The organism is Flavobacterium sp. R1_16 (assembly GCF_057652095.1).
In genome coordinates, this window is sequence record NZ_JBYFCG010000005.1 from 57,672 (window position 1) to 279,552 (window position 221,881).

Below are 221,881 nucleotides of genomic sequence, written 5' to 3' on the forward strand. Positions count from 1 at the left end.
CTGTTCTCGTCACTATAACTGATTTTCCTATTGATGGTGCCTCTTCTTGAATACCTCCTGAATCTGTTACTATTAAAAAGCACTGTCGCATTAACCATACAAAAGCGGGGTAGGAAACTGGAGCTATTAGGTGAATATTGTCTCTATTAGACAATAAATCATATACCATTTTTTTTACATTGGGATTCAAATGAACTGGATATACAATCGCAACATCTTCTCTTTCAGAAATTTCTATAAGTGATTCACATAGATTTTTAAAACCTTCTCCAAAATTCTCTCTTCGATGACCTGTTACTAAAATTATTTTTTTATCGGTTGGAATAGTATTCTTCAACACCTCAATCTCTGGATGACTGTAATCTGATTGTTCTATTTTTTTAATTGTCAAGAATAAAGCATCAATTACTGTATTTCCAGTTTCAATTATATGTTGTTGTGCTATTCCTTCTCGCAATAAATTTTGAGTCGCATGCGACGTTGGAGTAAAATGAATATCCGCTAATTTCCCTGTTAACTGTCTATTAAGCTCTTCGGGAAAGGGTGATTTTTTGTTGTACGTTCTCAAACCTGCTTCAACATGCCCAATGGTAATTCCAAGATGAAATGCCGCTAAGGCCACCATTGATGAAGTTGTAGTGTCACCATGAACAAGAACTAGATTAGGTTTTTCTACTACTAAAATTTCATCCATTTTTGATAAAATAGTCGCGCTCAAACTATTTAATGTTTGATTTGGCTGCATTATATCTAAATCATAATCTGGAACTATATCAAAGAAATTCAAAACCTGGTCCAACATTTCTCGATGCTGAGCTGTGACACAAACTTTTACTTGAAAATTAGATTTCTTTAATTCATGGTATAGCGGAGCCATTTTTATGGCCTCTGGTCGTGTTCCAAAACAAAGAAGAATTTTCATAAGTTATTCTTAATTAATTTACGTCTTTTGTAAATTCTCAATCTGAGTGGTAGCGTGTTGTAGAAAAAAAGCCACGTCACTTTTTCTGAAATTGATAAATTTAAAATATCCAAAATACGACGAAACAAATTATACTCCTTAAAGCTGATTGAATTTGCTATGAAATAACGCTTTAGAGAATATGAAAGATTTTTTTTAGCTTTTAAATTTTGTACAACTAATAAAACAGCTTCCGCATATGATTCTCTTCTAATAGGATTGGAATTATAGAACTCCGCCGTATTCGAATTATTGTGCTTTCTTCCATAAAACAAACATTTATCGATAGATATTCCTTTGTAGCCGGAAGAAATAATTCTAGAATATAATTCCCATTCTTCTGCATACATCAAAGTTTCGATAAATCTATTATTTTCAAAACATTCTTTCTTCCACATTACTGCACAAGAATTAAAAGGCAACTCATTTTTTAATATTTTTTCTATGTCGTTATTATCGATTATAAAGGAAGAATAGAATTTTGAGTAATCAAAATCATAATCAAAAGTATCAAAAAAGACTCTTCTAATGTATCTACAAAAAAAGACTCCCTTTTGTGTTAATTCCTTTACGCACAATTCTAGATTCTGTGGATGCACGATATCGTCATCATCAAAAAAAATGATATAATCCCCTTTTGCCAAATCTAATCCATAATTTCGACAACCTGGCAATCCTTTTTTATATCTTTTGTCTCTTGTGAAAAATTTAAATCTAATATCACTTTCTAAAATACCTTTTATAACTTCGCTTGTATTATCAGTACCCCCATCATCGATAATTAGACATTCCCATTCTTTGAAAACTTGATTTTGAATTGATAAAAGCGTCTCTACAATATAATGTGCTCTATTGTAGGTTGCCATAATTATTGATACTTTTGGATTCACCTAAAACTTTTTTTTATAAATCGGAATGGTTTTAAAATTAACTTCCCAAGTTTAAAATCAATAGAATTGATTCTTTTGAGTTCGTTCTTTTTGTTTAAATCTACATTAGATAATAAATTTTCGATAGTTTGATCAAAATACTTTATGTATAAATCTTTGTGCTTGGTGAAAATATAAAACCTAATTTCTTTGTCAAATTTATTGATTGCTTCAACACGCATTGAAATTTTGTGTTGACGATAAAAAAATAGAGTCTCTTGAATAATATGTGCGCCCCAATTATTTTTACAAACTCTAATATAAAACTCCCAATCCTCATAGCCTTTTTTCATATTTTCGTCAAAACCATCAACTTCACTCCAACATTTCTTTCTAAAAAGAGAGTTACCAATAGCCGCATTTTCAAATAAAAAATTTTCTAAGTTCCCACCTGTAGGCTTAAATACATCATAAAATATTTCCCCTACAAATCTTCTTCCCCAACAACTTACTATTCCTATTTTTGAATCTTCATTAATAACTTTCAGTGCTTTACTCATAAAAGTTTTATCAAATTTATCATCAGAATCTAGGGTTAAGATAAATTCTGAATTTGATTTTTTTACTCCATAATTTCTTGCGCTACTAAGTCCACCATTTTCTTTATAAAAATATTTAAATCTAGAATCCTGATTACACCATTGAATTGCAATTTTTTCAGTTTCGTCTGTACTACCATCATTTACAATAATACATTCCCAATTTTCATATTCTTGTTCTAAGATTGAAAGTAATGCATCTTGGAGATATTTAGCCTGATTAAAGCAGGGTATTATTACTGATATTACACTCATTTTTTTCTTTTTCTAAAGAATCTGTTAAACTTCTGATGAACCCTCTTTTTAAAAATTTTTAACGAGAATTCAAACAATTCTTTGGCTGAAAAAATTTCATTTTGAAACAATTGATCTAAAATCATTTGTCCTTCAATTTCATTAAGATATTTTTTTAGATAGTAAATTCTGTGAATGTTTTTTTTGTAAGATGTATCTTCATCTTCCCAAGACCCTAAAAAATGATGTGCCGCAAAATTTGGAGCCAAATCTATACAAAAATGAGTAGATGGGTATATGGCTATATTAAACCCTAATTCTTGAAATTCATCTTTATCAGGATTAACTTTAAATTCATCTATTAGTATTTTCGAAACTATTATTGTATTGGTAATCTGTTCAAAATTATGCTTTTGATCGTAATATTCTAAAACTTTTTTAGGCCAACAATGTTCTTTTTCAGAGCCCCAGAGCGCTGTAAAGGGAAATCCAATTCGCTCAAAACCCGAAAAGGCACCATGAATTAAGAAAATATCTAAATTTTGCTTTATTTCAACATCAGTATCTAAATAAATTCCACCTTGATGGTATAATACATAGGCTCTTACATAATCCGAAACAAATGCCCATTTTTTATTTAGATATGCATCTTTTACATAGGGATTGATATCCAGATTAAAATTAGATTCATTCCATTCAATTATTTGATAATCTGGCAAATAATTATTCCAAGATTGAATACAATACTCAATTAATTCAGGTTTTGGTTTACTACCAAACCAACAATAATGAATTATCTTAGGTATCATATTGATTTTCTCTTTAAATAAAGAAATATACCACTTGTATATACTTTATTTCCGTTTTCATTTATCCATCTATGACTTGGATGTTGGTCATAATTAATATTTAACTTTAGACCCTCTAAGATTTGATTTACCTTAATATTTTCATTAAAATCGTCATATACTATTTGAATATTATGTGATAAATGAAACTTTTGAGTAAAATCACTAATTAAATTATCTTTATAAAAAGGATGTAATTCTACAATTATATCAGAATTTCTTTGCCAAACAAACTCATCGGGATCAAGCAATGTTTTTTCAAAACCTTCGCAATCCATCAATAAAAAATCTATTTTCCTATCAATTTTTTTAAATTCATCTGGAGTTGCCTCACCTAAAATTTTGTAGTTTGACAAACTATTCTCTTTGAACCAAGAAGCTATTCTTGGATGTAAATCTTGTACCGTTTCGTAAATTAATAGGCTTTCTGGATTAAATAAGTTACTCAACCCTGCTGAATAATATCCATTATTTCCACCAATAATTATTACATTTTTTATTTTCCTATTCAACAAATCTGAAAAAACAAAATGCAAACAGGATTCATAAAACCCCAAAATTTCAGTTATTGAAAGTGCATTTAATACTACGTCAGGAATTTTTAATCCTGAGAACGGTCCAAAATAAATTCTTTTCCCAAAATATTTTGCTACAATTTCTTTGGTATGCTTTTTTGATTTACGAATTCTCATTAATATAAATATTTGGAACTAAACTTACTTTTCCTGGCCAAAATCCACTATATCTATTACCTCTTCTATAACCATCGTCATAAACATTGAAAGTAATTATTCTTTCCATTTTTTTATAAATTATACCGCCAATACTATTAAAGTGAAAATTTACAGTATACAAACCTGTATTTAATATATATTTCGGTAATACAACTTTTAAACTATGATTCCCACATTTTAGGTTTGCTATTTTTTCATTAATATGATACGAATTGATTGCTGTTATCAGTTCATCATATTCATTATAAATGGCAATGCAAAAACCAAAATCTGGGTTCTCTTTTTTTACTTCCAAACTTAAAATCATGGTTAAATCTTCCCCATTTGAAATATTAATGCTTTGAAGTCCTTTAGAATTAAATAATTCAAAACTTCTCAAACCACATTCATCATTTTCATACTCAAAAAATGAAATTTCATCATTAGTCATGTATTTTGTAATTATTTCATCGATAGTATCATCTTTAATTATTTTTCCATGTTCTAGTAAAATTCCTCTACTGCACAAGCTTCTTACACTTGGCATATTATGACTAACAAATAACACTGTCCTACCTTCTCCTTTGCTAATGTCTCCCATTTTGCTTAGGCATTTTTTTTGAAATTCAGCATCTCCTACAGAGAGAACCTCATCAACAATCAAAATCTCGCTTTCAAGGTGTGCTGCGACAGCAAATGCTAAACGAACATACATCCCAGAGGAATAACGCTTTACAGGTGTATCTATATAGCGTTCTACTCCAGAAAAATTTATAATCTCGTCCAATTTTAAAGAAATCTCTTTTTTACTCATACCCAGAATCGCACCATTTAGATATATATTTTCTCTACCTGTCAATTCTGGATGAAAACCAGTCCCAACTTCTAACAATGAGGCTATCCTACCTTTAGTCTTAACACCTCCTGTTGAAGGAGCCGTAACTCTTGATAAAATTTTTAATAATGTAGATTTTCCAGCTCCATTTTTGCCTATTATACCCAGAACTTCTCCAGGCTTTACTTCAAAATTAATATCTTGTAATGCCCAAACGTAGTCGCTAATTCCTTTTTTGCTCCTATCATTAACCTCTCCAATCTTCAAATAAGGATCTTGTTTGCCTCTAATCCTATGCCACCATCGATTTAAATCATGACTCAATGTGCCAGTACCCACCTGACCCAAACGGTATTGTTTAGAAATATTTTCAACTTTTAATATGATATTTTTATTCATTTGCAACAACTAACTGAGCACTTAAACTAGTTATAACTTTAGACGGTGTCTATAAAGCTTTTTTCAGTTTTATTAAAAATTAGTAACCCGATAAAAAAAACAAAAACAGTTACCACAAATGTGTAAGCTAATCCCAAAAATGTTATATCTCCAACGTTTAATAACATAAATCTAGCAGATTCAATGACATAAGCCAAAGGATTGTACTTTACCAACCACGAATAACTTGGAATCTTAGTAACAATTAACTCTATTGGATACATTACTGCAGATATGTACATAAGCAACTGCACTCCAAAACTTACTAAATAACTAAAATCTCTATACTTGGTTACTAAAGAGGAGATTATCATGCCTAAACCTAAACCTAAAATCCCCATCATGAGTATAAGGATTGGAAAAAGAAAAATGTATTCATTAACACTTAAAGTGACTCCCTTAATGTAATAAAAAATGTAAAATGCAATGAAAATAAGAAATTGAATCAGAAATTTTAACAGATTAGATATCACTATTGATATTGGCATTATTACTCTTGGAAAATAAACTTTTCCAAATAGAGATGCGTTTTTTTTGAAAGTATCTGATGTATCATTAAGACAAGAAGTAAAATAGTTCCAAACGATTATTCCAGCTAAATTAAACAAAAAAGGAGGAATAGTTCCTGTAGTAATTCCTGCGACATTATTAAATAATAATGTGAAAATAATTGATGTAAATAATGGCTGAATGAGATACCAAAGTGGCCCTAAAATAGTTTGTTTATAAACAGTTACAATATCTCTTTTTACAAAAAGAAACATCAAATCTCTATACCGCCAAATCTCTTTAAAATTGAGTTCAAAAAAATTACTTTTTGGCTTTATTTCAAATAACCAGTCTTCATCGAAATCTTCTGTGTAACTCATTGATTTATATTGTAATCTTAAAATGACGTCTGAAATAAAAAATATTGAATACTATTAACGTTTACTTCGAACAACTCATCGTCCAAAGATACTAATTTTAGCTAATACCCAATAAAATTAATAGCTGATTGAAAAAGAATTAATATTATATTTTGTAAAATTTTGAAATTTACAATAAAAATAGAATTAGACTAAAGCTGTGTTATCAAATACTAACTTTTCTTTACTTTTGTCACATGCTACCATTTTTTAAACCAAAACCAATTCTCAAAGATATAATTCCCGATAATTTTATCGATATACATTCTCATCTTCTCCCAGGAATTGATGATGGAGCCCAAAACATTGATGATACTGTTTTTTTAATTTCTGAGATTGAAAAAATGGGTTTTAAACAATGTATTACAACTCCTCATGTAATGGAAAATGTTTGGGAAAATTCAAGAAAAAAAATCGAATTAAACTTAGATACTACCCAAACAGAATTAAAAAGTAAAAATATTAGTTTCCCAATTAAAGCAGCCGCAGAATATATGATGGATGCCAATTTTGTTACTCTTTTTCAAAATGAAGGTTTGTTAACTTTAAAAGAAAATTATGTGCTAGTTGAGATCTCATACATAAATCCTCCAATACAATTGTATGATATTATTTTTGATTTACAAGTAGCGGGTTATAAACCAATACTTGCACATCCAGAAAGATATTCCTTTTTTCATCATAATTTTAATGACTATCAAAAACTTAAATATTCTGGATGTCTATTTCAAATTAACTTGCTATCTATTATTGGATATTATGGAATTGAAGTTGCAAAAACAGCAGAGCAATTGTTAAAAAAGGGAATGATTGATTTTGTCGGTTCAGATATACATCATTCGAATCATATAAATGGTTTCTCTAAAAAAATTCTTCTTAAAGACTTATCGTCTATTAAGGAAGCCGTTGAAAATAATTCTTTTTTTGCAATTTAATTAATATAAATGAAAAATAAATAACATATCAATATCAAAACTTAATATTGTTTTTAACCCTTTAACTTTGTAATATTTTTCACTAAATTTGAATAATGATTATTCTTTTACTTAAAAATACATTTAATCGTCAAAATAAATGTCAAAATAATTAAATCTTAAAATGGAAAGCATAAAAAACAATCCCAAACAAGCAATCCTTATAACTGCTTACAAAAACTATAATCATCTTGAAGAAATAATTAATTTTTTTGATGATAATTTTGACATATACATTCACATAGATAAAAAAAGTAAAGTATCTAACTTTGAGTTTGAAAATTTAAAAAAATCGAATAATGTCATTCTTTTATCGCAAAAATATAAAGTAAATTGGGGGGGCTTTAACCATTTAAAAAGCATACTCTTTTTGATAAATGAAGCACTTAAAAATCCAAATATTTATTATTTTCATCTTATTAGTGGTCATGATTTTCCAATTAAAAAAAAATCTCATTTTATTGAATTTTTTAAAAACAATGACAAAGAATACATTGATTATTTCAACATGCCAAAAATAGGTTATGCTGATAACGGAAATATGGATAGAATAGAATACTATAATCTATTTGATTTGTTAAATTCAAAAAATCCTAAACAAAAAAAACTTATAAATATTTTTATTCAATTACAAAAAAAACTCAGAATAAAAAGATCCATTTCAAAAAAAATGCCAAAACTATATGGAGGTTCAACTTGGTGGAGCCTAACAAGAGAATGTTTAAAATATGTTAATGAATATACAAAAGAAAACAAATCAATATTAAATAGATTCAAATATACTTTGTGTTCAGAAGAAATATATTTTCAAACAATTATAATGAATTCAAATTTTAGCATTAAAGTTGCCAATGATAACTTGAGATATATTGATTGGAAAACTAGAAATGGAAATAATCCCGCAAATCTTGACCATACAGATTATGAAAAAATAGTTGAGACTAGTTCTTTCTTTGCTAGAAAGTTTGAATATCCATTTTCTTTTGAAATTGTACAATCTATAAAGCAATCAATTGCAGAGTAAGGAATAAAAATTATATTTTAGACATTAAAAAAATCTCTAAAAGATTTTTTCTGAATATCCTCTCCATAGCCATAACCATAACCATAACCATAACCATACTTATAGCGGTACCCGACATTGACTCCTACATTATTTAAAACAAATGCTAAGTTTTTTAATTTATCTTTTTGTTTTAATTCTAAAGAATATTGAATTAATTTTTTTTCAGTAAAATCAGCTCGAACTACAAATAAAGTAACATCCGCATATTTAGAAATTGTAAGTGCATCGGTAACTAAAAGTGTAGGAGCAGTATCGATTACTATGTAATCATATTCTTTTCTAGCTTCATTAAGTAATATCTCCATACGCCCATTCGAGAGAAGCTCTGCGGGATTTGGAGGTATTATTCCAGAAAAAATTAATTCTAAATTTGAAGTATCAAATTGATTCTTTACTGTTAAAGTCCTCCAATCTACTGAAGAATCGTATAAATAATTAGATAAACCAATATATTCTTTATCTAAACTAGTATAATTATGAAATTGCGGATTTCTCAAATCTGCTCCAATAACCAAAACTCTTTTTCCTAAAGTAGCAAAAGCCATGCCTAAATTAATGGATGTAAATGTCTTTCCTTCGCCTTTTATTGTTGAAGTTATAAATAAAACTGGAGCAACCTTATCAACTTGTAATGGTAGTAAATATCCTATATTTGTTCTCAAAATTCTGAAAGATTCTGCTAACACAGACCTATCATTATCTAACATAACTTTTAAATCATCTCCAATAAATGGAACTTCGGAAACGATTGGAATATCGCCAACAATTCTTGATAACTCTTGTTTGTTATGAATTTTATTATCTAACAAATTTTTAACAAATACAAATAAAAACGGCACTAATAACCCGACAACTAAAGACCCCATATAAATTAAATCTTTTTTAGGCGAAATTGCATTTATATTTGATGAGGCATAATCAACAACTTTTATTGATGGCCCAGTTACTGCTACATTAATTGCAGCCTCTTCTCTCTTTTGGAGTAATAGAATGTAAAGAGATTCTTTAATCCCTTGTTGACGTTCAATACTTCTGATAAATTTTTCATATAAGGGAATTTTATTGAATTTATCTGTATATTGTTTGTATAAATAATTATTCTTAACTAGCGAAGATTCCAACTCCTGTTGGTAATTCTTAATAGCTTTAAACATATCTTTTTTTAATATATCTAGCTGTTCGTTAATTATTTTTATTTTTGGATTGTTTTCTCCAGCACTAAACAGCAACTTTTCTCGTTCAAAAACAAGTAAATTATAGTTTGAAAATAACTGATTCATTAATCCATTTGAAATACCTATTTCAAGTGGGAAGGATTCAAATTTATTGTGGTTTTTGAGAGATTTCTCTATATATTTTGCTAACTCTATTTGATTTTCTATATCACTAATAACTGTTTTTGAAGTTTCAATATTTTTAGCTGCAGACTCTATATCTGTATCTACATTTGTCAATCCATTTTCACGTTTATACTTCTCTTTATCATTCTCTATAGAATCCAATTGTCTTCCTAAAAAATTAAATCTGTTATTTACAAAATCTATTGTTCTTTGTGACACTAATTGTCTATCCTTTATACCATCAAGATCAAACTGTTTGACAATCTCATTTAATGTCGCTTCAATTTTAGCCGTATTTGTGCCTGTTAATGAAAGGCCTAATATATCACTTTGATTGGCTACAGTTTTAATATTAATCCTATTACATAAACTTAAAGTTGTTTGACGTAATGGTAATAACTCAAAAGCAAACTTTTTTCCAATAAGACTATTTGGATTTAATCCCAATCTAGGTGAAATTTTGAATGGAATTCCTGAATTAACATGAACTGAATTAAATCCAATAACCCCAAACTTATTTTTTTCATTATCATCGACAATTTCATAACCTCCTTCAACAATTTCAATTTCGAATCTGAGAGATTTGGTTAATAATTGGTTTGAAGATTTTAACCACTTTATAGTAAATGGCTCATTTTTCCAAAGCTCTTTAGTTGTAAAATATCCTACTCTATAATAACATGTCGTCAAATCAAGGTTTTTAACCACTCTTTCCATTAACTGGTAAGACTTGATCATTTCAATTTCATTATCTAAACTTCGCTTACTACTTTTACTTCCAAAAATTGGAATCATGTTATCTGGTAATTTGAAAGCAGAAGTGGAATTATCTAATATTTTGATTTCAGAATATGACTCATAAATCGGTGTTGTATATCTAAGATATATCTTTGCGATTATGAAAAAAAGAAGTATAGAAATTACAAATAAATACCAATACCTTAAATATTTATTAATCTCTGCTAATATATCAAAATTACTAGAATTGGTTTGATTTTCAAATTCAAAATTATCCATGATTAAATTTTACCTAGTTAGTAATATATACAAAGCCAAAGCAGAACTAAATACCCCCAAAATAACTCCAATACTGGTTAACCATCCAGATTGCAAAACAGCTGGACCAGTTGGTTTTATATATATAACATCATTTTGTTTTAAATAATAATAAGGACTATTTATTAAATCTATTTTAGTTATATCTAATTTAACATACCTTCTTACACCATCTTCTTCTCTAATCAAAACAATATCATTTTTTATACCAGTAGGCGCAATGTTGCCAATTGCTTGCAGTATTGTCAATGTATTATTTCCACCAAAAGGTATTGTTGCTCCAATTGAGCTATTTCCTGCGGGACCTAAAACGGTAACTCTACTATTTATTATTCTGACACTAACTACAGGATTTTTAATTAACTCTTTATCGATAAGAAGTTTATTTATTATTGTCTCAACTTCAATCGTTGTTTTACCAGCAACTGAAATTGTTCCTAATCTTGGAAAAACTATATTCCCCTCATAAGAGACAAGATATCCATTAAGTTGAGCTGATTCTAAAGTAGTGATATAATTGTTAAATGGCTCTACAACTTCTGGAAGCAATTCCCCTACTCTAATGCTCAAGATATCATTTATCTGAATTTTATTTTGATAGTAGATTATTTTATCTTGAGAACCAATCTTAATATCGTTAAAATACTCTACTTCTTTTCTTGTGGCACAAGATTGCAAAATCAATATCATGCATAGAAACATAAATATTAACTTGCTAGACAAAAAAATGAATGCTCGTTTGTAATTTTTCATATTGTCTAAAAACATCGACTAATTTTATTTTATGAATAAATATTTTTCAATAATCGAGGCAAATATACTAATTTAAAACAGCTGATGATTATAAATTTACATCTAAATCAAAAGCAACGAATCTAGAATTCATACTTCTAAATTCAGGAACTAATTTTTTCATTTCAATTACTACCTCCTCATCTGAAAATAATTGAATCTTATCTAATAATGACTCAATATTATTATTAATCATATCATATTCATCATGCATTTCTTGTGCAATCATTATTTTCTCATTGTGTGTCGGCAAAGTTTTGGATGTATCATTCAATAACTCTTCAAAAAGTTTCTCTCCTGGCCTCAAACCTATAATTTTTATCTCTATTTCCCTGTCAGGAGTAAATCCAGCTAATCGTATCATTTTTTTAGCTAAATCTAAAATTCTAACTGGTTGCCCCATGTCAAAAATGTAAATTTCTCCTCCATTTCCCATAGTTCCTGCTTCTAACACTAGTTGACAAGCTTCCGGTATGGTCATAAAATAACGTATGATCTCAGGGTGAGTTATGGTTATTGGTCCGCCTTCTTGGATCTGTTTTGCAAATAATGGTACTATCGAACCATTTGAACCCAGAACATTACCAAAACGAGTTGTAATAAATTTAGTATTAACATTATCTAAATCCTTGTTTAGTTTATCCTGAAGTGTTTGCACGTATTTTTCAGCAATACGCTTACTCGCTCCCATCACACTACTAGGGTTAACCGCTTTATCTGTAGAAACCATAACAAAACGTTCTACATTATACTTAACTGATAAATCTGCTAAATTTTTTGTACCTAGAACATTAGTATAAACTGCTTGTGAAGGATTTTCTTCCATCATAGGCACATGTTTATATGCTGCCGCGTGATATACTATATCAGGTCTATATTTAACAAATACTTTTTCTAGTGCTTTTAAATTTCTCACATCTACAAGCACAGATCGAATTTTTACTTTATTACCTAAAGTATCTACCTCAAGGCTCAAACTATGTAAAGGCGTTTCTGCTTGATCTAAAATAATAATTTTATAAGGTTTGAAACTTAAAATTTGTCTCGTAATTTCACTTCCAATTGAACCAGCTGCTCCAGTAATTAATATTGTCTTTTCATTAATCTGAGATGAAATGGTTTTGGTATCTAAAACTATAGGCTTACGTTCAAGTAAATCCTCTATCTCAAAACTTTTAACTTTATTCGAAATTTGTTTTTCATCTTTCCAATCCGTTATTAAAGGAACAGAATATACTTTAAAATTATATTCCAAACACTCTTCTACAATAGCTATAGTTTCTTCTTTACTTAAACTTTTCTCGGCAATTATTAAAGCATCAGCTTTCATTGCTCTCAATATGACATGAATGTTTTTATTTTGGTTTAAAATAGGGAGATTTAAAATACTTTTTCCCGTTTTATTATTGTTGAATTTATCTATAAATCCAAGTAATTTAAAACGTCTAGGCTTCTCAGTTCTCAATGCATTTGCTACAGAAATAGCGTTTGCATCAGCCCCATAAATAATAGCATTAGTGAGCTTTTTTTTATCTTCGAAATTCATATATCGCTCAAAAAAATACTTAACTAAAATTCGAAATAAAAATAGAAGTATAAACGAAATGATATAACCAATTAACAAGCCTGTAGTTAAAAAAATCTTACTGTCAAAAATTAAAAACCAAGAATAATTGATAATCAATAAAACCACATACGAAGTGGTTGTAGATACTAATAATTTTACCCCATCTATAAAAGTTGAATGCCTAATTATTCCCGCATAAGTTCTGTACATTAAAAAAAGTAAAGCATTTATAATAACAATTACAGAGTAACTTTGTATAAAATTTCGATCATCATAAAATTTCACATTAAGACTAGTTATTATAAAGTGCGTTATTATTACAGAAAAACACACAATAGCTACGTCAATAACAAAAATAATCCATCTTGGTAAGTAACCAAAATTATGGAATCTTTTTTTAAAAAAGTTTTCTTTTGTTATTCCTAAAAAAGAATTATATTTAGTAATATTGTTCAAAGATTTAAATTTAGCTAAAATTAAACATTATAATTAATTAATTAAATCATCTATTAAAAAAAACATTAAAAACTCTAGAAATTCTCTCTCTATCATTTTCTATTAGATTAGACCCCGATGGCAAACATAATCCATCTTCAAATAATTGTTGTGCTATTTTACCCCCATAATAAGGATATTTTTGAAAAACTGGCTGCAAATGCATGGGTTTCCAGAGAGGTCGAGATTCAATATTTTCCTTTTCTAGAGCCAACCTTAAATCTTCTCTTTTTTTCCCATTTGTCTTAGAAGAATCAATAAGAATTGCGCTTAACCAATGATTTGAATAATAATCAGCACTGGGTTCATGAAAGACAATTACTCCATCAATATTTTCAAAATAATTCATATAAAAATCATGCATTTTTCTTCTTAATGCAATATGCTTATCTAAAACTTCCATTTGCCCTCTGCCAATACCTGCGCAAATATTACTCAACCTATAATTGTAACCTATTTCAGAATGCTGATAATGGGGAGCATCATCCCTTGATTGTGTTGCAAAAAAAACGGCCTTATCTTTTATTTCTTTAGTTGATGCCACTAAAGCTCCTCCTCCAGATGTTGTTATTATTTTGTTGCCATTAAACGATAAAATACCAATTTCTCCGAAAGTTCCGCATCTTTTTCCTTTGTAGGAACTTCCTAAACCTTCTGCACTGTCTTCTATAATTGGAATCTCATATTGATAAGCAAGAGCTTTAACCTCGTCAACCTTAAATGGCATACCATACAAATGAACTGCAATAATTGCTTTTGGTTTCGTTCCCTTTGTAATTCTGTCTTTGATAGCTTTCTCTAAAGCTGTCGGGCAAATATTCCACGTTTCTGGTTCACTATCTACAAATATTGGTGTAGCACCTTGATATAATATTGGATTTGCAGAAGCAGAAAATGTAAAGCTCTGACAAATTACCTCGTCTCCTGCTTTAATCCCTAATAAAATTAATGCAAGATGAATGGCTGAAGTTCCTGAACTTAATGCAGCAACATATTTATCTTCTTTTATGTATTGTTCTAAATCTTGTTCAAAACCTGTTACATTCGGACCCAATGGTGCAACCCAATTAGCATCAAATGCTTCTTGGACATACTTTTGTTCATTCCCTCCCATGTGGGGTGATGAAAGCCAAATTTTCTGATTAATCATTTTCGTGGAATTTTATTGGCTTAGCAGGAATACCTACCGCCGTACAGTTTTCTGGTAAACTTTTTGAAACAACAGCTCCAGCTCCTACAATCGTATTCTTACCAATCTGTAATCTGTTAATTATTTTTGCTCCCGTTCCAACGTAAACACATTCCTGAACTTCAACCTCTCCTGAAATATTTACTGAAGGCATGAATGAACAATATTCTTTAATTAAAGTATCATGTCCTACAGTGCACATTAAATTTATGGTTACAAAATCTTGAATTTGAATATTACAAGTAATTATAGTTCCAGCACAAATAATAGTTCCTTTTCCTATATATACCTCATCATTACTTATAATAGAAGAGGGGTGTATTAAAGTTGGAAACTGAAGATTCTTATTATTAAGTAAGTTGACAAGATTCATTTTAGTCTTAGGCTCACCAATACCAAAAGCTACAAATGTTTCTTCCTTTAAATTATTCAAATCATTAATAGTTCCCAAAATTGGAAAACCATTCACCATTATATCTTTATTAATATTGTCATCATAAAATCCTAAAAAATTATATTCAGAATTTACCTTATTAATATCGTCAATTATAATCTTTACTTCCCTTCCGAAGCCTCCAGCTCCAATAATAACAATGTTTTTCATTATCAAAAATTTAATTTATTATTTAATTTTGCCTCCTGTAAATGGTTCTATGGTTGCAGCATTAGCAGCATTAATACCTTCACTGATTAATACTTTTTGTATGGTTCTAAATATTATTTTAAAATCTAAGATAAAAGAAATATGATCTACATACCAAACATCTAATAGAAATTTTTCATCCCAAGAAATTGCATTACGACCATTAACTTGAGCCCACCCTGTAATTCCTGGCTTAACCTCATGACGCCTTTTTTGAAAATCATTGTACAAATGTAAATAGTCAGGGAGTAAAGGTCTTGGACCAATTATACTCATATCGCCTTTTATAACATTAAGTAATTGCGGAATTTCATCCAAAGACGTTTTTCGAACAAAGGAACCAACTTTAGTAAGCCTTTCAGCATCAGAAAGTAGATTGCCTTCTTTATCTTTCTTATCATTCATCGTTTTAAACTTGATAATTTTGAAAATTTTTCCATTTTTACCTGGACGAAGCTGAAAGAAAAAAGGTTTCCCATCATTAGCGATAAACAATAATCCAGAGACTATTAAAAAGATAGGTGATAACAATAGAAAACCAAAAAATGCAGAAAGAAAGTCGAATATTGGCTTTATTAAGGATTGATACATAAATCTATATATTGTTTTTAATCTTACTACTCTAACTTAAAGTCGGGGTCAAAAGTACGATATTCTGATAAAATAGCTTCCCAAACCACTTTTTGTTCGTAGCGAGAAACAATCATTTTTCTTGAATTTTCTTTCATTTTGGTTGTTAAAGAAGAATTTGCAACAACTGTTTTCATGGCTGATAGTATGGCAATCTCATCTTTTACTGGGATAATCAAACCGTTCTCTTTCTCAATTATTATTTCGTTACATCCATTAATATCAGAAACAATACTTGGCAAGCTCATGGCTCCTGCCTGCATGACAACATTTGGAAAACCTTCGCGATAACTGGGAAAAACAAGAACATTAGCTACGGCTAAATAAGGTCTAACGTCATTTTTGAAACCAGCAGCTATAATTGATGGATTGTCATTTATACTTTCGACTGTTTGAGAATTAAGTGGATCCAAATCGTTTTCATAATCTCCAATCAGAAGTAATTTTACTTTACTATTTTCTTTTTGTAAAAGCTCAAAGGCAACAACCATTTCGTTGATTCCTTTATCTTTAACTAACCTTCCGACAAAAATAAATACAAAATCATCTCTTTGGATTCCTAGTTCGTTCTTTAATTTTGAATTTTGCTCTTCTGAATACCGTTCTGGATTAAAAAAAGAAGTATCTATACCGTTAGAACTTCCGTTAGCCAAAACTTTTAATTTATTAGAATGACAAAAATTATGGTCTAAAATTATGTTTTTTAGCCCAAAAGAATTAGGATACACCATTGTAGCACAGCTATAAGTGAATTTTTCGACAATGTCTAATACTTTTCTCTTCGTACCAATAACTTCCATGAGAGGTAATCCAGCAACTGTATGTAATCGATGCGGAACTCCAGCTAATTTTGCCGCTAGCATCCCTACAATTCCAGCTTTTGGAGTATGTGAATGCACTATAAACGGTTTTGTTTTTTTTAAGAAAAAATAAAGTTTGATTACAGCAAAAGCATCTTTTAAAGGCGTTATTTTTCTTGTCATTTCTAACGGAAAAATATCTAGTCCTTGCTTCTTGCCTAATCTTTCTAAATTTTCTTTTTCTGAGGAAACGGCTATAACATCATAAAACGAACTCATAAACTGCAATTGACCTGAAAGCAATTTTTCCAGAGAAATAGGCACTGTCGTAATCCTGATAATTTTTTGTTTCATAAAATTTTAGCCTTATTACATGAAATTCCTTGTTTGATAATAAACAGTAAAGCAATTATCGTAAAAGGTTGAAACATCATTTTGGTTCTTATAAAAATTCCAAGATTAGCATAACGCTGCACATAAATTAAACCACAAATTAGTGTAAAACTAAGAACATATTTTACCCATTCGGAATAAATAACACTCTTGAATTGCAGTATAAAAAAAAGAGCAATGCAATGTATAAAAAGAATTAACCCATTTTCAAAACTTACCAAAATGCCAAGTAGAGAATCAATATCATAAAACAATGGTCTGAAATAGAACGAAAACAATTTGTAAAACCAATTGTATTCTAACATAGGAACATAAGAACCTGAATAGCGAAAGGATAAAATGGAATACTCATTAAAATAATTTATTCGTTCCCAATTCCAATATCGAATTTGAGTCATTTGAAAAACAATGTACACAAGGCTTAAAATCAATATTCCGCTGATTGCAGCTACAACAATTCGTCTTTTAATTGAAACATCTTTCCTAAAAATATAAACTATAATTATTGTTGAAAGCAATATCATGGCCACATGAGGTCGTATTGCAAGAATTAACAAACTCCCAATAATGAAACTAACCGATTTGAAATTTCCAGAAGATAGGGCACAAAAAACAGAAGCTATACCAAAAAAAATTAAAGGTTCTTTCCCTAAGCCAGATGTCCAGAAATGCATATTAGGCAAAAAATAAAAAATGGGAAGAATATTTACACCCATCAAGAGAAATTGTTTTCCAAATACTAAATCAATCCATTTGATATAAATAAGAATTCCTAAAAAACCAATCACTCCATACAATATGAAACCAAACCAAAAAGGAAACCCAAATTTTATAAAAGGATAATTCAAAAACAGTATGAAAGATGTTCCCACATCAGCAAAGGAAATCCAAGAATATGTATTAATATCAAAAGTCTTAGCCCAATAAAAAAGAGAATCCGATATTCCGCGGTTGATTCTCACCTTGTATGCCACATAAATAAAAAAACAATGATAGATAAAAAGAATAGCCATCCATTGTTTCTTTATAATTGAAAATAAACTAGTACTGTAAATTTTAATCAAAATAATTTATTTGATTCTCTGCTACGTATTAAAAGTTACTTTAAATCATCGTGTATTTCTCCCATCGTTTTGCTTTCCATCCCGAAAGTCTCTGCACAATAGCGGTAGACTTCCAATATTGATTTCAAAGCTTTGATTGCACCCTCGGGATCAATTCCAAAATTATGAGGATGCCACCATAAATGATAAATCTCACCTGCTTTTGCTGCTTGAATAATCTCATTCTTAATTCGATTTAACCTCAAAGAATTGATAATTCCTATTTTATGTTGTGGTCTTAAAAAGCGACTGGAAGGTTGGCATGAAGGCATAGCTAATTTTATACTTTTCTCAGGATATGATTTTACACCAATAGGAATGTAGGCATCTGCTGTTCGAAAAATTTTCATAGCGAATGTTTGTGGTGTCATAGTATCCCAATACCAAACACTTGGATTGAATCTAACCGTTACAATTTGCCTTTCAGCACAACATTCTAAATACGATTCATTGAATTGATTTCTGGGAAAAACTAATGACTTTAGTGAAATAGCAAACTTATTAGCTAATTTGATTGCCATATCTAAGTCATCCACAAATTGCACTTTATTTTGTCCCGTCTCTAAACAATAATAGTGTGAATAGGTATGAGTCCCTATTTCTTGCCCTGTGGCATTTTGAATTTCTCTAATCAGATTGGGAGCAAAAAAAAATCGATCTAACCCTAAATCTCTATGAGTATTACCATAGGCATAAGGGTCGAGTTTTAGATTTGAATAGGTTGGTCTATTTAATGGGCAATTCGATTGCCACTCTTCCCAATTTTCATTAAATAGCATTCCAACTGTAGCCCAAGTTGCTTTAACTTCATTCACATTAAAGCAATCTAAAATTTTTGGGATTACTTCAAGTGTATTGTCAAAGTAGTCCTTTTTATTAACTATGTCTGCATGATCAAATATTCCCCAAATAAGTTCAAAATCTAGAGAAATAACTAAGGTTCCTTTTTTCATATTTCTTTAAATTTAGTTAGACAGCAGCAGACATAGAATTGATTCTTTGTTTATCTTTCTGAATTTGTTGCCACTTTTCTTGAGCCAAGAAATAATAAATTACAAAGAATCCAAAATACATCACCATTGATTTTTGTCGCATTATAATTCCTAAATTAGACATAACAAATGTTAATGCAAATGAAGATAATAAGAAAACAATAGCTGACATCTTAACCATATATGGTGCTCTTATTATGAAACGCGTAAAACGTTTATTAAATATTTTTGCAAATAACAATAAATAAATTAAGTTTTCAGCTGAACTAAAAAGACCGACAATTCCCGGTGAGTCAATGAACAAAGGGCGAAACCAAAAAGTAAATAATTTTAAGGGTAATGGATAATTAGCCATAGAAACACCGGAATCGGCTGATGATTCAAGCCTTTCTGCACTTGTTTCAGTAAACTGTTGAAAATCATCTACAACATTTTCAGAATTTTCCAATTTTGCAACAGCTAAAATAGAACTGCTCGCTGCTGCTAAAAACCCTATTGAGGCTAGTAAGACTAGAACTTTTATTCCTGTGCTAATTTTTCCCCTTCCGGTTAAAATTCCTATCATAACCCCAACCAAAACAAAAAGCATAACATGTGGCCTCACCATATAAATAAAAAAGGCACCTAGTACCAGAACTACTATTCTTTTTTGTGGAAATTTAATTGCTTGAGTAAATAGCATCAACCCCATAAAAATCATTGAGCCTTTACCTAAAGATGCCGTCCAAAAATGCATGTTTGGTAAAAACAATAGAAGAGTAAGCAAATCAAATCGTCCAAAAACTTTTACATCAATAGGGATATTTTCTTTAAAATACAGGTAGGCAAATACAAAGCCAATATAACCCATCCATGCATAAATAAGCATTACTGAGGAAAATGAAAGCCCTAAATAAATTAATGGCAAAGCACAAAAGCTAATAAATCTGGTACCCGTAAAAAAAAGTTCGGACCATTCGCCTGAAATTACTTCGGCTACTTCATAATATCTTAACGAGTCAGACCTATTATAAATACCATATATAAAATAGATAATAAAAAAAGCAAGATGATACCAATACAACTTGTTCATTAAACTCTTATCAAAAAAAGAATACTTTTTTGACAATTGAACCAATAATATTCGATTTATTCCAAAAAGCAAGATAAAAACAATAAGAAAATCAAAATTTATCATCTAAAACAATTCTAAGTCCCCTAAACTATATTTCCAAGTATTAATATTAAGAGCTTTGTTTACAAAAAAAGCATCTTTTGTAAGTGACTTAAATGTCAATTTTGGCCCGAATTTACCATACAGCTTAAGCTTAAATAAATCTTTATCTGCCAATGTAGCGATCCAACATCTATTTTGAATAGCATAATCTATTATAGTATTTCGTATCTCCTTTTTATGTCCATTCTTGTTGGTACTAATAATTTCAACTATTCTTAACTCTTTAAAAAAACGATGTCCTTTTATATACATTGCAATATACCAATCATTAGTAGAAACTACGTGATATTTTTGCATGGGATTCTCTTCAAAACGCCATTTCAAATATGCTGTCGACTTCGGTGTAAAGATGACTTTTTTTTCCGACAAAACATGATTATAATGTTTACAAAGTTCATCTAATCTTGCAGCTTGAATCTGGTTAGTTTTTAACCCTTTTTTTCTAAAAATAGAAAGAAAAAAATATGGTATTGTTGGTATTATTGAAATTGGTAAAGCATCGACTATGACCCAACCCATTTTTAAATATCCTGGACGACTTTTATCGTTAGGTGTATTAAACACAAAAGTTTCTTGCTCTTTTTCAACATCTTCTAATGCTTGTAAAGTAAGCTTTTTAAAAATTCCTTTACCTTGAAAATCAGGATGAGTTGCTGTATCAACTGCTCTGTAGGCAACCCAAACTTGGTTCTCTAATTGCCAATTCCATTTCATAAGAGCCCTTACTCCTACAAAAGATTCATTTTCAGTTGCTATTAAAACATAGGAAAAACCAAACGGATTGTCCACATGCTTGAAATTCCAAACAATAGAAGACTTTTTAATTAAACTTTCTCCCAAACTCGATTTTAGTAATTCAACAATATTAGGAATATCATTTACAGAAGCTTGCTTTATTATCATATTTTATGAGTAAGATATAGAGTTTCGAGTTCTTGAACCATAACACCTATACTAAAAGAGGCTTCGACTCTACTTCTAGCCTTAGATTGTAAATGAGACATTTTAGCAGGATTTTCAGCTAATTCCAAGATTGAAATTGAGAGCTTTTCCCAATCATCAACATCAACCATAAGACCATCTATTTCGTGACGGAGTACTTCTTTGATTCCTCCCGCATTTGTTGAAACTATTGCACAGTTCATACTCATTGCTTCAAGTAAAGCTATCGGCAAACCTTCAAAAGAAGAGCACATCATAAAAATGTCCATCGCTTCATAATAAGGTTTAACATGAGATTGCAAACCCGCAAAAAATACTTTCGATTCTAAATTCAACTCTTTATGTTTGGCTTTAATTTCCTCCTCCAAAATTCCAGCACCAATAACTATTCCGTAAATATTTGGATTTTTATCTATGGTAGTTTGCATAATTTTCATCCATTTATCTAAACGTTTTTGAAAACGAAAAACAGCAGTTGTTCCAATGACTATTGCATCTTCCGGAATTCCAAATTGTTTTCTTATGGTCATTCGTTCCTCTCCATTCAATCGTACAAAACTTTTTGTATTTACTCCATTAAGAACTGTTTTACAGGTTATTTTGGGATTTATATTTTTTTGTATGGATTGAGTAACATCATTAGAAACTCCAATAGCAAGAGTTTGGTAATTAAATGTCCATTTATTAATGTACTTGGTTATAGAATGATACCTTTCTTGTAAATTATGTTCGGTATATATAACTGGAATTTTAGTTAATATATGTACTAATCTACTCAAGAAACCAGCCCAAGGTAAGTGAGCATGTATAATTTGTATTTGATTCTCTTTGCAATATTTTATGATATTCGAGAAACATAATATCAATTGGATATTGTTTCTAGCAGGAAAACAAGTCACTTTTCCTCCTGCTTTTTCTATAGTTTCAACTAATTGATTTTTCCAAGGTAAAAAATAAATATAATAAAATTCAAATTGACTTTGATTGTGTTGCTTTAGCGTTTCTGGTAGTAACATTTCTGCTCCCCCCCGACCTAGTGATTTGATAATGTGAAGTACTTTAATTTTTTCCATAATTATTACTATCCCTACTTTGGTTTTGTATTGAGGCTTTGTTTACAATTTTTCTGCTTATTTTATAATTAATTTTTAATTAATGTCTTTAGAAGATTCGTACTTTTAAGCGTATCAATAAGTCTGCTTGTAAACAATTCTGCTCCAGTTTTGTTGAGATGAAGGGCATTGTAGAAGTATTCTTTTTTATATGACATCGAATCATTAGAATAATCATAAAAAGGTATATTATACTTCTTGCTAAACTTTCTATATATAGATATTATTTGATATTTATTTTTAACAAATCTCTGTCCTTCAATATATTCAGGACTATATACAAATAAAATTTCTATGTTTTGGGATTTACACTCTCTAAGAAATCTATCAAATAATACTATTGTTTTGTTATCTAGTGGAATCTCTATATTTTTCATCTTTGATTTTACTTTATCAAAGTCAGAATTCCAAGACTCTTCTTGACCTTGATATCCTTTTACCCTTTTGACCTTATTGTGTTGAGGATTAATAAATAAATACCCTGCTTTAATAATTTCGAAATATTTACCATAATATCTGATTAATGGAATTTCATAGTCCCAAGAATTAAATCCATTGTAACCAATTGTGGCTTCCTTAATTTCCCTATTCCACAACATATAAGGTAAAAACTGTTCTGAATTATATAAATCTTTATTCTTTTTTAGAGTAAATAAATCAAGTGAATAAATAATTAATTTTGGGGTTTTATTCTTTTCTAAAAGAATAGTATGTCTTAAATTTTGTAACCAAAAGTTATGACCATCAATTCCTAAATTATATGCAGATATATGTAAACTATCTTCAATCATTGTCGGATTTATATGTCTCCATGCCCTAGAACTACCATAAATAAGAATATCAGAATTAATTTTTCCATCATATAAATCATTCCACGTAGAAAATTCTCCAAATGCATCTTTATTTGATTTTTTCAAATGATTTGATAAAAAAATATCTATAAAGTATGAAAATAAAAATATTGGAACTATAAAAAATAAAAAATATTTTATGAATCTTTTCATACTTAAAATTGAAAATAAATAAATTGTTGATCTGAACCCGCAAAAACGAACAATACAATAAGTATTATGTAATAGAAAGCCCATCTAAAAGCCTTTGTCCTACTATTAAATAATTTTGCAATCGCATATTGTTCTTCTCTTCCATTCCATTCTATTAAAAGAAATACTGTAAGTAAAATTAGTGTAGGAATACTTAACATCATCGATTTAAAAACTGGGATGCTAAATAATGAAGTAGTGAATATTCCTAGGATATAATGAAAAGCTTGATCTATTGTATTGGATCTAAAAAAAATCCAAGCAAAAACAGTTAATAAAAAAGTAATTATTATCGATGTAAACTCTTTAAATGTTGGGTAGTTTTTACCTTGTGCAACACTATTCAAATTATTTCTATGAGTATTAAAAATTATTGAAGGCATTATGTAAAGAGCATTGAGAAATCCCCAAACAATAAAAGTCCAATTTGCACCATGCCAAAAACCACTAACTAAAAAAATAATAAATGTATTTCTCACTTTTAGCCATGTTCCTCCTTTACTACCTCCTAAGGGAATATATAAATAATCTCTAAACCAAGTAGAGAGTGAAATATGCCAACGTCTCCAAAATTCAGCAATATCTCTAGAAAAATATGGAAATGCAAAATTTCTTAATAAATCTATTCCAAAAAGCCTTGCGGTTCCTAATGCTATATCCGAATATCCAGAAAAATCACCATAAATCTGAAAAGCAAAAAAAACAGCACCTAATAAAAGCGTACTACCCGAATAGTTTGTATAATTATCAAAAATAATATTTGCAAATTTGGCGCAATTATCGGCTATTACAACTTTTTTGAATAATCCCCATAAAATCTGTTTTAGTCCATCAACAGCTTTATCGTAGTCGAAATACCTTTGCTTTTGTATCTGTGGTAATAAATGTGTTGCTCTCTCAATTGGACCAGCAACTAATAGAGGAAAAAAGCTAACAAAAACAGAATAATCAACAAAATCTTTTTCAGCTTTTATCCTGTCCTTATAAATATCAATTACATACGAAAGTCCATGAAAAGTATAAAAAGAAATTCCAACAGGAAGAATTACTTTTAAAGTCCAAGGATTAATCTGAAATCCAAAATTTGAAATTGCATCTGCGAAAGAAGTAATAAAAAAATTGTAATATTTAAAGACTCCCAAAAAACCTAAATTAATGGAGATACTGAGCCAAAACCAAAATTTTTTACTTTTCTGATTTTGAGCATCCGACATTCTTAAACCTGTGTAATAATCTAAAACCGTTGAAAAAATAAGCAAAAATAAAAAACGCCAATCCCAACAAGCATAAAAAAAATAGCTAGAAACTAGGAGTAATATGTTTTGAAGCTTATAGCTTCTATTCATAACAAACCAGTATAGAATAAAAACTATTGGTAAAAAAATGGCGAAATTTAAAGAATTAAATAACATTTACTTTTTTATTTATTTTTGAATAGATCTTTTCAAATTGTTTAGCAATATACTCATTGCTAAAATTTTCCTCTACTAAATTATAAGCTTTATCAGAAATAGCAGTAGTTTTTAAATCTATCGCATTTTTCATTAATGATGCAAATCCTTCATCATCTCCTTTATCTGCTAAGAATCCTGTTTCATGAGGTTTTACAATTTCAGAAATACCACCTACGTTATTTGCAACTACTACTGTTTTGCAATACATTGCTTCCAAAAGAACTCCGGGTAACCCTTCAATAATACTAGGAAGTACTAGCAGATCTGCTTTAACAATATAATCTAAGGGATTAGCAACCCATCCATAAAAAAGAACGGTTGATTGTAAACCCTCCAATTCTACTAAACTTTCGATTTCTTCTCGTAAAGGACCGTCTCCCAGAAGATGGAGAACAGCATTGGGTTCTTTTTCCAAAAATAGTTTCCAAATAGTTAGTAATCCCTTATGATTTTTTTCAAAAGTAAAGCCTCCAATATGAATGATATTATAGGATGCCTCATTACTATTTTTCCAATCCACTTTATGAATAATTTGCTTTTCTACTCCTATGGGTATTACCGTAGTTTTATTTCTAGTAGCTGGAAATAATTGATTCAAATCGTTCTTAGAATGTTCCGAAACCGAAATAATTGCATCTGTTTTAGAATACAAAAATTCGTTAATCATCTTTGTACTTTGTGATTTAATATAACCGCTAACCGTACTCGCATTTCTGGCTATAACGGAAGATTCCCAACCAAATATTTGTTTAGACAAAACCGCAAATTTTAGTGTATCACCAGCATTACACTGAACTAAATCAGGTTTATATTCTTTTACTAACTGAGCTAATTTTCTCCAACCAACAAAATCATACCAGCGTTTTGATAAAGGTCTATTCAAATGAATAATCTCGCCTGAAAAAGGCAAATCGCAAACTCCTTCAAACAAACTAATTAGAACCACTTTATGTCCCAATTTCTGTAATTGTTCTGAAAGTTGGGCTGCAAAAATTTCAGCTCCTCTTTTCTGTGGTTTTTGTATTAGTTGAAAGACAATCATTTTTGAATCAATTTTTGATACAAATCATACATCTTTTGGTGTACTGATTCGATTTGAAAATTCTCCTTAAAAATCTCTTTACTTTTTTTGGAAAATTGACTTCGTAAATCTGTTTGACTGACTAATTTTTCTATTGCTTGAGCTAATTGAACTTGATTATTTATTTCAAATGTTAAAGCATTTTCATTCTCTCTAACCACTTCAAGCATCATAGATAAATGGGTACAAATAATAGGTAATCCCGAAGCCTCAGCTTCGATTAAAACACCCGGAAGCCCTTCAAATCTAGATGGAAAAACAAAAATATCTGACATATTTAAAAGTGCTGGAATATCTGTTCTGTGTCCTAAAAAAGAAATAAAAGAAGTTATTCCTTTATCTTGAACTTGTTTTTGTAAAGAGGAAGTTGCCTTTCCTTCTCTTCCCACAATTAACAAATGAATTTTATTTAAGACATCTTTAGGTAGAAGAGCAATAGCATCAAAAAGAACATCTTGGCCTTTTTGATATTCTTGACGCGCTACATTAATCAACACCAATTGATTCTCAGGAATACCAAAATCAGATTTTGATAATGAAGCAACTTCATAATTTTCACCTCTTCTTCCCCTGTGAACGACAGTCATTTTATTGGGAGAAATTCCAAGTGCTTCCTGATAATGTTCTGCCACAGAAAATCCATTTGGATGAAAATGATCGGTACCAAAATAACTAGTTATTCTGTCTAACCATCTATAAAATTCTAATTTATATTTTGTAACTCCAGGTTCATTCAAACGATTAGAACTATAAGTGTGATTAACCAAACTTTCTACATGAACGAACGAACTATCAAATACTCTTATGGATCGAACCAATAAATTAGAATTAAACAAAACGGAATGAACTATATGTGGTTTAAAATCGGTGATGATATTTTGCAGCGCTTTTCTTTTTGCTTTGAATCCTGCTTGAGGTAATGTCTGAATAAAATTAGTATCTAATCCAAAAGCCTCAGGTTTGTACTCAGGATGCATTTCTTTAGTTTTACAAATAAGGATTTCTTCTCCTTTGTCTTTCAAATAACTAAACAATTCTAAAGTAGAAAATTCAGCTCCACCTGTAAAAAAAGAATCTATAACTAGTAGTATTCGCATATTTATATTTTTCTTACCAATTGTTGGCTATCGATAAATTGCCAACCATCCGCTTGATTAAAAGTATGTGTTGCTAAATTTTCTTTTCTCCAATTAGGGAAAATGGTATCTACCAAACATTCTTCATAATTAAATTCATCTAAATGTAAAATCTCATATATCTGAATGGCATATCCGTATTTAGGTGCACCTAACTGAGCCGGTCGAAATGTTCTTCCTTCTTTTTGAAAAATTTTTCCTGCGGAACGACCACCTCTAACATCAATTTTTATTGGACTTACAGGGTGTTCCTTCCACGAACCTAAAGGCCCATCTTCTAATATGTAAAGTTGCAATAAATCATTTGGAGTTAATGTAGCTTTCGAACGTTCTGAAGCAAAGCAATACCATTTCCTATTGTATTCAAAAGGAGTAGCATCGTATAATTTTTTTCCTTCAAAAAGCGTTTTTTGTTTTTTCCATTTGTAAGGAAACGATTCCGATTTATATAGAATCACGTTTCCTGAGTCACCTGTCTCAGGAATCATATACCATGAATTTTCGTGCTGAAAAACAAAAGGATACGATAAATGAAATGACTCTTGTATCACTGTTTGTGGACTTCCAAACCGCTTTTCTTCTTTTAAATATTTGAAACACACTATTTTTCCTAAGCCTTTACCGATTATCTCTTCGGCAAACAACCATAATTCGTTTTCATAATACACTGGGAATGGATCTGCCCAACTTATGCCTTTGGGTGGAATTAGATTTTGGAATCGATAGAATGATTCTTCTGAATTGTTTGTTTTAGAATGACTGATAATCCATTGTTCTTCATAAAAAAGATTTTCGAAAGTTCGTTTTAAAATTCGAATTCCGAAATGAAACAGAACGCTAAATGATTTTTTATTATCAGGATTCTTAAAAAGTGGATTGCTGTAAAAATCAAATGGCTCTTTTTCAGTTTGTAATTTTCCTTGAGACAAACACCTTAGTTTTTCTTCAAAAAGGCGAACACCAGTCTTAAATAAATTAACCTGATTTCTATGAAAAGATAGTAAATCAGTCTTGGTAAAAGCTCTTCCTATAACTTTCCCACCGTCTAAATCTTCAGTAATTTGTTGTAATGTTACTCCAGAAATAGCCTCTTGTTGTACTACTTCCCAAAATCCTGGAGGACCTCCACGGTTAACTTTATTATCACCGTGATGTAAGGACCATATTCCGTACTTAGGCATTGATAAGATCGGTCCTCTCAAGATTCTAAAACCGAATCTTAGAATTAAATCGGGTTGTTTTTCTCTTAAAAATGCAATACAATCCTCATCCAACCAATCACTAAATTGTTTTTGAATGGGTGTCGTTGAATATAGTAACGAAGTATCTAAATCTAAAGGTATTGTTTGAAACGGATTGCTTTTTGCTTTAAATAATTTACTATCTAAATAACGCAATCCTCTGTATAACAACGAAGAATTAGAATTCTTTTTACCTTCATTTATAACAACTCCACTAACAATAAAATCTGGAGAATTAAAAACAAAACTAATAATATCTGCAACCCATTTTTTTACTAGTTGACCGTCAGTAAGAATAATAACTTTTATTGGTTGATTCATTAAAAAAGATGAGATTATGCTTTACTTATAATATTCTTTAAACCATTTAATAAACTGTGGTATTCCAAGTTCTAATGGTGTAGTTGCTTTGTAACCTAACTTCTCAATTTCACTTGTGTTAGAATATGTAGTAACTACATCACCTTTTTGAGGAGGCATAAAATCATATTGAAATGGGGTTCCTAATTCTCGTTCTAGAAGATGTATAAAGTCCATAAGAGCTACGGGGCTTCCTTTTCCTATATTCAAAATTTGATACTTCTTATCCTTCAATTCACTTTGAGAGACCAAAACAATTCCCTGAATAATATCATCAATATAGGTGAAATCTCGACTTTGTTCTCCATTGTTAAAAACCTTAATCGGCTTGTGTTCCATTCCCGCTTTAGCAAACAACACAGGAGCCATATCAGGTCTTCCCCATGGTCCGTAAACTGTAAAAAAACGCAAGCCCGTAATTTTCAATTGATACAAATCAGCATAGGCATGGGCCATAACTTCATTGCTTTTCTTGGTAGCAGCATAAAAACTCACAGGAAAATCTGTGCTTTGATTTTCAGAAAATGGAATAGAATCTGTATTGCCATAAACGGATGAGCTTGAAGCAAAAACAAGATGTTTTACGGGAAAATTTCGACAAGCTTCCAAAATATTATAAAAACCAATAATGTTGCTATCAATATAATCTCTTGGATTAGTAATGGAATAGCGCACTCCTGCTTGAGCTGCAAGGTGTACTACTATGTCAAATTGTTGAGTTGCAAATAGAGAATTTAAATTTCCTGCATCTTGTATGTCCAACAAAACAAACTGAATATTCTTATTTCCAGAAACTTTTTTGTTGTATTCTAAATCATCTCTGTTAATTCCTAATTGCTTTAATCGAGCATACTTCAAGTCGGTTTCATAATACGCATTGATATTATCTAAACCTATTACCTGATATCCTAAAGAAGCAAATTTTAATACAGCATGCATTCCTATAAATCCTGCTGCTCCTGTAATAAGTATTTTCATGAGTTTATTTTGTAATAATTTGGAAAATCATGAGACAAGATAATTTACATAACCTTCACTCCCTTTATAACTAATTATTTTTGCGGGATTACCGGCTACAACAGCATTATCTGGAATATCAAAATTAACAAAAGTTAAAGGAGCAATTAGAACATCATTCCCTATAGTGATCCCCCCAACAACAACTGCATTAGCTCCAATCCAAACTCTATTTCCAATTTTAGGACATCCCATATTTTTTCCTCGATTAACGTTGCCAATTGTGACTCCCTGATGAATATTACAATTTTCACCAATAGTTGATTTATTATTAATTACTATAGTCCCATAGTGCACCATGAACAAACCTTTTCCTATTTTACAAGTATAAAATATCTGTAAACCATATTTTACTTGCATCTGTTTATTCCATATTCTAAATAAGGCTCCTAATGGACTATATTTTGAAAAATATTGACATCCCCTGATGGTAAACATAAATCTTAATCCTGGAGAAAACAACAAACTCCTTAAACTGTTTTTAGAATTCTTTCGATATCTTGGAGCATCTTGCAAAAGAAAAGAAGAAATTTTGACCATTTATTAAAAATTATTTTGACAATAAACTTTATATGTTGATTTTTCTATAACCCATTTTTCCAGTTAAAAAGTGAAATAATGCAAGGAAAAATATTTTAAAACCAATTATGCCTATTGAAAAACCATACTTAAATCTGAGAAACTGCTTAAAAAAAGAGTATAAAAGAGCTATAATAAAAGCACTCTTCAAATTGTTTTTATAAAATATATAGAAAACGTTTCTCATTGAATAATACTCTCTATACAGAGCTTTATTTGATTTTTTTTGAAAAGTTTTTGAAGCTAAACCTAATCTATTAAAATTCAGTCGATGCTTCAAATAAAAATTTTTATCAACTAATAGTTTATATCCTGAGTTTTTAATTCTTATGTCAAAATCTAATTCTTCCAATCCATAAAACAATTTTTCATCCGGTAAAATATTAAATTTTATAATCATATCTCTATTTACAATTTTTGACATTCCTCCTGCAATAGTATCTACCTCCATAACGCCTTGATTTTTAAGAACTTCATCCAGAACTCGTTTAACAAATCCTGACTTACTGTTAAAAAACTGACCTACAACTCCTACGCATCCACACTTAGAGTCAGAAAGAGCTGTTTTTATTAAAACTTCAAAAGTATTTATAAAAACTGGAGGGTCATCATCATCTCCCCAATAAATCCATTCATAACCTTCTTCTGCTAACATTTTTAATCCTATTCTGGCAGCTCCAGCGGGTCCTGAATTATAACCTACTCTATAGTATCCAACTTTTGGATTATTTAAACTCTTAATTAATTCTTTAGTATTATACGTTGAGCTATTATCAATAATAAGAATTTTCTCTGGTGCTAATGTTTGAGAAAATATTGCCTGTATAGTATCAACCAAAATAGTTTCTCGTTCATAAGTCATAATAAATCCAGCAAATCTCATAGCTTTAATTTATTTGAAGCAGTTTAATTAATAAATTTTAAAAATTCCTGAACTTTTTGCTTTCATCTATTGGAAATACTATTTAGACTAGTATCTTTTAATACTTTACTCAATGTACTATCTGATAATTTTTTTTGCAAAATAAGGATAAAAACTAATAAGAAAACGAATTAAGGTTTTAAATTTCCATGGCTGAATACAATAAGCTTTCCAAAAAAACAAACGTGCTTGAGACCAATTTGACAGACGAGAATAAGCAACACCTATATTTTGAAAATATAATCTCAAAGCATGAGGATAAAGTTTAAAAAACCAATCATGTTTATTAATTATATAAAGATTTGCTTCAATTTTATTATGTGAATTTCTACTGCCTTCTTGTGATGCCTCATAGATGAAGCCATTTCGTTGGGTGAAACTTTTAGAAGGATTTTTTTTCATGCACCTGAAACTAAACTCCGTAAACTCTCCAAATTTTATTTTTTCATCAAATCCACCTAATTCCTTAAAAAAAGAATTCTTGACACAAAATGTTCCTGCTAAATACAATCCATCTTCAGAATATTTATTTTCAAGAAAAGGATATAACGCTCTAACTATTTTTTTTGTGTTTCTATTTAAATCGATTACATCCATATCACAGAAAACAATATCAGATTTTTTTGAAGATAGAATTTCATTAAAATTACTTAGCCAAAATGGTGTTACATAATCATCCGAATCTAAAAATGTTATGTATTCCCCTTTAGCTATTGCAGCTCCGTGATTTCTTGCAAAACAAACACCTTTATTTTCTTGATATATATATTGAATTCGTGAATCATTAAATGATAAAACCAACTCTTTAGAATTATCGACAGATCCATCATCAACAATTATTAGTTCCCAATCTAAAAAGGTTTGATTTAATATACTCTTAATTGCTCTTGAAAGTATACTGGCACGATTATAAGTCGGAGTTATTATTGATATCATTAATTATTATTAGATAAAAATTAGGTTTAATAAATTAATTTTTAATTCTAAATTTTATATACCTAAAATATAAATTCGCACTTAAATTATATATGAATTTTTCTAAAAAAACACCTCTTTTATCCTTTAGATAATATGTTTGCTTAGAAATGATTTGTTTAGCTTGATTTATTATTTTGTATACTTCAACTATATTGTTATTATCTTGAAATCTGTATAAATGGATAAATAAAAGACTTAAATAAAAACGTATACTAGTATCAATAAAAAAAATATCTAAATTAGATTTTTTTAATGATTTACATAACTTTACTATTTCCAAATAAGAAATTAGTCGTTGCGATGTAACTTTGCTTGATATAATTGAATTTTTACGAATTCTATAATTATAAAGGACTTTATCAATTTTTTTTATTCTTTGTACTTTAGAAAAACAAATTAAATTAAAATAATCGTCTTCATGAATAAGTTTTTCTTTAAAACAAAATTGATTCCTATTTATAAAATCAGAGCTATAAATGTAAAAACAAGCTGCGGGGACAAATCTCTCATTTTTTTTTAAATAGAGACTCCCCTTTGTTAGTGGGATGTTTTTTAAATCACTAGGCTCTTGAAATTTATTTTGCTCTTCAACGAATCGGGTTTCATAAAATCCAAGCATTTCAAGATTATTTTCTTTTAATTCTTGGGCAATAATAGAAAATGCATTTTCTACAATCCAATCATCACTATCAATAAACCAAATATAATGCCCATTGGCATTTTTTATTCCTGTATTTCTGGCATTACTAAGTCCTCCATTTTCTTGATGAATAACTTTTATCTTTTTGCTTTCAAAGGCAAATTTATCACATATTTTGCCTGAATTATCTGTAGAACCATCATCAATTAAAATCAACTCAAAGTCTAAATAATTTTGGCTTAATATACTATTTATGCACTTTTGGATATATTCCTCAACATTATATACAGGAACTATAATTGATAGATAGGGCTTTATCATTGAACTAGCTAAATTATTAATTTGTCAGTTTCTGTTTTAATCTACTTAATATTTTATTTATGGGTGTTGGTACTATTTTTTTTAAATACCTATTATTGGTATGGTTTATTAAATTTTTATTAGATAAGTAACAAAAGAATTCTTTATACATTCTAAAACTACGTAAATAAAAAAGGGAGTACTGAAGTAAATTGAAATTTCTGTAAGTCTGATAATTTGAAATTTTAGAGCAAGCAACAAAGCTAATATCAACCGTTAACGTTTCAAAGTAATCTTGTTTAATGATTTTAAGCTGATTATATTCTTTATTGAATAGTGCTATTCCAGTTGCAAACATTAAATATTCAATTGTTGCATTATAATAATCTATATTCTTCTTCAATTGTTCCAAATTTATCTGGGTAGAATCAGAGCTTAAATGGTGAAAATTAATTACCCTCAAGCCCTGCTCTAACATTCTTAAAGCATTTTTTCCCATACTACCAGGAACAAATCTGTAAGCTGCCAATGTCTTGTTTACAACAAAAGGTTTAAATCCTAATTTTGCACATCTAATCCAAAAATCCCAATCTTCGCAACTTGTTAACTTCTCATCAAAATAGCCCACTGTTGTAATTATATTTTTAGAAACTACAAAACCATTAACTGGCCCAATATTTGCCTGCAAAATTGATTTTAAAAAATCATCGTATTTAGGTATGTTAGTTCTTCTGAATAGTACATCATTTCTATTTTCTCTGAAACACAAGTAATCACTTTGGATAAACTCATGACCATCATTAATTATTTTTTCATATTCAACTAAACAATCATTTAGTATTAAATCATCTGCATCAAGAAAAATAAAATGACTTCCTACTGCAGCATCTATCCCCTTATTCCGGGCAGATGATAATCCTCCATTTATTTTCTCAACCAAACGAATACGAGAATCTTCTTTATTTAATTGTTTTACAACCTCATTAGTGTTATCCGGTGAACCATCGTTCACTATAATAGCTTCCCAATTTTGATACTGTTGCTCTTGTATAGAATCAATACAATCTTTTAAAAAATGAGCTTGATTATAACAAGGAATAATAATTGAAAATAATACCATTCTTTTAATTATTTAACATTGAAATATATTCTTCTACCATTTTATCAATTCCAAAATGTTTTTCGATTCTTTCGAAGTTCTGCAAGCCTATTCTTTCTCTTAAATTAACATCATTAATTAATTCCAAAATCATTCGCGCAAAAGTAATTTCATCATATGGATCAGCAAGAAAGGGATAATCATCGCCCAAAACTTCTTTTGAACCATTCATTTTAGTTGCTACAACTGGTAAATTAACTGCCATACACTCTAATATACCATTTGGCAATCCTTCCTTGACAGAACTAAAAACTCCAATATGACAAGTACTTAACAAAGTAGAAACATCATAGACCTCGCCAAGGCAAACAACAGTTTCATTTAAATTATTATCACTAATAAACTGTTTAACTTCCAAAGCCATATTACCATCTCTACCTGCCAATAACAATTCTATTTCCTCATTTGTATTGTCTCTGATTACTCTTTTCCATGCTTTTAAAAGTGTTAAATGATCTTTCAAATCATGTAAATTGGCAACCATTATAATTCTTATCTTCTCTGCCGGAGATTGAGAAGCTTTTTTTGGTGGTAAAATAACTCCATTGTGAATAATTTTTACAGAGTTATTAATATAATCTTTTAAAAATAATTCCCCTTCATAACTATTGGAAATAATTGCAGTACATGATTTCAATGCCTTTATCTCCCATGGCCTCCCCTGAAACATTAAACTAGCATCTCTTTGATTCCAATACAAAGCTTTAGCTCTAGTAAATCGCCAGCAACGTGCAAGAATAATATTCGGAAAGTATGTAAATGGAATAATTACGTCTGGATTAATTGACCTAACAATATTTATAAGCTTAAAATTATATTGCAAGTAAATCAGAAATGCCTTGAGACTATGGAAGGGAGGCAATACTAGTTTAGAATTAAAACCTGTTAAATACAATTTTGCTCCAGCAATTTTGAAATTTTCCCAATATGATTCTTTTTTTGAACCAAAAGAAAGAACATGAACTTGAAATCCCTTTTCAATCAATCCTTTCGCTAAATATAGCGCTTGTGTTTCTGCCCCACCTCTTTCAGTAGTATTTAAAACAATCAATATACATTTAGGATTCTCCATGCATTTTTAACTATAAAGCTATTCTGATTTTTTTATTTGTTTTAGTTTTACTATTGTTGTTGTAACCATTCTTGCAAAAAAAGTAAGAGCCACTTTTGTCCAGCATGATTTCCATTTGCCACATTCTCTAAAGCCTTACTGTCAAAATAGTCTGTAAATCCGTTTTGAGAGTCCAATATTCGTTCCTTAATCTCAAATTGTTTAGATCCTAATGAGCCAAACCAATCTGAAACTGGAACTGCAAATCCCATCTTTGATCTATAAATAAACTCCTTTGGGAATATGGGTTCTAGTGTTTTCTTTAGCAACAATTTCCCTTCCCAATTCCCATTTATTTTTTTTATATTATAAGTTTGGGGAATAGTAGCTGCGTATTCTACTACTTTTATATCTAAAAATGGTGTACGTGTTTCTAAACTATGCATCATACTAGCTACATCAACTTTTGTCAAAATATCTCCTGGTAAATAAGTATTAAAATCTATAGTTTGAGCTTTTTGAAAATGACCATATGATTTACTTTCTTCCATAATATCCTCAATAAACTTTCGGTTATTGGTACTGAATGAATTGGATATATCTTTATTCCAAAGTTGTTTTCTGAAACCATCATTAAAATAATGTATGTACCTAACCCAATCATTAGTTGATGCCGTTCGCATAGCATATTTTTGAGAATTCAAAAAATTCATAAAAGGATATAAGCCTTTTTTATAATTGGGCAAATGTTCAGGTATTGGACTAATGTGTTTATTCCAACTATTAGTATAACTTTTATAACCAGCAAACAATTCATCTGCTGCATCACCTGTAAGAGCCATAGTTATATGTTTACGAGCAAGACGACTAACATACCATGTAGGTATTGCAGAGCTGTCTCCGAAAGGCTCTCCGTAATGTTTTACTAATTGTGGTAAAATAGATAAAGCATCTGGTTCAACTATTTCCTCATGATGATCTGTTTGCCATTTTCTTGCAACCATTCTAGCATATTTCAGTTCACTGTATTCGTCTTCTTTGAATCCAATGCTAAAAGTTTTCACCGGTTGTGACATCTGTTGAGCCATATGGCCAACTATTGCACTACTGTCTATTCCTCCTGACAAAAAAGCTCCAAACGGTACATCGCTCACTAAATGAGCTTTTACGGAATCTTTAATAACATCTGACAAACCCTCAGACCATTCCGCTTCTGTTTTTATGTTACCCTCTCGAAATTCTAATTTCCAATATCTCTTTTTCTCTAGAATTGTGCCATCAGATTTTACACGCATATAATGAGCAGGTGGTAGCTTATGAGCTTGGCTATAAATTGTATTAGGCGCAGGTATATATTGAAACTGAAGATACTGGTCTAATGCAACCAGACTGATACTCCATTCTATTCCTTTAACTTTTTTTAGTGCTTGTAATTCGGAAGCAAAACAAAAAACTCCTGATGAAATCGCATAAACAAGCGGTTTGATACCAAAATGATCGCGGGCAAGAAAAAGCTCATTTTTATTATTATCAATAATTGCAAAGGCAAACATACCTCTCAATTTTGTTACGCATTCGGTTCCCCATTCTTCATAGGCATGCACAATTACTTCTGTATCAGAATTTGTCTTAAAAAGATGTCCTTTTTGTAATAATATTACTCGTAATTCTTGATAATTGTATATTTCTCCATTAAAAGAAATCCACACCGTTTGATTTTCATTACAAAGGGGCTGCTTACCGCCTTCTAAATCGATAATAGAGAGACGACGGTGCCCTATACCCATACTACCTTTAATATAGAAACCAGATCCGTCTGGTCCACGATGCTGTAATGCATCGGTCATTTTCTCTATTTCAACTTTTTCTACTGTAGTTGATTTACGTATTAATCCTACTATTCCACACATTGAAATTTATTTTAAATCGAAGGCTTTCTTCCAGTTTTCTAACAAAACTTGATTTCCCATTTTTCTGAGATAATCTTTTCTAATTATTTTGGAAGCACACTCTAACTTGTTTCTATTATTATAAAGATGAATCAATTTTAACTTTAAACTTTCCTTTGTTGGTTCTATAAAAAACCCATTAATTTCATCTTCTATAACAATATTTGGGAAACCAATTCTTGTTGATACTGAGGGTATCCCTGATAGGCATGCATCTGAAAATAATGATGGACCAGAATCCCCAACAGATGTTATTACAATCAAATCCACATCATTGTAGAAAGCGGGCAATGTTTCCATGGGGCCTTCAAATCTTGTTTTAAATATAAAATTGAATCCTTCATTTTGAAGTTCCTCAACAACAGGTACTATTATTTTATAAAAATTTTTGAATTCTCTATTAGGATTTCCTGTCCAACCTATAACCAAATTTTCTTTCGAATAATTTTTATCTATTGAATAGAACGCCTCTTCGTTAGTATAATTTAAAAAAAATTTATCAATGTTTAGTCCTTTAAAGTCCTCTAAAACCTTAGGTGAACCTGCTGCTAGAACATTTATATTTGCAAAATATTTGTCGCAAAAATCATCAATATTGATTTGGAAATCAATTTTTCCCTTTTTTAATATTGTCTTATAATCTAATTCTAGACATTGTGGGGGGAACGAATCTGTATATATCCCTTTTATAAGTTTAGGGGCGTCACTACGAAGGTTAGCATAAAAATCAAAATAAAAATCAAAGTACAATATTACATCGTATTTTTTCCAAGAAGGCAATACCTTTCTTTTGTATTTTTTTAGTTTGTATGTAAAATGTGATTGCCAAAAGGGTGTTACCTTGTAATTGAAAAAAAGTCTGTAGGATAAATCAAATATTTCATCCTTTTTAAAAATAGCCTTGAAATTTGAAATGGTTCTATGAATATCTTTTCTAATTTTAAGTAATACTGGCTCGTCTTCTATATGATAAACATGACAGCAACAATAATCATAATAAAAATCGGCAGTATTCTCAAGATCATTTGATACTAATTTCCGAATCATATCATAAGCCCAATCGGGTTGATCGCAATAAAAAAGTATTTTTTTTTTCAAAATTAATTAAGTAATTTCTAATTAAAATAGTTATAGCTACATCAAAATTATATGGGGATTTTAATTTTTTTAATAACACCCGGAACTCCAACGACAAGACAATTATCAGGAATATCTTTAGTTACTACAGTTCCTGCACCAACTATTACATTTCTTCCAATTTTTATTTTTGGCAAAACAGTAGCGTTAGATCCTATTTGAGAAAATGCCCCAACGCTACAATTTCCTAATATAGTTACACTTGGTGATATCTCTACAAAATCTCCTATAACACAGTCATGAGTAATTATTGAATTGTAATAAATTATACATCCCAAACCAATCTCAGTACTATTTGATAAAATAGCACCTTGTAATATATTAGTTCCATTACCAATTTTAACATCAAAAGTCCCAATATTTGACAGTTTACTTATTGTTGATGTATATATACCTCCTATTCCTGAAAATTTATCATACATTTTTTTTCTCAAAATTGGATTTCCAATTCCAATAGTAAATCTATTATCGACTGTTTTAAAATAAATAATCGCTTCATCAATACTCTTTATAACTTTGAAACGATTGAATAATTCATTAGGAGCATCGAAATTCACATCATCATAGAATACTAAATCTTGTAATCCATCTAACTGAATAACAATCTCTAGAACTTCTTTAGCAAATCCTTTAGCGCCAATAATTATCATAAAGTCTCTTTTATCAAAGTAATTATTTTCTCTATTTCTGCCATTTCTAATTTAAAATACAAAGGCAAACACAAAATTCTAGTTGAAACATCCTCAGAAATAGGGCAGGATTGGTAAGAAACCACTTTTGTATATGTATTTACAGAAGGATAAAAATACCTTCTTGGGAAAATATTATTTTCTTTAAGTACCGATTCTACTTTCAACAAGTGTGCTTCAGTATCAAAAATAATTGGAAAGTAAGAATAGTTCGTTTCTCCTTGAGAAATATCTTGAAAAGAAAGATTAGACAATTCCTTTAACTTTTCTTTGTAATAAAGATATTTTATTTTTCTATCCTGTAAAACCTCATCATAATATTTAAGATTTGCTAACCCTAATGCCGCGTGGACTTCTGTTAATTTGCCATTAAAACCATCTTCAATGATATCTGTTTTGTCATCACTGTGCCCAAAAAAACGTATTCTTTTTATTTTTTTATCTAATTCTACATCTTTTGTTATGCATCCGCCTCCCTCAGCTGTATTCAACAACTTAGTTGCATGAAGACTTGTCGCTGAAATATCTCCATATGATAGTAAACTTTGATCTTCAAAAGTTGAGCCTATTGCATGTGCAGCATCGTATATTACTTTTAAATTATATTTTTTTGCAATTCTTTCAATTTCAATCACATTACAAGCTGTCCCAAAAACGTGTACTGGCATAATTGCTACTGTTTTCTCTGTGATAAGAGCTTCGATTTTTGCAGGGTCAATATTGAGTGTATTCGGTTCAATATCGCAAAAAACAGGCGTACAACCTTCCCATTTTATGGCGCTAATTGTTGCTATCCATGTAAATGGGGTAGTAATAATTTCTCCTTCTAATTCTAATGCTTTGATGGCAATTTGCAATGCTATTGTTCCATTGTTAACTATTGTAAAATGAGGAACCTCTAATGTGTTTTGTAGTTCGGTTTCAAGTTGTTGTACTAACGGACCATTATGGGTTAGTATTCCTCTGTCCCAAACTCCTTTTAAAATATCTGTAAACTCATTTAACGGGGCTAAAGATGGCTGTGTAACAAAAATATTCTTATTCTTCATTTGATTTCTTTTTAAATTCTTCTATTAATCTGGATTGATGAATGTTTTGTTGGTATTCCTCAGCTTTTAATTGTTGATCTTGGGTACAATTATAAAAATATTCTAACATTCTTTGATAATGATTGTCTGGTTCTAAAGCTATTTTTTCTATTCCTTGTGCTGTTTCAATAATTATTTCAGGAGAATATCCTGGTGGGGCTGTAAAAATTCTATTGGTAGATAATTTACCTTTACTTCCCCATATTTCGAGATTGCATTGATAAAAATTATTAAAGCCAAAAGACATTTGAAGAAATCCATCTCCTTCTTTTTGTTTAATCATTCCTCCTCCCCATATATCAACTTCATTTCCCAGAGGAATTACAGAAACAGCAGACACAATTTGGACATCATGCCCTAATAGCAATTGTGCCAACTTTATAGGATAGGCACCCGCATCAAGTAAAGCTCCACCCCCTAATTCTTTTTGATATCTAATATTGTTTGAATCTGAAAAAGCAGGAAATCCAAATGAACTTCGAATACTTCGAATTTCACCGATGGTGCCTTTTTGTATTTCATTTAAAATAAAATGGAGCTGCTTATGAAAACGAAATTGAAAATTTTCTACTAGAGCTAAATTATTTGTTTTAGCCAATTCATTCAATTCTACAACCTCATCAAAGTTACAGGCCATTGATTTTTCTACTAATATATGTATACCATTCTCTAAGCCAAATTTTACCCATCTGTAATGCAAGGCATTAGGCAAAGGAATATACAATGCATCAATTGTATTTTTAGTAATAATTTGAGAATAGGAAGAAAATGCTTTGCCTTGAAACTTTAAATTGATTTCTTCTGCTTTTTCTATCGTTCTTGTGGCAATACCTACAAATTCATAGTAATCAGATAAACCCTGAATTGCAGGTATAATTGCTTTCTGAGCTATGCTTGCATAACCTAAAACTCCAATTCTAATTTTTTTCATGAAATAAATGAAATTGCTGCAATTAAGCTTCGTGCTTGAATATTTAAATAATTATTAAACTTAATAAATACTTGCATTTGATTTAATGTCATCCAAATGTAGTTTTCTGGAAGCTCAATTTTTATAGTATCATCAGCTAGAATTAGCATATTTCTATTTTGTTCTTTATAAAAACGACCTCCTTCTTCTGATTGCAAAGTATCAAAAATAATATTTTCTTTCTTGACTTCTAATACATATTTTAGAAATGGCATTTGTTCAATTCCTTGGGCATTTCTATAGTTCCCAGTAAGACATTGTACCGTTGGTGCTAACTCTAAAATATCAAAATTACCAGCCTCAAGTTTAGTTTGAACGATAAAATGCAGTACTCCATTAATTTCTTTACATACAAAAGCACAAATTCCTTCTTGAGCAGGTTCTATCATAGGTTGAGTCCAACTTACTACTTCCCTGTTCTCAATTTCAACATTTGCTGCAATTACTTTAAAATACTTATTATCTACATGATGGATGGTATCGTCTTCGACAACCCAGTTTTCAATATTTTTAATTGGTATTTTAACTACTTCCAATTCATAGTGCGATTTTCTTTTGGTAACAAACTGAATTAAATCATCAAAAGAATGTAACTCTCCTGAATTTTGTAAAGTTGATTTTAAAAACTGAAAACTTATTTCTGTTCTATTATTCTGCTCCTGCAATAAATGAAGTATTTCTATACTTTGTTTGTTGTAACTTCCATAGGGAATACCCGAAATAACTGTTCTAGTATCCATATTTACTAGGTTATCCTCTTGCATTAATACTTTTATCTGAGCCAAGCTTAGCCAAATAAAATTATCTAACACTGGGATATCTTCATCAATTTTTATGATAATATTCCTATTTCTCTTACGAAGAAATCGGGCACCTTGTTCTGACTGTAGCTGATCTAACAAAACTTGATTAGGAGTTGCATTAACAAAATAGTCTAAATAGGCTGGAGCTTTACCTTTATGAACTTTAGAATAATTGCTTTTTGTAGCTTGTAAAGTAGGAGATAATTGTACACAATTGACATTGCCTGGTTCTATTTTTGCTTGTAATAAGAAATATAAAACACCGTTGAATTCCTTAGTAATAAATCCTAAATACCCAATCTCGGGCTGATTTATTATAGGTTGTTGCCAATTGGAAACCAAACCCCAGTTGGTTTTGACATCAATGCCATCGATAGAAAAAAACTTTCCAGATTGATGTCTCAAATTAAGGATTTCGTTAGAAAAAGACCACTGCTCAAGTTCTTCAAAAGCAATTTTAGTAACATTTACTTTAATTTTTTCATTCTGTAAAGCTACCCAGTTTTTAATTTCATCAATACTGTGAAATGGGTTGTCGAGACTCAGTGCGCTTTTTATAAATAGGAATGATCTGTCTATTTTTTGCATAATTGATTTAATATGAATACATTATTATAATTAAAAATAATACGTACTATTTAAACGATTAAACTTCTATTATACCATTCAAATTGAGGTCTAATATAACCTGGTTCTCTACCCATATATTCTCCAAAATCTCTACCTCCATCAATAATAGTAAATGTAAAAACATCTTTTTCGATGAAAATTGCTTTGCTTTTATCTTCTACTATAAAAATTGCTAAACTGAAATTACCCGATTGAAAAAAATATTTTGGAAAAACACATTCTATTTTATTATGTCCTCTCTTCAGTTTTATATCTTCTGGATTATAAAAAGAAAACAAAACTTCTCCCATTTCATTATACAAATGATAGGTTATATGGTATCTTGACGGATCTGGAGTATCAAAATCTATGTCTGTAATAAGCTGAATTTGTTTGTTTTCAAATAATGGTTCGTCAATGGAATGCTCTTTTGATTTTATACTAATAGCATTAAGTTTAAAAACACCGTCTATAGAAATATCCTTGTAACCTTTAGTATTAGACTCCATAGCATTGTCACCTCCTAGGTAAACACTCACACTTGAAGAAGCATCTCCAATAAACTTTGTTCTACCATGCTCTAAAACGACACCCTTTGTACACAATGATTTTACGGCTGCCATATTATGACTAACAAACAAAACTGTTCGTCCTTCTTTACTGGTTACATCTCCCATTTTTCCCAGGCATTTTTTTTGAAACTCTGCATCACCAACAGCTAGAACCTCATCTATAATTAAAATTTCTGATTCCAAATGAGCTGCTACGGCAAATGCTAAACGCACATACATACCAGATGAATATCTTTTTACTGGGGTATCGATGTAACGTTCAACTCCAGAGAAATCAACAATTTCATCAAACTTTTGGGTTATCTCTTTTTTGCTCATACCCAATATAGCTCCATTTAGATATACATTTTCTTTGCCTGTCATTTCAGGATGAAATCCAGTGCCAACTTCTAATAAAGATGCTATCCTCCCTTTAGTGTATATATTACCTGTGGTTGGCTTTGTTACTTTGCTTAAAATTTTTAGCAACGTACTTTTTCCAGCACCGTTTCTACCTATTATACCAACTGCATCACCTTGATTTATTTCAAAATTAACATCTCTTAACGACCATACATAATCACTATCCCCTTTTTGAGAACGATCATTAGAATCTCCGATTTTTAAATAAGGGTCTTCTTTGCCTCTAATCTTACTCCACCACCTATTTAAATCATGTGACAAAGTTCCAGTACCCACACTTCCTAAACGGTATTGTTTGGATATATTTTCTGCTTTTATAACTATATTTGACATATATTTAAAAAATTAAACGGTATCAATAAAATTCTTTTCTACCTTGTTAAAAATTACTATACCTAAAAACAATATTATAATTGATACTAATGCACTGTAACCTAAGGTTGAAAATTCAAAACTGCCAGTTCCTAAAAAAGCATATCGAAAACATTCAAAAATAGCTGTTAAAGGATTTAATAGTAAAAGGAATTTATATTTATCAGGTATTGAAGATAATGGATAAACTACTGGAGTTGCATACATAAACAATTGTATTCCAAATGAAATTAAATACGTTAAATCCTTATATTTTGTTGTCATAGAAGAAATAATCATACCAAATCCTAAAGCTAAAATCCCCATTAAAAAAAGTAGAATAGGGGTTAACAAAACATATACATTAGGATTTACATTATCCTTCGTGAAAAAATAATACAATAAAACTGCAACAAAAATAGAAAATTGTACCCCGAATTTTATTAGCCCCGAAACTACTAATGAAAGAGGCATAATTAGTCTAGGAAAATAGACTTTCCCAAAAATACTTGCGTTATTGGTGAAAACGCTTGCTGTTTTAGTAAGTGTCTCGGAAAAATACGCCCAAATAGAAACTCCAGCTAAATAAAATACAACTTTAGGAGAATTATCTGTAGATAAATTTGCTAAATTCCCAAAAATAACAACAAACATTAATGTTGTAAGTAAGGGTTGAATAATAAACCACAAAGGCCCCAAAACAGTTTGTTTGTAAAATGTAACAAAATCTCTCTTAACAAACATAAATAAAAGATCTTTATACCTCCATACCTCTGAAAGATTTAATTTAAAAATTGAAGTGTCTGAGCTAATTACTTCAGTCCATTTTTGTTGATTGTTTCCCATCAAATTATTTATTTTATTTTCAAATATAACTTTCTATTTATTAAATTAAAATATTGCTGACTAAACCATTTGTTTTAAAAACCAAATTTTTAATCTATAAAACAATGTGTATCTTAGTCTTTTTACAAATTTAAAATCTACCTTGTTGCCATTTGCCCCATTTATGCCCTTATAATATGGATACATAGGCCATGGTTCATAAATTCCACCCTCAACCATTAATAAATGAACACTTCTTGACAAAACATTCTCAAAAAACATTTTAGAGGGTTCATCTAAATATTTTTCAAGAGTTGGTTTGAAATAATGCATATAAAAATCTGGTTTGAAAATTATTAATCTACTATCACATCTACTTAAGTTTAAGCCAAAATTTACGTGTATATCTGCATTTGAAAGCTTTACTTTTTCGATAATTTTATCAATGTTATCAATACAATATCTACCATTTATTTTAATTACATGTTTGGTGTTCGCTAATAATTCAGATTTTTGAAAAGCATAATCCAAAATTTCTTTTTCTCCATGTCCTTTACCTAAATAACTATTAATAGAAGAAAATGTATGATACTCAAAATTTTCTACTTTATTTCCAATGTACATAATTGAATTTGATACGGTATTACTACTATCAATAAAAACAATTGGATAATCAAAAGATGAGTAATACTTTAGGGCATTTAAATACTGCTTTTCCCTCTCTCTTGAATCGGGTATAGCAACTTCAGGCGCATCTTTTGGATTGATACTTGCCGTTAAAAGTAATACAATTTTATGTTTTGAACTCATCACATTAAAGTTTTTATCATTCTATATTTTTAGACTTTTAATAACATATACACCTTAATTAATTTAATTCGTAAAAAGAGTAATCTAAATTTTCAAAACTTTTAGACCAACCCTTTATATTTAAATCTTTATTTCTTGTACATATAATATCTATGTTGGATTTTTTTAAAAAATTGACAAAACATTGTGATGAAAATTCAACATATCCACATTGCTTATAATAAGGTGAGTTCTGTTTATAAAAATTATACATTCTTAAAGTCGAAGCATTCATGCCTATATTATTACCTTTAAATGAAGCCGAAACTGAGATTAAATCAATACTTGTGTTGTAAAGTATAAATTGATTTACTCCAGTATAAACCTTTTCATTAAAATCGTAAATGCTATTTAATTCAGCTTTTTCCGGCAAATATAATAAGCGTTTAGAATTAAGTTGATTTATAAATTGTATAGTGGATGCAGAATCTCTTTTAATAGGACTATTAAAATTCATTGCATCAATAACACCTGGTATAAGATATAAAGCAATTAAAAAAAAACCCATGACTAATTTCCTTTTAATAAAAATTAAATTCCATGTTGAAAATAATATCACTGCAGGAATTATACCTCCAAAGAGAAGTAGAAAAGCCTGATTTGCGTCTACATTATTTACAAATAAACACCAAACACTAATACAAATAATATAAAGCAATGTTATAAAAAGAGTTGTTTTTAAAGAAAGTATATACTTTCTTCTTTTTAAGATTAAAAGAAAAAACGGAAAAAATCCAAATATAGGTATAAAAAGGACCTTCATTAAAATGGCCGGCATGTACTTTACCCAAACATCAATGTTAAGCCATTCCATGAATGAAAAATTTGAAACTGTAGTCCCTCCATGATTTCCAAAAAAAAGATAAAAAAGTACCGTACCTAATGAAAAATATATTAAAATAAAAAAATTACTATAGGTCATCCTAAATACATAAAAATGCATGTAAAACATCCATATGAATACCGTAAGGATTACTATTGGAAGAACTGGGATATAAAAAAATGAAACTAATAATAATGTTATAAATGTATCAAAGTTTGTGGTTTTGAGGTATAAAAATAATGCTATAACTATGTTTAACACATAAATCATTTTTAGTCCTCTCCAAATAGATCCCATACCAGAAATAGGCAGATTATTTATTCCTAAATAATAATTAAACGTATCCCAAGGTTGCATAAAAAATAAAAAACCCATAATTAAAAAGAAAATTGAACTATGAATCAAAACAAATTTATTTGAAAACTCTGGGTAGAAACTTATTATTAATTCTCTAATTCCCTCACAACAAATTATTATTCCTAATGGATATGAAAAAAAGAAAAGATTAAGAGATGCATTTTGCCTATTTAGTAAACTTCCAAAATTCATCAGCCAAAACTCAAAATGATGATATAAATCGGCTCCTTTATATGATGAATCTATTAAATTATAAAAAACATTAATATTCTCGACCCCAAACCTTTGATTGAATAATCCTACTCTAATCCAGAACAAATAATCTTCACTAGGAATTAGTAATACATCCTTTCTAAAAAAAAGTACTAAAAAAATTAAACTAACAAAACTAGTAATCACTAAAGTACTTTTCCAATAGGAAAAATTAAAATTCAAAGTGTTTTTTCTTAGATACAATCCAATAATTATAATTCCGAGAATTGGAACCAAGAAAATAGATTTAAACGATGTAATTATTAATGCATAAACACCAACTAATAGTAAAACATTTATTATAGCAGTTACAAATCTACTTTTAAAATTAAAAATTTGAAAATGCATCACTATAAATGCAATAAAAAAAAGCGTAATAAAAATCAATACTATAGAAAACATAATATAAACTATTCTTTTACAATAATCCTTTTTACGCCAAAATAATGTTCTTGAGATTCTCTAATCCAATTATACTTATCTGAATTAATTAAACTCATATCGGTAAATTTATAGCAATAGCTAGAAAGTGAAGGATCAATTAACTCAATTTCAACTATCTTGTTTTTTGCTCCTACTAATTTCTTTTCTCTATTCACTATAGCCTCTTTTAAAAGCAATCCTTTTCTAAAATTATATATAGTAAATGACAAACTTGAAGCTATTATTAATAGGAATAAAATACAAGAAATTTTCTTTTTCATTTTATCCTTTGATGCATCAATACATTGTTCACTGTTTAACTTATAAAATTTAAAAATGACTGTGAAAAAGAAAATGACAATGAAGCACATAAAATAAATAGCTGTTCTAGGTGATGCTAGATTCTTTGACACTACAAAAGGAGTGATTGTAGAAAGTGCTATAATTAACCACTTATAGTTGGTTAAAAGATAAATAAATCGCACTCGATAATTAGTAACAACCTGGTTATTAATTAACCGTAAGGATTTGTTTGGAAACAAAATAAAAAGAGAACCTGTTACTCCTATTATAGATAAGGTCATTAATGGAAATATTAGTTTTATATATCTAACTAACACCATATAGTAATTTTTGACAAACCACATTAATGAAAAATCAAAATGACCATGAGAAGTTTTTGTAATTCTAACAAAATTACCCGGTGCAACAATAATGAAAATCAAACCAGCCGTCAATATGGCAAATAATAGAACATTAAAATATGTTTTCTTATTGGTCTGGCTTAAAATATCTATTACAACAGTTAATACTATTAGTGTTAACAATGCAATAGCTAAGTTCTGTGTACTGGCTCCAACAAAAAAAGTAAAAATTAAATAAAATAGTTTCTGAAATAGACTTATCTCATATACTTGAATCTTATTAAATACAATTATCCAAATTATACCTAGAAACAAATTAAATGTATAAACACCGCCTGTTGCCCAGTATATTGTCTCCGATATATGACTGTAAGATCCTAGCCATAAAATTATACTTAAGATAGCTCCTATCAAAAATTGATTTTTTACATCTATCTTTTCTAATTTAACCTCATACGAAATAATTTTGTACATCAAAAATCCACTGCTTAGAAAAAGCATTGACCAAAAAAGAGTAACAAACTCAATTGGGAAATTTTGAATTATAAATCCTTGAATCAGCGCCCCTAAAGTCAAAAAACGACCATCCCAATTATAATATCCTAATATACAATTACGTATCAAACCGTTTTTATTAACATTTAGGATGAAACTATAATCATCAGCCCAATAAAAAGTATTTACACTTAAAAAAAGTATAAAAATAATTGCAGTAGTAACTGCACAACTTAATATTGTAAAACAACTGATTCTGTTTTTAAATTTTATCATTAGCTATTCTTTTAATTTCTAATTAATACTTTTAATAAGGTTGATTATACTTTCTATACTTTTAAAATCTAATTCATAAAACATTGGCAACCTAACTAAACAATCAGAAAAACGATCTGAATTAGGCAGAATTCTATCATCATGCTTATCTTTATAAAAATCACTCGAATGCAAGGATAAATAATGAAATACTGCATGAAAACCATTTTCTTTCAACTTATTAATTAAAGTAGATCTATAATTAATGTCTTTACAAACAATATAAAACATATGAGCATTATTGGTTGCATAATTTGGAGTATTTGGTAATCTAAAATTATTAATATTTATTCCACTAAAACCATTAAAATAATTTTCCCAAAGAAGCTTTCTTTTATTCTGTATATCGTCTAAGTTCTCAATTTGTGCCCATAAAAAAGCTGCAATAACTTCAGATGGTAAAAAAGACGAACCTGTATCAACCCAACCATATTTATTTACTTCTCCTCTAAAAAACTCAGCTCTATTTGTTCCTTTTTCCCAAATGATTTCAGCTCGATGAATAAATCTTTCGTCATTAATAGCTAACATTCCTCCTTCGCCTGAAATAATATTTTTTGTTTCATGAAATGAAAAAGCGGCTAAATGTCCTATGCTTCCTAAAGCTCGTTTTACACCATCTTTTCCAGTATAAAAACTATCTATAGCTTGAGCTGCATCTTCAATAACCAACAAGTTATACTTAGTAGCCAACTCCATTATTTTATCCATGTCGCAGGCAACACCTGCATAATGAACAGGAATGATTGCTTTAGTTTTCTTTGTAATTAATGATTCTATTTTATCGGCATCGATATTTGGATTATCTGAATAGGAATCAGCAAAAACAATTTTTGCTCCCTGTCTTACAAATGCTATCGCAGTAGAAACAAAAGTGTAGCTGGGTACAATCACCTCATCTCCAGGTTCTATATCCCCTAACAAAGCAGCCATTTCTAGTGCATCTGTACACGATGTAGTTAATAATACTTTTTTGAAACCATATTTTTTTTCAAAAAAATCTTGACATAATTGCGTATATTTTCCGTTACCAGAAATTTTCCCTGAATTTACGGCATCATAGATATAATGGGTTTCTTTTCCTGTTAAATAGGGTTTGTTAAATGGAATCATAATGATTTATCTTTTTATTTTATGATAATAAATGTCATTATTTATAAATTATTTGGCATTATCACCACTAATAATATCTGAATATTTAACTTTTTTATTTATAAATATTTTCTCAAAATATTCATAAGATAAGGATGAAAGTAAAATAATTAAAATAAATACTAGGGGATATAAAATGTAATTACTTTGAAGGTCTAATGTCTGACAAATCTTTATTGACAACACTATTATTATAGGATGAAACATATATAATCCATATGATATTTTCCCTAAATAACTAAAAACATTCCATTCCATTGAAAATATTCTATCTGGATTTGAGGCGAAATTTATAATTAATATTCCAAACAGTATTGAATAAAATTCGTAGTGATAATCATTCAATTTAAAACCTATAGAAATCAGATAAATTGTAATTAACATTACACTATACTGAACTACCTTATTAAATAATATTTTTCGCAAACTATCTATTACTGGCTTATCTTTTTCATAAATTATCAATGCGAAAACACCACCAATCGCCATACAATCTATTGGAGTACTCTTCCAAAAACCTCTAAACACGTCAGAATAAAAATTATGTGGAAGATAAAACATATACCTCTTTATAAATAAATATTACTGAAAACATTAACATCCATTTACTTTTAATTTTTTTATTTAAAACTGGCCAAATTAAATAAAATTGTTCTTCTGCACCTATCGACCAAGTTTGAGAAGCATAAGGAATCGTTTCATAAATATTTAAAGCGAGATTCGGCAAAAAAAAGACATATAAAATCAATTTAAAAGATACATTATCCCATACTACTTCTTTTCCTATTTCAGGCCAACTAAAAAATTCGATAAATGGAAAAATAAAAAAAGCGAATAAAATAATTAAGAAATACAAAGGCCAAATTCGTAAAATTCTTCTAATATAGAATTTTTTAATACTTATTGTATTGGTTACTTCTTTCTCTATAAAAAGCAAATATGAAATCAGAAACCCACTTAATACAAAAAAAAGAACTACTCCAAGTTTTCCAATCATGCCAACAACCTTATTATCCCATAAATTGTCTAAATTAAACATTGCTTTAAATTGCTCAATATGATGAACAATAACAAGTGTTGCAGCTATGAATCGTATTGTATTTAAATTTTCAAAATATACTTTAGTATTTTTATTTTCAATTATTGACATAACTAAAATTCCTTTTTTTAATAACTTTATTTTTTCCAATAATGTTTTATAACTACCTCTTCGTCAATACCATAACCCATTTTAGAATAAAATTTACAAGCTGGGATATTTTCTTTTTGAGTTGGAATTTTTAATTCAAAAATGTTTTGAGAACTACAATATTCTTCTGCTTTTAAAAGCAACTTCCTACCAATTCCTTTACCTTGATGATTTTCAGAAACAGCTATCAAACCAATCGTTGAAAAATTATCATTATTTTTCACTGAGACAAAACCTATTACATCATTCTCTTCTTTAAAATAAAAAATTTTATCTGCAAACTCTTTACTTATACTATTATCCACCCATTTAGTGTATAATAATTCAAACTTATTTTTTGGAAAATTTGAATCCAATTTAAATCGGCTAAATTTTCCACTTTCAAAAGCTAGAGAATAGAAAAGCTCTTTATCAACAACTTCATCATCAAAATCAATTATCGAATTATCGAAAATTTTTAAACTATTATTTTCTAGTTTTTTATTAAAAACAACTTTAGTTTCTTGAAAAGATTTTATAAATCCATCGATTTCGATTTGTTCATTTCTTTTTTGCTTTAAAACTATTAGATGATAATTTTTAGATTCAGAAAAATCAGAGTTATTTTCAGTTTCACCAACTTCAAAACCAAAAAAATTACTATCCCAATCTAGTCTATTAATTTTCATATTTCTCATCAATAATAAAAATCGGTCTATTTTTTACTTGATTAAAAGTCTTACCTAAATAAATTCCAACAATTCCTATTGTTGAAATTATTATTCCTGACAATAACCATATTGAAATAATTAATGAACTAAATCCAGGTTCTTTTATTTGACCTGTAAGTGCTTGGATTAGATAATAACAACCTGAAAAAAATGAAATCGTAGAGATTGATAGTCCAATAAAAGTAAATATCTTTAGAGGCTTATCAGAAAATGAAATTATGGTGTCAAAGGCCAAGGAAATTAATTTTACCAAATTATATGAAGACTTACCATCTTCTCTTTCACTGTGTTCTACAACAATTGAAGTTGATTTAAATCCAACCCATTTAATAAACAAAGGGAAAAATTTAATATAATCATTTATTTTATCAATAGATTTAATCACTTTACTATTATAGATTCCAAAATTAGCGACTTCATTATTTATCTCAATACCAGATAAATAATTGAAAACAGTATAAAACATTTTTGATGATAGTCTTTTAAAAAAATTATCTTGACGGTTTTCTCTTCTCGCTAAAACAATATCATATCCCTCAAGAGCTTTTGAATAAAGATTTTTTATTTCTTTTGGTTGATCTTGTAAATCACAATCCATAACAACTATCCAATCTCCCTTTACTTCTGAAAGACCCGCTATGATTGTTGGATGTTGTCCAAAATTTCTACTTAATCTAATACTCTTTACTTCTGAAAATTTTGAGGAAAGTTTTTTCATTACTTCCCAAGAATTATCTGGACTCCTATCATCAACCAATATAATCTCATAGGTAACTTCTAATTGACTCATCGCTTTCTGAATTTCATCAACAAGTTTTTCAAGTATTCTTTCTGCTCTGTAAACTGGGCTTACGATTGAAATATGTGGTGTCTTTTTCATTGAATAAAATTTACACTATCAAATAATGGAATTAATACTTTACAGTAATAAATATACCTAAAATTATAAGTACTAATCCTGCTACCTTACCAATAGTAAAAGTCTCACCCAAAAATACAACTCCTATTACAAATACTAATGCTGGAGCTATGCTCATAAAAGGATAAGCCCGAGTAATTTCAAATTTAGTCATTGCTGCCATCCAAAAAAGAGAAGCGATAAAAGCCGACGCAAAACCAGAAAACACAAAAGGGTCAAATACTAATTTGGTTAAATAAAATACTTTATCCAACATACCTTCAGGCAAAACTACTTTCAAACCCGACAACCTCCATTTTAATACGATTTGACCGTAAACGGTAAAAAATAATGTGCCAAAAATGTAAAAATAAGGATTCATGATTTGTCTGTTTTTAAATTAGAAATCAAAATTATTTATAGCTTCTATTACCTGTTCAACCTCTTTTTCAGACAATATTGGATTTAATGGTAAACTCAAAACTTGGCTATGAATAGTATCAGTAATTGGAAAATCTAAATGATTTAAAGCTTTATATGCTAATTGTTTGTTTGGAGGAATTGGGTAATGAATTAATGTTTGTATACCATTGTTAGTCAGATGCTTTTGCAACTCATCTCTTTTAGGGTGACGAATCACAAACAAATGCCAGACATGCTCTTTATTTTCTTCACACTTAAGATTTGTATTTTTTGGAAACGGTAAAACTATTGATTCGCTTTTTATACCTTCAAGATAGAGGGAAGCTAGTTTTCTTCTGTATTCGTTTTCATGTTCCAAAAACTTCAATTTTATGTCTAAGAAAGCAGCTTGTAATTCGTCTAATCTGCTATTTAAACCCTGATATTCATTGATGTATTTTTTTTTACTCCCGTAATTCCCTAATGCTCTTACAATTTCAGCTAATTGATTATCGTTAGTTGTTACCGCTCCTGCATCGCCTAAAGCTCCTAAATTTTTACTTGGATAAAAGCTAAAAGCCGAAGCGTCTCCCAAAGCTCCTGTTTTTATAGAATTGTATTCAGCTCCTATAGCTTGAGCATTATCTTCAATAATTTTTAAATTGTATTTATTTACTAAATACAATAGTGTATCATCCCAACAAACTTGACCATAAAGGTGCACAACTAATATAGCTTTGGTTTTCTTTGTGATTTTTTTTTCAATTAAATCAAAATCTAGATTATAGGATACAAGAGAAGGTTCTACTAAAATGGGCTGTAATTTAGCATCAGTGATAGCAAGAATGGAGGCTATATAGGTATTAGCAGGAACGATAACCTCATCGCCTTCAGACATAATACCCAACTCTACATACGCTTTAAAAATTAATCGCAAAGCATCTAATCCATTACCAACACCTATTGCGTGTGAAGTCCCAATATATTTTGCTAAGTTTTTCTCAAAATCTTCATTTTTTTTCCCCAACAAAAACCAACCTGAATCAATAACTTCAGCTGCTGCTATTTTAAGCTCTTGTTGGTATTGATGATTAATTTTTTGTAAATCTAGAAAAGATATCATACGGATTTAAAAGGGGAAATAGTATCGTTTTACTTTATTCAACTAATTTCCATTTTAGGTAATTACTATAATCTCTTATATAATCCTCTTCATCAAAATCGTGGGATGCTAATACTAAACAAATTGCCCCGCTAGAAAAGTTCATTTCTGATGCCCATATTCCGGGAGGTATATGAAGTCCAACATCAGGTAAATTTAAAATCACTTTTTGTTGTGTAATTCCGTCATCTAAAAGCACCTCAAACGAGCCACTAGCTGCAACTAAAAACTGATGGCATTCTTTATGTGCATGAGCACCTCTAGAATCTCCTCCTTGTATGTCATAAAGATAAAAAACACGTCTTACAGAGAAAGGTATTTCTATATTATTGTTGATAGCAGTGATATGTCCATTTCTATCACCAGTTTTGGGTAAAATTAACAACTTGCAATCTGAAGTTTTTACTGGAATCATTGAGCTAATTCTTGTAAAAGTTCAAATTCTCTGACATAATCCTCTTCAGTAAATTCTTTACTTGAAATATGTAAACTCAAAGAATTAGTAGAAAAATTTTCCATATGACGCCAAGTTAAATTTGGCAAATAAAGCCCATAATAGGAGCGATTTAATGAATATCGTTCCGTTTTCCCGTCTAAATTGGTTACAACTACATCAAAACTACCACTTAAAGCTATAATAATTTCTTGTTGAGACTTATAAGCGTGTCCACCTCTAATTTCTCCACCAGGAACATCATAAGTCCAAAAAGTTCTTTTTATTTGAAAAGGTACCTGATCAGGGTTCTGCATGAAGGTTAAATTTCCTTTAGGATCTTGTATTTTAGGGAATTGTATAATTTTTGGCTTTGAAAAATCTTCTTTTAAACTCATGCAAAGAGTACTTTATAAATGGATAGAGGTAATCTACTCATACTGATTTTCATAGTATTTTTGATAATTTCCAGAGGTAACATTACTTAACCATTCTGAATTTTCCAAATACCAATCTATAGTTTGATCTAATCCTTGTTCGAACGTTACCGATGGTTTCCAACCTAGCTCTTTATTAATTTTACTAGCATCAATTGCGTAACGTAAATCATGACCTGGTCTATCTTTAACATAAGTAATTAATTTCTCTGATGCCCCAATTTCTTTACCTAACTTCTCATCCATTTTTTGGCATAATACTTTAACCAAGTCGATATTTTGCCATTCATTAAAACCTCCAATGTTATAGGTTTCATTATTTTTCCCTTCATGAAATACCAAATCGATTGCTACTGCGTGGTCTTTTACAAACAACCAATCACGTGTATACTTCCCGTCTCCGTAAACTGGTAATGGTTTATTATTTAAAATATTATTAATTAGAAGTGGTATTAATTTTTCTGGAAAATGATTAGGTCCATAATTATTAGAACAGTTGGTTATAACATAAGGCAAACCATAGGTTTCACCGTATGCTCTTACAAAATGATCTGAACTCGCTTTAGATGCTGAATAGGGAGAATTTGGTGCATAGGGAGTGGTTTCTGTAAATAAGCCAGTGGCTCCTAATGTTCCATAAACCTCATCTGTACTCACATGATAAAAGCGTTTTCCTTCAAACTGGTTGTTCCAAATTTCCTTTGCAGCATTTAACAAATTCATGGTCCCTATTACGTTCGTTTTCACAAAAGATAATGGGTCTGTAATAGAACGGTCAACATGTGATTCTGCTGCCAGATGAATCACTCCATCAAATTGATGTTTTCTAAAAAGTTCATTAATAAAATCGGCATCAGTGATGTCGCCCTTTATAAATGTATAATTCGATTCATTTTGAATATCGGCAATATTCTCTAAATTTCCAGCATAGGTTAATGCATCTAGATTAAACACATGATAATCAGAATATTTCTTTACGATTCTTCTTATCACATGTGAACCAATAAATCCTGCCCCGCCAGTAATTACTATTTTTTTCATTGTATTAACACTTTTTATTGCTACTAATTTTTCTAATTCTAAAGAAAAACACTATCAAAGTATTTTAGCTTTTTGAACGGCTTCGCCGCGTCAGTCCCATTAAAGAACCAACTAAATAACTCCATTTTGAAACACTTATAACAAATCAGATTTTGTTAAAGTTATCAGCACTCCTAATTCTTTGAGGACTAATTGTATGCTATTTTTCTTTATATGTTTTACTAATCCCTCTTTCCCTTTGAAAGGACCTTCAGAGATATTTATACTATCTCCAGCCTTTATATTTTTAACCTCAACAGCAGACATTACATTATTTAAGCTTTCCCGCAAAACATCAATCTCTTCATCTCTAACAATTGCGGGCTTTCCTAACCAAAATAAATACCTAACTACACCATTTACCTTAAAAACATTTTCTCTATCCTTTTCATCCACATTTACAAATAAATAGGAATTAAAAAGCGGTACTTGAACTTTCTTTTTTCTATCAGACCACTGCTTTATTTGTGTAACTAAAGGACAATATACAACAATTCCTATTTGCTGTAATCGTTCAGTTACTTTTTTTTCATTTCTAGGTTTAGTATAGATTACATACCAAGGCATAAATAATAATATTTAAGTTGCTTCATAAATAACCAATCCTTTACCGTTGTGCGCTTCGTTTATGTAAAACTTTATTTTCCGTTTTATCTCACCTTCAATTTTAATTGCCAGTTGATCGATATATTCTGTATTCAGTTGGCTTCCAATCAAAATGACTTCAATAACACCTGTATCATTTCCGTTAGCATAATCCCCTATAATGATTACTTTTTCAACATTTCCAATGCGATTCAAAATCATCTCAACCATTGCATCAATACCGATATGCTGACGAATAATTTTCTGCAAAATACCAAACAAGGGGTGTTTACTATTGGCTCTGTAAATAATTTTATTATTGACTGACTCTCTTTCTAAATAACCAGCCTCTAATAAATTATTTAATTCTTTTCTAATAGCATTTGTTGACTCATTTAATTCTTCGGCTAAACCTCGTAAATAACCATTGTTGGCGACATTTATAAAAAATTTCACCAAAATTCTTATGCGGGTTTTAGATGTAATTAAAGTTTCAAGCATAAAACACAAATAACGAGTAACAAAAGTACTCGTTATTTTTAAAAAATCAAATTAATACTGTTTGTTTTACATTATCATAATAATTCATGCTTTGAAATTATTAAATTGTAATACATATAACTTTTGGTTAACTACCCATTAATTTTCCCTTCCTATAGCATTAAAATGGAAACCAATTGCTTTCATTTCTTTTGCATCTAAAATGTTTCTACCATCAAAAACAAAGGCCGGTTTTTTCATATTATCATAGATTCTTTTCCAATCATAGTCTTTAAATTCATCCCACTCTGTCAATATAGCAATTGCGTGAGCGCCTTTACAAACTTCATAAGGATCATCAAAAACACTAACCGCTTTATTAATTTCTTCTGAAGGTCTTGATTTAAGGTAAAGTAAATCGTTTACAATTTGTTTTTCCTTAACTCTTGGGTCATAAACAGCAACATTGGCTTGTTCATGTAGTAAGTAATCCGCAACATTTATTGCTGCAGATTCTCTGGTGTCATTGGTGTCTTTCTTAAATGCCCAGCCTAAAAAAGCTATTTTCTTGCCAGAAACAGTATTATATAACGTTTGTACAATAGTACTGGCAAATCTTTTCTTCTGATGATCATTCATAATCACTACCTGTTCCCAATAATCTGCAACCTTGTTTAAACCATACGATTTAGCAATGTATACAAGGTTTAATATGTCTTTTTGAAAACATGACCCACCAAAACCTACAGATGCTTTTAGGAATTTTGGTCCTATCCTAGAATCCATTCCTATAGCTTTTGATAATTCATTGACATCTGCTCCTGTCTTTTCACATAGTTCTGACATAGCGTTAATTGAAGAAACACGTTGTGCTAAAAAGGCATTAGCAGTCAATTTTGACAGTTCTGAAGACCAAAGATTTGTTGTCAAGATTCTATCTTTTGGAACCCAATTAGCATAAACTTCAACCAAAGCATCTATTGCTTCATTACCTCCATTGATATCTCCTCCAATTAAAACTCTATCTGGATTCAATAAATCATCGACGGCTGTGCCTTCGGCAAGAAACTCTGGGTTTGAAAGAATTTGAAATTGAACTCCATTACCTGTATTATCTAAAATATTTTTAACTGCCTCAGCTGTTCGCACTGGAAGAGTTGATTTTTCGACAACAATTTTATTATCTTTTGCAACGCTCGCTATTTGTCTTGCGCAAAGTTCAATGTATTTTAAATCTGCAGCCATACCTTTACCCAAACCATAAGTTTTGGTTGGAGTATTTACAGAAATAAATATCATCTGAGCTTCGTCTATTGCTTTTTCAACTTCGGTAGAAAAAAACAAATTTCTACCTCTTGCTTCAGCAACTAAATCACTCAATCCCGGCTCATAAATTGGAATATTATTTACATCCGAATCATTCCAAGCTGCGATTCTTTCAGCATTTAAATCAACTACAGTGACTTTTATATGTGGACATTTTTGTGCAATAATTGCCATTGTTGGTCCACCAACATATCCAGCACCTATACAACAAATAGAAGTAATTTTCATCTATGTAATTTTTATTATTTTAATATATAGCTATCTCTATAGTTTACCATCTGCCTGACTTCCCAGAATCCCTTTCACATCATAGAGTATTGCTTTTTCTTTTTTAATTAATTCAAAATTAATTGTAGCGAATTCTTTGTGTGCAACTCCTAAAACTATGGCGTCAAACTTTTCGTTGGGTAATGAATTGGTAGTAAACAAACCATATTCATGTTTAACCTCGCTTGGACTAGCCCAAGGATCAAAAACCGAAACATTTATGCCGTAATCCTTTAAAGCAGTTATAACATCCACAATTTTAGTGTTTCTCACATCAGGGCAATTTTCTTTAAAAGTAATCCCTAGCATCAATAATTTTGCACCATTTACAACAATATCTTTTTTAATCATTAATTTAACCACCTGAGAAGCTACATACTCGCCCATGCTATCATTTAACCTACGACCTGCTAAAATTATTTCTGGATGGTATCCCATTTCTTGAGCTTTTTGTGCCAAATAGTAGGGATCAACTCCTATGCAGTGTCCACCTACTAATCCTGGTTTAAAGGGTAAAAAATTCCATTTTGTTCCGGCTGCTTCGAGAACATCATGGGTATCAATTCCCATGATATTAAATATTTTAGACAATTCGTTAACAAATGCAATATTGATATCTCTTTGGGAATTTTCAATAACTTTTGCTGCCTCAGCAACTTTTATTGTTGGAGCCAAATGAGTTCCAGCAGTAATAACCGATTTGTATAAATTATCAACCTTAATTCCTATTTCTTTAGTTGAACCCGCAGTAACTTTTAATATCTTTTCTACAGTATGCTGTTTATCTCCAGGGTTAATTCTCTCAGGAGAATATCCTGCAAAAAAGTCAACATTAAATTTCAATCCGCTCATTCGCTCCAATACTGGAACGCATTCATCTTCTGTAACTCCAGGATATACGGTTGATTCATAAATGACAACATCTCCTTTTTTTAATACTTTACCTACCGTTTCACTTGATTTGTACAATGGAGTTAAATCTGGACGATTATTCTTATCAACAGGTGTTGGAACTGTAATAATATAGTAGTTACAATCCTCTATATCATTGATGTTAGTAGAACAGAATAATCCTACTTTACCATTTTGAGGATTTTTTAATAAAACAGATTCCAACAATGTTTGTTCCACCTCTAGGGTACTGTCGATTCCTGAATTTAATTCATTAACCCTAGATTGATTAATATCAAATCCTACAACGAGATATTTAGTTGCAAACAATCTTGCTAATGGTAGTCCAACGTATCCTAAACCTACAACAGCTATTTTCATTTTTATTAAATTATTATGTATTGATTTATTTTAAATTTTCCCAATACCATTTTACAGCCTCTTTTAATCCACTTTGCATTGAAAATTTGGGTTCATATCCCAATAGTTTCTTGGCTTTTTCAATACTAGCTAGGGAATGAGGTATATCACCCGCTCTATTAGGGCCATAAGTTACAGAAATATTTGCAATTGACGCATCAAATTCTGAAAGGTATTCTTTGAGGTATTTTATCAAATCATTCAAAGTAGTTCTATCACCATAAGCTGTGTTATAAACTGTGTTTACAGCTTCTGGGTTGGTTGTTGTCATTGCTAATTCATTCATTTGAATAACATTGTCAATGTATGTAAAATCTCTTGAAAAATTACCATCTCCATTAATCACTGGACTTTTATATTCCATGAATTGCATTACAAATTTTGGAATTACCGCAGCATAGGCTCCATTTGGATCTTGTTTTCTACCAAACACATTAAAATATCGTAATCCTATGGTTTCTAATCCATAGGTTTTACTGAAAATATCTGCGTACAATTCGTTGACATATTTTGTAATTGCGTAAGGTGATAATGGTTTACCTATTTTCTCTTCAATTTTTGGAAGACTTTCAGAGTCCCCATAAGTTGAAGAACTTGCAGCATAAATGAATCTTTTTACCTTGGCATCACGTGAAGCTACCAACATATTCAAAAACCCTGAAACATTAACATCATTAGTAGTGATAGGATCATTTATTGACCTAGGTACAGAACCTAAAGCTGCTTGGTGTAAAACATAATCCACTCCAAGAACTGCCTCTTTACAATCTGATAAATTTCTAATATCACCTTCTATAAGTTTGAAATTTTTATCGTTAGAGAAAGCAACTAAATTGTGTTTATGCCCAGTAGAGAAATTATCTAAACAAACAACTTCATATTTCTTTGATAAAAAATACTCGCAAAGGTTTGAACCAATAAAACCTGCTCCTCCTGTAATTAAAATTTTGATGTTTTTTGTCATGTGAAACACTATTTATTTTTATTAGAAACTAGCGAAACTATCTTTTTAAAAATATTTTTAGGCTTTTCTTCCTCGTGATATCCTTCTGCATAATTTCCGTAACCGTAGCCATAACCATACCCATATCCGTAACCAGTTCCGTACTTGGCTTTATTTTGATATCCGTTAAATATGATACTAATATTACTTAACTCTCCTCTTTTAAGTCTATTATTGAGAAGTGTAACCATATCTTTTTGAGTGTAATTTTGTCTCATGATATATAGGATTATATCTGAATATTCTGCCAACTCTATCGCATCTGAAACCAAACCAACAGGAGGAGTATCAAGTATTATATAATCGTATCTATCTTTTAAAATACTCATAAATTCTTTCATACTATCACCGATAATTAGTTCAGACGGATTGGGAGGAATTGGCCCTGAAGTAATTACATCGAGATTAGGTATATGTGTTTTTTGTATTACTTCATTTATCGTTTTTTGACCTATTAAATAGTTAACAACTCCTATTTCATTTTTTATTTTAAAATCATCAAAAATCCTAGGTTTTCTTAAATCCATCCCAACGATGACCGTTTTCTTACCACTTAGAGCAAATACGGTAGCAATATTGAGCGAGCAAAACGTTTTACCTTCACCACTTACTGAAGAGGTAATCATTAATGTTTTTGTTCCTTCGATATCCTGTTTTTTATACAAAAACTGTAACGAAGAACGAATGGCTCTAAACGATTCTGATAATGCTGATTTTGGCTTTTCAAAAACTGACAAATTTGAAGTACCGTGTTTGATTCCAACAACTCCTATTATGGGTATACTCGTAAGTTTATTAATATCTTCTGTGTTGAGGATAGAATTTTCAAGGAAAAAAATTACAAAAATTATAACTAGAGGAATAAGTAATCCTAAAAAGATAGCTAAGACATAATTTACATTTGTATTTGGACCTATCAATCCTCCACCGATATCTTTTGCTTGATCTACAAAATGTATATCAGATAAGTTTGCCGCTGTAGCAATTTGAGCCTCACTCCTTTTTTGTAAAAATGAATTATAGATATTATCACTTAAATCAAATTTTCGAACAATTTTCAGATACTCTTGTTTGTCCTCAGGTAATTTTTTAATATTATTTTCTATTTCAATAATTTTATTATTAACCAAAGACAAATCGTATTGTAGCGAGCTATTTGCTGAATTAATATTTTCTAACAATACTTTTTTGATGGCATCCATTTGTATATCAAACTCATTGAATATTTTTTCACTCTTGATAGAATAGGCCATTTCAGATCGTTGAGTAGATAATGCAATTAGTTTAGATACATTTGTAACTATATTTGGGTCGTCGATACCCGCTACTGTTGGGGCAGGAAGTTTAGAATAATCAACACTATTTTTTAAATACGATTTCAATGAATTATAATAGACTATCTTTCTTGTAATCTCCTCTCTTTTTAAATCGTATTCTGTTAATTGACCTGAAATTTCAGCACCTCCTCCTTCAATTTGAAACATATTTTTATCCCTATTGAATGACTTTAGCTCATCTCCATTGTCCTTTAACTGTTTTCCTATAACAATCAATGTACTATCTATAAATCTAATGGTGTTTGTAGCAAATTGATTTTTTCTTTCCAATTGATTTCTTATCAACATTTTCACAGTAGAATTTAAATAATCTACCATCCTTGCCTTGTTAGATCCAGTGAGCGATAAGTTTAAAATTGAAGCAGCTTTAGAATCAATCTCTACATCTATACCTTGATATCTTGAAACCACACCATCAAAACTATTAAATCGAACAAAATATTCGTTACCATTGTATTTACCTGGATTGTCATTAATTTCTAATTTCCAATTTAAAAATGGCAAAGAAACTTGCTGACCAACTTTGTATCTTTTGACAAACTCTTCCTGAACTACATTAGTTTCACTATTACTGTTGTCAGAATAAAGAATCAGAGGAGCGTGTGTACTTTCAAATTTAATTTTAATCTCATACTCGGATTCACTTAAAAATTTAATTCCAATCAAACTACCACTTAATTGTCCTTTATTTTTATCAATTACAATATGAAATGGAATTTCTCCATAAACATCTTTATAATTGTATTTACCTTGTTGTAAATAATCAATATAAAACTGAAGGTTATCTACCACCATCTCGTTGTGTGACCTAGACCGTAATGTATTTGAAATAAGTTGAACTTGGTCTGAAGTTCCTCCCCAATTAAAAACTAAACTAGTTGATGCGGTTAAAAAAGGATTATTCTCTTCTTTAATAGCAATTGAAGTTTGCATCGCATAAATTTTTTCTTTTCTAATATTAACCTGATGCGCAATTGTTAAGGTTATTAATAAACTAATTATGAACCATTTCCAATAACTAGTGATTTTTATTAAAAACCCTTTAAAATCAAAGCTATTTTGACTTTCAAAAAATGAAAAATCTTTAGTATCAATCATCCTTTAATCAATTTGTTAAAAGTAAATAAGTTGTAGTAATTAATGAAAAGATGGTAATTAAAGAAGACAAAGATTGTATACCTGTTGTACCTGTTCCCCAAGTCTTTTGCTTGAGTGGTTTGACATAAATATAGTCGTTAGGTTGAATGAAAAAATAGGGGGATTTCATGGCATTTACGTCTGTCAAATCAATCTCGTGCAACTCTGTGCCGTGAGGGAATTGTCTAATTACAGTAACTGCTTTTCTATCTCCCGTAAGAGTAATATCTGATGCATTAGCAATTGCTTCTAAAATAGTTACCTTGTCTTGATACAAAATTTTTGTTCCTGGCGAAGTAATTTCTCCATTGATAGTATAGCGAATTCCACTTAATTTAACTGTGACAAAGATGTTTGCTTCTTTATTAAAATATTCCTCAAGCAGTCTTTTCTCTACTAGTATTCTTACCTCTTCGGTTGTGAATCCGATTACACTTAACTCGCCAAGAACAGGAATCCTAATGACGCCATGATCATCAACGGTATATCCATCGAAATACAATCCAACATCTGTTTTTGTGTTCAAATTAGATTCTGAAGGACTAAACATAGCCACTAGCTTTTGATCCAAAGCCTTGATAGTTATGGAAATCACATCGTTAGTCTGTAATCTGTAAGGTTTAGAAATAACTTGATTAATAACTTCACTTGCTTGAAGATTATCTTTGTCTTGAAGATATATCAAATCTTTTGTTGGCACACAAGAACTCAAAACAAGACCAACAAGAAGCAAATAGAGTATACTTTTATTCATTTTTAGGAAAAATTGCAAACAAAGATAGTTTTTCATTTATAAATACAAAAAAGAACATCATTAATTTGAACTAATTGTTTTTCATAGAATTCTCAAAAGGAACACGTTGTAAGATACTTCGTCCTAAAGTAACTTCATCTGCATATTCCAATTCATCACCAACGGATATCCCTCTTGCAATTGTTGATGTTATTACAGTATCATCATGAATTTGCTTGTATATGTAAAAATTTGTTGTATCGCCTTCCATTGTAGGACTCAAAGCAAAAATGATTTCTTTAATGTTTTTTGATTTAACCTTGTCAATCAAAGTACTTATGTTTAACTGACTTGGGCCAATTCCGTCGATTGGAGAGATTTTCCCTCCTAAAACATGATATATACCTCGAAACTGTCCCGTATTTTCTATAGCCATGACATCACGAACATCTTCAACCACACAAACTGTTTGGTGATCTCTATGAGGATTATTGCATATTTCACAGACAGAATTGTCTGATATGTTGTGGCAATTTTTACAAAACTTTATTTCTTCTCTCATCAGCGTTAAAGCTTGCGATAAAAAAATGGTTTGCTCTTTGGGTTGCTTTAACAAATGCAATAGTAATCTCAATGCAGTTCTTTTACCAATCCCTGGCAATTGAGACATTTCATTAACTGCTTTTTCTAGTAATTTAGACGAAAATTCCATGCAGCAAAAATACAATTTATTTATGCAATGCTTTAGTTAGAAACTATTAAATAAATCAAAGATTTGTTCATCAATAAAAAAGTCAATAAAGAAAATTTCTTCATTGACTTTTTTATTAAATCTAAAATATTCTATTGATTACTTTTTAGAAACTTCTCGTACCAAGATTTATTAGTCTTAATCTTATAGCCATAGCCATAGCCATACCCTTTAGTAGAGTCGGTGTCATTAAGAAGCAAACACATGTTTGGTAATTTCTTCTCTTTATACAGTGAGTTTGGAATATTTAACATTCGCTTACCTAAAAAATTTGCCCGGAAAACATAAATAAAACAATCTGCATACTTTGCAATCAAAAGAGTATCTGCCACTAGTCCAATTGGTGCTGTGTCAACTATTATATAATCGTATTGAGATTTTAACGACTCAAAAAGTTCTTCAACTTTTTTACCCATTAATAATTCTGCTGGATTGGGTGGAATTATCCCAGCTGGAAGAACATAAAAATCATCATATCCTTTTTGTTTTATAATTAAATCATTAATATTTATCCCATTTGTAGATAAGTAATTGGTTAATCCTTTATTAGGAATTGTGAAGTATTTATCTAATCTAGGACTTCTAATATCCATCCCTATTAGCAAAACTTTTTTCCCAGAAAGGGCAAAAGTAGCTGCCAAATTTGCTGAAACAAACGTCTTCCCTTCTTGAGGAAATGAGGAGGTTACAAAAAACTTCTTTGCTTGATTTTCGTTGTCTTTATTAACCATAAATTCTAGGTTAGATCGGATAATTCTTAATGCCTCCGCTGAACTTGTTCTACTATTAGAATTCATGATTTCAAATGGAGAATCAGATGTTGGAATATCACCAATGAACGGAATTTTTGTCTTGCCCTCTAAATCCAAACGACTTTTAATTTTGTTATCTAGTAAATCACTGATGTTTATTACCCCAAAAGGTATTATAAAACCTAATAAAAATGCCGCTAAGTATATAATTGTTCTTTTTGGAGATACTGGTTTTTTTAAAGCCTTCGCAGCATCAACAACTCTGGCATTTGGTTCAGTTGCAGCCAAAGAAATGGCTGTTTCTTCTCGCTTTTGAAGTAAATACAAATACAATTCTTCTTTAACCTTTTGCTGTCTTGCTATTACCCTAAATTGACGCTCTTGAACTGGGATTTTACCAATTTTATTATTCAAATCTCCTTCTTTCCCTTTTAAATCTTTCTTTTGAATGTATAAATTAGATTGCATTTGTTTTAAACTTGCACTCACATTTGATTTTAAAGAAGCTATTTGTTGGTCTATTTTAATTACAGTAGGATTTAATGTAGTAGCTGTTTTCAAAATTCTATTTCTATCTAAAACCAGCTGATTATAGGAGTTAATTAATCCCGATGCATCACTTTCACCTGCTATTATGTTGGTCGGCAATAAATCTGAATTAGTTGCTTTTTTGATGAATTCCATCATTGATGCAATCATATTCAACTGAATTTCGGTCTCTAGAACCTTTTTATTGTAATCACTTGAGCCTTCTATATATAATTTAGCTTCCGTCTCTACATCCGTCAATTGATTTGTTCTCTTAAAACTTTCTACATCTTGTTCTACCCCTTCAAGTTCTTGAGTGATTAAGGTAAGTCTGTTTGCGATAAATTTTGAGGTTGTTTCAGAAATAAAATTTTTGTCTGCAGCAGCATTTTCGTTATAAATTTTAACAAGCTGATCCAAAAAATCTTCTGCTTTTTTTATTATGGGATCAGTAATCGACAATGAAACTACACTGGTTGTCTTACTCATAGAAGTAACATTTAGTCGCTTCTGAAAGCTTTCAACAACTTCCTCAAGAGGGCTAACTGTTATCGTTATTGAGATGTTAGAATTTTTGAATATGCTCTCGTTTTGCCCTGATTTATTAATAATTAAATCCCCATATGCTGTTCTTATAAGTTCACCAAATTTGAACTTTTTTTTACTGTTTAAGAGTAATTTCGATTCACTATCAGATGTTTCGTTTTCTATTTCGAAATAATCATTAGAAAAATTGATACAGTTAAAAACCATATCTGTTGAATAAAACTTAGGTGTCCTATTTATAAAATTTACATCTATAGGTGAGTTTCCATAAATCTCACTATCAATTAAACTCCCTTTAATAAATAATGTAATATTTAAGTTCAATTTTCTAACTGTACTTTCAACTAATGTTCTGGATTTAAGAATCTCAATTTCATTATCAACATTTCCTTTGAAACCAGCCGCCAAACCTAAATCTGAAAAAGCAGATAACTCAGAGAGCATACTACCTTTTTTCTCGTCCTTGACCAATATAGTTGTTGTAGCCTGATATTGGGGTGTTGTATATCGTAAATATAAAAAAGCAAAAAGAAGGCAAGAACTGATTCCTATTAAAAACCATTTCCAATGAACGAGATATTTGTCTAATGTATCTCTTAGATGGAACTCGTGCTCTTGAACTTTATTAGATTTTTTTCCCATTAAAATTTTTTATTTTGTAGTGGTTACAATAAGTGTTATCAAAGTAATCAGTAATGAAGTTATAGAAATAATTACACTTGTATTTGGACCTACTGCTGAACCATTAATCTTGTTTTTGTTGGGTTCAACATACACCACATCATTTTGAGATAAATAATAGAATGGAGAATTAATAAAATCTGCTTTTGTTATATCAACTCTGTTATATGTTTTCACACCATTAATTTCTCTTATAACCAAAATATTATCTCTCCTACCATAAATGGTTAAATCTTTTGCCATCGATAGTGCTTCAATTAAGGTAACTCTTTCCGAATTAATAGAATAGGTACCTGGGAGAACAACCTCTCCTTGAACGGAGATTTTAAAATTCAAAATGCGAAGATTTATAATCGGTTTTTCAATATATTTTGATATTTTTTCTTGAAATACTTTCAAGACTTCTGTTCTGGTTAATCCTCCAACTTTTAACTTCCCCAAAATTGGAAAATCAATACATCCCGCAGCATCAACTAAATACAACTGCATTGACTGTTGTCCCATCAGCATATCAGGTTGCTTTGAATTTACTGCACCAAAAGTTTTTAAATTGAATGGAATTGCCGTTTCTTGATCTTCAGCAGATACAATAATCATTAATAAGTCATCTGGCTGAATTTTAATTTCGTACGAAATGGATTCCTTAGGATTTGATAAATTGTCTATATTCTGATAGTAAACTATATCTTTTCTCGATGCACAAGAAAAAATTATCATTACTAAAAAAAGAGGCGCGATTTTTTTCAACAAAAATAAATAGCTCCTAACACAATTATTATTTATTTTAAACATCACTTGATTCTGACTAAAATGGATATTAATTTCACATGTAAACGCTACACATAGGGTACAAATATATGTATTAATTGTTAGTAGACCCTAAAAATAAAAATCATCAAATCTATTAGAAAAATTCAAAGATAATCAATAAGCATTTTTTTCACCTCTTAGTACGTTGGCAACAGTTTGATAAATAATCTTTAAATCTAACAAAAAACTCCAATTTTCAATATACCAAATATCATAATCTACTCTATCCTTCATATCTGCCAGCTCTTTTGTTTCCCCTCTGAGACCATTTATTTGAGCCCATCCTGTAATCCCAGGTTTGGCATAATGACGAACTAGATAATTATTGATTAATTCTGAATATTGCTCTGTGTGTTTGAGCATATGAGGACGTGGACCTACAACAGACATGTTACCCCAAAACACGTTTAAAAATTGTGGTAACTCGTCTATGTTAGTTCTTCTCAAGAATGCACCTACTTTGGTAACCCGCTTATCTCCCCTAGTTGCTTGCTTTTCATCTGCTTTTTTGTTCAAATACATTGTTCTAAATTTCAAACATATAAAAGGATGATTGTCTCTACCTGATCTTTCCTGCTTGAAAAATATTGGTCCAGGCGAATCAATCTTTATCAATAGTATTATTATTGGAAACAGCCAAGGAAAAATCAAAACAATAACTAAAAACGAAAAACAGAGGTCAAATGTTTTCTTTAAAAGCAGATTTAGCGTTAATTCAAGTGGTTCCTTCCTTAACATTAAAACTGGTGTGTTTTCATAAAAACTAATCTCAACTCTTCGCGATTTAGTATACAATTGAAAGTCAGGTATAAATTTAATACGCACCATATATCGTTCACATAAATCAGTCAATTGATTGATTATTTTGATATTGTCAATATGAAGAGCAACGTACATTTCATCAACATTATTTTTAATAAGATACTCTTGTATTGCATCAAAACCACCTAATATTGGAGAAGAAATAAAAGCAAAAGGGTCTACCTTGTCATCAAAAAAGCCAAGTACTCGATATCCGTATGTTAAATCCTTTGATAAAATTTTTCTAATATGCTCTCCCGTATCATTAGCTCCAACAATTATGACATTACTATAATTGTATCCCTTTGCTCTGACATATTTGAGTAGTTTCATAAAAAAAACTCTCGAGACAACGAGAAAAACAAAGAAAATTATATAGAAGTAAAATAATCGTAAACGAGATATCTCATAAAATTTTAGAACTATCACAAATGCTGCTATCAAAGCCGCATGTACTAAAACTAATCGAATTGTTCTAATCAAAATTGATTCAATTCTCTCGATACGAATAATTCGATAAGCATCTTTGTACAGCAATAGTATAATCCAAAGCAGATTTGAAAGTAATGATATCGTCTGAACTTCTTTTAAATCAATATCAGAAATATCACCATTTCTAATTAAAAAAGATATAATTATAGCACTATTTAACAATACAATATCCCATAAAAGGAAACATAGTTTTATGTAACGCGCAAATCTATATCTGGCGAGCTGCTTTAAGAGTGACATATTTGGAATTAGAATTTTGTGGTATTCTCTTGAAAAAAGTTAATTCGTAAACAATAAAATTTAAAATAAATCAATAATTTTTCAATCGGCAAAGTAAGAATTTTGATCGAATAAATTATACTTTTTTTGAAAAAACAGTTCGAAATCCCTCTTTTACAATATGATTAATGAAGATAGGACCATAATATAAATATCTTTTGCTCATACGTTTTGGCTCCTTTATCAATCGAATAAACCATTCTAGTCGTAATTGAATCCAAAAAGAATGTGGTCGTTGAATTGTGCCAGCATAAAAATCAAATACCGCTCCTATAGAACAAATAGTTCCTGCATGTATTACATCTCTATTTTTATAAGCCCATTTCTCTTGTTTTGGCGCAGTCATACCTACAAACAAAACATCTGGATTAAATGAATTAATTGCTTTTAGCATTTGTTGATTTTCAAAATCTGAAAATTCTGTTTTATAGGCTGGCGAAAAAGTTTCAACTTTAATGTTTGGAAATTCTTTAGAAACTCTAGTTGTAATTTTTGTCAAAGTACTCTCAGAGGAACCTAGATAAAAGCATTTTCCTCCCTTACTATTTAAATCATTGAGAAGAAATTGATGTAAATCTGCTCCTGCTATTTTTTTAATTTTTTTTCCTTTCAACAATTGTATCGCTGCTACAATGGCCATGCCGTCAGGAAGCAACAAGTCAGATTTTATTAACGCTTCCTTAAATTCTAAATCTTCATTTGCAATGCAAAAAGAATATTGATTGAGAGTCGAGATAAGTATTTTTTTTTGAAATGACAATTCAGACAAATCCCCACTATAGATGGAATAATCCATTAAAGAAACCGATGGAATTGATTTGTGCATTATCTATTTTTTATGTTGTAAATTGTATTAAAAAACTCTTTTTGTAATTCTTTAGAATATTTTGTCCTAAATTCTTCGGAAGCTTTGGAATACATTTGACGCTTTTCTTCAATGCCCAGGGAGTTGAAATGAATTATATTTCGCATCAAACTATCTTTATTTCCATACTCAAAAAGAAAGCCATTAGATCCATGAAAAATCATTGAAGTCATTGCTCCTATGTTTGATGCTATTACTGGAGTACCATAGGAAAAAGCTTCGATTATGGTCATTGGCATCCCTTCGTACCAGACAGAAGGAAAAATTAATGCTTGGGCTTTTTGCATTTCTTCAGCAACTTTAGCAACACTTAAATTTCCTAAATAGGTAATGTTCTGGAATTCTTTTTCAACTTCGACAACTCTATTTTTTAATGGCCCGTCACCCGCTATTTTCAAATCAAAAATAGCATTTTTAAATGTATCTAAGAGCATTTCAATCCCCTTTTCCTCTGAAAGACGACCAATAAATAGGAAATGTTTTTCTCTTTCATTAAATTCCATTTTCTTTTGATGTTCAGTGAAATTTGGTTTAACGATAAATTTTTCTTTCGAAATACCGAAATTTGACTCTTGGAAGACCTTAACACTAAACGGTGTCAAACAAACATAAGCATCGATTTTTTTCCACGTATCAATTTTTTTGTGAAACCAAACCACAAAAGCAAGCCAAAATGTTTGCAAAATTGACGAGCGATACACTCTTTTTTTAACTGCTGACCAGGGAAAAGATTGCGATAGACTTTTCGTAAACAAATGTCCTTTATGATATAAAATACCTGAGGGACACAATAAACGATAATTATGAATTGTATGAACTATTGGTATTCCGATTTTGTTAATTTCTCTTATAAATAAAGGTCCAATAGCAAAATGCCAATTGTGAACATGCACTATGTCGGGCTGAAAATCTAAAACTTTTTTTACTATTTTTCGACTTGCTGTTCTATTCCAAATAGAGCTTAAAAATTGTAATGCTCCTCTTATTCCACCATTATTTTTAAAGTACAAAACTTCAACTTCATGGTATTGTTTTAGCAATTCCATTTCCTGAAACACTACAGCATCTTCACCACCACGATATTGATAATGAGTATGTATTAAAAGAATTTTCAATGGGGCTTTGTTAAATGAAAGGGTAAAATTATAATTTAATTTTTAATTAATCTGAATAATGGTTAGAGTTATTGTGCTATGATGTGTTTTATCCTACTTGTTTTGGGTTTTTCACTAAAATAGTCTTTATAACATTCTATTATCTTTTGGGACTCGCTAACCAAAATTGCAGGATCTGATAGTAATTTGCCTAGTAGTATTTTTATTTTTTCTTTATCCGATTTAAAATTGTCTAATTCAAAACCAAAACCAATCCCTTTATCTAAATAAACATGATGAACTCCTGCTTTTGAAACTAAAAAAGGCACCCCATAACTCATCGCTTCTAACAAAGAAGCTGCTCCAGAATCGTGAAGTGATGTTGACACAAAAAGCGAAGCATTTTTTAAAAGTTGCAACATATCCTCTCGTTTTTTGAATTTACTGTAATGTATGATATTTTGATTATCTATAAAAGACTCAATCGCAGAATAGTAAGGACCATCTCCAATAACAATTAATTTGTAATCTGTTGGATTATTTGCAATAAACTCGCTAAAAGCTTCTACGAAAAGATGCGTCATTTTCCAATCAATAAGTCTATTGGCAATAACAATATTTTTCTCCAGATTTCTTGCCTCGAGATGTTTATCCTTATCAAAAACCATGACTTCAACAACTACCTTATGTTTATAATAATTGGGAATCATGTTTGCGCTATCTGGAGAAGAACAAATAATTTTTATAGATTTTGAACACCCTAAATAAAATAATGGATTTATGTATATAGAATTTCTCAATACAATTCTGTACAATTCTTTCAAGGCATCGACCACTTTAAACGCTCTTAAATAACTTAAAGGGAAAGATTCCCCGCCACCTAACGGTCCCCAAATAAACTTAAATGGTAATATGAAAAAAATTGGAGGATAATACATTGGAGTAAAAGTTAACTGATGGATTATTGCTCCTTTATACTCCTTATAATTAGATAGTAAATGAAAAAAAACTAGAAATTTCCAGATAAAATAATAGACACGAGTACCTATTATCTTTTTAATAAATAAAAGTTTCTTTGGCAAATCTATCCCTTTACTGAATAACGTTTTGTTGTCTACTATTTCTTTTACATTGTTGTTTTTTCTAGTGAGCAATAAAATTTTTTCGTTATTACAAATTGACGTAATAGCTTTTGTCCAATAGTAGCCGACACCGGGTTCTGAACCACTATCCTCACAGGCATAAGCAACTATTATTCTGTCGTATCTTCTCATCTTTTTGTAAACAACTGATAGCTGTATTCTAATAATTTATTTTCCGCCTTTGAATCTTCACCTTCATTCATACTTACTAGTATTTTGTGAACTAAAAACACAATCAGCAACTCAAGAAACTCTTTTATTTTAATTTTACTTTCCAAATAATCAACAATCTTTTCACACTCAAAAAGCCCTTCCATTTTAGTCCCAGTATGATAATAGTAATTAAAAAGATCTAAATGTTCTAATCCATCTTTGACAAAATACTCAAAGTCAAAAAGTTTTATTTTATTTTTTTTGTCAACAAAGATATTCCATGGAGCCAAATCACCATGCTCATAGCATAAGGAATACAATTCCTTAGATGAATGAGAAACATTTTCAAGGATTTGTACAAAATCCAACCGATTTGACTGATTTGAAAAAGCTATAAGTTGCCTCAATCTAGGATGTTCCGATAAAATAAATTTTGTATTTCTCTTTAATTTATTAAGTTCCACTAAAAGTTGTGAATGCGATATAGGTTTGTTAATTCCTTTTATTTTTTTTACGATGATGTACATGTAACCATCAAAATCACCATTGGCAATTAAATATTCCTTTTTTACAATTTTTGTGGCAGAAGCTAATACGTCTATCGCCTTTAATTCATTCATAATCTTTTGATTACCAGAATCATTGAGCCCAATTTTCAAATATCCTAACAACTTTCCTTGCTCTACTAACAATTGCAAAACTACTTTATCTTTCACAGTTGGATAGTAAATAGAGGAATGTATTTTTTGCCTAAATTTATTTTCAAGGTGAATTATAAATTTACCCGAAGAATATTTTTTAGAAAGTATTTGCCTAAAAAAAGGAATGTTTAACATCAGAAAATAAACAATCTTCTTTAGAATTATTGCTTTTGCAGAAAAAGGATTATATAACTGAATTGACTTTTTAGTAAATGCCGATGAAGAGACATTCAAAGAGACCCGATTATTAAAAATTGGTAAATCAATGTAACTGCCCTCAGAAAAAAACTCTTTAAACTGCACTTTTCTTTTTATTTAGGATTTCAATTAAAACTTGATTCACAATTTGAGCTACCGAATGTGAAACATCAATTTTTGTATACTCATACTCTTCAGATAAATGAGTGTAGCGATTCAATTGTAATTGAAGTTCTTCTACGGTTACTTCTTTTTTTCTGGAGTAAATTACCTGAGTTTCTGCCAATAGAACAAAAGTTAATTCGGGTTTAGGTATTAACAATCTTGCAACTTTTACTGCAAAAACAACTCCTCCATAGCGATATCGCTTCGGGTCGGCTATAATATCGTCAAAATACCTGTCAAAAATAATTATTGTAGGTGTTACTTTGAGTGGCCATATACTTAAAATCCAATTTATATTATACTGAAACACTAAATATACTAATTTTAAATATGACAGTAAAGGGGAATATGGAACGCTTCCATGTGGGTCGTGAACTGTACTTGAATTCTTTTTTTTCTTTATGGGCTTTAAATGAAAATAATTAAAATTAACAAATGGATTTTGGCTTTTTACTCCCTCAATTATTGTACTTTTTCCAGAACCATCAGGTCCTAAAAAACAAATTGTTAGGCTTGATCTTTCATTGATACGTAAAAAAAGCAATTGGACTTTTTGCAGCCACTTTTTGACAGTAAAAATATGTGAGGAAAACCTATCGCTCTTGTTAGCATACAAACTATTTAGTGTTTCCCTATTTGTTGAAGAAATCAATTTTTTCAAATAATCGAAATGGCTATCTATTTTTTCTCTCTTTGAAGCTTTCTTAGTTATGTAATAATCAAACTCGTTAGCATCAGAAATTTTAGTGAAATGAAAATCCCCTACGCTAACTTTTACAGTTTGAGATAAGAAATTTTTAACGTTTATCCCCAATAAATTTTGGTTAGAAAAAGTAATATCTAATTCAATTTTAAAACTATTCCAGTTATTAAAAAAAATAAGATTAAAACGATGTGTCCCTAAATCTATAGAATGATTAATACAATATCCGTCATTTTGCTCACAAAAAGTTTTTACAAACTGTAATAATTGTTGTTTGTCAGAATCTACTATTAAATCTATATCACTATCTGTTGAGAATACATCTTCAACATGGTGAAGAATTGCATAATCAAATCTATCATCAAAAGCATTAAAAAAATCGGAAATTAAAATACTTCTTGTCATTTGAATTTTCTGTAAATTTCCAGAGCTATTCTTATCATCACTGCAAACGAACATTCAAAAATGTTCATTCCTGCATTTCGCCTTGCAATAAAATTCTCTTGTATTGATTTAGATAATGGTAGATGCCCACTTATGCCTCCAAGTCTGTAATTAGTAGTAACTTGAGGTATATAACAAAAACTGTTCTTGTTCTCTATAAAAGCTGACAATACAAATTGATAATCTGAAAGGGATTTTAAATTGATATTGTATTTACGCTTTTGATATACATCTTTATGGATAAACATTGTTGGGTGATTTAGAATCATTCCGTGATATTTAAACAAAAAATCGTTTGTATTGGCTTTTCTAACAAAACTAGCTCCATTAGGCAAAATACATCTTTTATCTGCATGAAATATTTTTTTTGAAATGTCTTTTTGGTAGGCTTGCACAACGAGTTCTACAGCGTTAGCTTCATACCAATCATCACTATTGATTAGCCCTATTATTTCCCCTTTTGCATACGAAATTCCCTTATTCATTGCATCATAAAGTCCTTTATCTGGCTCTGTAAGCCAAAAATTGATACTATCTTTATATTGATTGATAATATCCAAAGTTCCATCTGTAGAACCTCCGTCAATAATTATGTACTCTATGTTTTTATATGTTTGATTACAAACGCTCTGAATGGTTTGTTCAAGAGTTTTAGAACCATTGTAAACAACTGTTATTATACTTATTAGCGGATTATCTGTGTTCATTTCTCGCACAAAATTAATTTAAACGCTTAAATCTTGGTTTCATCAAATACATTTTGCCAATTACAACCCAAATTAATAAAAAGTGAATATTAAAACAGGGTACATTCTCGATACTAAGCATTGTAAATTCAATTAACAACCACACTGATAATGTAAAATTTACACTGCCCGGTTTGGATCTTATAAAACCCAAATAAATCGCACGAATAAAAATAAAGATAGTAGAAATAACTAGAACAAATCCTCCTTTCAATAATAGTTGTAAAAATCCAATCTCAATGGTAAATCGATTAAAACTATCACCAAAATCACCTTGCCATTCCTGAAAATAGGGACTAAAATAGGTTCCTAAAAAACCTCTTCCTGTATAAAAATCATCCACTCTAAAATCTGTAAAAAAATCGACAAAAAGAAAAGTCCTAGAATCAATATTATTAACACTTTTTATAGCTAGCTGTGAACTTAAAAACTCAAATATCTCAGTAAAATTAAAGAACAAAAAATAAATTAATCCTAAAGAAGTTATTAAAAACATGTATCTAACTACTACATTCAAAACAAACTTGAACAACTTAACCAGTAAAAACCCTAAGAATAATAATGAAATAATTAAAATCCCAGAACGGTAATCATAAACAGCAAAAATAGGGATACAGCACAATAGTAATGCACCACTAATCAACCTAATCTTTTTTATTTTAGAAGTAATACAACTATACAATATTAGGCTGTAACAATTTACTAAAATGACTGGGAAATTAAAAAGCAACAAATCAACTACAGTTACAAGAGGTATAAAAATAAGGCTGTATGTACTTACTAATTTAACAAACTTTAGCGACTTTTTATTGACTAAGAAAGCAACTATTCCAATAAAAAAGGCAAGAAACGAATAGGGATGAAAAAATAAAGTTATCAGGTCTTTTTCGTTTAATCGTATAGAAAAAATCAAAATAAGACCTACAATAGTCAGATAGAGTATAAGTAAATTTTTAGAGAAAGGGTTTCTTACTTTTTTTGTGTTTTTGAAGGAGAATAATATAGCAATCAAAAAATAAACGGCAAAAACACTTACAAAAGAAAGAATCCTAAATGCAAAAAATAATGTAGTACTATAATAAGCATAAAAGATACTCGAAAGAATAATAGCAATAAAAATATATCTCGTTACTTTTTGCACTATCAACTATTAATTTTTTTAATAAACTTTGCGGGATTACCTCCCCAAATTTCGTTTTCAGGAACATTTTTTGTTACTACTGAACAAGCGCCAATTACAGAATTATCACCTATAAAAACTCCTTTTAATATAGTAGAATGTGCTCCTATAAAAACATTATTCCCAATTTTTACAGGCTTAGTTTTAGTTCCTTTTATATCTAATTCTCGATTTAATCGTTCCATTGGATTAAGGCTATGAAAATCCGTATCATAAATAACTACATTGCCTCCAAGATTAACATTATCTCCTATTTCAATTTTGTTGTGACAAACAATCGCTGTAGAACTCATCCCAACATTATTCCCTATAACTAAATTTCCCTCTTTAGCCACTATGATGCTACATGAATGAAAACGGCCTATAGGATTTGAAGATTCTCTGTTATTCATGATAAAATTAGCCCCTATGAAGCACTTCGCTCCTAGGCTGATATTTACTTTTGGAATACCATGACTTCTAAAGCTACTAAACTTAACTCCATTCGAGTAAAAAATCCAATAGCAAAAAAACCAATCGACTAGTTTCAAAATGTAATATAAGGCTCTTTTTAAAACTTTTATAAGCAGTATAACTATTCTTTGCATCAATTCTATTTTTTATACTCTTTCTATTTATTGATACTTCCTAAAAAATTATCTATCAAAATGTTCAAAATCATGAAAATTTCTATAATTTTCTCTCAACTTCTTTTCTTCCCAATCCCACCATTTTGAATGACTAATACGATTAATGGTTTCTGCATCAAACCTATACTTGATATGTTTTGCTGGAATTCCTCCAACAATAGAATAGGGTTCAACGTCTTTTGTTACTACTGCCCTTGCAGTTATTATAGCTCCATCTCCAATTGTAATTCCACCAGGAATTAATACGCCTTCAGCAATCCAAACATCATTACCAATTACAACCCCCTCGTATTCTTTAAAATAAATACCATCAGAAAAAGTCTCAAAAGGCTTATTATTAGCATAAAAAATAGGGTGTGTTGAAACAAAATTACTTGGATGTGACCCTAAAACAATCTGCACATTGGGTCCGATTGAACAAAACTTACCAATAATGGTGTTTGTTACTTTTGAATTTGAGTTGATATAAGAATAGTCTCCAATTGTAGAATTAATTAAAGATACGTTCTCTCCCAAAAAATTATTTTTTCCAATTTTACTATTTCTAATATCACAGGAAATAGATAATTTTAAATTTCTTTTCCTAAATTTTAAATACAGTAGCTGTCTCTCTATTTGAAGAAATAACATTCTAAAGCTCATGTATTTAATTATTTTACTCCACCCAAATCCCATTGGCTTTGTTTTTTATTATTTTCAAATATTGTATCGGCGAAATCAAAACATGTGGCACTAAACATAGTATTGTAGCCAATATAACTCCTGAAACTCCCATGTCTAAATTTTTTGCAAAATATATTGATAAAGGAATATTAAATATTGATGTTGCCAACACAGAATACATCTGCAATTTAACTTTACCCGTGCCGTTTATAAAATAAGTAAAAGGCGCATAAAAATTAGTCAAACAAAAGTAAATTGCCATTAAGATAGTTAATTCCATGGGAATCATTACTTTATTTCCTATCCATAATTTGTAAAAAAAATGAGATATAAAAATCAAAATAACAATAATAAAATTCGATAAAAAAGTGATTCTCAATACATTTTTCATTGAACGTCTAATCCACTCAAAATCTCTTTTAGTATAAGCCTCTGTTACAGCAGACCAAAACGGAGTCAAGGTCAAAGACAGAATCATATTAACAATACTAAAATACTTAAATGCAATATTATAAGGCACTACTTCTTTGGGACCAAATAATTGTGTAATGATAATATTATCGGTCGAAAATAATATTATTCCTGATATTTGAATTATAAAAAACTTCACTCCTAATCCAAAAATATCTTTTAAATATTTTTTTTTCCATAATCTAATTGATGGTTTATAGAACTTGTACCGATTATTAAATGCTATAATATTTAAGCTTAAAAGGAGTATTACGGGAAATGCAGAAAAAATAATTCCAAAAGTTAGCAGAGAACTGTCACTAGTTTTAGTCATTATCCAAATAAGAAATAGAGAACCCGCTTGCGTAAAAAAATTAATTTTACCTTCTACTGAATGACGCTGATCGGCAGTGTATATAGTCGAAATTAATTTGACTACCAATTGCAAACAAAAAAAACCAAAAACAGTCGGCATCAAAATAGACAAATCTCTTTTTAAACTTGAAGAAACATTAAAAAATCGCGTCCAATCAATAAATATATTGAGAATTATAAAAACTAACAGTAAACAAAGACATACCAAACCAATCGTGTAATAGGCCGAACTCACGTAACCTCTGGCTAAAGTCATATCTTCCTTGGCCTTTGCCTCAGCAAATTTATTCCTTAGGCCATTACCTAAACCGATATCAAAAAAAGAAAACCATGCGATAAACGAACTCAATGTTAACCAAATTCCATAGTTTTGAGTATCTAGATAATTAATGGTGAGTGGAACTAAAAGAAAATTACAAACGATACTTCCTCCTTTGTATAAAACGGAAAGTAAAACATGCTTGGTAATATTCTTGGTACGATTACTTTCTATACCTACTTTACTATAAATCTTATGAATTGATTTTTTCAAATGTTTTTAGAATAAAAAAGCTAAAACTACGATTAAAATAGGTCAAATTCCAATGTAAAATTAACAACAACTTAACTTTGAGTACAAATATAACTACAAAAAAGCACTTTTAGGTATTTATGGTTCTTTTAATAAAATCGTCTTTGATTAGTGCAAATCAATATTTCATTGACATTTTTTTGTATTTTGGCTACCAATAAAAACCACAAAAATGACTCCATTTACCATCTTGACACTCATTGTTATCTACTTTGGCTTATTGTTTCTGATTTCACATCTGGTAAGTAATAAAAACAGTGGGAATGATGCTTTTTTCAAGGCTAATAAAAACTCTAAATGGTATTTAGTTGCTTTTGGAATGATTGGAACAGCACTTTCGGGAGTTACTTTTATTTCTGTTCCTGGTGAGGTTGGGAATCCTGATTTTCAATTCAAATACTTTCAGTTTGTATTAGGAAATGCTATAGGATTTATTATCGTAGCTAAAGTATTACTCCCTCTGTACTATAGGATGAACCTTACCTCGATATATGGCTACATTGAGAAACGACTCGGAACTGTTAGTTATAAAACGGCAGCTACCATTTTTTTAATAAGCAGAACAGTAGGCTCGTCATTTAGATTGTATCTTGTTGTAATTGTTCTGCAACGCTATGTTTTTGATTATTACAATATTCCATTTGCGGTAACCGTATTAATTTCTTTATTACTCATTTTTGCCTATACTTATAGAGGCGGATTAAAAACAATTATAATTACCGATACTTTACAAACACTCTTTTTAGTAAGTTCTGTCTTCTTGACAATATTTTTTATTTGTAGAAGTTTAAATCTGAATGTTTTTGAAGCTTTTGAGCAAGTAAAAAGTAGTAATTATTCTAAAGTTTTCTTCTTTGATGATTATATGAAAGGAACCTATTTCTGGAAACAAATTTTAGGCGGAATATTTGTAACCATAGCTATGGTTGGATTAGACCAAGACTTAATGCAGAAAAATTTGAGTTGTGCAACCATTGGTGAAGCACAAAAAAACATGTTCACTTTTACTGGAATATTTGTCATCATCAACATTTTCTTTTTGAGCGTTGGCGCATTGCTGTATATCTATGCCAACAAAAACAACATTGCAGTACCTACAGATTTAATTACAGGAAATCCAAGAACGGATTTACTTTTCCCAGAAATTGCTTTCCATCATCTCAGTATAGTGCCGTCAATTGTATTTCTGTTAGGTTTAACTGCCGCTACATTTGCCACAACAGATTCCGCGTTAACCGCTCTAACAACATCTTTTTGTGTCGATTTTCTTGGTATGGATAAGACTGAAAATTTAAATAAACCGAACATCGTTAGAACGAGACATTTTGTTCATATAGGATTTTCGTTTCTAATGTTTCTAGTTATTATAATTTTCAATGCTATAAATGATGCCTCAGTAGTGAGTATGATATTTAAAATTGCATCCTATACTTATGGTCCACTTTTAGGATTGTACACTTTTGGATTGTTCATGAAATCTAAAACGGTTCATGATAAATTAGTTCCTTTAATTTGTGTTATTTCACCAGCCATTTGCTTCTTTATAAGTAAAAATTCAGCTGTTCTTTTTGGCGATTACGTTTTTGACAACGAATTAATTATCGTTAACGGATTGATAACTTTTATAGGTTTACTCCTCATTAGCAAGCCTGCAACCTCAAAAACTAATTTCTAGCCTGAGAAACTACTAATATTGGTTGGTAGCTAACAGGACAAGTGTACATGCTACTTCATATTGAATGTTGTTTTGTTCCAACAATTGGTAGAACTCTGGATTTTCTGTTCCGGGATTAAATACAACACGTTTCGGTTTTGTATCAATGACGTAATTATAATAATCTCTTTGACGTTGCGGATTTAAGTACAAGGTAACTGTATCAATATTTTTTAAGGGAATAGCTTTTGTATGAATTTTAATTCCGGCAACTTCACCTGATTTTTGCCCAATTGCAAGAACAGAATGTCCTTTATCTACAAGCATAGAGATAGCTTTGTAGGAGTATTTATCAGTTTGCGTGGAAGCTCCCAGTACGAGCGTTTTTTTATTTTTCATCTTCTATTTATGCTATTTTTTGGGGAGAAAAATTTCTGCCATCATACATCTAGCACTTCCTCCTCCACATGCCTCAATGGTGTCTAAACTAGAGCTTAAAATAGTTACATGCTCTTCAATTTGGGCGATTTGCTTCTTGGTTAGACTATTGTAAGCCGATGAGCTCATAACAAGGTATCTCTTGTCATCGTATCCTTTTACCTCAAGCATATTTCCTGCAAAATTATTAACTTGTTGTTCTGTGATAAGTATAATTTCTTTTTCATCACCACGAAGACTGTCTAGAACCATTTTTCGTTCTTTTTTATCATCAATACTTTCAGCACAAATTATTGCAAAAGTTTCACCAATACTCATCATAACATTGGTGTGATAAATCAATTTTCGTTCTGCCCCCACTGTTTGAAATGCTTCAAACAATACAGGTGTGTATTCAAAATCTTCACAAAACTCTATAAATAATTCTTCATCAGCTCTAGGTGAAAGAGCACAATAGGCTTTATCATTTTCTCTATCTAAAACGATACTCCCTGTTCCTTCAAGGTAAAACCCATCTTCCTCAGCTGATGAATAATCCATAATTTCATTAATTACAAATCCCTCATCTTCTAGAATATCCAGTATGTCTTCCCGTCGTTCTAATCTTCTATTATCAGCAAACATAGGATATAGTACAACGTCTCCATTTTCATGAAACGAAATCCAATTGTTCGGAAAAATACTATCAGGTGTATTGGGCTCTAATGTATCATCCACAACAATAACATTAACCCCAACCTTCCTTAGTTTTGAAACAAAAGCATCAAACTCTTCTTGAGCTTTAGCATTTACAGAAGCTGGCAATAGATTTTCTATTACTTTTTGATAGTAATTATTAACCGCCGTCTGTTCATTCATCCTGAAAGCTACAGGACGAATCATCAAAATAGAATTTGTTGTTTGTTTCATAACAAAATTTAGTTTAGTCTCTTATTAATGGCAAAGTAGAACATCTCAAAAGCCCCTCTTGTTTTGCAATTTCAGCATATGGTATTTCCTCGACAACAAAATTATTTTTTCGGAGCCAATTATTTAATCTTGTAAAGTTTCTTTCAGAAACCACCACATTTGGCGCTATTGAAAACACATTTGAATTCATGTGATACATTTCATCTCTTGTAATATGAAATAGATTTTCTTTACCAAAAAGTTTCACTAAGAACAAATAATCTGCTTCTTCTCGAAAACCATTTTTATAGATAATAGCTTTATCTTCTCCAACTGGTTGAAAACAACAATCCAAATGCAAGGCATTGTCTCTTGCTTCAATTTTAGATTTTACCAAATCAAAATCCTTAACAATCTTATTTGGAAATAATTCTCGAATATAATTGACTCCCTGAATATTAGTTCTCGCTGTAATATAATCTTTATAATCACTTCCCTTGTAGGTTCCAATGAATATATAATTATTCCAAAGCATCACATCTCCACCTTCTATATGAACTTCTTCTGGTGGTCTTTTTACTTTTGTTGGGTCAATTTGGTCAATAATATATTGAATAGCATCTAATTCTCTTTCGCGATCGGGCAGTATATTCGATTTAAAAAAATAATCATCAATAACAAAACCTATATCTCTGGTAAAAATTTGATTGTAGTTTTCAATAATTTCTGGACGATAAACAGTTACATCATATTTTTTGAATACCTTTTCAAAAGCCTCCATTTCCTCAACCATATTTAGTTCTATAGGATAGGTTCCTGCGAGAATATGTTCTAATGACTTGGGATCATAGGCTTCATCTGCACTAGGTGTTGGGCCGTTACTAATAGCAGTACCTAGAACTACTGCTCTTAATCTTGAGGTCTCATTTTGTATATGAATGTTTAGCATAAAAAGATTTTGCCAAAGATAAAAAAGCTTCTCGATTAGAAGAAGCTTTTTAAGATTTATGATTAATTATCTTTTTTCTATTGGAACGAAATCTCGTAACGGATGACCAGTATATATCTGTCTTGGTCTACCTATCGGCTCTTTGTTAATTCGCATTTCTTTCCACTGTGCAATCCAGCCTGGCAAACGTCCTATTGCAAACATTACAGTAAACATGTCGGTAGGAATTCCTAAAGCTCTGTATATAATTCCTGAATAAAAATCAACATTAGGATACAATTTTCTAGAAACAAAATAATCATCGACAAGAGCTGCCGCTTCTAGTTTTTTTGCAATTTCTAAAATAGGGTCTTCAACACCAAGAGTTCCTAACACTTCATCTGCAGCTTTTTTGATTATTTTTGCTCTAGGATCAAAATTTTTGTACACCCTGTGACCAAATCCCATCAAACGGAATGGATCATTTCTATCCTTTGCCTTAGCGAGATATTTTTCTGTATCACCACCATTAGCATGAATTTCTTCTAGCATTTCAAGAACCGCTTGATTGGCTCCACCGTGTAATGGCCCCCAGAGTGCAGAAACTCCTGCTGAAATTGATGCAAAAAGTCCTGCATGAGATGAGCCCACCATTCGAACGGTTGATGTTGAACAATTTTGCTCATGATCTGCATGAAGAATAAACAATTTATCTAACGCATTAATTACAATTGGATTGGCACTATATGGCTCTGTTGGCAAATGAAACATTAAATTCATGAAATTTTCTACATATCCCTTTGTATTATCATAATAATTCAAAGGATAACCCATAGTTTTTCTATACGTCCAACTTGCGATTACTAAAAATTTACCCATGATTTTACAAACAGACTCGTATAATTCTTTGGGATTATCTGGATTTACAGCTTTTGGATTAAAAGCAGTTAAAGCACTTGTCAAAGCAGACAATACTCCCATAGGATGGGCAGTCTTTGGAAAACCATCAATGATATTCTTCATTTCTTCATTGACCAAAGTATATTTTCTTATGTCAGTTTCGTATTGTTTTAATTGATCTGAAGTAGGTAATTCTCCAAAAATTAAAAGATATGACACCTCAAGAAAATGAGCTTTTTTTGCCAACTCTTCAATTGAATAACCTCTATATCTTAAGATTCCTTCTTCTCCATCTAAAAAAGTTATTTCACTTAGACACGAACCTGAGTTTTTATAACCAGGATCCATAGTAATAACTGATGTTAAATCACGTAATTTGTTTATATCGATAGCAATCTCGTTCTCTGTCCCTACAATTATAGGAAACTCATACTTTTTACCTTCAATTTCTAGTGTCGCTGTTTTTGACATAATAAAATGGAAATTTATCTATTGAAATAATATTTTAACAAATCTATGGAATTTAGAATGAATTAAAAAATGATTTTCAAGGTGAATACGTTAATAATTATATAAAAAAAGAGTTTAAAAAAACCTGACAGGTTATACTAACTTGTCAGGTAAATCTATAAAAAATCGTATTAGGATTATTTTATTTTAAATGCATTTTTACCTGGAAAGTAAGCTGTATTACCTAGTTCTTCTTCAATTCTCAATAATTGATTGTATTTAGCCATACGATCAGAACGAGAAGCCGAGCCTGTTTTGATTTGTCCACAGTTTAGTGCTACTGCTAAGTCAGCAATAGTATTATCTTCTGTTTCTCCTGAACGGTGAGACATTACTGAAGTATATCCGGCATTTTTAGCCATGTTTACAGCTGCAATCGTTTCGGTTAAAGTTCCTATTTGATTTACTTTTACCAAAATAGAATTTGCAATTCCTTTGTTAATTCCTGTTGATAAACGCTCAACATTAGTAACGAACAAATCATCTCCCACTAATTGTACTTTATCTCCAATTTTTTCAGTAAGCAATTTCCATCCATCCCAATCATTTTCATACATACCATCTTCAATAGAAATAATTGGATATTTAGTAGCTAATTCAGTTAAATACTCTGCTTGTTCGGCAGAAGTTCTAATTTTTCCTGTTTCACCTTCAAATTTAGAATAATCGTATTTACCATCTACATAAAATTCAGATGCCGCACAGTCTAAAGCAATCATTACTTCATCTCCAAAAGTATAACCTGCTTTTTCTACAGCTTTCTTAATTGTATCTAAAGCATCTTCTGTTCCTCCAGCTAGATTTGGAGCAAAACCACCTTCATCTCCAACTGCAGTAGACAGACCTCTATCATGTAATACTTTCTTCAAGTTATGAAAAATCTCAGTCCCCATTTGTAAAGCATGAGAAAATGATGTTGCTTTAACTGGCATAATCATAAATTCTTGAAAAGCTATTGGAGCATCTGAGTGTGAACCTCCATTGATGATATTCATCATAGGAAGAGGCAAAGTATTGGCAGAAACACCACCAACATATCTGTATAAAGGCAATCCTAATTCATTTGCAGCAGCTTTAGCAACAGCTAAAGAAACTCCTAAAATAGCATTTGCACCTAAATTTGATTTATTTGGTGTACCGTCTAAATCAATCATGGTTTGATCAATCGCATTTTGTTCAAAAACAGAAGTACCAACTAATTCTTCAGCAATTTTGGTGTTTACATTTTCAACCGCTTTCAAAACTCCTTTTCCTAAAAATGCTTTTCCACCGTCTCTTAATTCAACTGCCTCATGTTCTCCAGTAGAAGCTCCAGAAGGAACTGCTGCTCTACCTATTACACCACTTTCAGTTATTACATCAACTTCAATAGTAGGATTTCCTCTTGAGTCAAAAATTTGTCTTGCGTGAACTTTAATAATAATGCTCATAATTTACTTATTTTTAAATTTTGTACTTTATTTTTTGTATTACAAAGATATTCTATATAAAATAATGATAATATGAAAATATCGAATATTATTAACGATAACGTTTTAGCTTACAGTAGATTTGATATTCTCAACAAATTCATCAAACAAATAACTTGAATCATGTGGTCCAGGACTAGCTTCAGGGTGGTATTGCACTGAAAAACATTTTTTGTCCTTCATACGCATACCTGCTACCGTTTCATCATTCAAATGAAGATGTGTAATCTCGAAATTTGAATTTTTAGCAAGCTCTTCTTTATTAACGGCAAAACCATGATTTTGAGAAGTTATTTCACCTTTACCTGTAATTATATTCATTACTGGATGATTAATTCCTCTATGTCCATTAAACATTTTGTAAGTTGAAATACCATTTGCCAAGCCAATAATTTGATGTCCTAAACAAATTCCAAAAACAGGCTTTTCAGAAGCAATCATCTGTTTTGCAGTTTCTTGAGCTTGATTTAGTGGCTCTGGATCTCCGGGTCCATTAGACAAGAAATAACCATCTGGATTGAATGCTTTCAATTCATCAAATGTTGAATCGTAAGGAAATACCTTTACATAACAATCTCTTTTAGCGAGATTTCTTAAGATATTCTTTTTGATTCCTAAATCTAATGCTGATATTTTATACGTAGCATTCTCATCACCATAAAAATAGGGTTCAACAGTTGATACTTTTGAAGCAAGCTCAAGGCCTTTCATATCTGGCACTGTGGCCAATTGTTTTTTTAATTCATCAATAGGAGTTCCATCGGTTGAAATCACAGCATTCTGCGCTCCACTATCTCTAATGTATGAAACCAAAGCTCTTGTATCTACATCTGAAATACAAACTAAATTCTGTTTTTCAAAATAATCGTAAAGCGTACTTTCTGAATTTGGACGTGAGTGATTAAAACTAAAGTTTTTACATACTAATCCTGAAATCATAATTTTTTCAGATTCAACTTCATCAGCATTGACACCATAATTCCCAATGTGAGGATTTGTGGCTACCATTATTTGCCCAAAATAAGAAGGATCAGTAAATATTTCCTGGTATCCTGTCATCCCTGTATTAAAGCAAACTTCACCAAAAGTTGTTCCAGAAATCCCAATCGATTTACCATAAAAAATAGTTCCATCAGCTAATAGCAAAATGGCTTGAGGTCTTGTTGTGTATTTCATTAGTTGTAGTTAGTAGTTGTGATGCAAATTTAAGATATTCGAATTTAATAGTAAACCTATTTTATACATTTTTAAAAGTAAAATCTAATTAAGATAAAAACAAAAAAGGATAAACTAAATAGCTTATCCTTTTGATATTTATAAGATTGAATTCATTATTCAGCTGCCTCTTCATTGGTTTCTTCAGAAGCCGTTTCTGGAGCTTTCTCTTCTGCAACTGGTGCAGTAGTAGCTTCAGCTTTTTTTGCCTTTCCACCACGACGGCTTTTAGCTTTTTTCTCTTCTTTTTTACCTCCGTTGTACAACTCATTAAAATCAACTAGTTCAATCATCGCCATATCGGCATTATCTCCAAGACGATTTCCAACTTTAATAATACGAGTGTAACCACCTGGACGATCTCCAACTTTGGCAGCAACATCTCTGAACAAATCTGTTACAGCGTATTTACTACGTAAGTAAGCGAAAACGACACGACGGTTGTGAGTAGTATCTTCTTTTGATTTAGTAATAAGTGGCTCAACAAATTGTTTAAGCGCTTTTGCTTTTGCAACAGTTGTATTAATACGTTTGTGCTCAATTAGAGAACAAGCCATATTAGCTAACATAGCTTTTCTATGCCCTGTTTGTCTGCTTAAGTGATTGTTTTTCTTTCCGTGTCTCATGACGTGTTTTTTAAAACTTCATCTTGCTTCAATCCACTTTGGAGAGCAAAATATGAAGTAATTTATTCTTTATCTAATTTGTATTTTGCTAAATCCATTCCGAAGGTTAAATTTTTAACAGCTACTAGTTCGTCTAATTCTGTTAAAGATTTTTTACCGAAATTACGGAATTTCATTAAGTCATTTTTATTGAATGATACTAAATCCCCAAGTGTATCAACTTCTGCAGCTTTCAAGCAATTTAATGCTCTAACTGATAAGTCCATATCAACTAACTTAGTTTTTAGCAATTGTCTCATGTGTAATGATTCTTCATCATACGATTCAGTCTGAGCAATTTCGTCAGCCTCAAGAGTAATTCTTTCATCAGAAAATAACATGAAGTGGTGAATTAACACTTTAGCAGCTTCTGTTAAAGCATCTTTAGGATTAATAGAACCATCTGTTTTGATTTCGAAAACTAATTTTTCGTAATCTGTTTTTTGCTCCACACGGAAATTTTCAATTGAATATTTTACATTTTTTATTGGTGTAAAAATAGAATCCGTAAAAATAGTTCCTATAGCTGCATTCTGTTTTTTATTTTCTTCTGCAGGAACATATCCTCTACCCTTTTCAATTGTTAATTCAAAGCTAAGCTTTACTTTGCTGTCTAAATTACATATTACAAGTTCAGGATTTAAAACTTGAAAACCTGAAATAAATTTTTGAAAATCACCAGCAGTTAGTTGCTCTTTTCCAAAAATAGATATAGTAACAGATTCGTTGTCTACATCTTCTATTTGACGTTTGAAACGCACTTGTTTCAAGTTCAAAATAATTTCTGTTACGTCTTCAACAACTCCTGAAATAGTAGAAAACTCGTGGTCTACACCTTCAATTCTAACAGAGGTTATTGCATATCCCTCTAAAGCGGATAGCATAACTCTTCTAAGTGCATTACCAACTGTCAATCCGTAACCGGGCTCTAAAGGTCTAAACTCAAATTTACCTTCAAAATCGGTTGAATCGATCATGATAACTTTATCGGGCTTCTGAAAATTAAATATTGCCATAATTTCGACTAAGTCAATTATTATTTGTTGTACAATTCGACGATTAACTGCTCTTTAATATTTTCTGGAATTTGTAATCTTGCAGGTACAGAAACAAAAACACCTTCTTTAGTATCATTGTTCCATGTAATCCACTCATAAACATGAGAAGAATTGGCCAAAGATCTTTCGATAGATTCTACAGATTTAGACTTTTCACGAACCGCTACTTTGTCACCTGGTTTTAAGTGATAAGAAGGAATATTAACCACTTCACCATTTACAGTAATGTGTCTGTGAGAAACGATTTGACGTGCGCCTCTTCTTGATGGAGCAATTCCCATTCTGAATACTACGTTATCAAGTCTTGCTTCACAAAGTTGAATTAAAACTTCACCAGTTACACCACGTGCAGCAGAAGCTTTTTCAAACAATCCTCTAAATTGTTTTTCAAGAATTCCATAGGTATATTTCGCTTTTTGCTTTTCCATTAATTGGACAGCATACTCCGATTTTTTACCTCTTTTTTTTGCCATCCCGTGTTGTCCAGGAGGGTAATTTCTTTTTTCGAAGGCTTTATCATCTCCGAAGATTGCTTCGCCAAATTTACGAGCGATTTTGGTTTTAGGACCAGTATATCTTGCCATATTAAAAAATTTAAGGTAGCGGTTATGAATTCAGGTCATATCCTCCGATAACCGTATAATCTACCTAGGTTATACTATAAATTATTTTAGACTCTTCTTCTTTTTGGAGGTCTACATCCATTGTGAGGCATTGGTGTAACATCAATAATTTCAGTTACTTCAATTCCTCCATTATGTATAGAACGAATAGCAGACTCACGTCCGTTACCTGGTCCTTTTACATATACTTTTACTTTTTTAAGTCCTGCTTCTAACGCTACTTTACTACAATCTTCTGCTGCCATTTGTGCTGCATACGGAGTATTCTTTTTAGAACCTCTAAAACCCATTTTACCAGCAGATGACCAAGAAATTACTTCACCCTTCTTATTGGTTAAAGAAATAATGATGTTGTTAAAAGTGGCACTAATATGAACTTCACCCGTTGATTCAACGATAACTTTACGTTTTTTTGTTGTTGCTTTAGCCATATTACTTATTATTTAGTTGCTTTTTTCTTGTTAGCAACAGTTTTTCTTTTACCTTTTCTTGTTCTAGAGTTGTTCTTAGTTCTTTGCCCTCTCAACGGAAGACCAGATCTGTGACGAATACCTCTGTAACATCCAATATCCATTAAACGTTTAATGTTTAATGAAACTTCTGAACGTAGTTCACCTTCAATTTTAAAATAGGAAACGGCGTCACGGATTGCTCCAATCTCATCGTCATTCCAATCTTGAACTTTTGTATCTTGGCTAACTTGAGCTTTTTCTAAAATCTCAATTGCTCTACTTTTACCGATTCCGAAGATGTAGGTTAAAGCGATAACTCCTCTTTTGTTTTTTGGGATATCTACCCCTGCTATTCTTGCCATAACTATCCTTGTCTTTGTTTAAATCTAGGATTCTTTTTGTTGATTACGTATAATCTGCCTTTTCTGCGTACAATAATACACTCGGCACTTCTTTTCTTAACTGATGCTCTTACTTTCATTGTAATACTTTTAATATCTATAAGTAATTCTTGCTTTTGACAAATCGTAAGGACTCATTTCTAATTTCACTTTGTCACCAGGTAACAATTTGATATAATGCATACGCATTTTTCCAGAAATATGAGCAATTACAACATGTCCGTTTTCTAACTCTACACGGAACATTGCATTAGATAATGCTTCTATAATTGACCCGTCTTGTTCTATTGCTGATTGTTTTGCCATAAAAATTAAGCTACTGCTTTTCTATTTTTACCACTTTTCATCAACCCATCGTAATGTTTATTTAATAAATAAGAATTGATTTGCTGAATAGTATCAATTGCAACACCAACCATAATTATTAATGAAGTTCCTCCAAAAAACATTGCCCAAGATTGTTGCACACCAAAACTTACAACAATTGCTGGGAACACAGCTATTAAAGCAAGAAATAATGAACCTGGAAAAGTAATCAATGACATAATATGATCTAAAAAATCTGAGGTTTCAACACCTGGTCTTACACCTGGTATAAATCCACCACTACGTTTCAAATCATCAGCCATTTTATTTGTTGGAACAGTAATAGCCGTATAAAAGAATGTAAATACAACAATCAATGTTGCAAATACAAAATTATACCAAAAACCAAACATATTACTAAACGCTCCAGCAATTGACTGAGAAGTTTCAGATTGAGACAAACCTGCCAATGCAGCTGGTATGAACATAATTGCCTGAGCAAATATAATTGGCATAACACCCGAAGCATTCAATTTCAATGGAATCCATTGTCTATTTCCTCCCATCATGTCTTGCTCAAAGTCACCAGTCGTTGTTCTTCTAGCATATTGTACAGGAATTTTTCGCACAGCCATTACCAACAACACACAAGAAATAATAACTAACAACCATATAATAACCTCGATAACCAATAACATTGGACCTCCGTTATTGTTTGTAATTGTTGACGTAAACTCTTGAATAAATGCTTGTGGTAGTCTAGCTAGAATTCCAACCATAATTAAAAGAGAAATTCCATTACCAATTCCTTTATCAGTTATTTTTTCTCCTAACCACATAGCAAATATAGTACCTGTAGTTAAAATCAAAACCGATGAAAATAAAAATGAGAATGAATCAAATCCTAATAAAAAAGCATTACTTGGTAATGTTCTATACAAATTGTAAATATATCCTGGTCCTTGAACTAGGGTTATAACAATTGTTAACCAACGTGTTATTTGGTTGATTTTCTTTCTTCCACTTTCACCATCCTTTTGTAATTTTTGCAAATAAGGAATAGCGATTCCCATTAACTGAACTACAATCGAAGCTGAAATGTAAGGCATGATGCCTAAAGCGAAAACAGAAGCTTTAGAAAACGCTCCACCCGTAAACATGTCTAGAATTGAACCAATACCATTTTTTGTTTGACCCGCTAAAGTATGTAATTGCGTAGCGTCTATACCCGGAAGAGTAACATGTGCGCCAAATCGATATACTAAAAGAAGTCCTAAAGTTAATAGGATTCTATTTTTTAGTTCCTCAATTTTCCACACATTGGCTAATGATTCAAAAAATTTCTTCATCTTAATAAAAAAATTATAGTACTACAGCTTCTCCTCCAGCAGCTTCAATAGCCGCTTTTGCAGTTGCAGTAAATTTGTGAGCAGATACTTTTAATTTTGCTTTCAATTCGCCTCTTCCTAAAATCTTTACGATTTCATTCTTAGTAGCCAATCGATTTGTAACATAAACTGTCATATCAACAGCATCAGTAACAATCCCGTTGTCTACTAACGATTGTAAAGTATCTAAGTTTACACCTTCGTATTCTTTACGATTGATGTTTTTGAAACCAAATTTAGGCACACGTCTTTGAAGTGGCATTTGACCACCTTCAAAACCAATCTTTTTTGAATATCCAGAACGAGATTTTGCTCCTTTGTGACCTCTTGCTGATGTACCACCTTTTCCAGAACCTTCTCCTCTTCCTAATCTTTTATTTTGATTGTGTGTTGACCCTTCAGCTGGCTGTAAGTTACTTAAATTCATAACTATAATTGTTATTTAACTTCCTCTACGGAAACTAAGTGTTTAACTTTATTTATCATTCCAAGGATAGCAGGATTAGAATCATGCTCTACAACTTGGCCCATTTTACGTAGTCCTAAAGCTTCCAAACCTCTTTTCTGTGTTAGAGGACAGTTGATTTTGCTTTTTACCTGTTTTACTAATAATTTAGCCATAATTTCCTTGAATTAACCTTTAAAAACTTTTTCTAAAGAAACGCCTCTTTGTTTTGCAACAGTATGCGCACTTCTCATCTGTAATAAAGCATCAAAAGTTGCTTTTACTACATTATGTGGATTTGATGAACCTTGTGATTTAGATAATACATCGTGAATACCTACTGATTCTAATACTGAACGAACAGCACCACCAGCAATAACTCCAGTACCATGCGATGCAGGAATTAAGAATACACGTGCACCACCAAATTTACCTTTTTGTTCGTGTGGAACAGATTGTCCGTTCAAAGGAATTTTTACTAAATTTTTCTTAGCATCTTCTACCGCTTTAGCAATAGCTTCAGATACATCCTTAGATTTTCCTAAACCGTGACCCACTACCCCATTCTCGTCTCCTACAACTACGATCGCAGAAAACCCGAAAGCTCTACCTCCTTTAGTAACTTTAGTAACACGATTCACACTTACCAAACGATCTTTCAATTCAAGTCCACTTGGTTTTACTAACTCTATGCTTTTGTATTTATTAGACATACTATATTAGAATTTAAGTCCGGCTGCTCTCGCGCCTTCTGCTAATGATTGAATACGACCGTGATATAAGTAACCTCCTCTATCGAAAGTTACTGCATCTATCCCAGCTTTTAACGCTTTTTCAGCAACCAATTTTCCAACTGCATTTGCTATTTCAACGTTAGTACCTTTACCTATTCCTTTTTCTCTTGAAGATGCAGACAACAAAGTAACTCCATTCACATCATCAATAAGTTGAGCGTAAATTTCTTTGTTACTTCTAAATACAGAAAGTCTTGGTTTAGTGGAAGTACCACTTACAATTTTTCTAATTCTGAATCTAATTCTCTGTCTTCTATCAGATTTTGTTAATGACATAATCTTATATTTTTTTAAGCTGATTTACCTGCTTTTCTTCTTAATACTTCACCTACAAACTTAACTCCTTTACCTTTGTAAGGCTCTGGTCTTCTAAAACCTCTGATTTTCGCAGCAACTTGACCTAACAATTGTTTATCAAATGAAGTTAACTTTACAATTGGATTTTTACCTTTTTCAGAAATAGTTTCCAATTTAACTTCTGGAGCTACTTCTAAAATGATATTGTGAGAAAATCCAAGAGCTAAATCTAATTTTTGACCTTGATTTGAAGCTCTATAACCAACTCCTACCAACTCTAATTCTTTAGTAAACCCTTCAGACACTCCCACAATCATATTATTGATTAGAGATCTGTACAATCCGTGTTTTGCTCTTTGATCTTTATAATCTGATGATCTTTCAACTTGAACTTGACCATCCTCAACTTTTACAGTAACATCTGAATATTCCTGAGTCAGTTGACCTAATTTACCTTTTACCGTGATTACGTTATCGTTTACCTCGACAGTTACACCAGCAGGTACCACAACGGGATTTTTTCCTATTCTTGACATCGTTTAGCTTTTTATTAGTATACGTAACAAATTACTTCACCACCAACGTTTAGTTGTTTGGCTTGTTTTCCTGTCATCAAACCTTTTGATGTAGAAACAATTGCTATACCTAAACCGTTTAAGATTCTAGGTAATTTAGAAGCACCTGCGTACTTACGTAAACCTGGTTTACTAATTCTTTGGATATCTTTGATTACAGGCTCTTTAGTATCTTTATCATACTTTAAAGCAATTTTGATAGAACCCTGAACCGAATTCTCTTCAAACTTGTAGCTCAAGATATAACCTTGGTCAAATAAAATTTTGGTAATTTCTTTTTTTAGATTAGAAGCAGGAATCTCAACTACTTTGTGGTTTGCAGCCACAGCATTTCGAACTCTTGTCAAATAATCCGCAATAGGATCTGTATACATGTTTATTAATTTGCGGTAACGGTTTTCAGCAAAACTCTTTTACTGAACCTGAAACCAATTTATAATTCTTTTTTACCAGCTGGCTTTTTTTACACCTGGTATCAAACCTTGATTAGCCATTTCACGGAAAGTTACACGTGAAATACCGAATTGACGGATATAACCTCTTGGTCTTCCAGTTAATTTACAACGATTGTGTAAACGAACAGGAGAAGCATTTTTTGGTAATTTTTGCAAACCTACGAAATCTCCAGCTTCTAACAAAGCTTTTCTTTTTTCAGCGTACTTAGCTACGGTTTTTTCTCTTTTAACCTCACGGGCTTTCATTGATTCTTTAGCCATATCTTAATTCTTTTTAAAAGGTAATCCCAATTCAGCCAATAATGACTTTGCTTCCTTGTCTGTTTTTGCAGTGGTAACAAAAGTAATATCCATACCCGAAATTTTATTCACTTTATCAATATCAATTTCAGGGAAAATGATTTGTTCTAAAACTCCTAAGTTGTAATTACCTCTACCATCAAAACCGGTAGCTTTAATTCCGTTAAAATCACGAACACGTGGTAGAGCAGAAGTTACTAATCTATCTAAAAATTCGTACATTCTTTCTCCACGTAAAGTAACTTTAGCACCGATAGGCATTCCTTTTCTCAATTTAAAAGACGCAACGTCTTTTTTAGAGATAGTAGCTACAGCCTTTTGTCCAGTTATCTTAGTCAACTCATCTACAGCATAGTCGATAAGTTTTTTATCAGAAACTGCTGCACCAACTCCTTTACTCAAAACGATTTTTTCCAATTTAGGAACTTGCATTACGTTTTTGTAACCGAATTCTTCTTTAAGAGCAGAGATTACTCTGTTCTTATATTCATCTTTTAGTCTAGGTATATAAGCCATCACTATAATACTTGATTAGATTTTTTTGAAAATCTTACTTTTTTATCTCCTTCAACTTTAATTCCAACTCTAGTTGCTTTTTTTGATTTTGGATCAATTAATGCAATATTTGAAATATGTATTGGAGCTTCTTTCTTAACGATACCACCTTGAGGGTTTTTGGCACTTGGTTTTGTATGTTTTGAAACCATGTTAATACCCTCAACAATCGCTTTATTCTTCTCACGATCTACTTTTAAAACTTTTCCTTCTGATCCTTTGTGATCTCCAGCAATAACTTTAACAGTATCTCCTGATTTTATTTTTAGCTTTATCATCTCTTGAATAATTAAAGCACCTCTGGTGCTAATGATACAATCTTCATGAATTGTTTTTCACGAAGTTCTCTCGCTACTGGACCAAAAACACGAGTTCCTCTCATTTCTCCAGCCGCATTTAATAACACACATGCGTTGTCATCAAAACGGATATAAGATCCATCAGCTCTTCTCACTTCTTTTTTGGTACGTACAACAACTGCAGTTGATACTGCTCCTTTTTTTACGTTTCCGTTAGGAGTAGCATCTTTAATAGATACTACAATCTTGTCACCAACAGAGGCATACCTTCTTTTGGTACCTCCTAAAACACGGATAGTTAAAACTTCTTTAGCTCCTGTGTTATCTGCTACTTTTAGTCTTGATTCTTGTTGTACCATAATTATTTAGCTCTTTCAATGATTTCAACTAATCTCCAACATTTTGATTTACTTAAAGGACGCGTTTCGCTAATTCTTACAGTATCTCCAATGTTACAGTCGTTTGTTTCGTCGTGTGCAACATATTTTTTTGTTTTCAACACGAACTTACCGTATAATGGGTGCTTTACTTTAGTTACTTGAGCAACAACAATAGATTTATCCATTTTGTTTGAAGTAACTACACCAATTCTTTCTTTTCTTAAATTTCTTTTTTCCATCTTTCAGCAGAATACAATTATTGTAACTCTCTTTTAGTTAGCTCAGTAGCTAGTCTTGCAACTGTTCTTCTAACACTTCTTATTTGAAGTGGATTCTCAATTGGAGAAATAGCATGTGCCATTTTTAGGTCAGCATATTTTTTCTTAGTTTGACTAAGTTTTTCTTGCAACTCCGCTGCAGAAAGATTTTTTATTTCTGATTGTTTCATACTATAAATTAAATTATGCTTCGAAATCTCTAGCTACGACGAATTTAGTTTTTACAGGTAGTTTTTGAGCTGCAAGACGTAATGCCTCTTTAGCAACTGACAAAGGAACTCCTCCTACTTCAAACATAATTCTTCCAGGTCTAACAACAGCAGCCCAATATTCAACGGCTCCTTTTCCTTTACCCATACGTACTTCAAGAGGTTTCTTAGTAATTGGTTTATCTGGAAAAATTTTAATCCATAATTGACCTTCTCTTTTCATATAACGAGTTGCTGCAATACGAGCTGCTTCGATTTGACGAGAAGTAAGGAACATTCCATCTTCATGTACAGATTTAATTCCAAACATTCCATTAGAAAGTTCATGCCCTCTTTGTGCATTTCCTTTCATTTTACCTTTCTGTACCTTACGGTATTTTGTTCTTTTAGGCTGTAACATTTTTCTTTAATTTTTTAAAAAATTTACTTTCGTTTACGGTCTCCTCCAGATTTTCTGTCTTTGTTGAAAGGCTTACGATCTCCTCTTGGAGCATCACCACCTTTACCACCTCCAGCACCTGCTTGTTTTTTATCCATTCCTACAAGTGGAGAAAGATCTCTCTTTCCGTAAACTTCACCTTTCATAATCCACACTTTGATACCCATTCTACCATAAGTAGTATGTGCCTCAGCAAGTGCATAATCAATATCGGCTCTGAAAGTTGATAGAGGAATTCTTCCTTCTTTGAAACCTTCTGAACGTGCCATCTCTGCTCCATTCAAACGTCCAGAGATTAAAACTTTGATACCTTCAGCATTCATACGCATAGAGGCAGCAATAGCCATTTTAATTGCTCTTCTGTAAGAAATTCTGCTTTCGATTTGACGAGCGATACTTGTTGCAACTAAATAAGCATCAAGTTCAGGTCTTTTGATTTCAAAGATGTTGATTTGAACCTCTTTGTCCGTAATTTTCTTAAGTTCTTCTTTTAACTTGTCTACCTCTTGACCACCTTTTCCGATAATAATACCAGGTCTAGCAGTAGTGATAGTAACGGTTACAAGTTTTAAAGTTCTCTCGATGATTACTTTTGATACACTAGCTTTTGATAAACGAGCATGGATATACTTTCTGATTTTATAATCTTCAGCGATTTTATCACCGTAATCATTTCCACCATACCAGTTTGAATCCCATCCTCTGATGATACCAAGTCTGTTTCCTATTGGATTTGTCTTTTGTCCCATCTTAATTAATTGCTTTGTGTGTTATCTAATTGTCCCAATACCACAGTAACGTGATTAGAACGTTTTCTAATTCTGTGTGCTCTTCCTTGTGGTGCTGGACGAAGTCTTTTTAACATCATTCCACCGTCAACACGGATTTCTTTTACAAATAAGCCTGCTTCTTCCATACTAGCATCTGGATTTTTTGCTTGCCAATTGGCAATAACAGATAAAACCAATTTCTCTAATTTTCTTGAAGCTTCTTTAGAGCTAAATCTTAAAATATTTAAAGCTCTTTCTACTTTCTGACCTCTTACCAAGTCCGCTACTAAGCGCATTTTTCTAGGTGAAGTAGGGCAGTTATTCAATTTTGCAAAAGCTATAGACTTATTAGCCTCTTTTCTTGCGTCTGCTGTTTCTCTTTTACGAACTCCCATTTCTTCTTATTTTTTACCTTTATTTTTTGCTCCAGCGTGACCTCTAAAAGATCTTGTTGGCGAAAATTCTCCTAATTTGTGTCCTACCATATTTTCTGTTACGTAAACTGGTACAAACTGACGACCATTGTGAACAGCAATTGTTTGCCCAACAAAGTCTGGAGTAATCATAGAAGCTCTAGACCAAGTCTTAACCACTCCTTTATTTCCCTTTTCAATATTTTCTTGAACTTTTTTGTCTAATTTATAATGAACAAAAGGTCCTTTTTTTAATGAACGTGCCATATCTTGTTATTTCTTTCTACGTTCTACAATATACTTGTTACTCGGATTTTGCTTAGAACGCGTTCTATACCCTTTAGCAGGTATTCCTTTTCTTGAACGTGGATGTCCTCCAGAAGAACGTCCTTCTCCACCACCCATTGGGTGATCAACAGGGTTCATTGCAACTGGTCTTGTTCTAGGTCTTCTTCCTAACCATCTTGTTCTACCTGCTTTACCAGATACAATTAACTGATGATCCGAATTTGATACCGCTCCAATTGTAGCCGAACATGTTAACAAGATTAATCTAGTTTCACCTGAAGGCATTTTTATGGTAGCATATTTACCGTCTCTTGCCATTAACTGTGCGAATGTTCCAGCAGAACGAGCAATAACAGCTCCTTGTCCTGGACGTAATTCGATACAAGAAATTACAGTTCCTAATGGAATTTTACTCAAAGGCAAAGTGTTACCAATTTCTGGTTGAGCATCAGCACCAGAAACTAATTTCTGACCTACTTTCAAACCATTTTGAGCAATTACATATGTTTTCTCTCCATCAGCATAAGCTAACAAAGCAATAAATGCAGTACGATTTGGATCGTATTCAATTGATTTCACTGTAGCTGGAATTCCATCTTTAGTTCTTTTGAAATCAATAATACGATATCTCTGCTTGTGACCACCACCCGTATAACGCATGGTCATCTTTCCTTGACTATTTCTACCTCCTGAGTTTTTTATCGGCGCTATCAAAGAGCGTTCCGGCTTATCAGTTGTAATAGCGTCAAAACTATTCACAACTCTAAATCGCTGACCCGGGGTAATAGGTTTTAATTTTCTAACTGACATTTCTCTGCCTTATTTATTAGATATTATTGTAAAAATCTATTGTTTCTCCTTCTTGTACTTGAACAATCGCTTTTTTGAAAGCGTTAGTCTTTCCACTGATTAAACCACTTTTAGTATATTTTGTAGTTCTATCTGGTCTTACATTCATAGTATTAACAGAAACAATCGATACTCCATAAGCAGCTTCTACAGCTTTCTTAATTTGCACTTTGTTTGCTTTTCTGTCAACTACAAAACCAAATTGATTCAAAACCTCACCTTGTTTGGTTATTTTCTCAGTTACTATAGGTTTAATTATGATGCTCATATCCTATTATTTGCTTAAATTTTCTTCAATTCCTTCTAAAGAACCCTCTAAAAGGACTAAATTATTAGCATTTAAAATAGCGTAAGTACTTAATTCTGAGTTAGTTACAACGCTAGATGCCTTTAAATTGCGTGAGGACAAATATACATTTTTATTTGAATCACCCAACACGAATAAAGATTTTTTATTCTCTAAGCCTAATGCTTTCAAAATACTAATGAAATTTTTGGTGTTTGGTGTTTCAAAATTGAAATCTTCAACAACAATTAAATTAGATTCTTTGGCCTTAATTGAGAATGCAGATTTTCTTGCCAAACGCTTTAAATTTTTATTCAATTTAAAGGAGTAGCTTCTTGGACGTGGTCCAAAAACAGTTCCTCCTCCTTTGAATAAAGGACTCTTTTTGCTACCTGCACGAGCAGTACCTGTACCTTTTTGCTTTTTAATCTTGCGAGTACTTCCAGTAACTTCAGCTCTTTCTTTAGCTTTGTGAGTTCCTTGTCTTTGATTTGCTAAATATTGTTTAACATCAAGATATACTGCGTGATTGTTTGGCTCTATTGCGAATACTGAATCAGAAAGTTGAACTTTTCTGCCAGTTTCTTTTCCGGTTTTATCTAAAACTTTTACTTCCATTACTTCTGAATGATTACATAAGAGTTTTTATGTCCAGGAATACATCCTTTAATAACAAGCAAATTCTTTTCAGAAACTACTTTTAAAACTCTAAGATTTTGTACTTTCACATTATCTCCACCCATTCTTCCAGCCATACGCATTCCTTTGAATACTCTAGATGGATAGGAAGATGCTCCAACAGATCCAGGAGCTCTCAAACGGTTGTGTTGTCCATGAGTAGATTGTCCAACCCCACCAAAACCGTGACGTTTAACAACACCTTGGAATCCTTTCCCTTTAGATACTCCTTGAATATCTACAAATTCTCCTTCTTCAAAAATGGAAACATCAATGATATCACCTAATTTTTGTTCTGTTGCAAAATCTTGAAATTCAACGACTTTTTTCTTAGCTACAGTTCCTGCTTTTTTAAAGTGACCTACAGCCGCTTTTGAGGAGTGTTTCTCGTTTTTGTCATCGAAACCAAGTTGCAACGCTTCATACCCGTCAACACCTTTGGTTCTGACTTGGGTAACAACGCATGGTCCAGCTTCGATTACTGTACAAGGAATATTTTTCCCGTTTTCGTCGAAAATACTAGTCATGCCGATTTTTTTACCAATTAACCCAGACATAATTATTATTTATTGATTATTAAAAAAATAGTGATTAGTCGTTAGAAAATAGTGATTAGCAAAAACTAATCACTATTCACTTATGACTAATTACTGAAAATTATACTTTAATTTCTACTTCAACTCCACTAGGCAACTCTAACTTCATAAGAGCATCAATGGTTTTTGAAGAGGAAGAGTAAATGTCAATTAATCTTTTGTATGACATTACTTCAAATTGTTCTCTCGCTTTTTTATTAACGTGTGGAGAACGTAGTACTGTAAAAAGTTTTTTGTGAGTAGGTAACGGAATAGGACCAGTTACTACGGCTCCAGTGCTTTTTACTGTTTTTACAATCTTTTCTGATGATTTATCCACCAACATGTGATCGTAAGACTTTAATTTTATTCTAATTTTTTGACTCATCTTGTTAAAAATTAAGCGTTACCTTTTGCTTTTTTGATTACTTCTTCAGAAATATTTGAAGGAGTTTGTTCGTAGTGTGAAAATTCCATAGTAGATGTAGCTCTACCTGAAGACAACGTTCTCAATGTAGTTACATAACCAAACATTTCAGATAATGGAACGTGAGCTTTGATGGTTTTTGCACCCGCTCTGTCACCCATATCATTCACTTGACCTCTTCTTCTGTTCAAATCTCCTACAATATCCCCCATATTTTCTTCTGGAGTAATCACTTCGATTTTCATAATAGGCTCAAGGATAACAGCTCCTGCAGCTTTAGCCACTTCTTTGTAACCCATTTTTGCTGCTAATTCAAAAGAAAGAGCATCAGAATCTACAGGGTGATACGAACCGTCCAATAAAGTTACTTTTAAACTATCTACAGTATATCCAGCTAATGGACCTGTTTTCATAGCTTCTCTGAAACCTTTTTCAACAGCAGGAATATATTCTTTTGGTACGTTACCACCTTTAACCTCATTTACAAATTGCAAACCTACAGGAGTTTTACCATCAACTTGGTCAGCTGGCTCCAAACGGAAAACAATGTCTCCAAATTTACCACGACCTCCAGATTGTTTTTTATAAACTTCTCTGTGCTGTGCTGATTTTGTGAAAGCTTCTTTGTACTCAACTTGTGGTTCACCTTGGTTTACCTCAACTTTGAATTCTCTCTTCATACGATCTACAAGAATGTCTAAGTGTAACTCACCCATACCTGAAATAATCGTTTGTCCAGAAGCTTCATCTGTTCTAACAGTAAAAGTTGGATCTTCTTCAGCTAATTTTGCTAAAGCCATACCCATTTTATCTACGTCAGCCTTAGTTTTTGGCTCAATAGCGATACCAATTACTGGATCAGGGAATTTCATTGACTCAAGAATAATTGGGTGTTTTTCATCACACATCGTATCTCCAGTCTTGATATCTTTAAATCCAACTGCAGCTCCAATATCTCCAGCTTCGATGTACTCGATTGGGTTTTGTTTGTTAGCATGCATTTGGTAAATACGAGAAATACGCTCTTTGTTTCCAGAACGTGTGTTCAAGATGTATGAACCAGCATCCAAACGACCTGAATAGGCACGGAAGAAAGCTAAACGACCAACATAAGGGTCAGTGGCAATTTTAAATGCTAAAGCAGCAAACGGCTCTTTAACATCTGGACGACGTATGATTTTCTTTTGATCTTCTTCTAATAAATCAACATCATCAGGATGAATACCTTCAATACCTTCTTTATCTAATGGAGATGGTAAATATTTACATACCGCATCCAACATGAATTGAACACCTTTGTTTTTGAATGATGAACCAGCAATCATCGGAATGATAGCCATGTCAATTGTAGCCGCTCTTAAAGCATTGTTGATTTCTTCCTCAGTGATTGAGTTTTCATCTTCCATGTATTTATCAAGCAGATTTTCATCGTACTCAGCAACTGCTTCAATTAAAGTAGAACGGTATTGTTTTACTTCATCAACCATATCAGCTGGAATCTCAACGATGTCGAATGTCGCTCCTTGAGTTTCATCATGCCAAATGATTGCTTGATTTTTAACCAAATCAACTACTCCTTTAAAGTCATTTTCTTCACCTATTGGCAAAGTGATTGCAACTGCGTTAGATTTTAACATATCTCTAACTTGTTGACAAACGTTTAAGAAGTTTGATCCTTGACGGTCCATTTTGTTAACGAATCCCATACGAGGAACTCTATATTGATCAGCAAGTCTCCAGTTAGTTTCTGATTGAGGCTCAACACCATCAACAGCAGAAAACAAAAAAACCAACCCATCCAATACACGTAAGGAACGATTTACCTCTACGGTAAAGTCAACGTGACCGGGAGTATCAATAATGTTAAAATGGTACGGTTTTGATTCTGGTAAAATTTTACCTTGTTCAGTTGGAAAACTCCACTCACAAGTTGTTGCAGCAGAAGTAATAGTAATACCTCTTTCTTGCTCTTGCGCCATCCAGTCCATTGTTGCTGCACCATCGTGCACTTCACCAATTTTGTGTGATTTCCCAGTGTAGAATAATATACGCTCAGTTGTTGTTGTTTTACCAGCATCAATGTGAGCAGCAATTCCTATATTTCTTGTATATTTTAAATCTCTAGCCATTTCTTATGAATTAAAATCTAAAATGAGAGAAAGCTTTGTTTGCCTCAGCCATTTTGTGAGTATCCATTCTTTTCTTAACAGCTGCACCTTCTTCTTTGGCTGCTGCCAAAACTTCAGACGCTAACTTTTGTGCCATAGATTTTTCATTTCTTCTTCTTGCATAAAGAATCATCCATTTCATCGCCATAGAAATTTTTCTATCTGGACGAATTTGCATAGGAATTTGGAATGTAGCTCCACCAACTCTACGACTACGTACTTCTACGTGAGGCATAACGTTTGTTAAGGCATCTTTCCATATTTCTACTGAAGATTTTTCTGCATCTTGTTTCTTAGCTTCTACGATATCCATTGCATCATAGAACACTTTGAAAGCTGTTGATTTCTTACCATCCCACATTAAGTTGTTTACAAAACGCGTTACTAATTGGTCGTTAAACCTTGGATCTGGTAAAAGTGGTCTTTTCTTTGCCGCTCTTTTTCTCATGTTTTTTTCTTAAAAGTTTTAAAATTACTTTTTAGCCTCTTTTGGGCGTTTTGCTCCGTACTTAGATCTTCTTTGTGTTCTTCCTGCTACACCTGATGTATCAAGCGCACCACGCACAATATGGTATCTTACTCCTGGCAAATCTTTTACCCTTCCACCCCTAACTAATACTATCGAGTGCTCTTGTAGATTGTGTCCTTCTCCAGGGATGTAAGCATTTACTTCGTTACCATTTGTCAAACGCACACGCGCAACTTTACGCATTGCAGAGTTTGGTTTTTTTGGTGTAGTAGTGTAAACACGCGTACAAACCCCTCTTCTTTGAGGACAAGAATCTAAAGCAACCGATTTACTCTTCTTAGTTATCTGAGTTCTTCCTGTTCTTACTAATTGTTGAATTGTTGGCATAATTAATACTAAAAATATATTATGATTTAATTTCCCGCTTTTTACGGGGTTGCAAATGTAGTAATTATTTTTAACGAAACAAATCATAACTAATTAATTTTTCAACTATTTAAATATTTGTGTTTTAATGAAATATGAATTTACATTTGTTAAAAAAAAGAGCGAAAACAAAGTCGTCGGAAAATTGTGGTTGTAACGATACTGCTATGTTTCAATTTTTATATTATTTCGGGCTTTTTTGCGTTACTTTTATCAAAATTTAAACTCCTTGAAAGAACTATTTCTTATATTTTCAATCCTATTTCTTAGCTTGAATAGCTCTGCACAAAGACTTGCGTTGACTATTAAAGGAAATTCTGACTTTGAAAACAAAATTATTGACTCTTTGAGTTATAACCATGAACATACAAATGCAAAGTCAATACTAGGCGAAATTAATTCGATGTCTGAAAGACTAACAAAAATTGGTTACATTGAAAATAGCGTTACCGAGAATGTAAAAGTTAATGACAGCACATTTTCTTGTCAATTTAGCTTAAAGAGTAAAATTAATTTTAGTCATATATATATAGGTAAAAACAAAATATTTGACTCTTTATCTAACGTAAAATCAAAAAACGATACCATAATCATACCATATTCAGAGACAGAAAGTTTTTTGCAACAAACATTGAAAGAGCTTGAAAAAAAAGGATTTTCACTTGCAAAACTAAAACTTGAAAATCTAAAAAAAATCAATAATTATGTAGTTGCCGATTTAAAAATTGAATTCAAAAACAAGAGAGTAATTAACGATATTGTCGTTCTTGGTTATGACAATTTTCCTAATGGACACGTTAACAATCTTAAACGAATTTATAAAAACAAAACTTTCAATCAAGACAACTTAAAAAGAGTCTACGATGACTTTGAAAAATTTCGTTTCACAAAACAATTAAAATACCCTGAAATTCTCTTTGAAAAAGATTCAACAAAGATTTATGTTTATTTAGAAAGGACGAAGTCAAATAATTTTGATGGTTTTATTGGATTTTCCAATAACAGTGAAAAAAATATTCAATTTAATGGATACCTAGACTTGAACCTAAACAATACTTTGAATAGTGGAGAACTATTTTCTCTTTTTTGGAAAAGTGACGGAAACCAACAAAAAACGATTAACCTAGCAATGGAAATTCCGTATATATTTAAGAGTCCACTTGGAATAAAGTCCCAATTAAACATCTTCAAACAAGATAGTACATTTCAAAACACAAAAACAGCACTAGATTTGGGATATTTTCTTGATTACAACACAAGAGTCTATTTGGGATATCAGTCAACCGAATCGAGTGACATACAAAACCAAAACTCAACCTCCATTAGTGATTACAAAAACTCATTTTTTACAACCAACTTCGATTTTATAAATTTTAAAACTGATGATTACCTTTTTCCGGAAAAAACAAGAATCAATTTAAAAATCGGACTGGGAAGTAGAAAATCATTAGAAAATAGCAGCCAAAGTTTTTTTAGTGTGGATTTACGTCACAACTTGTATTTGAACCAAAAAAATAGTTTTAACATTAAAAGTCAAAATTATTTCTTAAAAAGCAATATATATCTAACAAACGAATTATATCGTTTTGGAGGAATACAATCCATACGCGGTTTTGGAGAAAACAGCTTACAAGCGAATTTATTTACCTCTATATTAACTGAATACAGATATGCCGTTTCTCCTTCATTATATGTTCATTCTATTATTGACTACGGGTATTTTCAAGACAAAACAACTTTCAACAGCGGAAGCTTGACAAGTATTGGATTTGGATTTGGATTAGCCACAAAGAATGGATTACTCAATTTGATTTACGCAAATGGAAGCAGAGACGAATTCTCCTTTAAAAGCTCAAATTCAATTGTTCATGTTAGTTTTAAAACAAATTTCTAGGTTTTTTGTTAAATGTGAATAAAAAAGTGCTTCTAAGATTAGGAAACTTAACAATAAATTAAGACTTTTGAACAACTAATTCAAAATAATTAAAAATGAAACTAAAGTTTAATGGATTCTTAACACTTCTTTTAGTGTTAGTAACGCAAATTACATTTGCGCAAGACAGGACTGTAACTGGAGTTGTTACCGACGAAAGTGGGCTACCAATTCCCGGTGTTAACGTCTTAGTTAAAGGAACGTCAAACGGAGTGCAAACCGATTTTGACGGTAAATTTAAAATTGCCGCTAGCCAAGGACAAACATTAGTCTTTAGCTTTCTCGGCATGAAAACGCAAGAAGTTGCCGCTTCTTCAACTAACTTAAAAGTAAAGTTGAAAGATGATTCTGTTCAACTTGAAGGTGTAGTTGTTACCGCCTTGGGTATTAAACGACAAAAAAGAGAACTTGGTTATGCGACAGCAACCGTTTCAGGAAAAGAGTTAACTGAAGTAAACAATACAAACGTATTTGGATCTTTATCAGGAAAACTTGCAGGGGTGGATATTAGTGCACCAGCTCAAGTTGGAGCTTCTACTAAAGTTGTAATTAGAGGATTTAACTCTTTATCTAGAAGTAAAGAAGTACTCTATGTAGTTGATGGTACTCCTATTAACAATTCTTCAAACGGCGTAACTGGAGTAACTTCTGTTGATAGAAACTATGATGCAGGAAATGGAATTGGTGATTTAGACCCAAACAACATTGAAAGCATGACTATATTGAAAGGCTCCGCCGCTACTGCTCTTTACGGCTCTAGAGCCTCAAATGGTGCGATTATAGTAACAACAAAAAGCGGGAAAAATAATAGTAAACTAAAAGTAGATTTCTCTTCATCTATAGATTTTTCTGAGGTTGCAAGGGTACCTCATTTACAGTATGACTTTGGACAAGGTTGGTTTGGACAGGGCTACTCTGGATTTGAAACACATGGATCTGCAAGTGCTGAAAACGGTTCTTGGGGACCAGCTTTCAATGGAGAATTGCGTCCATGGGGAACAATCGTTAACAACTCTCAGCAGATAAAACCTTATGTTGGTCTAAAAAACAATGTGAAAGATTTTTATGATATTGGAAATTCTTATACTAACAATTTTAGAGTTAGCGGAGGAGGAGAGCATTCTACTTTTTCATTAGGTTTTTCCGATGTTAATTCAAATGGAATAGTGCCTACGGATGCTGATTTGTATTTAAGAAGAAATCTAAATTTAGCAGCAGGTCTTAATTCTGACAAACTTGATGTAAAAATTAATATTAATTACATCAATAAAGATCAAAATGCTGTTAATACAGGACAAGGTGATGATGCAGGAGAAGGTCAAACATTAGTTCAAGAATTATTACAAATTCCATCAGATGTGAGTGTAGTTGATTTAAAGGATTATAAAAACAACCCTTTTAATACCCCCAGTAATTATTTTTCCCCTTACACTTCTAATCCTTATTTTGTAATCAATGAGAACTCAACCAATATTAAGGGGAATAGATTATTTGGTAATACTAACTTTGTATATAAATTTACACCTAAATTCTCTGCTACTTATCAAATTGGAGGGGATTATAGGATAGAAAAAGTTAAAAGCTATGGAGCTGTAGTTAAATATGATGAAGGGTCTTCACAAGATGTGAATCAAACTATTCCAACTGTAGGTGGAGTTACAGAAAAAACAGCACAAAGAACAGAACTTGATTCTTATCTTAACTTTAATTACAATACTAAAATCAATGATGATTTTGAATTTAATGGCATGGTCGGTTTTGCGGCCAATCAGAGACAATCAGATCAACTTCTTGTTAGTATCACCAATCTAGATTTGCCAAATTATTATGAAATATCTAACTCTGCTGTAAAGCCAGTAGTTGGTCAGACAAATAGTATGTTTAAAAGTTTTGGAGTATATACCTCTTTGGAAACATCATATAAAAACAGAGTGTTTCTAACATTAACAGGAAGAAATGACTGGTCATCAACACTACCGGTTAACAATAATTCTTATTTCTATCCTTCAGCTGCGATAAGTGGTATTGTTATAGACAATAACACTACTTTCTTAAAATTAAGAGCGGGTGTTGCTAAGGTTGCAAATGATACAGAGCTATATCAGACAGAATCAAGCTATCTACAAGCTGTTGCTGGCGCAAATTATGGATTTATTAACTTCCCGTTTGGCGGGGTAAATGCTTTTGAATATAGCAGTAATTTAGGAAACAATTTATTGAAGCCCGAAACCACAACTGAAATTGAATTTGGATTAGAAACTAATTTATTTAATAAAAGAGTTACTTTAGACGCTTCTGTCTACAACAAAAAAACAGTTGATTTATTGTTCAAAAGAGATGTTTCTGCCGCTACAGGTTTCTTAACACAAACGGCTAATATTCTAGATTTAACTAATAAAGGAGTAGAACTAGTTTTAAACTTAGTTCCAATTGATTATAATAATTTTAGATGGGACATCAACACCACCTTTACCAAGAACATGAGTAATGTTGATCGTATTATTGATGGCAAAACTAATTTGGAATTAGTTCAGTCAAGAGGAGTTACTTTCAATGCTGTATTGGGAGAGCCTCTTGGAGTTTATAAAGCAAAAGTCCCCAAAAAGAATGCTGCTGGTCAATATATTGTTGATAGCAAAGGATATTATGTTGAAACAGCCGAACAAGAATCTATTGGCACGTCACAAAGAGATTTCGTAATGGGATTACAAAATAAATTCACTTACAAAAATTTAGCCCTATCATTTGGTTTCGATTGGAAGCAAGGTGGTAAAATGTATTCTGAATCCAAATATTTATCCTATTTTACTGGAAATGGTATAGAAACAACTTACAATGATCGTAACACTTTCATAATACCTAATTCTGTACAAGAAGTTGTAGATTCAGAAACCAAGGAAGTTACTTATGTAGAAAACACCACAGCCATCAATTCTCAAACTGGGACTGTTAACTCTGGAGCAACTGTTACAGGTTTTTACAATGCTCAAAACAATTCAACTATTGCAAAAGACTTTTTGATAGATAAAACTTTTATTCGTTTGAGAGATATATCATTAACATACAGCATCAAATCTGAAGTTTTGAAGAGAGTAGGATTATCAGCAGCATCAATAAGTGTTTATGGTAAAAATTTAATGTTATGGACACCAGACAAAAATGCCTATGTAGACCCAGAAATTTCTACCTTTGGTTCATCAGGTATTCAGAGTGAATTTGGAGAATCATATGGTACACCCTCTCAAAGAACTTATGGTACTACTATAAAACTAACATTCTAAACGAAAATAAAATGAAAAAAATAATTATAAGTATATTCATGTTATCAATGCTTTTTATGGCATGTGATACCAATTTAGATATCAATCGCGATCCCGATGCATTATCTGAAGTGCCTTTAAAATCTCAACTACCTGCGGGTATTATTGGAGTGATTGGTGCTGAAGGGTCCTATTATGCACTTATTGGAGGATTTTGGTCTCAGTATTGGACACAAAGTAATGCTTCTAATCAATATAAAGATGTTGACAGTTATCTCATAGGAACAAGTGATTACTTTGGAGCTTGGAGAAATATGTATGATGCATTAGGCGACATTAGAAATGTAAAAAGAAATGCTCTAGCCGCAGAAAATTGGAATTATTTTCTAATTGCTACTGTTTTAGAAGTTCAAGCTTCTCAAGTTTTAACTGATTTTTATGGTTCAGTTCCATACAGCGAGGCTAATAACATATCAATTCTTGAACCCAAATATGATTCTGGTGAGGATATATACGATTTCATGATTGCTGATTTAGATTTAGCTTTGTCAAAAGATTTATCAACATCTAAAGGTGAAGTTCCTGGTTCAGATGATTTAATTTTTGGTGGTGATTTGGACAATTGGACTAAATTTGCAAATACTTTGAAACTAAAAATTTTTATGAGACAAATCAATAGCTCAAGATCTGCTATTGGAATATCTGGAGTCAATTCATTACTTACTAGTGGTGTTGAATTTTTAAATGTTGACGCAGCTGTAACTCAATTTGAAGATGCTCCTAGTTTGAGTAACCCTTTGTATGAAACAGATAGAAGACAATTAAACACAGCAACCAACCTAAGAATGAGTACTACTTTATCTTCTTATTTTGTTGAAAATAACGACCCCAGAAAAGCAAAATACTATGGAGCAGGTGTTGCTTTAAATCAAGGCGATTTTGAAAGTCAAGTTCCTGTTGCTTCATCTGTTGCCGTTGTAGAACTTAGTGCCACAACACCAGCCTATTTGATGAGCAAAGAAGAAAGTCTATTTTTACAAGCCGAAGCTCAAGCAAGATATGGTAGTGGTGCGAAGGAATTATATGATGCTGCAGTTATAGAAAATTTTAGCAAATATAATTTAGATGGTTCTTCATTTGTAGCCAGTGATGGTGCTTATGAATTTCCTTCATCAGGTACTTTGGAAGAAAAAATAGAAGCTATAATAACTCAAAAATGGATTGCTGCATTTCCAGGTAATGGATTTGAAGCTTTCTTCGATACTAATAGAACAGGATATCCTAGAACATCTTTAGTACCTCAAACCGATCCAGGTTATATTCCTGGTCAATTAGTGTACTCAATAAATGGTGTAACTCCTGGAAAGTTATTCCCAAAAAGAATAGTATATCCTCAAGAAGAAACTAATACTAATGGCAATACTCCTGCTTTATTAAAAATAACCGAACCCGTTTGGTGGGCAAAAAATTAAAAATTATGAAAAAAATATTTATAACATTGTTTTTATTCAGCGGTTTACTCTTCGTAAGTTGTGAAAATGAAGACACAGCTAACGTATCAAGAGTAACTAACTATCCATTGATATCGGTTAATGGTGACGATCCAATCTTTGTTAAAAAAGGAGACACTTACACTGATCCTGGTGCAATTGCTACAGAAGGTGGAAGTGAAATATCATTCACTACTGTATCATCTGGTAACTATAGAGGGGCATCATCTTTAAATACAAATTTAATAGATTCTTACAGTGTAATATATACAGCAACCAATAAAGATGGATTCAAAGCTTCTGGAACCAGAACAGTTTGGGTATACAACAATGGGGATTTAATAAACAGCATTGAAGGTATATATACTTCCACAGTTCTTAGAGGTGGAGCATCTTCTGCTCAATATACAGACATGGAGTATGTTTTAATTTGGAAAAATGAAGATGGAACCTATCAAATGTCGGATGGTCTTGGAGGATACTATAACATTGGTAGAAACTATGGTGTAACATATGCCGCTGGACCAGCAATAATTACTGCCAATAACATTGCAACAAATGATTTTTCTGTCACAGATTATGCAGTTGGATTGTTTGGAGGTAATGCAGTTGTATCTGGATTCACCGTAGATCCTGTTGCAAAAACAATTAGTTTCACATCAACATGGGATGGAAGTTCAAACGGTACGTTTAAAGTAACATTAACTCAAGTTCAACCTTAATATCATAAAAATGAATAAATTAAAAAACAATATAATAAAAATACTTTATGGTATTCTTATACTCACCGCATTTTCTTCTTGTGATGAAGGTGGAGACCCAAATCCAGGAGGAACAACTACTGGTGCATTTGCAGGTGAATGGTTTATTAATCTAACAGATAGTGAAGGTTCTCCAATAGTTGAACATGCATTACATTCTACATACAATACCTCAGCAAATGACAATACCATGTGGATTGATGACCACTCTAATGGATATTGGTTAAAATGTAAAGTTACAGTAAATTTAGATAATGGTACCTTTTCAGCTACAGATGCTGAAAACCTTATCGATGGTTCATTTGTTACTATAACTGATGGTAAATTCGAAAAAGGAGCTGCAGAATCTAAGGCAGGTCATGTGGTGGATAAAATTTCATTCAGAGCTCATTTCGATTATGATGATGAAGGATATGATATTCTTTATGAAGGTCACAAAAGAACTGGTTTCTTAGAAGACGAATATTAAAAATATTCCTTAATTATTACCAAAACCATCCGCCTTTGCGGATGGTTTTTTTTTATATTTGCCCAATGGAAAAAGAACATTTAATTTTTGGAATACGAGCAGTAATTGAGGCTATTCAATCTGGTGCAGCAGTTGATAAAGTTTTTATACAAAAAGAAATCTCTAGTGAACTAATGAAAGATTTGATGAAAGTCATGAAACGATTTAGCATCAACTTTTCCTATGTTCCTGTTGAAAAATTAAACCGCCTAACTCCAAACAATCACCAAGGGGCAGTAGCAACTATCTCTCCTATTGGTTTTATGGAGCTAGAACATCTGGTAGATTCCACATTGGAATCTGGAAAAATTCCTTTATTCTTAATCCTTGATCAAATTTCGGATGCGCGGAATTTTGGCGCAATCATACGAACAGCAGAATGTACTGGTGTAAATGGTATTATTGTTCAAAAAACTGGCTCTGCTCCAGTAAATGGCGACACAGTAAAAACTTCAGCAGGAGCAGTTTTTAATGTTCCTATCTGTAAAGTTGAACATATTAAAGACGCTATCTTCTATCTTCAAGGTTCTGGCATTAAAACAGTAGCTGCAACTGAAAAAACAGAACAAACCATTTATGATGTGGCATTAAATGAACCTGTAGCCATAATTATGGGAAGTGAAGATCGCGGAATCAATCCATCTGTCTTAAAAATTGTAGATGAAAAAGCCAAACTACCTATGTTTGGAACTATTGGTTCACTAAATGTTTCCGTAGCTTGTGGTGCTTTTTTATATGAAACCGTTAGACAAAGAATTTAAAATTACTCTTTTCTCTTAATTATATATTTATTATCAAGAGCATTATACTCTACAAAATATTCCTCTGAAGTAGAATCAATACTAATAGGCAATTCTTCTGTAAATTCTGGTGAAGGTAAATTTACAAAATTTCCATTTTCATCAAATCGCTGCATGAATTTATCAGTTTGAGGGTCATAATCGGGTTGTTCCCAATCATAGCGAATCAACTTCTTGTAATCAGTCGTTTTAAAAAGTATTGAAAAAGCAAAACCTGTCATTAATCCTGATAAGTGTCCTTCCCATGAAATCCCTTCCTCTACATGGGGAAAAACATACCATATCATACTCCCGTAAAGCATAATTACTAATAAAGACAAAGCAACTAGCCGATAATACTTAGTTCGAATTCCTTTAAAGAAGATAAAACTTACTAAAACATAAACTAAACCACTTGCCCCAATATGATAGGATTCTCTACCTATCATCCATGTTAAAATTCCTGAGAATAGGATTCCATATCCCAAAATCGGAATTGATTGTTCTCTGTAAAAATATCGCAACGCAGCTATCAAAATTAATAATGGAATAGAATTGTTATACAAGTGCTCTATACTTCCATGAATAAATGGGCTACAAACTACTCCAACTAAACCCGAAAGACTTCTTGGATAAATTCCAAACTGCTCTAAATCAATATTAAATTTAATCTCAGCCCAAAAAATAACCCAAAGAAGCAATACGAATAAAAAAGGAATTGTAATAACAGAAGTAGAGAATTTAAAATGATTATCGTTCATGTCTAGTTTTATTGTTCAAAACTAGAATCAAAAATACAACCAAAAAGATTTTAATGCTATTTTGTCAGCATTTTGTTACCAATCCTATGTGTGAAGAATCTAATTTTGTTAGTAAGATTATCTGATTTCCCTTTCGTTAAAATGATAAAAAAGAGAAAAAATATGTAATTTTACCACATGCAGGCACCATTAGCAGAGAGAATTCGACCACAAAAATTAGAAGATTATATCAGTCAACTCCACTTAGTTGGACCAAACGGCTCATTGACACAACAAATACAAAAAGGTCTTATTCCTTCATTAATTTTTTGGGGTTCACCAGGAACAGGTAAAACAACCTTAGCAGAAATTATTGCTAAAGAATCCAACCGGCCCTTTTATGTTTTGAGCGCTATAAATTCTGGCGTAAAAGACATTCGAGATGTGATTGAAAAAGCAAAACAAAGCGGCGGTCTTTTCACTGCTAAAAACCCTATTCTATTTATTGATGAAATTCATCGCTTTAGTAAATCACAACAGGATTCACTACTAGCAGCAGTTGAAAAAGGTTGGATTACTCTTATAGGAGCTACGACTGAAAATCCAAGTTTTGAAGTAATCCCCGCCTTATTATCAAGATGTCAAGTTTACATATTAAATCCTTTTTCGAAATCTGATTTAGAAACATTACTGCACCGGGCAATTCAAACCGATTTACTACTGAAAGAAAAAAATATATCTTTAAAAGAAACCGAAGCATTACTAAGACTCTCAGGAGGCGACGGGCGAAAACTTTTAAATATTTTTGAACTAGTTGTAAATGCCTCTAAAGAAGATGAAATTAGCATCACCAATGAAAAAGTTTTAGAATTAGTTCAACAAAACACTGTTCTTTATGACAAAACCGGAGAACAACATTATGACATAGTTTCTGCTTTTATAAAGTCAATTAGAGGTAGCGACCCAAATGGTGCAGTCTATTGGCTTGCGAGAATGATTGAAGGTGGAGAAGATGTAAAGTTTATTGCACGTCGAATGTTGATTTTATCCAGTGAAGATATAGGAAACGCCAACCCTACAGCTTTCATCATGGCCAATACTACTTTTCAGGCTGTATCTACAATTGGTTATCCTGAAAGCAGAATTATTTTGAGTCAATGCGCGATATATTTAGCTACATCTCCTAAAAGTAATGCGTCCTATATGGCGATAGGAAGTGCCCAACAAATGGTAAAAGAAACAGGAGATTTGTCGGTTCCTATTCATTTGCGGAATGCTCCGACAAAATTAATGAAGGAATTGGGCTATGGTGAAGACTATAAATATTCTCACGATTATGATAATAATTTTGTGGCACAAGAATTTTTACCAAATGAAATTTCAGATACCGTTTTTTATAATCCAGGAAACAATAGCCGTGAAAACAGTACTCGAGAATTTTTGAAAAATAGATGGAAAGACAAATACAAGTATTAATTATAAATTCACAATTGAGATTAATTCCGAAACTAACACATTGTCCTTGTAATATTCAAAATACCAACCCTTTACTTTACGAATCAAAATCCCGTTTACATTTCCTTTAGAAGCAATGAAAGTATCTGGAGATGAAGTTTTAAAAATTGTCATCACATATTGTGGAATATTGGTATTATTAGTCAACAATTGAAATCCATGCTCAAATGGTTTTGCAAAAAGTGGCTCTGAAAAGGAAACTTCAGTTACAAGACTTTCTTTTGAAACCGATTCTTGTACCGCTGGCTTTCCAATCATTCCTAAACTCTTACTTGACGGCTGAAATTTATAGGTCTTTAATACCTCAAAATTATTGAAAGCCATTCGTAATGCCTCATTATAAGCCACTCTGTACTCTTTATCTCTACTTGTACCTTGTGGTGAGGAAAAAAGAACATTATTTTTACAATCCTTTAATTGAATGGTCAGCTTTGTGGTGAAAAGACTGTTGTTGGCAATGACATCTACATATACTTTATTACAATTGAAATCCACAAAATCCTTCGGTAAATTATCCGAGTCTAAATAGGTAACAAAACCGTATTTTTCCATGAATAATTTGGATAAGGTATTCAATTGATATTGATTTTTTTCTTTTTGAAAACTGAATTTTGACGGAATCAAAGCGTATTGAAATTCATTCAAATTTTCTTGAGCAAAAATGATGTTGAATGTCAAAAAAAGAAGACCTACTATAGCTTTTTTCATGTTTACAAATGCTGTTTTAATTCTAATAAATGACTAATTTGTTTGATTCCTTCAGGAATTGATTTTTGATGTTCATTAAATAAAATAGCGTCAAAACCAGAATGTATAGCGCCATAAATATCGGCATCGATGCAATCGCCAATCATAACACTGCTTTCTTTTTTAGCATTTGCTAGCGTTAATGCATGCTGGAAAATAATCGGATTTGGCTTTTTAACTCCAGCCATTTCAGAATTAGTTATCGTTTCAAAATAATGATTAATTCTGGCGTTATTGAGTTTATTATTCTGAATTTCTGCAAAACCATTAGTAATAATATGCAATCGATATTTGGGTTTCAAATAGTCTAAAATCTCAATCGTCCCATCAAAAAGATGATTGTATTTTGGCAAATAATGGATGTATTGTTCGGATAAAAAATTAATTTTTTCATCGTCAATTTTATACGGTAATAAATCGAAAGTATCTTTCAATCTTCCGTAACGCAACTGAAATTGAGTAATTTGTTCGGAACGATACATTTCCCAATACCTGAGATTTATTGGGATATAATGAAATAAGAATTGCTCTAAATCAATTTGAATTTGATGTTCTTTGAAAATAGTTTCAAAAGCCAATGCTGAATTTTTTTCAAAATCCCAAAGCGTGTGGTCCAAATCAAAAAAAACATCAGTTATAATAGTTTTCAAAGCAATAAATTAATTTAAGTACATTTATAAAATCCCTTCGTCAGCAAAGCTGTAATAGTGATTTTCAGTAATGATTAAATGATCTAAAATTCGGATGTCCAAACTTTCTCCTGCAAGCTTTAATTTTTTGGTAATTTGTTTATCGGCTTCACTTGGTTGCAATGCACCCGAAGGGTGATTGTGAGATAAAATAATGCTCACTGCGCCCATTTCTAATGCTGCTTTAAAAACCAATCGAACATCAACCAGAGTTCCAGTAATTCCTCCTTTACTCAACTGTGATTTAGAGAGCACTTTATTAGAATTATTCAAATAAATAATCCAAAATTCTTCGTGTGATAATTCGCCAATTACGGGTTGCATCAACTCAAAAATGGATTTGCTCGAAGTAATTTTTTGCAATTCTACTACCTCCTCTGCCCTACGTCTTCTACCTAATTCCATTGCAGCTTGAATAGAAATAGCTTTAGCTTCGCCAATACCTTTAAAATTCATGAGTTGTTGCAATGATAATTTCCCTAAGGCATTCAAATTATTATCAACACTCGAAAGAATACGTTTGCTTAACTGAACTGCACTTTCGTTCCGACTTCCAGAACCAATGAGAATAGCAATTAATTCGGCATCGCTTAACGAAGCTTTGCCTTTGTTCATCAATTTCTCTCTTGGTTTGTCATCTTCTGACCAATTGGTTATGGGAAATGCAGAATTTTCCATTTAATTACTAAATTTATCTAATTAGTTCCTTTACCTCATCAAAATTCAATCCACCATAATTCCCAGAACTCATTAGCAATAAAGCTGAATTATCAAAATTTTGTTGGAATAAAAAGTCTTTAAATGCTGCTGGATTAGTATAAATAATCAAGTCCTCACGATTAAATGCTTTTGCGATTTGCTCGTAAGTTACTTCTTCAAGTTGTTTAATTTTTACAGCATCTGGGGAATAAAAAACCACAGCCACATCAGCATATTCTAACGCGCCTTGATATTCTTTGAGAAAGGCAGCATTCAAACTGCTGTAGGTGTGCAATTCTAAGCAAGCTATTAAAGTTCGAGTTGGATATTGCTCTTTTACCGCCTTGGTTGTTGCAGCTACCTTACTTGGTGAATGTGCAAAATCTTTGTAGGCAACTTTCGTCTTGCTTTCAGCGATTTTTTCTAATCGTTTTGAAGCGCCTTTAAAACTGGCAATGGCTTCATAAAAATCGGCTTCATCGACACCCATATTTTGACAAATCCATTTGGCTCCAGCTAAATTATTCAAATTATGAGCTCCAAAAACGGCTATTGGCATATCGCCTTCTGGAGTTTCTAGAAGCGTTACACCGTTTTCAACCTTATAATTTGGGGTGGAATACGGCAATTTTCTAATTGGATTTGTGGCAGTTTCAGCGACTCTTTTTACTTCAGAGTCTTCTTCGTTATACACTAAAATTCCTCCGTTTGTAATCAATTTAATAAAAATTTCAAACTGCTCTACATAATTCTCATAAGTTGGAAAAACATTAATATGATCCCAAGCAATTCCAGAAATTAAAGCAATATTGGGTTGATACAAATGAAATTTTGGTCTTCTATCCATAGGCGAAGATAAATATTCGTCCCCTTCCAAAACTATAAAATCATTGTCTTCCGTTAGATGAACCATGGTGTCAAAACCCTCCAATTGAGCTCCTACCATATAATCAACTTCTATATTATGAAAATGCATCACATGCAAAATCATTGAAGTAATTGTTGTTTTTCCATGTGATCCTCCAATAACGACTCTGGTTTTGTTTTTGGATTGTTCGTATAAAAATTCTGGATAGGAATAAATTTTCAATCCTAATTCTTGTGCTTTCAATAATTCGGGATTATCTGCTTTAGCATGCATCCCAAGAATTACAGCTTGAATATCTGTAGTAATCTTTTCTGGGAACCAACCCATCTCCTGAGGTAGTAATCCTTTATTTTGCAATCGTGTTCTTGAAGGTTCAAAAATGGCATCGTCGCTTCCTGTCACTTGGTATCCTTTGTTGTGTAATGCCAAAGCTAAATTATGCATTGCTGCTCCTCCTATGGCGATAAAATGTGTACGCATTATCTGTTTTTTTATGTATCTGATTGTAACTATCCTTTATTGCGTTCAAAATCTTGTAAGACGAGTTTGGCTCTCTCTGGTTGCTTCATCTTATTCTTATACAAATCAGACAGTTTTTGATAGCATGTTCTTGATTTTCCGACTTCAATTGCTGCCTTGTATTGTTTCTCAGCTTCGGAATATTTTCCAAAATATTCAGCTATATGTCCTCTTGACAAATAACCATCAACAGGAGAAATTCGCAATAATTGATTAGAATACTGAATTGCTTTTGCTTCACTACCACCAATTATAGCTGGTAATTGCAAGTACAACTCTATTAAAGCCCAGCGAGCACCTATATGTTTTGGATTTAATTGAATAGCTTTTTCGAATGATGTCTTTACGTCTCCAATCATTCCAAGTGTCTTTATTTTGCTACTTTCCTTGGCTTTCATTCCTAATGCTCCACCATACTTGTAATGATAATCGGCTTCTTTTGGCATCAATTCTTTCAATTTCTGATAATAGAAAATAGTGGAATCCCAATTTTTTGAATTTCCCTCGATATCAGCAAGATATTCAAGTGTTTTTATATGATTGGGATTTTCTTTTAGAATAGCTTCAAAAACTATTTTAGCCTTAAAAATTTGCCCCTGCTGATATAGTTTTTCAGCCTTAACAAAATCATTTTGAGACATGACAAAAAATGGATTGAAAAAATACAGTAGAAATATATATTTCATTCTAAAAAATTGAAAATCAAAAGTAATGAAAATAAAACTATTTTTTCAATGCCATATAAATTCAATCACAAAAACTCCATGAAACGCACATATAATCGACAAAAAGAAAATCTTAAACAACGCGTCTTCAGCCTATTACGTTATCGTTTAATTTAAAGTTTTAAAAAGGAGTAATTCATCGAGTTTTAAGGTTAGTTACCTATAAAATTATTTTAGATATACGATTAGGAATAATTTTGTGATAAAGTGTATGATACATTAAAGAAAATTATGAAAAAGAAATTACATGTTTTTTGTTACTTAGTTATAGTTAACTTTCTGTTTACCATAAACTTTTATGCCCAATCTCCATCCGTATTTACTACTTCGGGTACCTGGGTTTGCCCACGTGGGGTAAATTCAATATCTATTGAGGCATGGGGAGGCGGAGCAGGTGGTGCTTCTACTCCTAACACCAATAATGCAAATGGCGGTGGCGGTGGCGGTGGCGCTTATGCAAAAAGAAATTTAGTTCCTGTAGTACCTGGGACAACTTACACCATTACTGTAGGTACTGGTGGGGCATCAAATTCAAACGGAACTGCATCTACAGCAACCTTTGGCCTAATAACCATAACAGCAGCAGGTGGTTCTACTGGAACAAGTTCAACAACAACAAATGGTAATGGAGGAATCGGAGGATTAGTATCTGCAAGCCAAGGAGATATAGGACTTGTTTTTGCTGGAGGAGATGGAGGAAATGGAACTTATCAACCGTCAGGAAATAATAGTGGAAGTGGCGGAGGCGGAGGCAGTGGTGCTGGTTCAACTGGTTCAGGAAATTTTGGTAGCGGTACAACAGCAGGTGGTGTAAAATTGAACTCTGGTGGTGCTGGTGGTGCTGGTGGAGTTAATGCTAACGGATCTGCTGCACCAACTGTTGTAGGAAACTATGGTGGTGGTGGTGGTGGTGGTGGTCACAGAAATAGAAGCGGTGGTGCTGGTCGACCAGGAGCTATAATAATCACTTTTACATGTCCGAATGAAACCGCAAATGCTGGAGTTGACCAAATAATTTGTAGTCCAACATCAGCTACATCGTTAGCAGGAAATACTCCTATTAGTGCAGGATTAACCGGGACATGGACTAGAATATCAGGAACAGGAACTATTACGACTGCAAATTCCCCTACTTCAGGTATAACTGGATTAGTAGTTGGTTCAGCAACATTCCGTTGGACAATAAACAATGGTCGCTGTGGCACAACCTCTGATGATGTAATCATTACAAGAACTACAATACCTTCATCAACAATAACACCATCACCCTCAAATGCATCTACTGGAGTTTGTTATTCAGGCGATGGTGCTATAACAAGTATTTCATGGGCTTCTACTGCTACAGCTACCTCATATGACGTCTATTTTGGTGCAGGAAGTTTACCTGGAATAGTTACTGCAAATGTATTAACAAACTCATATTCTACGGGTGTGTTATTAGCAAACACAACCTACTATTGGAAAATAGTTCCAAAAAATAGTTGCGGTCAAGCTGCAAGTTCAGCAACATGGACATTCACAACTTCTTCTAACATTTGTTATTGCACCCCAACCGCTGCAAATGGCATTGAAGGAACTGGGATAACAAATGTATCATACAGCACCGTAAATTATACTACAAACAATACTATTGTATATAACGATTATACTTCACAAATTGGAAATGCAATTCAAGGATCATCTTTGCCTGTAAGTGTTACAACAGCAACACAAAATAAAAAATATAACATCAAAATCTGGATTGATTGGAATAACGATGGCGATTTTTTTGATGCGGGTGAAGAGGTGTTCTCTGGAATAGTGAATTCAAACACAATAAATGGTCTCATCAATATACCTTTAACGGCATCTATTGGAAATCATAGAATGAGAATTGGTATTGCAAAACAAAATAACAAAGCCAACAAAGACGAAATTCCAATACCTTGCTTCAACGGAGACAGAGGCGCCTATGAAGATTACACTATAAACATTACTGCGGCTCCAATATGTACACTCGCACCAACAGTGAGCTCTAATCCCGTAAACCAAACAATAAATAACGGACAAAATACTACCTTCAGTGCTACATTTTTAAACTCTCCTACAAGTTATATTTGGGAAGTCAGTTCTGATGGAGGTATTAACTATACTACCATAACTAACGGGGGTGTTTATTCTACTGCTAACTCTGCAACATTAACAATAACAGCTGCTACAGGAGCAATGAATAATTTTAGATATAGAGTTTCAGCTACAAATGCTTGTGGTACATCTGCAGTTTCAGTTCCGGCAATTTTGAGTGTGAACACCACTTATTGTGCTGCATCTTCATCTTCTGCAACATATTTTATATCTGGAATATCTTCAGATGGGAACTTAAATGATACTTCAAACATGCCAACAGGATATTCATCTGGAGGTTATGGGAATTTTTCAAATATAATAATTGCAACACAAGTACCTAGTGGAGGTATAAATATAAATATTGCCTTAAGTGGAGGTGTGCAATATGTAAAATGTTTTGTGGATTGGAATGGAGATGGCGATTTTGGAGATATGGGTGAAGAGGTGTATACCTCCGGAACTACAGCTTTTGTAACTACTTCATTTGGTTTTGTTGTTCCAGCAGCACAAGCACAAGGGAACTACAGAATGAGAATACGATCTAAACAATCAGATAATACAATTGCATCATGTGGAAATTACTCTACTGGAGAAACAGAAGATTACACTATAGCTATTGTTCCCGATTGTGCCGCTCTGATTCAAAGTGTTTCTAATGGTTCTGTTTGTGGCTCTAATAATTCAGTTACTATTAATGCTATTGGTTTAGGAGGAGCAACACAATACCGTTGGTACGCAAGTGAAACGGGAGGATCTGCAGTTGCTACAACCTCAATAGGAACATACACTACTCCTTCACTAAACACATCCAATACTTACTATGTTACTGCATATAACGGTAGTTGTGAATCTTTAGTTAGGACTCGTGTTATAGCTAAGGTTATTCCAGTTCCTTCAATTATTTTTACACCTGCTTCACCAATCATTTGCGGTGAAAACACCACGATAACCATTAACGCTTCTAACGATACTGTTGAAGAAGATTTGTTTGTTGAAGATTTTGATGGACCAACGATAGGATTAACTGCAACAATTCCGACCAATACCAATGCGGGAGCCGATTCGCCATGGAGTGTAAAAACAAGTACGTATCAACCCACCACAACAGCTGTTTGGAGACCTGCAATAAATTCTGGTATAATTGGCTCAAATTTTGGATTTACTTCATCTGATTATAGCGGTGCAAATATCGTTTCAAGATACACCACAACAAACTCTCTAGACGCATCAAATTATTTGAATCTTACACTTACATTTAATCACTATTATTCATATTACGGTGGTGCTGAAAGTGCTAAAGTACAAGTGTCTACTGATGGCGGAACTACTTTTACTGACGTTGCTACTTACACCTCGGACAGAGGTTCGGCATCTAAGTTTGTATCAGAAACTATTGATTTATCACTATATAAAAACCAAGCAAACTTAAAAATTCGTTTTCAATATACCGCTGGTTGGAAGGATGGTTGGGCAATTGATGACATTAGAGTTTATGGAACAAAGCAGCTAAATACTACATTTACATGGAGTAGTTCGACACCTGTGGATGGTTTTACAGATTTAGCATGTACAACCCCATACGTAGCTCAGACTGTTTCAACTATTTATTTAAAGCCTACCTTTGCACAATTACAGGAAACTGGTTTTCCAATAACTGTAAATGCTACACTAGCAACAGGATGTCCAGTTTCTAAAGTTATAAATGTAATCAATAATTCCAAAATATGGGAAGGAAACACTAGCTCTGATTGGACAGTTGCATCTAATTGGAAACCGAATGGTGTTCCAACAGCATCTAACTGTATTATTATTCCTGACACAACAACTCCCGATCATGATCCTGTTATTTTAGGCACTAACTATGATGCATTCGGGAAAAATTTACTTATAAAACCCGATGGAAATCTTATTGTTAATTCTAACAATAATTTAACCCTTACGGATGAAACAACAGTAAATAATGATGGTACACTCTATTTAAATAACAGCGCCAGTTTAATTCAAATAAATGATAATGCCATTAACTCCGGCAACATAATTGTAAAACGAACTTCAAGACCTATGTATCGTTGGGATTATGTCTATCACGGTTCACCAGTGGCAAATGATGTAATAAGTCAAATCCCTTCTCAATATGATTTAAGGTACAAATATGTCACCAACAAAACTATAACTGGAACTTGGACACCTATTACTACCTCAACATTAGGAGAAGGATTTATTACGAGAGTAAGGAACATTGCTCCATTTAACACAACTCCAACATCAATTGATTTCAACTATGTTGGGGTTCCAAATAATGGTGTAATACCTGTTTCTGGCACAACATACGATGGAGGGCTTACAACCGCGCATGGAAATTCTAAATTACTTGCAAATCCTTATCCATGTGCCTTAGATGCTAAATTATTTTTAGACGACCCAAACAATAAACTCTTTGTTGGAGGTACTATTTATTTATGGACTTCTAACACCTACTACATTGGCACAGGTCCCTACAGTCAAGCTGATTATGCTTCATGGAATAAAACTGGATCCACAGGAGGATTACCACCTCCAGGATTAACTCCTGATGGCAAAATCGCATCTGGACAAGGATTTATGGTACAAATGATTGCAGACGGCACCCTTAATTTTAAAAATTACATGCGAATTTCTGGTTATAATAATAATTTCTTTAGACTCTCTAACCATGCTGTAGAAGCTCCTGAAAATCACAGAATCTGGTTAAATATAACTAACGAGAACTCGTTTAGACAAACCTTGATAGGATATGTTGATGGAGCCACCAATGGAGAAGATAGAAGTTATGATGGTATGACCTTATCTAATTCAAAAATTGATTTGTACTCCTTATTGAATAAAAAAGAATTAACTATTCAGGGAAGAGCTTTACCTTTTGATGTAAATGACTCTGTTGACCTAGGCTACAAAACAAGTGTTGCAGGAAAACTTACTATCGCTATTGACCATCTTGATGGGTTATTTTTAGAAAATCAAGAAATTTATCTTGAAGATAAAATTTTAAATATCATTCACGACTTGAAACAAAATCCTTATGAATTTACTTCCGACATTGGAACTTTCAATAATCGTTTTGTGTTGAGATACGCTAATTCAACTTTAGGAATCGATAATCCAAATTCAAAAATTGGCTTAACCGCTTTGATTTTGAACAAAAAAATAATGGTTCATGCAGCTAAAAAAATCAAGAAAATTGAAATATACGATATGACGGGTAAATTGATAAAAGAATATACACCTAAAATGTCAGTCCAATTTTTTGAAGACGATTTTAGCTTCGCACAAGGAATATATCTTGCTAAAATACGATTTGAAAATGATTCGATTAGCACACAAAAATTAACTAATAATAACTAATAAAAATGGCACTTAAAAGTGCCTTTTTTATTAATTATTATTTTCATTCAACATCTGCCACAATTTATCCTTGAGTTCTATTAGGCCTTGCTGGGCAACAGATGAAATAAATAAATAAGGAATATTTTTAAAATCTTTATCCAACTGTATTTTTAATTCCGCTTTCAATTCGTCGTCTAACATATCACATTTAGAAATAACTAACATTCTTCCTTTGTCTAACATTTCAGGATTGTATTTGGTTAGTTCATTTACTAAAATATCATATTCTGCTTTAATATCTTGTGTATCAACAGGAACTAAAAAAAGCAATGTAGAGTTTCTCTCAATATGGCGTAAAAAATAATGTCCTAATCCTTTTCCTTCAGCAGCACCTTCAATTATTCCCGGAATATCTGCAATTACAAAAGATTGAAAATCGCGGTACGCAACAATACCTAAATTAGGTTTTAATGTAGTAAACGGATAATCAGCAATCTTAGGTTTCGCAGAGGTCAACACTGATAACAAAGTTGATTTTCCTGCATTAGGAAAACCTACTAATCCAACATCTGCCAAAACTTTCAATTCTAAAATCACATCCATCTCAATACCTGGAAGACCTGGCTGCGCATAACGAGGAGTTTGATTGGTAGAACTTCTAAAATGCCAATTCCCTAAACCTCCTTTGCCTCCTTGAGCTAATATCTTTTTTTCTCCATCTTCAGTGATTTCAAATAGAACCTCGTTTGTTTCTTTATCACGAACAACAGTTCCTAATGGTACTTCAATAATTTTATCTTCTCCATCATGACCTGTACTCCTATCACTTCCTCCGTCACCTCCATGACCTGCTTTAATGTGTCGAGCAAATTTTAAATGAAATAGAGTCCAAAGTCCTTTATTTCCCACCAAGTATACATGTCCTCCTCGACCTCCATCTCCACCGTCGGGACCTCCTTTTTCAATAAATTTTTCACGATGTAAGTGCGTAGAACCTTTTCCACCTTTTCCAGATGAAACATATATTTTTACGTAGTCTACAAAATTCCCTTCTGTCATCTTTTTTTATTTAATCGCCTTCACCAGCACTTTATCAATCTTTACACCATCCATATCGATGACTTCTAATTCAAATTTTTGCCAAATTAATTTTTCCCCTTGTTTAGGAATTCGAGAAAGCTCGGTCATGATTAATCCGCTCACTGTTGTAACCTCATAATCACTCGTCAATTCGTCTAATTCAAAATAAGTTAAAAAATCATGCAATGAATAATGTCCGTCAACCAACCATGTTCCATCTTCTCTCTCAATTAATTGAAAATCTTCTTTATAGAATTCTGAAGCATCACCAACTAACGCCTCAAGAATATCATTTAAAGTAATAATCCCTTGAAATACGCCATACTCATCAGACACGAAAGCATAATGAATCCCGCTTTCTTTAAAATTTTCCAATGCTTTATAGGCCGATGTTTGCTCCATAATAAAAGGAGCTTCTGTCAGTATGTCAGCCAAATTAAAATTTTCATTTTCAAAATGAGCAAAAATATTTTTCAAATTTACAACCCCTACTATATCATCAAAATTGTCTTTGTAAACTGGATATACAGAATGCAATTCTTTTAGCATCAAATCCTTTACTTTTTGTTTATCCGAATTCAAAGGAAGAAAAACTACTGATTTTCTATGAGTCATTAATGAATTTACTTTTCGGTCACCAATGTGAAAAACACGCTCTACTATGTCCTGCTCGATCTCTTGAACTTCTCCACCTTCGGTTCCTTCTTTAATTATCGCTTTAATTTCTTCTTCTGTTATTTTACCATCAGCCGAAGGTTTTATCCCTAGCACTTTGAGCAAAAATTCTGTTGAAATTGTCAACAACCAAATAAAAGGCGCTGTAATTACCGAAATCATTTTCATAGGAATTGCAACAGCTTTTGCAATACCTTCAGGATGATTTAATCCTATCCGCTTGGGCAATAATTCTCCTAAAACTAGTGATAAAAAAGTTAAAACCAAGACTACAATTCCTACTGCAATTGAGTTTGCAAATGGTTTCAAACTCGCAAATCCTTCAACAAATAATTGAACATCAGTAGTAATAGTGTCTCCACTAAAAATACCTGTCAAAATTCCAATCAGTGTTATCCCTATTTGAACCGTTGATAAAAATTTATTAGGTGAATTTGCCAAATCTAAGGCCACTTGAGCACTTTGATTTCCTTTTTTGGCAGCATTTTCTAATCTATTTTTTCTAGCAGATATCAAAGCGATTTCTGACATAGCAAAAACTCCATTTAGGATAATTAAGAATAGTATAATTAAAATTTCCATATTTGATTAGAAAACACCGATTGATTACAAGGCTCCAATTACCTTGCTCAATCGTTCCGTTACTTCTGCTATTGTTCCGATCCCGTTTACAGGATAAAATTTATTTTGTTCTTTGTAATATGCTATCAAAGGAGCTGTTTTTTCATTGTATTCGACATAGCGATTTCTTATCTTTTCCTCGTCTTGATCATCAACTCTTCCACTAGTTTTTCCTCTTTCTAACAATCGTTGAATTAAAATCTCATCATCTGCCTCAAGAGCAACAGTTGCAGTAACTTCTAAATTCTTTGTAGCTAAAAATTTATCTAAAGCTTCAGCCTGATTCAGAGTTCTTGGAAATCCATCAAATAAAAATCCTTTGGTGTCCAAATGCTTCTCCACTTCCTCTTTTAACATGTTAATAGTTAATTCATCAGGCACTAAATCACCAGAATCCATATATTTTCTTGCTAATTTCCCTAATTCAGTATCATTCTTTAAATTGTACCGAAATACATCTCCAGTTGAAATATGTGTTAAGTTGTATTTGTCTTTTAAAAATTCTGCTTGAGTTCCTTTACCTGCTCCTGGTTTGCCGAATAAAACAATAGTAATCATGATTGAGTTGTGTAGTTATGTGTTGTTTAAAGTATTATTTTAGTTGATATATTTCGGGTAAATTTCTGCCTAATCCATCATAGTCAAGTCCATAACCAACAATAAATTTGTTTGGAATTCGAATCCCAATATAATCTATTTTAATGTCTTTTTTGTAAGCCTCTGGCTTGAAGAATAAGGTAGCAATTTTGAGATGTTTTACCTTTTGTTCTTTAAAAATGGCTTTCAATTCTTCGATTGTATTTCCAGTATCGATGATGTCTTCAACTATTACCACCGTTCTTCCTTCTAAATTTTGATTGATTCCTATAAGTTGTTGAACTTTATTGGTGGTTTGAGTACCTTCATAAGAAGCCATTTTTACAAAACTAACCTCACACATTCCCCTGTAGTATTTCATCAAATCAGCCACGACCATAAAAGCGCCATTTAAAACACCAACAAAAACAGGCACTTCGTTAAAAAAGTCGTCGTCCATTTGTTTTGCTAAATTTTTAATAGCAAAATCTATCTCTTCAGAAGAAATAAATGGCTCAAAAGTTTTATCGTGCAGGTGTATCATTGTACTGATTTTTAAAATAATTTGCAAATATAGGGATTTCACATTTAGTAATAAGCATTCCATTTATATTTTAAAGGCAAAATCTCAACCTAAATTCAAAGGTATTTTAAGAACCCAAAATAGATTTCAAATCTTAATTTTGTTACCTATATTTGCAGAAACACACAACTAATGAATTATTTCTCTTCCAATTTTAAACTTGGCATATTGGGTGGCGGTCAGCTTGGAAAAATGCTTCTCGCTGAGACTCGAAAATTTGACATTCAGACTTATGTTCTTGAACCTAGTAATGAATCTCCTTGTAAAATTGCTTGCAATCATTTTTTTCTTGGTGATTTAACCGATTTTGAAACCGTTTACAATTTTGGAAAACAAGTGAATGTCTTGACTTTTGAGATTGAATTAGTGAATGTAGAAGCACTAGAAAGACTTGAAAAAGAAGGGGTAAAAGTATATCCCTCATCAGAAACTTTAAAAAGAATTCAAAACAAAGGTGTTCAAAAAGAGTTTTACAAAGCCAATAAAATCCCGACTGCTGATTTTGAACGATTCTCAGGCAAAATCGCTTTAAAAGCTAAGGTAGAACAAAACCAAATTCAACTTCCTTTTGTCTGGAAATGCACCGAGTTTGGCTATGATGGAAATGGAGTTAAAATTATTCGAAAAAGTAGCGACTTAGACGATCTGCCAAATGTTGAATGTATAGCAGAAGAAATGATTCCGTTCAAAAAGGAGTTAGCAGTTATAGTTTGCCGAAATGTATCTGGAGAAATCAAGACCTATCCCGTTGTCGAAATGGAATTTCATCCCGAAGCCAATCAAGTAGAATATGTGATTTGCCCCGCCAGAATTGAGGAAAGTGTCGCTGAAAAAGCACGCTCAATTGCTTTGACACTATCAGTTAAATTTGAACATGTAGGCCTCTTAGCAGTAGAACTATTTCAAACGGAAGACAATCAACTTTTAGTCAACGAAATAGCTCCCAGACCTCACAATTCAGGACATTATTCAATCGAAGCGAGTTATACTTCCCAATTTGAGAATCATGTAAGAGCTATTTTAGACCTTCCTCTGGGAGATACAAACAGTAAAGTGGCAGGAATTATGGTTAATTTATCTGGTGAAGAAGGGTTCTCCGGAAATGTAAAATACGAAAATATAGAAAAGATACTAGGCTGGAGTGGAGTAACACCTCATATTTACGGAAAAAAACAAACCCGACCTTTCAGAAAAATGGGACATGTAACCATTGTAAATGAAAGTGTGAATGAAGCCAGAATTCTTGCAGAAAAAGTAAAAAACACAATTAGAGTAATTAGTAATTAAAAGATTGAAAAATTGTAAAGATTAAAAAATGAAGAACACATCAATGTTTTTAAACCAATCTTTAAATACTTAAATCTTTAAATCTTTAAATTAAATGAGCAAAGTAGCCGTAATAATGGGTAGTATTTCAGACATGCCTGTAATGCAAGAAGCCATCGACATCTTAAAAGGATTTGATATCGAAACCGAAGTAGATATTGTTTCGGCACATAGAACTCCCGAAAAATTATTTGATTTTAGTAAAAATGCACACACTCGTGGTATTTCAGTAATTATTGCTGGTGCTGGTGGCGCTGCTCATTTACCTGGAATGGTAGCTTCCATGTCGCCTCTTCCCGTGATTGGCGTTCCTATCAAATCGAGCAATTCTATCGATGGTTGGGATTCTGTTTTATCGATTTTGCAAATGCCTAGCGGTGTTCCTGTGGCAACTGTTGCGCTAAACGGAGCCAAAAATGCTGGAATTCTAGCCGCACAAATCATAGGAAGTCATGATAAATGTGTATTAGACAAAATCGTTTTTTATAAAGAAAGTTTAGCCGTAGCAGTAAACAAAGCTTCGAGTGAATTGAAAAAATAATTATCTTTGATAAAAAGAATACTATGAATATTCAAACTTCTAAAATTGAGTTAGCAAAGGTTATTTTGGATATTGAAAACCCAAAGTTGATTGAAGAAATTATTCATTTGATTCAATCAAAATCTATTCTAACCGAAAAACAAAAATCAGCCATTGATGAAGCTCTTTATTCATTAGAAAACAATGAAGGAATTCCTCACAATATGGTTATGGAAGAAACTAAAAATCGCTATTCAAAGTATTTCAAATAATGGATATTATTTGGTCTCCACAAGCTAAAAAAGACTATTGGCAAAACATTGATTATCTAGAAAACGAATGGACATTTCAAGATGTAGTAAATTTCATTGACAAAGTCGATGATACTATTATTTTGATACTCAAAAACAATATTAAATTTATTTCTACAAACTATAAAAACGTCAACAAAGTAGTTATAACAAAACAAATCACACTTTATTACAAAATAAATTCCAACTCTCTCGAATTAGTTCGTTTTTGGAATACCTATCAAGATTTAGAAAACTTTAAATTATAGGAATGAAATTGAATCTTTCCTCAAAATAACAATGAAAACACTTACACAAACATTCAACACCAAACATAATACTGCGCCATTTTCGCAAATAAAACTAGAGGATTACAAACCGGCTTTCATCGAAAACATAGCTAAAGCCAAAGCAGAAATTGATGCTATTATCAACAATACAGATGCTCCTACTTTTGAAAACACCATAGAAGCATTAGACTTTTCAGGAAATGCTTTAGACAGATTATCGTCTATTTTTTTCAATTTAAATTCAGCTGAAACTTGTGAAGAAATGCAAAAAATCGCTCAAGAAGTTTCTCCTTTATTGACTGAGTTCAGTAATGATATTTCCTTAAATGAAGAGTTGTTCAAACGTGTAAAAGCGGTTTACGATCAAAAAGACACTTTGAAATTAACTACTGAACAAGCTACTTTATTAGATAAAAAGTTCAAAGGATTTTCTAGAAATGGAGCCTTACTCAACGAAGAAGATAAATTAAAATTACGCGAAATTGACACCGAATTAGCCAAACTAAAACTAACGTATGGTGAAAATGTTTTGGCAGAAACTAACAACTATCAATTGCACATTACCAACGAAGAAGATTTAAAAGGGTTACCTGATGGCGCTAAAGAAATGGCGGCGAGTTTGGCAAAATCTAAAAATTTGGAAGGTTGGGTTTTTACCTTGGATTTTCCTAGTTATTTGCCTTTTGTGACTTATGTTGACAATCGAGAATTGCGTGCAGCAATCACCATCGCTGCTGGTAAAAAAGCGTTTCAAAATAACGAATTTGACAACAAGGAAAACGTAAAACGCATCGTAGAATTGCGACATAAACGCGCCAATTTATTAGGATATCAATCGCATTCACATTTTGTTTTAGAAGAACGAATGGCTCAAAATCCTGAAAAAGTACTATCCTTTTTGAATGATTTATTAGAAAAAGCAAAACCTGCAGCTCAAAAAGAATTTGCCCAATTAACCGCTTTTGCAAAAGAATTAGATGGAATTGAACAATTAGAAAAATGGGATGGCGCTTATTATTCGGAAAAATTGAAACAAAAATTATTCAACTTTGATGATGAAATTTTAAAACCGTATTTCAAATTAGAAAATGTTCTCAACGGAGCATTTACAATTGCTGAAAAACTATTCGGAATTACCTTCAAAGAAATTTTTGACATTGACAAATACCACGAAGACGTTCAAACTTTTGAAGTTTTAGACTTTGAAGGACAATTGGTTGCCGTTTTTTATTCTGATTTTTTTCCAAGAAAAGGAAAACGAAATGGAGCTTGGATGACTTCTTACAAATCACAAGCCATCAAAGACGGAATCAACGAACGACCACACGTTTCTATTGTTTGCAATTTCACACCCCCAACGGAAACCAAGCCATCATTATTGACTTTCAATGAAGTAACCACTTTATTCCACGAATTTGGTCACGCCTTACATGGAATGTTGGCCAATACCACCTACCCTAGTTTATCTGGAACTTCTGTTTATTGGGATTTTGTGGAATTACCAAGTCAGGTGATGGAAAACTGGTGTTACGAACCAGAAGCTTTGGCCATATTCGCAAAACACTACGAAACCGGAGAAATTATTCCGCAAGAATATGTCAATAAAATTAAAGAAAGTGCAAGTTTCTTGGAAGGAATGGCAACCTTACGTCAATTGAGTTTTGGGATTTTAGACATGACCTATCACGGAAAATCGCAAACTATTGACGATGTAAAAGCATTTGAAAAAAGCGCTATGAAAAACACCTCATTGTATCCTGATGTGGCTGAAAATTGCATGAGCACATCGTTCTCACATATTTTTCAAGGTGGCTATTCTTCAGGATATTACAGTTACAAATGGGCCGAAGTTTTAGATGCCGATGCGTTTGCCTATTTCCAAGAAAACGGTATTTTTAATAAAGAAGTAGCAACCAAATTCAAAGACAACGTGCTTTCTAAAGGTGGTACAGAATTACCTATGGAATTGTATAAGAAATTTAGAGGTCAAGAACCAAAAGTGGAGGCGCTGTTGAAAAGGGCTGGGTTGATGTAATTTTTATAAAAAATATTTTAAACATTAAGAAAATTAAGGTTCATTAAGTTTGAAGCTTAACTTTCTTAATGGTTAAATTACCACTTCAAAAACTCCCTAAGACTATCTTTATTCACCAATATTATACTTTTTAAATAATTATGTATAGGGAAATTAGCATTTATGCTAAAATCTAATTCATAAAAATATCATAACTAATACCCACCACAAAATCGGTACACTTTCTACCCAAAACAAAGTGTAATATTGAGACCTTTTTTCATTAGCAAAAAACAAAAAAGAGGCAGTAACAAAAATCAATGTCAATTGCAATGTAAAAAACTTAAAATTGAAATTACTATTAAAAATCTCCAAGCAGCAATGCAACAACAATAATAAATATCCCAATTGCTTTGTCCGCTTCACTCCTATTTGCTGCGGAACAGTCTTTAAATGAGGGTCATCCACTTGCAAATCGATAATTTCAAAAATCAAAATGAGCGTAAAAATCAAGATAAAACGCTGAACACATTTCAAATAAAAATCAGACGTTATTAAAATTCCTGCGTCCAAAATGGGCAAAACTACCGTTACACCAACCCAGCACAAGGCTACAATATAAATTTTTACCCCTGCCCAATTTCTAGCATTTCTCTTATTTGGAAAAAAGGGCAACGTGTACAATACTATTAATCCTAAAAATAGTATCGATACCACTTTCGTGATAAATTGCAACTGAAAAAAATAATATCCTGTGGCTAGTAAAGATAAAAAACTCAAAAAAGCAATCCTTTTTAATTGAAGCGTCATTTTCAATCTTTTGACTCTGGCCAGAGAATCATACTTTACAAAATTATAACCTACAATAGTCCCAAAAAAAGCAAAATAAAACATTGAGAAATCAAATGGAATTCCAAACAATTGTTGTGTAACACTAACCAAAGCACAACATGACATGCTAACATGAATACTAGAGTTGAGATAGAAATCAAATAATTGCTTGAAAATTTTCATAAGGTAAAAGTAATCAATTGTGAATAAATGAGCCTTTCGGTTGAAAAGTTCACAAAAATGAAACCTAAAAAACCACTATTAAATTGCTATTAATACCTAATTTTGCATCACAAAATTGTGACTTTATTTTATTTCTAGATGAAAACAGATGCTTTTGCTTTAAGACATATCGGACCAAGAGAAAATGACCTTCAGCACATGCTGAAAACCATTGGGGTAGAATCAATTGAACAACTTATTTACGAAACCTTACCGGACGATATTCGATTAAAAGCGCCTCTGAATTTAGATCCTGCAATGACCGAATATGAATTTGCTAATCACATTCAACAATTAGGAAATAAAAACAAAGTTTTCCAATCCTATATTGGTTTGGGTTACCATCAAGCAGTAGTGCCCGCTGTAATTCAAAGAAATATTCTTGAAAATCCAGGATGGTATACCGCCTACACTCCTTATCAGGCTGAGATTGCTCAGGGTCGACTTGAAGCAATTTTAAATTTTCAAACCATGATTATCGAATTAACTGGAATGGAAATTGCCAATGCATCGCTGTTGGATGAAGCAACAGCCGCTGCCGAAGCTATGACATTGCTTTTCGATGTAAGAACTCGTGAACAAAAGAAAAACAACATCCATAAATTTTTCGTGTCGGAAGAAATATTACCACAAACATTATCTGTTTTACAAACTCGATCTACTCCTATTGGAATTGAATTGGTAATCGGAAATCATCAAGAATTTGATTTCTCAGAGGAATTCTTTGGAGCTATTCTTCAATATCCAGGAAAATTTGGGCAAGTACACGACTACGCCGATTTTATTGCTAAAGCAAATGAAAAAGAAATAAAAGTAGCTGTAGCTGCTGATATTTTAAGTTTGGCAAAATTGACTCCTCCTGGAGAAATTGGAGCGGCAGTAGTTCTAGGAACCACACAACGTTTTGGAATTCCATTAGGCTATGGAGGACCTCATGCAGCTTATTTTGCTACAAAAGACGAATACAAAAGAAGCATGCCCGGAAGAATTATTGGAGTTACTGTTGATTCCGATGGGAATCGTGCGCTTCGCATGGCATTGCAAACTCGTGAGCAACATATAAAACGAGATAAAGCAACTTCAAATATCTGTACAGCCCAAGTTTTACTTTCTGTTATGGCTGGAATGTACGCTATTTATCATGGCCCTAAAGGATTACAATATATTGCAAACCAAGTTCATGCTTCTGCAGCAACTTTAGCAAATGAATTAGAAAAATTAGGTTTTAAACAAATCAATACGGCTTTCTTTGATACTATTGTTGTTAAAGCAGATGCGAATAAAATAAAAGAAATTGCAGAACAAAACGAAATAAATTTCTATTACATCGATGCCAATACAGTTTCTATTTCGTTAAATGAAACTACTAGTATTGCCGATTTGAATACAATTATTGGCATTTTCGCTTTTGCAAAAGAGACACAAGCAACACCAATTAGTAATCTAACCGAAACAAATCATTTTCCTGAAAATTTAAAAAGAACGTCATCGTTTTTACAACATGAAGTTTTCAACAAGTACCATTCAGAAACTGCCTTGATGCGCTACATCAAAATGTTAGAGCGTAAAGATTTGGCTTTGAATCATTCTATGATTTCACTTGGTTCGTGTACGATGAAACTGAATGCAGCTGCTGAAATGTTGCCTTTAAGTAATCCACAATGGAATAACATTCATCCATTTGCACCGCTAAATCAAGCAGAAGGATACCAAGAAATGTTGTCCAAACTAGAACAACAGTTGAATGTAATAACTGGGTTTGCAGGGACTACTTTACAACCCAATTCTGGTGCGCAAGGAGAATATGCAGGCTTAATGGTAATTCGTGCTTATCATCAATCGCGAGGTGATTTTCACAGAAACATTGCTTTAATACCAGCTTCAGCTCACGGTACCAATCCGGCATCTGCAGCTATGGCAGGAATGAAAGTAGTTGTTACCAAAACTTTAGAAAATGGGAATATAGATGTGGAAGATTTACGTGAAAAGGCTATTCTTTACAAAGACAATCTTTCCTGTTTGATGGTAACCTATCCATCAACCCACGGAGTTTTTGAAAGTGCAATAAAAGAAATTACACAAATCATTCATGATAACGGAGGACAAGTCTATATGGATGGCGCTAATATGAATGCCCAAGTTGGATTAACTAATCCTGCTACTATTGGTGCTGACGTATGCCATTTGAACTTACACAAGACTTTTGCCATTCCGCATGGTGGAGGTGGTCCAGGTGTAGGCCCAATATGTGTCGCTCCCCAATTGGTTCCATTTTTACCTTCAAACCCAGTAATTGCTGCAGGTGGAGAAAAAGCAATTTCTGCAATTTCAGCAGCTCCTTGGGGTTCTGCTTTAGTATGTTTAATTTCTTACGGATACATTTCGATGTTGGGAGCTGAAGGTTTGAAAAAATCGACAGAATATGCTATTTTGAACGCTAACTACATTAAAGAAAAACTGAATGGCCATTACGACACCTTATACTCTGGCGAAATGGGTCGTGCAGCTCACGAAATGATTATAGAATGTCGTCCCTTCAAACAAAAAGGAATTGAAGTTACTGATATTGCTAAACGTCTAATGGATTATGGCTTTCATGCTCCAACGGTTTCTTTCCCTGTGGCAGGAACTTTAATGATTGAACCAACCGAAAGTGAAAACCTAGAGGAATTAGACCGTTTTTGTGATGCTATGATTTCTATTCGAAAAGAAATTGAAGCTTCAAGCATTGAAAACAGTAATAACGTATTAAAAAATTCTCCCCATACCTTAGCGATACTAACTGCTGATACATGGAATTTTCCATACACTAGAGAGCAAGCGGCATTTCCACTAGACTATATTGCCGAAAACAAATTCTGGCCTACAGTTCGTAGAGCCGATGATGCTTATGGCGACAGAAATTTAGTTTGTAGTTGTACACCAATTGAGGCATACATAGAAAACTAATATTAAAATGTCGCAAAAAACTGTGGTATTTTCTTTAGATTACGATTATGAAAGATATTCAAAATCAAGACGATTTATATTTATTAGTTGATGAATTTTACAAAAAACTGCTATCTGACAGTGCAATAAGTTATATCTTTACTGATGTTGTAAAAATAAAACTAGAAGAGCATTTGCCAATTTTAGTGACTTTTTGGTCACAAGCTATTCTTGGAACTGGCGGATACACTAATAATTTGACCCAAATTCATTTGGATGTTAACACTAAAGAATATTTGTCTCCCGAATTATTCAAAATTTGGCTCAATCACTTTTACAATTCTGTTGATGAAAATTTTGAAGGTGAAAAAAGCGAGCAAATAAAAACTCAAGCTCTAAATATTGCTACAGTATTACAAATAAAAATAGCGAATTCGGGCTAATAATTATTGTTAATACTACATTAATAGAAAAATAGTAAAATTTATTAATAGTAGGTATCCGTATTGCTATTCGTAACATTTTTCAAAATATAATCATTAAATTAGCAAGAAATATACAGTAAAATTGAAATGAATATAAAAATAACTGGTGTTGGTAGTTACATCCCTAAAGTAAAAGTGGCAAATACTGATTTTGACAAACACGTCTTTCTAAATGAAGATGGAAGTCCTTTTTCACATTCAAATGAAATAGTTATTGGAAAATTTAAGAGCATCACTGGTATTGAAGAAAGAAGATACGCTGAACCCAATCAGTGTACGTCGGACTTGGCATTTTTTGCAGCTCAAAAAGCAATAGAAAACGCAAAAGTTGATCCCGAGACCTTAGATTATATTATCCTAGCACATAATTTTGGCGATGTAAAAAACAATGCCATACAATCAGACACTGTTCCCTGCATTGCAACAAGAGTTAAACACAAGTTACAAATTAAAAACCCAAAATGTGTTGCTTATGACATCCTATTTGGATGCCCGGGCTGGGTAGAAGGTGTAATTCAAGCCACGGCCTACATCAAAGCAGGTATGGCAAAAAAATGCTTAGTCATTGGAGCAGAAACTTTATCAAGAGTTGTTGACCCACACGACAGGGATTCGATGATTTATTCTGACGGAGCTGGAGCTACAATAATTGAATCTGTTGCTGGTGATAACGAAGGGATTCTGGCACATGAATCTGCTACTTTTGCTTATGATGAAGCGGATTACTTATTTTTTGGGAATTCATATAATAAAGAATGTGATCCTAATGTTCGCTACATCAAAATGCACGGAAGAAAAATTTACGAATTTGCATTGAGCAATGTTCCGCAAGCTATGAAATCTTGTTTAGATAAAAGTGGTATTTCTATTGATGACGTCAAAAAAATTCTAATCCATCAGGCCAATGAAAAAATGGACGAAGCTATTGTAAACCGTTTTTATAAGCTATACGATAGAAAAATGCCCGAAGGAGTAATGCCAATGATAATAACCAACTTAGGTAACAGTAGTGTGGCAACTATCCCTACACTTTTGGATCTTTTGGTAAATGGAAAAATCGAAAAACAGCAAATTCATAAAGGAGATGTTCTTATCTTTGCCTCAGTTGGAGCTGGAATGAATGTTAATGCATTTGTTTACAGGTATTAGAAGATTAATTAAAACATGAACGATTAATTTTTTCGTTCTTCGAAATGACTATGTACGAAAAAACATTTCCTAACAAGCGATTCAAACTTACACTAGAATTTCTAAAAAAACACCTCACCACTTCTGAAACTATTTTAGACTTAGGCGTTGAAAATCCTTTTTCAAAAATAATGAGAGAAGAAGGATACCAAGTAAAAAATACCATTGGAGAAGATTTGGATGAAAATCAAACTTTTATACAAAATCAAAAAACAGATGCGGTAACCGCTTTCGAAATTTTTGAACACCTACTCAATCCATACACCTTATTAAAAGAGATAAAATCGGATAAACTTTTTATTTCTATCCCGTTACGATTGTGGTTTTCGCCAGCTTACAGAAGCAAAACCGATATGTGGGACAGGCACTATCACGAATTTGAAGATTGGCAACTAGACTGGCTTTTAGAAAAAACAGGGTGGAAAATCATAGACAGAATGCAATTTACACATCCTGTAAAAAAAATTGGTTTCCGTCCCCTTTTGCGGATGTTTGCCAATAGATATTACATTGTTTATGCTGAAAAAGTAAAATAATGAATTACTACATTGTCATTCCTTGTTACAATGAGGAAAAATTTATTGCTTTAACCCTGAAATCATTGGCAGAACAAACTGTTTTACCCAAAAAAATTGTTATTGTTAATGACAATTCAACTGACAAAACAGAAGAAATAATTAATAATTTTGCAAAAAAACACTCTTGGATTACAGTCGTAAACACAACTTCAAATGCGATTCATTTGCCTGGAAGCAAAGTCATTCAAGCGTTTCACAAAGGTTTTGAAATTTTAGATACGGACTATGACATCATCGTAAAATTGGATGCAGATTTGATTTTGCCTCATAACTACTTCGAAACTATTATTTCTCATTTCAAAAAAGATTCAAAAACAGGAATGGCTGGAGGATTTGCATACATAGAGAAAAATGGCAATTGGATTCTGGAAAACTTAACCGACAAAGATCATATTAGAGGCGCTTTTAAAGCCTACAGAAAAGAATGCTTCTTGCAAATAGGAAATTTAAAACCCGCCATGGGTTGGGATACGGTTGATGAATTGCTTTGTAAATTCTATGATTGGAAAGTCATAACAGATAAAAATCTAAAAGTAAAACATTTAAAACCAACAGGAGCCAACTACGATAAAAATGCACGTTACAAACAAGGAGAGGCTTTCTATACTTTAGGATACGGCTTTATAATAACGGCTATAGCTTCAGTCAAATTAGCGCTAATGAAAAAGAAGCCTTTACTGTTTTTTGACTACATAAGAGGCTTCTGGAAAGCAAAAATGGCAAAAACACCACTACTTGTAACCAATGAACAGGCTAAATTCATTAGAAAATATCGTCTGCAAAAAATGAAAGAAAAATTGTTTTAATTTTTTAAGACAGCATTCAAATAAAATTATAGTATTTTTACTGCTCACTATAACCTGAATACCGAACACAAAAAATGATGCTCATTCGCTACTTATCACAAATTGGAAAATATTTTTTGATGTGGAAAGAAATTTTCAACAAGCCTACTAAGTGGTCCGTAATGAGAGGACTCATTTTCAAGGAAGTTGATGACTTAGTCATAGATTCTTTAGGGATAGTTGCATTTATATCCTTTTTTGTGGGTGGAGTTGTAGCCATTCAAACTGCCTTAAATTTAACCAATCCCTTAATCCCAAAATACCTTATTGGATTTGCTACTCGACAGTCCATAATTTTGGAATTTGCCCCTACTTTTATCTCCATTATTATGGCTGGTAAAATGGGGTCGTTTATTACATCAAGTATAGGAACCATGCGTGTTACAGAACAAATTGATGCATTAGAAGTTATGGGAGTAAACTCTTTAAATTATTTAGTTTTTCCTAAACTTATTGCTTTATTCTTATACCCGTTTGTGATAGGTATTTCCATGTTTCTAGGAATTCTTGGAGGATTCATAGCTAGCGTATATGGAGGATTTGGCAGTAGTGCTGATTTTATTGATGGATTACAGCAAGATTTTATTCCTTTTCATATTACTTATGCTTTTATAAAAACGTTCATTTTTGCGTTATTATTAGCGACCATACCCTCATTCCATGGATATTACATGAAAGGTGGAGCACTTGAGGTTGGTAAAGCCAGCACTATTTCCTTCGTTTGGACTTCAGTTACCATTATCTTAATGAATTACATATTAACTCAATTACTTTTAACCTAATGATAGAAGTAAAAAACGTAGAGAAGTCATTTGGCGAAAGCAAAGTATTAAAAGGTATTTCAACAGTTTTTGAAACTGGAAAGACCAACTTAATAATTGGTCAAAGTGGTTCTGGGAAAACCGTTTTACTAAAAAGTTTATTAGGTATTCATACTCCCGAAGTGGGAACTATTTCTTTTGATGGCAGAATCTATTCTGATTTAACTCCCGATGAAAAAAGAGAATTGCGAACCGAAATTGGAATGGTTTTTCAAGGAAGTGCATTATTCGACTCCATGACAGTTGAGGAAAATGTTGGTTTCCCTTTAAAAATGTTTACACATAACTCAAAATCTGAAATTCAGGATCGTGTAGATTTTGTACTTAAAAGAGTAAATCTGATTGATGCTCACAAAAAACTACCGTCTGAAATCTCTGGAGGAATGCAAAAACGTGTGGCGATAGCTAGAGCTATAGTTAATAATCCAAAATATTTATTTTGTGACGAACCCAACTCAGGATTAGATCCAAATACATCTATTTTAATTGATAATTTGATTGAAGAAATCACTGACGAATACAATATTACCACAGTGATTAATACCCATGATATGAATTCGGTGATGGAAATTGGAGAAAAGATTGTTTTTTTAAAAAATGGTTTAAAAGCTTGGGAAGGAACCAAAGAAGAAATTTTTAGAACAGATAACGAAGCTATAGTTGAGTTTGTATATTCTTCCAATCTATTCAAAAAAGTTAGAGAAGCTTATTTAAAAGAATAAGCCCGATAAATATCGAGCTTATAGAGCAAAATTTTATTTAAACCAACTACAGTAAAGCGTCTAAGCTATCTGCATAGGTTTGTTTTGGAGCTACTCCAACTTGACGTCCTACTACTTCACCGTTTTGAAATACTAATACTGTTGGTATATTTCTTACCCCGTATTTAGCAGCAAACTCTTGATTAGCATCAACATCTACTTTCCCTATCACTGCTTTCCCAGCATATTCTTCACTGATTTCATCAATGATTGGACCAACCATTCTACATGGACCACACCATGCTGCCCAAAAGTCAACCATAACTGGCTTATCTGATTTTAACACTACCTCATCAAAAGTAGCATCTGTTATTGCTAATGCCATTTTTATATCTTTAAAATTATCAACCAAAATTACTGATTTATTTTCAATGAAATTCATTTCTAAAATTAGTTTTAGTTATGAATATATTGGTTAAAGTTATGTTTGAAATAATGCTAATTCAACTTAAAGTTCACTTGCATTTTTTCCAATTCCTGAAGCAACTCGCTAGAAATTGCAACTTTTAACTTTCTGCTTGGCATTGATAATCTAGTTATAACTCTAGTCTCTTCTACTTCAGTTGGAACGTTTACATCTTGCTCTTCGCCTTGGCTCAAAATCTCGGAGTCTTCATCAATAGAAATATCCTCTGGATTTATGACTTGAGGAGCTATTTCTATTTGCTTCATAATTTTTTCTAACTCCATTATTTCAAAAGTTACTGTATTATCCCCTTTATTAGAATGAAAAATAGAGTTTAACTTCGTAATAAATTCAGCTTGTAAATCTTTAATATTTAGATGAATGATTAATTTTTTTGCAAAAGTTTTTAATACATCTTGTAAGGATTGAACTAAAATAAACTGAATTCTCGGATCCGATTTTTTTCCTGTTTCTCTATTTACCCAACCCTCCTTTATATTCACTCTCAAAAAAACAAAATGATTTTGGACTAAAAAATGCCTGAACTTTAAATACTCTTCGTCAAAAATCCTGAACTCATAACTTTCATCATATCCTTCCAAATTGAACTTTGCCCAACCTTTTCCGTTTTTTGCGGTTAGATGCTGGACATTAGTCACAATTCCGCCAAAAGCAAGGTTCTTATTAACGTACAACTCTATATTTTTCAGAACTTCCAATCTATTTGGACAGAAGTATTGCATCTCAAATTTATAATCGTCTAGCGGATGTCCAGAAATATAGATTCCGACTACTTCTTTTTCCTTGGCTAATTTCTCCATTGTGCTCCAATCTTCACACGGAGGCACAATAGGCTCTGCAATTTGAACATCGCTACTTTCGCCAAATAAACTCACCTGAGAAGAATTTTCGTTTTCTTGAAATTTGGCTCCATAGCGAATCGCTTTTTCATAAAAGGTAATTCCGTCTCCATCGTCGTGAAAATATTGCGCTCTAGTCGTGCCTATAAATGAATCAAAACCTCCCGCTAACGCTAAATTTTCAAAAGCTTTTTTGTTTGCAGCCCTTAAATCAATTCGCTTGGCTAAGTCAAAAATGGATTTATATTTCCCTTCTTTTCTATTTTCAACTATTGTTTCAACCGCACCCATACCCACTCCTTTTATAGCTCCCATTCCAAAGCGAACAGCATAGTTTTCGTTTACCGTAAACTTATAAAAAGATTCATTTACATCAGGTCCTAATACTTGTAACCCCATACGCTTACACTCTTCCATGAAAAACGATACCTGCTTAATATCGCTCATGTTATTGGACAAAACCGCGGCCATATATTCAGCAGGGTAATTTGCTTTTAAATAAGCTGTTTGATAGGCAATCCATGCATAACAGGTAGAATGCGATTTGTTAAAAGCATATTCTGCAAAGGCTTCCCAGTCTTTCCAAATTTTTTCTAATTTGTCTTCAGGATGTCCTTTTTCAGCAGCTTGACTGATGAACTTTGGCTTCATTTTATCCAAAACATCGCGTTGCTTTTTTCCCATCGCTTTACGCAAAACGTCAGCATCACCTTTTGAAAATCCTGCCAGTTTTTGGGACAAAAGCATTACTTGCTCTTGATAAACAGTAATTCCGTAGGTATCTTTTAGTAATTCTTCGCAAGCTTCAAGGTCATATTCTATTGGTTCTTCACCATTTTTTCTCTTGATAAAACTTGGAATATAGGCTATAGGTCCTGGACGATACAGTGCATTCATAGCAATTAAATCATTGAAAACTGTCGGCTTCAATTCTTTCATGTATTTCTGCATTCCAGCACTCTCATATTGAAAAATACCTACTGTTTCTCCTCGTTGAAAAAGTTCATAGGTCTTAGCATCATCTATTGGAAACTCATCTGGATTGATGTCTTTTCCAGTCCTGTATTTTACTAATTTGACTGTGTCTTTAATCAAAGTCAGTGTTTTTAATCCCAAGAAATCCATCTTGAGCAATCCCGCACTTTCCACCACAGAGTTGTCAAACTGAGTAACATATAAATCAGAATCTTTAGCAGTCGAAACGGGAACAAAGTTGGTGATATCACTTGGAGTAATAATTACACCACAAGCGTGTATACCAGTATTTCTTAAATTTCCTTCCAAGACCTGAGCTTGCTGAATAGTTTCCCCACTCAAATCATCAGCGGATGAAATTTCGATTAATTCTTTTATTTTTTCGAAATCTTCTGGACGTAATATTTTCTTTATTTCAACTTCAGACTCTTTTAAAAATCGAGATAAACTCCATTTTGAAGGAATCATCCCTGGAATCAACTTTGCAATTTTATCGGCTTCGAAAAGAGGCAAATCTAATACCCTAGCCGTATCTCGAATAGCCGATTTGGCCGCCATAGTACCATAGGTAATAATTTGAGCAACCTGCTTTGAACCGTATTTTTGAATAACATAGTCCATTACTTTACTTCGACCTTCATCATCAAAATCAATATCAATATCCGGAAGCGAAACCCTGTCTGGATTTAGGAATCTCTCAAAAAGTAAATTGTATAAAAGTGGGTCAATATTTGTAATTCCTAGGCAATAAGCCACCACAGAACCTGCCGCAGAACCACGACCAGGGCCAACAGAAACACCCATTTTTCTGGCTGCTGCAATGAAATCCTGAACGATAAGAAAATATCCTGGATAACCAGAATTTTCAATCGTTAACAATTCGAAATCTATTCTTTCTTTTATTTCAGGAGTAATTTCTCCATAACGCCTTTTAGCCCCTTCGAACGTTAGAAAAGATAAGTAGCTATTTTCTCCTCGTTTGCCTCCATCATTTTCATCTTCTGGAATTAAAAAATCCGTTGGAATCTCAAATTTTGGAAGCAGAACTTCCCGAGCTAGATTGTAAATTTCTATCTTATCAATAATCTCCGTTATGTTTGAAATAGCTTCAGGTAAATCATTGAATATTTTCTTCATCTCATCAGCAGATTTAAAATAATATTCCTGATTAGGCAATCCATAACGGTAGCCACGACCACGACCTATTGGAGTATTTTGTTTTTCACCATCTCGAACACAGAGCAAAATATCATGGGCGTTAGCATCTTCTTTATTGATGTAAAAAGTATTGTTGGTGGCTACAATTTTAACATCATGCTTTTTTGCCAAAGCAATTAATCCTTCGTTTACACGGTTTTCATCTTCTTGATTGTGACGCATGATTTCGATATAGAAATCTTGTCTAAATTGTTGTTTCCACCACACTAAAGCTTCTTCAGCTTGATTCTCTCCAAGATTTAAAATCTTACTTGGAATTTCTCCATATAAATTGCCCGATAAAATAATAATATCTTCTTTATATTCCTCAACAATTTTTTTATCAATTCTAGGAACATAATAAAATCCATCGGTGTAGGCAATGGAAGACATTTTTGCCAAATTATGATATCCTTTTTTGGTTTTGGCTAAGAAAACAACTTGATATCCATTGTCCTTTCGAGATTTATCTTTGTGGTCTTCACATACAAAAAACTCACATCCAACGATGGGTTTTAGTAGTACTTCTGTAGGGCTTTCTCCTTTTTCAACTGCCTCTTTATTTTTTACTTCAACACTTTTATTATGGTTTAAAATATCTCTAACAAAATGAAAGGCTCCCATTAAATTAGCATGATCGGTAATGGCAACTGCGGGCATTTTTTGTTGAGCAGCAGCTTTTACTAATGACGCTACACTGATGGTAGATTGCAAAACAGAAAACTGAGTATGATTGTGCAAGTGCACAAATTCAGTATCTATTAGAATTTGCTTATTGTCAGAAAGCTCTTTTTTTGTGATTGGAGCTGTTTGTTTATCACCAAATTGCTGCCGAATTTTGTTTGAAGCTTCTTTTAAATTGATATGTTTTAAACCAATAAGTTGAATTTCTCTAGGGTTTTTATTCTGAAAATCCTGAAAATAACTTTCTGGAACATCAAGCTCCTCTTTAGTAAAAACTTCTTTACGAATTAACTCCAGAAAGCACCGCGTTGTTGCCTCGACATCGGCAGTTGCATTATGAGCCTCAGCAAATGGAATCTGAAACAAATACTGATGTAATTCAGTTAATGTTGGTAACTTAAACTTTCCTCCTCGACCTCCAGGCAATTTCAATAATGAGGCTGTCACTTCTGTACATGTATCCAAAACTGGCATTGAACTCATAGGACTTTCAACTCCCATTCGGTAAAATTCACAACCCATAATATTGATATCGAAACCTAAATTTTGACCTACAATAAATTTGGCTTTGGACAATGCAATATTAAATTTTTCAAGAACTTCGGCTAATTCAATACCTTCAGCTGCTGCCAGCTCAGTTGAAATCCCGTGAATTCTCTCGGCATCATAAGGTATATTGAACCCTCCTGGCTTAACCAAATAATCTTGATGCTCAATAAGTTTTCCCATTTCGTCATGCAATTGCCATGCAATTTGAACACAACGTGGCCAATTATTTATATCTGTTATGGGTGCATCCCAGCGCTTGGGCAAACCAGTAGTTTCAGTGTCAAATATTAAATACATAATTGAATTTAGAGAGTGTTTTGTGATTTTAAAATCACAAAAATTGAACTTCAAATTTATATTTTTTTAGTCGAAACTTCTTTGGAAGTTATCAACAAAAAAGATTTAAAATAAATTCTTTTCAATCTAAAAAATACCTCTAAACCTAAAAATAAAATTGTTCTTATTTTGGATATCGTAGTAGTGAATTAAAATAGACTCACAATTTGTAGGGTGAAAAATTAACTACATTTAGAACTAAACGCGTTTATTGATGATGCATTTTAAAAAAATATTTAAACCTATTGATTACTTTTTTTTATTTATTTTATCTTTTTCATCGTACAATTTTAAGTTAAATTGATTTTTAATTATCAAAAAAACAACGAATTAACATATATATAAAACTGTTTATTAGACGCTAAATAGAAATTTTTAGTGCGTTGCATCAAAAATCAAGAATTTAAATTCAAATAGCGATAACATCCAAAAATAGTTTAGAGTATCAGAAAAAGAATTTGGTTATCGTATAAATAGAATAATTTAGGATTGAAAACTGTATTTCTTTTTTTAAATTTGCCAACATTGTTATAATTTCAGGTTTAATAGCACTGATTTACATTAAAATACACTTAAAACATTTAAAATGAGTAAGACATTATTTGACAAAGTATGGGATTCGCATGTGGTACGAAAAATTGAAGACGGACCAGACGTGTTCTTTATTGATCGCCATTTCATTCACGAAGTTACAAGTCCTGTTGCGTTTTTAGGTTTAAAAACAAGAGGTATTTCTGTTTTATATCCTGAACGTACTTTTGCAACTGCTGACCATAACACCCCAACAATAAACCAACATTTACCAGTGCAAGATGCTTTATCAGCCAATCAGTTGAAAGCATTAGAAGAAAACTCCAAAGAATATGGAATCAGTCACTGGGGTTTGGGAAATCAAAAAAATGGAATTGTACATGTTGTAGGTCCTGAAAACGGGATTACTTTACCAGGAGCTACTATTGTTTGTGGAGACTCACACACTTCAACTCACGGTGCTTTTGGGGCAATAGCTTTTGGTATTGGTACCTCTGAAGTTGAAATGGTATTGTCAACTCAATGCATCATGCAACCAAAACCAAAGAAAATGCGAATCAACGTAAACGGAAAGCTTCAATTAGGAGTTACTCCAAAAGACGTTGCACTTTACATCATTTCAAAACTATCAACTTCTGGAGCTACAGGCTATTTTGTAGAATATGCTGGTGATGTATTTGAAAATATGACAATGGAAGGCCGAATGACGGTTTGTAATTTAAGTATTGAGATGGGTGCCCGAGGAGGTATGATTGCTCCAGATGAAACTACTTTTGAATATCTAAAAGGACGTCTCTATGCTCCAAAAGGAGAAGCTTGGGATAAAGCAGTTGCCTATTGGAAAACCCTAAAAACTGATGCAGACGCAAAATTTGATGAAGAAATTACCTTTAACGCTGTAGACATAGAGCCAATGATTACTTACGGAACGAATCCTGGAATGGGATTAGGAATTTCAAAAAGTATCCCAAATGCTAAAGAAGTTGCAGAAGGAGAAGAAACCTATGAAAAATCATTAGGCTACATGGGATTCCATCAAGGCGAAGCTATGATTGGAAAACCAATTGATTATGTTTTCTTGGGAAGCTGTACCAACGGTCGTATTGAAGACTTCAGAGCTTTTGCTTCGATTGTAAAAGGAAGAAAAAAAGCCGATAACGTTACGGCTTGGCTTGTTCCAGGCTCACATGTTGTTGAAGCCCAAATTAAAGAAGAAGGAATTCTTGATATCTTAACAGAAGCAGGATTTGTTTTACGCCAACCGGGATGTTCAGCGTGTTTGGCTATGAATGATGACAAAGTTCCTGCAGGAAAATATGCGGTAAGTACTTCAAACCGAAATTTTGAAGGGCGTCAAGGTCCTGGTTCAAGAACCTTGTTAGCTAGTCCGTTCATGGCAGCAGCCGCAGCTGTTACAGGAGTATTAACAGACCCAAGAGATTTAATTACGAACTAAAGGAAAATATTCAACCCAAAAAATAGAACAACAATGGCATACGATAAATTCAATATACTTACAAGTACTGCAGTTCCTCTTTCTATAGAGAATGTTGATACAGATCAAATCATTCCTGCTCGTTTCCTTAAAGCTACAGAAAGAGTAGGTTTTGGAGATAACCTTTTCCGTGACTGGAGATACAATAGTGATGGTTCACCAAAATCAGATTTTGTTTTAAACAATCCAACCTACAGCGGAAAAATCCTTGTTGGAGGGAAAAATTTTGGTTCAGGTTCTTCAAGAGAACACGCAGCATGGGCAATTTATGACTATGGTTTTAGAGCTGTAGTTTCAAGCTTTTTTGCTGATATATTCAGAAATAATTGCTTGAATATTGGTGTTTTACCTGTTCAGGTTAGTGCTGAATTTGCTGATAAAATTTTTAAGGCTATCGAAGCTGATCCAAAAACGGAACTTGAAATCAATTTACCAGAACAAACTATAACGCTTAAAGAAACTGGAGAAAAAGAATCATTCGATATCAACGGATACAAAAAGAACAATATGATTAATGGTTTTGATGATATCGATTACTTGCAAAATATTAAAGATGAAATCATAACATTTGCTGACAAGCAATTGATATAATTTTAATAAAAAGTTCAAATATTTGAAGAAAATAATCCTGTATCTTTTCACTAAATGATACAGGATTACTTTAATAAAAGTAGTCTCCAAAATGGATTTCAAACCGAGTACAATTGAAGATATTGATGAAATTTTTAAGTTTTACGACTGGGCTGTAGCCTATCAAAAAGAAAAATTCAACAAACATTGGAAAGGCTTTGAGAGAAATTTAATTGAAAAAGAAATTGCCGAAAATCGACAATGGAAAATCTGTATTGACAATGAAATTGCTTGTGTTTTTGCAATCACTTTTGAAGACGAAAGCATCTGGAAAGAAAAAAATAAAGACAAGGCCATCTATTTTCACAGGATTGTAACGAATCCAAAATATAGGGGACAACATTTTGTCAAAAAAATAGCAAAATGGGGTAACGCCTTTGCAAAAGAGAAGAGATTAGATTATTTAAGAATGGATACTTGGGGTGATAATACGCTACTAATTGACTATTATCAAAAATGCGGTTTTGATTTCATAGGTATTATTACACCTGATTTTACCAATTTACCAAAACATTATGAGGGAATAACGCTGAGTTTATTCCAAATAAAAGTAGACAATTAAATATCCTAAAAAATTATAAAACCCTATTTAGGTCGTCACTATGGAAAAAAGGAAAATTGAAATAATGGATACCACACTTCGAGATGGCGAGCAAACATCTGGAGTATCATTTTCTGCTACAGAAAAATTAACCATTGCACAATTATTGCTTGAAGAATTAAAAATCGATAGGATTGAAATTGCTTCAGCAAGAGTAAGTGAAGGTGAATTTCAGGCTGTAAAAGGAATTACAAGTTGGGCAAAAGAAAAAGGATACGAGGATAGAATCGAAGTCCTTTCTTTTGTTGATGGAGGTATCTCTATAGAATGGATGAAAGAAGCAGGAGCCAAAGTTCAAAACTTATTGACCAAAGGTTCTCTGAATCATCTAACACATCAATTAAAAAAAACACCTCAACAGCATTTTGATGAAATAGCGCAAATCATTGCTCTAGCCCAAAAAAATGGCATCGAAACCAACGTATATCTTGAAGATTGGAGTAATGGAATGCGAAATTCTCCTGATTATGTTTTTCAATATTTAGACTTTTTAGTCACCCAACCTGTCAAAAGAATTTTATTACCAGATACATTGGGAGTTCTTATTCCCAGTCAGACATTTGAATTTATCTCTAAAATTACGGCAAAATACCCAACCATACATTTTGACTTTCATGCTCACAATGATTATGATTTGAGTGTTGCCAATGTATTAGAAGCACTAAAAGCTGGCGTAAAAGGATTACACGTTACGGTAAACGGAATGGGTGAACGAGCAGGAAATGCTCCGCTTGAAAGTACTGTTGCTGTTATTAACGACTTCTTGCCACAAATAGAAATTGGCGTAAAAGAATCCTCTTTATATTCTGTTAGTAAACTAGTTGAAACTTTCACGGGCTATAGAATTCCTGCAAACAAACCCATTGTGGGGGACAATGTTTTTACTCAAACAGCAGGAATACATGCTGATGGAGACAATAAAAATAATTTATACTTCAACGATTTGCTTCCTGAGCGTTTCGGGAGAAAAAGAAAATATGCTTTAGGCAAAACATCTGGTAAAGCTAACATTGAGAAGAATCTTCAAGAATTAGGATTGCAATTGAATCAAGAAGACTTAAAATTGGTAACTCAGAGAATTATCGAATTAGGCGACAAAAAAGAGACGGTAACCAAAGAAGACTTGCCTTATATCATTTCAGATGTGTTGGATAGCCAAACCTATCAAGAAAAAATAGTTGTAGAATCCTACGTATTAGTTCATTCTAAGGGATTGCGTCCTTCTACCACCTTATGTTTGAGAATTGATGGTGAAATTCACGAAGAAAATGCACAGGGAGATGGTCAGTTTGATGCTTTCATGAACGCTTTGTCAAAAATTTACAAAAGCAAAAAAATGGCATTACCTAAATTAGTAGATTATGCTGTTAGAATTCCACCTGGAAGTAGTTCAGATGCCTTGTGTGAAACTATCATCACCTGGACCAACAACGGAAAAGAATTTAAAACCAGAGGATTAGACTCTGATCAAACTGTAGCTGCTATTATAGCAACTCAAAAAATGCTAAACGTTATTAGTATCTAAACTTGAATAAATTACAAACGAAACTAAATAAATAGAGAATGAAATATACTATTGCCCTTTTAGCTGGTGACGGAATTGGACCAGAAGTAATAAACGAAGCTGTAAAAGTTTCTGATGCAATTGCAAAAAAATTCAATCATGAAATCAATTGGATGCCTGCATTAACTGGAGCATGTGCCATTGATGCAGTGGGAGTTCCTTACCCAGATGAAACCCATGAAATTTGTATGAAAGCCGATGCAGTACTTTTTGGCGCTATCGGACATCCAAAATACGATAATGACCCAAAAGCAACTGTTCGACCTGAACAAGGATTGTTATTAATGCGTAAAAAATTAGGTTTATTTGCAAATGTCCGTCCAACCTTTACTTTCCCATCATTGATAGATAATTCTCCTTTAAAAAGAGAACGAATTGAAGGAACGGACTTAGTTTTTCTTAGAGAACTTACCGGAGGAATTTACTTTGGTGAAAAAGGAAGAAAAGACAATGGAGATACAGCTTACGACAATTGCGTTTACACCAGAGAAGAGGTACAACGTTTGGCAAAAAAAGGATTTGAATTAGCCATGACTCGTTCAAAAAAATTATGTTGCGTGGACAAAGCTAATGTTTTGGAAACCTCACGCCTTTGGAGAGAAACCGTTCAAGCTATGGAAAAAGACTATCCTGAAGTAACGGTAAGCTATGAGTTTGTTGATGCTGTAGCCATGCGTTTGGTACAATGGCCAAATTCATACGATGTATTAATAACCGAAAATCTATTTGGTGATATTTTAACAGATGAAGCTTCAGTAATTTCAGGTTCAATGGGATTAATGCCGTCTGCATCAATAGGTGTTCACACATCCTTGTTTGAACCTATCCACGGTTCTTATCCTCAGGCAACAGGATTGAATATTGCAAACCCACTGGCTACTGTACTTTCGGCAGCGATGATGTTTGAAGATGCTTTTGGATTAAAAGAAGAAGCTAAAGCAATTAGAGCAGTTGTCAATAAATCGCTAGAACAAGGTATTGTTACTGAAGATTTAGCTGCAAAAGGTGCCAAATCCTATAAAACGAGTGAAGTTGGAGATTGGTTGGTAGCGAATCTGTAAATAATGAAATCGCATAGCGAATTAAAAACACACCCGAAAATTTTAGAATTTTCGGGTGTTATTTTTTAATACATTACTTTTTAAGTTGGCTCACGATACCTTTAATTTCTTGTTCTTTACTTTTTGGATAAATTAATAACACATTGTCTTTATCCACAATAATAAAATCTTCCAAACCATCAATAACAACTATCTTATTTTTTGAAGTACTTATAATATTGCTCGAAGAATTATTCAACAAAACGGATGCGTTTACTACCGCATTATTATTTTCATCCTTATCTAATTTTTCGTGTAAAGAACCCCAAGTTCCTAAATCGTTCCAATCAAAAGTTGCGGGAAGAACATAAACGTTCTTTGCATTTTCCATCACAGCATAATCGATAGAAACATTCTCTGCTACGGCGTAATTTCTTTCAATAAATGCTTTTTCAGCATCTGTATTGTACTCTTTCCAACCATTTAAGAACAAATTATTCATTTGTGGCTGGAATTTTTCGAATGCCTCAGTAATACTTTTTACGCTCCAAATAAAAATTCCGCCATTCCACAAAAAATTACCACTTTCTAAAAACGCCTTTGCAGTTTCATAATCTGGTTTTTCTCTAAATTGATTCACTTTTTTGATAGAATTAGCATCAGCCTTATCATATTCTATATAACCAAAACCCGTATTGGGAAATGTAGGTTGAATACCTAAAGTCATCAGTGCATTTTCCTTCGCACAAAAATCAAAACATTGTTGTAAGTTCTCGGTAAATGCCTTTTCATCTTCAATCCAATGGTCACTTGGTGCAACCACCATAACAGCATCAGGATTTTGTTTTTTTATTTTCAATGAAGCATACAAAATACAGGGTGCTGTGTTCCTCATAGCGGGTTCCAACAGAACTTGTTCTTGCTTGACCATTGGTAATTGCTCCAAAACCAGATCATTGTATCTTTCGTTAGTTAAAATCAGAATGTTTTCAACTGGAATCAATTGAGATAATCTGCTGAATGTTTTCTGGATTAAAGTATGTCCAGAACCCAACATATCATGGAATTGCTTTGGAAAATCAGTTGTGCTCACTGGCCAAAATCTTGACCCTACTCCACCAGCCATCAAAACAGCATAATAATTCTTATTCATTATTTAAACTTTAACTTGGTAATAACTCTACTTCCGCATTAGGGTTGAACAAATACATTCTTCCAGAACTAACCTCAACACATTCATAACGTTTTGTTCTCAATGCTCCTTTCTTGAAAATTTTCCCATTGTGAATTCGGAAATGACTTCCGTAAGGGAGCTCAAAGATATAATTTTTATCATTTTGTTTGTCAAATTGTTTTAAGGCCAACGAAAGGGTTGCATCAACATCACTACTTGCTGATGGATTTTTGAAATGCCTTGCCAATAAAGGCAATAACTGACTTGGAAACACCTCTGGACGAATAAATGGAACCATCAAGCGCTGAAAAGTAAATTTCCACTCATTGCCATGAGGCTTGATATTTCTACCAAATTTTTCAAATGCCACAAGATGCGCAATTTCGTGAATAAGAGTAATTAAAAATTTGTATTTATTTAAACTGGCGTTTACTGTAATTTCGTGTTTCCCAGTGTGGCCTTTCCGATAATCGCCGTGACGAGTCACTCTTTCGTTTACAATTTTAAGATGTACTTCGTTGGTAACAATGAGTTCAAAAACTGGTTTAACAGCGTGCTCAGGTATATATTTAGCAAGAGTTTCGCTCATATACTATTTACGGTGTTGATGAAGAAACTTGCAATACTTTTCCGTTATAATATTTATTCCCGGTCAAAGTAAAATCAAAGATATAATTTGCCATTTCTGCTGCAGTTAATGGTGCTTTGTATCCAGGAAATGCTTCCGCCAACATTTCGGTTTGAACAGAACCAAGAGCTAAAACATTAAAAGCAATTCCTTTTTCTTTATATTCTTCTGCTAGTAATTCTGACAAAGTTATTACTGCTCCTTTGCTCGAACTGTAGGCTGAAAGCCCTGCAAATTTCATGCTGCCTTGAATGCCTCCCATTGAACTTATGGTAACCACATGGCTTCCTTTTTGTAAATATGGCAAGCAAATTCTAGTAAGATTAGCTACACCAAAAACATTGACTTTATAAATGCATTCAAAATCTTCTGAGGTAGTTTCTAAAAAAGGTTTTAGCAATAAACTTCCAGCATTATGTACTATAGCATCCACATTTTTCCATGAAGATGAAAGAAAATTTTCTACTTGAAGTAAATCATCTTCATTTGACAAGTCTACAGAAAGACAGCTGATGTTTTGTTGGCCCAATAAATTTGGAGGAATCGTTCTTGAAAGTGCTAAAACATGATGCCCTGCTTGAGCAAATTGCAAAGCCAACTCATGTCCAATTCCTCGTGATGTTCCTGTTATAATGATGTTTTTTTTCATTCTTTTCTTAATTGTTGTAAATATACTAAAAGTAAGAAGATGAAATTAGTTGTTGTGTTTTTTATAAAAAGTAATTGCTTGAAAAACCCCTAACCCAAAAAACACTAATGGAATAATAATTTTCATTAAATAATTGGATAAAAATGCAACATTGGTAGCAAAGTAATACAGCGAGAGAATGAGAATCAACATACCACAAAAAGTTCCTGCAAGCGTTCCAAAAAAATAAAAGTACTTTCTTGATTTAGAAACTTCAATATAATTCCCATTGACCAAATATAAATTCCAACTTAACCAAAACGGAATTTGTATAAAATTTAAACTACTTAAAAAAACACCTAAAAGTAAAGACGTAAAATTTAAATAAAGCCCATCAAATAAAGGAATTGAATAGGAAGTGTTTGCATTAGTGTAAAAAACATACGCCAAAACGAACATAAAAACAACTGAAAAACCCTCGATAAATTTTAAAAGAAATCTATTGCTATTTAGTTTGTGCGCTAAAAGTAAGGTTCCTAAAACGACAAAAAACTCAATTAAAACCACTCCAATCAAGTAGTATTGGGTTTGTTCTAAACCGCGCCTTTTATAGATTTCAAATCCAATTATATTTAAATATCCCAACGGAATCGAACCCACAAAACTGACTAAAAAACCCACAAATATGTTTTTTAGAATCTTCATTTTAAAAATTTAGAATCTTATTGTTTTGTTCTATATGCAATCGGTATTCCTTCATTCCGTTTTTGTAAGACAGATATTCAACTCCATTAGCATTATTGAAAGCACTGATTTCATACATGTACTTGATATGACGCAGCAACTCTTTCCAACCAAAAAAGATAGAATGTTTTGGGTCATAAATGTGTGTCGGTTCACTAGCCGCACCATTTAATTCGACAATAGCGAAGTTCCTTCCTTGTTCTAATTCTTCTAGGGTATTGTACATTAAATCCATTCTGCCAAAATAAAAATTCGGAATTTGTATACACATTTCGTTGATGACTGAAGTTAATTTTGGAGAAATCCAATGGCTACAATCTATAAATTTTGCTCCACGAATATGATTACCATAAGGAACCAAATTTTTTTGTTGTCCTTTTTCTAAAACATCTTGTAATTGGCTTCCATATTCTTTTCGAAGTGCTTTTAACTGCATTTCGTGTCTTGGATCTTTTCGCAACAATTGTTCTATGGTTGATATTCCATCGCCTGTTACTACTAGAAATTCTTTGGCTACAATTCCTGTTATTTTGCCTTTGGCTTCATAAGGGTAACGCACATAGAAAATTCCTATTTCATTCTCAAATGGAATTAACTCTTGAATTAAATAATCAAAATTTACTTTTGAATTGTATTGCGCTAACTCTTCCTTATTATGGATTTTCTTAACGGCCGAACCTCGTAAACCAATATCGGGTTTTGCAAAAAATGGATAGTGTAAATTTACTTTTTCAATTTTCTCTAGAACATTTTCTATGGAAGTCCCTTCTGAGATTAATTCGGTTTTAGGGTAGTACTGTTGCGGAATCAAATTGTAAATCTGTTTTTTTGATTCCATAATAAATCCTCCGTTTTTAATGGATGGATTGGAGGCGTTAAAAAAGAAAATAGTTTTGGCTTTAAAAGCATAATATACCCACAAAAAATAAACAGGAATATACACCAGCTGAAAAGGCCAATACTCCCAATGCAATAATTTATGTATGAAAAGTTTCAAAATAAAATAGTTTTTAAATTAAAAAACGATACGTTACACATAAAGAAACGAATTGGAAAAATCTTTTTCCTCGATTAAATCGTGATGCAGTAATTGGACTCTGTTTTTTTCAATCACTGTCTGAGTAATGCTCAAAGTCTTTAAAGTATCATTTCTATTGATAACCAAGCCATGATTTGAATTCTGAATTTCAGTGTATCGATGAAAATGAAACATTTCATCTGCTGAAACTTCTGGCTTTATTTCTAAAAAAGTATGAAACCATTGCTCTCGCTGGTCTCTAATTTCTTTAGCATATAAGGTTGATGAAGACCAAACATAATTATGATGTACATTCAATTCAACAGTTTCTTTTCTGTTACCATCCCATCGCAATTGATACAATTTCTGATTTTGAAATAAAACCAAAGTAAAAGATTCAATAGCGTCTAAATTAATTTCGTCCCATGCTTCAATTGCTGATTTAGCACTAACCAAATCAACAACTATTTGACCTCGACTTTTTCTATACGGCGGATTCCATTCGTGTTTTTCTGAAGCTCCATTAAGTAACACCAACACATTTGCTTCTTCGTCTATAGCATACCAAGTTCCTCCCGCTTTAGAATCTTTTGGAAAAAAAATATTCTTATCGTTTACAGCATAACTTTTGGGTTCAATGGATGGTCGTACAATTTGCTCATCTCTGTTAGAAGTGATGATGATTTTATCATTGGAATTAACAAAACTTACTGTGCACATTGTTTTCTATATTCGATTGTGGAACGAGCTACACCAAAATTAGCATCGACATTTAAATGATCCAATTGCAAAACAGCCACTTTTATTAAAGCTTGATGATGGATGCAATGTTCTAAATTATATAACAATTCCCGATGATAGTTCGATTGAATCATAATTTCTTGTCCATCAACCACTTGTTGAAGTTCCAGATTGATATTAGGCTTGTTTAAGTTCATCAATACCGTTTCGATTGCTTGTTGTGCAAATAAAACATCCGTTTGAATTACATAATCTCTTTTTCTTTGGTCATAATTGACAACTCGATTTTCGTATTGGTTTTGTAAACATTGAAACATTTCAACTATGTGCCGTGTATGTTCGCCAATGGTGGCACCGCTCAACTCATGACAAGGATTAGAATATTCTTCATTAGTAAGCTGAGCCACTAAATCTGACAATTCTCTTAAGGTTTTATGGATGGATGGAATAATCATATTGCTTGATATTTTCCTGACAAAAATCAAAAACCGATTTTCTTCAGGCATGAATGTAATAATTAAATTTTAAATCGCAGTAAATCAGGGATTTTATTTTTATTTTGGAAAACTAAAATGACACAACAAATAAGCGTAATAATAGCTAGAGCAAATAATTCTCCACCATCATTTTGAACTACTATTCCTAAAATTAAAAGATGTGACACTATAGCTCCAAACATTGTTCCTAAGCCCATGAGTGCTCCTAACAATGTGGTTCTTGGGATTAAAATTAATAGTGATGCAATTAATTCGAAAATACCTGAACCAATTCTACCAAAAGGTTCAATTCCTAATTTTGTAAAAATGTAAATGCTTTCTTCGGCTCCAGAAAATTTAAAGAATAAGGTTTGTAGCAGAATAACAACTGCTATGAGTTTGACAATCCAGATAAAAATATTGTTTTTCATAATTCCTTATTTTATAATTTTTTTCCAATTTAATTCAGCTTTTGCTTTCAAATGCGCTTCGTCTTTGTTCCAACTTTTTAAAGTATTATTGAAATACGCATTATAGAATAAGTACAATTTGCCGTCAACAATCTTGAAGGTTTCTGGATCGATCTCTACTTTTTCGCCAGCACTTCCCATGGCATAAGCACACCAACCACCAAATTGAGGTTCATAATTTGTTGGCATTTTCAGGAATACATCCTTATTAGCTTGGCTTGAAAAATTATATGTCACACCTTCATAAGTTGTAACAATGGTTGTTTTGCCTTTTACTGCTTTTTTCTGTGTAAAATAAGCTACAGGATCATATCCCTGAATGGCAACTTTTTTATCTAAATTGTATTCAGCTACCCTTTTTGCGGCTGATTGTCCAAAAACGGATGTTGTGAGAACAACAAGAAATAATACGAGTGTTTTTTTCATGATTTATAAATTTTGTTTTCTAATGAAACAAAGATATAACGAGCTAGTATTGGACTTTGTCTGCTACTTTACATTTGAGACAAAAAAGGATATTTATTTATTAAAATGAATGTTGATACTGCAATCCGAGAACAAAACTTCGAGTTAAACCGTCAGGACGAATGTCACGAACTACAAAAGGTGTTGCCAATGATAGTTCTAAACTACTTTGCTTACTCAATCGATAATTGGCAATCAAATTTCCGTTAATCGTTAACCCATCTGAACCCTTGATGTTTTCTCTTTGCCCAAAAATGTTTTCGAAACTATCTTCTCCTAAATGATAGATAAACAACAGATTAAGTTTGAAAGTAAATTTTTTATTAGCCGAATTAATAGAATAAGTGGCTCTAACTAAAGCATCGGGTTGACGTTCAAACAAATTAGTTGACGGAAAATCATCCGTTCCATTGTATTCTTTGAAATATGAATTCTTATTTAAGTTTACTATTGGAATTTGGATAGCAGCATTAAAATCCCATTTCCTATACTTGAGATTGGTTCCTAGAAACAAATCGATTGTTCCTAAGCTCGACTGATAATCCAAAGGCAACGAATAGTCATTAATTTTTAAATTAGATGCTGTAAACGGAAACTTAAAACCAAGCAGTGTACTCCATTGTTTTTTGTTATTCTCTTTAAAAGCGTAATTTCCAATCAAAAAAGCATCACCAAATTGACTTCGAGTACCAAAACTTCCGTTAGCTGTAGAAAATGTAATTTTAGAAGTAAAGGAATAGTGGTCATTAAATCGTTTGGTATAGGAAATATAAGGGGAAAGGTACGTTACATCTGCTTCACCAGCAGCAAATATAGTTGCTACTTCTATCCTATTTTTGAATTGTTGTTCTTCTGTTGTAAAACCATGATTGATGGAACAAATTCCTGCATCGCTACAACCCTGAGCTATTGTTTTACTTATTGGCAGTAAAAACAAAATCAGTACAATCTTCTTCATAGCTTTAGTTTTGAGTTAAAAGAGCAATAGCAAACAAATGATTGTACTGTTGACAATGAATCAACACATGCGAATAGTCGGCAACATCAACCGATGATGGAATAGCATAAACCGTTTGTGAAGTCAAATTTCCTAAATTGACAAATTCGGTTGGAGTGGCAGCTTTAGACAAATACACTTTCAAATCAGGACCACTTGAAACGCTAAAGTTCTCTAGTTGGACTTTGTATTGTCCGTTTTCTGAGTAAATTTTAGCTTCGCCTGAAACCGATATCCCACTTGTGGGTTCAAAAAGACCACGAAATTTCAACTCCGCTGTTGGCACTATTGCAGCTACTTCAGCGCTTCTTGTTAAAGGACCTTCTTCTTGGCAAGCCGAAAAAAGTACTGGAATAATTAGTAATACAAACATCTTTTTCATAGCAATTGTTTTTTAATACAACAAAGCTATAACAGATGTAAAAAATGAAATGTCAGGTAGTTGACAATTGGATAAAAATTAAAACTTAGAAATATCTTCTATTATAATTTCCTTTCTGCCATAATACATCAAGCCGTTTTCTTCTAACTCGTTAAGCAATGAAGTGGCGGTTTGTCGAGAGGTACAAATAATTTGTGCGATATCGTTTTGAGTAAGATAGTTATCAATAACTACTCTATTACCCACTTTTTTTCCATCTTTTTCTGCCCAGTCTTTTATAAAGTTAAGCAAACGACTTTTGGCATCTTTAGACATTAGATTGGCGTAACTGTTCTTTATGCGCTTCATTTTCAATCCAACAAATTTGGTATAAGACAAGGCTAAACTTGGATTTTGCAACAATAAGTTTTCGAAATCTGACAGCAAAAAACTACATATAGCGACCTCATCTGTTAATGCCTTAGCATATTCATTAGAATTTCTATCGCTGTCTAATTCTAATTCACCAAACAAATCGCCTTTTTGGATAATATCTTTTATAGTTTCGTTTCCGTCTCCATCAATAGAAACAATTTTGATATTCCCTTTTTTGAGTAAAAAAACTCTTGGGACATCAGAAGATGAAAAATAAATAATATCTCCTTTCTTTGCTTTTTTAAAACCTGTAATAATACACAATTGCTTAATTTGTGACATACTTAATGTCCAAAACAACTTATGATCTCGGAGATACCAATATTTTAATTCTTCATACATTCATTATGCTTTATGTAAATTTAGTAAATTGTTTAAAAAAACAAAGCCTTTTCATTTTATTCTGAAAAGGCTTGCTTCTATTTTTTCTCTTTTTAAGAACCTAAAGTCCTCGAAATAACTATTCGTTGAATTTCGGAAGTACCTTCATAAATTTGAGTGATTTTTGCGTCACGCATCATTCGCTCCACATGATACTCTGACACATATCCATTCCCTCCATGAATTTGAACGGCTTCGATAGTAGTATCCATAGCAGTTTGAGAGGCATATAATTTAGCCATAGCGCCTGATTGTGAAATATCTTTCCCTTCATCTTTTTCTGAGGCGGCTTTCATAACTAGCATTTTGGCAGCCATAATTTGTGTGGCCATATCTGCTAATTTGAAAGCAATAGCTTGGTGATTAAAAATTTCTTTCCCAAAAGCTTTTCGTTGATGGGCGTATTTTAAAGCCAATTCGTAAGCTCCTGTTGCAATCCCTAATGCTTGTGATGCAATGCCAATTCTTCCTCCATTCAAAACATTCATAGCGAAATTAAATCCAAATCCATCGGCGCCAATTCTGTTCTCTTTTGGAACTTTGACATCTGTAAACATCAACGAATGTGTATCGCTTCCTCGAATTCCCATTTTCTTTTCTTTTGGTCCTATTTCAAAACCCGCCCAGCCTTTTTCAACAATAAAAGCATTAATTCCTTTGTGTCCTTTTTGAACATCTGTCTGTGCCATCACAATATAAATTGAAGCACTAGAACCATTGGTAATCCAATTTTTTGTTCCATTTAACAAATAATAATCTCCTTTATCAATTGCAGTTGTTTTTTGAGAACTTGCGTCAGAACCTGCTTCAGGCTCAGACAAACAAAATGCTCCTATAACTTCGCCCTTTGCCAATGGCACTAGATACTTGAGTTTTTGTTCCTCATTACAATATCTTTCTATTCCAGCACAAACTAAAGAATTATTTACCGACATGATGACAGCAGCAGAAGCATCAACCTTGGCAAATTCAGTAACGGCAATAGAATAAGAAATATTATCTAAGCCTGAGCCCCCATATTTTGGATCAACCATCATTCCAAGAAAACCTAGCTCGGCCATTTTTTTTACTTGTTCTGTGGGAAACTTAGAATGTTCGTCTCTTTCAATTACTCCGGGTAGCAACTCATTTTGAGCAAAATCTCGAGCTGCTTGTTGAATCATTAATTGCTCTTCGGTAAGATTAAAATCCATAGTTGGTATATAAAATTGTGACTAATATAAATTTTATCAAAGGTAATTTTTTATTGTGAAATTTTCAATTTTGATTCGTAATTTTGACCAATGCCAAAAGTATACTACAACGTAATTGGAGTGATGTCAGGAACATCTCTAGATGGTGTTGACCTAGCACATATCCACTTTAAAATTTTGAATACCAAATGGTCTTTTGAAATTTTAGAATGCGAAACAATTGGTTACGATAGCAACTGGGTCAATAGATTGAAAAATGCCATCGATTCGACTAGCGAAGAGTTAACTTTATTGAATCAAGATTACACTGTTCTTTTGGGAACTATTATTTCAAATTTTATACAAAAGCATAGCATTTCAAATTTAGATGCTGTTTGTTCTCACGGTCACACCATTTTACATCAACCACAAAAGAAAGTAACATTACAAATTGGAAATCTTCCTATGATTGCCTCAATTTGTAAGCAAACCGTTGTTTGTGATTTTAGAATTCAAGATGTTTTATTAGGTGGTCAAGGTGCTCCTTTAGTGCCAATAGGCGATAAGATTTTATTTGCCGAATTTGATTATTGTCTAAATTTGGGTGGTTTTTCAAATATATCATTCGATTATAACAACCAGAGAATTGCTTTTGATATTTCACCTGTAAATACCGTCTTAAACTTTTATGCAAATCAACTGGATCTGGATTATGACGACAAAGGTGCTATTTCACGTTCAGGAAATATCAATGAGAATTTATTACGAGATTTAAATACTATTGATTTTTATAAAAAAGGCTTCCCGAAATCGTTAGGTTTTGAATTTGTAAAGGAAATTATATTACCCATTATTGAAACCTACTCCATTTCTATTGAAGATAAACTTCGAACATTTACTGAACATATTGCAATTCAAATTTCTATGGTTTTATCCAATAGAACGGGGAAATTACTAATTACTGGCGGAGGCGCTTATAATGATTTTTTAATCGAGCGAATTCAAAATTATCTGCCTAGTGTAGAAATCATTATCCCAACCTCTAAGGTTTTGGAATTTAAAGAAGCCTTGATTTTTGCATTACTTGGAGTTTTAAAATTACGCAATGAAATAAACGTTTTTAGTAGTGTTACCGGCTCACAAAAAGATCATAGTTCTGGTTTCATTTATAAACCTATCGAAAAAAATCCTTTGGAAACAAGTTTAATTTAAAAACAATTTATTTTTGTTATATTCGTTATAAATAAAGTTAAAATCGAAATAAACATGGAGTTTGCTGAAATCGAAAATAAAAAGAAATCATTAGTACTAACAACAGCATTATTTGTGCTGTTATTTTTACTTTTCGTCTTTTTAAAATTTTCCAATCAAACCGAACTTCCTCTTCTTGAAGGCGGTGGCGGTGGCGGTGCAGTTGCAGTAAATTTTGGCGATAGCGATGTGGGTTCGGGTGACAATTTTCAATCGGTAGAAAAAGTACTTTCGGCTCCAAAACAGACACAACCTACTCCATCTGCAGAGAAAGAAATCATAGTTAGCGATAATGATGATGCTCCAGCCATCGCTGAAGTTAAAAAACCTTCTGAAAAACCAAAAAAAGTTGAAATTGAGAAACCCGTTATCAAGGTAACTCCAAAACCTTCAAAATCAACTTCTGACGCACTATCCAATTTATTAAATGGATCTAACTCATCTGGCGATGGTGACGATAAAGAGGCTGGAAACAAAGGAAAAAGCAATGGTGATAAAAATGCTAGCGGCTATAATGGAGGTGGTGGTAGCGGAACAGGTAGTGGCGGCGGAAATGGATCTGGACAAGGTATAGGCACTGGTAGCGGTTATGGTTCTGGCTCAGGAAGTGGTACTGGAAACGGAAATGGAAATTATCAATTAGGTAATAGAAAAGCACTAAGTAAACCTCAACCTAATTATGTATGTGATGAGCAAGGAATTGTTGTGGTGCAAATATCTGTTGATCAATCTGGGACAGTTATTAGTGCTAATCCTGGTATTAGAGGTACTACCAATGCTGCAAAATGTTTGTTAGATCAAGCAAAAATTGCTGCATTAAATACCAAATGGCAATCTGATGCTTCTGCGCCTGAGAAACAAGTTGGAAAAATTATTTATAATTTCAAATTAACCGACTAGTCTAAACTTTGCATTCATTTTACTCATAGAAATAGAATGACTTATCAAGAAACGGTAAATTGGATGTTCAACCAACTGCCAGTATACCAGCTACAAGGTGCTATTGCTTACAAAAAGGATCTAACCAATACTATTCTATTAGCAAACTATCTTAAAAATCCCGAAAAAGACATACGTTGCATTCATGTTGCAGGAACCAACGGAAAAGGATCTACTTCACACATGTTGGCTTCCATTCTTCAGGAAGCAGGTTACAAGGTGGGGCTATACACTTCACCACATTTAAAAGATTTTAGAGAACGAATAAAAATTAATGGTCAAGAAATCTCCGAAAGTTTTGTCTGTGAATTCATCCAAAAGCATAAAAAATTTTTCGAAAGTAACGAACTGAGTTTTTTTGAAATGACCGTTGGATTGGCTTTTGACTATTTTAAAACAGAACAAGTAGATATTGCCATTATTGAGGTTGGCATGGGTGGTCGACTGGATTCTACTAATATCATTACTCCACTAATTTCTGTAATTACTAATATTGGAATGGATCATACTCAATTTTTAGGCAATACATTAACTGCCATTGCAGGAGAAAAAGCAGGAATCATCAAACCAGCTATTCCCGTTGTAATTGGAGAATATACTGATGAAACTAAATTGGTGTTTTCAGAAATTGCCAAAAAAAACAATTCAGAAATCTATTTTGCGAGTGAAACCATCACAAGTAGTTATCCATCCGATTTGAAAGGAGATTATCAAGAACAAAACAAAAAAACTGTTTTGCAGACGATACAGCTTATAAACTCTCAAAAGATATTCAAAGTTTCTGAAGAAAATATAAAACAAGGTCTACTTCATGTGGTGAAAAATACTGGTCTTTACGGCAGATGGCAACAAATAAACGACTTCCCAAAAGTAATTTGCGATACCGCACACAACAAACATGGTCTCACGATAACGTTAAAACAGATTCAAAACGAAAAATATAATTCTTTACATATCGTTTTAGGTGTTGTAAATGACAAAGATTTAGACGAAATCTTACCTTTATTCCCAAAAAAAGCAAGCTATTACTTTTGTAAACCAAATATTCCTCGAGGACTTGATGCTGTTTTATTGCAACAAAAAGCATTGATACATAAACTAAAAGGACAAGTATTCAATTCTGTTTCAGAAGCTTATAATGAGGCTTTACACAAAGCATTGCCAACTGATTTTATTTATGTTGGCGGCAGTACATTTGTCGTCGCAGAAATTTTTTAATTTTTATTGATTTTTACTTGCATATCAAAAAAACTGCCTTATATTTGCACACGCAATCAGAAAAAATTCTTTTTGTACTCGGGCGATTAGCTCAGTTGGTTCAGAGCATCTGGTTTACACCCAGAGGGTCGGGGGTTCGAATCCCTCATCGCCCACACACTTAAAAACAAATGGTTTCAAAAGCCGATAAATCTTATGATTTATCGGCTTTTTGCTTTTGGACATATACCAAATTATTCATTCAATCTTAATGCTAAAGGGACAAAATCGAGACCCTAAAAATTTCTACAATTTTGGGTCTCGCTAAATTCTCTAAAGCACTGTAAACACCGTACTAACAACCAGTTTAATACTGGTTCAAAAGGTGTACATCTTGTTTACTAAATATTTAAAAATTAAATTGAATACTAATTAAAAGGTCACCACCATGAAAGCAAAAATTACTGTGCATATTTATGCAAAAACTTCAAAAGCTAACAAAAACGGTCAATTGCCAATTTATTTCAGGCTAACTGTAAACGGAGAACGTTTTGAATTCAGCACCAAGAAATTTATTGATAAATCAAAATGGTCCGCAGAACAATCAAAAATGAAAGGTAATTCAGAAGAAGCCAGAACAATAAATAACTATCTTGATTTAATGAAATCTAAAATTTTTGACATTCAGATGGAATTAATACACAAAAATGAAGATTTGACAATTGAAAATTTTAAATCAAAACTAACTGGAGCACAAGAACGTGAGCGAATGATCATTCCAATCTATCAAAGTCATAATGATAAAATTAAAGACCTAATTGGAAATGGTTATGCCTATGGAACTTTAGAACGATTTAAAATCTCATTAAAACACTTGCAGGAGTTTATCATTTGGAAATATAACATCAATGATATAAGCATCAATAAAATCGACTATGCCTTTGTAACCGAGTTTGAATTTTATTTAAGAAGTGTAAAAAAATGCAACAACAATACAGCTGTCAAATATGTTAGAAATTTTAGAAAAATCATTAAGATATGCCTGGACAATGATTGGTTAGATAAAGACCCTACTACTCGATATGAAGGTAAAATGAAAGAAGTTGAAAGAGACTTTTTGACTGAAGAGGAATTGTTGAAAATCTACAACAAGAAAATTTCATCACAAAGACTACAACTAGTTAGAGATATTTTCATTTTTTCTTGCTACACTGGTTTAGCCTACATTGATGTAAAAGGATTGAAAAAGGATCATATTGGTATAGGCATTGATGGAGAGAAATGGATTTTCAAAAACCGTCAAAAAACAGATACAAAATCAAAAATACCAGTTTTACCTATTGCCCAAGAAATTATTGAAAAATACAGTAATCACCCTAAATGCTTAAATGAAGATACTATTTTGCCAATCTTAACTAACCAAAAAATGAATGCTTATTTAAAAGAAATTGGCGATTTATGTGACATTCCAAAAGAAATAACGTTCCACATGGCTAGACACACATTTGCAACATCTGTAACTTTGACTAATGGTGTTCCTATTGAAACAGTTAGTAAAATGCTTGGCCATAAAAACCTACACACAACCCAACATTACGCAAAAGTTTTGGATAGAAAGGTTAGTGAGGATATGAAGATTTTAAAAGATAAATTTTCAATTTTAGACAATAATATATTGAAAAAATCTTCAGTCACAAGCTAAAAATTTCTAGTAATCAAGGCTATTTAAAGCTATTAAGACTTTATTATTTGTTAAAAAAAGCATAAATACTATTTTAGTAATTTTATTTTAGTAAATTTGTTAACCAAATAGTTAAACTATATAATTAAACAACATGGATAAAATTAAAACTGAAAATACTGAAACTGAAATATTAATAGCAGCAAAAGAAATCTTTCAGCAAAAAGGAATGGCAGGTGCAAGAATGCAAGAAATAGCAGATAAAGCAAAAATTAATAAAGCATTATTGCATTATTATTATAGAAGTAAACAATTATTATTTGAAGCTGTTTTCAAAAGTGCTTTTTCACTTTTAGCACCACAATTAAATAAAGTGTTAAATGATGATAGTGACTTATTTGAAAAAATACGAAAGTTCACTGAAAATTATGTTTCGTTTGTAATCAAACATCCCTATTTGCCAAATTTTGTAATACAAGAATTAAATAAAAACCCAGAATTTGTTCAAAAACTTCGCTCTGAAAAAAATTTTCCTTCCATTGAAAAATTTAAACTTCAAGTAAGTGATGCTATAAATCAAGGAATTATCAAACCAATCGAAGCCGAACAGCTATTTATCAATATTATCTCTTTAAATATTTTTCCTTTTATCGGAGAACCGCTATTAATGGCACTTGTTAATATGGATAAAGAAAGCTATAATAAAATACTAGAAAATAGAAAAACGGAAGTGGCTGAGTTTATCATTAATTCAATAAAAATATAAATTATGAAAACTAAGTTAATCATACTGATAGTATTGTCTATATCAATATATGCTAATGCACAACAGACTTTAACCTTGGAAGATTGTTACTCATTAGCTACAAAAAATTATCCTTTATCAAAACAAACAGGATTAATACAACAAAAATCAAGTTATGAAATTGAAGCATTAAGCAAAGGAAAATTACCAAAAATCGATGTAAATGCACAAGCAACTTATCAATCTGAAGTAATAGGATTACCTACTTCACTACCTGGAGTTCAATCTTTAAATAAAGATCAATATAGAGCAACTTTAGATGTAAATCAATTAGTATACAATGGTGGAATAATTGATGCAAATACTAAATTAAAAGAAGCACAAACCAAAACACAACAGCAACTAATTGAAGTTAGCTTATATCAAATAAAAACTCGAATTAATCAATATTTCTTTTCTGTTTTGTTACTTCAAGAAAAAAAGGCACTACTATCTTCAAAAAAAGAGTTATTAACTTCCAAAGTTAAGGAAGTGAAATCAGGAGTCAAATTTGGAGCAATTCTTCCATCATCAGAACAGGTTTTAGAAGCAGAAATTATTAAAATAAACCAGCAGTTAACCGAAATTAAATTTGAAAACATCAAATTATTAAATAACCTTTCAGAATTAACTTTTTCAGATATTGATACCGAAACAACTTTAATACAACCAGTATCATATCCAAATAGCACTAATACAACAAGACCTGAAATTGCTTTTTATGATTTACAAAATCAGCAATTAGAGTTCTCGAAAAGTGTACTATCTAAATCAAATCTTCCAAAAATAAATGCTTTTGGTCAAGCGGGTTATGGTAATCCCGGATTAAACATGTTAGACAATTCTTTTCAAACATTTTATGTTGTCGGCCTAAAAGCGAATTGGAATATTTTTGATTGGGGCAAAACCAAAACAGATAAAAAAGCATTGGATATATCTAAAGAAATAGTGACATCTGAGAAAGAAACATTTGAATTAAATAACAAAATACAATTAGAAGAGCAAGATTTTGAAATTAAAAAATTAGAACAACTGTTGCTTTCTGATACCGAAATAATTCAAATACGTGAAAAAGTTATTAAATCCTCAGATGCTCAATTAAAAAATGGTGTGATAACATCGTCTGAATATCTTATAGAATTAACCAATTTATTTGAAGCAAAAAACACTTTAAAGATGCATGAAGTTCAATTAGCAGCAGCTAAATCAAATTACGAAATAATTAAAGGAAAATAAAATAGTACCCGAAAAATTTAAAAAAATGAAAAAAATAAGCATAATAATTTTAGCAACGATAGGGTTAATTTCTTGTAACAAAAATAACGACAAAGCTGACGGTTATGGGAATTTTGAAGCAACTGAAATAACTATTTCTTCAGAAGCTAACGGTAAAATAGAGTTTTTAAAAGTCGAAGAAGGAGATGAATTAAAATCTCAATTACAAGTAGGATTAGTTGATACATTACAATTACATTTTGCGAAACAACAATTAATTGCCTCTAAAAGCACCGTGTCGTCAAAATCCGCAAATATAATATCACAAAAAAGCGTCTTAAATGAACAATTAAAAACAGCTAAATTAGAGAAAAACCGAATCCGTAATATGTATGCTGAAAATGCTGCAACTAAACGACAAGTAGATGAAATTGAAGGAAAGGTAAAAGTTATCGAAGAGCAAATAAAAAGTGTCGGAACTCAAAACGCACCTATTTTAAATGACTTAAAATCGATAGATGTACAAATTGCTAAAATCAATGACCAAATAGCAAAAAGTAAAATTATTAATCCTATTAATGGAACTGTTTTGACTAAGTATGCAGAACCAGGCGAAATAACAGCATTTGGAAAACCACTATACAAGATAGCTGATATTTCTGAAATGACTTTGCGAATCTATGTAAGCGAAACACAGTTGTCAAAAATAAAAGTTGGACAAAATGTATCGGTAAAAATTGATGCTGAAAAAGATATGAAATCATATCAAGGAACCATTTCATGGATTGCATCTTCAGCAGAGTTTACTCCTAAAATTATTCAAACAAAAGAAGAACGAGTAAATCTTGTTTATGCCGTAAAGGTAAAAGTAAAAAATGACGGTAGTCTAAAAATCGGAATGCCAGCAGAAATGTGGATTAAAGATGGAGATTAAATAATTAATAATTATGAAAAAAAAGCTTCATTATCTAATCGCATTTCTGTTAGCTGCATTTGGTTTACTTACCTTGTTTTTGAGTGCTTCAGTAATTTTTGACTTATTTGGAATTAGAGCCAAAGAAGGAAATTATGTTTTGTTCATAGTTTGGGCAAATTTCATCAGTAGCATAATCTATTTAGTAGCAAGTTATGGCTTTGTTAAAAACAAAAATTGGACATCAACTATTTTAGGAATTTCGGCACTAATTCTTATAAATGCATTTATTTGCTTTATTATTTATATCTACACAGACGGAGTGCATGAAACCAAAACAATTGGTGCAATGATTTTTAGAATTGTTGTAACCATAATCTTTGTTGCATTTGCTTATTTCACTATCAATAAGAAAAACCAAATTAATATTAATTAAAAAATTATAGAACATGTTAAAAATAAAAATTGCCCTTTTAGCTACATTTAGTTTACTTCTTTTCTCTTGTAATACGAAATCGAAAGAAGAAAAAGCTACTAAAATTAAAACTGAAGAACACCAACATTCTGAAAGCGAAACAATTCAATTAAACAATGGTGAAAAATGGAAGGTAGATGATAATATGATGCTACACATTCGTAATATGGAAAAAGACATAATACATTTTGACCAAGAAAAAAGCACAAATTATTCATTGTTAGCCGATAAATTAAAGACAAATATTGATTTACTAACATCAAATTGTACCATGAAAGGACAAGCTCATGACGAACTTCACAAATGGTTAGTTCCATATATAGAGTTAGTCGATTCGTTTTCTAAAGAAAAATCAGCAAATCAGTTTACAGAAATTCAAAATTCGTTCCTAACATTTAATCAATATTTCAAATGATTTTAAAAAACTTACATACCGAAAATAAACCAGTTCAAACACAATTATTATTTGAACCAAAAGACGCTAAAGTAATTTCATTGCAAATAGCAAAAGGTGAAACACTTAAAGAGCACGTTTCAAAAATACCTGCATTGTTAGTTTGCATTTCAGGAAATGCTGTTTTTACTGATGATAAAGGAACAGTCGTTAATCTCAATTCAGGCAATTATGTAATGATTGAAGAAAATGTAAAACACGCTGTAAAAGCAATCGATGAAAGTAATTTCTTATTGATGAAATAATGAGTATTGCAGTAAACAACATATCAAAATCTTACAAAAAGTTAAAAGCAGTCGAAAACATTACTTTTAATGTAAATGACGGAGAATTATTTGGTTTAATTGGACCTGATGGCGCAGGAAAAACAACTATTTTCAGAATACTTACTACGCTTTTAGTTGCCAATGAAGGAAGTGCTGAAGTAGCAGGTTTTGACGTAGTCAAACAACTCAAAGAAATCAGAAACTCTGTTGGCTATATGCCAGGAAAATTCTCGCTATATCAAGATTTAACTGTTGAAGAAAATCTACATTTTTTTGCCACTATTTTCGGAACCACAATTGAGGAAAATTATGATTTAATTAAAGACATATACATTCAAATTGAACCATTCAAAGACAGAAGAGCAGGTGCTCTTTCGGGCGGAATGAAACAAAAATTAGCATTATGTTGTGCGTTAATTCATGCTCCAAAAGTATTATTTCTTGACGAACCAACTACAGGAGTTGATCCCGTTTCTCGAAAAGAATTTTGGATAATGCTAAAAAGATTACAACAAAAAGGCATTACAATATTAGTTTCAACACCCTATATGGATGAAGCTTCTCTTTGCGATAGAATTGCATTAATTCAAAAAGGCAAAATTTTAAAAATAGAAACACCTGAAAATATCATTAACAACTACGAAAAAGTAATTTATGATGTACAAGCAAAAAACACACACGGATTGATTCACGATTTAAAAAATTATCCAAATCAATACAGTGTTTATGCTTTTGGTGAGTTTGTACATTACATAGATAAAAATGCAACTTTCAATCCAAACGATTTACAAACCTATTTGAAAAATAAAAATCATACGGATATAATTATTAAACCTGCTACAATAACCATTGAAGATGTTTTCATGGACTTATAAACAAAAAAATGGAAAGAGAAAAAATAATATCTGTAAAAAATTTAACAAAAGAGTTTGGTCATTTTACTGCTGTAAAAGGCATTTCATTTGATGTTTATAAAGGAGAAATTTTTGGTTTTTTAGGAGCCAATGGAGCAGGGAAAACAACAGCTATGAAAATGTTGATTGGAATTTCAAATCCTACTTCAGGTGAAGCCAATGTTGCAGGTTTTGATGTTCACTCACAAGCCGATATGGTAAAAAAAAGTATTGGTTATATGAGCCAAAAATTCTCAATGTATGATGATTTAACTATTAAAGAAAACATTACTTTTTTTGGTGGAATTTATGGATTATCAAGAATACAAATCAAACAAAAAATAGTCCAATTAGTCGAAGAATTAAAGCTTCAAGATGTGGTCAATAATTTAGTGGGATCGTTACCATTGGGTTGGAAACAAAAATTGTCGTTTTCAGTTGCATTACTGCACGAGCCAAAAATTGTTTTTCTCGATGAGCCAACAGGAGGCGTTGACCCAATAACCCGAAGACAATTTTGGGAAATGATTTATACACAAGCTTATAAAGGTACTACCATTTTTGTAACCACACATTACATGGATGAAGCAGAATATTGTGACCGTGTTTCTATTATGGTTGACGGCTCTATTGAAGCTTTAGACACCCCAAAAAATTTAAAACAACAATTCAAAGTAGATTCTATGAATGATGTTTTTTTAAAATTAGCAAGGAATATAGAATAATAAATCACTACAACACTTGAAACTTAAACTAGAAACAAAAAACAAATGAAAAGATTTATCGGATTTGTAAAAAAAGAATTCTACCATATTTTCAGAGATAAACGTTCTTTGTTTATTCTGTTTGGTATGCCGATTGCCCAAATTTTATTGTTTGGTTTTGCCATAACAAATGAAATTAACAATGTTGACATTGCCATTTTAGACCAATCAAATGATATAGAAACACAAAAAATTATCTATAAAATAAAAGCATCACCCTATTTTAATGTTGAAAACCAAATTGAAAAAGAAAGCGACATAGAATCAGAATTTAAAAAAGGAAAAATCAAGGCAGTTCTTATTTTCGAACCAAATTTTAGTAAAAATCTCGAAACCAAAAAAGTAGCAGTAGTTCAAGCAATTACCGATGCGACCGAACCTAATGTTGCCAACACAATTGCAAATTATACCTCAGCAATTATACAAAATTATCAATCGCAAAAAAAACAATCCAATAGTAATCCGGTAAAGGTTGAAGTACAATCGAGAATGTTTTATAATCCTGAACTCAAAAGTGTTTTTAATTTTGTTCCAGGTGTAATGACTGTTATTCTAATGCTTGTTTCAGCTATGATGACCTCTATTTCTATCACACGAGAAAAAGAATTAGGCACTATGGAAATTCTTTTAGTTTCTCCATTAAAACCATTTCAAGTAATTATTGGAAAAGTATTTCCTTATATTTTTCTTTCAATTATCAATGCAATAGTAATATTAACATTAGGCTATTTTGTGTTCAAAATGCCTATAAATGGAAGCATCTTTTTGTTAGCTTTTGAAAGTATATTATTTATCATTTCTGCTCTTTCATTGGGGATATTAATTTCTACCGTTTCTAATTCTCAACAAACCGCAATGATGTTATCATTAATGGGTTTGATGCTACCAGTAATTATTCTATCAGGATTTATATTTCCTATAAATAGTATGCCTTTACCCATGCAAATAATCAGTAACATCATACCTGCAAAATGGTTCATTATTATTGTAAAAGCCATTATGCTCAAGGGAGTCGGAATTCAATATATATGGAAAGAAACCCTTATATTAATTGGAATGACCGTGTTTTTTATAACATTAAGTATCAAAAAATATAAAATTAGATTAGAATAATTTTTAGGAGCTATTTCCTGCTTTCCGCTCCAATCTTTTCTATTTTAAAAAGAAAAGGATTTCTACTGCAATCAGGGCTAAAAATCAAACAATGAAAACAATATTATTCATCATACAAAAAGAATTCAAGCAAATTTTTAGAGATAAAAGTATGCTCCAACTGATATTTATTTTGCCCATTTTACAATTATTAATTTTGTCAAATGCAGCCACATTCGATGTTAAAAACATCGCAATAACTTTTGTTGACAATGACCAAAGTCGGGAATCAAGAGATTTAATAAATTCGTTTAAATCCTCAACCTATTTTAAAGTTACAGAACCCTATTTTTCTGAAAAAGAAGCTATCCAAGAAATGCAAAAAGGAAAAACCGACATTATTGTAAATATTCCAATTCACTTCGATCGTGACCTTCAAAAAGACCAAAAAACAACTATTTCAGTAAGTATTAATGCTATAGATGCTGCAACAGCAGGTGTTGAAAATGTATATGTAACACAAATCATAAATACATACAATCAAAATATTCAAATGCAGTCCAACTATTTTTCAGGAAACAAAGAAATACCTCAAAATATTATGGTTATACCGTCTTTTTGGTACAACAAAACCTTGAACTACAAAACCTTTATGGTTCCAGGTATATTGGTTTTATTGGTTACCATGCTTACTTTATTTCTGTCATCAATGAATATAGTTAGAGAAAAAGAGTTAGGTACATTGGAGCAAATTAATGTAACACCAATAAAAAAATATCAGTTTATAGTTGGAAAATTATTTCCATTTTGGGTGCTTGGCTTAGTGATTTTGACTGTTGGTTTAGTAATATCCAAAGTTGTTTTTAATGTCCCTATGTTAGGTAATATTTTCCTTGTTTATGGTTTCACATCAGTGTATTTGCTATTAATTTTAGGATTCGGACTATACATATCTAATCATACCGAAACCCAACAACAAGCAATGTTTATTGCGTGGTTTTTTATGGTGATTTTCATATTAATGAGTGGTTTATTTACACCTATCGAAAGTATGCCAAAATGGGCACAGAACTTAACATTGTTAAATCCTATTCGATACTTTGTAGAGTTCATAAGAATGGTTCTACTAAAAGGATCCGGATTTTTTGAAGTATTGCCAAACCTATTAATTGTTACCGGATTTGCAGTATTTGTAAACGGCATGGCGGTTTGGAGTTATAAAAAATCAAATTAGAAGTTTAAGTTTTTAAAAGGTATTAAAAATGAATGGTAATAAATTAGTTACGAATGAATCTTTATTCTTTCGAGGTCCGCTATCGAGATTTAAAGAGCTAATGTTCACATTTAGGGTTCAAATTAATTTTATAAGAGCATTTAGAAAATTACATTTCCTTGGTCCATGTGTAACTATTTTTGGTTCGGCTCGGTTTACACCAGAATCAGAACATTATAAAAATGCTGAAAAAATTGGTGCAGAAATTTCTAAATTAGGTTTTACAATAATGACAGGTGGCGGACCAGGAATAATGGAAGCCGCAAATAAAGGAGCATTTGAAAATGATGGTTATTCTGTTGGTTGCAATATTGTATTGCCAAGAGAACAAAAACCAAATCCATATTTACATAAATGGATAGATATTCCTTATTTTTTTGTTCGTAAAGTTGTTTTGATAAAATATTCGTATGCCTTTGTAGTGATGCCAGGTGGAGTTGGTACTTTAGATGAATTATTTGAAGCACTTACATTGATACAAACTAAAGTAATTAAAAACTTTCCGATAATTATTTTTGATTCAGATTATCATAAAGAACTTTGTCATCATATTAAAATTATGCTTGAAAATGAAAGCATCAGTCCAGAAGATATGAAGCTCCTTTTTGTAACTGATTCTATTCCTGATTTAATTACACATCTTGAAACGCATGCAATCAAAAAATTTGGGTTAGTAAATAAACAATATAAACCAAAATGGTGGTTTTTAGAAAATTAAAACAATTCTTGTCTATGTCTTTTTTAATTAATACTAAAATGTAGAAAAATATTATTTTCTTTCTTGTAAAATATCTGAAAATATAGACGAATTAGCAATAAAATATGAAAAAGAATATAGTATTAGTTTTTATTATTGTAATAACGACCATAACTTCAGCTCAAACTAAAGTAGATACAACAGCAATTCTATCTTTAGATAAAATAGCACAAGTTAACCAAGGAGAAAGTTATGTTACATTTCCCTTTGATATTGGTAATTTAGAACCCTTACTATTTGAAGCAAATGTTAGTCCTAATTTTAAAATTCGAGAACGTAAAGATTCAAGATTAATGGCAGTACTTACCTCTCAAATCATTATAAGAATGTTTGATGAATATTCATATCCTGTAAAAACACCCAGTTATATTCCTCAAATAGCATTTTATTTTCTAACAGGACATAAAGAATCAGCCAATAAATTAACACTTTTTGGTAAAATTGCACATCATTCGAATGGTCAAAACGGAAATTTCTATACCGAAAATGGAGATGTCAATTTACAATCCGGAAATTTTGCAACAAATTATATAGAAATTGGATTTTTAAAATCATCTTACAGTAACCAACTCAATGCCTTCAAATTTATTAAAAGCTCTATTGAAATTCATCCAAAAAAATGGATGTTAGAAGAACTTCAAGGTCAATATAGTGGACTTCGATGGCACAATACCTTTTTAGCCTACAAGCTTCCTATGAAAAGTAATCTAATAAAAAACAAAGAGCAAAGAGCAAACTTTTCTGTAAAAGCTGAAACTACTTTGATGCTTGATAATATGAATAATTGGGATACTTTTAATATAGACCGACTTAATACAAGTTTAATTGTTTATTATCATCCAAAATTTTTAGAAGATATTGGATTCTATGTTCAATTCTATCATGGTATGGATTATTATAATATTTATTTTCAACACCAAGTCAATACAATCCGTTTTGGTATTATGACAGAGGCTTTACGTTTTTAAAATATTTTAGAATTGAATTTAAAAATAAACACATTACTTTCAGACTTAAATGAACAGCTGAATTTTATAGATATAGAATTTGATGATACAATTAATCGATGCGAAAAAGCAATTGAAATTATTATAGTTTCAATTCAAAAACTTAAAATTTTGTTTCTCAAAGAAAAATTTAAAAATCAAGAACAAGAAATAGATTTTTTCAAAAATATAAAACCAAAGTTTACTTCAAAACTAATATATTACAATGTAATTTTCAAAATTGAAACCAAAAAACCACATGGTGGCGAACGTATTTTAAAAAAATATCTAAACAATGAATTAGATAAGTTAAAACGTTACTTCGATAACAATTTAGATTTTTACAGATATTATCGCACAGGAAGTAATTACTTAGATATCAAATATTTCACGAGAGGAAAATTTGATATTAAGATGGCATTAGATAGTTTTTATTTCGAAGCAGACCACACATTTTCAACATCTCATGATTTTAAAGTGGCAAAAATTTTGGCGCATGATTTAATCCAAGTTTATCTTGAAGACAAGTTATTAATTATGGAAAATAGAGATCCAAAAGAAAAGTCACAAGTCAATTCCAAGGTCAAGCAAAATTGGACAGGTTCTAAGGTCGCGTTAATAGAACTTTTATATGCTTTGCATACCGAAGGTGTGTTCAATAATGGTGCATCAGATTTGAAAGATATTGCAGAATATTTCGAAAATGTGTTCAATATCGATTTAGGTCAGTATCATAGAGCTTTCCTTGAAATTAGAATGCGAAAATCCGACCAAACAAAGTTCCTCAATACACTAAAAGAAAAATTAGTAAAACGAATGGAAAACACAGACGACTTGCATTAATACTAATAAATACAATACTTTACATAAAAATCTATCACAACTTGTGATTGACTTGTGAAATAAAACTATTCAAATACTACAATTTTGTACCATAACAATCTAAAATATACGTTATGGCAATCGAAGTAATTACTCGCGAAGACTTAAACGAATTCAGAAGTCTTCTTTTGAACGATTTAAAAGAAATCATTCTATCCAAACCACAACAAACAAAACAGTGGCTCAAATCCAATGAAGTCCGCAAACTGTTAAACATCTCACCAGGTACTTTACAAAATCTCCGTATCAATGGAACACTAACCTATACCAAAATAGGCGGCATAATGTATTATGACAATTCAGATATTGATAAGTTATTAAATGGAAATAAAGTAAACGCTTTACCTTCTCTATTCAAGTAAAGTCATTGCGAGGAACGAAGCAATCTTTTCTAATCACTTTTCACTAATTACTAATCACTAGTAAATGAACTACATAAAACACCTAACAGGTTTCTTTGAAAAAGTAGCCATTGATAAAACGTTGAACCCTACACACGTTAGTCTATACATAGCCCTATTCCAATTTTGGAACTGCAATCGTTTCAAAAACCCCATCAGTATAAATCGCGATGAGGTGATGCGTATAAGCAAGATTAGTTCCAAGGCAACCTATCATAAATGTCTGAAGAACTTGCATAGTTTGGGTTACATTAATTACGAACCATCCTACAATCCATTTAAAGGCAGTCATGTCATTTTATTCAACTTTTCAGAAGATTTAAAACCGCTACCAAAATCCGAAAGAAAACCAAAAAATGAACCACTTATTGAACTTGTTTCTGAACAAGCTTTGAACAAGTCTTGTACTAGTAGTGAAACAGGTACTGAACAAGCAGTAGTACCTTCTATAAACTATATAAACAATACAAACATTTTAAACGATAAAAACGTTTCAAACTTGGAAAAGCTCACAAAAAATTTTGAAGAAATAAATAATTATTCAGATAAAATTGTCATCCCGAGCGCAGTCGAGGGAACTCTAAAAGAAGAAAAAAGTTCCGCGAAAAAAGAAGAAAAGTTACATCCATTAATCGAAGAAGTTAAAACCTATTTCCAAGAAAATAACTTTCCGGAACAAGAAGCTCAAAAATTCTACAATTACTTCAAAAGTGTCGGTTGGTTAGTCGGAGGTAAAACACCAATGGTCGATTGGCAAGCAGCAGCACAAAATTGGATGATTAACGCACCAAAATTTATTTCAAATGCAGAACAGCCCAACAGAGCAAAACAACTCAACACCACAACCGATAAAAACTATGCAGAACCATTATAGTTCTTTTGTCATGCTGAACTTGTTTCAGCATCTCATCCTTTGCGTCCCGAAAACTTTCGGGATTGCGTCAACCTTTGTGACCTTTGCGGTTAAAGAAAAATCCGTGTAAATCCGTTTAATCTGTGTCATCCGTGTTCCAAAACCTTCGCTTTAGCGAACAAAAAGTAACCCAATGAATGAAAATATAAAATCACATTACAGCTACACCGAAGTAATCAGTTGGCTCGAAGCAAAAGATTTGATAGTAAGAGGAGGACTGCCAGTGGCAGTCAGGTATTAAAATTATAAGTTATGAATACGACATTAAGTTATTTAGAAATCATTGCTTGGTTAGAAAAAAAAGGAATTGAGTTGTATGGTAAGAAATTCAAAATCTTAGAAACAGACCATGAAATAATATACAAACTAATTGCATACTTTTTGAAGGATGAACAAGCTTGTTATCAATTCAATATCGATTTAGAAAAAGGCATCTTATTAACCGGACCAATCGGCTGCGGAAAAACATCATTGATGAACTTAATGAAATACCTAACAGCAACAGAACATAAATTTTTCGTAAAACCCTGTAGAGACATAAGCTTCGAATTCATCCAGGACGGTTACCAAATAATTCACAAATACAGCATAGGTAAACTCTACCAATCAGAACCAAGAACCTATTGCTTTGACGATTTAGGAACAGAAAACAACCTAAAATACTTCGGCAACGAATGCAATGTAATGGCAGAAATTCTATTAAGCCGATATGATCTATTCATTTCAAAAAAACTCCTAACCCACATAACCACAAACCTATCAGCCACAGAAATAGAAACCCATTACGGCAACAGAGTTCGCTCCAGATTACGTGAGATGGTAAATCTAATTGCCTATGATAAATCAACACCTGACAAGAGATAATAAAGCTTCGCGAACTTTGTGCCTTCTTTGTGCCCTTTGCGGTTAAAAAAATAAAATTCGTATAAATCCGCGTTCCAACAACTTGAAACCTGAAACCTGAAACAAATGAACACAATATTAAACTTCTGGAACTACTTCCAACAAAACAACTTCGTTTTCCTACTCCTAAACGAAATCTCAAAAGACGAACTAAAAATCCATTTCGAAAAACTAATCGAGATACTTCATCAATACAACAAAGACCTAGACCTCATCATCAAGAACAAAACAAACGGTGCAGAATTAATCATCACCGCAAACGGAAACCCTTACCTTTTCAAAGAAGTAGAATTACTAGTCCATCATGCACCAGTTGTTGAACGTTGGAAAATAACAGCATTCCTTCAACCAGAAACCAACCTAACCAAATACGAAAACGGCACCGACAAACCACTAGAATATTACGGCATCACTTTACGAATAAGCGAAATGTATTTCATCCCATTAGAAAACCCAAACAAACCAACCGATTTAGGAATAAAAGTGCTACTCAAAAACTACATAGTCCACAAAGACAACCCAAGACTTCGCGAAGCGGTTTACATTCATATCGAACATCTAATTGGTGAAAAAGCATTTGCCAATGATATTTCATTTATTGAGATTGGACAATGGGAAGGAGACAATGAAAACCAAATCGAATTGTATAATCTAAAATCCTATATCGACATTGAAATAGATAATTAAGTTTCGGCAATAAATCTCATTTACTGCCAAAACTTAACTAATATTTTGTTCACAAAACATTACACAATCTGTAGTAAATCGCAAATGAAATTATGTATTATTTGTCCCAATTATTTACCAAATTTGGGACAAATAGAAACACTAAAACAAATAATTTTAATTAATACTTTTTCAATAATACTTGTATATTAAATGGTTTTTTTGTATGAAATAAGAGAAATGTTAACTATTTTTGGCAATAATTTGCATCAATTCAAATTAATTTAAATGATTAATCAAAACACTATAGAAGATACTTTAGCAGCTATTGATAAAGAGATGCTTAACGGTGAGAACCACGATAAAAGAGAGTTCGTTAGAAAGATACTCAATTATCCTGCTATGATGGTTCCATCTGTTCAAGAATCTATTATAAAAGCCATCCTGACTTTTTTACCACCTGAAAATCGTTCTTTAATTGATCCTTTCATGGGTGCTGCAAATAGTCTTGTTGCAGGAATGAAATATGGATTCAATGTATATGGACAAGATATAAATCCTTTATCGATATTGATAAGTCAAGTTAAAACAGCTGATTACAATATCCAAGAACTAAATGATGCACTTACTAGAATAAAACTATTTGTAGAAAATGATGATAGCAATGCTGTTGATGTTAATTTCAAGAATATAACAAAGTGGTTCAAGCTCGAGGTTCAACAAGAACTATCAAAATTGAGAAGAGCAATATTATCTGAACAAGATTTATACATTAGAAAGTTTTATTGGGTAGCTTTAGCTGAAGTAATCAGAAACTGTAGTAATGATAGGACTTCCACTTTCAAAATGCATATTAGAACAATTGAAGATATTCAAAACAGAAAAATTTTTCCAATAATAACTTTTCTGAATTTATCTAAAAAAAGTATTGCTGATATTGAAGATTTCAGAAATTCACTTGAAAAAGAAAATCTTCTAGAGAATGGTAAATATATCAAAACTTCTGAAGTAAAATGGGGTAACTCAATGCAAAAAGTTTTAACAGAAGAAAAATTCCAATTGCTTCTTACATCACCACCATATGGGGATAATCATACAACTGTAACCTATGGACAGTTTTCATATTTACCACTACAATGGATTCCTGTAAATGAAATTGATGAAACAATAACTTTAGATTATTTAAAGGTAATAAATGAAATTGACTCTAACAGTTTAGGTGGTAAAAATTTAGTTTCTTCAAAAGAGTTAGAAGACAAATTATTTCCAAAATCTAAAACATTAAAAGAGTATTTTAATTTTCTTACTACTGACGAAAGAAATAAGGCTAGAAAAGTATTAAATTTTATCAATGATTTAGATATTACAATAGATAATGTACTTGAAAAAATGGATATCAATTCCTACCATGTTTGGACTATTGGTAACAGAAACGTAAATAATAAAGAAGTAAAAAACGATAAGATTCTAAAAGAATTATTAGAAAGTAAAGGTTTATTCCTTGTTACAGATTTAACAAGAGACATTCTTAGCAAGAGAATGCCTGGTAGAAATAATTTTTCTGATACTATGAATAAAGAAAAGATTTTAATATTCAACAAACCTTTTTAATGGGAGATAATAAACAAGAAAATAAGTATCATTTTGATATAACACCTCATATAGTCAAACAATTAGGTGAACAACTAGTCCCAGATGAAGTTACTGCACTTTTAGAGTTAATTAAAAACTCTTACGATGCAGATGCAACTTATGTATCAATTGAAATTAATACAAGTGGAGAATACTTAAAAGAAAAAGTTTTTTATCCAGACCAGAAAGGATTTATAGCTGTTGAAGATGACGGATTTGGAATGGACGAAAAGACTATTATGAAGTCTTGGTTATTGATTTCATATTCCAATAAAAGAAATCAAAATGGACCTAAAGAAAAAACGCCTGAAGGAAGAACCCCTCTAGGAGAGAAAGGTCTAGGAAGGTTGAGTACGCAAAGGCTTGCTAATATATGTGAGATTTTTACAAATAAGTTAAATGAACAAGGAACCCATATAGCTTTCAATTGGAAAGATTTTGAAACAGAAGAAGCATTAAGTGATGTTAATGTAAAATATGAATCTTTTAATAGTAAAAAAAGGAAAGGGACAACACTTTTATTAACTGACCTTAATAATTCTGAAGTTTGGCAAGGTAAAAACTTAGAGAAATTTAAAGGACAAATTCTACAAGTAATATCTCCATATAAAGAAAATAGACCTTTTGAGGTTTATCTTAAAGTAAATGGTCAATCAATAGAATTAGATAAGTTCAATGAAGGACTATCCGATTTAGCGATTTCAAATTTTACATTCAATATCACAAACAACATTCTAACTATTTCAGGTAGAACTAGATTAGTTAAATTTTTAGGGAATGATATAGAGACTAAAGAGAATTATCACAATTTTGTTGAAATTGATAACGGGAAAAAACTATATGAATATTTATTAAATAAAATAAGCGATTTAAAGCAATCTGAAAACCCCTATTTTATAAATTTTGAAAGGAAGTTTGATGTAGATAAGGATATTAAATTGGAAATCGCAAATGGAGAAAGGGCAAACCCTGGTGAGTTTTATGGTACAATAAATGAATTTTCATATAAACAGGAGCAACTAAAAGATGAAGACTCTCTAAAAGACATTTTTGGAAAATTTGAAAATTATAAAGACTTTGCACAAGCTCAGATTGGTATAAAAATTTATAGGAATGGATTTGCAGTTTTACCGTATGGAATATCTGAAAATGATAACAGTAATAAAGATTGGTTGGGTCTATCAAGTTCTCAAACAAAAACTACTTTTTATGATTTAAGACCCGATAACGTAATTGGTTATATTTCAATTGATGAAGGAAGGAATTATGAATTGAAAGATAAAACAGATAGATCTGGTTTAATATCAAATCCTTATTCTAGGAATTTTTTCACATTAGTACATTTCATTAAGGATCAAATCAATTTATATCAAAGGTCTATTAGAAGAAATTACAATGACTTTATAAGTACATATAAAATTGAAAATAATGGCATAAAAACAGTTAACCAAGCTTTTAAAGAACTCAAAGATACCCAAGCTAAAACAGAAGATGTAAAAGTGGATTTTAAAAAAGCTAAATCACAAGTAAATAATTCAATAAGAGTTCTTGCTGAAACAAGCCAAAAGGTTAAAAATGATCCTCTTTTTACAACAGATTTAGAAAAGGAAACTGCTCAAAGAATAGATTCACTGACTGGAGAGTTAAAAGCAATTGAGAGCACTCTGGAAAAACTTGAAACAGTTATTGCAAAAACGGAAAAATTAAATGAAGTTATTGATATACTTGAACCTAAAATCCAGATTTTAGAAGAACAGTTAACTAACTTTTCAGAATTAGCAAGTTTAGGACTAACTGCTGAATCTGTAAGTCATGAGTTTGCTTCAATAGCGGATAGATTAGCGGAAAAAGCATCTTTTTATGCTACAAAACTCCAAGGGAAAAAATTAAATGATTCTGATATCTATGTTTTTATAGAGTATATAAATACAACAGTAAATGGTTTAAAAACTCAATTAAAACACCTTGACCCAGCATTAAAATATAATAGAGAAAAAAAGTCAACTTTTAGTTTATCAGAGTTCTTTAGTGAGGAAAAGGAATATTACAAAAGCAGATTCGAAAAGCAGAATATTGAGTTTAATATTCTCCAAGAAGATAATTTTACAATCACAGTAAACAGAGGGAAATTAGTTCAGATTATTGACAATATTGTAAATAACTCTGAATATTGGCTTATTGAACGAAAGAAAAATGAACCCCAATTTATTCCTTCTATTAGTATAAAAATAGAATCGCCATGGATTTATATCTCTGACAATGGTTACGGAATAGCTCCAGCAGTGGAAAACCAACTCTTTGAGCCATTTGTAACAACTAAACCTAAAGGCGAAGGAAGAGGTTTGGGATTATTCATTATTCAACAATTATTGGATTCATCGGGATGTACTATAGCACTAGAACCAACCCGAAATGAACATAAGAGAAAATACATTTTTGCTATTAATCTTTCTAACATCATTGTGAGCTAATGGAACATAAGGTATCAACTAATATTAAAGTAGAGGCAACAGCTCCTTTTTTAAACGAAGATTTGCGAAATAAGGCAATAGAAACCACAGTTCATTTATTAGATACAGAAAACATAGCTCATGTAATTTATATAGATGATAAATTTGATATTGAAGGTCAAAAAGCAGAGTTTGTTGGCAGAGTAAAAAGCTTAAAAGATCAGCAAAAATATATTGAGGGAGGTAGTTTTGTGGAATTCAATTGGGATGGTCCAGATGAATTAATAAATAAACTATGGGAAGAATCAGAACAAAAAGGAATTTTGTTGAATGAAGTTTGCAGATTTGAAAATGATGATGAAAGTGCTAATGTTATACCTGCTTTAGAGATAATAAGCTATTTTGGAAATAAAGTTGTTCCAATGACGCCAGATCAATGGAAGCAGAATGATTATGCATTATTGAAAGGTCTAGAAGAAGGAAAAAGAGCGATATGTCTATTTGATTTTGAATTTCAAAGTGGAAATAAGTTAATTGAGGGCAGAAATGGTGCTCAGTTAGCACATCTGCTTTTAGAACAAGAAGATGTTAGTGAAAAGGTAGTGTGTGGAATCTTTTCTCATAAGTTCAGAGAAGAACAAGAAGATGAAATAAGATTAGAATATGCAGCCCAATACGGGATTAATAAAGCTAAATTTTATACAGTATCAAAATATCGTTACTATTTTGACCCTCTTATTGCTGGATTTTCTGAAGGCATAAAAAATCTATTGTTGCAACCTCACGTTGAAATTTTAAAGCAAGAATCAAAGGATGTTTTAAAAAGTTCGAATGAAAAAGCTTGGGAGAGAATCGATGATATAACGCCAAAAACTTTCAATCAAATTATTCAAAAGTCATCATTAAAAGAAGGTGTATGGGAGATTAGTACTCTTTTTAGATTATATGGCATTCTTTCCAAAGAAGAAAACTATAATAAAATATCAGATTCCGAGACTAGAAAAAAATTCAATAGTTCCATAGAAAGAATTAGATTAATAGACAATGCGGATACAGGATACATTTCAAAAATACCCAATCAGCAACTAATTGATTTAAGAAATAGTGAATTATACCTAAATGGAGACCTAGTTAATAAACTTCACTTACCAATATCTAATGGAGATATTTTTAATATAAAAGGAAAGCTTTTTGTGCTATTAGTACAGCCGTGTAATCTTGCTATAAGAGCAAAAGATACCGAATGTGGTTCAAGAAGTAAAAATTATAACAATGCTTTTTTAATTCCTCTTAGAGAATTTTCAAAAAAGCAATTGAATCATACAAAACAGGAAGTTTTGTCTCCAACTAATACTCCTGAAAAGGTTCTTTGTGCTTACTTTCCTGAGTTTAAAGTTCTTTCACTAGATTATCTTGATTTAACTGTTTTTAATGAAACAGGAGAGTCTTTTATTAATATGACAATTCCAGAACTAGATAATGATGTTATTCATTTTCCTTGGAAAAAACGCTATTACCATATTTTTGAAAAACTAGTTATTTTAGAAGAGAAAATCAAATCATTCATCTATATAAAAAGCCTAATAAACCCTAAAATTGAAGAGCTTTCCGACTCCATAAGAGAGCTTACAAAAGATTTTAGTAAGCTTGGTAAAAAGGAGAAAACAAAGATCATTGAAAAATTAAATCCAATTAAATCTGAAAAAAAAGATTTAGAAAATCATTTAAAAGCATTAGAAGAAAGTATTTATTCCATTGAAAATTTTGATAGTTTTAATTTAAATCATATCAATAATTATGATGAAGGAACCCGTACATTTTCTTTTGAAATTAAGAGAGAAAGACATTATAAATCACCGTATTCAGATGATTTGCTACAGAACTTTATGTTGTACTTGTCGAGAAATGCCTTTGAACATGATTTTACTTCATAATCTTTGCTAGTCCATATGTATCACGATGAAGTTAATAAGCTCACACAACTTATAAAAAGCAGCTTACAGATAAAAAATGAAAAACATAGAGAAGATAAAGAAGTAGCTGATGCAGATAACTTATGGAATGCATCATTATTCCTTTCTAAAGTTTTGCATAAGGCTTCCTATGATTTTTCATTTACTAAGTCTGATTTTCAGGAATTTAAAGTTGACTTTGAACAAACTTATGGCGTAGAGATTAATGATAAATCTTTATTTGATCGATATTGGTTACGGGAAATCTTAGGGCAAGTTAAACTTTCAGGTGCAATTGATTCTTTCTGCTACAGATTTGATGAAATTACCGATTTTAGAGGAGAACTTAAATTTATTTGTAAACTTCAAGAAGATAATAAACCTGAGCGTTTTGAATCTAAAAAGAAGTTTTCAAGGGAGTTCCTGTTGGATAAGATTGCAGAATATGAAAAAGCAAATAGCCTATCAATTAATATAAAAGGGGTATTATTTAATAGATGGTCTAGTGAAAAAGATAATGAAATAGGGTTTTCTGATATGGAATCATATTTCAAGCCGTATTTGGAATATTGGGATGATTTTATATTTCTGAACGCTTTAAGAAAGCATCTCTCAGATAGGAAGGAAATAAAAATAAATGTATCTGATTTTACAGATATCCATTTTGCACATAAAAATACATTTTCAAGAACTCCTACTATAGAGCAATTAATAAGTCAAAGATTATTAATTAAGATTAATGATGATTTTAGAATTGAATTTTACAATCCGGAACCTAGATATTGGTCAGGTTTAGAGAATAAGATATCTGCTTATCTCTGGCAATTTTTACTTGACGATTCGACATTTCAAGATGATAGTGAAAGACTTATTAATTGGACTTATAAAGTTCACTATTGGGAAAGCTGGCCAAATCCATATCAATACTTAACCTCTTCATCTGCAAAAAGGTTATTAGATGCAGCATTTGCTTATATTATCAATGAAAAAGACATAGAAGGGTGTGATGATGAATTCAAAAAAGTAAAACTAGAAGGAGAACATCGAAATGAAATTTTTATTCTTTCCGAAAGAAGTCTGAAAAGGGACAGTGAGTTTTCTTTAAACAATGATGATTTATTTCAGGTTCTTAATAGTTTAGAATCATGGGAAGATAGAGCAAGCAGAACTTATTTATATGATCAATCAACAAGAAATGAAATTGGTTTTTTGATTTATTTGGTAGTTGTGCAAGATGAGGAATATCATAGGATTGAAAATGAATCAGATGAGGATGATTATAAAATTGAACATTGCAAGAGGATAAAAGATTTACTAAGAGCGGGTATAAATAAACCCTATTTAGTTTGGAAAGTTTCCCGTGTGATAAGATACCATAGACCAGAAGTCATTCCACATTTACTTTTTGAGAAAGATATTTGTTCTATGTGTTTTATAATATTAGATCAGCTAGAATATAATGCTGAACACAGGGACTATTTTGAAAGCAAAATATGGATAGAATATATTTCATTTACCTTGAAACAGTTAATTAAGGAGAATGCGTCTAAACAAGAAATAGCCACATTAATCTTTAATCTATATCAGGTTATAAATAAGGATAAATATAGAATTTACAATTATCAGAATAACCCTAAGAATGCTGATAATTTGAATAACAGGGAATACGAATATTTAACATTGCTTGAGAATTATAAAATCAATTCAGCAAGGTTTTCTTCGTATAATCAAGACTATCTTCTACCATATATTTATGAAGAATTGTCTGACTTATTCAGAAATCTCAAAATAAAGCCTAAATATAATAATGGTACAATTCGGTTCCCGATGTTACAATGGGATGGACTCATTTGGTTATTGAAAATTTCAACATATTGGAAGTTTAAGAATGATTTTACAAAATCAGGTATAGAAATAGAAAAACTCATAAATGAGTTTTATAAATCCTACTTAGAGATCATAGAAAAGAAAGAAATAACAAAATATAATTTCTTTGATGATAAAGATGAGATTGGAATTCCCTTGTGGAGTGAAAAAATAGAAACCGTTGGTTTTTTAGAGTGGCTATATCCTGTTTATTTTATATCAAAAGCAGGAAAATTAAATTCATTTCTTTCTCCACGAATCGAAATTGATAAAAGTAAAGGCAAATATGATAAAGAAAATAGCTTTGGTGTACAAAAGTTAAGAACACATATTGGTGTATTATTACAAGTATTAAGGAAAATTATTGAAACACCAACTCCTTATGGTTTTGAAGAAGAGAAAATTCTAGAAATAAAGAGAAGAATAGAAGGTCAAATTGTTGATTATATTTCTCAATATTCAAATTATGACCCTGAAGATAAATCTATTGATTTATTTGGCTACAGTGAAGAGCGTCAATTTCAAAATACAGATAAGGAAGCATTAATGCCCCAACTGTTTAGAGCAATCAACTGGTTTTCGGATAAAGAGAAGGTTGTTAATTTAATAGTAAATAATGGAGATTTAACCAAAATTCTTGAACTGCTAGAAAGCAGTACATCGGAAGGAGCGAAGAAACTGTTGTTAGAAAAAATAAAGAACATTAATATCAGAGAGTTTTTAGAAAACTTTAGCTGGATTCCCGAGATTGAAAATGTTTTATTGAAAATTTCTCGTTACCCAGAGCTAATAGAGCAGGCGGAAGAAGCTGTAAAATATTGGGAAGAAAAAGTTTTGCAACGTAGAAAAGAACTTAATTACAAAGAGCTATTATTTACTACGAAATTATTACTAGCTTATTTTAAAACTGATCTATCAGCTATTAATACTATAGAAGCTCCTGGAAAGGATAATTTTTATGATTCCAGAAAATTACCTTATTCCGTATACAAGCGTTTCTATACAGCGTTAATATACATTCAATCAGAGCCTGAGAAAGCCTATAATATCTTTAATGAATTAGTTAAACATTATCCCGATTACTATTCATTTGCTTTAAATAGAATGGTCGCCAAAGTAAATTGGGCTGAAAAGGAAATTAAGATTGACTTCTATAGAGAGGCTTATGAAGAATGGAAAGAATATCGAGGAGTGTATGATGATTCAAGCTTTGACTTAAAAGATAATACAGAGTCTTTATCTGTCTTGGACTTATTGAATAGATTGGAAAAGTTTGATGAGTTTGAAAAAGTTTTTCAAAATTTAGAGTTGCCAATAAGAATGTATCCAAATATTCTTAAGCTTAAAATTGAGAACCTTGTTAAACAAAAGAAACTTGATGAAGCATTAATATTGAAAGAAACAGCTTGTAAATATCATCAATCTTCTTCTGAAACACCATTTGAATTTCTTGCAGAAATTGATAGTTTGATCAGTGGCATTGATAATATTGATGAATTAAAGTCTTTTTATCACAAAATCTTTTCAAGTACCCCGAATAAGTTAGTGCGGATTATTCCTGATGATATTAATGATAAAGAAAAATTAGATGAATTCATTGTAAATGAAGTTGTGACTGCTTCAAATAAGATGCTCGAAAAAATAAAATCTATTTCCGAAATAAAAAATGAAGATAAATACAACGATATAATGGAAGTACTTATTGATGCTAGAATTAACCCTTGGGGTTGGCATGTTGGAGCACAATCAAGAGGTGGATATTCTGCCCCAAAAGATGGAAAGAATAGCTTTCAACCTGGTGAAAGAGATTTACCAATAATGAATCGTAATAATCAAGCAATTCAAATTTGCGAAGCTTTTATATATAGAGGAAGTACCACCGCAAAAGAACATATAAATAAACTATTTGATTATCATCATAAAAAAGAAGAAATGACCATCATTGTTTATGATACAGGAGAAGTCAAAGGGAAAACATTTAATCAAAACTGGGGTGATTATAAAAAAAATATAGTACCTAAGACAAAGTACCCCTCTGGTTTTGAATTTGAATCAATTATTGAAGTAACCAATGATTATAAAATGAAATTATCAGCTGTTAAAATTGCAAAATCCAATCATAAATCAGGCACAATTTTACATCATATTTTTATAAATATTAATTACAAAACAACTTAATTAAATAATGAAAATAATAGCAGATACAAATATTTGGTATGGTCTTGGACAAGATAAAGAGTTATATGAAAAATATAGTAATGAACCAATTTCGCCAACATTTGCAAATATTCATGAATTATCAAAATCAGAAAATCTTTTAGACAAAGAAGAATTATCCAGAAGTGCTATTCAAATGTTGTTTAAGTTTAAAGAAAATGTAATCTATCAACCTCCATTTGTCTATTTAGCTCAATTAAAACAAGAATTTAAATATGATATAGCTTCAGAAATTGGTCACTGGTTAGATTTTACATCAAAATTTGCAAAAGGTCATTCAATAGATCCGAATAAAAAAGAGATTTTTAAACAAGAAATTTTAGAAGGTAGAAAAAATTTAGAAGAGGTTGCAAAATTGTTTAATGATGAAGCAGAAAATATTAGAACAAGAATTTTAGATAAAAAAGCACATAAAAAAAATGACACATATCAAATAACGGCTGAATTTATAAATTTTTGTGTCAAACAGTCAACAAAAGGTAAAGTAAATATTGATGGTTTTGAACTAGATAATATTGAATTATTAGTAAAGACATTAGATCATTTTTTCAAAACTCTTGAAACAAGTCAAATGAAGGTTCAAGCAAATGACTGGTACGACTTTGCTATACTTACTTATATGCAACCAGGAGATAAATATTGGACAAGAGAAAAAAGATGGATTAATTTAATTACTGACGCAGGTTGTGGTCATTATTTGATTACCGAATAGAATATTAGATAATCATTATCTCATTCAGACTGCACAAAAACCGTTTTTAGTCCAAGTATTCCTAAAGCCGGTTCTTTGTTTGCTTCATTTCGCTTATTTCATTTTCAATCACAAGAGTATTTTTCTGTTTAGTGGTAGAATGACGTTTTAGTTTCTAGTTGCCCCTCCTTCCCAACGCTCCAAAAGTTTTTGTATACCAGAAGTTAATCTCTCCGATAGACAAATAGTGCAAGGCAACAAAAACTTTTCCCAAAGCTTAGTTACATAATGTGGCATTATAGTGCATAGGGACTATCCTGCTACTAATCAAAATCTCGGATGCACTATAATAACATTATGTAAAAAAGCCGCTCACCCAACGCTCGTGCCAGTGGCTCCAGGACAACTTTTTTTGTAGCTCCCATCGCATCACCCAGCTACAAAAAAAACCGTCCTTCGCCACTGTCTTTAAGAACATTCACCATTTCATAGGAATAGTTTCGGTTACCATTGCTTTTATGAACGTTCACGGTAACTGTTTTTATCAACTTTGCGTTTAAATAGGAAGTGTTTTCATTGCTTTTGTAAGTTCTAAAAATGGCTTTAACTTTTAGTGATTTGCCTGTGGTAAATCCATTTTTAGAACCCACAAAACCAAAATACCCAGTAAGAGTATCATTTTTTATTTGCCAAAAAACTAGCAATAATTGCTCCAGCGAAAAAGCTGATGCCATACCGTTTTTTAAGATAATCTGCCGAATACTGAACAATGCGACTGCCAGCTAAATTTCAAACATCAGCTTTTCCACTAAAGCAATCAGAAACTTCCCAGTGAGCAAATAAAAAATGATACCCTTACTCACGCTACTGCCACATCCCACTCGGTAGTATAATGCATTGTTTTTTGAAGATGCTTCCCATTTTCAGTACAACATCCGACTAAATTGAAAACTTCCATTTCATAGGACGATTAAGCATCCTCAAAAATCAAAACCAAGAAATGGCCACAAAAAAAAATCCAAATAAAAAGAAGGCCATTACGTTTGACCAATAAAAAACAATAAACACTTGCAAACGAAAGAGTATCAAATTCTTTAGCCGGATGAATAGCTTTTTTATTTTCTGATTTGGTTTATTCATCCATCCAAAGAATTTGATACCCTTTCCGAAGACGTCTATCTTTCAAATCAACTTTCAATACTTCGGATAAAATCCGATTAAACAAGGACATCTGATTGGAAATAGCCAACTAAAAATAAAATTCCGATTTCAATAAAAATGGCTATTCTCAATTTCCGATTAAAAAACAAATAAAAAAGAATTGAAAATTTCAAAAAAAAATAAATAAAAAAAGGAAGCAAAGATAAGTTCCAGGTATTCAAAAAAGCAAGTTCAAGCCCTGCGGGTTTCAGAAAAAATCTCCACCCAAAAAGTTTCAAAAGATATTCATTCTGATTAGACGCTGACGATTTAAATCACGTATCGGGTAGTATTTTTTCTGAAAAACTTGCTTTTTTGAAACCTTCCACTAGACGAATGGCTTTCTTTTTTTCTTTTTTTTCTTTTGAAATGAATATTCTTCGCTTCCAATTTAAAATAACTTTTGGCGAAAAAAATTTAATGGGCGGAGCGTAGCGAGGCACACCTGCATTCATCAGAAACTCAACAGAAAATTAGAAGAAAACCTAATTTTTAAATCCGAAGCCATGATGAATTTTATCGTTAAAACCCACAAGAAGAACACCATTTACAACAAACCACACTTTTTTGTTTTAAACAAAGGAATGAACAGCGGTAAGCCCCAAAATGAGCCATTCACAAACAGTTTCGTAATCATATTTGATGGTGAAACTGATTGCGAAAATATTTTTTGGATTGCATACAGCTTGTGGAAATCTAAATTCTGGCACCAGCATTTAGTAGGTTCTGTAATTTCATTTTTACGTCTTCCTGATTTCAAAAGAGAGTTTTTTCCAAAGTCAAAGTTCTTGATGGAAGAACACGAAGCACATTTGAAGCATGTTGAAGCTTTAAAACTTTTGGAGTCAAAAGAAAAACAATTTCACGAAAACATCAATTTAATCAACGATATGCGTAGAGTTATTTTGCATCGCTATTGTAACAGATAATTTATTTATAATCCTTAAAATCAATTCTATGAGTGTATTTCTATTATTTCAAACCGATAGTTGGAAGTCAAAAGCATCAAGAGTGTTCTTTGGAGCTTTTGATAGCAGAGCAAAAGCATTAGATTATGCAAAATACAACGATTTGTATTGGTATAATTCAGAAGTTGTAGTGGTTGAGGTGATACTCAATCAATTTGGAGAAGTTTAATATTGAAAATGCCTAGTTTTTAGCTAGGCACTTTAATTTTTTTATACATTCATAAAAATTAAATCGTTTTTTAAATTTAATTTCCAAGTAAACCAAGATGTTTGAAACCAACTTCCTTTTTTTTCTTTGATGAAATTAAAGCGTTTACTCGGTATCAAAATCTGGACTTTGTGCTGCTGGAACATTTTGCTTCGCTTTTTGCCTTCCAGAGTTGTTATAGGGAGCAACATCATAAAAGGTTTGTCCAATTCAAATGCTCTTTTCAAGAATTGATCTTTAAAAGAATAAGGAGGATTGGTTATAATCAAATCATAATGCTGAGGTTCGTATTCAAAAAAGTCCAAACCATCTTTTATATGTGATTTAATTACTTCAAAACCATTAGCTTTTAAAACAGTGACTATTTCACTATTCTCAATAGCGGTGCATTCCCATATAACTTTAACAGTATCAGGAATATAAGGAAGAATGCACTCTATAGCTTCTTTTGGTGTGTATAATTCGTCAAAAGCACCTCTTTTGATATAATCTATTTTGTTTTGTATCATAACAGTTATTATTAAATATAAAAGCCCATTCCGTTAGGTTTGGGCTTTCATTCTGTTTAACCCAAAGGTCACCACAACTAGGTTAAACTTATTTTTTGTGCTTCTTACAGAGGTATTTGAGCAATACCGAAATTGAAAAACTCACCACAGCTCCAACAGTTGCTAAAATCACTGTCTTAATCAAATCTTCTGAGTTCAAATTCGGTACTATACTCAAAAAAGTACCTCCGGCAGTTCCAACTAAAGTTGAATTACTGTGGCTGTTCATTCTTCTCAACAGTCAACTGACTAACTGCTGAAATAACACCACCAGCAACAGCTACATAACCACCAACGGTTGTCACAATTACTGGCAGAGAAACTGGTGCAGTTAAAACAGCAGTACCAACAGTAGCCAATACCAATCCAATAGTTCGAAGCACTTTAAAAAACTTTGGTGTGGGAGCACTCGCTCTCTCTACAATTTTATTCATAATCTACTTTTTTGTCATTTCCGCGAAGGCGGAAACCTATTGAACAATTAATTCGACACTTTCTTTATTGTCCAAAGCTTTATAAACAATGTCTTTCAGCTTAGTAAAAGCTATTCGAGACATCAAACCAAGCCCTGGACCAGAAAGTTTTGTAACAGGAGCAATACAGCCTTGTAATTCCTTTTGAGCATTATTGGCAGGATGAAAAAGAATAAATTTTCTGTTCGGTACATCCAATACTTCTAAATGCCATTTGTATTTGGCACTGTATCGCTTTCTAATAAAATATTTCCCCTCAGGAATGCAGGAAACCTTCGTTTCGTTCATCTTCCACGGTAATTCAATTGTGTTACAAATCACCTTACCTTCGCATTCGAGTTTACCATTTGTTCCATCAGGGAAATAAGTTCTAGTTAACCAAATAACCATTACACACCGCTGTCAACTTTTGCAATAGACAATGGGTTAAAAGCACCATTTTTCAATGGGTACATTTGTCCATTTATCTCCTGATAGAACTCAACACCTAGAGCCAAAAATAAAGGCTTAGTTGAGTTAGCAGTAACCACATTCACTTGATTAATTGGAGCAGTAGCAGTTCCGTCCCAAGGTAAAATTGCCGTTTCAGAAGTAGCAACCACATACGTTTCAGCTTCAAAATCAATCTCAGCTCCTCCAGAAATGATTTTGTAGTGAGTAGTTCCACTTGGAGCAGCAATCATATTCGCAGGAATAAATGATGCCAAATCCACAGTAATTTCACCAGCCACACGGTCAATAGTTGCCACAAACGGAGCAAACAGAGTGGTTCCAAGCTTACCACGAATATTGAATTCAAAACCAAATAACAATTCAGCTTCTCCATCAATTACGTTTCGCAAACCACGTTCACTAACTGTATCTGCTTGGATAACTTTAACCATCGCTTGTGTCAAACGACTAACCATTCTACTATCCGCAGAATTTAAAAGCAATGGTCGTAAAGCGGTTCTTAGCACTTTCCCTGCCTTACCAGCTCTACCAAACTCGGAACCATTCTCACGAGTTCTTTGAAACGCAGGATCACTTGCAATTCTACTAGCGTCAATTCCTCCTTTTTCTCTTGCCAAGTGCCCATCTTGCGTTTTGTAAAAAGTAATATCTCCGATAGTACCTTTCAATTTAATTATGCCTTTCTGTCTAGCCATAACTTCAAAATTTTGTTAAACATTCATCTATAATCTCCTTCATTCTTTCAATCAGTTGCAACCATATTTTGAATGATTAAAGCAAAGTTTACAAAGCATTTCACTAAAGAAAAAGTAACAAGTGTACCATATGTCCAAAATCGACACAAGTGTCTTAAATGAACATAAAAACACAATAAATAAGTATGAAAAATTATAACTAAATTGCAAAAGATTTTCTGCACGTCAGAAGTATAGCATAGCTATATCAAAGGTATGGATAAAGTATGAAATTGAATAATCAGAGGGTATGCATCTATCCAAAGGACATACAACGAATAACAGGCAAGAGTTATCGTCAAAGTACTAGATTAATGCAAAAGATAAAAAAAGACCTCAATAAGCTCGAAAATGAGTTTCTAACGATTGAAGAGTTCTGTACATATAGTGGCATAAAATATGAACAAGTAACTCACTTGATTTTTGGTTAAAATAGAAGAAATGCTAAAACAAATTTTAATCAAGAAAAGCACCTATAAACACTTAAATAACCAGTTCATTTTTTAGTATCATTTAGTAATGAATTAATTTGCAGAAGATTATAAAAATTATTAAATTTACAGTATTAAGATTTAGTGATGTTTGTTTCTATATGAAGGAGCAAAATCGAGACCTTTGATTTTTAGACTTATATAATTTATTATATATGAGCGCATTATGAGGAAAGTTCGAACCCCTCATCGCCCACAAATTAAAACCCTATAAATCTAAATTTATAGGGTTTTTTATTTTTAATTATATTCGGCAAATTATGCCTTTTTTTTGACTGCCATAATTTTTGATGATTCAAACTATAAGAAAAAGTTAAAGTTTTGTGTAAAAAATGGAATAGACTGCCATGAAATCGTTTTCGTAAGATTTTACTTGTTACATCAATGTTTTTTTTTATTGTTGATTCATTTTTTTCAGTAGTTTTGACCCCATTATGAGGACAATTACATTTTTCATATACCTTCTTTTTTTAATACTTGGTGTTAAGCAGAACTCCTATGCTAATATTCAAGAGAGTTTAACGGATAAATTTTCTGTCCAAAATCTTACTACAGATTTCCAATCTAAGTATACAATCAATGAACAAATCTCTACTCTGATTGAAGATACTGACTTGGATTCAGACGAAGATCAAATTAAAAATAATTCCAGAAAAAATAGACCCGATGATAAGTCTATAATTTTAAAAAGTAGTTTTGTAAGCAATTGTAATGTAATACTACCTCATTCATCTTGCCCAAACAACCACAATAACTTTAAAAATCACACTTCTTTCAGTATACAACCCTTACCTATTTACCTAAAAAATAGAGTTCTAAGGATTTGATTCTCCGTTTTTAGCAGTTATCTTTTATTGCCTAAATATGTTTCTATGCATGTTTAAGTATAACAACTGCTTCACTATTTTCCAGTTTCATTTTTACAGCCAAAATCTTTTGACTTTGGTATAAAATTTCAAATCCAAAACGTTAATCGTTATATTTTTCATTTAAACACCATGAAGAGAAACATCATTTTCATAGGCTTAGTTGCCGTGTTGCACCTAACTAGTTGTACAACAAAAAAAGAAGAAAAAGAAGAAGAGGTAAAATTTACCGTAACCAAAGCCGCGGTTATGGATACCGTATTTAATAAAGAATATGTTTCGCAAATCAAATCCGTGAGAAACATCGAAGTACGTGCACAAGAAAAAGGATTTCTACAAAACATATATGTAGACGAAGGCCAATTTGTAAATACAGGTCAACTCCTATTCCGAATCATGCCAGGTATGTATCAAGCCGAATTGCTTAAAGCACAGGCAGAAGCTAAAGCAGCTAGCATAGAATTAAAAAATGCTAAATTATTGGCCGATAAAAATATCATTTCCAAAAGTGAACAAGAAATAGCTCAAGCAAAATTAGACCAAGCTAATGCCGAAGTAGCTTTAGCAAAATTACACTTATCATTCACAGAAATCCGAGCTCCTTTTGCTGGAATCATAGACCGTCTTCCTAAAAAATTAGGAAGTCTTATCGACGAGGGAGAATTACTAACTAGCCTTTCAGACAACAGCAAAATGTTTGCCTACTTCAACGTTTCAGAACCAGAATACATCAATTATCAAAATAATATAAAAGACCGCGCTAATAGTAATGTAAATTTAATATTGGCTAATGGCGAATTATTAAAATATAAAGGTAAGATCGAAGTTATCGAAGGAGAATTCGATAACGAAACAGGGAATATAGCTTTCCGAGCGAGCTTCCCCAATCCAGATAAATTGCTTAAAAATGGTGAAACTGGAAAAGTACAAATGAATGTTCCAGTAAAAAAAGCGCTGATTATACCTCAAAAAGCTACTTACGAAATTCAAGACCAGAAATATGTTTATGTGGTAGGAAAAGATGGCGTTTCTAGATCCCGAAATATAAAAGTTGCCTACGAACTTCCTGACATCTATATCATCGATTCTGGATTAGAAGCCGAAGAAAATTTCTTGTTAGAAGGGGTTCAAAAAGTAAAAGAAGACCAGAAGATTAAGGCAGAATTCCAAGATCCAAAAAAAGTACTTCAATCATTAAAATTAAAAGCAGACTAGCTCTACCTAAAAGCGAAAATTATGTTTAAGAAATTCATTCGCAGACCCGTTCTGTCAATAGTGATCTCATTGATCATTGTATTTTTAGGGGTTTTATCTTTAGTAAAGCTTCCTGTAACACAATTCCCATCGATTTCTCCCCCAAAAGTGAATATCACTGCGGAATATCCTGGCGCTAATAACGAATTACTAATCAAATCCGTAATCATTCCTATGGAAAGAGCCTTGAATGGAATTCCCGGGATGAAATATATGGACTCTGATGCGGGTAATGACGGAGAATGTACCATTCAAATTGTTTTTGATTTGGGTACAGACCCTAATGTGGCAGCTATTAACGTACAAAATCACATATCGTCAGCTATCAATAAATTACCTCCATTAGTAGTTCGTGAAGGGGTAAAAATTACCCGTGAAGAACCTAATATGCTTTTGTATGTAAATGTTTATAGTGATGACCCAAAAGCCAATCAAAAATTCCTTTTCAACTTTGCAGATATCAACCTTCTTTCAGAAATAAAAAGAGTGAAAGGAGTTGGTGACGCCGATATCATCGGAACTCGCGAATATGCTATGCGAATTTGGCTAAAACCTGACCGAATGACTGCATACAACATTTCCGCAGAGGAGATAATGGAGGCTCTCAGTTCGCAAAGTTTAGAAGCTTCACCGGGGAAAACTGGTGAAAGTTCAGGTAAACGCTCACAGTCGATAGAATATATTTTAAAATATCCTGGTCGATACAATAACGAGAAAGATTACGGAAATGTTATTTTAAAGGCCAAATCAAACGGTGAGTTTGTACGATTAAAAGATGTTGCCGAAATCGAATTTGGCTCCAACATGTACGATATATATTCTACGTTAAACGGAAAACCTTCAGCCGCCATCAGCATCAAACAATCGTATGGTTCAAATGCAAGTGACGTAATCGACAATGTAAAAGACCTGATGGTCAATCTTCAAAAAACAACTTTCCCTAAAGGAATGCATTATGAACTCAGTTATGATGCTTCCCGATTTTTGGATGCATCCATTGAAAAAGTTGTACATACTTTATTTGAGGCATTTATTTTGGTAGCACTTGTTGTGTTCCTATTTTTAGGTGATTGGCGCTCTACTATAATTCCAATTATTGCCGTACCTGTATCGCTAATTGGTGCTTTTGCCGTAATGTCTGCCTTTGGAATTTCGTTAAATCTAATTTCACTTTTCGCTCTAGTGATGGCAATTGGAATTGTGGTAGATGATGCAATTGTCGTCATCGAAGCCGTCCATGCCAAGATGGAAGAAAAGCATCTCTCCCCACTCAAGGCTACAGAAGAAGCGATGCATGAGATAAGTGGGGCAATTATAGCCATCACTTTAGTTATGGCATCGGTATTTATTCCAGTGGCGTTTATGTCAGGACCTGTTGGAGTATTCTATCGCCAATTTTCTATTACCATGGTGTCATCAATTATTCTTTCGGGAGTGGTAGCACTAACACTAACACCAGCATTGTGTGCACTTATTCTTAAGAACAATCATGGAAAGGAAAAAAAGAACACTCCGATTAACCGATTTTTAGATAAATTCAACAATCTATTCACGATTGGAATGGGTAGATACCATAATTTATTGACGAAAGTTATTAGCCGAAAAGCTATCACGCTTCCGTTTCTATTAGCTTTTTGTTTTGCCATCTTTTTACTAAGTAATAAGGTTCCTTCTGGTTTTATTCCAAGTGAAGACCAAGGAATGATTTACGCCATTATTCAAACGCCACCAGGTTCAACGTTGGAGCGAACAAACCAAATTGCATTAGAACTTCAGAAAGCCTCTGAAGATATTGACGGCGTGTCATCGGTTTCCTCATTAGCTGGTTATGAAGTTCTTACAGAAGGAACGGGATCCAACTCAGGAACTTGTTTGATTAACCTAAAAAATTGGAGCGAACGAAAAGAATCTGCTCTGGAAATCATCGAACAGCTTGAGAAAAAAGCCAAAGAAATTCCTGGTGCCAATATCGAATTTTTCCAACCACCAGCCATCCCCGGATATGGAGCTGCAGGAGGATTTGAGCTTCGTATTATGGATAAAGCAGGAAGCGGCGATTATCACAAAATGGAACAAGTGAGTAATGATTTTGTGAAAGAACTGAAAAAATGTCCCGAAATAGGGTCAGCCTTTACCTTCTATTCTGCTAGTTTCCCTCAGTATATGTTAAAAATCGACAATGATTTAGCAGAGCAAAAGGGAGTAACGATAGAAAACGCAATGAACAATCTTTCTACATTGATAGGCTCTAACTACGAAACAAGTTTCATTAGATTTGATAGACCCTACAAAGTGATGGTTCAAGCAGAGCCTCAATACAGAGCATTGCCAAGCGATTTACTAAAACTGTATGTTAAAAATGATAAAGATCAAATGGTTCCTTATTCCGACTTCATGAGATTAGAAAAAGTATACGGTCTGTCAGAAATCACAAGACATAATTTGTATAATTCTTCCGAAGTTAGCGGATCTCCAGCTACAGGTTACAGTAGTGGAGACGCCATCAAGGCCATACAAGAACTTGCAGATAAAAAACTGCCTAGAGGTTTTGGAATTGACTGGACTGGGATTTCTAAAGATGAGGTTTCTCGTGGAAATGAAGCGATATATATCTTTTTGATATGTCTTGGTTTTGTTTATCTCATTCTTTCTGCACAGTACGAAAGTTTTATTCTTCCATTGCCAATTATCCTTTCATTACCTACCGGTATTTTTGGAGCTTTCTTAAGTCTGTATCTGCTAGGATTAGAAAATAACATTTACGCACAAGTAGCGATGGTAATGCTCATTGGTTTACTCGGTAAAAATGCTGTATTGATTGTCGAATTTGCTGTTCAAAAAAGAGCCGAAGAAGGCGTTTCTGTAAAAGAAGCGGCTCTACAAGGTGCTGCCCTTAGATTCCGACCTATTTTAATGACATCTTTTGCCTTTATTGCTGGTCTTATTCCTCTTGCTCTAGCAACTGGTCCAGGTGCAATTGGTAACAGAACTATCGGAACTGCAGCTGCTGGTGGAATGCTAATTGGAACCATTTTCGGATTGATGGTAATTCCTGGACTCTATTACATCTTTGCAACAATCGCTGATAAATCGAGATTGGCAAGATATGAAAATGAATATCCTTTAACAGAACAAACTGAACCTTACAAACACGATGGAAAATTTGAAGATTAAAAATAGCTTAGCAATTGTTGCATTATTGCTTTTTTTGGCTAGTTGTAAAGCACCAGCTATTGCACCCACAAAGGCTTCCGCAACGGTACCGGAATCTTATGGTTCAAACAACGACACTGTAAACATTGCGAGAATATCTTGGAAGAATTTTTTTAAGGACAAGTATTTACAAGACTTAATTGATACCGCTATCCAGAACAACCAAGAGTTGAAAATTACCTTGCAAGAAATTGAAATCGCAAAGAATGATATTCGAGTGAGAAAAGGAGCTTTGCTGCCTATGGTTGGACTAAGAACTGGTGCAGGTATTGAAAAAGTAGGGCGATATACTAGCCAAGGTGCTGGGGATTCAACGACAGAAATCATGCCAGGTAAAGAATTTCCTGATCCATTGGCTGATTTCACTTTTGGCGCTTATGCCAATTGGGAAGTAGATATCTGGAAGAAACTCCGCAATTCAAAAAAAGCGGCGGTCAATCGCTATCTGGCGTCAATAGAAGGCAAGAATTTTGTATTGACAAACTTAATTTCTGAAGTTGCAGATTCTTATTATGAATTAGTATCTCTAGACAATCAATTAAAAATTGTCAAAGAAAATGTACAACTTCAAAAAGACGCCTTAGAAATTGTAAAAGTGCAAAAGGAAGGAGCTCGTGCCACAGAATTAGCTGTTCAAAAATTTCAGGCGGAAGTCTTGTCTTCACAAGAGAGAGAGTTTGAGATTCTACAAAGAATAAAAGAAACAGAAAATCGGATTAATTTTCTTTTAGGTAGATACCCACAAGAAATACCGCGTGACAAATCAGAATTTTCTAGCTTAACTTCTCCTCTAGTAAATGCTGGTATTCCTTCACAATTACTTGATAATAGACCCGATGTAAAACAAGCGGAGCTAGAATTGGTCGCTGCTAAACTCGACGTAAAAGCAGCACGTGCAGAATTCTATCCTTCACTTGACATCAGTGCTAGTTACGGTGTAAATGCATTCAACACAAGGTACTTGTTTACTTTACCTGAATCACTTTTATATTCCTTGGTTGGCGATTTGACTGCACCTCTAATAAATAGAAACGCAATAAAAGCAGAATTCAAAAGTGCTAATTCACGTCAACTTCAAGCACTTTACAACTATGAACGCACCCTATTAAATGCTTATCTAGAAGTTTCAACACAATTATCAAAAATTGACAATTTAGAGAAAAGTTACAACATGAAATCACAAGAAGTAGCTGCTTTGAAAAAGTCAATTGAAGTTTCGAATGATTTATTTAAATCTGCTCGCGTGGATTATTTTGAAGTCTTAATGACACAACGCGACGCGCTTGAATCGACATTAGAATTGATAGAAACCAAAAAAGAGCAGCTAAATGCAGTAGTGAATGTATATAGAGACTTAGGTGGAGGATGGAAATAAATTTAAGCTAGATGACCAATGCATTTAAAACTAAAAACTCCATAAGAAATTATGGAGTTTTTACTTAAATCAATTCGAGGGTTCTTTCCAAAGCCATCCCTCTTGAACCCTTAATGAGAATTATCTTGTCATGATATTGATGTTGCTTAAAATCATTAGAAAAGTCATCAAAAGTCTCATAGAAGTGAAAATTTTTATTCTCAATTTTGTTGTAATAAAAATCTTTTCCGACAAAAAAGCAATCTATATCATCATGGTTTATAAGTGATTCAATGATAATTTTATGTTCCTTTATACTATCAAATCCCAATTCAAACATATCACCAAGTATGACTATTTTATTTTCTTTTTCCAACTGAACGAAATTAGAAATCGCCACAGCCATACTGCTTGGATTTGCATTATAGGCATCTAAAATAATCTCATTAGAATTACGCTGTATAAGTTGAGATCTATTATTTGCAGGAACATAACTCTCTAATGCCTGCTTAATATCTTCATTTGTTACCTTAAAATATTTACCAATAGCTATCGAAGCATTAATATTATTTGCATTGTAAAGTCCTATTAAATTAGAACATACCTTAGTATTTAAAAAAGTAACTTCTACAAAAGGATTAGCTTTTACCTCAGTAATCATAACATCTGAATCAACTCTATCAATTCCAAAAGTGTAAACATTCATATTGTTTGTTTTATCCACCTGAATTGCGTCGTCAAGATTAACAAAAACTGTTTTATCATTTCTTGAAAGATAAGTATACATCTCACTTTTACCCTTTATCACTCCCTCTACTCCACCAAAACCCTCTAAATGTGCTTTGCCAAAATTTGTAATATAACCATAATCTGGTTGTGCTATTTCACATAAAAATTCAATTTCCTTTTGGTGATTCGCACCCATTTCAACAATCCCAATTTCAGTTTGAGAAGTAAAAGAAAGTAGTGTCAATGGAACACCTATGTGATTGTTAAGATTTCCAATCGTCGCTTTAGTAACATATTTTTTAGAAAGAACAGCATTTATCAACTCTTTTGTAGTTGTTTTTCCATTGCTTCCAGTCAATGCAACTATTGGTAATTTTAAATACTTTCTATGAAATTTAGCCAATTCTTGAAGTGTCCTCAAGCTGTCATTTACCAATATAGTTCTCTCATCGATGTAATACGATTCATTATCAATAACAACGTAGGATGCTCCCTTTTCGATGGCTTCTTTTGCAAATGTATTGGCATCAAATCGATCTCCTTTGATAGCAACAAAAAATGAATTGGATTCAATTTTTCTTGTATCTATAGAAATAGAATTACATTTCAAAAATAAACTGTGAATGGATTCAATATTCATTGAAAATAATTTTAAAAAATAAAAGCCCTAATGAAAGGGCTCTTATTTTATTATACTTTTGAAATTAGTTTCTTGCTCTTTTCTTTTTATCAGCCTTAGGTCCAACTCTAGACATCGCACATCTAAAACCAATATAGTCAGTTGCCATATCCTGTGGGAAATATCTTCTTTGGGCTGGATCAAGCCAATATGCTCTATCTCTCCAAGAACCTCCTTTATAAACTCTAACATCATCGTTAATTAAAGTTGTTCTTTTGTTAGATTTATCATACAGCTTTTTCATATTACCTAGACTGTCTGTTGTAATATTGTGTTGAGGAGAATCGTACATTCTTGTTTTTTCTTGTTTCTTAGGATCATCCTCATCCTCAGAAGAACCAAACTTATAGTATCTCGTAGATTGTTTATCTCCGTCTCTATAGTTTCTTTCATCGCTCTTATCAAAATTTTGTCTCAAATAAGTCTCGTTTTCATCAACAGGAACTTGAGTGATTTGACCAGGGAAATTTCTAGAAATTATTCTACCATTAGATAATGTATCAAATTTTTGAGTCTCCTGTGTCACTAAATCAACTTTCCCGTCGTCACCAATTTTATTCTTGGTGTAAACATTACCTCTAAAATAGTTAAAGTCACTCGCTTCATCATCAACTATTGGTCTGTAAACATCAGCAACCCATTCTGCAACGTTACCAGCCATGTCATATAATCCAAAATCATTTGGCGGATATGATTTCACTACATTTGTAATATCAGCTCCATCATCAGACCAACCTGCAATTCCTCCATAATCTCCTTTACCTTGTTTGAAGTTTGCCAATTGATCACCTCTAACTTGTCTTTTTCCTGAACGAGTATAACTACCAGACCAAGGATATTTTTTCTGTCCTTTATAAATGTTGTACTCTCTTTGTCCTACATCAGCAGCAGCAGCATATTCCCATTCAGCCTCAGTTGGAAGTCTGTATTCTGGAAGGATAAGCCCTGAAGAACGTTGTGCATATACATTTTTTGCAGCAGTCTCAGTTGATGGATTGTCTTTTGTACCTTTGGTTTTAACAGGTTTTGATTTTGAATTTTTAGGTCCTTTAAAAACAATCTTTTCATCTCCTCCAAAAGCTTTTGATGGAGCATTTAAATAGGTTTCTGTGTCAAAAATCGCATCTGCTTTTACATCAAGAACCTTTGCATCTTTTTTCAAATATCCTTGAGTTTCTAATGTACTTTCGTTTACACGATTTGTTCTCCATTTACTAAACTCAACCGCTTGAATCCAATTTACTCCAACTACAGGGTAGCTAGCATAAGCTGGATGTCTAAGGTAGTTGTTAGTCATTGTTTCATTATATCCTAATCTATTTCTCCACACAAGTGTGTCTGGTAATGCACCCTCGTATATATTTTTGTAATTCTCTTGGTCTGGTGGAAAAACTCTTTTTAACCAATCGATGTACTCCATGTACATCAAATTAGTTACTTCTGTTTCATCCATGTAAAATGACTGAACATGCTGTTGGTTTGGGGTATTATTCCAATCATGCATTACATCATCTTGAACCTTTCCCATAGTAAAAGTTCCTCCTTCAACCATTACTAAACCTGGTCCTGTTGCCTGCTTTTTGAAATTTGAAGCATACTGAAAACCTCCTTTTTTATCGTTGATTTTCCAACCTGTTGCAGTTGATGAGTTTTTTGAACTGGATTTTTTACTACAGCTTGTAGCAAAAACTAACACTATTGCTAGTGATAGCAACAATCTTACAGTCATAATTTTATTTACTTTCATACTTCTTGTAGGTAATTAATTTCGAGGCGCAATATAATAATTAACCTTTATATTGCAACATCTTTTTTTTAAAAAAATAATTTTGCGCGTTTTTAGATACTAACATCTTCTATAACGCAAAAATAATTTAAATATTTTAATCTTCTTGACGAAATAAATTATTTTTACTCCCCGTAATAATTTATGCTTAAATACGTTATTCATTAACTATGAAAAAAATACTGTCTTTACTATTTTTATTGCTTTCTGTAATTTGTTTTGGTCAACAAAAGGGAGAAATCGTTTTAACATGGAACACAAAATCATCTATTTCATTTGGCTCTTATAAATTGACTGTTCCAAAATTTAACGACGCTAATTTTCAGTTTGACAGCTACAAAAAACAACTATTCTTCAATTTGAAAGTTGCAACGCCTTCCAAAATTGACGAAAACTCATTACGAATCACTAATGTTGTCTACGAAAGTATCGATGAATCTGAGCTTGGAGATTTATCTACAAAGGCAATTCCTTCTCGAATAAATGCTAGAGCAAGAAATATGCAAGCGAGAAATGTATCTTTCGCTTTTATTTCATTATCGCCAATAATCAAAGATGCTGACGGCTACAAGAAAGTTAAATCTTTTTCCTATTATATTTCATTTAATAATACCCTGAAAACTGCTACCGCATCTAATTCTAATACAATAACCAACTCTGTATTAGCTTCTGGAGAATGGCGTCGTTTTTATGTAGTGAAATCTGGCGTATATAGATTAAGTAAAAGTTTTTTAGCACAAATGGGGTTTGAAGTAGATGCTGTAAATCCAAAAAAAATAAAAATTTACGGAAACGGTGGACGAATGATTCCTCTCAAAAATAGCGAATATTATCCAACAGATTTAACCGAGAACAGCATTCAAGTCATTGGCGAAGACGATGGTATTTTTAATGACAGTGATTATATACTATTTTATGCTGAAGGAGTGGATCAATGGAATGAGGATAGTCAAACATCAACTAATTTATACGATTCAAAATCCTATTATTATGTAAACATGCAAGGTGAAGACGGCAAAAGAATATCAGATTTACAGCAACCATCAGGAAACAGTGACCTAATTATCAGCGAATTTGATGGTTATAATTACTATGAAGTTGATAAAGTAAATATTGTCAAATTAGGCAGACGTTGGTTTGGAGAACAATTTAATATAGATGACGAGCAAGACTTCAATTTTAATATTCCAAACATTGTTACTTCTAATCCTATAAACTTGACTGTATTTGCCGCAGCAACTTCTTTTACCAGAACATCATTTGAGATAAAAGCAAACAATCAATCTGTGGGCTCCATTTCATTTTCAGCTACTGGAGGAGCTACTCAAGCAGACCCAGAAGAATTAAACACCTCAATTCCTGCGTCAGAAAACATCAAAATAACTCTGAAATACAACAATAATGGTGTACCAGACTCAAAGGGCTATTTAGACTACATTTTACTAAGATCTAAAAGAAGCCTAAAAGGCTATGGAAAGCAATTCCAATTTCAATATGATGCAGCCATTACCTCGATAGGAATTGGAGAATATCAGATAACAAATGCAAGTACATTGCGCCAAGTTTGGGATATAACAGATATTTATAATGTAACCAAAGTAGAAAACAACTCCCAAAATAGTCTTTCATTCAAAGTTAATCTTGGAGAAGTCCGAAAATACATTGCTGTAGACGCTAATGATTTTTATAGCCCTCTTAAAGATTCACAAACTAGAGTAGCCAATCAAAATTTAAAAGGAACCATTTTTAATAATGCTCAAGGCTTAAAACAAGATGTTGATTATATAATTGTTTGTCCATCAGCATTGGGAACACAAGCTGAAAAATTAGCGAATTTCCATAGAGATTTTTCCAAATTGAATGTAAAAGTAGTTTATCTTGAAAATATCTATCAAGAATTTTCCTCCGGCAAACAAGACATTGGAGCGATTCGCAATTTTGTAAAATACGTCTATGACCATCCTATAGTACCAGGCAACGAGGTAAAATACCTCAATCTCTTTGGTGATGCATCATACGATTTCAAAAATAGATTGCCTAGAGAATTCAACACGAATATTGTACCCATTTACCATGCTTTAAATAGTTTCACTCTTGGTGAAGCCTCATTTGCATCAGATGATTTTTTTGGCTTAATGAGCGACAATGAAGGTGATGTCGACAATTTTGTAGGTAGTTTAGATATTGCTGTGGGCAGAATGATTGCCAACAATCCGACGCAAGCAGACGAATTAGTCAATAAAATCATCGATTATCATGATATTAAATCCTACGGAAATTGGAGAAATAATTATGTTGTGATTTCTGATGATGCTGATGTAGCTAGTGATGCCAGCCTGCAATCGAGAATGAATAATTTATCAGATACTATTGAGTCAGAAAAACCTTTTTTGAATGCAAAAAAAATATTACTTGATTCCTATGTTCAAGAAACCTCTGCAGGCGGATCTAGATATCCTAAAGCTCGTGAAGAATTGTTTAACGCCTTCGAAAAAGGAGCATTAGTATTGAATTATCTTGGTCATGGTGGTGAAGATGGATTAACCCAAGAACGTATTTGGGAAAAATCAGATGGGCAAAATTTGAGTAATCGCTACAAATATCCATTATTCATAACGATTACTTGTGATTTTTCTAGATTTGACAATCCTTCTAGACCTACTGCTGGAGAGTATACCTATTGGAATCCTCAAGGAGGAGCAATTTCAATGATAACTACTATTCGTGAAATTGGTCAAACCACTGGAGAGAATTTTAACGATGTCTTATCAAAATATTTATTTTCTTATGGTTCAAATGAATATACTTCTATTGCAGAAGCATTACGATTAGCAAAAAATGAATTTGCCCCTAGAACGGACGTAGTTTTTTATTTAGGTGATCCCGCACTAAAATTAGACATTCCTCAGCCTATGATCAATCTCACTAAAATTAACGATAAGCCCATAACTGGACCTGTTGATAATTTAAAAGCATTATCATTTGTTAAAATTGCAGGTGAAATCACAGACGAAAACAATATCCTAATTCCAGATTACAAAGGCGAATTATCGGTTCAAATTTTTGATAAAAACATCTCCAGAACAACACTAAATAACGATGGTAATAGTGCATCTATAAACTTTAATACATTAGGAGAAACTATTTTTAGAGGAAATGCAACAATTACGAATGGTCAATTTGAATTTGGTTTTATAGTTCCTAGAGACATTTCAATACCTCTTGGAAATGGAAAAGTCAGTTTTTATGCTAAACGAGGAGAAATTCTTTTAGACAAAACAGGTTCAAATTCTACTTTAAAAATTGGCGGAACCAATGATAATGCTGCTGTAGACAATATTGCTCCAAGGGTAAAACTGTACATGAACGACCAAACCTTTATTTCGGGTGGAATAACAAATGAATCTCCATTATTTTTAGCTTTTTTAGAAGATGAAAACGGGATAAATACAGCTAGCGGTATTGGTCATGATATCATAGCTATTTTGGATGGAGACGAGAACAATCCTTATAAACTCAATGATTACTATGAAACCGAATTGGACGATTACACAAAAGGAAAACTAAAATTCCCATTCAGAAACTTATCTGTGGGATTACACACAATCACATTCAAAGCTTGGGATGTTTACAACAATCCTGTAATCTCAGAAATTCAATTTATCGTTGTTGGGGATGAATCCATTCAAATTACCAATGTTTTAAACTATCCCAATCCATTTGTAAATTACACCCAATTTTGGTTTACACACAACAAACCTTTTGAACCCTTAGAAGTTCAAGTTCAAGTGATGACTGTTTCTGGAAAAATTGTTTGGTCAAAAAATCAAACGGTGACTACTGAAGGATTCTTGTCGAGAGAGATTACTTGGGATGGTAAAGATGATTTTGGTGACAAAATTGGAAAAGGAACCTATATTTATAAACTTACTGTAAAATCTGTTTTAACAAATACAAGAACAGAAAAATACGAGAAACTTGTTATCCTTTAATAAAACACTATATTTGTTAACTTTTTTAAAAATTTAGAATGAAAAAAATTGCAGCAATACTAATCTGTTTATTAGTAGTACAATTAACAAAAGCTCAGGAAAGAGTTATTACCACTGGAGTTCCTTTCTTATTAGTGGCGGGAGATGCTCGGTCTGCAGGTATGGCAGACAACGGTGTAGCTACCTCGACAGATGCTTACTCTCAACAATGGAATCCTGCTAAATATTCATTCTCACTTGACAAACAAGGATTCGCTCTAAGTTACACTCCCTATTTAGTCGAACTCGTTAATGATATTTCACTCGGTCAAGTCAACTATTTCAACAAAATTAATGACCGTGGAGCTTTTGCTTCAAGTCTTCGTTTCTTTAGCTTAGGTGAAATTGAATTAAGAGAAAGCATTGATGCCCAAGCCAATGTTGTTAAACCAGCAGAATTTGCAATTGATTTATCCTATTCACAAAAACTAAGCGAACGCTTCTCCATGGCAGTAGCCGGTCGTTACATAAGATCAAACCTAAGAATCCCTACTGAAGGTCAGAGTTCTGCAGCAGCAAGTTCTTTTGCTTTTGATGTCGCTGGTTTCTATCAATCTGAACAAACTGCATTTACTGATTTTGATGGTAGATGGAGAGCTGGTTTCAATTTCCAAAATTTAGGTCCAAAAATTAATTACGACCAATCTACTGATTCAACTGTGGGTTCGAATTTCCTACCTGCAAACCTAAAATTAGGTGGTGGATTTGATTTTATTTTAGACGAATACAACAAAGTTGGGTTGAATTTAGAATTCAATAAACTTTTAGTTCCAACACCTCAAGAACCAAAAGATTTAGATGGAGATGGAGAAATTTCATCAAGTGAAAAATCCCAAAACAATATTGAATACAACAAAATTGGCTGGGTTAATGGAATTTTCAAATCTTTCAATGATGCTCCTGACGGATTTAGCGAAGAATTAAAAGAAGTAACCTATTCTGTTGGTGCAGAATACATGTATCAAGACTCCTTTGCATTTCGTTTGGGTTATTTTAATGAAAGTCCAATGAAAGGAGCAAGAAAATTTTTCTCCATCGGAACTGGATTTACTTATAATGTAGTAAAAATTGATGTGTCCTATTTATTTTCAGCATCTAATGTGAAAAACCCTTTAGAAAACACTTTACGTTTTTCTCTGAGCTTTGCATTCGGAGACAAATATGACGAATATTAGTATCATTTAATTAATAAAAAAAGAATCCAAATTTCAAAATTTCGAAATTTGGATTTTTTTTCCAAAAAAACTAAAGAAATAGTCTTGTTTAATACACCATTAAAAATACCATCTTCACATGAAAGAAATTAGCATTACAACAACATTTTCGGGTTATGATTCGTTACAAGATTTACCAACTGACGTTCAAGATTTGATGTCTAAGGCTATCGAAATCAGAAAAAAAGCATACGCTCCCTATTCAAAATTTAGAGTTGGAGCCGCCATTCTTTTAGACAACGGAAAAATCATTTTGGGTTCAAACCAAGAAAACGCTGCCTATCCATCAGGACTTTGCGCTGAAAGAGTAGCAATTTTTCAAGCTGGAGCAACTTATCCTGAAGCAAAAATCTTAAAAATAGCCATTTCAGCAGCATCCGACACAAATACAACGACATCCCCTATTCCTCCTTGTGGAGGTTGCAGACAATCCATAGCCGAATACGAATTCAAACAAGAACAGCCAATAGAAATCTATTTTATGGGCGAAATCGGTGTAGTTTATAAATCAGATTCACTCAAAAATCTACTTCCATTTACATTCGATAAAAACTTCTTATAAAAAGAGGAAAAACTGTGTTTTAAATTTTAGTTCTTAGTAGGAATGTCTTATTTTTGCTCTTCGCAAATTTGCGTAAGAAAAAAATCAGTTCATTAAAGTACTGATTTATTGAATTACGAAATTTCAGACTACATGCTTTAAAACAATTTAGCAAAATAAAAATAGCCAAATGAAAGAAGTTACAAAAGAAGTTTACTTAAAGTGGTATGAAGATATGCTACTTTGGAGAAAGTTTGAAGACAAGCTAGCTGCTCTTTACATACAACAAAAAATTAGAGGATTTCTTCACTTATACAACGGCCAAGAAGCCGTTTTAGCAGGCGCTTTGCACGCTATGGATTTGAGTAAAGATAAAATGATTACTGCCTATAGAAATCACGTACAACCCATAGGTATGGGAGTTGACCCTAGAAAAGTAATGGCAGAACTTTTAGGTAAAGCCACAGGAACTTCAAAGGGAATGGGAGGCTCCATGCACATCTTCTCAAAAGAACACGGTTTTTTTGGCGGACATGGAATTGTTGGAGCACAAATTCCAGTTGGTGCAGGAATTGCTTTTGCAGATCAATATTTCGGAAGAGATGGTGTTACATTAACCTATTTTGGAGATGGTGCTGCACGTCAAGGTTCTTTGCATGAAGCATTCAATATGGCTATGTTATGGAAACTTCCTGTAGTATTCATCGTCGAAAATAACGGTTATGCAATGGGAACATCAGTTGAAAGAACCGCCAATCACACAGATATTTGGAAATTAGGTTTAGGATATGAAATGCCTTGTGGCCCTGTCGACGGAATGAATCCCGTAAAAGTAGCCGAAGCAATGCATGAAGCTATAGAAAGAGCTCGTCGTGGAGATGGCCCTACATTTTTAGAAATGAAAACCTACCGTTATAGAGGACACTCTATGTCAGATGCACAATTGTATCGTTCAAAAGATGAAGTAGAAGAATACAAAAAAATTGATCCAATCACACAAGTTTTAGATGTGATAAAAGATCAAAAATATGCTACCGATGAGGATATCGAAGCAATTGACGAAAGAGTAAAAAATTTAGTAGAAGACTGTGTTGCCTTTGCTGAAGAATCTCCTTTCCCAGAAGTACAACAACTGTATGATGTTGTATACGAAGAAGAAAATTATCCATTTTTACCACACAAACTATAATTGAATTATGGCAAAAATTATTACAATGCCACGTTTAAGTGATACTATGACTGAAGGAGTAGTAGCAAAATGGCTTAAGAAAGTAGGCGACAAAATTAATGAAGGTGATATCTTAGCAGAAATTGAAACCGATAAAGCCACTATGGAATTTGAATCATTCAATTCTGGAACCCTTTTACATATTGGCCTTCAAGAAGGAGAAACTGCACCTGTAGATTCGCTTTTGGCTATTATAGGAGCAGAAGGTGAGGATATTACTCCTTTACTTAATTTAGGAAAACCCTCAATCTCAACAGCGGCTCCAGTTGTTCCAACTCCAGTTGTTGAGGAGAAAAAAGAGGAAATTATAAATACTACACCAGTTTCTACAAGTATACCCGCAGGAGTTGTTGTTGTGACTATGCCTCGTTTAAGTGATACTATGACCGATGGCACAGTAGCAAATTGGTTGAAAAAAGTTGGAGATGCGGTTGCAGAAGGTGATATTTTAGCAGAAATTGAAACCGATAAGGCTACTATGGAGTTCGAATCGTTCAATTCTGGTACGCTTTTATATGTAGGTATTCAAGAAGGACAAACTGCTCCCGTTGATAGTTTATTAGCTATTATTGGACCTGCTGGTACAGATATTTCAGGAGTGGCTGAAAACTTTTCAAAGGGAGGAGTTTCAACTCCAGAAAAAGTAGTTGAATCGAAAACAGAATCTTCTACAGCTATTGCTGATAAAGTAGACGAACCTATTCAAGTGGTTTCTGATGGAAAAAGAATTTTCATATCTCCTTTGGCCAAAAAGATTGCTGAAGAAAAAGGAATTAACATTGCACAAGTTAAAGGTTCTGGTGAAAATGGACGCATTGTAAAAAGTGATATTGAAAATTTTGTGGCATCTACTACAAGTGCTAATTCAGCCGTTGTGAATTCAGCACCAGAATCAAGCACAAAAGAAGTAGTCGCTACAAGACCATTTGTTCCCTCGGGACAAATTGCCACAGAGGAAATCAAAAATTCACAGATGCGAAAAATTATCGCAAAACGTTTGTCTGAATCTTTATTTACTGCACCTCACTACAATTTAGTAATTGAGGTTACCATGGATGAAGCGATGAAATCAAGAGTTGCTATAAATAGTGTTCCTGATACTAAAGTTTCGTTCAACGACATGGTAATAAAAGCATGTGCTTTGGCTCTTAAAAAGCATCCAAAAATCAATTCTCAGTGGAAGGAAGATGCAATCATTATTAACCATCATGTAAGTATTGGTGTTGCTGTTGCTGTAGAAGATGGATTGGTTGTTCCTGTTTTACCTTTTACTGATGGTATGAGTTTATCTCAAATTGGTGCTAGTGTAAGAGACCTTGCAGGAAGAGCAAAAAACAAAAAATTATTACCAAGTGAAATGGAAGGAAGTACATTTACCATTTCTAATTTGGGAATGTTTGGAATTACAGAATTCAATTCTATCATTAATCAGCCCAACTCAGCAATTCTATCAGTAGGAGCAATCGTTGAGAAACCCGTGGTAAAAGATGGGCAAATTGTTGTTGGAAACACCATGATGCTATCTTTGGCTTGCGACCACCGTACAATTGACGGGGCAACTGGAGCGCAGTTTCTACAAACTTTAAAACAGTATATTGAAAACCCAGTGACAATGCTGGCGTAAAAAATAAACCTTATTAAAAACGAAAAACCTGATATTTTACAATATCAGGTTTTTTTATCTCTTATTCTAGGAAACTTTATTTTTTTACAATCAAAAATTCTGAACGTCTGTTGAGTGCATACTCTGCATCGGTACATTTATTTTTGCAATCTACCTTTGGTTGTGATTCACCAAATCCGTTTCCTGAAATTCTACTAGGATCAATACCTTTAGAAATAACATATTGTACAGTTGACTTGGCCCTGCGTTCAGAAAGATCTAAATTGTATTTATCACTTCCTCTAGAATCCGTATGAGATTTGGCATAAATCACAAGTTTAGTATTCTGCGACATTACATACACTAATTTGTCCAATTCGGCTGCACCTTGCTTAGTAATATTGCTTTTGTCATACTCAAAATAAATAGGATTTAGGATAATTTCTGTGTCAGTTATAATTGGATATGCAAATAAAAAGTACAGTTTAAGTTAAGCGACATTTTTGTAAATATTGTTTTGATTATTAAATTCTTCGATTGTTTTGTAATTCAATGCCCCGTGTCGTCTTTTTTTGTTATACCAGATTTCTATGTATTCAAAAATTTCCAGTTGCATTTGTTCTTTGGTTATGAGTTTATTACCGTAAATTAATTCGGTTTTTAATGACTTAAAGAAGCTTTCAGCCACTTCGTTATCCCAACGGTTTCTTTTCTACTCATGCTTCTTATTACCTCATAAGACTCAATAGTATTAGTAAATTTTTTGTTTGCATATTGAATGCCTCTATCAGAATGAAAAATTAATCCTTTTTGAACACTTCTGTTTCTAATTGCCATTTTCCATGCGGCAAGAGTTGTTTCATTTGTACTCATACCATTGCTTAAACTCCAGCCAATCATTTTTCGGTCGTATAAATCAATAATTGTTGTCAAGTATAAAAATCCCTCTTTGGTCTGAATATAAGTGATGTCTGACACCCAAACTTTAGATGGATTATCAACCTCAAAACCTCTATCTAATATATTTTCTACCACTAAATAATTGTGCTTTGAGTTGGTTGTGACTTTAAACTTTTTGCTTAACTTACTTCTTAATCCAAGCTCTTTCATGTATTTTGCAACTGTTATTCTTGATATTTTGTAACCCAATGCATTTAATTCAATGGTAATTCTCGGACTTCCATAACGCTGTTTTGAAGCAAAATAAATGGAAGTTATTTGTTGTTTTATCTCATTTTTTCTAACTATTCTATTGGAAATAGGTTTGCTTTTCCATTTATAATATCCACTAGAACCAACTTCTAAAACCTTACACATTTTTTCAATCGGAAATAAGTACTCATGATTTTTAATGAACGTATATTTCATCGACCGCTCTTGGAAAAAATGCCGATTGCTTTTTTTAATATATCACGTTCTAGTTCTGCATCTTTCAACTTTTTCTCTAATTCGTGAATCTTTTCTTGTTCTGGTGTTAGTTTAAGATTTCCTTTTCCAGGAAAACTGCCTTTGCCAAATTCTTCGTATTCTTTTCGCCATTTGTAAAGTAAGGTAGCTTTTATTCCAAGTTCTCTTGCCAGTTCTGAAATATTATCTCTTTCATTACTTAATTGGACTGCTTTTGTCTTAAAAGCTGGATCATAGATTTTTCTTTCTCGTTTCATATGTTAAAAATAAGATTTTATTCTTAACTTTAACTGGAAGCTAAATTAGTATATCCAATGTGAAATTGTATAGGAAGAGGAATTGATATTTTAATCTAAAAGAGGCTGTTCAAATTATGAACAACCTCTTTAATATATCTCTTTTACTCTTTAGAAAACTTAACTGTAGATTCAAAACCATCAACAGATCTAATTTTCACAAAGTACATTCCTCTATTTAATGAAGTAACGTCAAAATTAGAATCTGTACTAAAAGAACCATTAAACTGTTTTACTACTTTACCTGTTATATCATAAATGTAAAGATTTGAAACCTGTTTATTAATTTTAAATGATTTAGAAACTGGATTTGGATATAATTTCAATTGAGTTGAAGCATTTGTCATTTCCTCAACTCCTAATGTTGAGCAATCCGTTTCAAGAACATCTAGTTTTGTATTTGTTCCTGTTGGAATATAACAAGTGTTTTTATTTACTGATAAAATATCAACCGTTTGAGGTCCTGATGTTCCTTTTGTAAAAAGAATATTTGTACTGGCAATATTTGTGAAAGTATAAGAATAATATCCATTAGCATCTGGACCTGCCATTTTTTTACCTGGCCAAGTTGAACCCGCCAGATTAGTTGATGGTAAAGCATTCCAATGATGCACATAAATTGTCGTTCCCCAAGCAGTTGGAGCTTTATATTTTACTGTAATATCCCCAAGAGTCATGAAAGTGTATGTTTGTGAGGCAACGTCTGAAGACAATCCATCTGAATCTATAGTTATCGCTTTTACTGTTGTAGTAGAGGAAACATTTATAGGTGCTGTATAAACTGAAGAAGATGCAGTAGGTGTGGAACCATCAGTAGTATAATAAATAGTATAGCCTGCTTTATCATCTGATCCTGTAATTGTTACAGCTTGAGAAGTACCCGCTCCATACGTAGTTGATGTTGGCGTAATTGCAACCGTTGGAGCCACATTTACTGCAATTTTAGACCAAACTTCATAATCTGTACCTGAAGCATTCAATATCCATCCTGAACCAGGATTCCAAGTTCCTGGACCAATTTTAACAACTACTTTACCATCAATTGTTGCAGAATAAAACCCACTTGAATTGGATACAGAAACTGAACTGTAAGCATTAATTCCATTTGTTCTTCTAACGGCAATTAATTTTTTTATTGCAGCTTCATTTGCCGTGTAGGTCACAGATACATTTGTGTTGTTTTCACTTTTAGTAAAAGTACCACCATAGTAGTGAGGAAAGAAAACACATGGTATACCTGGATGTGTTAATATGTATGCGTATGCTTTCATAATATTATCATTGTTGGTAAAACTTCCTGGTTTTACAAATGTGTCATGATTATCAACAAATGTTACTGCTTTGTCAGCATAACCAAACTGACCAGCTAGACCAGGATTCCCTCTAAGAGCTCCATAATTACCACTATTAAACGCTGGTCCAAGAGCGTTATAATACATAGTAAAATCAAAAGCTGCCGACTTACTTCCTGTACCTGTTATCCATGATTTTAATGTATTTACATTTCCATCCCAATATTCCCCAACAGAAGCATATGGCGAAGAAGCTGTAATATATTCTCCAATGTAGCTTGCAGAAAATCCTTTAGCTACGTCCCATCTCCAACTATCAAAGCCAAGGGCTTTCAATCTTGTTAAATATTCTTTTACACCATTTCTGACAGTAAGACTAGTATGATCTAAATCTCGAGCACCACTAAAATCTTCACCTGTATCATTTGCTCCTGATGGTTTACAACCTACATAAGTCGCCGTTTGTGTAGCACCTCCATCATCATTAAAGCATATTGTCTCACATCCCCAAGTAGGTTCTGTAAAATCCGTCCAACTTGTAGTCCCTCCTCTATGATTCACAACAATATCAGCCATAGGATGTACCTTAGGTGACGCCGTATTTAAACTTGTCAACAAAGCTCTCAATTGAGCTTCAGAACCAAATGAAGTTTGACTAAAATTAAATAGTCTTGTTGGTATATATCCATTTCCCCCTGTTGATTGGCTAGGTGGTGGCAACCAAAGAACATTAAATCCTGCTTTAGATAGTCCTCCAGCACGATTATTCAAATAATTATAAAGTCCTCCTTCAGCAATAACAGACGCCTTTGTGTGAACATCCCAGCCAAATGCCTGCAACATAACATCGTTTATATTAGCAGATGATTGAGATCGTACTGACGAAAAAAATGTTGTAAAGAACAAAACTACTAATAGCAAGAAGTTTTTAGAAAATAATTTCATAATGATAATTTTTGAGGTTAAGTGTTTATTCAAATAAATTAAAATAATTACTAATAAACCCACATTGAGTTAATATTCATCACATTAAATATATTTGAACGCTAAAATTATATAAATAATAACAATCTATTACATAGCAATCTACAATCTTAATTACGAAAACGTAGTAGTGTTGATAAATTTATAGTATTTATTATCTATCACTCATTTATTTATAAAATTATAATATTATTACAGTAGTTTCCTTATTTTTTACAAAACATTAACTACCAGTACTGATGACTTAATTATTTTCGATCAATTGTTAAAATTTATACTCAGTGAGATATCACTAATATCCAAAATAGAAAAATACAATCATAAAAGCAAGAACTAAAATATAAGAAAAAGAAAGTTGAGATTATAACAAACAAAAACCAAATCGTATTAAGAAAAAGCTTTGAAGAAAATCTTAAACATGCCCATCTCGAAGGGTGAATAGGGCTTACCTACAAAACAAAAAACCCTATCCAAAATGAATAGGGTTTTCAAAAAGAAAGGCGACGACATACTCTCCCACATAACTGCAGTACCATCTGCGCTGGCGGGCTTAACTTCTCTGTTCGGGATGGGAAGAGGTGAGCCCCGCCGCAATAACCACCTTAAAACTTAGCCCCCTCCGGCTCCCCCAAAGGGGGAGAGTTAGTACTTTGCGGTTAGCAACCGGAAGGAAACGTAATATTTTAACATACTGAGATAAAAATTATTTTTTTGAGAACCTGAAACGAGTTCAGGTTAAAGAAAGTTGCCCCCACCCTCTTTACTCCCTCCCTTTTGGGGAGGGTTGGGGTGGGGCTTGTACATAAGCTTACGGGTTATTAGTACTACTCGGCTATGACATTACTGCCTTTACACCTATAGCCTATCAACGTGGTCATCTTCCACGACCCTTAAAAGAAATCTCATCTTGTGGTGGGTTTCGCGCTTATATGCTTTCAGCGCTTATCCCTTCCAAACGTAGCTACTCTGCGGTGCCCCTGGCGGAACAACAGATACACTAGAGGTTTGTCCAATTCGGTCCTCTCGTACTAGAATCAGATCCACTCAAATTTCTTGCGCCCA

Annotated in this window: 210 protein-coding genes, 1 tRNA gene, 2 rRNA genes and 2 pseudogenes (1 of these 215 running past the window's edge); 65 read left to right on the plus strand and 150 right to left on the minus strand. The window is 32.0% G+C overall.

Annotated elements, in window-relative coordinates:
* The 7 genes in view from wecB to AC23L6_RS09400 are tightly spaced (at most 38 nt apart) and all read right to left on the minus strand, a layout consistent with a single transcriptional unit that may run on beyond the window.
* Window positions 1-922 carry the 5' portion of a non-hydrolyzing UDP-N-acetylglucosamine 2-epimerase gene (gene wecB, locus AC23L6_RS09370; RefSeq protein WP_487561910.1) on the minus strand. 188 nt of this gene lie to the left of the window's left edge, so 922 of the gene's 1,110 nt are visible here — the first part of the coding sequence; the start codon lies at window positions 920-922; its stop codon lies beyond the left edge, outside the window.
* A complete protein-coding gene (locus tag AC23L6_RS09375) occupies window positions 919-1,851 on the minus strand; it encodes a glycosyltransferase family 2 protein (protein ID WP_487561911.1) in 933 nt (310 codons plus the stop codon). The genes wecB and AC23L6_RS09375 overlap by 4 nt, the downstream gene beginning before the upstream one ends.
* Window positions 1,848-2,684, minus strand: coding sequence for a glycosyltransferase family 2 protein (locus AC23L6_RS09380; RefSeq protein WP_487561912.1), 837 nt, complete (start codon window positions 2,682-2,684; stop codon window positions 1,848-1,850). Before AC23L6_RS09380 ends, AC23L6_RS09375 begins: the two co-directional genes overlap by 4 nt.
* A complete protein-coding gene (locus tag AC23L6_RS09385) occupies window positions 2,681-3,472 on the minus strand; it encodes a glycosyltransferase family 32 protein (RefSeq protein ID WP_487561913.1) in 792 nt (263 codons plus the stop codon). Before AC23L6_RS09385 ends, AC23L6_RS09380 begins: the two co-directional genes overlap by 4 nt.
* Window positions 3,469-4,203, minus strand: coding sequence for an FkbM family methyltransferase (locus tag AC23L6_RS09390; protein ID WP_487561914.1), 735 nt, complete (start codon window positions 4,201-4,203; stop codon window positions 3,469-3,471). Before AC23L6_RS09390 ends, AC23L6_RS09385 begins: the two co-directional genes overlap by 4 nt.
* Window positions 4,190-5,458 (minus strand): ABC transporter ATP-binding protein, encoded by a 1,269-nt coding sequence (locus AC23L6_RS09395; RefSeq protein WP_487561915.1) that lies wholly within the window; start codon window positions 5,456-5,458, stop codon window positions 4,190-4,192. The genes AC23L6_RS09390 and AC23L6_RS09395 overlap by 14 nt, the downstream gene beginning before the upstream one ends.
* Before the next feature lie 38 nt (window positions 5,459-5,496).
* On the minus strand, window positions 5,497-6,366 hold the full coding sequence (locus AC23L6_RS09400) for an ABC transporter permease (RefSeq protein WP_487561916.1): 870 nt from the start codon (window positions 6,364-6,366) through the stop codon (window positions 5,497-5,499).
* Window positions 6,367-6,602: 236 nt separating this feature from the next.
* On the opposite strand from AC23L6_RS09400, the gene AC23L6_RS09405 reads away from it, so the two are divergent.
* Both AC23L6_RS09405 and AC23L6_RS09410 read left to right on the plus strand, forming a co-directional pair.
* Window positions 6,603-7,340: a tyrosine-protein phosphatase gene (locus tag AC23L6_RS09405; RefSeq protein WP_487561917.1), complete on the plus strand. Its 738-nt coding sequence runs from the start codon at window positions 6,603-6,605 to the stop codon at window positions 7,338-7,340.
* 163 nt (window positions 7,341-7,503) lie between these two features.
* Complete coding sequence (locus AC23L6_RS09410; protein ID WP_487561918.1) at window positions 7,504-8,403, plus strand: beta-1,6-N-acetylglucosaminyltransferase; 900 nt, start codon at window positions 7,504-7,506, stop codon at window positions 8,401-8,403.
* A 17-nt stretch (window positions 8,404-8,420) separates the two neighbouring features.
* Here AC23L6_RS09410 and AC23L6_RS09415 read toward each other — a convergent pair whose 3' ends face one another.
* The 66 genes from AC23L6_RS09415 to AC23L6_RS09740 all read right to left on the minus strand — a co-directional run bounded on the left by AC23L6_RS09415 (window position 8,421) and on the right by AC23L6_RS09740 (window position 80,551).
* Window positions 8,421-10,802, minus strand: coding sequence for a GumC family protein (locus AC23L6_RS09415; protein ID WP_487561919.1), 2,382 nt, complete (start codon window positions 10,800-10,802; stop codon window positions 8,421-8,423).
* Window positions 10,803-10,811: 9 nt separating this feature from the next.
* Entirely contained in the window at window positions 10,812-11,594 is a 783-nt protein-coding gene (locus AC23L6_RS09420; protein ID WP_487561920.1) for a polysaccharide biosynthesis/export family protein, read from the minus strand.
* A gap of 88 nt (window positions 11,595-11,682) precedes the next feature.
* Window positions 11,683-13,656: a polysaccharide biosynthesis protein gene (locus tag AC23L6_RS09425; RefSeq protein WP_487561922.1), complete on the minus strand. Its 1,974-nt coding sequence runs from the start codon at window positions 13,654-13,656 to the stop codon at window positions 11,683-11,685.
* 46 nt (window positions 13,657-13,702) lie between these two features.
* Window positions 13,703-14,845 (minus strand): DegT/DnrJ/EryC1/StrS family aminotransferase, encoded by a 1,143-nt coding sequence (locus AC23L6_RS09430; RefSeq protein WP_487561923.1) that lies wholly within the window; start codon window positions 14,843-14,845, stop codon window positions 13,703-13,705.
* On the minus strand, window positions 14,838-15,488 hold the full coding sequence (locus AC23L6_RS09435; protein ID WP_487561924.1) for an acetyltransferase: 651 nt from the start codon (window positions 15,486-15,488) through the stop codon (window positions 14,838-14,840). The genes AC23L6_RS09430 and AC23L6_RS09435 overlap by 8 nt, the downstream gene beginning before the upstream one ends.
* Window positions 15,489-15,506: 18 nt before the next feature.
* A complete protein-coding gene (locus tag AC23L6_RS09440; RefSeq protein ID WP_487561925.1) occupies window positions 15,507-16,118 on the minus strand; it encodes a sugar transferase in 612 nt (203 codons plus the stop codon).
* A gap of 26 nt (window positions 16,119-16,144) precedes the next feature.
* On the minus strand, window positions 16,145-17,311 hold the full coding sequence (locus tag AC23L6_RS09445; protein ID WP_487561926.1) for a glycosyltransferase family 4 protein: 1,167 nt from the start codon (window positions 17,309-17,311) through the stop codon (window positions 16,145-16,147).
* Window positions 17,308-18,414, minus strand: coding sequence for a hypothetical protein (locus AC23L6_RS09450; protein ID WP_487561927.1), 1,107 nt, complete (start codon window positions 18,412-18,414; stop codon window positions 17,308-17,310). Before AC23L6_RS09450 ends, AC23L6_RS09445 begins: the two co-directional genes overlap by 4 nt.
* Before the next feature lie 35 nt (window positions 18,415-18,449).
* Window positions 18,450-19,406, minus strand: coding sequence for a polysaccharide deacetylase family protein (locus AC23L6_RS09455; RefSeq protein WP_487561928.1), 957 nt, complete (start codon window positions 19,404-19,406; stop codon window positions 18,450-18,452).
* A gap of 16 nt (window positions 19,407-19,422) precedes the next feature.
* The gene (locus AC23L6_RS09460; RefSeq protein ID WP_487561929.1) at window positions 19,423-20,352 is read right to left on the minus strand and encodes a hypothetical protein; all 930 of its coding nucleotides are present in this window, start codon (window positions 20,350-20,352) and stop codon (window positions 19,423-19,425) included.
* Window positions 20,353-20,622: 270 nt separating this feature from the next.
* A complete protein-coding gene (locus AC23L6_RS09465) occupies window positions 20,623-21,564 on the minus strand; it encodes a GNAT family N-acetyltransferase (RefSeq protein ID WP_487561930.1) in 942 nt (313 codons plus the stop codon).
* Window positions 21,561-22,676 (minus strand): glycosyltransferase, encoded by a 1,116-nt coding sequence (locus AC23L6_RS09470; RefSeq protein ID WP_487561931.1) that lies wholly within the window; start codon window positions 22,674-22,676, stop codon window positions 21,561-21,563. Before AC23L6_RS09470 ends, AC23L6_RS09465 begins: the two co-directional genes overlap by 4 nt.
* Window positions 22,677-22,744: 68 nt before the next feature.
* Window positions 22,745-23,719: an SGNH/GDSL hydrolase family protein gene (locus AC23L6_RS09475; RefSeq protein ID WP_487561933.1), complete on the minus strand. Its 975-nt coding sequence runs from the start codon at window positions 23,717-23,719 to the stop codon at window positions 22,745-22,747.
* A gap of 2 nt (window positions 23,720-23,721) precedes the next feature.
* Window positions 23,722-25,170, minus strand: coding sequence for an MBOAT family O-acyltransferase (locus AC23L6_RS09480; protein ID WP_487561934.1), 1,449 nt, complete (start codon window positions 25,168-25,170; stop codon window positions 23,722-23,724).
* Entirely contained in the window at window positions 25,160-26,254 is a 1,095-nt protein-coding gene (locus AC23L6_RS09485; protein ID WP_487561935.1) for a glycosyltransferase, read from the minus strand. The genes AC23L6_RS09480 and AC23L6_RS09485 overlap by 11 nt, the downstream gene beginning before the upstream one ends.
* A complete protein-coding gene (locus AC23L6_RS09490; protein ID WP_487561936.1) occupies window positions 26,251-27,390 on the minus strand; it encodes a glycosyltransferase family 4 protein in 1,140 nt (379 codons plus the stop codon). Before AC23L6_RS09490 ends, AC23L6_RS09485 begins: the two co-directional genes overlap by 4 nt.
* A gap of 2 nt (window positions 27,391-27,392) precedes the next feature.
* On the minus strand, window positions 27,393-28,991 hold the full coding sequence (locus tag AC23L6_RS09495; protein ID WP_487561937.1) for a glucosamine inositolphosphorylceramide transferase family protein: 1,599 nt from the start codon (window positions 28,989-28,991) through the stop codon (window positions 27,393-27,395).
* A 21-nt stretch (window positions 28,992-29,012) separates the two neighbouring features.
* Window positions 29,013-30,008 carry an NAD-dependent epimerase/dehydratase family protein gene (locus tag AC23L6_RS09500; RefSeq protein WP_487561938.1) on the minus strand — a complete coding sequence of 332 codons (996 nt, stop codon included), beginning with the start codon at window positions 30,006-30,008 and terminating at the stop codon, window positions 29,013-29,015.
* 27 nt (window positions 30,009-30,035) lie between these two features.
* Window positions 30,036-30,587 (minus strand): serine O-acetyltransferase, encoded by a 552-nt coding sequence (locus tag AC23L6_RS09505; RefSeq protein ID WP_487561939.1) that lies wholly within the window; start codon window positions 30,585-30,587, stop codon window positions 30,036-30,038.
* Between the two features lie 28 nt (window positions 30,588-30,615).
* Window positions 30,616-31,509, minus strand: a complete 894-nt coding sequence (locus AC23L6_RS09510) for a glycosyltransferase (RefSeq protein WP_487561940.1) — start codon at window positions 31,507-31,509, stop codon at window positions 30,616-30,618.
* Window positions 31,510-31,626: 117 nt separating this feature from the next.
* Window positions 31,627-32,484: a glycosyltransferase family 2 protein gene (locus tag AC23L6_RS09515; RefSeq protein WP_487561941.1), complete on the minus strand. Its 858-nt coding sequence runs from the start codon at window positions 32,482-32,484 to the stop codon at window positions 31,627-31,629.
* Window positions 32,485-32,518: 34 nt separating this feature from the next.
* Window positions 32,519-33,487: a glycosyltransferase gene (locus tag AC23L6_RS09520; RefSeq protein WP_487561942.1), complete on the minus strand. Its 969-nt coding sequence runs from the start codon at window positions 33,485-33,487 to the stop codon at window positions 32,519-32,521.
* Between the two features lie 16 nt (window positions 33,488-33,503).
* Window positions 33,504-34,586 (minus strand): glycosyltransferase family 2 protein, encoded by a 1,083-nt coding sequence (locus AC23L6_RS09525; protein WP_487561943.1) that lies wholly within the window; start codon window positions 34,584-34,586, stop codon window positions 33,504-33,506.
* Between the two features lie 4 nt (window positions 34,587-34,590).
* Complete coding sequence (locus AC23L6_RS09530; protein WP_487561944.1) at window positions 34,591-35,697, minus strand: glycosyltransferase family 4 protein; 1,107 nt, start codon at window positions 35,695-35,697, stop codon at window positions 34,591-34,593.
* A gap of 50 nt (window positions 35,698-35,747) precedes the next feature.
* A complete protein-coding gene (gene asnB / locus AC23L6_RS09535) occupies window positions 35,748-37,586 on the minus strand; it encodes an asparagine synthase (glutamine-hydrolyzing) (protein WP_487561945.1) in 1,839 nt (612 codons plus the stop codon).
* 6 nt (window positions 37,587-37,592) lie between these two features.
* Complete coding sequence (locus tag AC23L6_RS09540) at window positions 37,593-38,723, minus strand: glycosyltransferase (RefSeq protein ID WP_487561946.1); 1,131 nt, start codon at window positions 38,721-38,723, stop codon at window positions 37,593-37,595.
* Window positions 38,724-38,770: 47 nt separating this feature from the next.
* A complete protein-coding gene (locus AC23L6_RS09545; protein WP_487561947.1) occupies window positions 38,771-39,412 on the minus strand; it encodes an acetyltransferase in 642 nt (213 codons plus the stop codon).
* On the minus strand, window positions 39,409-40,500 hold the full coding sequence (locus AC23L6_RS09550; protein WP_487561948.1) for a DegT/DnrJ/EryC1/StrS family aminotransferase: 1,092 nt from the start codon (window positions 40,498-40,500) through the stop codon (window positions 39,409-39,411). Before AC23L6_RS09550 ends, AC23L6_RS09545 begins: the two co-directional genes overlap by 4 nt.
* Window positions 40,490-41,470 (minus strand): Gfo/Idh/MocA family protein, encoded by a 981-nt coding sequence (locus tag AC23L6_RS09555; RefSeq protein WP_487561949.1) that lies wholly within the window; start codon window positions 41,468-41,470, stop codon window positions 40,490-40,492. The genes AC23L6_RS09550 and AC23L6_RS09555 overlap by 11 nt, the downstream gene beginning before the upstream one ends.
* Entirely contained in the window at window positions 41,467-42,900 is a 1,434-nt protein-coding gene (locus tag AC23L6_RS09560) for an NDP-hexose 2,3-dehydratase family protein (protein ID WP_487561950.1), read from the minus strand. The genes AC23L6_RS09555 and AC23L6_RS09560 overlap by 4 nt, the downstream gene beginning before the upstream one ends.
* A gap of 50 nt (window positions 42,901-42,950) precedes the next feature.
* Window positions 42,951-44,228, minus strand: a complete 1,278-nt coding sequence (locus AC23L6_RS09565) for an ABC transporter ATP-binding protein (protein WP_487561951.1) — start codon at window positions 44,226-44,228, stop codon at window positions 42,951-42,953.
* Between the two features lie 12 nt (window positions 44,229-44,240).
* Window positions 44,241-45,092, minus strand: coding sequence for an ABC transporter permease (locus tag AC23L6_RS09570; RefSeq protein WP_487561952.1), 852 nt, complete (start codon window positions 45,090-45,092; stop codon window positions 44,241-44,243).
* A 60-nt stretch (window positions 45,093-45,152) separates the two neighbouring features.
* Window positions 45,153-45,881, minus strand: a complete 729-nt coding sequence (locus AC23L6_RS09575) for a hypothetical protein (protein ID WP_487561953.1) — start codon at window positions 45,879-45,881, stop codon at window positions 45,153-45,155.
* A gap of 58 nt (window positions 45,882-45,939) precedes the next feature.
* The gene (locus tag AC23L6_RS09580; RefSeq protein ID WP_487561954.1) at window positions 45,940-47,535 is read right to left on the minus strand and encodes a hypothetical protein; all 1,596 of its coding nucleotides are present in this window, start codon (window positions 47,533-47,535) and stop codon (window positions 45,940-45,942) included.
* Window positions 47,536-47,762: 227 nt separating this feature from the next.
* A complete protein-coding gene (locus AC23L6_RS09585; protein ID WP_487561955.1) occupies window positions 47,763-49,190 on the minus strand; it encodes a DUF6056 family protein in 1,428 nt (475 codons plus the stop codon).
* An 18-nt stretch (window positions 49,191-49,208) separates the two neighbouring features.
* Complete coding sequence (gene rffA / locus AC23L6_RS09590; RefSeq protein WP_487561956.1) at window positions 49,209-50,342, minus strand: dTDP-4-amino-4,6-dideoxygalactose transaminase; 1,134 nt, start codon at window positions 50,340-50,342, stop codon at window positions 49,209-49,211.
* 48 nt (window positions 50,343-50,390) lie between these two features.
* On the minus strand, window positions 50,391-50,942 hold the full coding sequence (locus AC23L6_RS09595) for an acyltransferase family protein (protein WP_487561957.1): 552 nt from the start codon (window positions 50,940-50,942) through the stop codon (window positions 50,391-50,393).
* The gene (locus AC23L6_RS09600; RefSeq protein ID WP_487561958.1) at window positions 50,923-51,531 is read right to left on the minus strand and encodes an acyltransferase family protein; all 609 of its coding nucleotides are present in this window, start codon (window positions 51,529-51,531) and stop codon (window positions 50,923-50,925) included. The genes AC23L6_RS09595 and AC23L6_RS09600 overlap by 20 nt, the downstream gene beginning before the upstream one ends.
* A gap of 26 nt (window positions 51,532-51,557) precedes the next feature.
* Window positions 51,558-52,238: a GNAT family N-acetyltransferase gene (locus AC23L6_RS09605; RefSeq protein WP_487561959.1), complete on the minus strand. Its 681-nt coding sequence runs from the start codon at window positions 52,236-52,238 to the stop codon at window positions 51,558-51,560.
* Complete coding sequence (locus AC23L6_RS09610; protein WP_487561960.1) at window positions 52,228-53,160, minus strand: glycosyltransferase family 2 protein; 933 nt, start codon at window positions 53,158-53,160, stop codon at window positions 52,228-52,230. The genes AC23L6_RS09605 and AC23L6_RS09610 overlap by 11 nt, the downstream gene beginning before the upstream one ends.
* Before the next feature lie 31 nt (window positions 53,161-53,191).
* Window positions 53,192-53,560, minus strand: a complete 369-nt coding sequence (locus tag AC23L6_RS09615) for an EamA family transporter (RefSeq protein WP_487561961.1) — start codon at window positions 53,558-53,560, stop codon at window positions 53,192-53,194.
* An 18-nt stretch (window positions 53,561-53,578) separates the two neighbouring features.
* Window positions 53,579-54,703, minus strand: a complete 1,125-nt coding sequence (locus tag AC23L6_RS09620) for a DegT/DnrJ/EryC1/StrS family aminotransferase (protein ID WP_487561962.1) — start codon at window positions 54,701-54,703, stop codon at window positions 53,579-53,581.
* Window positions 54,704-54,737: 34 nt separating this feature from the next.
* Complete coding sequence (locus AC23L6_RS09625) at window positions 54,738-55,157, minus strand: sugar 3,4-ketoisomerase (RefSeq protein ID WP_487561963.1); 420 nt, start codon at window positions 55,155-55,157, stop codon at window positions 54,738-54,740.
* The gene (locus AC23L6_RS09630; RefSeq protein WP_487561964.1) at window positions 55,154-55,573 is read right to left on the minus strand and encodes a sugar 3,4-ketoisomerase; all 420 of its coding nucleotides are present in this window, start codon (window positions 55,571-55,573) and stop codon (window positions 55,154-55,156) included. Before AC23L6_RS09630 ends, AC23L6_RS09625 begins: the two co-directional genes overlap by 4 nt.
* Window positions 55,574-55,606: 33 nt before the next feature.
* Window positions 55,607-56,653, minus strand: a complete 1,047-nt coding sequence (rfbB, locus tag AC23L6_RS09635; RefSeq protein ID WP_487561965.1) for a dTDP-glucose 4,6-dehydratase — start codon at window positions 56,651-56,653, stop codon at window positions 55,607-55,609.
* A 135-nt stretch (window positions 56,654-56,788) separates the two neighbouring features.
* Window positions 56,789-57,259, minus strand: a complete 471-nt coding sequence (locus AC23L6_RS09640) for a UpxY family transcription antiterminator (protein WP_487561966.1) — start codon at window positions 57,257-57,259, stop codon at window positions 56,789-56,791.
* Window positions 57,260-57,271: 12 nt separating this feature from the next.
* Complete coding sequence (locus AC23L6_RS09645) at window positions 57,272-57,733, minus strand: winged helix-turn-helix domain-containing protein (RefSeq protein ID WP_487561967.1); 462 nt, start codon at window positions 57,731-57,733, stop codon at window positions 57,272-57,274.
* A 183-nt stretch (window positions 57,734-57,916) separates the two neighbouring features.
* The gene (locus tag AC23L6_RS09650) at window positions 57,917-59,311 is read right to left on the minus strand and encodes a UDP-glucose 6-dehydrogenase (protein ID WP_487561968.1); all 1,395 of its coding nucleotides are present in this window, start codon (window positions 59,309-59,311) and stop codon (window positions 57,917-57,919) included.
* Window positions 59,312-59,347: 36 nt separating this feature from the next.
* The gene (locus AC23L6_RS09655; RefSeq protein WP_487561969.1) at window positions 59,348-60,622 is read right to left on the minus strand and encodes a nucleotide sugar dehydrogenase; all 1,275 of its coding nucleotides are present in this window, start codon (window positions 60,620-60,622) and stop codon (window positions 59,348-59,350) included.
* Window positions 60,623-60,647: 25 nt separating this feature from the next.
* Window positions 60,648-61,625: an SDR family oxidoreductase gene (locus AC23L6_RS09660; RefSeq protein ID WP_487561970.1), complete on the minus strand. Its 978-nt coding sequence runs from the start codon at window positions 61,623-61,625 to the stop codon at window positions 60,648-60,650.
* Between the two features lie 8 nt (window positions 61,626-61,633).
* Window positions 61,634-64,099, minus strand: coding sequence for an exopolysaccharide transport family protein (locus AC23L6_RS09665; RefSeq protein ID WP_487561971.1), 2,466 nt, complete (start codon window positions 64,097-64,099; stop codon window positions 61,634-61,636).
* Window positions 64,100-64,106: 7 nt separating this feature from the next.
* Complete coding sequence (locus AC23L6_RS09670) at window positions 64,107-64,892, minus strand: polysaccharide biosynthesis/export family protein (protein ID WP_487561973.1); 786 nt, start codon at window positions 64,890-64,892, stop codon at window positions 64,107-64,109.
* Window positions 64,893-64,962: 70 nt separating this feature from the next.
* Window positions 64,963-65,583 (minus strand): recombination mediator RecR, encoded by a 621-nt coding sequence (gene recR / locus AC23L6_RS09675; RefSeq protein ID WP_487561974.1) that lies wholly within the window; start codon window positions 65,581-65,583, stop codon window positions 64,963-64,965.
* A gap of 131 nt (window positions 65,584-65,714) precedes the next feature.
* Complete coding sequence (locus tag AC23L6_RS09680; RefSeq protein WP_487561975.1) at window positions 65,715-68,090, minus strand: GumC family protein; 2,376 nt, start codon at window positions 68,088-68,090, stop codon at window positions 65,715-65,717.
* 9 nt (window positions 68,091-68,099) lie between these two features.
* Window positions 68,100-68,846 (minus strand): polysaccharide biosynthesis/export family protein, encoded by a 747-nt coding sequence (locus tag AC23L6_RS09685; RefSeq protein ID WP_487561976.1) that lies wholly within the window; start codon window positions 68,844-68,846, stop codon window positions 68,100-68,102.
* 207 nt (window positions 68,847-69,053) lie between these two features.
* Window positions 69,054-70,472, minus strand: coding sequence for an undecaprenyl-phosphate glucose phosphotransferase (locus AC23L6_RS09690; protein WP_487561977.1), 1,419 nt, complete (start codon window positions 70,470-70,472; stop codon window positions 69,054-69,056).
* A gap of 115 nt (window positions 70,473-70,587) precedes the next feature.
* On the minus strand, window positions 70,588-71,337 hold the full coding sequence (locus AC23L6_RS09695; RefSeq protein ID WP_487561978.1) for a WecB/TagA/CpsF family glycosyltransferase: 750 nt from the start codon (window positions 71,335-71,337) through the stop codon (window positions 70,588-70,590).
* A complete protein-coding gene (locus AC23L6_RS09700; RefSeq protein ID WP_487561979.1) occupies window positions 71,337-72,491 on the minus strand; it encodes a glycosyltransferase in 1,155 nt (384 codons plus the stop codon). Before AC23L6_RS09700 ends, AC23L6_RS09695 begins: the two co-directional genes overlap by 1 nt.
* Before the next feature lie 68 nt (window positions 72,492-72,559).
* Window positions 72,560-73,744, minus strand: coding sequence for a glycosyltransferase (locus AC23L6_RS09705; protein ID WP_487561980.1), 1,185 nt, complete (start codon window positions 73,742-73,744; stop codon window positions 72,560-72,562).
* On the minus strand, window positions 73,741-74,481 hold the full coding sequence (locus AC23L6_RS09710; RefSeq protein ID WP_487561981.1) for a protein kinase family protein: 741 nt from the start codon (window positions 74,479-74,481) through the stop codon (window positions 73,741-73,743). Before AC23L6_RS09710 ends, AC23L6_RS09705 begins: the two co-directional genes overlap by 4 nt.
* Window positions 74,482-74,758: 277 nt before the next feature.
* Window positions 74,759-75,937 carry a nucleoside/nucleotide kinase family protein gene (locus tag AC23L6_RS09715; protein WP_487561982.1) on the minus strand — a complete coding sequence of 393 codons (1,179 nt, stop codon included), beginning with the start codon at window positions 75,935-75,937 and terminating at the stop codon, window positions 74,759-74,761.
* A complete protein-coding gene (locus tag AC23L6_RS09720; protein WP_487561983.1) occupies window positions 75,934-76,683 on the minus strand; it encodes a glycosyltransferase family 2 protein in 750 nt (249 codons plus the stop codon). Before AC23L6_RS09720 ends, AC23L6_RS09715 begins: the two co-directional genes overlap by 4 nt.
* Window positions 76,684-76,696: 13 nt before the next feature.
* On the minus strand, window positions 76,697-77,869 hold the full coding sequence (locus tag AC23L6_RS09725; RefSeq protein ID WP_487561984.1) for a hypothetical protein: 1,173 nt from the start codon (window positions 77,867-77,869) through the stop codon (window positions 76,697-76,699).
* Complete coding sequence (locus AC23L6_RS09730) at window positions 77,866-78,489, minus strand: acyltransferase (protein WP_487561985.1); 624 nt, start codon at window positions 78,487-78,489, stop codon at window positions 77,866-77,868. Before AC23L6_RS09730 ends, AC23L6_RS09725 begins: the two co-directional genes overlap by 4 nt.
* 48 nt (window positions 78,490-78,537) lie before the next feature.
* Window positions 78,538-79,047, minus strand: a complete 510-nt coding sequence (locus AC23L6_RS09735) for a CatB-related O-acetyltransferase (RefSeq protein WP_487561986.1) — start codon at window positions 79,045-79,047, stop codon at window positions 78,538-78,540.
* Window positions 79,048-79,186: 139 nt separating this feature from the next.
* Entirely contained in the window at window positions 79,187-80,551 is a 1,365-nt protein-coding gene (locus tag AC23L6_RS09740; RefSeq protein ID WP_487561987.1) for a lipopolysaccharide biosynthesis protein, read from the minus strand.
* A gap of 211 nt (window positions 80,552-80,762) precedes the next feature.
* Between AC23L6_RS09740 and AC23L6_RS09745 the strand changes: the two genes are divergently transcribed.
* Window positions 80,763-82,265, plus strand: a complete 1,503-nt coding sequence (locus AC23L6_RS09745; RefSeq protein ID WP_487561988.1) for a sodium:solute symporter — start codon at window positions 80,763-80,765, stop codon at window positions 82,263-82,265.
* Between the two features lie 12 nt (window positions 82,266-82,277).
* On the opposite strand, the gene AC23L6_RS09750 is transcribed toward AC23L6_RS09745, so the two are convergent.
* The 38 genes from AC23L6_RS09750 to rpsL form a co-directional block, all read right to left on the minus strand.
* The gene (locus AC23L6_RS09750; protein ID WP_487561989.1) at window positions 82,278-82,643 is read right to left on the minus strand and encodes a CoA-binding protein; all 366 of its coding nucleotides are present in this window, start codon (window positions 82,641-82,643) and stop codon (window positions 82,278-82,280) included.
* Window positions 82,644-82,655: 12 nt separating this feature from the next.
* Entirely contained in the window at window positions 82,656-83,591 is a 936-nt protein-coding gene (ctlX, locus tag AC23L6_RS09755; protein ID WP_487561990.1) for a citrulline utilization hydrolase CtlX, read from the minus strand.
* Between the two features lie 13 nt (window positions 83,592-83,604).
* Window positions 83,605-84,519, minus strand: coding sequence for a dimethylarginine dimethylaminohydrolase family protein (locus AC23L6_RS09760; protein ID WP_487561991.1), 915 nt, complete (start codon window positions 84,517-84,519; stop codon window positions 83,605-83,607).
* A 66-nt stretch (window positions 84,520-84,585) separates the two neighbouring features.
* Entirely contained in the window at window positions 84,586-85,869 is a 1,284-nt protein-coding gene (locus AC23L6_RS09765; protein ID WP_487561993.1) for a citrate synthase, read from the minus strand.
* Between the two features lie 176 nt (window positions 85,870-86,045).
* Entirely contained in the window at window positions 86,046-87,338 is a 1,293-nt protein-coding gene (eno, locus tag AC23L6_RS09770) for a phosphopyruvate hydratase (RefSeq protein ID WP_487561994.1), read from the minus strand.
* Window positions 87,339-87,443: 105 nt separating this feature from the next.
* Window positions 87,444-88,553, minus strand: a complete 1,110-nt coding sequence (gene carA, locus AC23L6_RS09775; protein WP_487561996.1) for a glutamine-hydrolyzing carbamoyl-phosphate synthase small subunit — start codon at window positions 88,551-88,553, stop codon at window positions 87,444-87,446.
* Between the two features lie 155 nt (window positions 88,554-88,708).
* Window positions 88,709-89,218 (minus strand): 50S ribosomal protein L17, encoded by a 510-nt coding sequence (gene rplQ / locus AC23L6_RS09780; protein ID WP_487561997.1) that lies wholly within the window; start codon window positions 89,216-89,218, stop codon window positions 88,709-88,711.
* A gap of 62 nt (window positions 89,219-89,280) precedes the next feature.
* Entirely contained in the window at window positions 89,281-90,273 is a 993-nt protein-coding gene (locus tag AC23L6_RS09785) for a DNA-directed RNA polymerase subunit alpha (protein ID WP_487561999.1), read from the minus strand.
* A gap of 20 nt (window positions 90,274-90,293) precedes the next feature.
* Complete coding sequence (rpsD, locus tag AC23L6_RS09790; protein ID WP_487562000.1) at window positions 90,294-90,899, minus strand: 30S ribosomal protein S4; 606 nt, start codon at window positions 90,897-90,899, stop codon at window positions 90,294-90,296.
* Between the two features lie 86 nt (window positions 90,900-90,985).
* Window positions 90,986-91,369, minus strand: a complete 384-nt coding sequence (rpsK, locus tag AC23L6_RS09795; RefSeq protein ID WP_487562001.1) for a 30S ribosomal protein S11 — start codon at window positions 91,367-91,369, stop codon at window positions 90,986-90,988.
* Between the two features lie 8 nt (window positions 91,370-91,377).
* Window positions 91,378-91,752 (minus strand): 30S ribosomal protein S13, encoded by a 375-nt coding sequence (rpsM, locus tag AC23L6_RS09800; protein ID WP_487562002.1) that lies wholly within the window; start codon window positions 91,750-91,752, stop codon window positions 91,378-91,380.
* A 2-nt stretch (window positions 91,753-91,754) separates the two neighbouring features.
* Window positions 91,755-91,871 carry a type B 50S ribosomal protein L36 gene (gene ykgO, locus AC23L6_RS09805; protein WP_002987490.1) on the minus strand — a complete coding sequence of 39 codons (117 nt, stop codon included), beginning with the start codon at window positions 91,869-91,871 and terminating at the stop codon, window positions 91,755-91,757.
* 10 nt (window positions 91,872-91,881) lie between these two features.
* A complete protein-coding gene (gene infA / locus AC23L6_RS09810) occupies window positions 91,882-92,097 on the minus strand; it encodes a translation initiation factor IF-1 (RefSeq protein ID WP_026714631.1) in 216 nt (71 codons plus the stop codon).
* 5 nt (window positions 92,098-92,102) lie between these two features.
* On the minus strand, window positions 92,103-93,446 hold the full coding sequence (secY, locus tag AC23L6_RS09815; RefSeq protein ID WP_487562003.1) for a preprotein translocase subunit SecY: 1,344 nt from the start codon (window positions 93,444-93,446) through the stop codon (window positions 92,103-92,105).
* A gap of 13 nt (window positions 93,447-93,459) precedes the next feature.
* Window positions 93,460-93,912 carry a 50S ribosomal protein L15 gene (rplO, locus tag AC23L6_RS09820; protein WP_487562004.1) on the minus strand — a complete coding sequence of 151 codons (453 nt, stop codon included), beginning with the start codon at window positions 93,910-93,912 and terminating at the stop codon, window positions 93,460-93,462.
* Window positions 93,913-93,923: 11 nt separating this feature from the next.
* Window positions 93,924-94,106, minus strand: a complete 183-nt coding sequence (rpmD, locus tag AC23L6_RS09825; protein WP_487562005.1) for a 50S ribosomal protein L30 — start codon at window positions 94,104-94,106, stop codon at window positions 93,924-93,926.
* Window positions 94,107-94,118: 12 nt separating this feature from the next.
* Window positions 94,119-94,643, minus strand: coding sequence for a 30S ribosomal protein S5 (rpsE, locus tag AC23L6_RS09830; RefSeq protein WP_487562006.1), 525 nt, complete (start codon window positions 94,641-94,643; stop codon window positions 94,119-94,121).
* A 6-nt stretch (window positions 94,644-94,649) separates the two neighbouring features.
* Window positions 94,650-95,000: a 50S ribosomal protein L18 gene (gene rplR, locus AC23L6_RS09835; protein ID WP_487562007.1), complete on the minus strand. Its 351-nt coding sequence runs from the start codon at window positions 94,998-95,000 to the stop codon at window positions 94,650-94,652.
* 14 nt (window positions 95,001-95,014) lie between these two features.
* Entirely contained in the window at window positions 95,015-95,557 is a 543-nt protein-coding gene (rplF, locus tag AC23L6_RS09840; protein ID WP_487562008.1) for a 50S ribosomal protein L6, read from the minus strand.
* Between the two features lie 14 nt (window positions 95,558-95,571).
* Window positions 95,572-95,970 (minus strand): 30S ribosomal protein S8, encoded by a 399-nt coding sequence (gene rpsH / locus AC23L6_RS09845; RefSeq protein WP_487562009.1) that lies wholly within the window; start codon window positions 95,968-95,970, stop codon window positions 95,572-95,574.
* A gap of 72 nt (window positions 95,971-96,042) precedes the next feature.
* On the minus strand, window positions 96,043-96,312 hold the full coding sequence (rpsN, locus tag AC23L6_RS09850; RefSeq protein ID WP_487562010.1) for a 30S ribosomal protein S14: 270 nt from the start codon (window positions 96,310-96,312) through the stop codon (window positions 96,043-96,045).
* A gap of 3 nt (window positions 96,313-96,315) precedes the next feature.
* Window positions 96,316-96,867 (minus strand): 50S ribosomal protein L5, encoded by a 552-nt coding sequence (gene rplE / locus AC23L6_RS09855; RefSeq protein ID WP_487562011.1) that lies wholly within the window; start codon window positions 96,865-96,867, stop codon window positions 96,316-96,318.
* 2 nt (window positions 96,868-96,869) lie between these two features.
* Entirely contained in the window at window positions 96,870-97,184 is a 315-nt protein-coding gene (gene rplX / locus AC23L6_RS09860; RefSeq protein WP_487562012.1) for a 50S ribosomal protein L24, read from the minus strand.
* 11 nt (window positions 97,185-97,195) lie between these two features.
* Complete coding sequence (rplN, locus tag AC23L6_RS09865; RefSeq protein ID WP_007803649.1) at window positions 97,196-97,564, minus strand: 50S ribosomal protein L14; 369 nt, start codon at window positions 97,562-97,564, stop codon at window positions 97,196-97,198.
* A gap of 2 nt (window positions 97,565-97,566) precedes the next feature.
* A complete protein-coding gene (gene rpsQ, locus AC23L6_RS09870) occupies window positions 97,567-97,824 on the minus strand; it encodes a 30S ribosomal protein S17 (protein WP_213211406.1) in 258 nt (85 codons plus the stop codon).
* A 17-nt stretch (window positions 97,825-97,841) separates the two neighbouring features.
* Complete coding sequence (gene rpmC / locus AC23L6_RS09875) at window positions 97,842-98,033, minus strand: 50S ribosomal protein L29 (RefSeq protein WP_487562015.1); 192 nt, start codon at window positions 98,031-98,033, stop codon at window positions 97,842-97,844.
* Window positions 98,034-98,046: 13 nt separating this feature from the next.
* Window positions 98,047-98,472 (minus strand): 50S ribosomal protein L16, encoded by a 426-nt coding sequence (gene rplP, locus AC23L6_RS09880; protein WP_487562016.1) that lies wholly within the window; start codon window positions 98,470-98,472, stop codon window positions 98,047-98,049.
* Window positions 98,473-98,495: 23 nt separating this feature from the next.
* Window positions 98,496-99,260 (minus strand): 30S ribosomal protein S3, encoded by a 765-nt coding sequence (rpsC, locus tag AC23L6_RS09885; protein WP_487562017.1) that lies wholly within the window; start codon window positions 99,258-99,260, stop codon window positions 98,496-98,498.
* Between the two features lie 5 nt (window positions 99,261-99,265).
* Window positions 99,266-99,676 (minus strand): 50S ribosomal protein L22, encoded by a 411-nt coding sequence (gene rplV, locus AC23L6_RS09890; protein ID WP_487562018.1) that lies wholly within the window; start codon window positions 99,674-99,676, stop codon window positions 99,266-99,268.
* 6 nt (window positions 99,677-99,682) lie between these two features.
* On the minus strand, window positions 99,683-99,961 hold the full coding sequence (gene rpsS, locus AC23L6_RS09895; RefSeq protein WP_014085019.1) for a 30S ribosomal protein S19: 279 nt from the start codon (window positions 99,959-99,961) through the stop codon (window positions 99,683-99,685).
* A gap of 6 nt (window positions 99,962-99,967) precedes the next feature.
* A complete protein-coding gene (rplB, locus tag AC23L6_RS09900) occupies window positions 99,968-100,792 on the minus strand; it encodes a 50S ribosomal protein L2 (RefSeq protein ID WP_487562019.1) in 825 nt (274 codons plus the stop codon).
* 16 nt (window positions 100,793-100,808) lie between these two features.
* Window positions 100,809-101,099 carry a 50S ribosomal protein L23 gene (gene rplW, locus AC23L6_RS09905; protein ID WP_487562020.1) on the minus strand — a complete coding sequence of 97 codons (291 nt, stop codon included), beginning with the start codon at window positions 101,097-101,099 and terminating at the stop codon, window positions 100,809-100,811.
* A 6-nt stretch (window positions 101,100-101,105) separates the two neighbouring features.
* Window positions 101,106-101,735: a 50S ribosomal protein L4 gene (rplD, locus tag AC23L6_RS09910; protein WP_487562021.1), complete on the minus strand. Its 630-nt coding sequence runs from the start codon at window positions 101,733-101,735 to the stop codon at window positions 101,106-101,108.
* The gene (gene rplC, locus AC23L6_RS09915; RefSeq protein ID WP_487562022.1) at window positions 101,735-102,352 is read right to left on the minus strand and encodes a 50S ribosomal protein L3; all 618 of its coding nucleotides are present in this window, start codon (window positions 102,350-102,352) and stop codon (window positions 101,735-101,737) included. Before rplC ends, rplD begins: the two co-directional genes overlap by 1 nt.
* A 100-nt stretch (window positions 102,353-102,452) precedes the next feature.
* Window positions 102,453-102,758: a 30S ribosomal protein S10 gene (rpsJ, locus tag AC23L6_RS09920; protein ID WP_091141407.1), complete on the minus strand. Its 306-nt coding sequence runs from the start codon at window positions 102,756-102,758 to the stop codon at window positions 102,453-102,455.
* Between the two features lie 11 nt (window positions 102,759-102,769).
* Complete coding sequence (fusA, locus tag AC23L6_RS09925; protein ID WP_487562023.1) at window positions 102,770-104,926, minus strand: elongation factor G; 2,157 nt, start codon at window positions 104,924-104,926, stop codon at window positions 102,770-102,772.
* A 10-nt stretch (window positions 104,927-104,936) separates the two neighbouring features.
* Complete coding sequence (gene rpsG, locus AC23L6_RS09930) at window positions 104,937-105,413, minus strand: 30S ribosomal protein S7 (RefSeq protein ID WP_026718729.1); 477 nt, start codon at window positions 105,411-105,413, stop codon at window positions 104,937-104,939.
* Between the two features lie 24 nt (window positions 105,414-105,437).
* The gene (rpsL, locus tag AC23L6_RS09935) at window positions 105,438-105,821 is read right to left on the minus strand and encodes a 30S ribosomal protein S12 (RefSeq protein WP_007136570.1); all 384 of its coding nucleotides are present in this window, start codon (window positions 105,819-105,821) and stop codon (window positions 105,438-105,440) included.
* Between the two features lie 268 nt (window positions 105,822-106,089).
* On the opposite strand from rpsL, the gene AC23L6_RS09940 reads away from it, so the two are divergent.
* From AC23L6_RS09940 to rlmB, 6 genes are all read left to right on the plus strand, one after another.
* Window positions 106,090-107,754, plus strand: coding sequence for a BamA/TamA family outer membrane protein (locus tag AC23L6_RS09940; protein ID WP_487562025.1), 1,665 nt, complete (start codon window positions 106,090-106,092; stop codon window positions 107,752-107,754).
* Between the two features lie 95 nt (window positions 107,755-107,849).
* Window positions 107,850-111,074 carry a SusC/RagA family TonB-linked outer membrane protein gene (locus AC23L6_RS09945; RefSeq protein WP_487562026.1) on the plus strand — a complete coding sequence of 1,075 codons (3,225 nt, stop codon included), beginning with the start codon at window positions 107,850-107,852 and terminating at the stop codon, window positions 111,072-111,074.
* Window positions 111,075-111,085: 11 nt separating this feature from the next.
* Complete coding sequence (locus tag AC23L6_RS09950; protein WP_487562027.1) at window positions 111,086-112,525, plus strand: SusD/RagB family nutrient-binding outer membrane lipoprotein; 1,440 nt, start codon at window positions 111,086-111,088, stop codon at window positions 112,523-112,525.
* Between the two features lie 26 nt (window positions 112,526-112,551).
* Window positions 112,552-113,265, plus strand: a complete 714-nt coding sequence (locus AC23L6_RS09955; RefSeq protein WP_487562029.1) for a BT_2262 family domain-containing protein — start codon at window positions 112,552-112,554, stop codon at window positions 113,263-113,265.
* 10 nt (window positions 113,266-113,275) lie between these two features.
* Window positions 113,276-113,773: a lipid-binding protein gene (locus AC23L6_RS09960; protein WP_487562030.1), complete on the plus strand. Its 498-nt coding sequence runs from the start codon at window positions 113,276-113,278 to the stop codon at window positions 113,771-113,773.
* Between the two features lie 65 nt (window positions 113,774-113,838).
* Window positions 113,839-114,573 (plus strand): 23S rRNA (guanosine(2251)-2'-O)-methyltransferase RlmB, encoded by a 735-nt coding sequence (rlmB, locus tag AC23L6_RS09965; RefSeq protein WP_487562031.1) that lies wholly within the window; start codon window positions 113,839-113,841, stop codon window positions 114,571-114,573.
* A gap of 2 nt (window positions 114,574-114,575) precedes the next feature.
* Here rlmB and AC23L6_RS09970 read toward each other — a convergent pair whose 3' ends face one another.
* Window positions 114,576-115,352 (minus strand): rhomboid family intramembrane serine protease, encoded by a 777-nt coding sequence (locus tag AC23L6_RS09970; RefSeq protein ID WP_487562032.1) that lies wholly within the window; start codon window positions 115,350-115,352, stop codon window positions 114,576-114,578.
* Window positions 115,353-115,529: 177 nt separating this feature from the next.
* On the opposite strand from AC23L6_RS09970, the gene AC23L6_RS09975 reads away from it, so the two are divergent.
* Window positions 115,530-116,807 (plus strand): replication-associated recombination protein A, encoded by a 1,278-nt coding sequence (locus AC23L6_RS09975; RefSeq protein WP_487562033.1) that lies wholly within the window; start codon window positions 115,530-115,532, stop codon window positions 116,805-116,807.
* Here the strand turns inward: AC23L6_RS09975 and AC23L6_RS09980 are convergent, their stop codons facing one another.
* The 5 genes from AC23L6_RS09980 to AC23L6_RS10000 are packed head-to-tail and all read right to left on the minus strand — an operon-like array spanning window position 116,808 to window position 121,054.
* On the minus strand, window positions 116,808-117,554 hold the full coding sequence (locus tag AC23L6_RS09980) for a hypothetical protein (protein WP_487562034.1): 747 nt from the start codon (window positions 117,552-117,554) through the stop codon (window positions 116,808-116,810).
* Between the two features lie 2 nt (window positions 117,555-117,556).
* On the minus strand, window positions 117,557-118,243 hold the full coding sequence (locus AC23L6_RS09985; RefSeq protein WP_487562035.1) for a YjjG family noncanonical pyrimidine nucleotidase: 687 nt from the start codon (window positions 118,241-118,243) through the stop codon (window positions 117,557-117,559).
* Between the two features lie 24 nt (window positions 118,244-118,267).
* Complete coding sequence (gene radC, locus AC23L6_RS09990; protein WP_487562036.1) at window positions 118,268-118,960, minus strand: RadC family protein; 693 nt, start codon at window positions 118,958-118,960, stop codon at window positions 118,268-118,270.
* Window positions 118,961-118,973: 13 nt separating this feature from the next.
* Window positions 118,974-120,329 carry a UDP-N-acetylmuramate--L-alanine ligase gene (locus AC23L6_RS09995; RefSeq protein ID WP_487562037.1) on the minus strand — a complete coding sequence of 452 codons (1,356 nt, stop codon included), beginning with the start codon at window positions 120,327-120,329 and terminating at the stop codon, window positions 118,974-118,976.
* Window positions 120,330-120,358: 29 nt separating this feature from the next.
* A complete protein-coding gene (locus AC23L6_RS10000) occupies window positions 120,359-121,054 on the minus strand; it encodes a tetratricopeptide repeat protein (protein WP_487562038.1) in 696 nt (231 codons plus the stop codon).
* Between the two features lie 270 nt (window positions 121,055-121,324).
* On the opposite strand from AC23L6_RS10000, the gene AC23L6_RS10005 reads away from it, so the two are divergent.
* Window positions 121,325-126,580, plus strand: coding sequence for a GEVED domain-containing protein (locus AC23L6_RS10005; protein WP_487562040.1), 5,256 nt, complete (start codon window positions 121,325-121,327; stop codon window positions 126,578-126,580).
* A gap of 30 nt (window positions 126,581-126,610) precedes the next feature.
* On the opposite strand, the gene obgE is transcribed toward AC23L6_RS10005, so the two are convergent.
* Genes obgE through hpt form a run of 4 tightly spaced genes read right to left on the minus strand, consistent with a single transcriptional unit; the run spans window position 126,611 to window position 130,058 of the window.
* The gene (gene obgE, locus AC23L6_RS10010; RefSeq protein WP_487562041.1) at window positions 126,611-127,621 is read right to left on the minus strand and encodes a GTPase ObgE; all 1,011 of its coding nucleotides are present in this window, start codon (window positions 127,619-127,621) and stop codon (window positions 126,611-126,613) included.
* A 6-nt stretch (window positions 127,622-127,627) separates the two neighbouring features.
* Window positions 127,628-128,899 carry a hemolysin family protein gene (locus tag AC23L6_RS10015; protein ID WP_487562042.1) on the minus strand — a complete coding sequence of 424 codons (1,272 nt, stop codon included), beginning with the start codon at window positions 128,897-128,899 and terminating at the stop codon, window positions 127,628-127,630.
* A 24-nt stretch (window positions 128,900-128,923) separates the two neighbouring features.
* Window positions 128,924-129,496 carry an adenylate kinase gene (locus AC23L6_RS10020; RefSeq protein WP_487562043.1) on the minus strand — a complete coding sequence of 191 codons (573 nt, stop codon included), beginning with the start codon at window positions 129,494-129,496 and terminating at the stop codon, window positions 128,924-128,926.
* A gap of 34 nt (window positions 129,497-129,530) precedes the next feature.
* On the minus strand, window positions 129,531-130,058 hold the full coding sequence (hpt, locus tag AC23L6_RS10025; RefSeq protein ID WP_487562044.1) for a hypoxanthine phosphoribosyltransferase: 528 nt from the start codon (window positions 130,056-130,058) through the stop codon (window positions 129,531-129,533).
* 171 nt (window positions 130,059-130,229) lie between these two features.
* Between hpt and AC23L6_RS10030 the strand changes: the two genes are divergently transcribed.
* From AC23L6_RS10030 to AC23L6_RS10050, 5 genes are all read left to right on the plus strand, one after another.
* Complete coding sequence (locus AC23L6_RS10030; RefSeq protein WP_487562046.1) at window positions 130,230-131,384, plus strand: 5-(carboxyamino)imidazole ribonucleotide synthase; 1,155 nt, start codon at window positions 130,230-130,232, stop codon at window positions 131,382-131,384.
* 94 nt (window positions 131,385-131,478) lie between these two features.
* On the plus strand, window positions 131,479-131,964 hold the full coding sequence (gene purE / locus AC23L6_RS10035; RefSeq protein ID WP_487562047.1) for a 5-(carboxyamino)imidazole ribonucleotide mutase: 486 nt from the start codon (window positions 131,479-131,481) through the stop codon (window positions 131,962-131,964).
* A gap of 23 nt (window positions 131,965-131,987) precedes the next feature.
* Window positions 131,988-132,215, plus strand: a complete 228-nt coding sequence (locus AC23L6_RS10040; RefSeq protein WP_487562048.1) for a hypothetical protein — start codon at window positions 131,988-131,990, stop codon at window positions 132,213-132,215.
* Window positions 132,215-132,502 (plus strand): type II toxin-antitoxin system RelE/ParE family toxin, encoded by a 288-nt coding sequence (locus AC23L6_RS10045; protein WP_487562049.1) that lies wholly within the window; start codon window positions 132,215-132,217, stop codon window positions 132,500-132,502. The genes AC23L6_RS10040 and AC23L6_RS10045 overlap by 1 nt, the downstream gene beginning before the upstream one ends.
* Window positions 132,503-132,533: 31 nt before the next feature.
* On the plus strand, window positions 132,534-134,558 hold the full coding sequence (locus AC23L6_RS10050) for a M3 family metallopeptidase (RefSeq protein ID WP_487562050.1): 2,025 nt from the start codon (window positions 132,534-132,536) through the stop codon (window positions 134,556-134,558).
* Window positions 134,559-134,735: 177 nt separating this feature from the next.
* On the opposite strand, the gene AC23L6_RS10055 is transcribed toward AC23L6_RS10050, so the two are convergent.
* Entirely contained in the window at window positions 134,736-135,551 is an 816-nt protein-coding gene (locus AC23L6_RS10055) for a UbiA prenyltransferase family protein (protein WP_487562052.1), read from the minus strand.
* 138 nt (window positions 135,552-135,689) lie between these two features.
* Here AC23L6_RS10055 and gcvP point away from each other — a divergent pair, with 138 nt between their 5' ends.
* The 7 genes from gcvP to AC23L6_RS10090 all read left to right on the plus strand — a co-directional run bounded on the left by gcvP (window position 135,690) and on the right by AC23L6_RS10090 (window position 143,157).
* Window positions 135,690-138,539: an aminomethyl-transferring glycine dehydrogenase gene (gene gcvP / locus AC23L6_RS10060; RefSeq protein ID WP_487562053.1), complete on the plus strand. Its 2,850-nt coding sequence runs from the start codon at window positions 135,690-135,692 to the stop codon at window positions 138,537-138,539.
* A 47-nt stretch (window positions 138,540-138,586) separates the two neighbouring features.
* The gene (locus AC23L6_RS10065) at window positions 138,587-138,961 is read left to right on the plus strand and encodes a group III truncated hemoglobin (protein WP_487562054.1); all 375 of its coding nucleotides are present in this window, start codon (window positions 138,587-138,589) and stop codon (window positions 138,959-138,961) included.
* Between the two features lie 129 nt (window positions 138,962-139,090).
* Window positions 139,091-140,152, plus strand: coding sequence for a 3-oxoacyl-ACP synthase III family protein (locus AC23L6_RS10070; RefSeq protein WP_487562055.1), 1,062 nt, complete (start codon window positions 139,091-139,093; stop codon window positions 140,150-140,152).
* Between the two features lie 50 nt (window positions 140,153-140,202).
* Window positions 140,203-140,727, plus strand: coding sequence for a methyltransferase domain-containing protein (locus AC23L6_RS10075; protein WP_487562056.1), 525 nt, complete (start codon window positions 140,203-140,205; stop codon window positions 140,725-140,727).
* Complete coding sequence (locus AC23L6_RS10080; protein WP_487562057.1) at window positions 140,727-141,575, plus strand: glycosyltransferase family 2 protein; 849 nt, start codon at window positions 140,727-140,729, stop codon at window positions 141,573-141,575. Before AC23L6_RS10075 ends, AC23L6_RS10080 begins: the two co-directional genes overlap by 1 nt.
* 74 nt (window positions 141,576-141,649) lie before the next feature.
* Window positions 141,650-142,396 carry an MlaE family ABC transporter permease gene (locus AC23L6_RS10085; protein ID WP_487562058.1) on the plus strand — a complete coding sequence of 249 codons (747 nt, stop codon included), beginning with the start codon at window positions 141,650-141,652 and terminating at the stop codon, window positions 142,394-142,396.
* On the plus strand, window positions 142,396-143,157 hold the full coding sequence (locus AC23L6_RS10090) for an ABC transporter ATP-binding protein (protein ID WP_487562059.1): 762 nt from the start codon (window positions 142,396-142,398) through the stop codon (window positions 143,155-143,157). Before AC23L6_RS10085 ends, AC23L6_RS10090 begins: the two co-directional genes overlap by 1 nt.
* Before the next feature lie 46 nt (window positions 143,158-143,203).
* Here AC23L6_RS10090 and trxA read toward each other — a convergent pair whose 3' ends face one another.
* Both trxA and dnaE read right to left on the minus strand, forming a co-directional pair.
* Window positions 143,204-143,578: a thioredoxin gene (trxA, locus tag AC23L6_RS10095; RefSeq protein ID WP_487562060.1), complete on the minus strand. Its 375-nt coding sequence runs from the start codon at window positions 143,576-143,578 to the stop codon at window positions 143,204-143,206.
* Window positions 143,579-143,634: 56 nt separating this feature from the next.
* Window positions 143,635-148,164, minus strand: a complete 4,530-nt coding sequence (gene dnaE, locus AC23L6_RS10100; RefSeq protein ID WP_487562061.1) for a DNA polymerase III subunit alpha — start codon at window positions 148,162-148,164, stop codon at window positions 143,635-143,637.
* A 625-nt stretch (window positions 148,165-148,789) separates the two neighbouring features.
* On the opposite strand from dnaE, the gene leuC reads away from it, so the two are divergent.
* The 5 genes from leuC (at window position 148,790) to leuB (ending at window position 154,085) form a co-directional block, all read left to right on the plus strand.
* A complete protein-coding gene (leuC, locus tag AC23L6_RS10105; RefSeq protein WP_487562062.1) occupies window positions 148,790-150,190 on the plus strand; it encodes a 3-isopropylmalate dehydratase large subunit in 1,401 nt (466 codons plus the stop codon).
* A 33-nt stretch (window positions 150,191-150,223) separates the two neighbouring features.
* Complete coding sequence (gene leuD / locus AC23L6_RS10110; protein WP_487562063.1) at window positions 150,224-150,820, plus strand: 3-isopropylmalate dehydratase small subunit; 597 nt, start codon at window positions 150,224-150,226, stop codon at window positions 150,818-150,820.
* Window positions 150,821-150,911: 91 nt separating this feature from the next.
* Window positions 150,912-151,421: a GNAT family N-acetyltransferase gene (locus AC23L6_RS10115; RefSeq protein ID WP_487562064.1), complete on the plus strand. Its 510-nt coding sequence runs from the start codon at window positions 150,912-150,914 to the stop codon at window positions 151,419-151,421.
* A 40-nt stretch (window positions 151,422-151,461) separates the two neighbouring features.
* The gene (locus tag AC23L6_RS10120) at window positions 151,462-152,985 is read left to right on the plus strand and encodes an alpha-isopropylmalate synthase regulatory domain-containing protein (RefSeq protein WP_487562065.1); all 1,524 of its coding nucleotides are present in this window, start codon (window positions 151,462-151,464) and stop codon (window positions 152,983-152,985) included.
* A gap of 38 nt (window positions 152,986-153,023) precedes the next feature.
* A complete protein-coding gene (leuB, locus tag AC23L6_RS10125) occupies window positions 153,024-154,085 on the plus strand; it encodes a 3-isopropylmalate dehydrogenase (protein WP_487562066.1) in 1,062 nt (353 codons plus the stop codon).
* 73 nt (window positions 154,086-154,158) lie between these two features.
* On the opposite strand, the gene AC23L6_RS10130 is transcribed toward leuB, so the two are convergent.
* The 13 genes from AC23L6_RS10130 to AC23L6_RS10190 form a co-directional block, all read right to left on the minus strand.
* The gene (locus AC23L6_RS10130; RefSeq protein WP_487562067.1) at window positions 154,159-155,217 is read right to left on the minus strand and encodes a mannose-1-phosphate guanylyltransferase; all 1,059 of its coding nucleotides are present in this window, start codon (window positions 155,215-155,217) and stop codon (window positions 154,159-154,161) included.
* A gap of 10 nt (window positions 155,218-155,227) precedes the next feature.
* Window positions 155,228-155,827, minus strand: a complete 600-nt coding sequence (locus tag AC23L6_RS10135) for a SprT-like domain-containing protein (protein WP_487562068.1) — start codon at window positions 155,825-155,827, stop codon at window positions 155,228-155,230.
* Between the two features lie 7 nt (window positions 155,828-155,834).
* Complete coding sequence (locus AC23L6_RS10140) at window positions 155,835-156,515, minus strand: SDR family NAD(P)-dependent oxidoreductase (protein WP_487562069.1); 681 nt, start codon at window positions 156,513-156,515, stop codon at window positions 155,835-155,837.
* A gap of 45 nt (window positions 156,516-156,560) precedes the next feature.
* Window positions 156,561-157,199: a hypothetical protein gene (locus tag AC23L6_RS10145; protein WP_487562070.1), complete on the minus strand. Its 639-nt coding sequence runs from the start codon at window positions 157,197-157,199 to the stop codon at window positions 156,561-156,563.
* A 1-nt stretch (window position 157,200) separates the two neighbouring features.
* Window positions 157,201-158,235, minus strand: a complete 1,035-nt coding sequence (locus tag AC23L6_RS10150; RefSeq protein ID WP_487562071.1) for a D-alanine--D-alanine ligase — start codon at window positions 158,233-158,235, stop codon at window positions 157,201-157,203.
* 33 nt (window positions 158,236-158,268) lie between these two features.
* Window positions 158,269-158,976, minus strand: coding sequence for an NRDE family protein (locus tag AC23L6_RS10155; protein WP_487562072.1), 708 nt, complete (start codon window positions 158,974-158,976; stop codon window positions 158,269-158,271).
* The gene (locus tag AC23L6_RS10160) at window positions 158,964-159,503 is read right to left on the minus strand and encodes a DinB family protein (protein WP_487562073.1); all 540 of its coding nucleotides are present in this window, start codon (window positions 159,501-159,503) and stop codon (window positions 158,964-158,966) included. Before AC23L6_RS10160 ends, AC23L6_RS10155 begins: the two co-directional genes overlap by 13 nt.
* An 11-nt stretch (window positions 159,504-159,514) precedes the next feature.
* Window positions 159,515-159,904, minus strand: coding sequence for a DoxX family protein (locus AC23L6_RS10165; RefSeq protein WP_487562074.1), 390 nt, complete (start codon window positions 159,902-159,904; stop codon window positions 159,515-159,517).
* Between the two features lie 6 nt (window positions 159,905-159,910).
* Entirely contained in the window at window positions 159,911-160,369 is a 459-nt protein-coding gene (locus AC23L6_RS10170; RefSeq protein WP_487562076.1) for a YHS domain-containing (seleno)protein, read from the minus strand.
* Between the two features lie 100 nt (window positions 160,370-160,469).
* Window positions 160,470-161,366, minus strand: coding sequence for a hypothetical protein (locus AC23L6_RS10175; protein WP_487562077.1), 897 nt, complete (start codon window positions 161,364-161,366; stop codon window positions 160,470-160,472).
* A gap of 4 nt (window positions 161,367-161,370) precedes the next feature.
* A complete protein-coding gene (locus tag AC23L6_RS10180) occupies window positions 161,371-161,787 on the minus strand; it encodes a DM13 domain-containing protein (RefSeq protein ID WP_487562078.1) in 417 nt (138 codons plus the stop codon).
* A gap of 78 nt (window positions 161,788-161,865) precedes the next feature.
* Window positions 161,866-162,543 (minus strand): Crp/Fnr family transcriptional regulator, encoded by a 678-nt coding sequence (locus AC23L6_RS10185; protein ID WP_487562079.1) that lies wholly within the window; start codon window positions 162,541-162,543, stop codon window positions 161,866-161,868.
* Between the two features lie 92 nt (window positions 162,544-162,635).
* Window positions 162,636-163,775: an acyl-CoA dehydrogenase family protein gene (locus tag AC23L6_RS10190; RefSeq protein WP_487562080.1), complete on the minus strand. Its 1,140-nt coding sequence runs from the start codon at window positions 163,773-163,775 to the stop codon at window positions 162,636-162,638.
* A gap of 90 nt (window positions 163,776-163,865) precedes the next feature.
* On the opposite strand from AC23L6_RS10190, the gene AC23L6_RS10195 reads away from it, so the two are divergent.
* From AC23L6_RS10195 to AC23L6_RS10325, 27 genes are all read left to right on the plus strand, one after another.
* Window positions 163,866-164,966: an anhydro-N-acetylmuramic acid kinase gene (locus AC23L6_RS10195; protein ID WP_487562081.1), complete on the plus strand. Its 1,101-nt coding sequence runs from the start codon at window positions 163,866-163,868 to the stop codon at window positions 164,964-164,966.
* A 54-nt stretch (window positions 164,967-165,020) separates the two neighbouring features.
* Window positions 165,021-165,905, plus strand: coding sequence for an energy transducer TonB (locus AC23L6_RS10200; protein ID WP_487562082.1), 885 nt, complete (start codon window positions 165,021-165,023; stop codon window positions 165,903-165,905).
* A gap of 36 nt (window positions 165,906-165,941) precedes the next feature.
* Window positions 165,942-167,162 (plus strand): bifunctional folylpolyglutamate synthase/dihydrofolate synthase, encoded by a 1,221-nt coding sequence (locus AC23L6_RS10205; RefSeq protein WP_487562083.1) that lies wholly within the window; start codon window positions 165,942-165,944, stop codon window positions 167,160-167,162.
* An 80-nt stretch (window positions 167,163-167,242) separates the two neighbouring features.
* Window positions 167,243-167,317: transfer RNA gene (locus tag AC23L6_RS10210), tRNA-Val, on the plus strand.
* Between the two features lie 272 nt (window positions 167,318-167,589).
* Window positions 167,590-168,843 (plus strand): site-specific integrase, encoded by a 1,254-nt coding sequence (locus AC23L6_RS10215; RefSeq protein WP_166237495.1) that lies wholly within the window; start codon window positions 167,590-167,592, stop codon window positions 168,841-168,843.
* 133 nt (window positions 168,844-168,976) lie between these two features.
* Window positions 168,977-169,588, plus strand: coding sequence for a TetR/AcrR family transcriptional regulator (locus AC23L6_RS10220; RefSeq protein WP_171221812.1), 612 nt, complete (start codon window positions 168,977-168,979; stop codon window positions 169,586-169,588).
* A gap of 3 nt (window positions 169,589-169,591) precedes the next feature.
* Window positions 169,592-170,842 carry a TolC family protein gene (locus tag AC23L6_RS10225; RefSeq protein ID WP_487562084.1) on the plus strand — a complete coding sequence of 417 codons (1,251 nt, stop codon included), beginning with the start codon at window positions 169,592-169,594 and terminating at the stop codon, window positions 170,840-170,842.
* 25 nt (window positions 170,843-170,867) lie between these two features.
* Window positions 170,868-171,755 (plus strand): HlyD family secretion protein, encoded by an 888-nt coding sequence (locus tag AC23L6_RS10230; protein WP_166237498.1) that lies wholly within the window; start codon window positions 170,868-170,870, stop codon window positions 171,753-171,755.
* 13 nt (window positions 171,756-171,768) lie between these two features.
* Entirely contained in the window at window positions 171,769-172,170 is a 402-nt protein-coding gene (locus AC23L6_RS10235) for a hypothetical protein (protein ID WP_166237499.1), read from the plus strand.
* A gap of 13 nt (window positions 172,171-172,183) precedes the next feature.
* Window positions 172,184-172,624 (plus strand): hypothetical protein, encoded by a 441-nt coding sequence (locus tag AC23L6_RS10240; RefSeq protein WP_487562085.1) that lies wholly within the window; start codon window positions 172,184-172,186, stop codon window positions 172,622-172,624.
* The gene (locus AC23L6_RS10245; RefSeq protein ID WP_264542333.1) at window positions 172,621-172,908 is read left to right on the plus strand and encodes a cupin domain-containing protein; all 288 of its coding nucleotides are present in this window, start codon (window positions 172,621-172,623) and stop codon (window positions 172,906-172,908) included. The genes AC23L6_RS10240 and AC23L6_RS10245 overlap by 4 nt, the downstream gene beginning before the upstream one ends.
* The gene (locus AC23L6_RS10250; RefSeq protein ID WP_487562086.1) at window positions 172,908-173,804 is read left to right on the plus strand and encodes an ABC transporter ATP-binding protein; all 897 of its coding nucleotides are present in this window, start codon (window positions 172,908-172,910) and stop codon (window positions 173,802-173,804) included. The genes AC23L6_RS10245 and AC23L6_RS10250 overlap by 1 nt, the downstream gene beginning before the upstream one ends.
* A gap of 8 nt (window positions 173,805-173,812) precedes the next feature.
* Complete coding sequence (locus AC23L6_RS10255) at window positions 173,813-174,547, plus strand: ABC transporter ATP-binding protein (protein ID WP_487562087.1); 735 nt, start codon at window positions 173,813-173,815, stop codon at window positions 174,545-174,547.
* A 45-nt stretch (window positions 174,548-174,592) separates the two neighbouring features.
* On the plus strand, window positions 174,593-175,699 hold the full coding sequence (locus AC23L6_RS10260; protein ID WP_171221817.1) for an ABC transporter permease: 1,107 nt from the start codon (window positions 174,593-174,595) through the stop codon (window positions 175,697-175,699).
* Between the two features lie 91 nt (window positions 175,700-175,790).
* The gene (locus AC23L6_RS10265; protein WP_487562088.1) at window positions 175,791-176,912 is read left to right on the plus strand and encodes an ABC transporter permease; all 1,122 of its coding nucleotides are present in this window, start codon (window positions 175,791-175,793) and stop codon (window positions 176,910-176,912) included.
* Window positions 176,913-176,940: 28 nt separating this feature from the next.
* Window positions 176,941-177,669, plus strand: a complete 729-nt coding sequence (locus AC23L6_RS10270; protein WP_227141576.1) for an LOG family protein — start codon at window positions 176,941-176,943, stop codon at window positions 177,667-177,669.
* Window positions 177,670-177,773: 104 nt separating this feature from the next.
* Entirely contained in the window at window positions 177,774-178,676 is a 903-nt protein-coding gene (locus AC23L6_RS10275; protein WP_487562089.1) for a hypothetical protein, read from the plus strand.
* A gap of 12 nt (window positions 178,677-178,688) precedes the next feature.
* Window positions 178,689-179,537 (plus strand): RteC domain-containing protein, encoded by an 849-nt coding sequence (locus tag AC23L6_RS10280; protein ID WP_169522445.1) that lies wholly within the window; start codon window positions 178,689-178,691, stop codon window positions 179,535-179,537.
* Window positions 179,538-179,650: 113 nt separating this feature from the next.
* On the plus strand, window positions 179,651-179,938 hold the full coding sequence (locus tag AC23L6_RS10285) for a helix-turn-helix domain-containing protein (RefSeq protein WP_487562090.1): 288 nt from the start codon (window positions 179,651-179,653) through the stop codon (window positions 179,936-179,938).
* Window positions 179,939-180,002: 64 nt separating this feature from the next.
* The gene (locus AC23L6_RS10290) at window positions 180,003-180,851 is read left to right on the plus strand and encodes a transcriptional regulator (RefSeq protein WP_487562091.1); all 849 of its coding nucleotides are present in this window, start codon (window positions 180,003-180,005) and stop codon (window positions 180,849-180,851) included.
* A 291-nt stretch (window positions 180,852-181,142) separates the two neighbouring features.
* Window positions 181,143-181,754: an ATPase gene (locus tag AC23L6_RS10295; protein ID WP_487562092.1), complete on the plus strand. Its 612-nt coding sequence runs from the start codon at window positions 181,143-181,145 to the stop codon at window positions 181,752-181,754.
* A gap of 105 nt (window positions 181,755-181,859) precedes the next feature.
* Window positions 181,860-182,480, plus strand: a complete 621-nt coding sequence (locus AC23L6_RS10300; RefSeq protein WP_487562093.1) for a hypothetical protein — start codon at window positions 181,860-181,862, stop codon at window positions 182,478-182,480.
* Between the two features lie 267 nt (window positions 182,481-182,747).
* Complete coding sequence (locus tag AC23L6_RS10305; protein WP_487562094.1) at window positions 182,748-184,070, plus strand: hypothetical protein; 1,323 nt, start codon at window positions 182,748-182,750, stop codon at window positions 184,068-184,070.
* Entirely contained in the window at window positions 184,070-186,562 is a 2,493-nt protein-coding gene (locus AC23L6_RS10310; protein ID WP_487562095.1) for an ATP-binding protein, read from the plus strand. The genes AC23L6_RS10305 and AC23L6_RS10310 overlap by 1 nt, the downstream gene beginning before the upstream one ends.
* Window positions 186,562-188,475, plus strand: coding sequence for a hypothetical protein (locus AC23L6_RS10315; RefSeq protein WP_487562096.1), 1,914 nt, complete (start codon window positions 186,562-186,564; stop codon window positions 188,473-188,475). Before AC23L6_RS10310 ends, AC23L6_RS10315 begins: the two co-directional genes overlap by 1 nt.
* 15 nt (window positions 188,476-188,490) lie before the next feature.
* Complete coding sequence (locus AC23L6_RS10320) at window positions 188,491-192,537, plus strand: outer membrane protein assembly factor BamD (protein WP_487562097.1); 4,047 nt, start codon at window positions 188,491-188,493, stop codon at window positions 192,535-192,537.
* Window positions 192,538-192,544: 7 nt separating this feature from the next.
* Entirely contained in the window at window positions 192,545-193,288 is a 744-nt protein-coding gene (locus AC23L6_RS10325) for a hypothetical protein (RefSeq protein WP_487562098.1), read from the plus strand.
* Between the two features lie 416 nt (window positions 193,289-193,704).
* Here AC23L6_RS10325 and AC23L6_RS10330 read toward each other — a convergent pair whose 3' ends face one another.
* Window positions 193,705-194,001 (minus strand): hypothetical protein, encoded by a 297-nt coding sequence (locus AC23L6_RS10330; RefSeq protein ID WP_487562099.1) that lies wholly within the window; start codon window positions 193,999-194,001, stop codon window positions 193,705-193,707.
* A gap of 972 nt (window positions 194,002-194,973) precedes the next feature.
* Between AC23L6_RS10330 and AC23L6_RS10335 the strand changes: the two genes are divergently transcribed.
* Window positions 194,974-195,396 (plus strand): DUF6943 family protein, encoded by a 423-nt coding sequence (locus AC23L6_RS10335; RefSeq protein WP_487562100.1) that lies wholly within the window; start codon window positions 194,974-194,976, stop codon window positions 195,394-195,396.
* Window positions 195,397-195,424: 28 nt separating this feature from the next.
* Complete coding sequence (locus AC23L6_RS10340; protein ID WP_045968899.1) at window positions 195,425-195,604, plus strand: hypothetical protein; 180 nt, start codon at window positions 195,425-195,427, stop codon at window positions 195,602-195,604.
* 41 nt (window positions 195,605-195,645) lie between these two features.
* Here AC23L6_RS10340 and AC23L6_RS10345 read toward each other — a convergent pair whose 3' ends face one another.
* The 5 genes from AC23L6_RS10345 to AC23L6_RS10365 all read right to left on the minus strand — a co-directional run bounded on the left by AC23L6_RS10345 (window position 195,646) and on the right by AC23L6_RS10365 (window position 197,812).
* Window positions 195,646-196,152, minus strand: coding sequence for a hypothetical protein (locus AC23L6_RS10345; protein WP_374551269.1), 507 nt, complete (start codon window positions 196,150-196,152; stop codon window positions 195,646-195,648).
* Window positions 196,153-196,240: 88 nt separating this feature from the next.
* The gene (locus tag AC23L6_RS10350; protein ID WP_187657892.1) at window positions 196,241-196,420 is read right to left on the minus strand and encodes a hypothetical protein; all 180 of its coding nucleotides are present in this window, start codon (window positions 196,418-196,420) and stop codon (window positions 196,241-196,243) included.
* Window positions 196,404-196,625 carry a hypothetical protein gene (locus AC23L6_RS10355; protein WP_187657893.1) on the minus strand — a complete coding sequence of 74 codons (222 nt, stop codon included), beginning with the start codon at window positions 196,623-196,625 and terminating at the stop codon, window positions 196,404-196,406. The genes AC23L6_RS10350 and AC23L6_RS10355 overlap by 17 nt, the downstream gene beginning before the upstream one ends.
* Before the next feature lie 36 nt (window positions 196,626-196,661).
* Window positions 196,662-197,054 (minus strand): DUF5675 family protein, encoded by a 393-nt coding sequence (locus AC23L6_RS10360; RefSeq protein ID WP_374551271.1) that lies wholly within the window; start codon window positions 197,052-197,054, stop codon window positions 196,662-196,664.
* Entirely contained in the window at window positions 197,054-197,812 is a 759-nt protein-coding gene (locus tag AC23L6_RS10365; protein ID WP_487562101.1) for a hypothetical protein, read from the minus strand. The genes AC23L6_RS10360 and AC23L6_RS10365 overlap by 1 nt, the downstream gene beginning before the upstream one ends.
* A 1,528-nt stretch (window positions 197,813-199,340) precedes the next feature.
* On the opposite strand from AC23L6_RS10365, the gene AC23L6_RS10370 reads away from it, so the two are divergent.
* Genes AC23L6_RS10370 through AC23L6_RS10380 form a run of 3 tightly spaced genes read left to right on the plus strand, consistent with a single transcriptional unit; the run spans window position 199,341 to window position 205,050 of the window.
* Window positions 199,341-200,423 carry an efflux RND transporter periplasmic adaptor subunit gene (locus tag AC23L6_RS10370; protein ID WP_487562102.1) on the plus strand — a complete coding sequence of 361 codons (1,083 nt, stop codon included), beginning with the start codon at window positions 199,341-199,343 and terminating at the stop codon, window positions 200,421-200,423.
* A gap of 21 nt (window positions 200,424-200,444) precedes the next feature.
* On the plus strand, window positions 200,445-203,636 hold the full coding sequence (locus AC23L6_RS10375; protein ID WP_487562104.1) for an efflux RND transporter permease subunit: 3,192 nt from the start codon (window positions 200,445-200,447) through the stop codon (window positions 203,634-203,636).
* A complete protein-coding gene (locus tag AC23L6_RS10380) occupies window positions 203,617-205,050 on the plus strand; it encodes a TolC family protein (RefSeq protein ID WP_487562105.1) in 1,434 nt (477 codons plus the stop codon). The genes AC23L6_RS10375 and AC23L6_RS10380 overlap by 20 nt, the downstream gene beginning before the upstream one ends.
* A gap of 64 nt (window positions 205,051-205,114) precedes the next feature.
* Here AC23L6_RS10380 and AC23L6_RS10385 read toward each other — a convergent pair whose 3' ends face one another.
* Window positions 205,115-206,398, minus strand: coding sequence for a UDP-N-acetylmuramoyl-tripeptide--D-alanyl-D-alanine ligase (locus AC23L6_RS10385; protein ID WP_487562106.1), 1,284 nt, complete (start codon window positions 206,396-206,398; stop codon window positions 205,115-205,117).
* A gap of 64 nt (window positions 206,399-206,462) precedes the next feature.
* Window positions 206,463-208,184: a gliding motility lipoprotein GldJ gene (gene gldJ, locus AC23L6_RS10390; RefSeq protein ID WP_487562107.1), complete on the minus strand. Its 1,722-nt coding sequence runs from the start codon at window positions 208,182-208,184 to the stop codon at window positions 206,463-206,465.
* A gap of 209 nt (window positions 208,185-208,393) precedes the next feature.
* Between gldJ and porU the strand changes: the two genes are divergently transcribed.
* From porU to AC23L6_RS10415, 5 genes are all read left to right on the plus strand, one after another.
* Complete coding sequence (gene porU / locus AC23L6_RS10395) at window positions 208,394-212,215, plus strand: type IX secretion system sortase PorU (RefSeq protein WP_487562108.1); 3,822 nt, start codon at window positions 208,394-208,396, stop codon at window positions 212,213-212,215.
* A 38-nt stretch (window positions 212,216-212,253) separates the two neighbouring features.
* The gene (gene porV, locus AC23L6_RS10400; protein ID WP_487562109.1) at window positions 212,254-213,429 is read left to right on the plus strand and encodes a type IX secretion system outer membrane channel protein PorV; all 1,176 of its coding nucleotides are present in this window, start codon (window positions 212,254-212,256) and stop codon (window positions 213,427-213,429) included.
* 118 nt (window positions 213,430-213,547) lie between these two features.
* Window positions 213,548-214,030: a cytidine deaminase gene (gene cdd, locus AC23L6_RS10405; protein ID WP_487562110.1), complete on the plus strand. Its 483-nt coding sequence runs from the start codon at window positions 213,548-213,550 to the stop codon at window positions 214,028-214,030.
* A gap of 169 nt (window positions 214,031-214,199) precedes the next feature.
* The gene (gene pdhA, locus AC23L6_RS10410; protein WP_487562111.1) at window positions 214,200-215,198 is read left to right on the plus strand and encodes a pyruvate dehydrogenase (acetyl-transferring) E1 component subunit alpha; all 999 of its coding nucleotides are present in this window, start codon (window positions 214,200-214,202) and stop codon (window positions 215,196-215,198) included.
* A 7-nt stretch (window positions 215,199-215,205) separates the two neighbouring features.
* The gene (locus AC23L6_RS10415; protein ID WP_487562112.1) at window positions 215,206-216,861 is read left to right on the plus strand and encodes a dihydrolipoyl dehydrogenase family protein; all 1,656 of its coding nucleotides are present in this window, start codon (window positions 215,206-215,208) and stop codon (window positions 216,859-216,861) included.
* Window positions 216,862-216,937: 76 nt separating this feature from the next.
* Here AC23L6_RS10415 and AC23L6_RS10420 read toward each other — a convergent pair.
* The 5 genes and pseudogenes from AC23L6_RS10420 to AC23L6_RS10440 form a co-directional block, all read right to left on the minus strand.
* Window positions 216,938-217,300, minus strand: a pseudogene (locus AC23L6_RS10420) (OmpA family protein); the annotation flags it as partial.
* A 30-nt stretch (window positions 217,301-217,330) separates the two neighbouring features.
* A pseudogene (locus tag AC23L6_RS10425) lies at window positions 217,331-218,504 on the minus strand (IS3 family transposase).
* Window positions 218,505-218,647: 143 nt separating this feature from the next.
* Complete coding sequence (locus AC23L6_RS10430; RefSeq protein WP_487562113.1) at window positions 218,648-220,780, minus strand: chitobiase/beta-hexosaminidase C-terminal domain-containing protein; 2,133 nt, start codon at window positions 220,778-220,780, stop codon at window positions 218,648-218,650.
* Window positions 220,781-221,314: 534 nt separating this feature from the next.
* A 5S ribosomal RNA gene (rrf, locus tag AC23L6_RS10435) occupies window positions 221,315-221,424 on the minus strand.
* Between the two features lie 193 nt (window positions 221,425-221,617).
* Window positions 221,618-221,881: ribosomal RNA gene (locus AC23L6_RS10440) — 23S ribosomal RNA — on the minus strand; the annotation flags it as partial.

What these genes read in the sequence shown, in the direction of transcription:
- AC23L6_RS09380 (WP_487561912.1), bottom strand. Translation starts at nt 2,684, where the DNA reads ATGAGTGTAATATCAGTAATAATACCCTGCTTTAATCAGGCTAAATAT.
- AC23L6_RS09385 (WP_487561913.1), bottom strand. Translation starts at nt 3,472, where the DNA reads ATGATACCTAAGATAATTCATTATTGTTGGTTTGGTAGTAAACCAAAA.
- AC23L6_RS09390 (WP_487561914.1), bottom strand. Translation starts at nt 4,203, where the DNA reads ATGAGAATTCGTAAATCAAAAAAGCATACCAAAGAAATTGTAGCAAAA.
- AC23L6_RS09395 (WP_487561915.1), bottom strand. Translation starts at nt 5,458, where the DNA reads ATGAATAAAAATATCATATTAAAAGTTGAAAATATTTCTAAACAATAC.
- AC23L6_RS09400 (WP_487561916.1), bottom strand. Translation starts at nt 6,366, where the DNA reads ATGAGTTACACAGAAGATTTCGATGAAGACTGGTTATTTGAAATAAAG.
- AC23L6_RS09405 (WP_487561917.1), top strand. Translation starts at nt 6,603, where the DNA reads ATGCTACCATTTTTTAAACCAAAACCAATTCTCAAAGATATAATTCCC.
- AC23L6_RS09410 (WP_487561918.1), top strand. Translation starts at nt 7,504, where the DNA reads ATGGAAAGCATAAAAAACAATCCCAAACAAGCAATCCTTATAACTGCT.
- AC23L6_RS09415 (WP_487561919.1), bottom strand. Translation starts at nt 10,802, where the DNA reads ATGGATAATTTTGAATTTGAAAATCAAACCAATTCTAGTAATTTTGAT.
- AC23L6_RS09420 (WP_487561920.1), bottom strand. Translation starts at nt 11,594, where the DNA reads ATGAAAAATTACAAACGAGCATTCATTTTTTTGTCTAGCAAGTTAATA.
- AC23L6_RS09430 (WP_487561923.1), bottom strand. Translation starts at nt 14,845, where the DNA reads ATGATTAATCAGAAAATTTGGCTTTCATCACCCCACATGGGAGGGAAT.
- AC23L6_RS09435 (WP_487561924.1), bottom strand. Translation starts at nt 15,488, where the DNA reads ATGAAAAACATTGTTATTATTGGAGCTGGAGGCTTCGGAAGGGAAGTA.
- AC23L6_RS09440 (WP_487561925.1), bottom strand. Translation starts at nt 16,118, where the DNA reads ATGTATCAATCCTTAATAAAGCCAATATTCGACTTTCTTTCTGCATTT.
- AC23L6_RS09445 (WP_487561926.1), bottom strand. Translation starts at nt 17,311, where the DNA reads ATGAAACAAAAAATTATCAGGATTACGACAGTGCCTATTTCTCTGGAA.
- AC23L6_RS09455 (WP_487561928.1), bottom strand. Translation starts at nt 19,406, where the DNA reads ATGAAAAAAGGAACCTTAGTTATTTCTCTAGATTTTGAACTTATTTGG.
- AC23L6_RS09465 (WP_487561930.1), bottom strand. Translation starts at nt 21,564, where the DNA reads ATGATAATAAAGCAAGCTTCTGTAAATGATATTCCTAATATTGTTGAA.
- AC23L6_RS09470 (WP_487561931.1), bottom strand. Translation starts at nt 22,676, where the DNA reads ATGGAAAAAATTAAAGTACTTCACATTATCAAATCACTAGGTCGGGGG.
- AC23L6_RS09475 (WP_487561933.1), bottom strand. Translation starts at nt 23,719, where the DNA reads ATGAAAAGATTCATAAAATATTTTTTATTTTTTATAGTTCCAATATTT.
- AC23L6_RS09480 (WP_487561934.1), bottom strand. Translation starts at nt 25,170, where the DNA reads ATGTTATTTAATTCTTTAAATTTCGCCATTTTTTTACCAATAGTTTTT.
- AC23L6_RS09485 (WP_487561935.1), bottom strand. Translation starts at nt 26,254, where the DNA reads ATGATTGTCTTTCAACTAATACAAAAACCACAGAAAAGAGGAGCTGAA.
- AC23L6_RS09490 (WP_487561936.1), bottom strand. Translation starts at nt 27,390, where the DNA reads ATGCGAATACTACTAGTTATAGATTCTTTTTTTACAGGTGGAGCTGAA.
- AC23L6_RS09495 (WP_487561937.1), bottom strand. Translation starts at nt 28,991, where the DNA reads ATGAATCAACCAATAAAAGTTATTATTCTTACTGACGGTCAACTAGTA.
- AC23L6_RS09500 (WP_487561938.1), bottom strand. Translation starts at nt 30,008, where the DNA reads ATGAAAATACTTATTACAGGAGCAGCAGGATTTATAGGAATGCATGCT.
- AC23L6_RS09505 (WP_487561939.1), bottom strand. Translation starts at nt 30,587, where the DNA reads ATGGTCAAAATTTCTTCTTTTCTTTTGCAAGATGCTCCAAGATATCGA.
- AC23L6_RS09510 (WP_487561940.1), bottom strand. Translation starts at nt 31,509, where the DNA reads ATGAGATTTGCTGGATTTATTATGACTTATGAACGAGAAACTATTTTG.
- AC23L6_RS09515 (WP_487561941.1), bottom strand. Translation starts at nt 32,484, where the DNA reads ATGATATCAATAATAACTCCGACTTATAATCGTGCCAGTATACTTTCA.
- AC23L6_RS09520 (WP_487561942.1), bottom strand. Translation starts at nt 33,487, where the DNA reads ATGATAAAGCCCTATCTATCAATTATAGTTCCTGTATATAATGTTGAG.
- AC23L6_RS09525 (WP_487561943.1), bottom strand. Translation starts at nt 34,586, where the DNA reads ATGGTATTATTTTCAATTATTATTCCTTGTTATAATCAAGCTCATTTT.
- AC23L6_RS09530 (WP_487561944.1), bottom strand. Translation starts at nt 35,697, where the DNA reads ATGGAGAATCCTAAATGTATATTGATTGTTTTAAATACTACTGAAAGA.
- asnB (WP_487561945.1), bottom strand. Translation starts at nt 37,586, where the DNA reads ATGTGTGGAATAGTAGGATTAATACGTAAATCAACTACAGTAGAAAAA.
- AC23L6_RS09545 (WP_487561947.1), bottom strand. Translation starts at nt 39,412, where the DNA reads ATGATAATTATTGGCGCTAAAGGATTTGCTAAAGAAGTTCTAGAGATT.
- AC23L6_RS09550 (WP_487561948.1), bottom strand. Translation starts at nt 40,500, where the DNA reads ATGAAGAATAAGAATATTTTTGTTACACAGCCATCTTTAGCCCCGTTA.
- AC23L6_RS09555 (WP_487561949.1), bottom strand. Translation starts at nt 41,470, where the DNA reads ATGAAAAAAATTAGAATTGGAGTTTTAGGTTATGCAAGCATAGCTCAG.
- AC23L6_RS09560 (WP_487561950.1), bottom strand. Translation starts at nt 42,900, where the DNA reads ATGCAAAAAATAGACAGATCATTCCTATTTATAAAAAGCGCACTGAGT.
- AC23L6_RS09565 (WP_487561951.1), bottom strand. Translation starts at nt 44,228, where the DNA reads ATGTCAAATATAGTTATAAAAGCAGAAAATATATCCAAACAATACCGT.
- AC23L6_RS09570 (WP_487561952.1), bottom strand. Translation starts at nt 45,092, where the DNA reads ATGGGAAACAATCAACAAAAATGGACTGAAGTAATTAGCTCAGACACT.
- AC23L6_RS09575 (WP_487561953.1), bottom strand. Translation starts at nt 45,881, where the DNA reads ATGAGTTCAAAACATAAAATTGTATTACTTTTAACGGCAAGTATCAAT.
- AC23L6_RS09585 (WP_487561955.1), bottom strand. Translation starts at nt 49,190, where the DNA reads ATGATAAAATTTAAAAACAGAATCAGTTGTTTTACAATATTAAGTTGT.
- rffA (WP_487561956.1), bottom strand. Translation starts at nt 50,342, where the DNA reads ATGATTCCATTTAACAAACCCTATTTAACAGGAAAAGAAACCCATTAT.
- AC23L6_RS09595 (WP_487561957.1), bottom strand. Translation starts at nt 50,942, where the DNA reads ATGTTTTATCTTCCACATAATTTTTATTCTGACGTGTTTAGAGGTTTT.
- AC23L6_RS09600 (WP_487561958.1), bottom strand. Translation starts at nt 51,531, where the DNA reads ATGTCAATAATTGAAAATAAAAATACTAAAGTATATTTTGAAAATTTA.
- AC23L6_RS09605 (WP_487561959.1), bottom strand. Translation starts at nt 52,238, where the DNA reads ATGAAAATTAATAGACTAGATTGGGATAGTAATTTTTTTGGTTTTGAA.
- AC23L6_RS09610 (WP_487561960.1), bottom strand. Translation starts at nt 53,160, where the DNA reads ATGAAAAAGACACCACATATTTCAATCGTAAGCCCAGTTTACAGAGCA.
- AC23L6_RS09615 (WP_487561961.1), bottom strand. Translation starts at nt 53,560, where the DNA reads ATGAATCCTTATTTTTACATTTTTGGCACATTATTTTTTACCGTTTAC.
- AC23L6_RS09620 (WP_487561962.1), bottom strand. Translation starts at nt 54,703, where the DNA reads ATGATATCTTTTCTAGATTTACAAAAAATTAATCATCAATACCAACAA.
- AC23L6_RS09625 (WP_487561963.1), bottom strand. Translation starts at nt 55,157, where the DNA reads ATGATTCCAGTAAAAACTTCAGATTGCAAGTTGTTAATTTTACCCAAA.
- AC23L6_RS09630 (WP_487561964.1), bottom strand. Translation starts at nt 55,573, where the DNA reads ATGAGTTTAAAAGAAGATTTTTCAAAGCCAAAAATTATACAATTCCCT.
- rfbB (WP_487561965.1), bottom strand. Translation starts at nt 56,653, where the DNA reads ATGAAAAAAATAGTAATTACTGGCGGGGCAGGATTTATTGGTTCACAT.
- AC23L6_RS09640 (WP_487561966.1), bottom strand. Translation starts at nt 57,259, where the DNA reads ATGCCTTGGTATGTAATCTATACTAAACCTAGAAATGAAAAAAAAGTA.
- AC23L6_RS09650 (WP_487561968.1), bottom strand. Translation starts at nt 59,311, where the DNA reads ATGAAAATTACTTCTATTTGTTGTATAGGTGCTGGATATGTTGGTGGA.
- AC23L6_RS09655 (WP_487561969.1), bottom strand. Translation starts at nt 60,622, where the DNA reads ATGAAAATAGCTGTTGTAGGTTTAGGATACGTTGGACTACCATTAGCA.
- AC23L6_RS09660 (WP_487561970.1), bottom strand. Translation starts at nt 61,625, where the DNA reads ATGACAAAAAACATCAAAATTTTAATTACAGGAGGAGCAGGTTTTATT.
- AC23L6_RS09665 (WP_487561971.1), bottom strand. Translation starts at nt 64,099, where the DNA reads ATGATTGATACTAAAGATTTTTCATTTTTTGAAAGTCAAAATAGCTTT.
- AC23L6_RS09670 (WP_487561973.1), bottom strand. Translation starts at nt 64,892, where the DNA reads ATGAATAAAAGTATACTCTATTTGCTTCTTGTTGGTCTTGTTTTGAGT.
- recR (WP_487561974.1), bottom strand. Translation starts at nt 65,583, where the DNA reads ATGGAATTTTCGTCTAAATTACTAGAAAAAGCAGTTAATGAAATGTCT.
- AC23L6_RS09680 (WP_487561975.1), bottom strand. Translation starts at nt 68,090, where the DNA reads ATGGGAAAAAAATCTAATAAAGTTCAAGAGCACGAGTTCCATCTAAGA.
- AC23L6_RS09685 (WP_487561976.1), bottom strand. Translation starts at nt 68,846, where the DNA reads ATGATAATTTTTTCTTGTGCATCGAGAAAAGATATAGTTTACTATCAG.
- AC23L6_RS09690 (WP_487561977.1), bottom strand. Translation starts at nt 70,472, where the DNA reads ATGTCACTCTTAAAGCAGCTCGCCAGATATAGATTTGCGCGTTACATA.
- AC23L6_RS09695 (WP_487561978.1), bottom strand. Translation starts at nt 71,337, where the DNA reads ATGCACAAATCAATTCCATCGGTTTCTTTAATGGATTATTCCATCTAT.
- AC23L6_RS09705 (WP_487561980.1), bottom strand. Translation starts at nt 73,744, where the DNA reads ATGAGAAGATACGACAGAATAATAGTTGCTTATGCCTGTGAGGATAGT.
- AC23L6_RS09715 (WP_487561982.1), bottom strand. Translation starts at nt 75,937, where the DNA reads ATGACAAGAAGTATTTTAATTTCCGATTTTTTTAATGCTTTTGATGAT.
- AC23L6_RS09720 (WP_487561983.1), bottom strand. Translation starts at nt 76,683, where the DNA reads ATGAACACAGATAATCCGCTAATAAGTATAATAACAGTTGTTTACAAT.
- AC23L6_RS09730 (WP_487561985.1), bottom strand. Translation starts at nt 78,489, where the DNA reads ATGCAAAGAATAGTTATACTGCTTATAAAAGTTTTAAAAAGAGCCTTA.
- AC23L6_RS09745 (WP_487561988.1), top strand. Translation starts at nt 80,763, where the DNA reads ATGACTCCATTTACCATCTTGACACTCATTGTTATCTACTTTGGCTTA.
- AC23L6_RS09750 (WP_487561989.1), bottom strand. Translation starts at nt 82,643, where the DNA reads ATGAAAAATAAAAAAACGCTCGTACTGGGAGCTTCCACGCAAACTGAT.
- ctlX (WP_487561990.1), bottom strand. Translation starts at nt 83,591, where the DNA reads ATGAAACAAACAACAAATTCTATTTTGATGATTCGTCCTGTAGCTTTC.
- AC23L6_RS09760 (WP_487561991.1), bottom strand. Translation starts at nt 84,519, where the DNA reads ATGCTAAACATTCATATACAAAATGAGACCTCAAGATTAAGAGCAGTA.
- AC23L6_RS09765 (WP_487561993.1), bottom strand. Translation starts at nt 85,869, where the DNA reads ATGTCAAAAACAGCGACACTAGAAATTGAAGGTAAAAAGTATGAGTTT.
- eno (WP_487561994.1), bottom strand. Translation starts at nt 87,338, where the DNA reads ATGAGCATTATTATTAAAGTTCACGCAAGACAAATTTTTGACTCAAGA.
- carA (WP_487561996.1), bottom strand. Translation starts at nt 88,553, where the DNA reads ATGAAATACACAACAAGACCTCAAGCCATTTTGCTATTAGCTGATGGA.
- rplQ (WP_487561997.1), bottom strand. Translation starts at nt 89,218, where the DNA reads ATGAGACACGGAAAGAAAAACAATCACTTAAGCAGACAAACAGGGCAT.
- AC23L6_RS09785 (WP_487561999.1), bottom strand. Translation starts at nt 90,273, where the DNA reads ATGGCAATATTTAATTTTCAGAAGCCCGATAAAGTTATCATGATCGAT.
- rpsD (WP_487562000.1), bottom strand. Translation starts at nt 90,899, where the DNA reads ATGGCAAGATATACTGGTCCTAAAACCAAAATCGCTCGTAAATTTGGC.
- rpsK (WP_487562001.1), bottom strand. Translation starts at nt 91,369, where the DNA reads ATGGCTAAAGCAACAACAAAAAAACGTAAAGTTATCGTTGAATCAACG.
- rpsM (WP_487562002.1), bottom strand. Translation starts at nt 91,752, where the DNA reads ATGGCAAGAATAGCAGGGGTAGATATCCCAAAAAACAAAAGAGGAGTT.
- ykgO (WP_002987490.1), bottom strand. Translation starts at nt 91,871, where the DNA reads ATGAAAGTAAGAGCATCAGTTAAGAAAAGAAGTGCCGAGTGTATTATT.
- infA (WP_026714631.1), bottom strand. Translation starts at nt 92,097, where the DNA reads ATGGCAAAACAATCAGCAATAGAACAAGACGGGTCAATTATAGAAGCA.
- secY (WP_487562003.1), bottom strand. Translation starts at nt 93,446, where the DNA reads ATGAAGAAATTTTTTGAATCATTAGCCAATGTGTGGAAAATTGAGGAA.
- rplO (WP_487562004.1), bottom strand. Translation starts at nt 93,912, where the DNA reads ATGAATTTAAGTAACTTACAGCCAGCTGAAGGGTCAACACACAATCAA.
- rpmD (WP_487562005.1), bottom strand. Translation starts at nt 94,106, where the DNA reads ATGGCTAAATTATTAGTAAAACAGGTAAAAAGCAAAATCAACTGTCCT.
- rpsE (WP_487562006.1), bottom strand. Translation starts at nt 94,643, where the DNA reads ATGTCTAATAAATACAAAAGCATAGAGTTAGTAAAACCAAGTGGACTT.
- rplR (WP_487562007.1), bottom strand. Translation starts at nt 95,000, where the DNA reads ATGTCATTAACAAAATCTGATAGAAGACAGAGAATTAGATTCAGAATT.
- rplF (WP_487562008.1), bottom strand. Translation starts at nt 95,557, where the DNA reads ATGTCAAGAATAGGAAAAAATCCCGTTGTGGTACCTGCTGGTGTAACT.
- rpsH (WP_487562009.1), bottom strand. Translation starts at nt 95,970, where the DNA reads ATGTATACAGATCCTATTGCGGATTATTTGACAAGAGTTCGAAATGCT.
- rpsN (WP_487562010.1), bottom strand. Translation starts at nt 96,312, where the DNA reads ATGGCTAAAGAATCAATGAAAGCCCGTGAGGTTAAAAGAGAAAAAACC.
- rplE (WP_487562011.1), bottom strand. Translation starts at nt 96,867, where the DNA reads ATGGCTTATATACCTAGACTAAAAGATGAATATAAGAACAGAGTAATC.
- rplX (WP_487562012.1), bottom strand. Translation starts at nt 97,184, where the DNA reads ATGATAAAGCTAAAAATAAAATCAGGAGATACTGTTAAAGTTATTGCT.
- rplN (WP_007803649.1), bottom strand. Translation starts at nt 97,564, where the DNA reads ATGGTACAACAAGAATCAAGACTAAAAGTAGCAGATAACACAGGAGCT.
- rpsQ (WP_213211406.1), bottom strand. Translation starts at nt 97,824, where the DNA reads ATGGAAAAAAGAAATTTAAGAAAAGAAAGAATTGGTGTAGTTACTTCA.
- rpmC (WP_487562015.1), bottom strand. Translation starts at nt 98,033, where the DNA reads ATGAAACAATCAGAAATAAAAAATCTTTCTGCAGCGGAGTTGCAAGAA.
- rplP (WP_487562016.1), bottom strand. Translation starts at nt 98,472, where the DNA reads ATGTTACAGCCTAAAAGAACAAAATACCGTAAGGTACAGAAAGGTAAA.
- rpsC (WP_487562017.1), bottom strand. Translation starts at nt 99,260, where the DNA reads ATGGGACAAAAGACAAATCCAATAGGAAACAGACTTGGTATCATCAGA.
- rplV (WP_487562018.1), bottom strand. Translation starts at nt 99,676, where the DNA reads ATGGGAGTTCGTAAAAGAGAAACAGCAGACGCAAGAAAAGAGGCTAAT.
- rpsS (WP_014085019.1), bottom strand. Translation starts at nt 99,961, where the DNA reads ATGGCACGTTCATTAAAAAAAGGACCTTTTGTTCATTATAAATTAGAC.
- rplB (WP_487562019.1), bottom strand. Translation starts at nt 100,792, where the DNA reads ATGTCAGTTAGAAAATTAAAACCTATTACCCCGGGTCAGCGATTTAGA.
- rplW (WP_487562020.1), bottom strand. Translation starts at nt 101,099, where the DNA reads ATGAGCATCATAATTAAACCTATAGTAACTGAGAAAATAACCAAACAA.
- rplD (WP_487562021.1), bottom strand. Translation starts at nt 101,735, where the DNA reads ATGGAAGTAAAAGTTTTAGATAAAACCGGAAAAGAAACTGGCAGAAAA.
- rplC (WP_487562022.1), bottom strand. Translation starts at nt 102,352, where the DNA reads ATGTCTGGGTTAATTGGTAAAAAAATCGGCATGACTAGTATTTTCGAC.
- rpsJ (WP_091141407.1), bottom strand. Translation starts at nt 102,758, where the DNA reads ATGAGTCAAAAAATTAGAATAAAATTAAAGTCTTACGATCACATGTTG.
- fusA (WP_487562023.1), bottom strand. Translation starts at nt 104,926, where the DNA reads ATGGCTAGAGATTTAAAATATACAAGAAATATAGGAATTGCTGCTCAC.
- rpsG (WP_026718729.1), bottom strand. Translation starts at nt 105,413, where the DNA reads ATGAGAAAAAGAGCGGCAAAGAAAAGACCACTTTTACCAGATCCAAGG.
- rpsL (WP_007136570.1), bottom strand. Translation starts at nt 105,821, where the DNA reads ATGCCAACAATTCAACAATTAGTAAGAACAGGAAGAACTCAGATAACT.
- AC23L6_RS09945 (WP_487562026.1), top strand. Translation starts at nt 107,850, where the DNA reads ATGAAACTAAAGTTTAATGGATTCTTAACACTTCTTTTAGTGTTAGTA.
- AC23L6_RS09950 (WP_487562027.1), top strand. Translation starts at nt 111,086, where the DNA reads ATGAAAAAAATAATTATAAGTATATTCATGTTATCAATGCTTTTTATG.
- AC23L6_RS09960 (WP_487562030.1), top strand. Translation starts at nt 113,276, where the DNA reads ATGAATAAATTAAAAAACAATATAATAAAAATACTTTATGGTATTCTT.
- rlmB (WP_487562031.1), top strand. Translation starts at nt 113,839, where the DNA reads ATGGAAAAAGAACATTTAATTTTTGGAATACGAGCAGTAATTGAGGCT.
- AC23L6_RS09970 (WP_487562032.1), bottom strand. Translation starts at nt 115,352, where the DNA reads ATGAACGATAATCATTTTAAATTCTCTACTTCTGTTATTACAATTCCT.
- AC23L6_RS09975 (WP_487562033.1), top strand. Translation starts at nt 115,530, where the DNA reads ATGCAGGCACCATTAGCAGAGAGAATTCGACCACAAAAATTAGAAGAT.
- AC23L6_RS09980 (WP_487562034.1), bottom strand. Translation starts at nt 117,554, where the DNA reads ATGAAAAAAGCTATAGTAGGTCTTCTTTTTTTGACATTCAACATCATT.
- radC (WP_487562036.1), bottom strand. Translation starts at nt 118,960, where the DNA reads ATGGAAAATTCTGCATTTCCCATAACCAATTGGTCAGAAGATGACAAA.
- AC23L6_RS09995 (WP_487562037.1), bottom strand. Translation starts at nt 120,329, where the DNA reads ATGCGTACACATTTTATCGCCATAGGAGGAGCAGCAATGCATAATTTA.
- AC23L6_RS10000 (WP_487562038.1), bottom strand. Translation starts at nt 121,054, where the DNA reads ATGAAATATATATTTCTACTGTATTTTTTCAATCCATTTTTTGTCATG.
- AC23L6_RS10005 (WP_487562040.1), top strand. Translation starts at nt 121,325, where the DNA reads ATGAAAAAGAAATTACATGTTTTTTGTTACTTAGTTATAGTTAACTTT.
- obgE (WP_487562041.1), bottom strand. Translation starts at nt 127,621, where the DNA reads ATGACAGAAGGGAATTTTGTAGACTACGTAAAAATATATGTTTCATCT.
- AC23L6_RS10015 (WP_487562042.1), bottom strand. Translation starts at nt 128,899, where the DNA reads ATGGAAATTTTAATTATACTATTCTTAATTATCCTAAATGGAGTTTTT.
- AC23L6_RS10020 (WP_487562043.1), bottom strand. Translation starts at nt 129,496, where the DNA reads ATGATTACTATTGTTTTATTCGGCAAACCAGGAGCAGGTAAAGGAACT.
- hpt (WP_487562044.1), bottom strand. Translation starts at nt 130,058, where the DNA reads ATGATACACCTGCACGATAAAACTTTTGAGCCATTTATTTCTTCTGAA.
- AC23L6_RS10030 (WP_487562046.1), top strand. Translation starts at nt 130,230, where the DNA reads ATGAATTATTTCTCTTCCAATTTTAAACTTGGCATATTGGGTGGCGGT.
- purE (WP_487562047.1), top strand. Translation starts at nt 131,479, where the DNA reads ATGAGCAAAGTAGCCGTAATAATGGGTAGTATTTCAGACATGCCTGTA.
- AC23L6_RS10040 (WP_487562048.1), top strand. Translation starts at nt 131,988, where the DNA reads ATGAATATTCAAACTTCTAAAATTGAGTTAGCAAAGGTTATTTTGGAT.
- AC23L6_RS10045 (WP_487562049.1), top strand. Translation starts at nt 132,215, where the DNA reads ATGGATATTATTTGGTCTCCACAAGCTAAAAAAGACTATTGGCAAAAC.
- AC23L6_RS10050 (WP_487562050.1), top strand. Translation starts at nt 132,534, where the DNA reads ATGAAAACACTTACACAAACATTCAACACCAAACATAATACTGCGCCA.
- AC23L6_RS10055 (WP_487562052.1), bottom strand. Translation starts at nt 135,551, where the DNA reads ATGAAAATTTTCAAGCAATTATTTGATTTCTATCTCAACTCTAGTATT.
- gcvP (WP_487562053.1), top strand. Translation starts at nt 135,690, where the DNA reads ATGAAAACAGATGCTTTTGCTTTAAGACATATCGGACCAAGAGAAAAT.
- AC23L6_RS10065 (WP_487562054.1), top strand. Translation starts at nt 138,587, where the DNA reads ATGAAAGATATTCAAAATCAAGACGATTTATATTTATTAGTTGATGAA.
- AC23L6_RS10070 (WP_487562055.1), top strand. Translation starts at nt 139,091, where the DNA reads ATGAATATAAAAATAACTGGTGTTGGTAGTTACATCCCTAAAGTAAAA.
- AC23L6_RS10075 (WP_487562056.1), top strand. Translation starts at nt 140,203, where the DNA reads ATGTACGAAAAAACATTTCCTAACAAGCGATTCAAACTTACACTAGAA.
- AC23L6_RS10080 (WP_487562057.1), top strand. Translation starts at nt 140,727, where the DNA reads ATGAATTACTACATTGTCATTCCTTGTTACAATGAGGAAAAATTTATT.
- AC23L6_RS10085 (WP_487562058.1), top strand. Translation starts at nt 141,650, where the DNA reads ATGATGCTCATTCGCTACTTATCACAAATTGGAAAATATTTTTTGATG.
- AC23L6_RS10090 (WP_487562059.1), top strand. Translation starts at nt 142,396, where the DNA reads ATGATAGAAGTAAAAAACGTAGAGAAGTCATTTGGCGAAAGCAAAGTA.
- trxA (WP_487562060.1), bottom strand. Translation starts at nt 143,578, where the DNA reads ATGAATTTCATTGAAAATAAATCAGTAATTTTGGTTGATAATTTTAAA.
- dnaE (WP_487562061.1), bottom strand. Translation starts at nt 148,164, where the DNA reads ATGTATTTAATATTTGACACTGAAACTACTGGTTTGCCCAAGCGCTGG.
- leuC (WP_487562062.1), top strand. Translation starts at nt 148,790, where the DNA reads ATGAGTAAGACATTATTTGACAAAGTATGGGATTCGCATGTGGTACGA.
- leuD (WP_487562063.1), top strand. Translation starts at nt 150,224, where the DNA reads ATGGCATACGATAAATTCAATATACTTACAAGTACTGCAGTTCCTCTT.
- AC23L6_RS10115 (WP_487562064.1), top strand. Translation starts at nt 150,912, where the DNA reads ATGGATTTCAAACCGAGTACAATTGAAGATATTGATGAAATTTTTAAG.
- AC23L6_RS10120 (WP_487562065.1), top strand. Translation starts at nt 151,462, where the DNA reads ATGGAAAAAAGGAAAATTGAAATAATGGATACCACACTTCGAGATGGC.
- leuB (WP_487562066.1), top strand. Translation starts at nt 153,024, where the DNA reads ATGAAATATACTATTGCCCTTTTAGCTGGTGACGGAATTGGACCAGAA.
- AC23L6_RS10130 (WP_487562067.1), bottom strand. Translation starts at nt 155,217, where the DNA reads ATGAATAAGAATTATTATGCTGTTTTGATGGCTGGTGGAGTAGGGTCA.
- AC23L6_RS10135 (WP_487562068.1), bottom strand. Translation starts at nt 155,827, where the DNA reads ATGAGCGAAACTCTTGCTAAATATATACCTGAGCACGCTGTTAAACCA.
- AC23L6_RS10140 (WP_487562069.1), bottom strand. Translation starts at nt 156,515, where the DNA reads ATGAAAAAAAACATCATTATAACAGGAACATCACGAGGAATTGGACAT.
- AC23L6_RS10145 (WP_487562070.1), bottom strand. Translation starts at nt 157,199, where the DNA reads ATGAAGATTCTAAAAAACATATTTGTGGGTTTTTTAGTCAGTTTTGTG.
- AC23L6_RS10155 (WP_487562072.1), bottom strand. Translation starts at nt 158,976, where the DNA reads ATGTGCACAGTAAGTTTTGTTAATTCCAATGATAAAATCATCATCACT.
- AC23L6_RS10160 (WP_487562073.1), bottom strand. Translation starts at nt 159,503, where the DNA reads ATGCCTGAAGAAAATCGGTTTTTGATTTTTGTCAGGAAAATATCAAGC.
- AC23L6_RS10165 (WP_487562074.1), bottom strand. Translation starts at nt 159,904, where the DNA reads ATGAAAAACAATATTTTTATCTGGATTGTCAAACTCATAGCAGTTGTT.
- AC23L6_RS10170 (WP_487562076.1), bottom strand. Translation starts at nt 160,369, where the DNA reads ATGAAAAAAACACTCGTATTATTTCTTGTTGTTCTCACAACATCCGTT.
- AC23L6_RS10175 (WP_487562077.1), bottom strand. Translation starts at nt 161,366, where the DNA reads ATGAAGAAGATTGTACTGATTTTGTTTTTACTGCCAATAAGTAAAACA.
- AC23L6_RS10180 (WP_487562078.1), bottom strand. Translation starts at nt 161,787, where the DNA reads ATGAAAAAGATGTTTGTATTACTAATTATTCCAGTACTTTTTTCGGCT.
- AC23L6_RS10185 (WP_487562079.1), bottom strand. Translation starts at nt 162,543, where the DNA reads ATGTATGAAGAATTAAAATATTGGTATCTCCGAGATCATAAGTTGTTT.
- AC23L6_RS10190 (WP_487562080.1), bottom strand. Translation starts at nt 163,775, where the DNA reads ATGGATTTTAATCTTACCGAAGAGCAATTAATGATTCAACAAGCAGCT.
- AC23L6_RS10195 (WP_487562081.1), top strand. Translation starts at nt 163,866, where the DNA reads ATGCCAAAAGTATACTACAACGTAATTGGAGTGATGTCAGGAACATCT.
- AC23L6_RS10200 (WP_487562082.1), top strand. Translation starts at nt 165,021, where the DNA reads ATGGAGTTTGCTGAAATCGAAAATAAAAAGAAATCATTAGTACTAACA.
- AC23L6_RS10205 (WP_487562083.1), top strand. Translation starts at nt 165,942, where the DNA reads ATGACTTATCAAGAAACGGTAAATTGGATGTTCAACCAACTGCCAGTA.
- AC23L6_RS10215 (WP_166237495.1), top strand. Translation starts at nt 167,590, where the DNA reads ATGAAAGCAAAAATTACTGTGCATATTTATGCAAAAACTTCAAAAGCT.
- AC23L6_RS10220 (WP_171221812.1), top strand. Translation starts at nt 168,977, where the DNA reads ATGGATAAAATTAAAACTGAAAATACTGAAACTGAAATATTAATAGCA.
- AC23L6_RS10225 (WP_487562084.1), top strand. Translation starts at nt 169,592, where the DNA reads ATGAAAACTAAGTTAATCATACTGATAGTATTGTCTATATCAATATAT.
- AC23L6_RS10230 (WP_166237498.1), top strand. Translation starts at nt 170,868, where the DNA reads ATGAAAAAAATAAGCATAATAATTTTAGCAACGATAGGGTTAATTTCT.
- AC23L6_RS10235 (WP_166237499.1), top strand. Translation starts at nt 171,769, where the DNA reads ATGAAAAAAAAGCTTCATTATCTAATCGCATTTCTGTTAGCTGCATTT.
- AC23L6_RS10240 (WP_487562085.1), top strand. Translation starts at nt 172,184, where the DNA reads ATGTTAAAAATAAAAATTGCCCTTTTAGCTACATTTAGTTTACTTCTT.
- AC23L6_RS10245 (WP_264542333.1), top strand. Translation starts at nt 172,621, where the DNA reads ATGATTTTAAAAAACTTACATACCGAAAATAAACCAGTTCAAACACAA.
- AC23L6_RS10250 (WP_487562086.1), top strand. Translation starts at nt 172,908, where the DNA reads ATGAGTATTGCAGTAAACAACATATCAAAATCTTACAAAAAGTTAAAA.
- AC23L6_RS10255 (WP_487562087.1), top strand. Translation starts at nt 173,813, where the DNA reads ATGGAAAGAGAAAAAATAATATCTGTAAAAAATTTAACAAAAGAGTTT.
- AC23L6_RS10260 (WP_171221817.1), top strand. Translation starts at nt 174,593, where the DNA reads ATGAAAAGATTTATCGGATTTGTAAAAAAAGAATTCTACCATATTTTC.
- AC23L6_RS10265 (WP_487562088.1), top strand. Translation starts at nt 175,791, where the DNA reads ATGAAAACAATATTATTCATCATACAAAAAGAATTCAAGCAAATTTTT.
- AC23L6_RS10270 (WP_227141576.1), top strand. Translation starts at nt 176,941, where the DNA reads ATGAATGGTAATAAATTAGTTACGAATGAATCTTTATTCTTTCGAGGT.
- AC23L6_RS10275 (WP_487562089.1), top strand. Translation starts at nt 177,774, where the DNA reads ATGAAAAAGAATATAGTATTAGTTTTTATTATTGTAATAACGACCATA.
- AC23L6_RS10285 (WP_487562090.1), top strand. Translation starts at nt 179,651, where the DNA reads ATGGCAATCGAAGTAATTACTCGCGAAGACTTAAACGAATTCAGAAGT.
- AC23L6_RS10290 (WP_487562091.1), top strand. Translation starts at nt 180,003, where the DNA reads ATGAACTACATAAAACACCTAACAGGTTTCTTTGAAAAAGTAGCCATT.
- AC23L6_RS10295 (WP_487562092.1), top strand. Translation starts at nt 181,143, where the DNA reads ATGAATACGACATTAAGTTATTTAGAAATCATTGCTTGGTTAGAAAAA.
- AC23L6_RS10300 (WP_487562093.1), top strand. Translation starts at nt 181,860, where the DNA reads ATGAACACAATATTAAACTTCTGGAACTACTTCCAACAAAACAACTTC.
- AC23L6_RS10305 (WP_487562094.1), top strand. Translation starts at nt 182,748, where the DNA reads ATGATTAATCAAAACACTATAGAAGATACTTTAGCAGCTATTGATAAA.
- AC23L6_RS10310 (WP_487562095.1), top strand. Translation starts at nt 184,070, where the DNA reads ATGGGAGATAATAAACAAGAAAATAAGTATCATTTTGATATAACACCT.
- AC23L6_RS10315 (WP_487562096.1), top strand. Translation starts at nt 186,562, where the DNA reads ATGGAACATAAGGTATCAACTAATATTAAAGTAGAGGCAACAGCTCCT.
- AC23L6_RS10320 (WP_487562097.1), top strand. Translation starts at nt 188,491, where the DNA reads ATGTATCACGATGAAGTTAATAAGCTCACACAACTTATAAAAAGCAGC.
- AC23L6_RS10325 (WP_487562098.1), top strand. Translation starts at nt 192,545, where the DNA reads ATGAAAATAATAGCAGATACAAATATTTGGTATGGTCTTGGACAAGAT.
- AC23L6_RS10330 (WP_487562099.1), bottom strand. Translation starts at nt 194,001, where the DNA reads ATGGCATCAGCTTTTTCGCTGGAGCAATTATTGCTAGTTTTTTGGCAA.
- AC23L6_RS10335 (WP_487562100.1), top strand. Translation starts at nt 194,974, where the DNA reads ATGATGAATTTTATCGTTAAAACCCACAAGAAGAACACCATTTACAAC.
- AC23L6_RS10340 (WP_045968899.1), top strand. Translation starts at nt 195,425, where the DNA reads ATGAGTGTATTTCTATTATTTCAAACCGATAGTTGGAAGTCAAAAGCA.
- AC23L6_RS10345 (WP_374551269.1), bottom strand. Translation starts at nt 196,152, where the DNA reads ATGATACAAAACAAAATAGATTATATCAAAAGAGGTGCTTTTGACGAA.
- AC23L6_RS10350 (WP_187657892.1), bottom strand. Translation starts at nt 196,420, where the DNA reads ATGAACAGCCACAGTAATTCAACTTTAGTTGGAACTGCCGGAGGTACT.
- AC23L6_RS10355 (WP_187657893.1), bottom strand. Translation starts at nt 196,625, where the DNA reads ATGAATAAAATTGTAGAGAGAGCGAGTGCTCCCACACCAAAGTTTTTT.
- AC23L6_RS10360 (WP_374551271.1), bottom strand. Translation starts at nt 197,054, where the DNA reads ATGGTTATTTGGTTAACTAGAACTTATTTCCCTGATGGAACAAATGGT.
- AC23L6_RS10365 (WP_487562101.1), bottom strand. Translation starts at nt 197,812, where the DNA reads ATGGCTAGACAGAAAGGCATAATTAAATTGAAAGGTACTATCGGAGAT.
- AC23L6_RS10370 (WP_487562102.1), top strand. Translation starts at nt 199,341, where the DNA reads ATGAAGAGAAACATCATTTTCATAGGCTTAGTTGCCGTGTTGCACCTA.
- AC23L6_RS10375 (WP_487562104.1), top strand. Translation starts at nt 200,445, where the DNA reads ATGTTTAAGAAATTCATTCGCAGACCCGTTCTGTCAATAGTGATCTCA.
- AC23L6_RS10380 (WP_487562105.1), top strand. Translation starts at nt 203,617, where the DNA reads ATGGAAAATTTGAAGATTAAAAATAGCTTAGCAATTGTTGCATTATTG.
- AC23L6_RS10385 (WP_487562106.1), bottom strand. Translation starts at nt 206,398, where the DNA reads ATGAATATTGAATCCATTCACAGTTTATTTTTGAAATGTAATTCTATT.
- gldJ (WP_487562107.1), bottom strand. Translation starts at nt 208,184, where the DNA reads ATGAAAGTAAATAAAATTATGACTGTAAGATTGTTGCTATCACTAGCA.
- porU (WP_487562108.1), top strand. Translation starts at nt 208,394, where the DNA reads ATGAAAAAAATACTGTCTTTACTATTTTTATTGCTTTCTGTAATTTGT.
- porV (WP_487562109.1), top strand. Translation starts at nt 212,254, where the DNA reads ATGAAAAAAATTGCAGCAATACTAATCTGTTTATTAGTAGTACAATTA.
- cdd (WP_487562110.1), top strand. Translation starts at nt 213,548, where the DNA reads ATGAAAGAAATTAGCATTACAACAACATTTTCGGGTTATGATTCGTTA.
- pdhA (WP_487562111.1), top strand. Translation starts at nt 214,200, where the DNA reads ATGAAAGAAGTTACAAAAGAAGTTTACTTAAAGTGGTATGAAGATATG.
- AC23L6_RS10415 (WP_487562112.1), top strand. Translation starts at nt 215,206, where the DNA reads ATGGCAAAAATTATTACAATGCCACGTTTAAGTGATACTATGACTGAA.
- AC23L6_RS10430 (WP_487562113.1), bottom strand. Translation starts at nt 220,780, where the DNA reads ATGAAATTATTTTCTAAAAACTTCTTGCTATTAGTAGTTTTGTTCTTT.